Consider the following 230686-nt stretch of genomic DNA (forward strand, 5'->3'; position numbering starts at 1 on the left):
GCCACGCTGGGCGCAGCGCGCGCGATGGGGCTGGACGACACGATCGGCAGCTTCGCACCGGGCCTCGAAGCCGATTTCGTGGTGCTGGACCGCGAAGCGACGCCGCTGATGGCGCGCCGCACGAGTCACAGCCACTCGCTCGAAGAGCTGCTGTTCGCGCTGGCGCTGCTGGGGGATGACCGTACGGTGGCCGCGACGTATTCGTTTGGCCGGCAGGTGCACGAACGTTCATTTGCCGCGACCACGTAGGGTGGAAGGCTTTGCCTTCCACGCGTTGATCGTTGGCGGCGCCGTTCTCGTGCCGGATGATCTGGCGGCCAACCATCACCGCGTGGACGGCGGAGCCGTCCACCCTACGCACAAAAGACGTCACGGCGGCGGCCCAGGCTGCAATATTGCCAACCCCGGGCGAAGGCGTTAGAGTCTGACGCTTGCCATCCATCCTGAAAGTCTCACCATGCACAAGTATTTGCCCGGCAGTGCGCTGCTGGCGCTGGCCGTCGTCGCTTCGCCCGTCCTGGCCCGGGCGCCATCGGTCACCGCCAACGAAGCGGCCACCGCGCGCCACTACGCCGGCCTGATCGAGGGCAGCACGCCGCGCCGGTCCGAGCTGACGATGTTCTTCACGCAGATGCCCAAGGGTGGCGACCTGCACCACCATTATTCGGGCGCGATCTATGCCGAGACCTATGTCGATTTCGTCGACAAGCAGGGCTTCTGCATCGACAAGAACACCTACCGCATCGAGACCGACAAGGCGACCATCGCCGCGCAGCGCGCCAAACCGGCTGCCCAGCGCACCTGCCTGTCGGGCGCCGACGTCAATGCCGACGAAAACACCTGGCGCGAGCTGGTCAAGCGCTGGTCGAACAAGGACTTCAGCAACCACGTCGCGATCCAGCCGGCGCCGGACCGCCTGTTCTTCGGCACCTTCGGTTACTTCGGCCCGGTGGCCAACGACAATCTGCGCGAAGGCCTGCAAGAGATCAAGGCGCGCGCCATTGCCGAAAACGTCGGCTACATCGAAACGATGTTCCTGCTCTCGCCGTTCGTGGCCAACGCCGCCTTCGACACCAGCACCCGCGCCAGCGTGAACGACGACGCGGCGCTGGCCGCCCAGTTGCGCGCCGAGCTGGCGGCGCTGGACGCCAACGCCGCCTACAACGCGTCGATCGACAGCTTCGTCGCGCAGATCAATGCGGCATCCGAAGGCATCGACGACGAGCGCTTCACGATGCGCTACCAGAACTACACGCTGCGCCTCCTGGCGCCGTCGCAGGTGTTTTCGGCGATGGTGTCGAGCTTCAAGGCCGCGGCCAAGGGCGGGCGCATCGTCGGTGTGAACATCGTCGGCCAGGAAAGCCTGCACGTGTCGATGCGCGATTACCTGCTGCACATGAAGATGTTCCGCTTCCTGAAAACGGTGTACCCGGACGTGAAAGTGGCGATGCATGCGGGCGAACTGGCGCTGGGTGAGGTGCCACCGGAAGGCCTGAAGTTTCATATCGACAGCGCCCTGGGCGTTGCCGGCGCCGACCGCATCGGCCATGGCCTCGACCTGGCGCATGAAGCCAACGCACCGGCCATCATCAAGACGATGCGCGAGAAGGATATTCCGGTCGAGATCAACCTGACCTCGAACGCGTTCATCAGCGGCGTGGCAGGCGCGGATCATCCGATCCATCTGTACCGCAAGTATGGCGTGCCGTACGTGATTTCGACCGACGACGCTGGCGTGACCCGCCACACGCTGTCGCACGAGTACGTGCAATTTGCCAGCCAGTTCAAACCGTCTTACGCGGAAATCAAGAAGGCGTCGTACAACAGCATCCGCTATGCCTTCCTGCCTGTGGCAGAAAAGCAACGGTTAACGAAACAGCTCGACGGGCGTTACGCCCGATTCGAGGCCCAGGTCGCCGCCATGGCGACCCAGGCCGCGCGCGCGAAATAAAGTGTGTCACCCCCGATCCGGCGCTCGCCGGATCGCCTCCCTGTCATAAACAACCTTCGACTTTTCGGCACTAAGTTCGTCTAGAAGTCAGGTTTGTCGTCTTCTCGCTACAGAATTTCCCCTTGTACCGCTGGTTCTACTGATTTTTTGCCGAAAAAATTTCACCGTGGAATGCCACGCATATAATTCCGCCATGTCATAAAGCGCGCCAAATGACACGATTTATGTCGCGTAACGACAACGCCGACGGGACGATTTATACGAAAAAGCTCTGAATAGCCAAGCCAAATTGAATTTGTCGGGCTGAAAACGCTGATGCATATTGGCGCAATTCTGGTGTAAATCAAACCACACATCGTGTCATTTTGTTGAAACATTGTACCGATACAATCGCAGCCGCTTGCCGGCTGAATCACTGACGCGGCACGACGAATATAACAAGCAGTAAAGCAGGGGAGGACGTCCGTCGGGCGTCCAACAAACAACTTTGAAGTTCTTTTTGGGGTAATCAATGATCACTCAACAGCAGATCCGGCTCACCAAGTTGGCGCTGGCTTTGTCAGTTGCGTTGGCGGCGTCGCCGTCGTTCGCACAGAACACCACCTCGGCCGTCGGTGGCCGTATCTCGAACGTCTCGGGTCAGCCGGCTGCCGGCGCGCAAGTGCAGATCCTGCACACCGAGTCGGGTTCTGTCAGCAATGTCGTGACCGACGCTGAAGGCCGCTACGTTGCACGTGGCCTGCGCGTGGGTGGTCCGTACACGATCACCATCACCAAAGACGGGATTACCCAGACCCGTAACAACGTCTTCCTCGACCTGGCACAGACCGCCGAAGTCGACGCTACCCTGGGCGTGCAGACGGTGACCATCGCCGGTACCGCATCGCGTTCGGAAGTCTTCTCGGCCAACAACATGGGCGCGGGCACCGCCATCAGCAACACCCAGCTCCAGACCCAGGCATCGATCCAGCGTAACCTGCAAGACTATGCACGTGCCGACCCGCGCGTCTCGCAGACCGACAAGGACCGCGGCGAAATCTCGGTCGCCGGCCAGAACTCGCGCTACAACTCGACGACCATCGACGGCGTCGCGATCAACGACACGTTCGGCCTGGAAGCCAATGGCAGCCCGACCGCACGCCAGCCGATCTCGATCGAAGCGATCCAGTCGGTGCAGGTCAACGTCGCCAACTACGACGTGACCCAGAAGGGCTACACCGGCGCGAACATCAACGCCGTGACCAAGTCGGGTACCAACACCTACAAGGGTGGCGTGTACTACGTGTACCGCAACGACAACCTGTCGGGCGACCGTTACAACCCGATCACCGACGTCTACACCGACGCGCCGAAGTCCAAGGAAACCACCAAGGGTGTCTGGGCATCGGGTCCGCTGATCCAGGACAAGCTGTTCATCTACGCTCTGGCCGAGAACTTCGAGAGCTCGCGTTCGAGCCCTGAGTTCGGCGCCATCGGCAGCGGCGCCGGCACCACCGTCGGCATCAGCCAGTCGTCCATTGCAGAAGCCCAGCGCATCGCCCAGCAAACCTACGGCGTCGACATCGGCAGCACTGCCGTACCGAGCGGCTCGATGCTGACCTCGAAAGAGCGCCTGGTGAAGTTCGACTGGAACATCACCGACGAACACCGCGCCAACCTGCGTTACGCCAAGACCGAACAGGGCGAGCCGTTCTACCCGGGCTTCTCGGCCACCGGTGTCGGCCTGTCGTCGAGCTTCTACAACCAGGGCAAGTCGATCGAGACGGTTGTTGCCCAGTTGTTCTCGGACTGGACCCCGAACTTCTCGACCGAGTTCAAGTTCTCGAACCGCGATTACGATTCGGTCCCGACCAACGCAACCCGCACGCCATCGATGGCCCTGCAGTTCAGCGGCGCGCTGCCGGCTGACGCACCAAGCGGCCTGTCGACTGCCAACCGTAACATCAACTTCGGTACCGAGTTCAGCCGTCACAACAACGTGCTGCGCAACAAGACCAAGGACCTGTACGCTGGCGCCAACTGGATCGTGGGCGACCATGAACTGAAGTTCGGTGTCGACCAGACCAAGAACGACGTCTACAACGCGTTCCTGCAGGGTATCAACGGCTCGTACACGTTCGGCTGCCTGGATTCGACGGCCGCGAACTTCTACAGCTTCGGCGCGCTGCCAAGCTGCGCACGCGCAACCAATGCCCAGGTTCAGCAAGCCGTGCTGGAGAACTTCCAGAAGGGTCGTCCACTGAGCTACAGCCAGCAGCGCGCGCTGCCAGGCGCATCGCTGAACGATGCGGTCGCCCAGTTCACCACCAAGAACACCGGCCTGTTCCTGCAAGACACCTTTACCGTCAACGACCAGCTGACTCTGACCTACGGCGTGCGTTACGACCGTAACGATGTCGGCGGCCGCCCACTGGCCAACACGGCTGCTGCCCAGCCACTGGTTGCCGGCAACCCGGCCACCGGCGTGCGCCAGTCCGGCGGTTTCGGCCTGGACAACACCCGCACCATCGATGGCACCGATCTGGTCCAGCCACGTGTCGGCTTCAACTACCGCTTCGACAAGTCGCCACGTCCGACCCAGCTGCGCGGCGGCTTCGGCCTGTTCCAGGGCGCGGCAGCCACCGTGTGGATGTCGAACCCGTTCTCGGGCACCGGCGTGGCAACCGCCACGATCAGCTGCTCGGGTACCGGCGCGACCCGCTGCCCGACCACCGGCGGCCTGATCAGCTTCAATCCGGATGCCCAGCCTGCCATCGCCGGCGCCATCCCGGCCGCTGACGTCAACTTCCTGGATCCGAACTTCCGTCAGCCATCGATCTGGAAAACCAACCTGGCATTCGACACCGAACTGCCATGGTACGGCCTGGTCTTCGGCGCCGAAGCGCTGTACACCAAGAACAAGAACGGCATCTACTACGAACACCTGAACCTGGGCGCAGCAACCCGCACCGGTTCGGATGGCCGTCAGCTGTTCTGGAACGCAGCCGGCCTGAGCCAGGCGTGCTACGGCGTGTCGAACAACACGGCCAACGTCATCACCACCTGCGGCGCGGTCAACCGTTCGCTGAACAACCGCAGCTTCGGCAACGTGCTGGTGGCGCGTGATACCGACAAGGGCGACGCGAAAGTGCTGACCATGTCGCTGTCGCAGCCGATGACCAAGGGCTTTGGCTGGTCGGTGGCATACACCTACACCGATGCAACCGAAGTCTCGCCGCTGACCTCGTCGGTGGCCAACTCGAACTTCAACGGCCGTTCGTCGTTCAACCCGAACGAAGAAGTCGCTGCAACCTCGAGCTACGCCATCAAGAATCGCGTCAATGCGCTGATGAACTTCCAGAAGAAATTCTTCGAAGGCTACAACACGCGTGTCGGCGTCTTCTACGAAGGTCGTGAAGGCCGTCCGTACAGCTGGACGTTCAACAACGACATGAACGGTGACAACCTGGCCGGCAACGACCTGATGTACATCCCGACCGCCTTCGGTTCGAACGAAGTCGTGTTCTTCGGCGACACCGCAACGAGCCGTGCCAACGAGCAGCGCTTCTGGGACGTCGTCAATGCGAACAAGGGCCTGAGCAAGGCTGCCGGTGGTGTCGTGAAGCGCAACAACTCGACCGCCGAATGGGTCAACACCTTCGACGTGCGCATCAGCCAGGAAATCCCGGGCATCTTCGCACGCAACAAGGCGACCTTCTCGCTCGACTTCATGAACTTCGGCAATCTGCTGAACAAGAAATGGGGCCGTACCGAAGAGATCAGCTTCCAGTCGTCCGGTGGCCAGGCACGCAGCTTCGTCGACGTCGCCGGTATCGATGCACAAGGTCGTTATGTCTACGTCGTGCGTAACGACGTCGAGCGTCAGGACCTGAAGCAAGCCAAGGGCGAGTCGCAGTGGGCCATCCAGGCAACCCTGCGTTACGAATTCTAAGCAGCGCCAATTCGTAGCCTGAAGTAGCCAGAACGGCCGGTGGAAACACCGGCCGTTTTTTTCATCAAAAAAGTCAGCAGCCCTGATGCTGTAAGGATTTCCTGCGCACAGGCGGCGTGGGATAATGGCTGCTGTTGCGCTTATCCAATCCCCGCTGTTCGGGTGCCGGCCATCCCGGCCCGATTCCATACAAGGTGTTTTTCATGATCGTCTCGTGTCGCGCAAGCGCCCGTCTTTCCACGCTCACCGTTGCGCTGCTGCTCGCCGGTTGCGTGTCTGCTCCCCAGGCCCCGGTCACCATCAACCTGGTGTCGCTCAACGACTTCCACGGCAACCTGGAGCCAAGCCGCTACGTGCTCAAGGGCGCCGATGGCAAGGACCAGGTCATGCGCGCCGGCGGCGCCGAAGCGGTGGCCGCGGCCCTGCAGACCTGGCGCAAACAGGATAAGGACCTGCTGCTGGTGTCGACCGGCGACATCGTCGGCGCCAGCCCGGCGCTGTCGTCGCTGTGGGCCGACGAACCGACGATCGAAGTGATGAACATGCTCAACCTGCGCGCGAGCGCGGTGGGCAACCACGAATTCGACGGCGGCCGCAAGGAACTGCTGCGCCAGCAGAACGGCGGCTGCGATTCGCTACACCCGACCAAGGCCTGCAAGTTCACCCCGAATTTCGGCGGCGCCAAATTCACGTACCTGGGCGCGAACGTGATCGACAAGGTCACCGGCAAGCCGATCATCCCGGGCTTCATCATTGAAACCGTCAAGGGCATCAAGGTCGGCCTGGTGGGCGTGGTGCTGCGCGATACGCCGAACATGGTGGTTGCATCGGGCATCGCGGGCCTGCGCTTCGGTGACGAAGCCGAGGCGATCAACAATGCGCTGCCGGCGATGCGTGCGGCTGGCGCTAAGGTCATCGTGGCCCTCGTGCACCAGGGCGGCCGCACGGTCGAGTCGCCATTGCAAACCGGTTGCAGCAAGCTGACGGGCGACATCGTCCCGGTCGTGCAGAAGATCGACCCCTCGGTCAAGCTGGTGCTGACCGGGCACTCGCACCAGGGCTATCTGTGCGATGTCGGTGGCCGGGTCGTGACCCAGGCCGATACGGCCGGCCACCTGCTGACGCGCGTGTCGATGCAGGTCGAGCCCAGGACCGGTGCAGTCTCGAACCTGACCGTCGCCAACGTCGTGATGAAACCGGGCGAGTATCCGGCTGATCCGAAGATGGTCGCGTATATCGCGCAGGTGAAGGAGCGCAGCGAGGCCGCCTTGACGCGCCCGATCGCGAAGATCGCGACCGCGCCGCTGCTGCGCAAGAATAACGACGCGGGTGAATCGCCGCTCGGTAACCTGATCGCCGATGCGGCGCTGGACTCGGCCCGCAGCCTGGGCGCGCAGTTCGCGTTCATGAACAACGGCGGCATCCGGCGCGACCTGGAAGCGGGCGCCGACAAGACCGTCAACTTCGGCCAGGCCCAGGCCGTGCTGCCGTTCGGGAACACGACCGTCGTGATGAATCTGACCGGCGCGCAGATCCGCAACCTGCTCGAACGCCAGTGGCCCGACGGCGCGAACGTGACGTCCGGCGTACTGCAAGTCTCGCAAGGCTTCACCTATACGTGGGATGCCAAGCGCCCTGCGGGTACCCGCCTGGTACCGGGCAGCATCAAGCTCGATGGCAAGCCGCTGGTTGATACCGCAACCTATCGGCTGGCACTGAACAACTTCCTGGCCGAAGGCAGCGACGGCTATCCGGAATTCGCACTGGGCACCGAGCGTATCGACACCGGCCTGCGCGACCTGGACGGCTTCATCACCTACCTGAAAAAACTTGAAGGGCAGGGCGCCGCGCTGGCCCCGGCTACCCCGCGCATCGTGCGCCTCAATTAAGCACATCAAAAATGATCATGAAAAAACTCGCATGCGTGCTGGCGCTGACCAGCGCCTTCGGATTACTGGGCGCATCGGATGCCGCCGCCTGGGGCCGCGACGGCCACCGCGCCGTCGGCTCGATCGCCGACAAGCTGCTCAAGGGGACCAACGCCCAGAAGCAAATCGCACTGCTGCTGCAGCCGGGCGAATCGCTGGCGTCGGTCGCCAACTGGGCCGACTGCGTCAAGGGCACGTACTGCGGCCCGCAGACGCCCGAGATGGTGGAGTATGTCGAAGGCAATCCGCGCCACAGCGAATACCACTACACCAACGTGCCGTTCCAGCTCGATCACTACCACGAGCACGGCGTGGGCACGAGCGACGTCGACATCGTGCAGACGCTGGAGCAGTGCATCGCCGTCTTGCAGGGCAAGACCGACCCGGCCCTGAACCCGCACAAGTTCACCAAGCGCCAGGCGCTGATCCTGCTGGCGCACTTCGCCGGCGACATCCACCAGCCGCTGCACGTGGGTTCGGCGTTCGTCAGCAAGGACGGCAAGTTCATCGTGCCGAAATCGCGCGCCGAGATCGACGATGCGCTGGTGTTCGATTCGCGCGGCGGCAACAACCTGCTCCTCGATGACGAGAAACTGGCAGCGCTGTCGAAAGGGGTGATCCCTGCTGGTGAGCCGGTCGTCATCAAGGAAGGCGTGCCGAAGGCGCTGACCAAGCCGTTCCACTCGTACTGGGACAGCACGACGGTCGACTATGCGTTCCGCCGCATCAAGACGCGCACGCCGGAGCAGTTCGCGGACGTGGCGATCGCCAGCGCGCCGCTGGTCGCAAAAGCGACGGGCGACGTGGCCACCTGGCCGGTGCAGTGGGTGGAAGATGGCCTGAAGTCAGCCAAGCTGGCGTATGCCGACGTGGTGCCGGGCAAGCTGACGCCGCAGACGGGCAAGAAAGGCGAGACCTACTACACCTTCGCGCTCGAAGTGCCGGCCAACTATCCGGTGCCAAGCTCCGACATCGCCAAGACCCAGCTGATCAAGGGCGGGTACAACCTGGCCGCGATGCTGCAGGCAATCTGGCCATAAGTTGTCGCCGTCGGCGCCGCGCAGATTGTTCGCTGCGCGCGCTGCACTTTTGGCGCGGCCTCGGATAGAATCCGGTCATCTCCCGACCAGACTTCCGAGGCCCCATGCACGTTTCATTAAAGGCCGCCATCGCGGCAGCCTGCCTGTTCCCCGCATTCCACGCTCACGCACAGACCCCGGCCGGCGCCAGCCTGCCGCTGTGGGAATTCGGCCTTGGCGCCGCTGCCCTGAGCACGCCGGCTTATCCCGGCGCCGACGATCGTACCAACCGCATCCTGCCCATCCCGTTCCTGCTCTATCGCGGCGAAGTGCTGCGCGCCGACCAGTCGGGTATCGGGGCGCGCCTGTTCCGTTCTGACAGCCTTGAGTTTGACGTCGGCCTGTCGGGCGCCTTGCCGTCCGATTCGGACGACGTCGAGGCGCGCGCCGGCATGCCGGATCTGGGTGCGCTGTTCGAATTCGGCCCGCGCCTGAAAATCCGCGTGGCCGATATCGATGCGTTTGGTGATCAACCCGGCCGCCTGCGCGCCGAACTGCCGCTGCGCGCCGTGATCGAAGCACGGGGCGGCCTGCGACGCCAGGGCTGGACGTTCGAGCCGAAGCTGGCCTACGAAACGCGCGGCGAGCGCGGCCTGTGGTCGTTCGAAGCAAATACGTCGGTGGTGTTCGGCGACAAGCGCATCAACCGCTATTTCTATGAAGTCGCGCCGCAGTATGCGACCGCCAGCCGCGCCGCTTACAGCGCCGACGCCGGCCTGGTGCTCGCGCGCGTGGGCCTGTTCGCCACGCGCCAGCTCAATCCCGACGTGCGCCTGTTCGGCTACGTGCGCTACGAGTCGTACGCCGGCAGCGCCAACCGCGACAGCCCGCTGCATCTGAAGAATTCGGGCGCATCGGCCGGCATTGGTTTCGCCTGGACGCTGGCACGCTCGAACCGGCGTGCGGCAGGCTTCGAGCCGGTTGATCCGGCGACGCCGTGACATGACGCCGGCAAGACCGGCGGAATGGTCAATGTGTCGGGCACGTCTTACGCTGCAATGCGCTGGACGTTGGTCCGTTTGATTTTCCCGGCCTGGTATAAATCGTATTGCAGTTGCAGGCCTGCCCAAAGCTCCGGGCTCGTTGCAAGCGCGGCGGCAAGGCGGTAAGCCATATCCGGCGATACGCCTGCTGCGCCGTTGACAACACGCTGAAGGGTGACACGGCTGACGCCGAGCCGTGCAGCGGCCTCGGTAATCGTCATCTCTCCCAGATACTCCCGAAGCACCTCTCCCGGATGCGGCGGACTATGCATGCGAGTCATTTTTTTCCTAAAAATTAGTGGTAGTCAAAGTAGTCAACGAGAATGGCGTCGGTGCCATCGAATGCAAAAACCATTCGCCAGTTGCCGCTGACCGTCACTGCCCAATGCCCCTTGAGGTCGCCTTTCAACGGGTGAAGTGCCCACGCCGGCGCGGACAACTCTTCCGCACGGGTCGCCTGATCAAGCGCAGCCAGTTGAAGGCGCAGTCTCGCTGCATGCAAAGGTTGGATCCCGGCTTTGCTTCCGGTCTCAAAGTATCGTTGCAACCCTTTGTGCCTGAACGTCCTGATCATGCGATTCATTGTATACCGTATCGCTACTAGATACAATCTGACTCAGGTCATACGAGCAGCACGAGCAGGGTTACACGAGCCGAGTCAGTTCTGACATTCAAACACGAGCTCAACAGCCGGGAGCCCAACAGCCGGGGTCAGGTCTGACATTCGGACACGAGCTCAACGCAACGTCGATTTTTGAATGCCGTTGGGACGGTAATAAGGAGGAGTCCGTGTCCGAATGTCAGACCTGACCCTGGCTACGTGATCCTGGCTACGCGCCGTGACGTGACGTGGCGCTGGCCGAAAATGACGGATCAGCGCATTCCAACGGGTACCCTGGCTACCATGGCAGATATTAAGGGCACGGCATTGCAGAGAACTCGCGACACTGCACTTTGTACGCGATCGTCTCGGATACGAGTGGTAAAAAGTCATGCCACTCCACGACCAGTTCTATGCCAGTTGAGGTCGTGGAGAGCGAAAGAACTTCCCCGTCCTCTTTTTCCATCCTTAGCGAATCGATCGACACCCCATCACGGTCGATACTTGTAACGTCGCGGAGCTCGATCCGAACTGCGCTTTTCAAGGACTCCACAGATGCCTGATCGACAACAATGGAGATTGCTTGGTCGAGTGTGTGAATTTCGCGGATGGTTGCGTCATGAAATGAAATTTTGGCCACGTTCCTTATCCTTACCCATGGGGCCCAAACGGCCGCTGTCTGCTCTTGGTCGGCAACTGTCGTTGCCTACAGCTGCCGACTTCCGATTGATGTTGAGTTTCAGGACTTGCCCGCCCCACCATGTCATTGGTGTACCTGCTTTCGTCGTTCAAGTAGCGCTCCTGTGCCTGTGACCCGATCAATAGCCTTGACGAGCGTATCGATGCGCTCGGTCGGGATGGCGGGGCCGAGGCAGCCGGTATAGAGCACGACGTTTTTATTGCGAAATCCCCGGCCGCGGCTCATGCTCAAACTAAGGGTCGACATATCGGACGCTGTGAATTCGCAACCGTCGGCCTCGTCTTGGTAACGATCACGCATCTCATCGAAACGTGCGTCGCGCAGCGCCTGTGCGATTTGCGTCAGGCCGCGCCTGTCGATACGGAATTCATCGGGGCCGCCGGTTTGCTCGAAGGTTGGGCCGGAATGACGCACCCGCCCGTCATAAAAAATCTTGACCTCAAAGACGGGGCAGTCGAACAGACAGGCCGATTGATTGATTGTAAGCACATCGAAGTCGGTGAACGGCTTTGGCTCTTTGCTCCCAGGTGAACCGGCATCCGTGCACGCCGAAAGCAGAAATGTCACTGTGACGATGATCCGTGTGCAGGATGATCTCATCGAAATATTTCAGTCATGGTTAGCCGATTGCCAGGTTTGAAATCCGGCAGCCACTGTAATTGCCGGCACCTACTGGCGCAAATTAGTTCTGGTACCAGCGATCGCTGGGAGCACGAGGTGTGTGGCGCCATATCAATCTTGCAAGCGAGAGAGGGATCATTGCCACCACGATCCATAAAGCAAAAAGGCCAGTGGCGCCAAAGTAGGTGTATAGAAACTCGCGAAGCAGGCCGCTTGCTCCCTGACCAAATGAACCGGTCTGTTGCGAACGAAGCTCATTGATTCCAAGGCCAACCAATGCTATCGCCACCAGGATACTGATACGCACTGCTCTTTTGGCCGTTTTCAGTTCGTTTGAAAATATGGTCATCTACGCTGGCTTGGTTAATGGACCGATCTGTCCAGAACAATGAGGGTTTGACCGTGCGGGCCATTGTTGGCCGGTCTGTGCCTCACACCGTACGGCAGCCCCTCGACGCGAAGCTGACACCGAAATCAGCCTGACGTAAGCAAGCGAAACAGTCTACTCGAGCGGATCGGCATTGCCCGCGCTTTCGAGAGCGTCGATGTCGCCGGCCCGAATGTGATTGAGATGCCTGGTGATCCACGCCGGTGAACGAGCCCACCATGCGACGGCTTGCAGGCGCCGCACGATGTCGGCATCAAAGCGCCGTCGCACGACCCGAGCAGCAAGAGCCGGGGTCAGGTCTGACATTCAGACACGAGCTCAACACAACGTCAATTTTCGAATGCCGAGGGGAGGCTTATATGGACGAGTCCGTGTCCAAATGTCAGACCTGACCCCGGCTTCACCGGCTTCACTTCAGGCCATCAAAGCAGCAAAATCGCAGACTGTCACAGAGGGCCGGTTCCGACCCAGTGCGAACGCTCGATGACTGGCGAGAAATGCCAGATTAGCCCGTGCAGCAAACCATCGGTGACAATGACAATTTGATGCTGTTAAGGAAATCTTTAGGGCAAGATAAATCATGCGATTCTTTTTCCCCCGATTTTTTGGTGCTGCATTCCTCGGCGGCTGGGCGTTGTGCGGTACTGGCCACGCGGCGGTACCCGGCTGCGACACTGATCATGGCACCATCAATGGCTTCGATCCTGTCCGGCTGCATGCGGCGCTATTCGCATTCCAGACCAACAGTGCCAATCTACACGGCTTGGTCATCAAACGCCACGGCGCCGTCGTGGCTGAATGCTACCGCGCTGGCAAGGACCGCTCGGTCTACTCGCTGGTTAACCACACTCTGGAATTCGATCCCAGCACCCGGCATGACTTACGCTCGATCAGCAAATCGGTGACGAGCCTGTTGTGGGGCATCGCTGAATCGGAAAACAAGGTGCCGCCGCTCGACGCGCGTGTGCTAGACCTGATGCCGGAACTGGTTGGCTTGAAGACGGCGGGGCGCCAGGACATCACGATCGGCCACCTGCTGAACATGACCAGTGGGCTGGCCTGGAACGAGTCGGGCGGTTACGGCCTGGGCAATCCCGAACAGGGCCTGTACTGGCGTTCTTCCCAAGCCCGCTACGTGTTCGGTCGCCCAATGAAAGATCCCGCGGGACAGAGCTTCAGCTACAACGGCGGCGGCACGGCCGTGCTGACTGCCATGCTCGAAAAGGGCGTCGGCATGTCCCTGCCAGACTATGCGCGTAGGCGCCTGTTCGCGCCGCTCGGCATCACCGACTGGGAGTGGCTGAGCGACATCCGTGGCCGGCCGCTGGGCTTTGTGGGCTTGCGAATGCGCCCGAACGATTTGGCCAAAATTGGGCAATTACTCCTGCAGCACGGACGCTGGAACGACAAGCCGATTGTACCTTCCACATGGATCGACGCATCGCTGCAACCGCGTATTGCCGCGGGTAATGGCTTCCAGTACGGCTATCACTGGTGGCACGGAAAGACCCGGGCGATGGGTGGTGAGCAAGCCTGGACGGCGGCATTCGGGAATGGCGGGCAAAGGCTGGTTGTGGTTCCGGGGCTGGATTTGGTCGTCGTTGTCACTGCGGGCATGTACAACGACGAGGCGGGGGCAATCGAGGTAAACAAGCTGTTCCGTCAAATTGTTGCGACCGTAGAGCAGTAGAGGGTCATCAGGCGCGGTGACGGCCTGTAACTTGACACCACTTTTCAAAGACCGTCGGTAAGGGCGCTTTTGGCCGAATCCGGCCGTTCCTGTCAGCCTAGCAGTTTGCCTGGCTTGAAAAAGCACGGACTGTCACGACAGGCCGGTACCGACCGAATCGGTCACCGGCTCGGTGTGGCTACGTCCTCCAGATCGTTGTAAAACGCTGGATATGCATCCCACGACGCGTAGTAGCAAACAAACTCAAACTTCGTTTCTCTGGAACTGCGCTTTTGGCTGATCATCTCGAGCAACTCTGTCACGCCTTCTGTCTCAAGAAAATAAACGTAGCCATCCTGCGTCACCTCCGACGGAATCGAAAAGTCCTCACCAAACTGAACGATCATTGCTTCACTGCTCTGGTGGAACGGCTCCCGAGCGCATATCACAGAGTTTTCTGGCATCTGCGCCGATAGGAAGATCGCGTCTAAAAGTTTCATAAGGTTGAGTTGATGTGATCTTGAGCTTCCAGCCATGTCTGCTCTTCGCAGAACCCGCGCGTTGGACTCAGCATAGCAGGTCGCCATGGCCGCAAAACATCGGACGGTCACGAAGTACTGGAATCAGCCAAGGCCGTGTAAAAATCCTGATTCGCCATCGACCATGCAACACTCGACTCACAGCATGGGAGCCGGGGTCAGGAGCCGGGGTCAGGTCTGACATTCAGACACGAGCTCAACACAACGTCGATTTTTGAATGCCGTGGGGACGGTAATAAGGAAGAGTCCGTGTCCAAATGTCAGACCTGACCCTGGCTACGTGACCCCGGCTACGCTGGCTACGTGCGCTCGAGCCGGCGTGCGGCGGGCTTCGAGCCGGTTGATCCGGTCACGCCATGATAATGACCTGACGCTGGTAAGGCCGACGTCATGGTAGTTGCTTGTCTCGACAGGTAGATGTCGACCCGGAGCAGGTCATCGGCCTTGATCAAACAGGCGGGAAGTCTTCGTAAGATTTCGGCATGTAACCCCAAATCCTGAGGACGTCGTCACGTACCTCGAATTCGAAACCGATCTCCCTCACGACGTTCGAAATTTCGTCTGTATGGTCGATTTTTGAAGATGCAAGCAGTCTGCCCTTGGCAGGGACTTCCTCCCATAAGCCAATATCGAACCACTCGACTGACGCGAATGGAAAGGGTAAATGGTAGAACCATTCAACATCCCATGCGGAGATCTGCCCTGTTACCAATTTTGAGCGATACGAAGGCCGCCATCCGGTTACATGGCGAAAATAATTGATCAGCTCATTCCACCGGGTGTTGTTTGATACAGACCCCAGATTCCTAGCAGCGACAGCCGCATCGATTTTTTTTTGTGCTGCCTCGTGGGCAGCTCCCGGGCTTGGCAATTCATCCATATTGAACCTGATTATCGCGTGCATGTGGCCGACCTCGGCAGTTTTCAGCCGTTCGGCGGCTTGTCAGCCTGGCAAAGTCACTGAATTTCTGGATAGGCAGCGGTCGAGGCATGGCAGACGTTCATGGCCGCACCTACGTGTTTTTCGACATTATGACCTTTCTTAGACGCGGGAAGATAAATAGTCAAAAGGAGCCGTGAGCCGGGGTCAGGAGCCGGGGTCAGGTCTGACATTTAGACACGAGCTCAACACAACTTCGATTTTTGAACTCCGCGGGGAAGCTAAGAAGGACGAGCCCGTGTCCAAATGTCAGACCTGACCCCGGCTGTGCCGAGGGGAGGCTAATAAGGACGAGTCCGTGTCCAAATGTCAGACCTGACCCCGGCTTTGACCCTGGCTACCTTCCGTTCAAGCCATAAAAAACGCCGGGCGAACCCCGGCGTTTGGCTAGCAACGCGAAGTGCCCCGGATTACGCAGCTTCGCGCATCCCCAGTGCCGGCCGCGCTGCGCTCTTGAGCGCCGGGCGCACCTGTTGCGCTTCGAAGCGGAACGTCGACACCAGCTGCGACAACGCCTTCGCCTGTTCGCGCATCGACGTCGAGGCGGCGGCCGCTTCTTCGACCAGCGCCGCGTTCTGCTGCGTTACCTGGTCCATTTGCGCGATGGCCTGGTTCACCTGTTCGATGCCGGCCGACTGCTCCTGGCTGGCCATGGCGATGCCGGACATGATGCTCGTCACGCGGCCGATGCTGGCGACAATTTCCTGCATCGTCGCGCCGGCATCCGATACCAGGCGGCTGCCTTCCTCGACCTTGGCGCTCGAGTCGCCGATCAGGGCCTTGATTTCCTTTGCCGCTGCCGCCGACCGTTGCGCCAGGCTGCGCACTTCGGACGCCACGACCGCGAAGCCGCGGCCCTGTTCGCCGGCGCGCGCCGCTTCCACTGCCGCGTTGAGCGCGAGGATGTTGGTCTGGAACGCGATGCTGTCGATGACGCCAATGATGTCCACGATCTTCTTCGACGAATCGGTGATCGCGTCCATCGTCAGCACGACGCGTCCGACGGTGTCGCCGCCACGGCCGGCCACCTGCGAGGCGTTCTGCGCCAGCGTGTTCGCTTCGCGCGCGTTGTCCGCGTTCTGGCGGACGGTCGAGGTCAGTTCTTCCATCGACGATGCGGTTTCTTCCAGCGCGCCGGCCTGCTGCTCGGTGCGGGCCGACAGTTCGAGGTTACCGGCCGAGATCTGGTCGGCGGCTTCGGCGATGGTTTCGGTGCCGCTGCGCACCTGGCTGACGATGCCGACCAGGTTGTCGTTCATGTCCTTCAGGGCGCCCATCAGCGCGCCCGTTTCGTTGTTGCCCTGCACGACAATCTGGCTGCTCAGGTCACCGGTGGCGACGGTCTGTGCGACCAGCACGGCTTCTTCAAGCGGCGTCGTGATGCGACGGCCCATCCACCAGGCGAACAGGCCGCCGGCGGCCAGCGCGATCGCGGCGAATGTCACCTGCAGCTTCAGGCTGGTCTGGAAGCCGTCCTGGATCTGCTTCGAATCGGCGGCCACGACTTCCTGCTGGAATTTGACGATCGCGCTCAGGCTATCCAGATACGACTGCACGCGCGGCAGCATGTCGGTCGTCAGGAAGGCACGTACCGCGGCGTCGTCACCGGCCGCCTTCTGCGCCATCACGCTCTTGCGCGCCTTGCGGTAGCCTTCGCGCTGCTCGTCGACTTTGGCAAACAGCGCCATGGCAGCGTCGTTGCCGGCCAGGCTCTCGACCAAGGCCTTGTGCAGCACATCCGAGCGCTTCGACGCCACTGACATCGCGTCGAGGAAGTATTTTTCGTCGCCTTTGTCAGTCATCTTGATCGCGGCAATGGTGCGCGCGGCGTTGGTCTCGATGATGGCTTGCCACTCCTGCAGCATGGCCAGGCGGTACATGCTCTCGCCAGTCAGTTTGTCGGTGAGGGCTTCGGCTTTCTGCATCTGCAGCAGGCCGATACCCACCAGCAGCAGCATGGCCGCAAGAATGGTGGCAAAGCCGCCGAGGATCAGCGTGCGAATCTTAAGGTTTTGAAATGTCATGGCGTTCCGTGAGTCAGTAAATACGATGTCCGTAGAAACCAAAAGTTTCCATGCGGAATCATATTGTTGCAGATTCGGAACAAGAAAAACCGATAAATAGCCGTAATGACGATAAATTCGCTCAATTGTGGCGAGATACCGACGATTTCATCGTAAATACGACTATTGGTAGTGGGATTTGGAGAGAATCAAGTCCTGCCCCCCGGCAGTGGAGGGCAGGACCTTGGATGCGCGTCAGCGCGACTTGACGAACGGCTTGCCCAGCGCCTTGGGCGCCACCGACTTGGCCATCAGGCCCGCCAGCACGACCACGGTGACGATGTACGGAATCATCTGGATCAGCGAGCCCGGGATGCGGCCCACGACCGGCAGGTCGACGCCTTCGATCTGGATCTGCACTGCGGCAAAGAAACCGAACATCATGCAACCCAGCACCGTGTGTACGGGCCGCCAGTTGCCGAACACCAGCGCCGTCAGCGCCAGGTAGCCGGCGCCGGCCGACATGTCGCGCAGGAAGAAGCCGCTCTGGACGATCGACAGGTAGGCACCCGAGAACGAGCACAGCACGCCGGCGATGATCATCGCCGTGTAGCGGGTGCGCTGGACCGAGATGCCGGCTGCGTCGGCCGCATGCGGGTTTTCGCCACAGGCGCGCAGGCGCAGGCCGAAGCGGCTGTAGAACAGGACCCAGTGCACGATCGGGAGCAGGGCAAAGGCCAGGTACACCAGCACCGAGTGCCCGCCGATCAGGCTGCCGTAGACCCAGCCCAGCACCGGCACGTCGGCCACCAGTTCGGTCCCGGGCAGGATGACGCTCGCGAGGCGCGCCTCACCGAGGTCCGGCGTGCGCCCGCCCTGCTGGAAGAAGTACTGGGCGACGACGAACGTCAGCCCGCTCATCGCGATATTGATTGCGATGCCGGCCACGAGCTGGTTGCCCTTTTGCGTGATCGAGACGAAGGCCTGGATCAACGCCAGCACGACCGAGGCGACGATGCCGGCCGCGATACCGAGCCACGGATCCTGGTAGGTGTAGGCGACGGCGGCCGAGACGAAGGCCGACGCGAGGATCTTGCCCTCGAGGCCGATGTCGACCACGCCGCTGCGCTCGGCGAACAGGCCGGCCATGGCCGCGAACATCAGCACCGGCGCATTGCGGATGGTGGAGACGACGATACTGGCGAACTGGAAGTCTTCCATGGCTTATCCCTTGCTTGCGCCGTTGTTGGAGCGTGTTGCGTTGATCAGTTTGAGTACCGCCGGCGCGTACATGTTTTCCATGGCGCCGCAGAACAGGATGATCAGGCCCTGGATGAAGATGAAGGTCTCTTGCGGGATGTTCGGTTTTTCCAGCGACAGATCGAACCCGCCCTGGATCAGCGCGCCGAACAGGATCGACGAGAGCAGGATGCCCACCGGGTGCTGGCGGCCCATCAGTGCAATGGCGATGCCGATGAAGCCCGCGCCGGCCGGGAAGTTCAGGCTCAGGTAGTGGGTCGAGCCGAGAATCGAGTTCACCGCCGCCAGGCCCGCCAGGGCGCCCGAAATCAGCATCGCAATGATGATCGTGCGGCTGATGCGCACGCCCGCATAGTGCGCGGCGTGGGCGTTCAGGCCGGTGGCCTGCAGGCGGTAACCCCAGCTCGATCGCGACACGGCCACCCAGTAGATGACCAGCGCGACCAGGGCCAGCAGGAAGGCCAGGTTCAGCGGCGTGTTCTCGCCGAAGAACGGCAGCCAGTTCGACAGCAGCGGGATCGCGGCAGCATCGGTGAAGGTGCGGCTGGCCGGATTCTGGTCGCCCTCGGGAATCATGTACTTGACGATGATGAAGTTCATCAGGCCGGCGGCGATGAAGTTGAACATGATGGTCGTGACCACCACGTGGCTGCCGCGCTTGGCCTGCAGGTAGCCTGGCAGGAAGGCCCAGGCGGCGCCAAAGACGGCGCTGGCGACGATCGCCAGCGGGATCAGGAGCCACGGCGAGAGCGTCGCATCGAACGCCAGCATCGCCAGCGTCAGGCCCAGGCCGCCCAGATACATCTGGCCCTCGGCGCCGATGTTGAAGAGGCCCGCCTTCATCGCGATCGACACGGCCAGGCCGGTGAACACGAAGGTCGACGCATAGAACAGCGTGTACGACAGGCCTTCGGGATTGATGACGGCGCTGTTGACGAGGATCTGCAGCGACTCGACCGGGCTTTCGCCCAGCAGATGGATCACGAGCGCCGCGACCAGCAGGGCGGAGAGCAGATTCAGGACCGGCAGGACAAAGCCCGAGGCCCAGCGTGGGAGTTCAGTGGTTTTCATGATTTGTGCATCCCGCCCATCAACAGGCCAATGCGGGTCGTGTCGAATTCGTCGATCGGCAATTCGCCGGTAATGCGCCCGCCCGACATCACGATGATGCGGTCCGCCAGCGCGCGCACTTCTTCCAGCTCGGTCGAGACCAGCAGGATCGCGACGCCTTCGTCGCGCAGGCGCAGCAGTTGCGTGTGGATGCTCTCGATGGTGCCGATGTCCACGCCGCGCGTGGGCTGGCCCACCAGCAGCAGTTTCGGCGCCGCCGAGACTTCGCGCGCGATCACGACCTTCTGCTGGTTGCCGCCGGAAAGCAGGCCAATGCGCACATTGGGGTCTTTCGGGCGCACATCGAATGCTTCGAGCAGGTGCGCGCAGCGCTTGGCGATCGCGTCGAAATCGAACAGGCCCAGGCCCTTGGTGACGCGCTCCTGGTAGCCGAACACGGTGTTCTGCATGACCGAGAAATCCTTGATCACGCCGTCGCGCAGGCGGTCTTCCGGCACGTGGCCGATGCCCATGTCGCGCAGTTCCGCGGGCAGGCCGTCGGCATTCGAGCGGCCAGCGAAGGGCAGGGGTTTGCCCTCGAGCGAGACCGCGCCGGAGGTCGGCAGGCGCATGCCCGACAGGATGTGCATCAGTTCGCTCTGGCCATTGCCCGACACGCCGGCAATGGCGACGATCTCGCCAGCGCGCACCGACAGGGCGATGTCGCCCAGCAGCTGCACGCCGTTGGCGTCCTTCAGCTGCAGGTTTTCGACCTGCAGCACCGGAGCGCCCGGCGCATACGGTTTGCGCGGCAGGTTGCCTTCGATCGGACGGCCCACCATCATGTTGGCCAGCTGCTCCTTGCTGGTGCCGGCCGTGGCGACGGCGCCGGCCAGGCGGCCCGCGCGCATCACGGTCACCTGGTCGGTGATGTCCATGATCTCGCCCAGCTTGTGGGTGATCAGGATGATGGTCTTGCCCTGTTCCTTGAACAGTCGCAGGATGTCGAACAGCGATGCGATTTCCTGGGTGGTGAGCACGGCGGTCGGCTCGTCCAGGATCAGGATCTCGGCGCTGCGGTAGATCTGCTTGAGGATTTCGACGCGCTGCTGCGCGCCCACCGACAAATCGGAAATCACGGCCAGCGGATCGACGTCGAGGTGATAGCGCGCGCAGATCTCGCGCAGCTTCACCTCGGTCTCGCGGCGTTTCTTCGACAGCTTGAAGGCGCCTTCGGCCCCGAGCATCACGTTGTCGAGCACCGTCATGTTCTCGACCAGCATGAAATGCTGGTGCACCATGCCGATGCCGAGCCCGATGGCTTCCTGGCTCGAGCGGATCTGCTGCTCCTTGCCGTTGATGACGAGCTGCCCGCTGTCGGCATGGTAGTAGCCGTACAGGATGCTCATCAGGGTGGATTTGCCCGCGCCATTTTCGCCGATCACACCATGGATCGAACCCTTGGCGATCGAGAAGCTGACGTCGGCGTTCGCCTGCACCGGCCCGAAGGCCTTGCTCACGTTGCGAAATTCTACGGCTGGCTGCATTGCGATCTGTCGTAAAAAGGAAGTGTGCTTATCATTCAAAAGCGCGCCGGACCGGTAATCAACCGGCGCGGCGCGCTTTGAATGGAATGAAGGTGATCAGACCGGGCAGGAACTGCCGGCGCGGTAATCGATGACCTTGATCTTGCCGTTGATGATGTCCTGGCGTACGGCATTGACGCGCTTTTCGATCTCCGGCGTGACGACCGCGCGGTTATCCTTGTCCAGCACCCAGTCGACGCCGCCTTCTTTCAGGCCCTTGTAGGTGACGCCTGCTTTCCAGGTGCCTTTCTTGACAGCCATGAACGAGTCATACACTGCCACGTCGACGCGCTTGACCATCGAGGTCAGCATCGTGCCCGGGTGCAGGTAGTTCTGGTTCGAGTCGACGCCCACGGCCAGCTTGCCCTTGGTCTTGGCCATCTGCAGCGCGCCCATGCCGCTGCCGCCGGCCACGGCGAAGACCACGTCCACGCCGCGGTCGAACTGCGCGCGTGCCAGCTCGCCACCCTTGGCCGGGTCGTTCCAGGCTGCTGCCGTGGTGCCGACCATGTTCTGGATGATTTCAACTTTCGGGGCCTGCGCCTTGGCGCCCTGGCCGTAGCCGCAGGCGAACGCGCGGATCAGCGGAATGTCCATGCCGCCGACAAAGCCGAGCTTCTTGGTCTTGGAGGCCATGGCCGACGCCACGCCGACCAGGTACGAGCCTTCCTGCTCCTTGAACATCACCGATTCGATGTTGGCGCCTTGCGCCACGCTGTCGATCAGGACGAAGCGCACGTTCGGGAATTCGCGGGCGACTTTTTGCACGGCCTGGGTCTGCGAGAAACCGATGGCGGCGATCAGGTCGACCTTCTTGCGCGCCAGGCCGCGCATGACTTGCTCGGCCTGGGTATCGCTATTGGCCTGGACTTCCAGCACTTTGACGCCGGTCTCTTTCGAGAAGCGCTGCAGGCCTTCGAAGGCCGACTGGTTGAACGACTTGTCGAACTTGCCGCCCGCATCGTAGACCATGCCGAATTTCGGCGCGGCGATCGGTGCGGTCGACGGCGCCGCCAGCGCGCTGCCAGCGAGGCACATGGCCGCCACGGTGATGCTGAGTTGCTTGAATTTCATGGTTGAGCTCCTGGAATAGCGATATTGTACCCGCCGCATGCCTTGCGATGGGATCGGCTGCGCGATTGTCGCAGCACGGCGCCGTGCAAGTGGTTACGGTTTGTATCTGGGGAGGGTCGTTGGGGCCAGGCCCGCGCCCTTCGGGCACAAGCTGTCAAATATGCATCAAGCTGCAAGTTGATGACAAATACGATTTTACTTCCCAATTTATTCACTGGAAATATAAATGCTGACAAATTCGTCGATTATTTTGCGGCGAGGGCCAGATCGGGCGCTGTCGTGGTCGTTTCGACCGGTGGCGTGGCATTGGCCACCGCATCGGCCACGGCGGCCGCAGCGGCCGGCGTTACCGGCTGGCTGAACTGGCGCGTGAGGAAACCGGCGACCATGTCGTGCGTCGCTGCGAGGTAGGGGATGGTCATGTGGTCGGAATCCGGCACCACCTCGTCGGCCACCAGCGCGCCCAGCTTGGCCACCAGAAGGTCGGTGTGGAAGTGCGGCACGACGTCGTCGCTGGCGGCGCGCAGCACGTAGGTGGGGGCCTTGAGCATCGGCGCGTACTTGATCGACTCGAAGCGGTGGCGCAGCATGTATTCGATGGGCATCACGCGGAAGCGCCGCTTGGCAATCGCCAGGATCGAGTCGTACGGCGTGATCAGCACGACCGAATGCGCGGGGCGTTCGCGGGCTACCTGCACGGCAACGCCCGAGCCCAGGCTGCGGCCAACGACGGCGATACGCTGCGGATCGACCTGGCTCCGCGTGGCAAGCCAGTCGTAGAGCAGGGCGCCGTCTTCGATCATGTGGATTTCGGCCGGGATACCCTGCGAATCGCCATAGCCGCGGTAATTCATCGCCAGCACGGTCATGTTGGGGAACAGCTTGCCGGCGTCGCGCGCGACCCACGACACTTCTTCGGAGCGCCCGCCAAAGTACAGCACGGCCGGGCGCGGACCGGGAATGATGGGCGTCATCAGCCAGCCGGCCAGGCGCGTGCCGTCCTTGGCGCGCAGGACGACGGGACGGGTGCGGTGGCCACTCGAACGGGGGCTTTTGACTTCGCGCTCCAGCGTCGGATTGAACACCAGGCGGCGCTGGTTGGCCGCGACGGCAGCGGTCAGGCCCAGCCACAGCATGCTGGCCAGTCCAGTGAGTCCCGCCGCCATTTTTTTCGAAGTGTCCATGCTTGCCAGTCTACGCCTGCTGTCGAGTTTTGTTCTTAGAGGCATTGTTCTATGCACGTTCGATGCGCATTTGGCGGCCTAAAAAGTTGTTTTATTCCAACATGGATGTGCCTTCCTGGTGGTAGCGATGCCGGACGGCATGCTTGCGCCGCTACCCCGGCTTTCCGGTAGGATTGATGCACCCGGCCAAGCGCCATCTCCTGGAGTCTTCGTGCATTTTCTACTGACCTATGATCTGGCCCCCGACTATCTCGACCGCCGCGGTGAATTTCGCGACGCCCACCTGGCGCTGGCATGGGAAGCGCAGGAGCGTGGCGAACTGATTCTTGCCGGCGCCATGGCCGAGCCGGCCGACAAGGCCGTCCTCGTATTCGACTGCGAGACCGCGGAGCTGGTGCAGCTGTTCGCGGCGCGCGATCCGTACGTGCTCAATGGCCTCGTGCGCGCTTTTCATGTGCGCCAGTGGAATACGGTCGTGGGCGACCTGGCGACCAATCCCGTCCGGCCGGGGTGACCTTCATCCGACATTCAACTCGGCGCCCCATGAACATCGGGTAAGATTGCCCGCGTTTATCACCGCCGGGGAATGCAATGCAATCTGCTGTGAATCTGTGGCCACTGCTCGGCGTGGTCGTCATCGTGGTGGGGTTCGTGCTGCGCGCCAATCCGGTGCTGGTGGCCGTTGCCGCCTGCGGCGTGACGGGCGTTGCTGCCGCGATGTCGGTCATGACGCTGCTCGAAACGCTCGGCGCCGCCTTCCTCAAGACCCGCAACCTGCCACTGATCCTGCTGCTGCCGCTGGCCGCCATCGGCCTGCTCGAGCGCTTCGGCCTGCGTGACCGCGCCCAGGCCGCGATTGGCAAGGTACGCTCGGCCACCGCCGGGCGCCTGCTGATAGTCTACCTGTTCGCGCGCGAAAGCACGGCGGCGCTGGGCCTGACCAGCCTGGGCGGCCATCCGACGATGGTGCGCCCGCTGGTCGCGCCAATGGCCGAAGCGGCAGCCGAGGCGCAGCACGGCCCGCTGCCGGCGCGCATCCGCTACCGCATCCGCGCGATGTCGGCGGCCACCGACAATATCGGCCTGTTCTTCGGCGAAGACATCTTTGTGGCGTTCGGCGCCATCGTCCTGATGCACACGATCCTGCAGGCCGAAGGCATCGAGGTCAATCCGCTGCACATCGCGCTGTGGGGTATCCCGACGGCGATCACGGCATTCGTCATCCACGCCTGGAACCTGCGCCGCCTGGACGCCGAGATTGCCCGCGCTGTGCTGGACGAGAAGGGCGCCGCATGACGCTCTCGATCGATCATTTCTACATCCTCGTCGGCCTGCTGCTGGCGGCGGTGGCCATCATGAACCTGGTGGACCGCAGCAATCCGCGCCGGCTCACGACGGCCCTGTTCTGGGGCCTGTACGCGTTGCTGTACCTGGCGGGCGAAGCGCTGCCACTGGCGGCGGTCGGCGCGCTGATGATCGGCATGGCGCTGCTGGCCGGCTTTGGCGGCGTCAAGGCCGGCCAGCCGAAAGCGCTGGCGCCGGAAGCACGCCAGGCCAGCGCCGCGCGGCTGGGCAACCGCCTGTTCATCCCGGCGCTGCTGCTGCCACTGGTGACCGTTATCGGCGCCACCCTGCTGAAGGATGTGCAGCTGGGAAGCCTGCCGCTGCTCGACCCGGCCCACATCACGATCGTCAGCATGGGCTGCGGTGCCGTCGTGGCACTGATCGCCGCGTGCTGGCTCACGCGCGCCACGCCGCTGCAGGGCGTACGCGAAGCGCGCCGCCTCGTCGATGCGATGAGCTGGGCGGTCGTGCTGCCGCACATCCTGGCGGTGCTGGGCCTGCTGTTTTCCGAAGCGGGCGTGGGCAAGGCGGTGGCGCACCTGACGACGACCTATATCGGGCTGGACTCGGCGTTCATCGCGGTGGCCGTCTACTGCCTCGGCATGGCGCTGTTTACGATCGTGATGGGCAACGGCTTTGCCGCGTTTCCCGTGATGGCCGGTGGCGTCGGGATTCCGGTGCTGGTGGGGGTGTACGGCGCCAACCCGGCCGTGATGGCGGCGATCGGCATGTTCAGCGCCTATTGCGGTACCCTGATGACGCCGATGGCGGCCAACTTCAACATCGTGCCGGCGGCGCTGCTGGAGCTGCCCGACAAGAACGCCGTGATCCGGGCCCAGATCCCGAGTGCGCTGCCGATCCTGGTGGCGAATATCTTCCTGCTCTACTTTTTGATGAACCTGTGATGATCAAGACTGTTCTGCTGACGGGCTTCGAGCCGTTCAATGGCGCCACCATCAATCCGGCCTGGGAGGCGGTGCGCGCGCTGGAAGGCTGGCAGGGCGACGGCTTCCAGGTCGAGGTGCGCCAGTTGCCGTGCGTGTTCGGCGACGCCATTGAGGACCTGACGGCGCTGATCGACGAGCTGCATCCGGACGTCGTCATCGCGGTCGGTCAGGCGGGCGGGCGGCCCGATATCTCGGTCGAGCGGGTGGCGATCAATGTCGACGATGCGTCGATCCTGGACAACGGCGGGCAGCAGCCGGTCGATATGGCGATTGCCGCCGACGGCCCGGCCGCGTATTTCTCGACGCTGCCGATCAAGGCGATCGTGCACGCGCTGCGTGAACGGGGGCTGGTGGCGGGGGTCTCGCAGACGGCCGGTACATTCGTCTGCAACCACGTGTTCTATGGTTTGATGCACCACGCTTCGACCCAGCCGCAGCCGATCAAGGCGGGCTTTATCCACGTGCCGTTCCTGCCGGAGCAGGCGGCCGCGCGACCGGATGCGCCGCCATCGATGGCACTGGAGGACATTATCGCCGGGGTCAAGCTGGCGGTGGAAGTGACGCTCGGCGTCGACACCGACCTGCGCGAAGCAGGCGGCGCGACGCACTAACCTATCCTGAAAACCGTCGTTCCCGCGCAGGCGGGAACCCAAGTCATCAGCGCAGCGAGGGGTGTAATCGTTAGTGGCCCGGCGCGCACACTTGGGTTCCCGCCTTCGCGGGAACGACGCTGGTGTGGCGTACTGACGTGTACTGAAAACTGTCGTTCCCGCGCAGGCGGGAACCCAGGTCACTATCGCAGCCAAACGTGCAATCGATAGTGGCCCGGCGCGCACACTTGGGTTCCCGCCTTCGCGGGAACGACGCTCTAGTGGATTCCCGCCTTCGCGGTAACGACGATGGTGGATTACCGCAGCTTGATCGTGGTGACGGCCTTCTCGTCACGCAGCTCGAATGCTGCATCCTCGAAGCTCGGCGGACCGAAACGGCCACGGGCGTCGCGGCTGAATGCGTACGGTTCTTTCGGAATGCCCAGCACGTTGCGGTCGAGCTTGCCGTTGTCGTTCTCGTCCTGGTAGGACAGCACGGCCCACGAGCCGGTCGGCACGCCGTCAACCGTGACGACCGTCTCGCCCGCCTTGGCCGGGGCCGAGCCGGAATACGCGCAATCCTTCAGGAAGGTCGTCTTGTCGCACACGGCGACCAGTACCTTGCCCTTGGCCGTGACGCCCTGGACGCGTACTTCGATCGAGGCGGCCGAGGCGCTGCCTGCGGCGCAGAATGCTGCGGCGAGTGCTAAAGTACGGAAAGTCGATTGCATGGTTTCTCCAATGGTTCAATTGTTGGTGTATCGTGTTTGACCGCCTGCCGCCGTCGCTGCGCTACCGTGCGGGGCGGTCGCATGTTAGGCTGTCGGCATCCGCTTCCATGCCCGCCATCCCGTCAAGGCGCTTACTTCATTATGCTGCTCAACGCGCTCATCGTTCTCGCCACCATCGCCTTCATGGAACTGTTTTCCATCGTCGCGCACAAGTACATCATGCACGGCTTCGGCTGGGGCTGGCATCGCTCGCACCACGAGCCGCGCACCGGCTGGTTCGAAAAGAACGACCTGTACGCCGTCGTCTTTGCCGGCATCGCCATCGCCCTGATCTGGTTCGGCACGCGCGGTTACGGGCGCCTCGAATGGATCGGCGCCGGCATGACCGGCTACGGCTTGCTGTACTTTATCGCCCACGATGGCCTGGTGCACCAGCGCTGGCCGTTCCGCTACGTGCCGCGCAGCGGCTACTTCAAGCGCCTGTACCAGGCCCACCGCATGCACCATGCGGTCGAGGGCAAAGAGGGCGCCGTGTCGTTCGGTTTCCTGTACGCGCCGCCCGTCACCAAGCTCAAGCAGCAGTTGCAGGCCCAGCAGAACCAGCTGCGGGGTCCGCGCGGCCAGGCCGCTGCCACAGACCACGCCGCACAGGCAGCTCGCGACTAGACTGTAAACGCGAGGCCAGCGCCTGCAGCCCGCCCAGCGCGAGCAGGCGCAGCTTGGTCGCCTTCGACGTACCGACCCGCTTGTCCCAGGCGCGCGGTCCGCGCCGTTTCACTTCCACCCCGATCTGCCGGTACACATTGCGCGCCGTGGCAATCGCCCACGCCGAGCGCAGCGGCAATGCCGCCAGGCCAATCGACGCCGACGCGTAGTACGGCTCCGCATGGTCCACCAGGCGCGCGGCCACTGTCGCCAGCGCGGCCCGGTGGCGCGGCAGCGCGACCAGGTCCGGCTGGATGCCGGCCTCGATCAGCCACGCGTCCGGCACGTAGCAGCGGCCGATGGCTGCGTCGTCGATGATGTCGCGCGCGATATTCGTCAGCTGGAACGCGAGGCCCAGGTCGCAGGCCCGGTCGAGCACCGCGTCGTCGCGCGCGCCCATGATCGACGCCATCATCAGCCCGACGACGCCGGCCACGTGGTAGCAGTAGCGCAGCGTGTCGTCGATCGTGCGGTAGCGCGCCTCGTTCACGTCCATCGCGAAGCCGGCCAGGTGATCGTACGCATAGCGCGGCGCGATCGCGTGGCCCAGCGCCACTTCCTGGAACGCGGCAAACGCCGGATCACGCATCGGCTCGCCCTCGTAGGCGCGACGGGTGTTGTCGTACAGCCGGTCGAGTTCGAACGGCGCATCGTGCGTGACCTGGGCTGCCGGTGCGCTGGCAAAGCCCAGCTCCTGGCCGTCGACGACATCGTCGCAGTGGCGGCACCACGCATACAGCATCAGCACGGCGCGCCGCGTGGCCGGCGGGAACAGTTTGGCCGCCGCTGCAAAGCTCTTCGACCCGACCTCGATGGTCTGGGTCGCGTGCGCCATCAGGTTCTCGCCGGCCTGCGTCGTCATCGCAGCCCTCCGGCATGCGCTCCCGCGTTGACACCTTCGAGCATCAGGCCGGCCGTGGCCTTGGCCGAACCGATCACGCCCGGCACGCCCGCACCGGGGTGGGTGCCGGCGCCGACCAGGTACAGGTTCGGCAGTTCGGCGTCGCGGTTGTGCGGGCGGAACCAGGCGCTTTGCGTCAGGATCGGCTCGAGCGAGAAGGCCGAACCCACGTGCGCATTGAGCTCGTCGCGGAAGTCATTCGGCGTGAAGATGCGGCTCGTGACCAGCTGGCTGCGCAGCCCCGGCATGTAGCGTTGTTCGAGGTAGTCGAAGATGCGGTCGCGGTAGCGCGGCCCTTCGACGTCCCAGTCGATCGGTGCATTACCCAGGTGCGGCACCGGCGCGAGCACGTAGTGGCTGCCGCAGCCTGGTGGCGCCAGCGACGGGTCGGTCACGCAGGGCGCGTGCAGGTACAGCGAAAAGTCGTCGGCCAGCTTGTCGCTCTTGAAGATCTCGGTGATCAGGTCCTTGTAGCGCGCGCCGAAGCAGACCGTGTGGTGCTGCAACTGCTCATGGTGCTTGTTCAGGCCAAAGTAGATCACGAACAGCGAGTTGCTCCAGCGCTTCTTGCGCAGCGCGTCTCCCTGGCTGCTGCCGCGACCGTGGTTGCTCAGCAGGTTGGCATAGGTGTGCACGACGTCGGCATTCGACGCGACGGCGTCGGCCGGGAACCAGCGGCCGTCTTCCAGCCGCACGCCGCTGGCCAGGTTGCCGACGGTTTCGATGCGCGCCACCGGGGCGTTCAGTTCGAGCTTGCCGCCCATGTCCTGGAACAGGCGCACCAGGCCGTTGACGAGCGCGCCGGTGCCGCCGCGCGGGAACCAGACGCCCCAGCGCCGTTCCAGCGCGTGGATCAGCGTGTAGATCGAGCTGGTGGCAAAGGGATTCCCGCCCACCAGCAGCGAATGGAACGAGAAGGCCTGGCGCAGGTGGTCGTTCTTCACGAAGCGCGAGACCATGCTGTAGACGCTCTTCCACGCTTCAAGGCGCGCCAGTTTCGGGCCAGCGTTGATCATGTCGCGGAACGACAGGAACGGCACCGCGCCCAGCTTCAGGTAGCCCTCGTCGAACACGGCTTTCGAATAGGCGAGGAAACGCTGGTAGCCGGCCACGTCAGCCGGATTGAGGGCATGGATCTGGCGGTCGAGCGCTTCCTGGTCGTTCGCGTAGTCGAAGAAGGTGCCGTCTTCCCAGCACAGGCGGTAGAACGGCGTGACCGGCAGCATTTCGACGTAGTCGCCGATCTTCTTGCCGCACAGCGTGAACAGTTCTTCGATCGCGGTCGGATCCGTGATGACGGTCGGGCCGGCGTCGAAGGTGAAACCCTGGTCTTCGTAGACGTAGGCACGGCCGCCCGGTTTGTCGCGTTTTTCGAGCAGGGTGGTCTGCGTGCCGCCGGCCTGCAGCCGGATGGCCAGGGCCAGGCCACCGAAGCCGGCGCCGATCACGACGGCGCGCTTGGGTTCGATTTTCATCTGGTTCATTCGGAATTCCTGATCTGATGGGGTTGTGTCTTGCGAACGGCTGTAAACGCTTCCATGACCGGCACCGGCGGCTTGCCGGTCAACAGGCGCAGCTTGTCGGCGAATGTCAGGCGGCCGGCATAAAAGCGCGCGATCATCGGCGCGCCCAGGCGGTAAAAGCGCTGCATCACCTGCCAGCGGTGGTCGGGGCTGCCGGCCATGAACAGCATGCGGTTGAGCATGCGGAAAAAGCCCTGGCGCTGCCATTCCTCGCGTGCCTCGGTGCGGATCGCGGCAAACAGTGATTGTGCCGCAAATGGCGCGGCCAGGTCGGGCAGGGCCGCGATCCGTTCGGCCAGGCGCACGGCCACCGGCAGCGAATAGCCGGTCGTCTGGTGAAACAGGCCGGCGCGCAGGCCGACAGTGGGCTGGCCATCCAGCGCAGCCCAGAAGCGGTCGAAGTCGCCAGCCAGCACGATCGGCAACGAGCCCTGTTCTTCGCGCAGCACGTCGCGGATCTGCCAGCCGCGCCCGGCGGCGTAGGCGGCGATGTTGGCGCGCAGCCGCTCCGGTTCCCAGATGGCGCTGTCGACGTAATGGGTGTCTTCGATCAGCACGCGGTCGGGGCCGAACGGCAGCAGGTAGACGAAGCGGTAGCCGCCTTGCTGGGCCACGCTGGCGTCCATGATCACCGGCTGCGTCAAACCGTGCGGCGCATGCAGGCGCACTTCCTGGCCCAGAAAGGTCTGGTAGCCCAGCGCCAGATGCGGGCTGGCGCTGGGGCCGCGCCCGTCGATGACGGCGTGTGCATGCAGCAGCGTGCCATCGGCCAGGCGCACGCTGGTCGGCGTGACGGCGTCGATCCGCACGCCGGTGCGCAGCAGCGGGCCGAGGGCGGCTTCGATCGTGCGCGCAAAATCAGGCGAGGCGATGCTGGCGTATCCGCCATTCAAAGCGCGCGCATGCTCGGGGAACACGACGTCGTAACCGGGCCAGCGGTGCGAAACAAGCGGCGCGATCCAGCGCAGCTGGGCTGCGGTCAGGTCGCTGTCGTGGAATGACCAGGTATGGTTGCCGCCCAGGTGCCGGCCCTGTTCGAGCAGCAGGATGCGCAGTTCGGGGCGCTCGGTGTGCAGGCGCCAGGCGATCAGGCTGTTGGCCAGGCCGCCGCCGACCAGAATCAGGTCGTGGGCGATGCTGTCGCGGCTACTGTTGCTGCGCTCATCCATGGCTGGCCACCGCCGTTGGCAGGTGCAGTGCGGTCTCGATGATGTCGGCCGCGCGCGGCGCGCCACCGGCAACGCGGATCGCGTCGGAGAGTGGCGCCATGCGTGCCGCGAAATCCGGCTCGGCCAGCAGCCGGCGCAGCTTGCGCGTCAGGTCGGCCACGCTGCTCATGCGCGGCGAAGCGCGCAGGCCCACGCCGCTGTACTCAACGCGCGCGGCGCCGCCCGGGTGGTCGAAGGCAATCGGCAGCGCCAGGATCGGCGTGCGCGCCGCCACTGCTTCCATGATGGTGTTCGCGCCCGCGTGCGAGACGATCGCGTCGGCGCGCGCCAAGACGGCCAGTTGCGGCACGTAAGCATGCACGCGCGTGCTGCCGATCGCTTCGAGCGCGCGCACCTGCGCGTCATTCAGGCCGCCGCAATGAGCGATCAACAGGTCGGCATCGAGCTGCTTGCAAGCCTTGGCGATGCGCTTGAAGAGCGGGTAGCGGTCGCTCACCAGCGTGCCGAGCGACGCGTAGATGAACGGGCGCGTGCCCGACGTTGGCGGCAGGAACGGCGCCAGTTCTTGGGGGCTCAGGGCCGGCGCCACATTGGCCGCATGCAGCGGCCCGACATGGTGGAAGTGCGCCGGCAGTTCGCGGCGCGGGAAATCGAAGCCCGGCACGATCTGCGCGATCTGCGCCAGCGGCGACAGGCATTCGTGCAGCATGCTGCGTGGCGCCAGGCCAAGGCGCTGGGCTTCTGCCGCGATCGCGCGGTGGTGCGGCCCCATCATCCAGTCGTAGACGCGCGTGCTGCCTTCGACGATCTTGAAGGCACGCTCGCTGTCTTCGTAGACGAACGGCATCACCGGCAACGGGATGCCCGGCTCGCGATTGACGGGCAGGGCGCATGCGATCGAGATGAACGGCATGCCGATGCTTTCTGCGACCATGCCGCCGGCCGCTTCCATCTGATCGGCCAGCACGCAGTCGACCTGTAGTTCCTTCAGCGCAGCCGGCAGTTCGCGGCACAGCATTTCGGTGCTGGCCGCCATGTCGAGGATCACGCGGCGCAGGCCCAGCGGGCTGCCGGGATTGGCCACACGTGCGAGCATCGCAGGCAGCGAGCCGGCCGGATGGGTGGCTGCGCCGATGGCGTGAAAGCCGACGCGCGCATCTTTTACGTAGGCAGCAGCATCCGGGCGATGGATGAACGTGACTCGGTGGCTGCGCGCGACGAGTTCGCGCGCGAGCACCATCAGCGTGTTGAAGTGGCTATACAGGGCCGGAGCCACGACCGCGAAGTGCGCCATGCGAGGGTTGGTCAGATCAAGGATTCGATTCGGAAGTTCAGTTCAGGCGCAACTCGGCCAGCTGGGGGCTCGGGCGCAGTTCGCGCGGCTTGGCGGGTTCGGCGATGAAGCGCGCGCCCTTGACTTCCTTGGCGAACAGCGCGCCCATGAAGTGCCGCGTGCGGCCCTTGCCACCAATGGCAGCGCCCAGGCAGCGATCGGCCTCGATCAGGCAGGCCGACAGGCGGCGCTGCGCTTCGTCGAAGCCGAGCGTGTTGATCAGGGTGGCCTTGCCGATGTCCTTGCCGGTGTCCTTGCCCGTGATGGCGCTGTCGTTGCCGACGCCGTCCAGAAAATCATCCTTGATCTGGAACGCCTGGCCGGCCGCCAGCGCAAAGGCGCGCAGCTGCTGCGACACGCTCTCGTCGACGTGGCACATGATCGCCGCCATGTCGACTGCAACGCCCAGCAACAGGCCGGTCTTGAGTTCATTGGTGGTGGCAATCGCTTCGGGCGAGCGGGCGCCGCCGTGCAGGTCTTCGAACTGGCCGCGCACCAGGCCCTGGTCGCCCACCGTCTGCGCCAGCGTCGCGACGAGGCGCGCGCGCGTGGCCGGCTGGATATCCTGGGATTGCGACAGCACGCCAAAGGCGCGGCTGAGCAGGGCGACCGAGGCCAGGATGGCGACGTCTTCGCCGAACTGGATGTGAATTGCCGGTTTGCCGCGGCGCAGGCTGGCGTCATCCATGCACGGCAGGTCGTCGAGGATCAGCGACGCCGCGTGGACCAGTTCAACCGCGCAGGCCACGTCGATCAGTGCCGGGGAGGCGCAGCCGAGGTCGCGCGCCACCAGCATCACCAGCAGCGGACGCATGCGCTTGCCGGCCGACAGTGCCGACGTGCGCATGGCTTTCGCCAGGCTGTCGGACTGGCCGTTCGCGCTCAATAATTGTTCAATGCGGTCGTCGATCGCCGAGCGCAGCGTGTCGATGTCATCGAACACAGCGTCGTCGAATTTTTTCAGGCGGAGCCCGTCGTAGCGCGGCGTTGCTGTAGTCATACGAGCTCCTCTGGAAAATTGATGGTCTTGATAACTATCATACCGGACCCAAAGTTAAAAAATAATTAATTGGCCTCAATCGTGCGTAGTTTCCTGCCTAGAAATTATACACATGCATGCAAAAAGGCAATACATGGCGGGACAATCACGGTTCGATTGTTCACGCGGCTGGTGGATCAGGGAAAAGGATCTTCAAAAACGCCCGCACCACTGGCGCGTCGTCCTGCGCCGGGTAGCTGATATACAGGTTGGCCGACGGCGCATGCTCGTTAATTGGCAGGAAGCGCACGCCTGGCCAGCCGATGCGGCTCGTCGTTTCCGGCATCAGGGCCACGCCCAGGCCGGCCCCCACCATCGCCAGCAGCGTCTGCGGCTCGGCCGCTTCCTGGAAAATGGTCGGCTCAAAGCCCGCGTTTACGCAGCATTGCATCAGGTAGCGTGGCTCGGCCGACTGGTCCAGGTGCAGCGTCAGCATCGGCTCGCCGGCGATGTCGAGCAGCGAGATCGCATCGCGGCCCGCCAGTGGATGGCGCGCATTGACCGCCACGCAGAACTGCTCCCTGAAGCACAGCTCCTGGCGCAGGTTGGCGGCTTTCAGCACGTCCGGCTCGATGCGCGGCTCGCGCCAGAAGCCCACGTCGATCTGCTTGTTGCGCAGCGCCTCCCACTGGTCATTCGGCCCCAGTTCGTGGATCGTCCACGTCACGCGCGGGAAATCGGTCTGGAAGCGTTCGAGCAGGCCGGGAATCGGCCCCCACATCGCCGAGCCGACGATGCCCACGCGCAGCCGGCCCACCTGGCCGCGGTCGATCTGGCGGATGGTATCAATCGTCATGCGCATCCGGCCCAGCAGGTCGGCCGCCTCGACCATCAGCGCGCGCCCGGCCACGGTCAGCTCGAAGCTGCGCGTGGTGCGGGTAAACAGGCGCACGCCCAATTCGCTTTCGAGCTTCATGATCTGCTGCGACAGCGGTGGCTGCGAAATGTGCAGGCGTTCTGCGGCGCGGCTGAAGCTCTTTTCTTCAGCCACGGCCAGGAAGTACTTCAGTTGTTTCAGGTCGATCGACATGGGCGGCGACGCTGGCGACTCAGGCCGCGCGGTGGTTCAGCGCCACGGCCAGGCGCGCGCCGATCAGCGCGTTGTGCTTGACCAGCGCGATATTGGTGGCCAGGCTGCGGCCCTCCGTCAGCTCCTTGATGCGGCCCAGCAGGAACGGCGTGACCTTCTTGCCGGTCACGTTCTGGCTGGCCGCCTCGCCCAGTGCCTGCGTGATGATGGCGTCGATCTCGGCGGGCGCCATCGCGGCGTCGGCCGGTACCGGGTTGCTCACCACGACACCGCCGGCCAGGCCGAGCTGCCACTTGGTGCGGATGAACGCCGCCTGCTCTTCGGGCGAGTCGATCTGGAAGTCGGCCTGGAAGCCGCTCTCGCGCGTGAAGAAGGCGGGAAAGCCCGGCTGGCCGACGCTGATCACCGGCACGCCATGCGTTTCCAGGTATTCGAGCGTCAGGCCAATGTCGAGGATCGATTTGACGCCGGCGCAGACGACCGCCACGCTGGTCTGCGCCAGTTCCTGCAGGTCGGCCGAGATGTCGAAGCTCGTTTCGGCGCCGCGGTGCACGCCGCCGATGCCGCCGGTGACAAAGACTTCGATGCCGGCCACCTGCGCGCAGATCATCGTCGCGGCAACGGTGGTTGCGCCCAGACGGGCCTGCGCCAGCACGTAGGCCAGGTCGCGCCGGCTCACTTTCATTGCGTCCGGCGAAGCGCCCAGCAGTTCGAGCTGCTCGTCCGACAGGCCGATGCAGATCTTGCCGGCGATGACGGCGATCGTGGCAGGCACGGCGCCGGCGTCGCGGATGATCTGTTCGACTTCGCGCGCGGTGCGCACGTTCTGCGGGTACGGCATGCCGTGCGAGATGATGGTCGACTCGAGGGCGACGATCGGTTTGCCGGCGGTGCGGGCGGCGGCCACTTCGGGCGAGAGCAGGAGGAAGTTGTGCATGGGAGGTCTCTGGTTAATCAGTCATAGGGAGTTGGCGGTCGGCCGGTTCGTCGAGCAGGCCGGGCGCAATTTGCGGGCAGACGGTCTGCGCGCAGCCGATGGTCATGGCAGATAGCGCCAGGCCGCGACGGCAGGCCAGGTCGAGCGAGGCGGCGCCGCTGTACAGGCTCCAGCAGACGGCGGCGGCAAACGCGTCGCCGGCGCCGGTCACGTCGACCACGTCGACGACCGGTGCGGCCAGGCTGCGCAGGCCATCGGGCGTCGTGAACATGACGCCCTGCGCGCCGCGCGTGACGATCACGTCCTGCGCGCCGTCGGTTTGCAGGTCGGCGCAGGCGCGCGCGATCGCCGCCTCGCTGTCCATCGCGCGGCCAGCGCGTTCTGCCAGTTCGCCCAGGTTCAGAATCAACAGGCGCAGGCCGCGCAGGTCACGCGGCAGGCGGTTGATCTTCGGCTCGGACACGGCGACGACCACCATCGGCACGCCGCCCGTCAGCGCGTCGCCCAGCAACCCGGCCACGGCATCCTGCGGCAGGTTCAGGTCGGCCACGATCAGCGCGGCGCCGGCGCGCTGCGGCGCGCGGCTGGCAAAGAATGCGGGCGTGAGCGCGTTGTTGATCGCCATGTCGGCCAGCGCGACGCGCATTTCGCCATCTTCGTCCAGCACCGCTGTATAGGTGCCGCTGGCCGCGCCATCGACCAGCAGCACGCTGCGCGTGTCGATGCCCGCTTCGTCGGCATGCGCGAGCAGCGCGCGGCCCGAGGCATCCGGGCCGACTGCGGTGATGAGGCTCGTCGGGGCGCCCAGGCGCGCGAGGTTCTCAGCGATATTGCGCGCCACGCCGCCGAACGACTCGGTCTGGCGCGCCGGATTCGACGTGCCCAGGGCCAGCGGGCCCAGCGAGCGCAGCTTGCGGTCGAGGTTCGACGCGCCGATGCAGACGACGGGGCGGTGATCCGGCAGCACATAGGCGCGGCCCAGGATGCGCCGCTCACGGACGAGCGTGGCGATGTAGTTGGCCACGGCCGAACGCGAGAGGCCGAGGCGCGCCGCCAGGTCTTGCTGGGAGATGAAGGGGTTGGCGCGGATCAGCTCATACAACTGGTCTTTTTTGGGCATCGCTCGGCAAATGATTTAAACTTATGTCCGGCAATGCTAGACATTTGTCATGGCGCCGTCAACGTCGGCGTGATCCTGCTAATTTATCGCGAAAACATATAAATCGGGAAGAAAAAGTGTATTTGCCATACATATCGGCATTCATGCATAGTTATAATATTCAGCTGACCAGACGCCGCCGCGCCTGACAAGGCCGCGCCAGTCTCACTCCCATCCCCCGGAATCACCAGAACTTCACAAGGAATATCATGTCCAGCAATCTCCCGTTCGACGCCGCCGACATCATCCGCGCCCGCAAGCCGGGCTTCGCACCGCGCGTCGCGCTGATCCTCGGCTCCGGACTGGGTGTGCTGGCCGAACAGATGACGGACGCTGTGTCGATCAGCTACGCCGACCTGCCGGGCTTCCCGATCAGCACCGTGCACGGCCACGCCGGTGAGCTGGTGCTGGGCGAACTGGCCGGCGTGCCGGTCGCCTGCATGAAGGGCCGCGGCCACTTCTACGAAGGCTACGGTCCGGGCGTGATGACCAACGCCGTGCGCACCCTCAAGCAGATCGGCTGCGAACTGCTGTTCGTGACCAACGCCGCCGGCTCGCTGAACATCGAAGCCGATGCCGGCTCGCTGGTCGCGATCACCGACCATATCAACTTCCTGCCGGGCAGCCCGATGTCGGGCCCGAACGACGAGCGCTTCGGTCCGCGCTTCTTCAGCATGTCCAATGCGTATGACGCCGAAACGCGCGAGCAGGTCAAGGCCGTCGCCAAAGAGAAGGGCATCGTGCTGAACGAAGGCGTGTACCTGGCCGCAGCCGGCCCGCACTTCGAGACCGTCGCTGAAATCCGCGCCTTCAAGACGCTGGGCGCCGATGTCGTCGGCATGTCGCTGATCCCCGAAGTGATCGCGGCGCGCCACTGCGGCCTGAAAGTGACGGCCGTTTCGGCAATCACGAACCTGGCCGAAGGCCTGTCGCCGTTCGCGCTGTCGCACGAGCAGACCCTGAAGTACGCGGCGATCGCGGCCAAGGACATGGTCACGCTGATCCACGCGTATATCGAGCGCCTTGGTTCGACCCCACGCGCAGACGCTTAATCACACTTACCGAAAGCGAGCGATCCAATGTCCCGTGCATTCATCCTCCTGCTGGACTCCTTTGGCCTGGGCGCGCTGCCCGACGCCGACAAATATGGCGACATCGATGCCAACACCTTCGGCCACATCGCCGAATGGGCCGCAAAGGAAGGCAAGCCGATGGCGCTGCCGAACCTCGAGCGCCTCGGCCTGGGCGCGGCCGGCCACAAGGCCAGCGGCGAATGGGCGCCGGGCTTCAGCCAGCGCGACGGTTTCACCGGCGCCTGGGGCATCGCGCGCGAACAGTCGACCGGCAAGGACACGCAGAGCGGCCACTGGGAAATCGCCGGCGTGCCGGTGCTGTTCGACTGGGGTTACTTCCCGAAGACCGTGCCGTCGTTCCCGAAGGAGCTCACTGACAAGCTGCAGGAACTGACCGGCGTGCCGGGCTGGCTGGCCAACTGCCACGCGTCGGGCACCACCGTCATCAACGACTTCGGCGATGAACACGTCGCCAGCGGCAAGCCGATCCTGTACACGTCGGCCGACTCGGTGCTGCAGATCGCTGCGCACGAAGAGCACTTCGGTCTGGAGCGCCTGTACGCCGTCTGCGAAGCGGCCTATGAACTGGTCAAGCCGTACAACATCGGCCGCGTGATCGCGCGTCCGTTCACGGGTGCCAACGGCGACTACAAGCGCACGTCGAACCGCCACGACTACGCGGTGCCGCCGGTCGCGCCGACGCTGCTGGATCACGTCAAGGACGCGGGCGGCGACGTCTTCGCGCTTGGCAAGATCAGCGACATCTATGCAGGGCAGGGCGTCACGCGCCTGATCAAGGGCCCGGACAATATGGCGCTGTTCGACCGCCTGCTGGAAGTGGCCGACGAAGCGGGCGACAAGTCGCTCACGTTCGTCAACTTCGTCGACTTCGACATGCACTTCGGCCACCGCCGCGACGTCGCCGGCTACGCCAATGCGCTGCACGAACTGGACGCGCGCCTTCCGGAATTCATGGCCAAGCTGAAGGACGGCGACCTGGTCGTACTCACGGCCGACCACGGGTGCGACCCGACCGCGCCGGGTTCGGACCATACCCGCGAATACATCCCGATGATCTTCTTCGGCCCGAACGTCGCGCCGCAAGAGCTGCCAGTGGCAGACACGTTCTCGGACATCGGCGCCACGCTGGCGAAACACCTCGGCGTCAAACCACTTTCGAACGGAATCGCACAGCTATGAGCCAGCCGCTGGACTTCAAACGCAACGTCGCCATGGACCTGGACCTTGGCCTGATCAACAGCCTCAAGGTGAATCGCAACGCGGCTGACCGCCGCGCCGCGAGCCTCGCGAACCGCCGCACGGTGAAGAAGGAATACCAGGCCGCGTGGCTGGTGCGCGCGATCGAGTGCATGGACCTGACCACGCTGTCGGGCGACGATACGCCGGGCCGCGTCGAGCGCCTGTGCATGAAGGCGATGCGCCCGCTGCGCGCCGACCTGATGCAGGCGCTGGGTCTCGAGACCCTGAGTACGGGTGCCGTTTGCGTGTACCACGAAATGATCACGCCGGCCGTCAAGGTCCTGCAGGGCCGCTTGCCGATCGCCGCGGTGTCCACGGCATTCCCGGCCGGCCTGTCGAGCATGGAAACCAAGCTGCGCGAGATCGAACTGTCGGTCGCTGCCGGCGCCACCGAAATCGACATCGTCATCACGCGCCAGCACGTCCTGCTCGGCAACTGGCAGGCGCTGTACGACGAGATGGTCGCGTACCGCCAGGCTTGCGGCGACGCGCACGTCAAAGCCATCCTGGCCACGGGCGATCTGGTCACGCTAGAAAACGTGGCGAAAGCCTCGTGGGTCTGCATGATGGCCGGTGCGGACTTCATCAAGACCTCGACCGGCAAGGAAGGCGTGAACGCCACCATCCCGGTGTCGCTGGTAATGGTGCGCGCGATTCGCGACTACCACGAACTGACCGGTTTCCAGGTCGGCTACAAGCCGGCCGGCGGCGTCTCGACCGCCAAGTCGGCGCTGCAATACCTGACCGTGATGAAGGAAGAACTGGGCAACGACTGGCTGCAGCCGCACCTGTTCCGCATCGGTGCATCGAGCCTGCTGACCGACATCGAACGCCAGCTCGAGCACTACGTGACCGGGAACTACTCGGCCGCCCATCGTCACGCGCAACCTTAAATCCGGATACGTCATGCCAACAATTAAAGAGATTCTTCAGACCATGGACTACGGCCCCGCTCTCGAGACCACCAAGGAAGCGCACGCATGGCTGGACGGTCACGAGCGCCGCTTCGGCCTCTTCATCGACAACGCCTGGAGCGACGCCGGTGACACGTTCGCCACGACCAATCCGGCCGATGGCGTCGAACTGGCACAGGTCACGCAGGCGACGAATGACGATGTCGAACGCGCCGTCGCAGCCGCGCGCCGTGCGCAGCCGGGCTGGGTCGCGCTGGGTGGCCATGGCCGCGCCAGGATCATGTACGCGCTGTCGCGCCTGCTGCAAAAGCATGCGCGCCTGTTCGCGGTGCTCGAAACGCTCGACAACGGCAAGACGATCCGCGAAACGCGCGACGCCGACCTGCCGCTCGTGGCCCGTCATTTTTATCATCACGCCGGCTGGGCGCAGTTGCAGGCCGAAGAATTCGCCGATTACCGCGCCGTCGGTGTCGTCGGCCAGATCGTGCCGTGGAACTTCCCGCTGTTGATGTTGGCGTGGAAGATCGCGCCGGCGCTGGCGGCCGGTAACACGGTGGTGTTCAAGCCGGCCGAGTACACGCCGCTGACCGCCTTGCTGTTTGCCGAACTCTGCCAGCGCGCTGGTGTGCCGGCTGGTGTCGTCAATATCGTCACCGGCGATGGCCGTGTGGGCGAGGCGATCGTCAATCATCCGGGCATCGACAAGATCGCGTTCACGGGCTCGACCGAAGTGGGTCGCCTGATCCGCAAGTCGACCGCCGGCAGCGGCAAGAAGCTGTCGCTCGAATTGGGCGGCAAGTCGCCGTTCATCGTGTTCGACGACGCTGACCTGGACGCCGCCGTCGAAGGCCTGGTCGACTCGATCTGGTTCAACCAGGGCCAGGTCTGCTGCGCCGGTTCGCGCCTCCTGGTGCAAGAGTCGGTGTACGAGCGCTTCATCAAGAAGGTCAAGGCGCGCATGGAAACGCTGCGCGTCGGTTCGCCACTGGACAAGTCGAACGACATCGGCGCACTGGTCGATCCGGTGCAGCAGCAGCGCATCCACGGTCTGGTGGAATCGGCCCGCGCCGAAGGCTGCGAAGTCTGGCAACCGGCCGGTGAGCTGTCGACGTCCGGTTCGTGGTACCTGCCAACCCTGATCACGGGCGCGTCGACGTCGGCCGCCGTGGCGCAGGCCGAAATCTTCGGGCCGGTGCTGGTGGCGATGAGCTTCCGCACCCCGGCCGAAGCCGTGCAACTGGCGAACAACACCGTCTACGGCCTGGCCGCCTGCGTCTGGAGCGAGTCGATCAGCCTGGCGCTGGACGTCGTCCCGCAGATCAAGGCCGGCGTGGTCTGGATCAACACGGCCAACCAGTTCGATGCAGGCTGCGGTTTTGGCGGCTACAAGGAATCGGGCTACGGCCGCGAGGGCGGCAAGGAAGGCATGTACGAGTACCTGACGCCGTTGTCGGAAGACGCGCGGCCTGCCGCGCCGGTGATTGCCGCGAAGGGCGCAGTGAAAGCAGCGGACGCCGACAGCCCGTTCGCGATCGACCGTACCGCCAAGCTGTACATCGGCGGCAAGCAGGCGCGCCCTGACGGCGCCTACAGCCGTGCGATCAATGGCGCGAACGGCGCCTTCCTGGCCGACATCGGCGAAGGCAGCCGCAAGGACATCCGCAACGCCGTCGAAGCGGCGCACAAGGCGGCCGGCTGGGCCAAGGCCACCGCGCACAACCGCGCGCAGGTGCTGTACTACATCGCCGAGAACCTGGCGATCCGCGCCGACGAATTCGCCGCGCGCATTGCGCAGCAGACCGGCTCGAACGACGCCGTGCGCGAAGTGGCAGCCTCGGTCGAGCGCCTGTTCTACTGGGCCGCGTGGGCCGACAAGTACGACGGCCAGGTGCACCAGCCGCCGATGCACGGCATCACCGTGGCGCTGAACGAGCCCGTGGGCGTGATCGGCATCGTGTGCCCGAACGAGAACCCGCTGCTGGGCTTCATCTCGCTGGTCGCCCCGGCGCTGGCGCTGGGCAACCGCGTGGTGGCGGTGCCGTCGGAACAGCATCCGCTGTCGGCGATCGACCTGTACCAGGTACTCGATACGTCGGACCTGCCGGGTGGGGCGCTCAATATCGTCACCGGTTCGGCCGACGAACTGGCACGCACGCTGGCCTCGCACGGCGAGATCGATGCCGTGTGGCGCCATGACGGTTCTGCCGAGGGGTGCGCCGAAGTCGAGCGCCTGTCGAGCGAGACGCTCAAGCGCACCTGGACCGGCGGCGCGAAAGGGCGCGACTGGTTCGATCCGAAGCAGGCCGGTGGCCGCGTCGTGCTGCAGCATGCGAGCCAGGTGAAGAACGTCTGGATTCCATACGGCGTTTAAAGAAGCCAAGTACGGAAAATATCCGCCACATTAAAACAACGTCATTCCCGCGCAGGCGGGAATCCAGGTAAGTTCGCGATGACGCACACCTGGGTTCCCGCCTCCGCGGGAATGACGGTTTTCAGGTCAACAATTCATAGAGACGTCCCCATGTTCCTCCCCCAAGAAATCATCCGCAAAAAACGCGATGGCGGCATCCTGTCGGCCGAAGAGATCCGGTTTTTTGTCCGTGGCATTCCTGACGGCAGCGTCACCGAAGGCCAGATCGCCGCGCTCGCGATGGCGGTCTACTTCAACGACATGACGATGGATGAACGCGTCGCTTTCACGCTGGCGATGCGCGACTCGGGCCAGGTCATGGAGTGGAAGTCGCTGGACCTGCCAGGCCCGGTCGTCGACAAGCACTCGACCGGCGGCGTCGGCGACGTCGTCTCGCTGATGCTTGGCCCGATGATCGCAGCCTGCGGCGGCTTCGTGCCGATGATCTCGGGCCGGGGCCTGGGCCACACCGGTGGCACGCTCGACAAGTTCGATGCGATCCCCGGCTACAGCACCGTGCCCGACCCGGACACCTTCCGCAAGGTGGTGAAAGACGTGGGTGTCGCCATCATCGGCCAGACCGCCCAGCTGGCGCCGGCCGACAAGCGCTTCTACAGCATCCGCGACACCACGGCGACCGTCGAATCGGTGGCGATGATCACCGGCTCGATCCTGTCGAAGAAGCTGTCGGCGGGTCTCGATGCGCTGGTGATGGACGTGAAAGTGGGCAGCGGCGCCTTCATGCCGACGGCGGAAAAATCGCTGGAACTGGCCGAATCCATTGTCAGCGTCGGCAACGGCGCCGGCACCCGCACCTCGGCCATCCTGACCGGCATGAACGAGTCGCTGTGCCACGCGGCCGGCAATGCAGTGGAAGTGCGCGTCGCGATCGATTACCTGACCGGCAAGGCGCGCCCGGCACGCCTGCACGAAGTGACGATGGCGCTGTGCGCCGAAATGCTGGTGATTTCGGGCCTGGCGGGCACGGACGCGGAAGCACGCGCCAAACTGCAGACCGCACTCGATTCGGGCGAAGCGGCCGAGCGCTTCGCGCGCATGGTCACGGCACTGGGCGGCCCGGCCGACCTGATGGACAAGCCGGACGCGCACCTGGAAACGGCGCCCGTCATCGTGCCGGCACCAGCCCTGCAGGCCGGCTACGCCGTCTCGGTCGATACCCGTGGCCTTGGCCTGGCGGTCGTTGCGCTGGGCGGCGGTCGTGTGCGGCCGCAGGACAGCATCGACTTCGCCGTGGGCCTGACCGGCCTGGTTGAACTGGGTGACCAGATCGCCGTCGGCCAGCCGCTGGCGATGGTGCATGCACGTTCGCCCGAGGCGGCCGCGCAGGCCGTGCGCCAGGTGCAGGCGGCTTACCGGATCGGCGATACCCAGCCGGCTGCCGAGCCAATGATTCACCGCTTCGTTCGTCCTTGAGAGACTCACCCATGACCTATGCAAAACTGATCGACGAAGCGCGCGCCGCGCGCGAACTGGCCTACGCGCCGTATTCCAAATTCCAGGTGGGCGCAGCGCTGGAATGCAAGGATGGCCGCATTTTCCGTGGCTGCAATGTGGAAAACGCCGCCTACGGCCTGTGCAATTGTGCCGAGCGTACGGCATTCTTCAGTGCCATTGCCAACGGCTACAAGCCGGGCGACTTCGCGGCGCTGGCCGTGATCGGCCAGACCGAAGGCCCGATCGCGCCATGCGGCGCCTGCCGGCAAGTGATCCTGGAACTGGGCGGCAATGAGCTGCCGGTGATCCTGACCAATCTGACCGGGGCCATGTTCGAGACGACGGCAGCGGCGCAGTTGCCGAATGCCTTTGGTGGGCAGGACCTGCAGTCCTAAAGGAAAGTGTTCATGGCGCGCAGAAACGTCTGCGTGCCATGGTGGCAGCGTCGATCAATCAGCCCTTGTAATCGCGAGGTTGAGCACAAAGTGATTACATATACACACTGAATTGGAGCCTGCCATGAAAAAATTGATCGTTCTACTCAGCGGCGTCGTCATTGCGGCAAGTGCCGCAGCCCAGACCACCCCGACCACGCCGCAGCCGGCCAAGGCAGGCATGGCTGACCGCCAGGCGCCGGTAACGGGTAATGCAGACAAGCGCGCCAACCCGGCGGCAGAGCCGGAAGACAGCGCGAATTCGGTCTCGACGGATTTCCAGGGCAGCAGCAAGCAGGAAGCCACGTCGGCAGGGATGGGCCAGCCGAAGAAGCAGACCGAGCGTACCTCGAGCGCGACCCGGACCGGGACCGCCACCCAGGACGTCGAAGACAAGACCAAGAAGTAATCCAGCATCGGAACGGCGTCGCAACGCCGTTCCGACCCCGCATCACCACATCAGATCGTCCGGAATCTTGAAGTCCGCGTACGGATCGTCTTCTTCCACTTCCTGTACTTTCTTCTTGATCTGCACGACGATCGACGCATCGCGCTGGGCGATCTTCTCGCCAATGATGCGCGGCACCAGCTCGAAGCTGCCGTTCATGTGCACGATCACCAGGCGGCCTGCCACCAGGTGCTCGACGATCTGCGACGTCACGTGGATACGCTCGATCTTGGTGCCGAACGTAAAGTTGTAGGGCACATCGCCCTTGCCCTTGGGCTGTTTGTTCTTCTGCACCATCTGCGCGATCTGCGCCAGAATGGCTTTCTGTGCCGCAGCCGCATCGCGCTGCGTGTTCAGCTCGCGCGCACGCTCGGCGTTCTTGCGCTGCAGTTCGAGCGCCGCTTCGCGCGCCTCGTTGACCGACTCCACGCCCGTGCGCAGCTCGTGCTTGTGCTGTTTGCTTTTTGCCTGGGTGACCTGCTTGACCTTTTTCTTGTCGACCAGGCCGGCCTTGAGTAACTGCTCTTGCAGCGAAACCATAATGTGCTTTCCCTAAATATGACGGGCCGCCTGATAATGAAGGCGGCGCAAGGGCGCTAGCATAGCAAACAAGCGCCGCGCCCAGCCAGCATCAGGCAGCGCCCCAGAGATCGTAGGTGCCGACCTGCCACAGATGGCCCTCCGGATCGCGGCAGGCAAATGCGCGCCCGCCCTGCGGCGCGTCGCTGATCGGCTGGGTGATCAGCGCGCCGCTCGTGAGTACGCGGGCATGCACGGCGTCGGCATCATCCACGTGGAGCCAGATCGTTTGCGTCAGCAAGCCGCCAGCCTGCGCCGGTGTCGCCAGCAGGCGGCCGTAGTCATCTTCTGCATGGGTGCCGATCATCACCATGCCATCGCCCAGTGTGAGCTCGGCATGCGCGACTTCGCCCTGACTGCCCGGGATGCAACGCCGTATCGTGAAGCCGAAATTCGTGCACAGCCAGGCGAGCATGGCAGGGGTGTCGTGGTAACGCAGGCAGGGGACGACGGTGGAAGGCATGGCACGCTCCTGGTTCGTTTGGTCAGAACAGCGAAGACAATCCAAAGATGCTTGAAATTTCGACAACGGGCCCACAATGTAAGCATATCGCAGCTTCCAACCGGAGACCATCATGAACCCGTCAGACGAAAAAACCTTGCAGGACTTCCTGGGCCAGCTGGTCCAGGCCCGTGGCGTGACGAAAGATCCCCAAGCCGACGCGCTGATCCAGCGCGCTGTAGCCGAGCAACCGGATGCTGCCTACCTGCTGGTGCAGCGCGCGCTGCTGGTCGAGCAGGCACTGGGCAATGCCAGGGCGCGCATCGCCGAGCTGGAACGTCAGACCACGAAGGGCAGCGGCGGGTTCCTCGACGCGAATACGTGGGGTAATTCGGCGCAAAGCAATCCATCGTCACCAGCGCCGGTGCAAAGCGCAGCGCAGGGTGTGGCGGCACCGACCCGCAGCGGCGGCTTCCTGGGCGGCGCCGGCGGCGGCATGCTGGGCACGATCGCGGCCACGGCAGCTGGCGTAGCCGCCGGCAGCTTCCTGTTCCATGGCATCGGCAATCTGCTCGATCACGGTGGTGCCGCAAGCGGCGCGGAAGGCGGCGCCAATCATCTGCTGGCCGACGCCGGTACGGGCGAGGCGGGCAGCGGTGGCGCACTCGCCGACCAGGCGGGCATCGGCGCCATCGATGAACCGAACGCGGCCGATGATCCGCTGGCCGACAGCAACCATGGTGATGAGCCGAGCGGGTTCTTCGACGGCGACGGGTCGGACGAAGGCGTCTTCGGCTGATCAGTACCGCACTGCCTGACGCATCAATGGCCGGCGACGACCGCGCCGCCAGCCCGTGGCCCATTCCTGAATCCATGTGCCCGGGCTGACCAGACGATGCCCAGGGCAATGCCAAGCAGGCAGAGCAGGGCCCATGGAAAAGCGTGCGCGCCCCAGGTCTGCAGCATCACGCCGCCCAGTACACCAGCGCCGGCAATCGCACCGTTCCAGGCGACGACGTTCATCGACAGGGCGACATCGGCGCCGGCGCCCGCACTGTCGGCCAGCGCGGTTTGCAGCAGGGTCGCGGCACCACCAAAGGTCACGCCCCAGACTGCGGTGCCGATATAGATTGCCAGCGGGTGATCTGACCAGACAATGAACGACAGGGCGACAAGCGCAAAGGTCGCCAGGCTGGCCAACACTGCCGTCCGCAGGTGGCGATCGACCGTGCGGCCTGCAATCCAGATGCCGATCAATGCCGCCAGGCCGAACACCAGCAGGATCAGGTCGACCCGGCCCTGCAAGCCGGCGCGCGCGACGAACGGCGCGATAAAGGTGTAGAGGATATTGTGCGCCAGCATCCACGCAATGACCGTTGCCAGCACGGGCTTGACGCCCGGCGTGGCAAGCACGCTGCGCATGCCGACGCGTTCGCTCGCCGGCTGTCCCGCATAATCGGGCACCACGGCGAGCACCCAGCCGATGAGCAGCACCGACAGCGCCGACATGATGCCGAACGCGCTGCGCCACCCCAACATATTCCCTAGCCAGGTGCCCATCGGCACACCGAGCGCGAGCGCAATCGGCGTGCCGACCATGGCGATCGCCATCGCACGCCCCTGCTGGTGCACGGCCACCATCTTGCGCGCATAGCCTGCCAGCAGGCTCCACGCCAGACCTGCCGCGGCGCCAGCGAAAAAGCGCGCCGTCATCGTCAGCCAGAAGCTGGATGAGAAGGCCGTCACCGAATTGAAGATGAGAAAGCCGATGATCGTCAGCAGCAGGACATTGCGCCGCCGCCAGCCGCCCGTGGCGATCGTGAGCGGGATGGCGGCCAGCACCGAGCCAAGCGCGTAGGCGGTGACGGTCTGGCCTGCCATCGCCGTCGTCACGCCGAGCTCATCGGAAATATTCGGCAACAGGCCGGCCGGCAGCGTTTCGGTTGCAATACAGATGAATCCGGTCATTGCCAGGGCGAGCAGCGCGGCAATGGGTAGTCGGTCGTCACCGGCAACAACGTTTGGTGGATGGGCAATCTTTGCGTGCATGGTGCGCTCCTTTGAAGGGTGGAAAGCGCCGCCGAAGCACCGCCAGCGGTACTTATGTACCGATTGGTATGAATGTAGGCGATGCACGCGCTGCTTGTCAACGACTTTTGTACCGACTAGTATGGATGTATTCGACAAGGAGACCGCAATGGCGCAGATGGGCCGACCCCGACAATTCGATCGTGATGCCGCGCTGACCACGGCCATGCATCTGTTCTGGGAACATGGTTACGAGGCGACGTCGCTCAGCCGGCTGAAGACCGCACTGGGTATTTCCGCGCCCAGTTTCTACGCGGCGTTCGGTTCGAAGGAAGCGCTGTTCCAGGAAGCCGTGCGCTGCTATCTGACCACGCACGGCACCGTCACCGACTGCCTGTGGGATACCGGTCTGGCGCCGCGCCTCGCCATCGAGACGGCGTTGCGTCGCTCGGCCGCCATGCAGGCCGGACGCGGCCACCCGACCGGCTGCATGGTGGTGCTGGGCGTCGTGGGGACCGGCTGCGATGCCGATGCCACGCTCACTGCCGCGCTGGATGCGTCGCGCGCCCGCACCGGCGCCGGCATGCTGGCCTGCGTCGAGCGCGGCATGGCGCAAGGCGAACTGCGCGCGGATACCGAGCCTCGCGCACTGGCGACAGTGTTCGAGAGTTTTCTTCTTGGATTGACGACGCTGGCACGCGACGGCGTTTCAACAGCGGCGATGGATGCCGCGATCACGCAGGTCCTGCGCCTGTGGGACCTGGCATGCGTGCAGCCTCAGCCAGTCGATAACGCCACGATCCGCGCCGCATCATCCGGCGTCGCCGGGTTGTAGACGACCATCGACAGGTCAGGGCGAGCATCGACCGCAAACGACGAATATTCCAGCGCGAGCCAGCCGGCCACCGGATGGTGCAACTGCTTCGTGCCTTCGCCGTAGGTGCCGACATCCCGGCTTTGCCACAGCGCGTCGAAGTCCGGGCTGCGCTCGCGCAGTTCGCGCACCAGCGGGGCCGACTGGGCATCGACGCCGGCGCGCGTCATGTCGGCGCGGAATGCGGCGACGACGAACCGCGCCACGCTGTCCCAGTCGCGCTGGGCGGCGTGCGTGGCGGGGTCACAGAAGATGCGGCGCAGGATATTGCGTTGCTCTGGCGTGGCGCTGTCGTAGCCGAACACCGCCGCAGCGGGTCGGTTCCAGGCGACGACATCCCAGCTGGCAGTCTTGATGAAGGCCGGGCTGGCGGGCAAAGCGTCGAGCACGCGCTGGATGCGCGGCGAGATCGCTGCGTGCGGCGCATGGTGCGGCGCCGGTGGCCGGCCCAGCGCCAGCAGGAACAGGTGCTCGCGCTCGGCCCCGGTGAGCATCAGTGCCCGTGCGATGCGCCCGGCCACCTCAGCTGACGGTGCGCCGCCCCGGCCCTGTTCCAGCCAGGTGTACCAGGTGGTGCTGATACTGGCGCGCTGCGCGACTTCTTCGCGCCGCAGGCCAGGCGTGCGCCGGCGCGTGCTGCCCAGGCCAAGCGCAGCCGGATCGATGCGGGCGCGGCGGTCTTTCAGGTAGCTGCCCAGCGGGTTGTCGCGCACCGGCGTCTCATCCATCCTGTTACCTCTTATACCCGTATAAGGTCACTACTTTACCCGGATGCGCGCCGCGTCGATAGTGGACATCTGCCCAACAAGGAGGATGTCATGCATGTGTTCATTACCGGTGCGACCGGATTCGTCGGTTCTGCCGTAATCCAGGATTTGCTCGCCGCCGGCCACGCCGTCACGGGCCTGACGCGGTCGGACGCTGGCGCGGCGGCGCTGGCCGGGCTTGGCGCGCAGGCGTGGCGCGGCACGCTCGACGATGTCGACGGGCTGCGCCGCGCGGCTGCCACGGCCGACGGCGTGATCCATACGGGCTTCGACCACGACTTTTCACGCTACGCCGCCAACTGCAAGCAGGACCGGCGCGCGATCGAGGCACTGGGCGAGGCGCTCGAAGGTTCGGATCGTCCGCTGGTTGTGACGTCGGGCATGGTGCTCGATGTGCAGGGCCGGCCGGCGACCGAGGAGGATGTGACGTTTCCGCTCAGCCCGGCTTATCCGCGCGCCTCGGAACATGCCGCCAGCGCGCTGGTCGCACGCGGTGTGAATGCGTCGGTCGTGCGCCTGCCGCCATCCGTGCACGGTGAGGGGGATCATGGCCTGGTACCGATGATGATCGGTTTCGCGCGCACAAAAAGGGTGGCGGCATTTGTCGACGATGGCGCCAACCGCTGGTCGGCGGTGCATCGCCTGGATGCCGCGCGCGTGTTTCGCCTGGCGCTCGAGCGCGCCGCCCCGGGCGCGCGCTATCACGCCGTGGCCGAGGAGGGCGTCCCATTCAGTGAGATTGCAGTGGCGATCGGCCGCCGGCTGGGCGTGCCGGTGACCAGCATCGTGCGCGCTGCAGCAGCGCAGCACTTTGGCGCGCTGGCGCATTTCGCCGGGATGGACGTGCCGGCAGCGTGCAGCTGGACGCGCGAGGTGCTCGATTGGCATCCACGCCAGGGCACGCTGATGGAGGATGTCGATAGCACGCGTTATTTCCCGGCCTGATTGGAGAAGCTCATCAGACCAGCGTCATCAGTACGCCGGTTGCAGCAGCCAGGGCCACGACCAGCCAGGCCGGGGCGCGCCACGTTACCAGCAGCAGAAAGCAGCCCAGCGCCACGGCGGCGTCGCGCAGATCGAGCACGGCGCTCGTCCAGACCGGGTTGTACAGCGCGGCGCCGAGGATGCCCACGACAGCGGCATTGGCGCCCATGACCGCGTGGCGCAGCGCGCGCTGGCGCTGCAGCCGCGCCCAGAACGGCAGCGCGCCGTAGACGAGCAGCAGTCCCGGCAGAAATAACGCGATCAGCGCCACGCAGGCGCCACCGACGGCGGTGGCGCTCATCCCGGCCTGCGCGCCAAGGAATGCGGCAAATGCAAACAAGGGCCCGGGCAGCGCCTGGGCCATGCCATACCCCGACAGGAACGTCTCGCTGCTGATCCAGCCGCTGGCAACGGTCTCGGCCTGCAGCAGCGGCAGCACCACGTGGCCGCCGCCGAACACCAGTGCGCCCGAGCGGTAGAAGGCGTCGAATAAAGCGAGCGGGCGGTACTGCGTGGCAGCGGCCGTGACGGGCAACAACACGAACAGCAAACCACAAAGGACCAGCGCGGCCACGCCACCTGTCACGCGCACCGGAAACGCAAGCGGGGCAGCGCCGTGCGGTGCTTCGCCGCGGCACCAGGCCCAGCCGGCCAGCGCACCGGCCGCGATGGCGACCAGCTGGCCACCCTGGCCGCCAGTCACGACGACGACCGCGATGGCGGCCAGGGCAATCACTTTGCGTCGCCAGTCGGGCGTCAGCGTGCCCGCCATGCCCCATACTGCTTGCGCGACGACGGCGACCGCCACCAGCTTCAGCCCGTGGACCGCGCCAGCGGCCAGCGGACTGGTCATGAAAGCAGCCCCTAGCGCGCAGGCGAGCATCAGCAGCGCCGACGGCAAGGTAAACCCGAGCCACGCGGCGCAGCCACCCAATACGCCGCCGCCGCGCAGCACGCCGAGCGCAAAACCGACCTGGCTCGACGCCGGCCCGGGCAGGAACTGGCACAATGCGACCAGTTCGCCATAGCGCGCGTCCTCCAGCCAGCGGCGGCGCAGGACGAATTCGTTGCGAAAGTACCCCAGGTGGGCGATCGGGCCGCCGAACGAGCGCAGGCCCAGCAGCAGGAAGACCCAGAAGATCGCAAGCGGCGAACTGGCGCCTGCGCCATGCGCCGGGGGAGGGGACTGGTCGGGTTGGTCGTGCACGACTACATCTGCTGGAACAGCGCGCTGTGATTGCGGCTTACTTCAAGCGCCTCGGGGTAGCCGTGCAGCGTGAGCATTTGCCGGCCGCGCAGGTCGCGCCGCACTTCGGCGATCGCATCGACCCGCACCAGCGTCGAGCGGTGGATGCGCCAGAATTCGTCGGGATCGAGCGCTTCTTCGAGTTCCTTGAGCGTCTTGCGGATCAGGTGCTGGGCGGTGGCCGTCTGCACCCGCGTGTACTTGTCGTCGGACTGGAAGAACAGCACCTCGGACGTCGCGACCATGCGCAGGCTGGTGCCCGACTGGGCCTGGATCCAGCGCAGATACGACGGTTTTGACGAGGGCGCCGCGCGACCCAGCAGCTGGTCGCCCAGTTGCGCCAGCCGCGCCAGCTGGGCACCGATGTCCTGAGGCTTGTGCTCGAGCTGGCGGCGCAGGCGCGCCACCGTGGTATCGAGCCGCGCCAGCGTCACGGGCTTGAGCAGGTAATCGATCGCGCCGTGCTCGAAGGCCTCGACCGCGTACTGGTCGTAGGCGGTGGCAAACACGATGTGGCAGTCGGCGTACAGTTGGCGTGCGGCGTCGATGCCGCCCATGCCCGGCATGCGGATGTCGAGGAACGCGATGTCCGGCTTGTGCTGCGCCGCCAGCGCCACCGCCTCGACGCCGTTCGCGGCTTCGGCAACGATGCGCAGTTCGGGCCACGCCTCGTGCAGGCGTGCCCGCAGCTGGTCGCGCATCAGGGCTTCGTCATCGGCAATCAGGGCAGTGGGCATGGATGGTCAACCGTCTTCCGTCATCCGGTACGGCAGGCGAATCGACACGCAGGCGCCGCCCGTCACGGGTGCTTCGATCACAAGTTCCGCGTCCTTGCCGTACAACAGCGCCAGGCGTTCGCGGATATTCGCCAGGCCCACGCCGCTGCCTGCATGCAGGTTGAAGCCGACGCCGTCGTCCAGAACATCCACATGCAGCGTCGCGCCTTCGACGTGCGAGCGCACGACGATCGTGCCACCCGCGACCTTGGGCTCGAGCCCGTGCTTGATCGCGTTCTCGATCAGCGTCTGCAGCATCATCGGCGGGAACGGCGCGCTGCCCAGAAAATCGGGCACCTCGAAGCGGACCTGGAGCCGCTCTTTCATGCGTGCCTGCATGATGGCGAGATAAGCGCGCGACAGCTCGACCTGCTTGCCCAGCGTGCCGCCGGTGCCACCTTTGCCCATCGACCCGCGCATCTGCGGCAGCGACGCGCGCAGGTATTCGATCAGGTGACCGTGCACGCGCGCGGCTTCCTTCGGATCGGTTTCGATCAGCTGGCCAATCAGTGCCAGCGTGTTGAACAGGAAGTGCGGTTCGACCTGGGCCTGGAGCGTGGCCATCTGCGCCTCGGTCAGGCGCCGTTCGAGATTGGCCACGTCGGCCTTGCTCGACGCGTCGCGCGCCAGCAATTCGGCGCGGCGCTTGCCGCCGGCAAGTACCTTGACGCCAAACGAGACCAGGATGAACCAGATCGCCGGTTCGACCAGATTGACGAACAGGCCCGCGACGAAGCCCAGGAACCAGACCAGGTACAGCTGGCGCCATTCGATCAGCGCGAGCCAGTCGAAGAAGCGCCACCACAGGGCGCCTGCTTCGCGCATGGCATCGCGCACGAAGTCGAGCGCGCGGTTGATCTGGACAGCCGCCATCGCTTATTCTCCGCTCGTGTGGCGCAGGCGGCGCTGTGGGCGGCCAAACACGGCCACGGCGACAAACTTGAGCACCAGCAGGCCGACGAACAGGGCCAGCACGATCGGCACGATGGTGACCAGCGCGGCAAGGGCGATGGCGAGCACCAGCAGCACCGGCCACGGCATGCGGGTCAGGTAGCGCGCGCCGGATTTGGCCAGGCGCCAGGTGGTGCGGCCGGCCACTTCGGCATTGCGCAGGATCGACTGGAAACGGCTGGCGGGCGTATGAATGGTTTTCACGTGCAGTCCTTTCAAAGAGTGATGACCCTACTGTAGGGATGCAGCCGGCCCAGGCCAAGGGCGATCCGACGAACGGTGCGATTTCCGGGGCGAGCGGTCGTCAGCGTGGATGAGCGGGGCACGGTTTTGCGTGTCAATACGGCGGCGCTGCACGATGGGTGTTACGGCGCGATGAGCTTGAGCGCTTCCTGGCGCATCACGTCGAGCATGCCTGCCTGCGGCGTGCGCGCGCAGCCGGCCAGCGTCGCGTCGAACAGCGTGTCGGCCGGCGGAAAGGTGCGGCGTTCGCCTTCGCGTTGAAAGCTGTAGATCAGTTTGCCGACGCTCTCGTAGAACACGGGCAGTTCGCGCAGGCTGCGCTCCGGGAACGTTGCGCTGTGGTAGGCCACATCGACATTCAGGTCGGCGCAGGTCTTGGTGGCGATGGTCCCGGTGTGATCCTTGCGGAAGCGGTACGTGACCGTGCCACTGGGGGCGCCGTCCGCGCCGGTGATGTCGAGCTGCCTTGCCATGCCGAGTGCCAGCGCATCGAGATCGGCCGAGCGCGACGAAGCGCGCACCGTCGCTGAGGCCTTGCGGCCCCGCGTGCCGGGCGTGAGTTCGATCATGACAATGCCCTGGACGCTGGCATCGCTGGCGTAGATCGTGATCTCGCGCCAGGCCGGCACCGTGGCCTGGGCCGCGACCGATTGCGGGGCCAGCCCAAGAACCCCAAGCGCCAGGGCCGAACACGCTGCGATGGTTTTCATGGGAGGCCTCTGCGTTGTGGTCAGGATGCCTTACGGTCGTTCCAGTAATCGCGCAGCAGGCCGTAGAACACGGTGTCGGCGTATTCGCCGTGCACGCGCCAGCGCTGTGGCATGAAGCCTTCCTTGCGAAAACCGAGTTTTTCCAGCACGTGGGCGGACGCGTCGTTGCGCGGGTCGATGTCGGCCTCGACCCGGTTGATGCCGACATCGTTGAAGCCGTGATCGAGCACGGCTTCGATTGCTTCGCTGGCGTAGCCATTGCCCCAGTGGCCGCTGGCGATGGCGTAGCCCAGTTCGCAGCGGTTGTACTGGTTGTAGAAGTGGTGCAGGGCGACGGTGCCGATCACTTCGCGGCTGCCTGCCAGCTCGATGGCAAAGCGCAGCTCGGTCTCGTCGCGGTAGGCTTCGAGGGCGCGCGCGATGGCGGTTTCGGCCATCGAGATGTCGGTCCACGGCTCGGCGCTCCAGTAGCGCACGACGGTGGGGTCGGAAAAAATGGCATACAAGGCCCGTGCATCGGTGGCGGCCAGCGGGCGCAGCATCAGGCGTTGGGTGGTCAGGACAGGGGTGCTATAAGTCGACATGGGTTTGCATTGTCATAGTTGTAAGCGTTAGCATACCATCGACTCGGGGCGTGCAGACAAGCGCCATGCTGTTTAACGTCACCATTTACCGGTGCGATCGAAGCAGGCAGCGCGGGTCAGTCTGCGTTGGTGCGAAGGCGCGCGACCGCAGCGTTGATGCGGGCGGCCGCCGCGTGGGCATCGGGCACGCCGATCACGAGGCGTGTCCATTCATGGTCCGCCAGTTCGATGACGATGGTGTGCAGCTGCCGCCGCGTGAAAACGAACTGCCTGTCGCCTGCCTTGAGAAAGGTGCCGGCCGCGACGACGAATGGGATATGTGTTCCGGGGAGCCGCAGGCCCAGCCTGAATCCGCTTGGGCCGCCGTAACCATCGTCCCGGATGACGCTGCGGACCTGCGTGAGCGGAACATGCACATCCGCGCTCAAGGCCATCATCTGTTCCCATTTCCCCATGCGAACGATGAGTTCGCGGTCGTTCAGTTCAAGTTGCGGCATTGTCCATAAATCCCAGCAAGAAGTCGGAGAAGACCTGTCCCGCGATATCGGCATCGTCCGCCGTCATCGTCTCAAGCGGATTATGACTGATCCCGCCGTTACCGCAGCGGACGAACAGCATCGCGACATCGGTCAGTTGCGCCATGCGCATCGCGTCGTGGCCGGCGCCGGACGGCAGGTCGAAGCGGGGCCGGCCGGCCCGTTCGACCGCGGCGCCCAGCTGCGCCATGAGACGCGGCGCGCATGGCACGGCATCGATCTCCAGCAGCTTGACCAGCCGCTCGCCGATGCCGCGCGCGGCGCAGATGGCGCTGATGCCGGCCAGGATATCGTTCACTGCGGCCAGGCGCACCGCGTCGTCCGCGGCGCGGATATCAAGGGACAGGCGGCACGCGCCGGGGATCACGTTGACCGAGCCGCCAGGCACCTCCAGCTGCCCGACCGTGCCGACCAGCGCCGCGCCCTGGCGGCAGCGCGCTTCCACCAGCAGCACGATCTCGGCGGCGGCGGCCGCAGCATCGCGCCGCATGCCCATCGGCGTGGTGCCCGCGTGGCTGGCCACGCCGCGCAGTTCGACGATATAGCGCGAGCTGCCGGCAATCGCGTTCACCACGCCCAGCGCCAGGCCGCGTTCGAGCAGCACCGGGCCTTGCTCGATATGGACTTCGACAAAGCCGAGTAGCAGCGCCGGATCGCGCGCGATGGCGGCGATGTGCGCAGGGTCGTGGCCAGCCTGCGCCAGCGCGTCGCCCAGCGTGATGCCCTCGCTGTCGACGGCGGTCAGCAACCCCATGTCGAAGCTGCCCGCGATGGCGCTGCTGCCCAGGAACGTGCTTTGATACCGCACGCCTTCCTCTTCAGCAAACGCGATCACTTCCAGGTCGTAGGGCAGGCGCTGGCCGCGTGCGTGCAGCCCGGCGACGACGGCGATCGGCAGCAGGATGCCCAGGCGGCCGTCGTACTTGCCGCCATCGCGCACGGTGTCGTAGTGCGAGCCCGTTGCCAGCGTCTTCGCCCCCGGTTGCGCGGCAGCGTAGCGGCCGACGACATTGCCCACCGCGTCGATGTGGACCGTCATGCCGGCCGCGCGCATCCAGCCGGCGATGCACGCGGCGGTGCGCTGGTGGGCCGGCGTCATGTAGGCGCAGGTCAGGTTCGTCTCGACGTCGCTGATGGCGCCGAGCGCTTCGCACCAGTCCATCACGCGCGCGCCGAGCGACGGCGTCACGCCCAGCAGCGCGTTCAGGCGGATCTCGGCGATGCGGTGCACCTGGCGCAGCGCTTCGCGCAGCTCGTCGCCGCGCGCATTGCCGATGCGCCGCTCGAAGGTGGCGATGATGGCCTGGCGCGACAGGCCCTGGCCGGTCGGGCCCTTGACCGCAAGGATGAACGGAAAGCCGAAGCGGCCGTTGTAGTCGGCATTGAGCGCATGCAGCTGCGCATACTCGTTCGGCGTGCAGCGGTCCAGTCCCGAACTGGCTTGCTCGCTCGTCGATTCGGCGGTCAGGGCGCCGGCGATCGCCGCCTTGCCGGCCAGCTCCGGGTGGGCGCGCAGCAGCGCCAGTTGTTCGTCGATGCTGGCCGCGTCCACCACCGACTGCAAGGCGCGCTTGAGCGCAGCCAGGCTGGCGAACGGGCGGGCCTGCGCGGCGCGCGCGGCGATCCAGGGCGAATGTTCGTAGATGCCGCGCAGGGCCTCGACAAAGCCGGCGGGCTCGCTTGCGTTCAGCGTCGCTATCGTGGTCATCTGCGCTCCATGGTGGTCGAGCGATCGATCATACGGGCTGGCGGTGGCTGCGCCCATATCGCCCGGCGGATGACTGCCAGCAGCCTGCGCATATAGACTAGCCCTGCACCAGGGCGCGCGCGGCGCTGCTGACCTGGTCGCGCAGCCATTTGTGCTCGGTCGACTGGTGCACGCGCTGGTGCCACAACTGGTAAAAGCGCATCGGCGGAAACTTCACCGGCACCGTGAAGCTTTTCAAAGGCAGCGTCTTCTCAAAGGCGCGGATGAACTGGCGGCCGGTGGTCAGGACCAGGTCACTTTGCGTGAGCATGTACGGGATCACGCCGAAGTAGGGCGACTCCACCGCCACGCGGCGCTGCAGGCCGAGGCGCTCGAGATGCGCGTCGATCACGCCGTGATACCCGGGCAGCATCTGGGTCGGAGCGACGTGGGGCAGGTCGAGATAATCCTCGAGCGTCATCGCGTCCGGCGCCGTGCGCCGCGCATACGGGCTGTCGGCGCGCATCGTGCAGATGATCGGGTCTTCGAACAGTTTCGAGATGTGCAGGTGCGCCGGCGGTTCGTCCCAGTTGGCGATCACCAGGTCCATGTCGCCGTCGGACAGCATGCGCAGGTAATCCTGGCCCGGCCCCAGCGCATGGATCACGACCTTGCTGCCGGGCGAACCGCGACGCAGCAACGCCACCACATTGGGCAGGAAGCGCGCATCAAGGTAATCCGGCGCGGCGATGTGGAAGGTGCGCGTTGCGTCTTCAGGCAGGAACGGCGCCTTGCGCACGAACAGGCTCTCGGCTTCGTCGAGGATGCGCTTGGCCGGCTTGAGCAGACCCTCGCCGTGCTGCGTGGGCACCATGCCGCGCGCGCCGCGCACGAGGATCGGATCGCCCGTCAGCTCGCGCAGTTTGCGCAGCGAGGCCGAAATCGAGGGCTGCGGTTGATTCAACTTGAGCGCGACGCGCGAGACGTTTTTCTCCACCAGCAGCAAATAGAGGATGCGGATCAGGTGCAGGTCGAGGTTGCGGGGAAGGCTGGACATGGCCGTGCAATCTTGGTTGTATATCGAGTTGGATATGTCGAATATACGCCGATTTTGTTGTTGCAGAAATGGAAATCAGCGTATCGTCAAGCCGTCGGTCGCCATGGTTGCGCTGGCGCGCGCGCGTATTTCCCTTGAATCTGCGACCCTGAAGGACGCCCATGTTCGACCCCGGATACCTGGCCCCCTACGTTCTCGAATGGCTCAATCTGCTGGTGCGCTGGCTGCACATCATCACCGGCATTGCCTGGATCGGTGCATCGTTCTACTTTGTCTGGCTCGACAACACGATCAAGCCGCCGGCGCCCGGCTCGGACCTCGAGCGCAAAGGTGTCGCCGGCGAGCTGTGGGCGGTACACGGCGGCGGCTTCTACAACCCGCAAAAATACCTGGTGGCGCCTGCCGAACTGCCGAAGGAGCTGCATTGGTTCAAGTGGGAAGCCTATTCCACGTGGCTGTCGGGCTTTGCGCTCTTGAGCATCGTGTATTACATGAACGCGAAAGCGATGATGATCGACCGCAGCGTGGCCGATTTGTCGAGCGGGCAGGCGATCGGGATTGGCATCGGCAGCCTGGTCGTGGGCTGGATCGTCTACGACCTGCTGTGCCGCTCACCTCTGGTGCAGCGCCAGCTGGCGTTTGCTGCGACGGTCTTCCTGTTTTTAGTTGGCAGCAGCTGGGTGCTCACGCACCTGCTCAGCGGCCGCGCGGCCTACCTGCACGTGGGTGCGATGATCGGCACGATCATGGTCGCGAACGTGGCGATGCTGATCATTCCCGGCCAGCGCAAGATGGTCAATGCGATGCTGGCAGGGCAGAAGCCCGACCCGGTCCACGGCATCAGGGCCAAGCAGCGCAGCGTCCACAATAACTACTTCACGCTGCCGGTGCTGTTCATCATGATCAGCAACCACTACGCGATGACCTACAACCACCCGCATGCGTGGGCGGTGCTGGGCGTGATCATGCTGGCCGGCGTGTTGATCCGCCACTTCTTCAATCTGCGCCACAAGGGCCGCATCGAATGGCGGTATCCGGTGGCAGGCGCCGTGCTGCTGCTGGGGCTTGGCGTGCTGCTGGCGCCAGCCCGGCCGGTGCGCGTCGATCCGGTGGTTACCCCCGCGACGGCCGATGCAGCACGCTTTGCCGAGGTCCGCACGATCATGGGGGCGCGCTGCGTCTCGTGCCATGCAGCGCAACCGACACAGCCCGGCTTTGCGGCCGCGCCGCTGGGCGTCATGCTCGAAACGCCGGAACAGATCGGCCAGAATGCTGCGCGCATCTATCAGCAGACAGTCCAGACCAGGGCCATGCCGCTGGCGAATCTGACGCACATGACCGATGCCGAACGCGCCGTGATCAAGGCCTGGTTCGAGGCCGGCGCAAAAACAGGAAACACACCATGAACGCACTGCAGACACGCCTGACCGACTGGATCGACGCGCACTTCGATGACGAAGTGGGCTTTCTGCAGGCCGTCGTGCGGATTCCCACCGATACGCCACCGGGCAACAACGCGCCGCATGCCGAGGCCGTGGCCGACATGCTGGAGCGCTCCGGCTGGCCGCTCGAGCGGCACGCGGTGCCATCGCAGCAGGTGATTGACTATGGCCTGGAAAGCATCACGAACCTGATCGTGCGCCGGCCGTACGGCGGAGACGGGCCGACGCTGGCGCTCAATGCGCATGGCGACGTCGTACCGCCGGGCGAGGGCTGGACCCATCCACCGTATGGCGCCGTGATCGAAGACGGCTACCTGTACGGGCGCGCGGCGGCGGTATCGAAAAGTGATTTCGCCACCTATGTGTTCGCGGTGCGCGCGCTCGAGGCACTGGGCGCACCGCTGCGTGGCGGCGTCGAGCTGCACTTTACCTATGATGAGGAATTTGGCGGGTTGCTGGGGCCGGGCTGGCTGCTGGAGCAGGGACTGACGCAGCCCGACTACGTGATCGCCGCCGGTTTCGGCTACAGCATCATCACGGCGCACAACGCCTGCCTGCAGCTGGAAGTGACGGTGCACGGCAAGGCCGGCCACGGCGCGATGCCTGAAACTGCGGTCGATGCGCTGCAGGCAGCTACGCGGGTATTGAGTGTGATCTACGGCGACCTGCCACGCCTCAAGACCATCAAGTCGGGCGTGCCTGGCATCGATTCGCCGACGATGCTCGTCGGACGCATCGATGGCGGCACGAATACCAATGTGGTGCCGGGCAAGGTGGTGCTCAAGCTCGACCGGCGCATGATTCCCGAAGAGGACCCGGTCGCCGTCGAAGCGCAGGTGCGCGCGCTGATCACCGACGCGGTGGCCGGCATGCCCGGCATCCGGCTCGACATCAAGCGCCTGCTGCTGTCGCAGGCGTTGCGCCCGCTGCCCGGCGCGCAGCCGCTGGTCGAGAGCCTGCGCCGCAATGCACACGCCGTGCTGGGCGAAGCGATTCCTGCTGTCGGCACGCCGCTGTATGCGGATGCGCGCCTGTACGGCGAGCGTGGCATTCCGGCCGTGCTGTATGGGGCCGGGCCGCGCACGGTCACGGAAGCCAACGCGAAGAAGGCCGACGAGCGGCTGGCGCTGGAAGACTTGCGCAGCGCTACCAAGGTGGTGGCGCTGACGCTGCTGGACATGTTGAGTGTCGAGCCGCAGCCGGCCGACGATCATTAGCATCAAACGTCGTTCCCGCGAAGGCGGGAACCCAAGTCAGTGACGAGACCGCGTCGATCGAACTTTGATGCAACGCGGGCACACTTGGGTTCCCGCCTGCGCGGGAACGACAGATTTATGTGTCGCTGATCGCTTGCCGCCAACATTCGTCACACCTGGCACATCAAGGACGCCCGGTTGCCCCAGCCTGGCCCAGCGATTCCGCCATCCGCACGAGCTTCACGAACTCGGCGCGATAACCGTCCGGATCCGTGCCCCGTGCGTCGTTCGCCAGCGTCGCGATGTCGGCATAGCTGTAGTCACTGACCTGCGGCTCGCCGCGCAGGCGCTGGCCAAAGGCGGCCACGGCCACCGCGAAGCGCTGGTCAGCCGGCGCGGCGGCCAGCGTGGCGCCCGCCGTTGCCGGGCGCACCGGCTGCTCGGCCAGGCGGCTCTTGCTCTCGCCCGGCACCTTGTAGCGCACCCGCACGAACGCCAGCTCGTCATTCTTGCCCGCTGGTGCGGCCTTCTTCCCTGTCCCATAGCGCAGCGGATCGACCAGTTTCGCAGCACCCGCTGCCGGCGTGATCTCGTAGATCGCGGTCACCGTGTGGCCGGCGCCCATGTCGCCCGCATCGACCTTGTCGTCCTTGAAGTCCTGGCGTGCCAGCATGCGCGTCTCGTAGCCGATCAGGCGATACGCCGCCACGCGCGCCGGGTTGAACTCGACCTGCATCTTGACGTCGTTCGCGATCGGGAACATCGTCGAGCCAAGTTCGCCCTGCAGCGCCTTGCGCGCTTCGAGCAGCGAGTCGATATAGGCCGCATTGCCATTGCCCGACTGCGTCAGGCGCTGGATCAGCGCATCGTTCAGGTTACCGTCGCCGACGCCGAAAATCGACAGGTACACGCCGCTCTTGCGCTTCTCGGCGATGAAGGTTTCGAGCTGGCGCGGGTCCCTCACGCCGATATTGAAGTCGCCGTCGGTGGCCAGGATGATGCGGTTGACGGCTTTCGCATCGAAGTGGCGTTGGGCCATGGCGTAGGCGCGCTCCAGGCCATCGCGGCCGGCCGTACCGCCGGCTGCCTGCAACGCATCGATGGCGTCGATGATCTTCTGCTTGTCGCTGCCCGTGGTGGGTTCGAGCGCCACCGTCGTGCCATTGGCGTAGGTGACGATCGCCACCCGGTCCTGTTCGCGCAAGCCCTGTGCGAACAGGCGGAAGCCCTGCTTGAGCAGCGGCAGGCGGTCTTGCGGGGCCATCGAGCCGGACACGTCGACCAGCAACACCACGTTCATCGGCGGCCGTTCGGCGCGCTGCAGGTCATAGCCGCGCACGGCCACGTGCAGCAGCTGGTTGTCCGCATTCCACGGGCTGGGCATGACGGCCGTGGTCAGCGCGAATGGCTGGCTGGCCTTGCCAGGTGCGGCATAGGCGTAGGGGAAGTAGTTCACCATTTCCTCCACCCGCACGGCGGCCGGTGGCGGCAGTCTGCCGGCGCTCAGCTGGCGCCGCACGTAGGCATACGAGGCGGTATCGACGTCGCTGCTGAAAGTGGAGACGGGCTGTTCTTCGACCAGCACCGCGCGGTTGGCCTGCACATCGGGGAAGCGCTCGGCGCCCGGAGCGTACTGTGGCATGGGGTAAGGCATCGTGGCGATGCGACGCTGGAAGGACGTCGGCGGCGCGCCGGCGTAGCCTGAATACGAGGAGAGCGCGCTGCCGGTCACCTCGACCCGCGTCCCGGGTGCTGGCGGCGGCGGTGGCGCTGCAGCGCCATCCACTTGCAGCTGCTGCGGGGCGCTGCAGGCGGCCAGCAGCATGGTCGCTGCAATGAGGGGCAGGGTGGTGGCGCGCGAGCGTGACATGGCAGGACCTCATGACGTGATGGTTGTCATAAGGTGCACCAGCCGCGCGCCGCCGGCAATCGTGCTTACATCCTGTAATGCCTATGCAAACAGGGTATGCGCAGCGGTTGCCGGCGCGTGGATTACTTCTGCTTGAGCGAGCGCTCGAACAGCTGATAGATCCGGCGGTACTGGTCGTACCAGGCTTCGGGCTGCACGTAGCCATGGCGCTCGAGCGGGTAGCTCGCCATTTCCCAGTGGTCCTTCTTCATCTCGATCAGGCGCTGCGCCATGCGCACCGAATCCTGGTACAGCACGTTATCGTCGATCATGCCGTGCGAGATCAGCAGGTGGCCCTTGAGGTTCTGCGCGTACTCGATCGGCGACGATTTTTTATACGCTTCCGGATCGATGTCCGGCGTGTTGAGGATGTTGGCCGTGTACTCGTGGTTGTAGCTGGTCCAGTCGGTCACGGGGCGCAGCGCGGCGCCGGCCTTGAACACGTCCGGTGCGCGCATCAGGGCCATGAAGGTCATGAAGCCGCCGTAGCTGCCGCCGTAGACGCCGATATTGCTGGCGTCGCCCTGCTGCTGGCCGACCAGGTACTTCACGCCGTCGAGGTAGTCGTCCAGTTCCGGGTGCCCCATCTGGCGGTAGATCGCCGTACGCCATTTGGCGCCATAGCCTTTCGAGGCGCGGTAATCCATGTCCAGCACGATGTACCCCTGCTGCACCAGCAGGTTGTGGAACATCTGTTCGCGGAAGTAGACCGGATAGCGCTTGCTGACGTTCTGTAGGTAGCCGGCACCGTGCACGAACATCACGACCGGGTAGGTCTTGCCAGCTTCGAGCTGCGCCGGGCGATACAGCTTGGCGTGCACCGGGTCGCCGCCGGCGCTCGATGGCACGGCCACGTATTGCGGCTCGATCCATTCGCGCGCCTTGAAGTCGGGCGTGCGGGTGTCGGTCAGCTTCGTGGCGGCGCCGCCCGAAACGGGCACGGTCGCGATCTGGATCGGCGTGTAGCTCGACGACCAGTGCACCAGCAGCTTGTTCTGGTCCGGCGACAGGTTGAAGCGTTCGACGCCGTCGAGCTTCGTCACTTCGCGCACCGCGCCACTCCTGGCGCTCACGGCGCAGACTTCGTAGTCGCCCGGCGCTTCGTGGTTGCACAGCATGTAGGCGGTGCTGCCGTCCGCGTTCCAGCGCACGTCGCTGGCTTCCCATTTGCCCGAGGTCAGCGCGCGTGGCGAAGCCGATCCCATGGTGTCCTGCGTGTACAGGTGCGAGTAGCCCGATTCTTCCGACAGGTACCACAGCGTGCGGTTGTCCGGCAGCCAGCCGAATTCGGCGTTGTCGTAATTGACCCAGGCGCCGTCGGTCACGCGGTTCAGGGGTTTCAGCTTGGCGTCACGCAGGTCGACGCTGGCGATCCAGCGGTCCTTGTTGTCGACCGAGCGCAGCATCACGGCCACGTTGGCGCCATTGCTGCTCCAGTCGATCGCGTTGCGGCCACCCGAGACGACCACCGGCCGGTTGCCCTTGAGGGGATCCTTCTTGGCAGCGGCGCGCAGCGCGGCCAGCGGATCGACGGTGATGCCGGGCAGGGTGTCGAAGCCGATGTCCTTGACGGTATTCGTGCGCAGGTCGACCAGTTTGAGCGAATGCGCGGGCGGCATATTGCGGCCCACGCGCGTGCGCACGTCTTCCGTTTCTTCGTAACCCGATTCGTTCACGTAGCGCGGCATCTTGCCCACGCGGCCCTTGTCGGCGCTCTTGGCGGCGGTGACGACCAGCAGCCAGCGGCCGTCCGGCGACAGAGAACTTGCCTCCAGCGTGACCTTGTCGCCCAGGTAGACGGGCGTCGGCGCCATCGTCGCATCGACCCGGCGCAGTTCGTCGTTGCGGGCGCGCAGCGCGTCGCGGTCATCCTTCTGGCGCTTGAGGTGTTCGATCAGGCGCAGCTCGGTCGCACGGTAGGCGTCGTCTTCCGGTGCATTCGGGTCCTTCGCCGCGCGCGGCAGCGCGGCCGGGCCGGTGACGCGGGTGACGCGGTCCCACACATACCAGTCGGTGCCGATGCGGTACTGCACCGAGCGCTCGTCGGCCGCGTACTGCGCGTTGCCGATGCGGCTCGCGCCGCGCGTGACCTGCACCAGCTGGCCTGATTTCAGGTCGCGCTCGAACAGGTCGTTGTTGCGGATGACCAGCATGCGCGTGTTGTCGCGGTTGTAGACCACGTCGGCGCTATCGATCTTCGGCAGGTCGGCGTCGCTCACCATCTGCGCCTTGCCGGCATTTGCACCGGCCTGGAACGTGTCGCGCAACGGCGAGCCGGTGCGCTTCTGCTTGTAGTACACCTGCTTGCTGTCCCAGCTGAACCAGGCGTCTTCCACCGGCGTGCCGATCCAGTCGGGATGGCTCATGGCCTGGTCGAGGGTGATGGGCGTGGGTGCTGCTGCTGCCGGCAGTGCGAACGATGCCAGCGAGGCCGCGAACGAGGCCGCAAAGAGGGTGAGTGCAGGTGTGCGCATGGGTATGTGGTAAGTGAAAGAAGGGGCTTTCTGGCCAGAAATGCGAATGCATTCTAGCGCAGCCACTTGCCACGGCGCGCGGATCGGAGAAGGTTTTTTTACTATAAATACAAACGCCGGCAGTATGTCAATACGGCCGGCGCTGGGTAAAACAGGCAGATTATTCTGCCTTGACTGGGCGTTCTGCCCTGCTGCTTACATTGCCTTGAACGGGCCTTTGGGCGGACGTGGCAGGTACATCGAGACGCGGGCGGCGACGGTCAGCACGGCCAGGGCGATGGTCAGGTATTCGAGTGGATGCATGATTAACCCCGCACCGATGGAGCGTAACCGCCGTGGGCGATGTACAGGTCTTGCGAAAAGCTACGGATGGCGGCGATCGCCGTTGCGAAGAAATTGGTTTGCTGGATAGCTGCAGTCATATTGCGCTCCTGGTTAAATACTGTCATGTTGCGTTGCAGTATATGAGGCATCGAGTCATAAGAAAACTTTTCATTCGTGATTCCAGCGATTCACGAAACGAATAATTGTCTAGTTGCTCACGGGAAAGATATGCGATGGACGCATATCTCGACCGTGGACTCACGCATAAGAAGGGCAAGCAATCGATGCATCATGGCAACAAGGTACGATTCTTGCATGCAAAAACAGCATGAAACCGCGAGACACAACAACCCCACATTTGCGCATTGTTGTCGTGCTGTCCGCAACGGCACCCGGCGCCGACCCCGACGCGGCCCAGGCGGCGCAGGTCCGGCGCAGCACCGCGCTGCGCATTGGCCTGCTCGAATCGGGCTACGATCTGGTCGCCTCACTCCCGGCCGACGTGTTCCTGCCCGAGCGCATCGCGCAGTTGCAGCCTGACCTGATCATCCTCGACAGCGAGTCCGACGCGCGCGACGTGCTCGAACACATCGTGATTGCCACCCGCGACGCGCGCCGGCCCATCGTGCTGTTCACCGAGGACGACGCCCCGGCCAGCATGGACGCCGCACTGGAAGCGGGCGTGTCGGCCTACATCGTCGCCGGCCTGCAGGCCGAGCGCGTCAAACCGGTGCTCGACGTCGCGCTGGCGCGCTTCCGGCGCGAACAGCGGCTGCTCGACGAATTGAGCGATACCCGGCAAAAGCTGGCTGAGCGCAAGGTGCTCGATCGCGCCAAGGGCATGTTGATGACGCGTTACCAGCTGACCGAAGACCAGGCCTACCAGCGCCTGCGCAGCCTGGCCATGAACAAGAACATGAAGCTGGTCGACGTCGCGCAGCGCCTGATCGACGTGGAAGACCTGCTGGGCTGAGCGCCCGGCATCGAAGAAGAACATCAGGAGACCTATGACATTGGCAGGCAAGGGCGCATGGATCGCCGGTACCGACCGTCCCGAGATCGAAACCATCCGCATCGGCTTCATGCCGCTGGCCGACTGCGCGCCGCTGGTGATGGCGTCGGTGCTGGGCTTCGATGAACTGTACGGCGTGCGCTTTGCACTGAGCCGCCAACAATCCTGGACCGGCATGCGCGAGCACCTGGTGGGCGGCCAGCTCGATGCAGCGCAGGCGCTGTACGGCATGGTCTACGGGATCCAGAACGGCATCGGCACCGGCCAGTGCGACATGGCCGTGCTGATGAACCTGAACCAGAACGGCCAGAACATCACGCTCTCGCGCACCTGGGCCGAAGCAGCAGCAGAGCCGGGCGGGCTGGCGCGCCTGGTGCAGGCAGGGCAGCGCCTGACGCTCGCGCACACCTTCCCGACCGGGAACCATGCGATGTTCCTGTATTACTGGCTGGCGGCGCAGGGCGTCGATCCGATGAAAGACTGCCAGGTGGTGACAGTGCCGCCGGGGCAGATGGCGGCCAGCCTCGCGGCCGGTCATATGGATGGCTTCTGCGCGGGCGAGCCGTGGGGCCAGCGCGCGCTGCGCGACGGCGCGGGCGTGCAGGCCGCATCAAGCGAGCAGGTATGGCCGAACCATCCCGGCAAGGCGCTGGGCACGCGCGCCGCATTTGCCGCGACCCACCCGAATGCCTGCCGCGCGATGATCGCCGCGCTGCTGCAGGCCGCGCGCTGGCTCGACGCCTCGCGTGCCAACCGCGAAGCGGCGGCCGAGGTGCTGGCCAGTCCCGCGTATGTCAATGCCAGTCGCGAGACGCTGCAGTTCTGCCTGGCCGGGCCTCAGGACGGCGCGGCCTGGCGTGGCCACAACGGCCTGCGCTTTTACGCCGATGGCGAAGCGAACTTCCCGTGGCTGTCCGACGGCATGTGGTTCATGACGCAGCACCGCCGTTGGGGCTTGCTGCGTACCGATCCCGATACCGATCCCGATTACCTGGCGCTGGCGCAGCAGGTCAACCGCATCGACCTGTATCGCGAAGCGGCCGAGCGCACCGGTACGCCACTGCCTGCCGCCACGCTGCGCACGTCCACACTGATGGATGGCCGGGTCTGGGATGGCAGCGATCCGCACACGTTCGCTCAACACGGCGCACCGGCTTGACGCCAATCGCGGTGCATACCCGTGCATCATCTTGGGGAATGGTGCACCGCAATGCAGCGTTTGTCGGGCGCCGGTTGCCGGCCCCGCCCTGAACCGCGCGTGGCACGCCTCTTGCTGATACAGAGCACAGGATCAATGACGATCTCCTTCATATAACGCCAGCCCAACGACGGGCCGGCACCAGGACAACGGCGTCCGCAGCTTCTGCCCCAGGCAGCAGCGCGGACGCCTTTTTGTTTTCCAAGGACGAAAATCATGACCGGCAAAGCAGACAACATCAACCTCTTCTCGTTCCAGGGCGCGCCGATGCGGGCCTTCCACCTGACCTGGGTGGCCTTCTTCATTTGCTTCTTCGCGTGGTTCGCCTGCGCGCCGCTGATGCCCGTCATCAAGGGCGAGTTCGGCCTGTCGATGGAGCAGATCGCCAATATCAATATCGCGGCGGTGGCGATCACGATTTTTGTCCGCCTGCTGGTTGGCCCCCTGTGCGACCGCTACGGCCCGCGCAAGACCTACACGGGCCTGCTTCTGATTGGCGCCATTCCCGTGCTGGGCGTGGCCATGGCGCAGAGCTACGAAACCTTCCTGCTGGCGCGCCTGGGCATCGGCGCGGTCGGCGCCAGCTTCGTCATCACCCAGTACCACACGTCGGTGATGTTCTCGCCGAAGGTGGTGGGCACCGCCAACGCGGCCGCTGCCGGCTGGGGCAATGCCGGCGGCGGCGCAGCGCAGGCGCTGATGCCGCTGCTGCTCACGGCCGTCGTGATGCTGGGCGTGAGCCAGTCGATGAGCTGGCGCGTGGCGCTGGTGGTCCCGGTCGTCATGATGATCATCATGGCCTTTGTCTACTGGCGCTACACGCAGGATTGCCCCGCCGGTAACTACGACGACCTGCGCAAGACCGGCAACCTGCCGGCCAGCGCCGGCAAGGGCGGCTGGGCCAGTTTCAGCGAAGGCTGCCGCAATCACCGCGCCTGGCTGCTGTTTGTCACCTACGGCGCCTGCTTCGGCATCGAGATCTTCATCCACAACATCGCCGCCGTGTATTACGTCGATCACTTCGACCTGACCCTGGGCCAGGCCGGCATGGCGGCCGGCAGCTTTGGCCTGCTGGCGCTGTTCGCCCGCGCGCTGGGCGGCTGGCTGTCGGACCGCGCTGCGCGCGGCGGTGACGTCAATCGCCGCGTGACCATCCTGTTCGTCCTGATGATCGGTGAAGCGCTCGGCCTGTTGTGGTTCGCGCAGGCCGACGGCGTCGTGTTCGCAGTGGTCGCGATGCTGGTATTCGGCCTGTTCACGCACATGGCCTGCGGCGCGACCTATGCGCTGGTGCCGTTCGTGGCGCCCAAGGCGCTGGGCGGCGTGGCCGGCATCGTTGGTGCGGGCGGCAATGTCGGCGCCGTCGCCGCGGGCTTCCTGATGAAGGGCACGGGTGACATCCAGAGCACGCTCACGATCCTGAGTGGCCTGGTGCTGGTGGCCAGCCTGTGCGCGCTCGGCGCGCGCTTCGGCAGCACGTCCCGCGCCCCTTCCGCAACCGTTGCAGCATAAAGGAGAACGTCATGCATATCGTCGTCATCGGCCACGGAATGGTGGGCCACAAATTCCTCGAAACCCTGGCCGCCGGCAGCATGCTCGACCCAGCGACACCGCTGCGGGTGACGGTGCTGGGCGAAGAGCCGCGCCCGGCCTACGACCGCGTGCACCTGTCGGAATTCTTTGCCGGTAAAAGCGCGGATGACCTGTCGCTGGTCGCGCCGGGCTACTTCGAGCGCGCCGAGCTGGCCGAGCGCGTCGTGCTGCGCCTGAACGCAAAGGTGGTCGCCATCGACCGCGCTGCGCAATCGGTGCTGCTGGGCGACGGCAGCGCAGTCTCTTACGATCGCCTGGTGCTGGCCACCGGCTCGTACCCGTTCGTGCCGCCCGTGCCCGGCGCCGACCGCAAGGACTGCTTCGTGTACCGCACGATCGAAGACCTGGAAAAGATGAAGGAATGCGCCGGTCGTGGCGACGGGACGCGCCAGCGCATCGGCGTCGTCATCGGCGGCGGCCTGCTGGGCCTGGAGTGCGCCAAGGCGCTGCGCGACCTGGGCCTGCAGGCGCACGTCGTCGAATTCGCGCCGCGCCTGATGGCAGTGCAGGTCGACGATGCAGGCGCGCGCGTGCTGCGCACCCGCATCGAAGAACTGGGTGTCGGCGTCCACACCGGCAAGAACACGCTGGCCATCGTCGATGGCGACGCGACGACCCACCGCATGCAGTTCGCCGACGGCACGAGTCTGGACACCGACATGATCGTGTTCTCGGCCGGCATCCGCCCGCGCGATGAACTGGCACGCCAGGCCGGCCTTGAGCTGGGCGCGCGCGGCGGCATCGTCATCGACGGCCAGTGCCTGACGTCCGACCCGCACGTCTACGCGATCGGCGAATGCGCGCTGTGGAGTGGCCAGCTGTTTGGCCTGGTGGCGCCGGGCTACGACATGGCGCGCACCGCCGCGCGCCATGTGCTGGGCGCCGAATGCGGCTTTGCGGGCGCCGACATGAGCACGAAGCTCAAGCTGATGGGCGTGGACGTGGCCAGCCTGGGCGACGCGCATGGCGTTACGCCCGGCAGCCGCAGCTACCAGTTCCTGGATGAGCGGCGCCAGACCTACCGCAAGATCGTCGTCTCGAGCTGCGGCAAGTACCTGCTCGGCGGCGTGCTGGTGGGCGACGCCGCATCCTACGGCGCGCTGCTGCAGACGATGCTCAACAAGATCGAGCTGCCCGAAGCGCCCGAATACCTGATCCTGCCCGAGAGCGGCAACACCGTGCGGCCTGCGCTGGGCGTGGACAAGCTGCCAGCCACGGCGCAGGTCTGCTCGTGCAACGACATCTCGAAGGGCGCGCTGTGCGAGGCGGTGGCCGGCGGCGCGACCACGATCGGCGCGCTGAAAAGCTGCACCACGGCCGGTACGGCCTGCGGCGGCTGCGTGCCGCTGGTGACGCAGGTGCTCAACGCCGAACTGAAAAAGCTGGGTGTGGCCGTCAACAACCACCTGTGCGAACACTTTGCGTACTCGCGCCAGGAGCTGTACCACCTGGTGCGCGTGGAGGGCATCAAGGAATTCGGCGAACTGCTGGCGCGCCACGGCCGTGGCCTGGGCTGCGACGTCTGCAAGCCGACCGCCGCGAATATCCTGGCCTCGGTATGGAACGATTTCGTGCTCAAACCGAAGCACGCCAGCCTGCAGGATTCGAACGACTACTTCCTCGGCAACATCCAGAAGGACGGCACCTACTCGGTCATACCGCGCATGGCGGGCGGCGAAGTGACGGCCGACGGCCTGATCGCCGTGGGCATGGTGGCCAAGAAGTATGGCCTGTACACCAAGATCACGGGCGGCCAGCGGGTCGACCTGTTCGGCGCGCGCGTGGACCAGTTGCCGGCGATCTGGGAAGAGCTGATCGACGCCGGCTTCGAGTCGGGCCACGCCTACGGCAAGTCGCTACGCACCGTCAAATCGTGCGTCGGCTCGACCTGGTGCCGCTATGGCGTGGGCGACAGCGTGGGCTTTGCCATCGAACTGGAAAACCGCTACAAGGGCTTGCGCGCGCCGCACAAGATCAAGTTCGGCGTGTCGGGCTGCACCCGCGAATGCGCCGAAGCGCAGGGCAAGGACGTGGGCCTGATCGCCACCGACAAGGGCTGGAACCTGTACGTGTGCGGCAACGGCGGCATGAAGCCGCGCCACGCGGAACTGATCGCGTCGAACCTGACCGAAGCCGAAGTGGTGCGCCTGACGGATCGCTTCCTGATGTTCTACGTGCGCACGGCCGAACGCCTGCAGCGCACGTCGACCTGGCGCGAAAACCTCGAAGGGGGCCTCGAGTATCTGCGCCAGGTGGTGGTCGAGGACAGCCTGGGCATCGGCGATGAGCTCGAAGCGCAGATGCAGCACGTGGTCGACACCTATGCCTGCGAATGGAAGGAAGCCATCACCAATCCGGCCGTGCGCAGCCGCTTCCGCCACTTCGTCAACAGCGAAGAACCCGACAGCAACGTGGTGTTCGTGCCCGAGCGCGGCCAGGTGCGACCGGCCACGTTTGATGAACGCCGCCGCACGATTCCGATCGCCGTGGCTTGAGGAGAATGACCATGCATCGTGACACCCAACTTGCCAACTGGACGGCGGTCTGCCGGCTCGACGAGATCGTGCCCGACACCGGCGTGTGCGCGCTGCTCAACGGCCGCCAGGTGGCCGTGTTCCGCATCGGCGACATTGATCCGCGCGTGTTCGCTATCGATAACTACGACCCGAACTCGCAGGCCGCCGTGCTCTCGCGCGGGCTGGTGGGCAGCATCGGCGAGCGCATCGTCGTGGCCTCGCCCATCTACAAGCAGCACTTCGACCTGGCCAGCGGCGAGTGCCTGGAAGCGCCGGCGCAGTCGGTGGCGAGCTATCCGGCCCGGATCGATGGCGCCGTCGTCTGGGTCGCCGCATGAATACGACGCACAGGCCCGCGCTGGTGGTGGTCGGCAACGGCATGGCCGGGATGCGCACGGTCGAGGAACTGCTCGCGCTGGCCACTGGCATGTACGACATCACCGTGTTCGGCGCCGAGCCGCACGTGAACTACAACCGCATCATGCTCTCGCCGGTGCTGGCGGGCGACAAGACGCAGGACGACATCGTGCTGCATCCGCGCGCGTGGTACGCCGAGCATGGCATCACGCTGCACACGGGGGACCCGGTCGTGGCCATCGACCGGCGCCGCCGCATCGTGCGCTCGCAATCGGGCGTCGAGGTGACGTATGACCGCCTGCTGCTGGCCACCGGTTCGCAGCCATTCATCGTGCCGGTGCCGGGCGCAGATCTGCCGGGCGTGGTGGGCTTTCGCGACCTGGATGACGTCGACACGATGCTGCAGGCGGCCCGTGACGGCCGGCACGCGGTGGTGATCGGCGGCGGCCTGCTTGGGCTGGAAGCGGCCAATGGCCTGCTGCGGCGCGGGATGGACGTGACGGTCGTACACCTGACCGGCAGCCTGCTGAACCAGCAGCTCGATGGCGATGCGTCGCTGCTGCTCAAGGGCGCGCTCGAGCGGCGCGGGTTGCGCATTTTGCTGGGCGTGCAGACCGAGGCCTTTCTGGGTGACGGCAAGGTCGCGTCGGTGCGCCTGTCCGACGGTGTTACGCTGCCGGCCGACCTGGTGGTGATGGCGGCCGGTGTGCGGCCCAACGTGGCGCTGGCGCGCGCCGCCGGCCTGCATGTCGAGCGTGCGATCGTTGTTGACGACACGCTGCAAAGCTACGATCCGCGCGTGTATGCGGTGGGCGAATGCGTCCAGCACCGGCGCGCGACCTTCGGCCTGGTCGCGCCGATCTGGGAACAGGCGCGCGTCTGCGCGGCGCACCTGGCCGGCTTCGGGCACCGCCGCTACGTGCAGCAGGCCGTGGCGACCAAACTCAAGGTCACCGGGATCGACCTGTACTCGGCAGGCGACATCGTCGGCGGTCCGGGCACGCAGGACCTGGTGCTGCGCGACCGCCGTTCCGGCATGTACAAGCGCCTGGTCCTGGATGGCAATCGCCTCACGGGCGCCGTGCTGTATGGCGACGTCGCCGACGGCCCCTGGTATTTCGACCTGATCGGGCGCGGCGTCGACATCTCGGCAATGCGCGACCGCCTGTTGTTCGGCCCTGCGTTGTGCGACGCGCAGGCTGCATAGAAAGCTACCCCATGACCATTCCGATCCGCGCTGTGCGCACCACCTGTCCCTACTGCGGCGTCGGCTGCGGCGTGAAGGCGACCGCGCTGCCTGGCGGCGGCGCGACGATCGAAGGTGACCCTGAACACGCCGCCAACCGCGGCCGCCTGTGTGTAAAGGGCTCGGCGCTGGGTGAGACGCTCGATCTGGAGGGCCGCCTGCTGCATCCGGCCGTGCGGCAGAACGGGGTGCTGACGCGCGCCAGCTGGGACGAGGCATTGGATACCGTGGCAGACGGCTTCGCCCGCATCATCGCCGAGCATGGGCCGGATGCGGTGGCGCTGTACGTGTCGGGTCAGATCCTGACCGAGGATTACTACGTCGCCAACAAGTTCATGAAGGGGTACGTCGGCAGCGCCAATATCGATACCAATTCGCGCCTGTGCATGTCGTCCGCCGTGGCCGGCCACAAGCGCGCCTTCGGCGAAGACGTGGTGCCGGGCTGCTACGAGGATTTTGAACTGGCCGACTTGATCGTGCTGGTCGGCTCGAACGCGGCCTGGTGCCATCCGACGCTGTTCCAGCGCATCGTAAAAGCCAAGGAAGCACGGCCCACGATGCAGATCGTCGTGCTCGACCCGCGCCGCACGGCCACCTGCGAGCTGGCGGACCTGCACCTGGCTTTAAAACCCGGTAGCGACGTGGCGCTGTTCAACGGACTGCTGGCGCACCTGGCGCGCAGCGATGCGTTCGATGCAAACTACGTCGCAGCGCACACGACCGGCCTGGAGGCGGCGCTCGATGTCGCCAACGCAGGCGACGACGTGGCGCGTATCTGCGGCCTCGATCCGGACGACCTGCAGGCGTTCTACGACCTGTTTGCCCGCACCGATAAAGTGGTCACCACATTCTCGATGGGCGTGAACCAGTCCAGCAGCGGCACCGACAAGGTCAACGCGATCATCAACTGCCATCTGGCCACAGGCCGCATCGGCCGCCCCGGCATGGGGCCGTTCTCGCTGACGGGTCAACCCAATGCGATGGGCGGACGCGAAGTGGGCGGCCTGGCCAATATGCTCGCGGCCCACCTGGACCTGGACAACGCCGGGCACCGCGCCGCCGTGCGCACGTTCTGGGAGGCGCCGCGCATCGCCGACAAGCCCGGCCTGAAAGCCGTGGACCTGTTCCACGCGATTGAAGCGGGCAGCGTCAAAGCAGTGTGGATCATGGCGACCAATCCGGTCGTGAGCATGCCGGACGCCGATCAGGTACGGCGCGCGCTGGCCGCGTGCGAACTGGTGGTGGTATCGGACGTCATGGCCAGCACCGACCTGGCGCCGTATGCGCATGTGGCGCTGCCGGCGCTCGCCTGGGGTGAGAAAGATGGCACGGTCACCAATTCCGAACGCTGCATCTCGCGCCAGCGCGCCTTTTTGCCGGCACCGGGGGAAGCACGGGCCGACTGGCGCGCGCTGTGCGATGTCGCGCAGCGCATGGGGTACGCCGGGTTCGGGTTCGACAGCGCGCATGCGATCTTCGACGAACACGCTCGCCTGTCGGCCTGGAAGAATGACGACGATGGCCACCGCCGCGCATTCCGGCTCGATCCGCTGGTGGGCATGAGTCGCGCCGCGTATGACGCGCTGCAACCGGTGCAGTGGCCGGTGAACGCGGCGGGAGAGGGCACCGCGCGCCTGTTTGGCAGCGGCGGCTTTTCTTACCCGGACGGCAAGGCGCGCTTCATCGCGACGGGCGTGCGCCCGCCGGCCAATCTGCCTTGCAGCGACTTCCCGCTGGTTCTCAACACGGGCCGCCTGCGCGACCAGTGGCATACGATGACGCGCACCGGCAAGTCGCCGCGCCTGGCCGGCCATGCGGCCGAGCCGTTTGTCGACCTGCACCCGCACGATGCGCTGCTGGCCGGCGTGCGCGAGGGCGAGCTGGCCCGCATCAGTTCACGCTGGGGCGCGATGGTGGCGCGCGTGGCGCATGGCGGCGGCATCGCGCGCGGCGCCGCGTTCGTGCCGATTCACTGGAACGGGCAAACGGCGTCCGATGCGCGGGTGGGCGCGCTGGTCAATCCGGCCGTCGATCCGGTGTCGGGCGAGCCGGAATTCAAGCACACGCCGGTGCGGATCGAACCGTTCGGCGTGGCCTGGTATGGCTTCATCATGAGCCGGCGCGATCTCGGTCTAGAGGAGGTGGCGCACTGGACGCGCGTGCGTGGCAGCGGTTTCGTTCGCTATGAGCTGGCCGGGCGCGCACCGGTCACGCCCGACATGGCGCGCGCGCTGCTGGGTGCTGGCGAAGATGCCGACTGGATCGAGTATCAGGACCAGTCGGCGGGGATGCTGCGCGCCGCGCTGCTGGTCGATGGCCGCCTGGAAGCCTGCCTGTTCGTGGCGCGCGCGCCCGATCTGCCGGCGCGCGCATGGCTGGGTGGACTGTTCGCCGCCCCTGAACTGGGCCCGCGCGAACGGGCCACGCTGCTGGCGGGCCGCGCCGTGCAAGCCGGCCCCGACCCGGGGCCGACGGTCTGCTCGTGCTTCGGCGTTGGCCGCAACACGATCTGCGCCGCGATCCGGGCCGGAGATCTGCAGACGCCGGGGCAGGTGACGGCCTGCCTGAAGGCGGGCGGCAACTGCGGCTCGTGCATCCCGGAGATCAAGTCGCTGCTGCACGAGGTGCGCTTCGCCGCTGCCGCCGCGGCGTGATCAGCCTTGCGGCGTTTTCGGGGCCGGTTTGGAGGTGAGCAGACTCGCCACCACGGACCCCGCCAGGATCACGCCGACCACGCCCAGCGCGATGCCGGTCGGGATCTTGTAGATATCGAGCAGCAGCATCTTGACGCCGATGAAGATCAGGATCCCCGCCAGGCCGTACTTGAGAAGGTGGAAGCGGTCCGCCATGTCGGCCAGCAGGAAGTACATTGCGCGCAGGCCGAGGATGGCGAACACGTTTGACGTGAACACGATGAACGGGTCGCTCGTGACGGCGAAGATCGCCGGAATCGAATCGACCGCGAAGATCACGTCCGTGATCTCGACCATGATCAGCACCACAAACATCGGCGTGGCAAAGCGCAGGCCGTCGCGCATGATGAAGAACTGTTCGCCGTGGTATTCGTCAGTGATCCGCATGTGGCCGCGCAGCCATTTCAGCACCTTGTTGTCGGCCAGGTCGGGTTCGCTGTCGGCCGAGATCAGCATCTGGATACCGGTGTAGAGCAGGAATAGCCCGAAGATGTAGAGGATCCAGTGGAACTGGGCCAGCAGGAGCGCGCCCAGATAAATCAGGATCGCGCGCAGCACGATCGCGCCCAGCACGCCATACAGCAGCACGCGCTTCTGGTACTGCGGCGGCACGCCGAAAAAGCCGAAGAGGGTGATCCAGACGAACACGTTGTCGACCGCCAGCGACTTTTCGATCAGGTAGCCGGTGAGGTATTCAAGCGACTTCGCCTTGGCCACGACCGGGCCGGCAATGCCTTCGAGATACCAGTAGAACCAGGCGCCAAAGGCCAGCGCCACCGAGATCCAGATCAGCGACCAGATAGCCGCTTCTTTCGTGCTGACCTTGTGATCGCCCGACGTTTTCAGGCCAAAGAAATCGATGGCCAGCATGATGACGACGAACGCGGAGAAGGAGAGATAGAGGGTGGGTGTGCCGACCGATTCGAGCATGTTGACTCCGTGGAGTGGCAATGGACGCTGGGTGAGCGTGCTGATTGGCACGCGATGTCATTACAGCATGAATTTTAGGGGAATGCCGCACGCATGGGGGACATTGAGCCGTGCTGTTGATGACGCTGGCGGGAGGGGAAACAGCCGCTGGTTGGGGAGGTATCGGGGCAGGTATCGGCGCGTGAAGTCAGTGAAACCCGCGTGGCGGATTGATCGTGCAATTTGTCCAGCCAGGGGCATTTTTGCGAGACGAGCAACGGCTGCCGTACACTGGGTGAGCTTATGCTTCTGGCCGATAGCAGGTGCTCGGTTCAGCTGTGCAAGTTGATTGTTCAATGCAGTGCGTTTATCAATCTGATCGAGGTGCCGATGAGCCATTACAAGCTGACCTTGTTTGCCGATTACTACCAGTTCTACATTCAGGACGAGAACGTCGACGGCAACCTTTCGGACGCCTGGACGGATGACGCTGTCGAACGCCTGTTGGCGGTTGCTCCAGGCACGGTAGGAATCGGCACAGTCCGGAATGTCGAGGTGCCCGTCACGATCGCCGTTCTCGCGCGAGAGCCGGTACTTGATATCGACAAGTTCGATCACATCGTCGAGTGTTCCATCGCGGTGGCGAGCGGGGCTATCGTCGCGGCCGGCTGCACGGACTACGTACCCGACGCGGCCCGCATCAACATCCCCTCTGGACCCTATCGTGTCCGTGCCAGCTTTACCGGCCTTGACGCCGTATCAGCCGATGGGCTGGAGGGCGACGATCAGTATCACCTCCAGCTTTGGCCCGCCCCAATGGGCTCAGTCGAGATATTGAAGCACCGAACTTAACAATACTTGAAATTCGTTCGGGGTCAGGTCTGACATTTGGACACGGACTCTAACGTAGTCAAACGTGTTCGCCTTCCAACACCATTGCTGAGGAAGGATGGGCTCGTTCCGGACGCCGTCGCCCAAAACTGGATCGATGAAAACGTCAAGTCTGAACGAACTGGAATCGTGCAACGTTGAGGCCGTGTCCAAATGTCAGACCTGACCCCGGCTTTGTTGTTGTTTTTCATTAGGGAGTAAATGATCCTATGGGGCCTTTTCAGATCCGTACTTTGCAAAGTAGTGACGCTGAGTTGCTGCTGAAATTTGAAATGGAAAATCGTCAATGGTTTGAACGGCATATTGACGCCCGCAGCGCTGCGTTCTACTCATTCGAAGGCGTCACCGACCATGTCGCTTCGTGTTTATCCGCTCTTGATAACGGAACCTGGCATCCGCTGGTTATCGAAGATTCTGGAGGAAATATAGTTGGTCGGGCGAACTTGAAAGATATTCATGCGGCGGAACGATCTGCTGAAGTCGGCTACCGGATTGCAGAGAGCGCTTGCGGGCAAGGATTGGCAACGCTGGCAGTCAGGCAGTTGATCCAGGAGGCACGGTCACGCTGGAACCTGACGCGCCTGGTCGCCAATGTCTATGCTGGGAATATTGGATCGGCAAAAGTGCTCCAACGCTGTGGATTCTTGATCGAACACGTACTCCACGAGCAAGGAGCGGAAGACGATTATCGGTTTGTGCTTTCGTTCGACGGCACCAGCTAGTGCGGATCGGTGGATTTCTGCGCTTTAGAGTGAACGAACGCAATTGGAGATAAGCAGACGATCGACGGGTTGCGCCAAACCATCCATGGTCAGTGTCCAGCTCACGTGGGCTGAAAACGCTACTTCCTTCCGTATTGGGCCATGCCACACATCAGACGCCAGTTTGTCAGATAGCGTGTCAGCCGACACCAGATAAAACGTCCTCTGCCGGCATGGCGCCGGCAGAGGACCATTGCGCCAGGCGCCGGATCAGCGCAGCGTGCGTGCGAAGAACTCGTCGGTGCGGCTGTTGGCCAGCGTGGCCGCGTCATGGTCGTAGTGACCGCCGCCCGGACGGGCAAACGCGTGGTCGCAACCAGGGTAGACATGAATCTCGGCATCGTTGCTGTCGGCGAACGCTGCCTTGATCTTTTCCTGCGCGTCCGGACCGATGTATTCGTCGGCACCGGCCAGGTGGTACAGGAACGGCGCGCCGATGTTCTTTGCTTCGGACAGGTAATTGTCGGTGCCGCCGCCGTAGTAGGCTGCGAACGCATCGCCATCGGTGCGCGCTGCGCTCAGGTACGTCATCAGGCCGCCCAGGCAGTAGCCGGTAACGCCGACCTTGCCGTTGCTGCCTTCCATCGTGCGCGCTGCGCTGATGGTGGCAGCAATGTCCTGCACGCCGTGATCGAAATCGTAGCTCTTGTACAGGGCGAATGCGCGCGCGACGTCGGCTTCATTCGCTTCGGACAGATCAACGCCCGGCTCTTCGCGCCAGAACAGGTCGGGGGCAACGGCGATATAGCCCTTGGCGGCGTAGTTGTCGGCGATGCTGCGGATGCCGGCGTTCACACCGAAGATTTCCTGCAGCACGATGATGACCGGATAGGTGCCGACGACGTCGGGACGGGCCACGTAGCAATCGAAACCGCGTTCAGCGGTGGAGACGGTAAGTGTTTCTGACATGGAATTCCTTTTGGTTGACGGGGAGGGTGCCGGCCGGCTTGCATGGGCGGCCGTAGCAAGGCATATGATAAGACGAACGGGGCGGATGCTGCCACCAGCACGATTGCTGCACAGCCCTGCCGTGCGCGCAGACGTCAGCCCTGCAGACTGACACCCATTTGCCGGCAATACTGGGCCAGGCGTTCGGGTAGATCCTCAGGACACACCCCGCACGCCCGGTTGCCCGGCACGGCGTAGTCGATGAAGGTCGGGTAGGGCAGGGCAAGTTCGGCCATGATCGAACGAAACGCCTCCAGCGTCTTGCCGGCGCCCAGTCGGGCGTTGCGCTGTTTTTCCTGGGCGATCGAGGAAACATGGCGTTGCTGGTAATCGTGAGCCGGATAGACCAGCGTCTCATCCGGCAGTGCGAACAGTTTTTCGGTCACGCTGCGATACAGCGCATCGGCATCCCCGTTCTGGAAATCGGTGCGGCCGCAGCCGTCGATCAGCAGGGCGTCACCGGTGAATACCCGTTCGCCCAGCAGATAGGAAAAGTGCCCATCGGTATGGCCGGGCGTATGCAGCGGCTGCAGGGATAGGCCGCCCACCTCGAACGGGCGGCCTTCCTCGATCGCCACATCGGCGCACGGCAGGCAGTCGAACGCGGGTGCAGCGATCTTGCTGCCGGTGGCATTGCGCAACGCCAGCGCCGCAGTGATGTGGTCGGCATGAATATGGGTGTCGAGCGTGTAGGCCAGTGTCAGTCCCAGTTCGTGCAGGACGCCCAGGTCGCGCTCCATGCTGACGATAACCGGGTCGATCAGGATGGCCTGACCGGTCTGCGGATCACCCAGCAGGTAGGTATAGGTGCTCGACAACGGTTCGAAAAGTTGCTTGAAAATCATGGTGCCTCCGGAGATCGTTGGATCAGGACCTGCGTCGTTCGAGCAGTTCGAAGATGCCCATGCCGGCCAGCATGGCGATGCAGAAAATGAGTGGCTGCACGCCGCCCGTCGCGAGCGAGGCCAGTGCCGGACCCGGACAGAAGCCGGCCAGTCCCCAGCCGGCGCCGAAGGCCAGGCTCCCCAGCACCAGCCGGCGGTCGATCCGGGTGGCTGTCGGCAGATGCATGGGCTCGCCCAGCAGCGATTGCCGGCGCCTGGCGGCGACCCGGAATGCGGGCAGCGCCACCAGGATCGCGCCGGCCATCACCAGCGCCAGGGAGGGGTCCCAGTGGCCTGCCAGGTCGAGAAAACCCAGGACCTTGGCCGGATTCGTCATGCCGGCCACGATCAGGCCAATGCCGAACACGAGTCCGGTGATCAATGCCATCAGGATGCGCATGCCGTTCTCCTCAAGCCAGTAGATGACGCACGATGAACACGGTCGCAAAGCCTGCGCCCATGAACGCCAGCGTCGCCGCCAGCGAACGGACCGAGCCGCGCGCCAGCCCGCACACGCCATGGCCACTGGTGCAGCCGGCGCCGTAGCGGGTACCCACGCCGACGAGCAGGCCGGCGGCAATCAGCGTGCCCGTGCCGGCGTCGATGCGCATGGCCGGCAACGGGGCGGCCAGCGTGTACACGAGAGGCGCCGCGACCAGGCCGAACAGGAATGCGATGCGCCAGCCGCGCTCGCCCTGGGCCGGGCGCAGCAGGCCGCCGACGATGCCACTGATGCCGGCAATGCGGCCATTGAACAGCACGAACAGCGCGGCCGCCAGGCCGATCAGCAGACCACCGCCCAGCGCGGTCCATGGGGTGAAATCAGTCCAGTTGACGGTCATTGCTGCCTCCCGCTGGTTGTGCACAGAATTGTTGGTACAGGACCTGCAGCACGGCGCTGACCGCGTCGCTGGCCAGGCTGTAATAGATCTGCTTGCCGTCGCGCCGGGTCGTGACCAGACGCTCTTCGCGCAGCACGCCCAGCTGTTGCGAGAGGGTGGGCTGGGCAATGCCGGACGCCGCTGCCAATTCGCTGACGCAGTATTCGGCCTGCGTCAGCTGGCACAGCAGCAGTAACCGGTCCGGATTGGCCAGTGTCTTGAGCAATGCACAGGCGCGCACGGCGGCGGCTTGCATTTCGGGCAGGTTCAGGGTTTCTGGATGCGGGTTCATGGCGTCGCTTTCGTCAGACTCCATTGAACCACACTATATCGAAAAACAAAATATCTTTTGATATATTGATGAGTCCGCGACCCTGGTTTGGCGGGCGCCAACGCGTGTGCCCGGCACGCGGTAGAATTTCAGGGCATTGTGGTCGTCATGCCGTCGTCGAACGTCTTCATGGCCCACCACGACCATTGCCATATTCTGAAAGAACCGTACATGAGTCATTTCGAGCACCTCCGCAGTCACGCCATTCCTGCACTCCAGGCCACGATGGAAGAGTATGTCGCGCCGGCGTCCGGCGCGCGCCACATCCACCTGACCACCACCGGCGCCGACATGGCCTTCCTGGTGGGGTTCCCTACCGTGCCCGACGCCAGCGATGGCCGCGCGCACATCCTCGAACACCTGGCGCTGTGCGGCTCGCAGCGCTATCCGGTGCGCGATCCGTTCTTCGCCATGCTGCGCCGCTCCACCGCGACCTTCATGAATGCGTTCACCTATGCCGACCGCACCGTGTATCCGTTCGTCAGCACCGATGAAAACGACTTCTACAACCTGCTCGACGTCTACCTCGACGCCGCTTTTTTCCCGAAGCTCGATTACCTGAACTTCCTGCAAGAGGGCTGGCGCTACACGCTCACCGATGGCGTGCTCGGTTACCAGGGCGTGGTCTTCAATGAAATGAAGGGCGCGTTCGCCGACCCGGGCCACGCGCTCTACAAGGGCCTGACCTCGACGATCCTGAGTGGCACCACCTACGAGGTCGATTCGGGCGGCGATCCGCTGGCCATCCCCGAGCTCACGCATCAGATGCTCAAGGACTTCCACGCCAGCCATTACCACCCGTCGCAGGCGGTCTTCATGACGGCCGGGCCGCTGCCCGCTGCCGCGGTCCAGGCCCGCATTGCCGAGCGCGTGCTGGCGCGCCAGATCGACGCCTCAACGCGCCGCGTCCCGCAACTGGCCAGCGCCTTCGCGGCGCCGCAGCGCAATACCGTGCGCATTCCGTCGCAGCAGGGCCGCGACAACGAATTCGGGCTGCAAATGACGTGGCTGATGGGCGAGTCGGCGATCCCGAAAGTGGCGTTCGAAGCGAGCCTGCTGTCGGCCGGCCTGCTGGGTGACGCCGCTGCGCCACTGATGAAGGCGATGGAGACGGCAGGTTATGGCCGGCCGTCCGGTTTCAATGGCCATGACGACAGTGCGCGCCAGATGCTGTTCCACGTCGGCATGGAAGGTCTCACCGAGGCCCAGGCGCCGCTGGCGGAAGCGCTGATCTGGTCCACGCTGGAGCAGGTGGCCGAGCAGGGCGTGGAGCACGCCACGCTGCAGGCCGCGCTGCGCGACCTGAAATATCAGCAGCGCAATACCCGCAGCGGCAGCATGCCGAACGTGCTCGAACGCCTGCTGGTGGCGCTGCCGGTCGCGATGCGCGACGGCGACGTCGTTACCGCCTTCGACAGCGATGCGATCCTGCAGGCAATGGAAAGCGATATCGCCGATCCGGCTTACTTCAAGTCGCTCGTGCGCAACCTCTTGAGTTCGCCTGGCCGCCTGGTTTCGACGATCGTGCCGGACGCCGCCTATTTTTCCGACCGCGATGCGGTGGAAAGCGCGCGCCTGGCGCAGGCCTCGGCCCGGCTGACCGACGCCGACCGTGCGCGCATCGCGGCCGATACCGTGGCCCTCGAAGCGCACCAGAAAACGGCGTTCGATACGCAGGTGCTGCCGCGCATCCGGCCCGGCGACGTGAGCACGCAGCCGCGCGCCTTGCCCGCGTTTGCGCCAACCGCCGACGACATCCACGCATTCAGCATCGGCTCGAACGGCATTTCGTCGGCCAGCATCGTGTATGACGTGTCGGCCATCCCGGCCGCCGACTGGCCCTGGCTGGCGCTGTACACGCAGCTGCGCGACGACCTGGGCCTGGAAGGCCAGGACTACGCCGAGGCCGGCGCCTGGCGCCAGCGGATGGTGCCGTCGTTCGGCTTCGACCTGCAGCCGTTCCAGATGCCGGACGGCGCGCTGCGCATCGACCTGACGGTATCGGCCAACGCCCTGCGCGAAGAGCATGCCAACATCGTCGCAGTGCTCGATGCCTATATGGCCCGGCCACGTTTCGACGAGGCCGTTCGCCTGCGTTATCTGCTCGAGCGCAAGGTGGAAAACACGCTGGACGACCTGGCCCAGGCCGGCAGCCACTATGCGTCCATGGCCGTGAGCGCGCCGCTGGCGCAGGTGCGGCGCTTCCAGGATGTCATCGCAGGACCGACGGCGCTGGCGTTCAACGCCCGCCTGAAAACCCTGGCCGCAACGCCGGAAGGCGTGGTCCAGGTCGCGGCCGAACTGGCGCGCATCCACGCTGCCATCGTGGCCCGACGCCCGAGCATCCTGTGCGCCGGCAGTGGCGACGATGGCCATGACCTGGCGCGCCTTCTGGCGGCGGCCTGGCCGACGTCCGGCACCACCACTGGTGCAGCTGTGGCGCCTGGCGCGTCCTCAGAAGCCGCACCGCAGGCCCCCGCGAATGTCGCGCTCCACGCGGCAGGCCAGGTCAATCACTGCAATATCGCATGGGCGGTGCCGATGTCGCACGACGACGACGCCGGCGCCCTGAGCGTGGCTGCCGAGCTGTTCACCAACCAGGTCCTGCACACGGCGCTGCGCGAGGCAGGTGGCGCGTATGGCGGCAGCGCGTCGTATGCGGGTGATTCGGGCGTGTTCTCGATGGTCTCGTTCCGCGACCCGCGCCTGGCCGCCACCTACCGCGATTTCGACGCGGCAGTCGACACCATCCTGGCGTCCGACTACAGCGACGAGCAGGTCGAGGAGGCCATCATCGGCGTCATCAAGAAGCTCGACAAGCCGGAAGCGCCGTGGGATGCGGTGCGCCTGGGCTGGCGCATGTTCCGGCGCGGCACCGACATGGCAACGCGCGAGCGTTTCCGCCAGGGCGTGCTTGGCTGTACGCAGGCGCAGGTGAAGGCAGTCGTGCAGAAGTACCTGAAAAACGGTACTGCGAGCCGCGCTGCGTTCGCCGGTAACACCGAGCAGGATCTGGGCGGCCTGGCCGTGCTGGATCTGTCAGTGCTGGCCGGCGCCTGATGGCGGGTGGTTGATGAAAGGCGGCTGCCGTCGGTAGTCGCCTTTCACACTGATTCCTTATTAAAATATTTTAGGCGCAATATCTAATAAGGAATTTTCTTTGAGTATATAGGCAGGCGCAATGCCTGCTGTGCAATTCAGTCGGCGCTGAATTCCTCATTCACTTTCCAATCGCTCCAATGCATTGATGGTACGCAGAATCCGTCCCGGATATCCTGCCTACCATTTACTCGTATTGCGCGTGCGAGCAGGCTTTTCAAAAGATTTTCTCAATTAAATATCTGCACGGATAATGTGGGTGAGATGCGCCATGAAATTGGTTGAATCATCGGATATTGCGCCGCATATATCACAGGTCATCGATATTGGCACTGCGGCGAAACCCGGCACGGTCACGTCGTTGACGAACAGAATGCCGCGTATCAGTCTCAAGCAATGGAGAATGTTTCATGCGGTAATTGACTACGATGGTTTCGATGGCGCCGCCGATCGCTTGCATGTGACCCAATCGACTGTCAGCCACGCCGTTGCCAAGTTACAGGAGCAACTCGGCATCTCTCTGCTGGAACTGAAAGGCCGCAAGGCGCAAATCACCGCCGAAGGGCTGCAGGTGCTGGAACGGTCACGCGAACTGGTCAGGCACGCCAATGCGCTCGAGGCGCTGGCAGACCAGCTGCGCCAAGGCTGGGGTCCTGACGTGCGCGTGGCAATCGACCCCGGCTTCCCCTCCGAACTGCTGATCCAGGCAGTGCGGCATTGCTCGCCGTCGCTGCACGACGTGCGCCTGAGCGTCAGCGAAGTCACGTCCGACGGCGCCCGGCGCGCATTGCATGGGGGCGAGGTCGACATCGCCATTGGCGCGCAGCCGGTGGCGGGCTTTGCTGCCCGGTTCCTGTTCGAGGTTGAACACATCGCCGTAGCACATCCTTCGCATCCACTGTTTTCAGGCAAGCGTGCGATCACTTACGATGAGCTCGTCACGCATTCGCAGATCGTCATTGCCCCGGCGCAGCACGGGGACGTTGCCGGCCCGGCCGAGTCGGCGTCGCATCATCCGGGCGCCTGGCGCGTGTGTCATCCGGACCGCGCCATCGGCATCCTGCGACAGGGTGTTGGGTATGCGTGGCTGCCCAGGTTGCAGGTGCAACAGGCGCTGGATGCCCGGCACTTGTGTGCCTTGCCGGTGACGGGCGGGCACCATCACCATACGCGCCTGTACCTGATGTGCGCGCAGTCGGTGGCGGCGGGGTCGGTGGCCAGGCAGTTTGCCGACGCCTTGCATGTCTGCAGCGAACACTGCCTCAAGGCGGGCACGGGCCAGCCATGAAGCGCGGCCTGCAGCCAGTGTCCATGCCGCTGTCGCGGCGCGGCAGAGAGGGTGAGGCGCCCGAAGCGCTGTTCGCGATCAGGTATGTGCTGCGCAACGGCTGGCTGATCGTGGGCGTCGCGTGTGCCGTCGCCATTCTCGCCATCGCCGTCGCATTGGGTGTGAAGCCAGTCTATGAATCGAACATCCTGATCCAGATCACGCGCCATGCGCCCCCGTCGGCCGACCTGCAGACGGAAACCCCGGCCATCACCGAAATCGAGATCCTGCGTTCGCGCTCGGTCCTGGCGCGGGTGGTGAATGCGCTTCGCCTCGATATCGCCGTCGAGCCGACGCTGTTTCCCGTCGTTGGCGCGTTCATTGCGCGCAGCAATCCGGGCTTGTCCGATCCCGGTTTGTTTGGCTTCGGCGGCTATGTCTGGGGAAACGAACAGGTAGGGGTGGACATCTTCGATGTGCCCGATGCGCTGCTGGGCCAGCCATTCAGGCTGGTCGTCAGCGGCCGTGATGCCTATACGCTCAGCCAGCCCGAAACCGGCATACGGGTGCATGGCAAAGCCGGCCAGCATCTGCGCGCCAGGACGCCGTCCGGGCCGATGGACATCCTGGTCGCGACGATCCACGCCAGACCGGGCGCCGCATTCACGCTGCACCGCAGTCGCGAAGGACAGGCAGTCGACAGGTTGCAGCGGTCGCTGGCGATCGCCGAAAAGGGTCGCTTATCGAATGTGATCGGCGTGTCGCTGCAGGGGGGCAATCCCGAGCTGGTCAGCCGGATACTCAATGAAATTGCCGACCAGTATATCCAGCAGCAAACTGCCCAGAAAACCGACGAGGTCAAGAACCAGCTGGTGTTCTATGACCAGCAAGTCGCGCAGGCGCAGCGTCGCATCGGTGAGCTCGATGTCAGGCTCAACGAACTCTTGCGCACGCATGGCGCGTCGGACCTGAGCGAAGACGCACGTATCCTGGCCCAGCAATCGCTCGTGCTGCAGGCCGAACTGACGGCAAAAGAGCAGCAGAAAATCGCGTTGTCGGGCCGCTTCGGCGACCGGCATCCCGATATGCTGGTCGTGACGCGGAACATCGCCTCCATCCGCCGTGACCTGGCTGACATCGAGACCAGGCGCAAGGGCTTTGCCGCGGCCCAGCAAGAGATCCTGGCGGTCAACCGTGACAAGCTGGCGCACAGCCAGATGAGCTTCGAGCTGCTCAATATGCGCCACAAGCTGGATGCGTTGATGCTGTCCAATCACATCAACGTGCGTCTGGTCGACCGGGCACAGACACCGCTGCAGTCGGTCACACTGGCCTTGCCGGTCATGGTTGTGCTTGCCTGTCTGCTGGGTCTGGTCAGCGGTATCGGCGCATCGGCACTGAAGAATTCGCTCGTGCGGCGCAAGCACCGGGGGGGCGCAGCGTGGGGCATGCGGCGGCTTGCGATCGGTACGCAGGCGCCGCTGGCCGAGGACAATGATGACGCCCAGACTGCCGTGCCGCCAGCTGCGACGCAGGGCAAGGCAGGCGGCAGTACCGCAAACAGCGAGACGCGGACGACAACCGCGCAGGGGTGACCCGGCTTGCAGTTGCCTGCGCCGCATGCACAGTGTTCCATTCGCCGATGCCATGCCGATGATCCAGGTGCACGTGGCGCGTCGGTCGTCACTCCGAACATATCTCTCTCCCAATATTTTCTAATAGATAAATCGCGAAAGAAACCAATCATAAAAATGCATCTGTCGCGCATAACCAACCATCGATGCATCGATTTTTTCAACGTTTTCCAGTTTCCTTTTTTGCTAAAGTAAAAGCCTGTATCGAAATGGCATGCATGAATATCGCGACGCGCGATTGCATCGACATGCTGCGCCGTGCGCGTGAATGCCGACTATTTTCGGCGCTGAACGGAGGGCATGATGGCGTTGGAGAAAACATTCAGTAGTCCTGAATCGCTGTTTCTATCAGCATTATTGTTCCCGCTTGTCGAAACATTTGTATTGGCATTATTTGCGAGCTTGTCCATTTGTATGCTCAATATTCTGACCGAACGTTGGCATGGCAAGTTTTCATTCGATATCGATGTCAACGGCGTCCAGAAAGTTCACAAGACCCTGGTTTCACGCACTGGCGGCGTGGCCATGGTGGCGGGCGTGCTGGCCGTCCCGTCCTGCGGCAGCCTGTTCGGCTATCCGTCAGCGCGGCAGATCGAGACAAACACCCTCATCCTGCTGTTGTTACTGGCAGCGCTGCCTGCGTTTCTGGCCGGCATTATCGAAGACCTGACCAAGCAGGTGTCGGTCCGCATCCGCCTGTGCGCGATCCTCACGAGCGCCATGCTTGCCGCCTTTCTTGTCGAAGCGCATCTGCCACGCCTAGATATCTGGGCGCTCGACGGCATTTTGCACTGGGTACCGGTCTCGTTTGCCATTACCGCGTTCGCAGTGGCCGGCGTGTCCAATGCCATCAACATCGTCGATGGCTTTCATGGCGTCGCCGGTGGCACGGTCGTCGTCATTCTTGCTGGCACAGGTTTTCTGGCCTGGCAGGATGGGGATGTCCTGGTGACGCAGCTGGCGCTGGCCGGGATGGGCGCGACCATTGGCTTCCTGCTGCTGAATTACCCCACCGGCCGCCTGTTCATGGGCGATGGCGGCGCTTACTTCATCGGCTTCTGGGCGGCGGAAGTCGCGGTATTGACGATCGTCCGCAATCCCGGCATCAACGCGTGGCAGATTCTCGCCATCTACGCATACCCGGTGATCGAAGTCCTGTTCAGCATGTACCGCAGAAAATTCTTGCGCAGCGCCCTGGTCGGCGCGCCGGACCGCCTGCATCTGCACTCGCTGTTCTACCGCCGCGTTGCCTGCACCAGGATCGGGATTGTCCGCCATGCGTGGGGCCGCAATGCCGGCGTGGCCTGTTTCGTCACCGCATGGCTCAGCGCCGCGACGATCGCCGCCCTGCTGATCGGCGATACCGTGCCGGCGGCAGTGGCGCTAGTCCTGCTCCAGATGCTGGTCTACGTGGCGGTCTACATGCGCCTTGTACGTGGCCACTGGGGCCGCTGTCGCCACCCGGCCGTCATCCTTGGTTTGCGACCCCAGCCCAGAAGCAGGGCGATCTGACCGATGCAGTCTCCCGTGCAATGCGCACAGTCATTCTATTTACCACTCCGACAGGAACCGGTCCATGTCCAATTACGACGATATCCAGGCAGCGCTGCGCGCACATCCCCGGCGGTGGCTGGTCACCGGCTGCGCGGGCTTTATCGGGTCCAATCTGCTTGAAACGCTCCTGAAGCTCGATCAGACCGTCGTCGGCCTGGACAATCTGTCGACCGGTTTCCAGCGCAACCTGGATGACGTGCGCAGTCTCGTGACAGCCGGTCAATGGCGGCGTTTCACGTTCATGCAGGGCGATGTCCGTGATCCGTACATGTGCCGGCATGCCGTCGCCGGCGTCGACAAGGTCCTGCACCAGGCTGCGCTGGGCTCCGTGCCGCGCTCGATCGCCGACCCGGTCGCCACCAACGACACCAATATCAACGGCTTTCTTCAGCTGCTGGTCGCTGCGCGCGATGCGCACATCACATCGTTCGTGTATGCCGCGTCCAGCTCGACCTATGGCGACCATCCCGGCCTGCCCAAGGTAGAAGAGCGCATTGGCAAGCCGCTGTCGCCCTATGCGCTGACGAAGTATGTCAACGAACTGTACGCAGATGTGTTTTTCCGTTGTTACGGGTTGCGCACGGTGGGTCTGCGCTACTTCAATGTGTTCGGCAAGCGGCAGGATCCCGATGGCGCCTACGCGGCCGTGATTCCCAGGTGGATCGCGGCGATGATGACAGGGCGCCAGGTGCACATCCATGGCGACGGTAGCACGAGCCGCGATTTTTGCTATGTCGACAATGCGGTGCAGGCCAACCTGCTGGCGGCGATGGCGCCGGTCGCTGCCGGCAGTGCCGTCTACAACGTGGCCGTCAACGACGCGACGACACTGAACCAGCTGTTCGCCCGTCTCAAAACCATTCTCTCTGGGCATGGCGTGACGGCAATCATGGAGCCGCTATATACCCCGTTTCGTGCTGGCGACGTCCATCACTCGCAGGCGGACGTGAGCAAGGCCATGCGCGAACTCGGTTATGCGCCCGCGTACCGCATCGATGCCGGCCTCGCAGCAGCGGTGCCGTGGTATCGCGAGCATCTCGGCAGTCCGGCACCGGGCGCTGAGGTGGTCGAGGGCGCTATTGAAGGTGCGGCCGACGCCGTTGTTGCCAGTGCTGGTGTCAGCGCAGCAGCCACCACCGGTACGGCCTGCGATGTCAGGGCGGATATCACCCCGGATATCGCCGCAAGCGCAGGTATGAACCATGCACACGCCGGCTGAGTATTTGCAATCCGCGCTGACGATGCTGCATGGTCGCGTTGAGGGGCGCAAGTGAGCCTGCTCAATGCGCTCGGTACACGGTGCCGCATCGCCGATCCGCAGCATCTCGCCATTTTCCGCGGCATGCTGACCGTTGCCCTGTTTACGTTGCTTGGCAAGCTGATGAGCGCCGCGAAAGAGATGGTCGTCGCCTACCGCTACGGCCTGGCGGCCGAGGTGGATGCCTACCAGTTCGTGTACAACCTGGTGTCCTGGCCACTCGGCATCTGGGCCAGTGTGCTGACGGCAGTGCTGGTGCCGCTGGTCGCGCGCATGCGTGTGTCCGATCCGCACGCGATCCCGCGCTTTCGCGCAGAACTGACCGGCTTCACGCTCATGCTCGGCGTTGCGCTGGCGCTGCTGGGCGGCATGGGCATCGGCATCATGTTGCTGACCGGCCGGAGCGGCTTGCCCGCCCACTCGGCGCAGCTGGCCGCGACGGCGCTTCCCGGCATGCTCCTGATGCTGCCGCTCGGTCTGCTGGTCGCGCTGCTGTCGGCGTGGCTGCTGGCGGCGCAGCGCCACGTCAATACCCTGCTCGAATGCGTGCCGACGCTGTTCATTGCGGCAGCGGTTCTGACCTTCGCCGGCGGCGGTATTGGCCCGCTGGTGTGGGGCACCGTTGCCGGTTGCGCCGTTCACCTGCTCACGCTGCTGGCACCCGTGACGGCGCGCCACGAACTCGTCGCGCCTGTCTTTACCCGAACATCTGCCCACTGGCAATGGTTCTGGCAAGGCTTCGGCATCATGCTTGCCGGCCAGGCCTTGATGAGCTTTACGGTGATCATCGACCAGTTCCATGCTGTCGGTCTCGGCACAGGGGCACTTGCCATGCTGGGCTATGCGAATCGCGTGCTGTCGCTGATTCTTGGCCTGGCAGCCATTGCCGTCTCACGCGCCACGCTGCCGGTGTTTTCGCAGGCCGGCGCCGACGCGACCGGGGACGTCTACCGCGTCGCCGCGTCGTGGGCGCGCCTGATGTTCGCCGGCGGGATCGTGGTGATGCTCCTGAGCTATCTGATCGCGCCGTGGGCGATACGTGTCCTGTTCGAGCGGGGCCAGTTCGATGCCGCGGACACGGCGCGGGTAAGCGAGGTGCTGCGCTACGGCTTGCCGCAGTTGCCCTTCTATTTTTCGGCGATGGTGCTGGTGAGCTATGCGCTGAGCCAGCGCCGTCATGGCCTGATTTTCTGGTCGGGCGTCATTGGCTGCGGCGGCAAGGTGATCGGCAACCTGTTGCTGGTGCCGCATCTTGGCGTCAACGGCATCGCGTTGGCGGCGATGGTGGTGTACGGTCTGAACGCGTCGTTTTTCTGGCTGGTGCTGCGGCGCCGGTCGTCACCGCGGCGCCCCGCGCCATGTGTGTGAGCCATGGAGCGCATCCAGTGAAAATTCTGTTGCTCATGCATAGCCTGTCTGCGGGTGGCGCCGAGCGCGCCGCATGCACGCTGGCCAATTTCTGGGCGAGCCAGGGCCGGGAGGTGACCATTGTCACGCTGGCCCCGGTCAGCGCTGATTTTTACCCGCTCGACCGCAGGATCATGCGCATATCGCTGCATCTGGCCGGGGAAAGTCGCCATGCGCTGCATGGCCTGTGGCAGAACGTGCGGCGCGTGGTGGCGCTGCGGCGCCTGTTGCGCAGTCTGCGGCCGCAGATTGCGCTGGCGATGATGAGTACGCCAAATGTGCTGCTGGCCCTTGCCAGCCGCTCGCTGCCGGCACTGCGCACGATCGGTTCCGAGCGGTGCTACCCGCCACATGCGCCACTCGGTCGCCTCTGGCATGGCCTGCGCCGCACCCAGTACGGCCGGCTCTCGGCCATGGTGGCATTGACCGGCGAATGCGCGCACTGGATCGAAACACGGACATCGGCGTCACGGGTTGTCGTCATTCCCAATGCCATTGCCTGGCCACTGCCGGACAACCCGCCACGGCGCAGTCTCGCCAAGCTGTGCCATCCACAGCGCAAGCGTCTGCTTGCCGTGGGTCGCCTCGAACCCGTGAAAAACTTCGACGCCCTGATCTGTGCGTTCCAGCGCCTGGCAGGCGCGTTCCCAGACTGGGATCTGGTCATCCTCGGCGAAGGCCCCGAGCGTGCCCGTCTGGCATCGACGATCAACCGCCTGGGGCTGGCGCAGCGCGTGGCCATGCCCGGCATGGCCGGCAATATCGCACAGTGGTATGGCCAGGCCGATCTGTTTGCGCTGACCTCGCATTCCGAGGGATTCCCCAATGTTCTGGCCGAGGCCATGGCGCACGGCGTACCCGCAGTGAGCGTCGATTGCGATACCGGGCCGCGCGACATCGTCCGGCATGGCATCGACGGGCTCCTGGTGCCACCCAACGATGCCGCCGCGCTGAGCGACGCACTGGCGCGCGTCATGGGCGACGCCGTTTTCCGCAGGCAGCTCGCGGCCCGTTCGGTGCAGGCGATTGAGCGCTTTTCGATCGAGAAGATCGGGCAGATGTGGGAAACGCTGTTCCTGGATCTGTGCGGCAGCCAGGCGCTGGCTGTCGAAGATGCCCACACAGTCGGTCGTGGAGGTCAACGTACCGACGAATGTACAGACGAACCTGCAGACGAACCTGCTGCAGTCACCCACACAGGCAGCGATGCAGGCAGCCACAGGCCGGCGCCCGGAGGCTCAGCCAATGCGCCATGAACTTGCCCCCGGCACGTTGTCGAGGCTGCTCGAACGGCGTGCCGCCCGGCCGTTGCTCCGTACTGACAGCCGGTTCTTCGTCCGTTATCACACGCTGTTGATGGCGGCGGCGCTTGGTGCGATGTACGCCAACCTGCCCATCTATTTATATGTGCTTGATGCAGGGTTTCTGCCGAAATTTATTTATTTCGGCATCTTTGCATTCATTGTGCCGCTGATGCTGTTGCGGTGGCAGGCGCTCCGCCATTATCTGGTGTCGCCATTTGCCCTGTGGGCGCTGCTATTGTTTTTGTTGAACATGATTCATCTGGCTGCATTCCACGCCAGTGCCGATGTGGGCGGTGCATCATTCATCGATATGCACGCCGAAGCGAGGCGCTCGATGATCGCAACGCGCGCACAATACATTCTGTTTGCGCTGTTTCTTGGTTTTGTCGCGGCAATCTCGCCAGCGAGAATGTATTTGCGGATCATGATCATTCTGATGGTCAGCGTGCCGTGCGCCGTCATCGTCGATTTTGCCAGCCCCGGATTATTGTACCCGGTAGATCTGACGGGAGCGGTTCTCGGCCGCGCAGCAGCAATGTTCATCAATCCGAACCTGGCGGGGGAAGCGATGCTGCATATCCTCGTACTCGGCTTTGCCGTGCTCGGGCGCCGTTACAGGATGCCGTTGTTCTTCTTGGCCGGGATCGCCGTCCTGACCACATTTTCCCGCGCCGCAATCATCGCGTGGTTAGTATTGCTTGGGCTCTTTATATATAAGAAAACATTACCAAAATCAGCCTGCATCTCACTGGGGATTGCATTGACTATTCTTCTCGTCTTTATCGGCAGCTTTGAAAGCTATATATCGTCAAGAGACGAATTCGAAGACGCAGCGAACAATATTCTGTCAAGGCTCAACTTCTTCTCCAGCTTTACCTTCGATGATGATAGTTCCGAGGAGCGCGCAGATGTCATTCAGGCGGGCTGGGATTTATTTCTTCAAAACCCTTTATTCGGCGCAGGTGCTGGCGCAACGCATTTTTGGCGGCACCGGGGCAGTACGCATAATCAGCTACTTCTTTTGGCCGCCGAATATGGTGTCTTCGGCATTTTATTATGGGGATGGATGCTCATCATGCTGTGTAAAAGCCTGTTCTTCAGCGACCGTGGATTACGTTATGCAATGGCATTCCTGTTTGCATTCATGTCGCTGTTCACGCATCAGATGCTCGATGCCGCCTCGTACTGGCTGGCCACCTTTGCGTTGGTATGTGCCACGCCGGGCAGCGCGCCGGCCAGCGCATCGATGCCGTGGCCCGGGCAGCTTATGGCCCGCTGCCGCTGAAAGGGAGCGCCGTGCAGCGTTTCACGACGCGACTGGCCCGGCCGCTTTCACATCACGCGTGCACCTGCACGAACGCAACGATTCGCTTGAAACGTGTTCCTCGCATTCAACCATGGCTTCTGCAAAATTCGTCATTTCGCTCGATTTCGAGCTGTTCTGGGGCGTTGCCGATACGCAGACGATTGCTGCCTACGGGCGCAACGTGCTGGGCGAATGGGACGCCGTGCCCCGGATGCTGGCCTTGTTCGCGCGCTACGGCGTGCGCGTCACGTGGGCGACGGTGGGAATGATCATGTGCCGCAACTACGATGACTGGCGCGCCACCCGTCCCACGCTCTTGCCGGGCTACGCGCGCAGAGCGCTGTCGCCGTATGCCATGGAACAGGTCGTGCGCAGCTACCCGCGGCTGTTCTTTGCGCGGCCCTTGGTCGAGCAGATTCTGGCGGCGCAGGGCCAGGAACTGGGGACGCACACCTACGGCCATTTCTATTGCAATGAAGCGGGCGCATCGCCGGCGCAGTTTGCGGCGGATCTGGCATGCGCCCAATCGGTGGCCGCCGGCATGGGCGCCTGCCTGCGCAGCGCAGTACTGCCCCGCAACCAGATTGTGGCCGCCTTCCTGCCCATCCTGGCGCAGTCGGCGATCCAGGTGTATCGCGGCAATGCACAGCACCCGTTGTATCGCGATGGCGATGCCGTGGTCGGCGGCGTTGCCGGTCGCGCGGTGCGCTTTGCCGATGCCTGCCTGCCCCTGAGCGGCAAGCGGACAGTGCGCCCGCAGGCGCATGGCGCCCTCGTGAATGTGCCGGGGAGCCAGTTTCTCTACCCATGGTCGCGCCGGCACCGCGCCCTGTTGCCGCTGCGCCTGCGTCGCCTGAAACAGGGGATGGCGCTGGCAGCGCGCGAGGGCAGTATTTTTCACCTGTGGTGGCATCCGCACAATTTCGGTGTAAACCTGGACGAGAATCTTGCGCAGCTCGAGGTGCTGCTGCGGCACTACCGGCGCCTGGCTGACACCCATGGCATGCAAAGCCATTGCATGGCCGATTTTGCTCCGGCCACGCGCACTGGATCGGCCGCGTGGGAGCGCGCATGACACGCCACGTCCTGCATGTGATCACCGGCCTGGCAGTAGGTGGCGCCGAAATGGCGTTGTACCGGCTCATCCTTGCGTTTCACGACAGCGCCTACCGGCATACGGTCATCGTGCTCACCCCTGGCGGCGGCATGTATCCCCGTTTCGTCGCGTCCGGCATCACCTTGATCGTGCTGGACGTGCGGCGTGCGCCCGTCACCGATCTCGTACGACTGGTTCGCCTGATGCGTGCGATGCGTCCCGATATCGTCCAGACCTGGCTGTATCACGCCGATTTTCTCGGCGGCCTGGCGGCCCGGTTCGCCGGCAACCGCAATGTCATCTGGGGCATTCGCACGACCGATGTCGACGGCGGCTCCGCGCGCAGTACGGCGCTCGTGCGCCACCTGTGCGCATCGTTGTCGCGTTGGGTGCCGCACACGATCGTGTGCGTGGCAGAGGCGGCGCGCCGCTCCCATGCCCGGCTTGGCTACGATGCCAGCCGTATGGTGGTCGTGGGCAATGGCTTCGATCTGTCGGCGCTGACCCCGGGCGATGACGGGCGCGCCGCGCTGCGCGCGCGTTGTGGCTTTGCTGCCGACCATATCGTGCTGGGCACACTCGGGCGCTTCAACCTCGACAAGGATTACGCCAACTTTGTCGCCGCCGCCGGGCAGCTTGCCGGCCGTCACCCGCGGCTGCGCTTTCTGATGATCGGCAAGAACGTCGACGTCGCCAACACCGAACTGATGCGCTGGATCGATGCCACCGGGTACGCCGCGCGCTTTGTCCTGCTGGGCGAGCGCACCGATGTCGCCATCTGCCTGTCTGCCATGGACATCTTTTGCCTGTCCTCGCGCACCGAGGCCTTTCCCAACGTGGTGGGCGAGGCGATGGCGATGGGCTTGCCGTGCGTGGCGACCGATGTCGGCGATGTCGCCGTCCTGATGGCAGGTACGGGAGTGCTGGTGCCGCGGGCCGATCCCGGCGCGCTTGCGCAGGGTGTGGCAGGTCTGGTGGCGCTGGATCCTGCGCATCGCAGGCAGATGGGGCAGCAGGCCAGGGCGCGCATCGGCGCCGAGTACACGATGGCCTGCGTCCGGGAGCGCTTCGAGCGCATTTACGAAGGCATCATGGCAAAAGGGGAATGCTAATGTGCGGATTCACTGGTTTTCTGGCAGCGGCTGCTGCACCGGCGACCGACCAGAACGGCTCGCTCAGGCGCATGACCGACGCGATCGACCATCGCGGCCCCGACGATGCCGGCTACTGGTGCGACGGCGCGCATGGCATCGCCCTGGGGCACCGGCGCCTGGCGATCATCGACCTGTCACCGGCCGGCCAGCAGCCGATGCGGTCGTGCTCGAGCCGCTTCGTGCTGGTCTTTAACGGCGAAATCTATAACCACCTGAGCATCCGGCGCGAGCTCGAGGCAAGTGCCGGGGTCTGCGGATGGCGCGGCCGTTCCGATACCGAAACGCTGCTGGCTGGTTTCGATGCCTGGGGCATTGCCGCCACGGTCGAACGCGCCATTGGCATGTTTGCCTTTGCCGTCTGGGACCGGCAGACGGGCGTGCTGACACTGGGCCGTGACCGCATCGGCGAGAAGCCCCTGTATTACGGCTGGCAGGGCAGGGGGGCCGACGCGGTGTTCCTGTTCGGCTCCGAACTCAAGGCACTGCGCGCCCATCCGGCATGGGGTGCCGACATCGACCGCGCGGCGCTGTGCCTGCAACTGCGGCACAGCTATGTGCCGGCGCCGTATTCGATTTATCGCGGTATCGCCAAGCTGCTGCCGGGCTGCCTGCTGACCGTCTCGGCGGCGCGCCCGGAACCGGTGCTGCACAGGTACTGGTCGGCCGCGCAGCAGTACATGGCGGGTCTGGCCTCGCCGTTTTCCGGCACGCCAGCGCAGGCAGTCGATGCTCTCGACGCCTTGCTCAGGGACGCCGTCGGCGCCCAGATGATGGCCGACGTCCCGCTCGGTGCATTCCTGTCCGGCGGGGTCGATTCGTCGACGGTCGTGGCACTGATGCAGGCCCGGTCCATGCGTCCGGTGCAGACCTTTTCCATCGGCTTCCACGAGCAGGGCTTCGACGAGGCGCCGCATGCGAAAGCCGTGGCCCGTCATCTGGGCACCGATCACACCGAGCTGTACGTGACGGCCGCGCAGGCCCAGTCCGTCATTCCGCGGCTGCCATCGATGTACGACGAACCGTTTTCCGACTCATCCCAGATTCCCACGTTCCTCGTGTCCCAGCTGGCGCGCCGGCACGTCACGGTATCGCTGTCTGGCGACGCCGGCGACGAGCTGTTTTGCGGCTACACCCGCTATGGTTTTGCCGCTCATCTGTGGAAGTCGATCAGCGCGGCGCCGTTGCCCGTGCGCCGGCTCGCCGCCCGCGGCATCACGCGGGTGCCGGTGGCCTCCTGGAACCGGCTGGCGCGCGCGCTGGCGCCATGGTTGCCACGCGCGATGCGCTTTGCCAACACGGGCGACAAACTGCACAAAGGCGCCCAGGTCATTGCCAGTGGGTCGCTCGACGCTGTGTACCTGGGTCTGGTGTCGCACTGGGACGATCCGGCCGCACTCGTGACCGGTGGTCATGAGCCGGCCACAATGCTGCGCGGCGCCGCGCCAGCGTTGGCCGGGCTCGGTAGTGTCGAACGCATGATGGCGCTTGACACGCTGACCTATCTGCCCGACGACATCCTGGTCAAGGTCGACCGGGCGGCCATGAGCGTGTCGCTGGAAACGCGCGTGCCATTCCTCGACCACCGCGTGATCGAGTTCGCCGCACGGCTGCCGCTGGCGCTGAAATTGCGCGATGGGGTGGGCAAGTGGGCGCTGCGGCAAGTGTTGTATCGCTATGTGCCGCAAACACTGATCGAGCGGCCCAAGATGGGCTTTGGCGTGCCCATTGGCGACTGGCTGCGTGGCCCGCTGCGTGACTGGGCCGAGACTCTGCTGGCCGAGCCGCGGCTACGCAGCGAAGGCTTTTTCGATCCCGCGCTGCTGCGCACGCGCTGGCACGAGCACGTCTGTGGCCAACGCAACTGGCAATACCACCTGTGGGATGTCCTGATGTTCCAGTCGTGGCTTGAACAGCAGGGCGCGCCGCACAGTGAAGCGGGCGACGCTGCGCTGCACTGTCTGCCGGCGCCGGCCGTGGCGCCGCCCTGTACGCTGGCGAGCTGACCTCGTGAACTGCGCCAATTTCTGAGGATGGACACCATGAACAAGAAAATCGTTATTTCGGTGAATACCGCCTGGAATATCCATAATTTTCGCGCCGGCCTGGTCAAGGCCCTGATCGCGCAAGGCTACGACGTCATGGTGATGGCGCCCGCCGACGCGTATGCGCCCCGGCTGGCCTCGCTCGGCTGTCGTTTCAAGACGGTGTCGATGGACAACAATGGCACCAGTCCCAGCCGCGACCTGTCGCTGCTGGTCAAGTATTGGCGCGTGTTGCAATCGGTGCGCCCGCTGGCCTACCTGGGTTACACGATCAAGCCGAACATCTATGGATCGATTGCGGCGCACGGGCTCGGTATCCCGGTCATCAACAATATCGCGGGCCTGGGCGCGACCTTCATCAACAACTCCCTGCTGACGTGCCTCGTCAAACGGCTGTACCGCAGTTCGCTCAGGCGATCGCATCGGGTGTTCTTCCAGAATGCCGACGATTGCAAGCTGTTTGTCGATGCGGGCCTGACGCGGCCTGACGTGGTGGAAGTGCTGCCGGGTTCCGGGATCGACTTGCAGCACTTCCAGCCCTATCCGGCGCGGCAATCCGCACCGGCCGCGTTTCGGTTCCTGCTGGTGGCCAGGATGCTGCGCGATAAAGGTGTCGAGGAATACGCCGCCGCGGCGCGCATCGTGCGTCAGCAGTTGCCTGCGGTGCAGTTCCAGCTGCTGGGGCCGGTGGACGCACACAATCCGAACTCGATCCCGTTCGAACGGATCACGGGCTGGACGAGCAGCGGGCTGATCGAGTACCTGAAAGAGGCCGACGATGTCCGGCCCTACCTGGCGCAGGCCGATTGCGTCGTGTTGCCGTCGTACCGCGAGGGCGTGCCGCACACGCTGCTCGAGGCGGCGGCCATGGCGCGCCCGATCATCGCCACCAATGTGGCCGGCTGCAAGGATATCGTCGAGCATCAGGCCAACGGCTTGCTGTGCCATGTAAAGGATGTGGGCGACCTGGCCGCCAGGATGATCCAGATGGTCGGCCTCACGCCTGCACAGCGCCTGATCATGGGGCAGGCTGGCAGGAACAAGGTCGTCGCGCAGTTCGATGAAAACGTCGTGATCGCGCGCTACCTGCACGCGCTGCGGCAGGTTGAAGCCAATGCGCGGGCGCATGCCGTGCAGGGCCTCGAAACCACGGCGCAAGTCTGACATGACGCTGCGATTACTGACCGGCGAGGCCGCACTGGAGCACGTCCGCGCGCAGGCGTTCGTGGCGGGATGGCTGGCGCTGCATGCCGCCTGCCCCTGGGCCACGGCATGCCAGCATCCGGATTTTGTCGTGCCGTGGTATGACTTGTACAAGGCGCTGTTCATGCCCGTGGTCGTCGTCCAGGAAACAAACGAAGGCGCCCTGGTCGGCCTGCTGTCGCTGGCACTGGACGAGAAGGGGCGACGTATTGCTGGCGCCGGCGAACGCCACGCCGAATACCAGTGCTGGCTACAGGCACCTGACGCTGGCGCAGCGTTCATCACGGCGGCGCTGCACGCCATCCGCGCGCATCTGCCGCGTGCCGATCTTGCGCTGCGTTACCTGCCGGCCGGCACGCCGTTGTCCTGGCTCGATGCGTGGCGCGACGACGCGCGCGCTGCAGGCCGGTGGTGCACGCTGCGCAGCGTACGCCGGCCACTGATGCAGATCGATCCGGTCGCGATGAACCGGCAGCGCAACAAGAAAAATCACCGGCAGAACGTCAATCGCCTGGGCCGGCTTGGCGCCGTGGGCTTCGAGCAGATCACCGGGCATGACCATTTTTTGCGGGTGGTCGATACCATCTGCGACCAGTACGACTTCAGGCAGGCGGCCCTGTACCGCGCAAGGCCGTTCGCGCTCGATGCGGCAAAAAAACGGTTTTACATCGCGCTGCATCGGCGCGGGCTGCTGCACGTGACGGTCCTGACGGTGGACGGCGAAGTTGCCGCCTCCCACATCGGCCTGCTGAGCGCAGGCCGCGCGGTACACCTTGGGATCAATACCTATCACCCGGCCACGGCCGCGCACTCACCAGGCAACCTGCTGCTGGCCATGCTGGGCGTGCATCTCGCGGCGCAGCAGATGCCGTTGCTCGACCTGACGCCGGGTGGCGACGGCTACAAGGAGCATTTTGCGACGGGCCACGATCACGTCCGGGCACTGACGGTCCACCGTAACCTGCGCAGCTTGCTGCTGACAGCGGCGCGCCAGCGCCTGACCGATGCTGCCAGGGCACTGGCGACCAGGGCCGGCTGGCGTCACCACGACCTGCGCGCCATCGTGCAACGCGTCCGCACGTGGCGCCCGGCAAGCCTCGCCGCCAGATGGGGGCAGCGCCGCATACGCCCCGAAGCTGTCTCCCGCATCCTTCGACCCGGGCCTGCCCGCACAGGCGCAGGCCGAGGCACGCTATTGCCGTCCCGCGACAGCGTGCCCGACGTGCTGCAATTTGACGCCGGCGATACCGGCTGGGCGTACTGCGCGTTCATGAACACGGTCATGAAGCGGATGGAGCGCGCCGAGCATGTCTACAGTCTGGTCCGGGACAACCGGCTGGCGCTGTTGTGCTGGGCGAGAAGCGATGCGGCAGGCGCGGCCGTGGTCCTGTCTGGTTTATACGTGCATCGGCAGTGCATGCAGGCCGATCTGGTCGATGCCTTTATCGACGGTGTCGTGCAGGACATCCGGCGCCGCGACCCGCAATCGGCGATCTACTACCAGGGCAGCCTGAGCGCTGAACTCAACGACAGCCTGGCGCGTTGTGGTTTCAGCGCGCTCAATCCCCAACAGGAGCAGCCGGCATGCATGCAAGCGCATTGAGTTCCCCTGCCGACAGCATCACGTGCCACGTCGGGCAGGTTCCGGCCGGTGTCGAAGAAGCGCTGGTGACGACCTACGCGTCGCTGCATTCGTCCCTGGCGTTCTTTACGGTGTTCAGGTCGATCGAAGATGCCAGCTGCTACCTGGCCCGGTCTGCCGGCGCGCCCAGCACGGTCCTGCTGTTCACGTTCAGCGGTCACCGGATCGACGTCATCAACGAAATGATCGAGATCGGGCAGGCCGAGATGACGCGCTTCGTGGCGTATGTCTTCACGCATTTCCCGCAGATCGACTTGATCAGCTTCAAGGCGCTCAAGACCCCGGCGCGTGCGCTCCCGTTCCCGGTGCAACAATACCGGGCCAAGAGCAGCTATGTCATCACGCTGCCCGCCACGCCCGAGGCCTATACGGCGCGCATCGGCAAGTCCACGCGCGCCAGCATCCACCAGGGCCGCAATGGTATCCGGCGCCACTTCCCGTCGTTCCAGTCGCTTTTTTTCGTCAACGACGAGATCGACGAAGACCATATCCGGGCGATCGTGGCGCTGAGCGAACGAAAGATCAATGCCGGCGGCGCCGTGTTTTTCTACGACGTGGCGCGGCTTGTCCGGCTGGCCAGGCGGTGCGGGTTCGTGCACGTGATCCTGATCGATGGCCGCCTCTGCGCCGGCTCCGTCAACTACCAGGTGGGCACCAGCTTCTTCGGCGACGCCATGGGGTACGACCCGCAGTATGAAAAATTCGGGCTCGGCAAACTGTGCGTCTACCTGACGATCTGCGAAAGCATCGTGCGCGGTGGAACCAGGTTCTATCTGGGCGGGGGCGTGTTCGCCTTCAAGGAGCGCTTGCTGGGCGTGCCGTTCGACATGGACGAAGTACATATCTACCGTTCATCTGCAAAGCAGCTGCGCCATATCGGTCATGCGACTGGCGTCGCGCTCGCTGCCGCCATGCGATCGGCCAAGCATCTGGTGCACAGGCACAAGCAGGCGCCCTGGGCGCGCCTCGTGTCCAGGGCGTTCTACCTGTTACAGCGCCGCAAATGACGCCGTGCCTGCATGCTGTCCAGTTGAGGAGCCGCTCAGCAAAGCGGCGTCACTTGCTGCTGCGTGGCGTCGCCCTGGGCGCGGCGGCGGCGTTGTTGCCAGCCCCGCTTGGCGATGCCACGGGAAGCCAGCCACGGCGTAGCCGGCTGGGCGGTATCAAGGCGGCCATGGTGCCGCCGGCCACCGTCAGCCTGGCCGACTACGGTGGTGTGCCTGGCGCGCGCGCCGCCGCACTGGTGCGGGCGTTTCGCCATGCGCTGGCCGATCTTGCGGGGCAGGGCGGCGGCACCCTGTTCGTCCCGCGCGGCGTCTACGATTTCGGTCCCTGCGCCGACGCCGCCACGCTTGTCCTGTGCCGCGATGCGCGCGACATTGCCATCTCGGCGTACGGGGCCCTGTTTACGGTCACGACGGCAGCCAATGTCGTGCCCAATCTGTTTTACTTTTTCAATTTCCAGAACGTCACGATTGCCGGCGCCAGTTTTACCGATGCTGGCTTTGATCCCCGGCCGGACTGGCGCGGCATGGTGTGCGTCGGGCTGCAGGCGGACCGGCCGAGCCGCGGCTTCACGCTGGTCGATTGTTACGCCGAACGGGTCGTGAGTCTGCTCTCGTCGCATAACAATGCTGCCACCCAGCGCTTTCTGTCGAATATCCGGGTGCACGGCGAAGTACGCCAGGCGTATTACGGGGTCGGCGCCAGTTTTATCAGGGAAAACGTCGATGTCGATCTGGTGTGCCACAACGTGCGCCGGGGCATCATCGCCTCCGCGCTGCGCAATGCCGACATCCGGATGACCGTGTCCAGTACGGCGCATTGGCCCGGCAGCAATGGATTGATCGCGCTGATCTGCGGTGGCGCGAGCGTGGGCAATGTGGAAAACGTGCGGGTCACGCTCGCAGCCTTCGGCCAGCCCATCCACGACAGCTACGTGCACTTCTATCACCAGGGCGACGAGCCTGACGGCGCGATGCGCAATATCGACGCCACGGTCCACCTCGTGAATGCCGGCGCCGCCACGATCCTGTTCCTGTTCGACCACGAAGCCCGCTTCGTCAAGGCAACCACTACCCGGGTGTGGGATGCGATCGCGCTGCACGGCGCGATCACCGGCGAGTTCGACGGCCGCGTCGTGGCCAATCCATCGGCGAGCACCGCCGCCGGCACGGTCTGCCTCGATCGTCATCTGGCGCAGCAGGCGCGTTCCGGCCACATGCGGCTGCTGGTGCGATGAACGCGGAGGCATGACGATGCGCTTGCTGATCTATATTCACTCCCTCGAAAATGGTGGCGCCGAGCGTGTGGTCGCGAACCTGGCCAACCACTGGACGTCGCTGGGCTGGGCCGTCACGGTGGTGACCGTGGCGCCCCGGGCGCGTGACTTCTATGTGCTGGATCCCGGCGTCGGGCGCCGCTGCCTCGACCTCACTGGCCGCGGTGGCGGCGTGCTGGCCGGTGTCGTGCGCACGGCCCGGCGCGCGTGTGCGCTGCGCCGGGTACTGCGTGACGTGCAACCCACTGTGGCCTTGTCCGCCATGCACACGGCCAATGTCGTGCTGGCGTTGGCCGCGCACGGACTACCCGGTGTGCGGACGGTCGGTTCCGAGCACAATTTTCCACCCAAGGCGCCGATGGGCCCGATCTGGGAAACGTTGCGGCGTCACGCTTATGGCCATTTGCACGCTGTCGTCGCGCTGACCCACGAATGCGCGCACTGGCTGGAACGCCATTCCCATGCCAGGTGCGTTCCCGTGATTCCGAACCCGGTGGCGTGGCCGTTATCGCAGCATGCGCCGCAGGTCAGCCCCGCAATCGCCTGTGCGCCCGGCCGGCAGATCCTGCTCGGTGTCGGCCGGCTCAGCGACGAGAAGAATTTCACGACGCTGATTGCCATCTTTGCCCGGCTGGCAACCGCACACCCGGACTGGGATCTCGTCATCCTGGGCGAGGGGCCGCAGCGCGCTGCGCTGGCGGCGCAGGTGCGCGCTGGCGCACTGGCGCAGCGCGTGTTCCTGCCCGGCAGCGTCGGCAATATCGGCGATTGGTACGCCGAGGCCAGTCTCTACGCGATGAGTTCGCATTTCGAGGGTTTCCCGAACACGCTGGTCGAAGCCATGGCGCATGGCGTGCCAGCGGTGAGCTTTGACTGCGACACCGGCCCGCGCGACATCATCCGTCACGGGATCGATGGCCTGCTGGTGGCGCCAGGCGATGCCGATGGCATGGCATCGGCACTGGATCGCCTGATGTGCGACGCTCACGCAAGGGCAGGCTTCGCGCAGCGTGCCGTCGATGCGCGCGAGCGGTTCTCGATGGTGAAAATATCGCGCATGTGGGAAGCGGTGTTCACCGCGTCGACGTGCGTGCAGGGCGTCGATGCTGCCGTTGACGTCGTTGCAGAATGATCTACCCAGTGTCCTGACGATCCGCAAGCCGTACCACCCCTCTGTTGTTCCCCCGCCTGGTCGATCCTTTACCCGCCGCCGCCATGCGGCGGTTCCGTTACGTCCCCATGTCGCGATGTTGCATCGTCTCAGTTTTCCCAAAGAAAAATATTTTGGGAACTTATTGGCGCGAGGCATCTCCAACGTCAGTGTGTGCATTTTTAAGAGGTACTTTTTTGACACACGCCAAACGTTGGAGCGGAACTTTTGCGAGCCAAAGCACGTGGTTGGTTTGCCATAACGCAAACTCCAGAACATTTTTTCAGGAAATTTTTTTTTAATTCTTGGAACCAATCGCTTTGAGGAAACTCAAACGATTTAGTGATTCCAGGAAATTAGGAGATGCCATGATCGATAGCACGTCGTCGTAGTCACGGAAAACCCAGCAGGGGATTTCTGTGTGAGCTTCTTCGCGTCATGTAGCAAGGAGACCAATCCGTCTTCTCGTCGCCAGTTGACCACCCAAGCGCCTGATCCGCGCTTCCCCGCCACTAGCTGATCGCCAGTCGATCCAGCTAGTCCTTTCAGCAAGTCCTGCGGATGTCCCTGCATGCCCATTCGGGCTGCAGCGGGATTGTCACGCTCTTTGTCTGCGGATGCTCCCTGCCACTTGTGCTGCAAGCGGCGGCTGGATCGTCACGCGCCGGTTGTTGGATTTTTTTATAAAGCGAGTATCAAATGCCACAGATTCACCGCATTTCCACCCCTTCCATCCCTTCCATCCGCCGTCCCATCGGCCTCGCACTGCTGTGCGCCGGACTCATTTCCAGCCCGTTGCTGCTGTCGACTGCTGCCGCTGCGCCCATGGCGTCGGCGCTCGTCACGGCCGGTCCGACGACCGCAAGCAGCGATGGCACCAATGTCAGCATCCGCATCCGTTATGCCGGCACGCCGTCCTGGGTGCGCGTATTCATCGATAACGACGCCGTCACCACCACCGGCTACGGATTCAATGGCGTCGGCGCCGGCTTCCTGATCGAGAACGGCCGCCTGTACCGCTACAGCGGCAGCAACGGCGCATGGGGCTGGACGTTCGTCAAAACCGTCCCGTATGCCCTGGCAAACAACGAGGCGACGATGACCGTGACGCGTGCCGATCTCGGCAGCGCCACTGACATCAGCGTCATTACCCAGACCGATCCGCCGGCACAGCGCTCGCCAATCCTGAGCCTGTCGATCATCAAGTCGACGCCGACCCCGACCCCGACGCCGACGCCAACACCAACGCCGACGCCGACGCCAACGCCAACACCAACGCCGACGCCGACGCCAACGCCAACGCCAACGCCAACGCCAACGCCAACGCCAACGCCAACGCCGACACCAACGCCAACCCCGACGCCAACCCCGACGCCGTCACCCGCGCCGGGCACCACGGTTCCGGTGAACTACACCGCCAGCACCGCCGTCATCACCAACCCGGAGCGCGGCTTCTATCGCCATGTCGGCTGCGAAACACCGCTGAGCCAGTCGCAACTGACGAGCTTCCGCACCTCGGGCGGCGAATCGCTGATGCTGTGCGTGTTCTATCTGCGCAGCTTCGTCAACGCGCCGATCAGCCAGTCCACGCTCAATCTGTTCCAGCAACAAATGGACACGGTGCGCAAGGCTGGCCTGAAAGCCATCGTCCGGTTCGCCTACAACGACAACAACTCGCCGGTCGATGCGACCCCGGCGATGGTCAACACCCACCTGACGCAGCTGGCACCGTACCTGACGGCCAACAAGGACATCATCGCCGTCGTGCAGGCCGGCCTGATCGGTGCGTGGGGCGAGTGGGGCAACACCAACAACTATGGCGACAGCTACAATATGACCGCCAAGAACATTGCCGACCGCAAATCGGTGGTCGACAAACTGCTGCAAGTGGTGCCGGCCGAACGCATGGTGCAGTTGCGCATGCCGCTGTTCAAGACCAAGCTCTACACCCCGACCGCACTGACCGCCAGCGAGGCCTACAACGGTTCGGCCAAGGCGCGCCTGGGCCACCACAACGATTGCTTCCTGTCCAACGCGTCGGACTACGGCACCTATATCAATCCATCGGTGGAGTTCCCGTACCTGGCCGCCGAAACCAACTACGTCCCATCGGGTGGGGAGACCTGCAACTACGCGCCGCCACGCAGCGATTGCCCCACCGCGCTTGCCGAGATGGGCCGCTTCCATTGGTCGTACCTGAACCTGGATTACAACACGACGGTGCTGAACAACTGGAAAACGCAGGGCTGCTTCACCCAGGTCAAGCAGAAGCTGGGTTACCGCTTCGTGCTCAAGAGCGGCGCGTTCTCGCGCACGGCGAAACCGGGTGGCGGCTTCGTCGTCAACCTGCAGCTGCAGAACGAGGGCTGGTCGGCGCCATTCAACAGCCGTGACGTGGAACTCGTATTCCGCAACACGGCGAGCGGCGCAAGCTACCGCGTCAAGCTGGCAACCGATCCACGCCATTGGCTGTCGAACCAGACCGTGACGATCAACCAGACCGTGGCGTTGCCGGCGAATATGGTTGCCGGTTCGTATGCGGTGCTGCTGAACCTGCCGGATCCACAGGCGTCGCTGCGCGATCGCCCGGAGTATGCGATCCAGCTGGCCAACAGCAACACGTGGGAAGCGTCGACCGGCTTCAACAATCTGCAGCATACGGTCGGCGTCGCGCCATAAGCAGCGTCAGCAGTATCCCGGCCTGATGCCGAAAGGCGGGCAACAAAAAAGCCAGGCCGGTTTGCCGGTCTGGCTTTCAGTTGTCTGGTCGGGGTGAGAGGATTCGAACCTCCGGCCTCTACGTCCCGAACGTAGCGCTCTACCGGGCTAAGCTACACCCCGACGGTTCGGGATGTACGTACAAGCACCCCGGGATGGTCGTAATATAAAAGCGCTTAGTGGTTCCTGTCAACGGCGAAGCTGCTCAGTTGCAGCAGGCTGTTCTTGAACACGCTGTCGGGCAAGCCGGCAATGGCTTCGGACGCCCGGCGCGCTGCCTGTTCGGCCTGCGCCCGCGTGTAATCGAGCGCGCCGCTCGTTGTTACGGCGGCCAGCACGGCGTCGAATTGCGCTTCGTCGCCTTGCTCGATGCAGCTGCGCACCAGTTCACGCTGCTCTTGCGTGCCGTGCTCCATCAGCCAGATCAGGGGCAGGGTCGGCTTGCCTTCGCGCAGGTCGTCCCCCAGGTTCTTGCCGATCTCGGCGGCGTCGCCGGCGTAGTCGAGCACGTCGTCGATCAGCTGGAACGCGGTCCCCAGCGAGCGGCCGTATTCACCGGCGGCGGCGATCTGTGCATCATTTGCGCCGGCGATCAGCGCGCCCAGTTCGGCGGCGGCTTCGAACAGCTTGGCGGTCTTGGAGCGGATCACGAGCAGGTAGCTCGCTTCGGTCACGTCCGGATCGTGCATGTTCAGCAGCTGCAGCACTTCGCCTTCGGCGATCACGTTGGTGGCGTCGGACAGGATCTGCATGATGCGCATGCTGTCCAGGCCTACCATCATCTGGAATGCGCGCGAGTAGAGGAAGTCGCCCACCAGCACCGAGGCGGCATTGCCGAACAGCGCGTTGGCGGTCTGGCGGCCGCGGCGCATCGACGATTCGTCGACGACGTCGTCGTGCAGCAGCGTGGCGGTGTGAATGAATTCGACGACGGCGGCCAGCTCGTGGTGCGCGGTGCCCCGGTAGCCGTAGGCATTGGCCAGCAGCAGCACCAGTACCGGACGGATGCGCTTGCCGCCGGCACTGATGATGTATTCGGCGATCTGGTTGACCAGCGTGACTTCGGAATGCAGCCGCTGGCGGATCACCGTGTTGACGGCCTCCATATCGGGCGCGATCGACTGGACGATGGTGTTCTGTTGGGCGTGTTGGGTAGCGGCTGACAAGGCTGACCTGCGTGAGCGTTGGGTTAACTATAAGAGTGGGGCGATTATACGTCATGGGAGGGGTAACCGTCGGGCTGACGGGGATGCATTCGCCGTACGGCGCTTCAGGCTGCCGCTGGCAGCGGCCCGTGCCGTGAACAGGGCGTCGAATGCTTTTGACGCAGTGCGCGCACTTATGTATAATCCTCTGTTCCCCGGCTTAAGAATAGTTCAGCGTTACAAGCGCAGGACGACGCGCCGAGGGGTTCTTTTAACATTTGATGAGGTTTCAAATCATGTACGCGGTCATAAAAACCGGTGGCAAGCAATACAAAGTTGTCGCTGGTGAAAAACTTAAAGTAGAACAGATACCGGCAGACATTGGTTCCGAACTCACGATCGATCAGGTCCTCGCCCTCGGCGAAGGCGAAAGCATCAAGTTTGGTGCTCCGCTGGTCGAAGGTGCAACGGTGCTGGTGAAAGTGGTTTCGCAGGGTCGCCACGACAAAGTGCGTATCTTCAAGATGCGTCGTCGTAAGCACTACCAGAAGCGTATGGGCCATCGCCAAAACTTCACCGAAATCCAGATCGTTTCGATCAACGGCTAATCCCCGTTCCGGTTCCCAGCAACGTCATCCAGGAGTAAATAAATGGCACACAAAAAAGGCGGCGGTACTACCCGCAACGGCCGTGACTCAGAAAGCAAGCGCCTTGGCGTGAAAGTCTACGGCGGCCAGGCAGTCAATGCCGGCGGCATCATCATTCGTCAGCGCGGCACCCCAGTGCGCGCCGGCACCGGCGTCGGTACGGGCAAGGATCACACCCTGTTCGCGCTGGTCACTGGCACCGTCAAGTTCGTCAAGCAAGGCGTGGGCTCGAAGCAATTCGTGACCGTCGTTGCTAACGAAGCAGCGGAAGCAGTCGCAGCGTAATTGCGCGTTTCGCGCCGCTTTCGAGCGGCGCTTCTTTGCGAGGCGCAAGCCTTCCATCGAAAGGCTCTGCCCACGGTAGGGCCTTTTTAGTTTTTAAGCGGTCACAATCATGAAGTTTATCGACGAAGCAAAAATTGAAGTCATCGGAGGCGACGGCGGCAACGGATGCGCCTCGTTCCGGCGCGAAAAGTTCCGCCCATTTGGCGGTCCCGACGGCGGCGATGGCGGCACGGGCAGCTCGATCTTTGTGGTTGCCGACCGCAACGTCAATACGCTGGTCGACTTTCGCTATTCGAAAGTCCACACCGGCAAGCACGGCGAACCGGGCCGCGGCTCGGATTGCTACGGCAAGGGCGCCGAAGACATCTATATGCGCATGCCGGTTGGCACGCTCATCATCGACGATGTCAATGGCGAAATCATTGCCGACCTGACCGAACATGGCCAGACCGAACTGCTCGCCAAAGGCGGCGAGGGCGGCTGGGGCAATATCCACTTTAAAAGTTCGACCAACCGCGCCCCGCGTCAAAAGACCGAAGGCAAGGAAGGCGAGCGTCGCACGTTGCGCCTGGAACTGAAAGTCCTGGCGGACGTGGGCCTGCTTGGCATGCCGAACGCCGGCAAATCGACCTTCATCACCGCCGTTTCGAACGCGCGCCCGAAGATTGCCGATTACCCGTTCACCACCCTGCACCCGAATCTGGGCGTGGTGCGCGTGTCGCACGAGAAAAGCTTTGTTGTGGCCGACATTCCGGGCCTGATCGAAGGCGCCGCCGAAGGCGCGGGCCTGGGTCACCAGTTCCTGCGTCACCTGGCGCGCACTGGCTTGCTGCTGCACATCGTCGACCTGTCGTCGTTCGAAGCCAACATCGATCCGGTCAAGGAAGCCAAGGCCCTGATCAAGGAACTCGAAAAGTACGATGAAGAGCTGCTGAACAAGCCACGCTGGCTCGTGCTCAACAAGCTCGACGTGCTCGACGAAGCCGAGCGCAAGAAGCGCGTCAAGGACATGATCAAGCGCCTGGCCTGGAAGGGCCCGGTGTTCGAGATTTCGGCGCTGAACCGCGAAGGCTGCCAGGAACTGATCAACGCGATCTACCTGCACCTGGAAGAAAAGCGCCACGCCGAGCACCGCGCCGAAGAAACCGCGATGACCGAAGAAGCGCGCGGCATTTCCTCGATCGATCCGGACGATCCACGCTTCAAGATCCTCGAAGACTGACCCTTGGCCGGCAGCGCTCCTCAGACCCTGATCTGGTCGCGCGCCTGGCTGCGTGGCCAGCTGCTGCAGCTGGTCGCGACCGTCAGTTCGCTGGCCGCGCTGGCGGCATTGCTCGATCCCGACCGTATTGCGTCGGCGATGGGCCTGTTTCTCGTTGGCGTGAATGGCTACAGCCAGTTTTACGCCATCTATGTGGGCGTCCGTCTCGCTACCGCGGGACTGGCGCTGTTGGCGGCCAGGCACGGCGACCAGCCGATCCTGGGCGACCTGACTGCCTTGTTCCTCCTGGCCCAGCCGGCCGGCCGCCTTGCCGCGGCCTTCGCCATCGGCTTGCCCACGGGGGTCTTATTCGCTGTCTGCGCGGTTGAACTGCTGGCAGGACTTTCCCTGCTCGCATTGCGACCGCGGGGAAAATTCCTGTCGCCATGAACTCCGCCCTCCAGCAAGCTTCCCGCATCATCGTCAAGGTCGGCTCCTCCCTCGTCACCGACGAGGGCAGGGGGCTGGACCATACCGCCATTGCCCGCTGGGCATCCCAGATTGCCGCGCTGCGCGCCCTTGGCAAGGACGTCGTCCTGGTCAGCTCGGGCGCCATTGCCGAAGGCATGCTGCGCCTGGGCTTTGCCAAGCGTCCGCACGACATCCACGAACTGCAGGCATGCGCTGCCTGTGGCCAGATGGGCCTGGCGCAAATCTATGAAACGAGCTTTCGCGCGCACGGCGTGCAGACGGCCCAGGTGCTGCTAACGCATGCCGACCTGGCCGACCGCGAACGCTACCTGAACGCGCGCTCAACGCTGACCACCCTGCTGCGCCTGAAGGTGGTGCCGATCATCAACGAGAACGATACCGTCGTCACCGACGAAATCAAGTTCGGCGACAACGACACGCTCGGTGCGCTGGTCGCCAACCTGATCGAGGCCGATGCGCTCGTCATCCTCACCGACCAGCCCGGCTTGTACTCGGCCGACCCGCGCAAGAACCCCGATGCGCGCCTGATTGCGCACGCCCAGGCCGGCGACGTGGCACTGGAGAGCATGGCGGGCGGCGCCGGCAGCAGCATCGGCAGCGGCGGCATGCTGACCAAGGTGCTGGCAGCCAAGCGCGCCGCGCGTTCCGGCGCGCATACCGTGATCGCCTGGGGGCGCGAGCCGGATGTCCTGACGCGCCTGGCGGGTGGCGAAGCAATCGGCACGCAATTGCTGGCCCCGACCGGCCGCCTGACGGCGCGCCGGCAGTGGATGGTCGACCATCTGCATACGGCCGGTGAAGTCGTCATCGACGCCGGTGCGGCAATCAAGCTCACGCGCGAAGGCAAGTCGCTGCTGCCGATCGGCGTCATCGCCGTCAAGGGCGAATTCGGCCGTGGGCAGGTGGTCACCTGCGTCGACGACACGGGCAAGCCGCTGGCGCGCGGACTGACCAACTACGCCAGCAGCGAAGTGCGGCGCATCATGCGCCATTCGTCGACCGAAATCGAACGCATCCTGGGTTTCGTCGAAGGCCCCGAGCTGATCCATCGCGACAATATGGTCTTGTTGTAGGCAGCGAGCACTCGCTCACCCGTTGTTGCGCCAATCTGACGTAATGACGGGTTTGTGCGGTAAATCGTCCAAAAATATTGCTGTGCGGATTCAATCGTTGGGCTTGGCTATACACTGCGCTTAAGCGCGTCGTGCGTATATTCAGGATGTCCACCATGAAATTAAGCCGCAAATTACCACTGGGTTTTGCCGCCGTCACCCTGCTCGTCGCCTGCGCGGGCTTCTTCGGCATGGCGCAGATGAACAGCTCGGTCGATACTTACCGCCAGGCGGTGGTCACCGAAGGACAGGCGCAGCAAGTGCAGGCGCTGCTGTCCCACTTCCGCAAGCAGGTTCAGGAGTGGAAGAATACGCTGCTGCGTGGCAAGCAGGAAAGCGAACGCGTCAAGTACTGGAATGCCTTCCAGAAGAACGAAAAGGAAGTCGCGCAACAGGTCCAGGCCTTGGTCGACGCCATGCCGGACGGCGAGGTGCGCACCCTCGTGACGCAGTTCGGCGCGGCCCATGCGACCATGGGCGCGGATTTCCGGCGCGGGTACCAGGATTTCGAAGCGGCCGGTTTTGATGCCGCTGCCGGCGATGTGGCCGTCAAGGGAAAAGACCGTGCCCCGGCCGAGTTGCTGGTACAGGCCGAAGCAAAAATGTCGGCGGTCAGCCTGGCCACGGCGGCTGAGGCCGACGCGGTCGGCAAGCGGGCCACGCTGCTCAGCTACAGCCTGATGTTGCTGGGCGCCGTGGTGGCCGTCGTCGCCGGCGTGCTGGTGTCGCGCTCGATCACGCGGCCGCTCGATGAAGCGGTCGAGGCAGCGCGCAGCGTGGCGGCGGGCGACCTGCGCACCGCGATCACGGTGCGCAGCAACGATGAAACGGGCCAGCTGCTGATGGCGCTGAAAGAGATGTCGGGCAGCCTGCAGCGCATCGTGCTCGAAGTGCGTGGCGGGGCCGAGACCATCGCGGTGGCGTCCGGCGAAATCGCGCAGGGCAATCTCGACCTGTCGGCGCGCACCGAGCGCCAGGCCGGCGCGCTGGAAGAGACGGCGTCGTCGATGGAAGAGCTGACCTCGACCGTCATCCAGAACGCCGACAATGCGCGCCAGGCCAGCGTGCTGGCCGTGTCGGCCTGCGATGTGGCGGTCAAGGGCGGCAAGGTGGTCGAGCAGGTCGTGGGCACGATGGCGTCGATCAGCGCGTCGTCGCGCAAGATCACCGACATCATCGGCGTCATCGACAGCATCGCGTTCCAGACCAATATCCTGGCGCTCAATGCAGCGGTCGAAGCGGCGCGCGCCGGCGAGCAGGGCCGTGGCTTTGCCGTCGTGGCGGGCGAGGTGCGCATTCTCGCGCAGCGTTCGGCGACGGCGGCAAAGGAAATCAAGGACCTGATCGGCGAATCGGTGGCCTGCGTGCAAACGGGCGACCGGCTGGCCGGCGAAGCGGGCGTGACCATGGGCGAAATCCTGACCAGCGTGCGCGGCGTGATGGACATCATCACCGAGATCAGCGCTGCCAGCAGCGAGCAGAGCCAGGGTATCTCGCAGGTCAATCAGGCCGTCACCGAAATGGATGTCACGACCCAGCAGAATGCGGCGCTGGTCGAGCAGGCCGCCGCCGCCGCGCAGTCGCTGCGCGAGCAGACGGTGGCGCTGACGGAAGTGGTCAGCGTGTTCAAGGTGGAAGAGCCAGGTGGCGCCGTGGCGCCGCCCCGTACCAAACTGGCACTGGCTGCTTGACACGAACGGGGTGCGCGGTAAGATGCCCGCGCGCCCGTATTGCCGGGATGGGCCCGGCAACCGGTGGCGCACCCTGTGATCCACCATCCGATGACGCCACTTTCACCTTCCGCCGTGGTTCAGGCGCAGCTTGACGCCTACAACGCCAAAGACCTCGACGCGCTGATGTCCACCTATGCGCCGGACGCGGCGCAGTTCGCGCTGCACGGCGATCTGCTGGCCCGGGGCCACGACCAGATCCGGCCGCGCTACGAACAGCGTTTCCTGGAGCCGGACCTGCATGCGCGGCTGCTGTCGCGCACGGTGCTGGGCAACTTCGTTAACGACCTCGAGATCGTCACCCGCAATTTTCCGGAAGGCCGCGGTACCGTGGAAATGCTGTGCGTCTACGAGGTGATGGACGGGCGCATCGTGCGCGCGTCGTTCGCGACCGGCGAGACCCGGATTTAACTCGCTGCCGTGGCTGCCGCGACAGCAGCCGGGTCGAGTACGTCCGCTGGCGCCGGTGTCTTGTCCCTGAATTCGCACAGGTCGGCAATCAGGCAATTCCAGCATTTGGGTTTGCGCGCCACGCAGGTGTAGCGCCCGTGCAGGATCAGCCAGTGGTGGGCGTCGTGCAGGAATTCCTTTGGCACGAATTTGAGCAGTTTCTGTTCGACGATGTCGACGTTCTTGCCCGGTGCGATCTTCGTGCGGTTCGAGACGCGGAAGATGTGCGTGTCGACCGCCATCGTCGGCTCGCCAAAGGCCGTGTTGAGCACGACGTTCGCCGTCTTGCGGCCGACGCCCGGCAGTGCCTCGAGTGCTTCGCGCACGGGTGGCACTTCGCCGCCATGCTGATCGACCAGAATCTGGCAGGTGGCGATCACGTTCTTGGCCTTCGTGTTGTACAGGCCAATGGTCGCGATATAGGTCTTGAGTTCATCGATGCCTAGGTCGAGGATCGCCTGCGGCGTGTTCGCCACCGGGAACAAACGGCGCATGGCCTTGTTCACGCCAACGTCGGTCGACTGCGCCGACAGCAGCACCGCGATCAATAGTTCGAACGGCGTCGAAAATTCCAGCTCGGTGGTGGGCGTCGGGTTGGCGGCGCGAAAGCGCGTGAAGATCTCGTGGCGTTTGGCGGAATTCATGCAGGTCAGGTCGGGTCGGTCTTGCCGGCGGCCTTCAGGCGCGCGCGTTCCATGGCAGCGGCGATGATCGCGCGCTTGCGCTCTTTTTCTGCCAGCTCTTCGGGGGTATTGGTCGGTTCGGCGGTGACTTCACGCATCTTTTGCACGGCCTTGGCGGCCAGGCGCGCGTCGTTCTCGTCGCGTTCGCGGCGCAGACGCGCTTCGCGGAAATCGTGGCGACTGCGCGCCGCATCGGCGGCTGGCTGGCTCCAGGCATCCCAGCCGGTACGCTCGCCCGTGACCGGCACCATCGCGATGCAATCGACCGGGCAGGGCGCCACGCACAGGTCGCAGCCGGTGCACAGGCTCGGCAGGATCGTGTGCATCTGCTTGGCTGCGCCCAGGATCGCATCGACCGGACACGCCTGGATGCACAGCGTGCAGCCGATGCATAGCGCCTCATCGATGAAGGCCACCGGGCGTGGACGCTCGAGGCCATTGGCCGGATTGATCGGGATGACAGCGCGACCGGTGACGGCGGCCAGGCGGCGCACGCCTTCCATGCCGCCCGGCGGGCACTGGTTGATGTCGGCTTCGCCGCTGGCGATCGCTTCTGCGTACGGACGGCACGCAGGGTAGCCGCACTTGGTGCACTGGGTCTGCGGCAGCAGGTCTTCGAGCTGGTCGGCGAGGGTTTTGGTCACGGCGTGGCGAATCTGGTAAAGCCGACATTATCCGCCAAAATGCCGGGCGCTGCGATGAAACAAGGCGAGGCGGCACTGCGCCGGAACGGGTCGAACACGTGCGTGGTCAATCGAACAGAGGTGTAGGGCGTAACCTGCTGTACTATAAACCGATCCACCGACGAGGACTGACATGAATGAATTGATCGCCCCGTTGCTGTTTGCTGCCATTTTTTCCGCAGGGGACAACCTGCAAACGCGCAACCCCAAAGACAGTCATGCCGCAGCGGCGCCCGCGCAAACCGAGGCAGCTCTGGAGCTGCCGTCGCTGTACCGAAGCGTGGAATCCAGTGGCGAGCTGCGCCGTGGTGAGCGCCTGCCTGCACGTTATCAGGCCGTCCAGTACGTGGTCGAAGACTGGCGCAAGCTCCGTCTGACTAAGCCGCCACGCGGACACCAGTGGGTCCAGGCCGATCGTAGCTTCGCTCTGGTGGCAATCGCCACCGGCCGGGTCGAGCAGGTGGTACTGGGGCGCTGAACGTCTCTGCCGCACAAAAAAAGCCATGGCGTTTGCCATGGCTTTTTCTGTTCAACGGTCGCTCATTTGTTGTCGCGGATGAACTCGGTGATCTTCGGGCACACGATCTCGCGCCAGCGGCGGCCCGAGAAGATGCCGTAGTGGCCGGCTTTCTCGACGACGAACGCGTGCTTTTTCTCTGCCGGCACACCGCTGCACAGATCGTGCGCGGCACTGGTCTGGCCGATGCCCGAAATGTCGTCCAGTTCGCCTTCGACGGTGAGCAATGCCACCGTCTTGATGTCCTGCGGGCGCACCAGGTTGCCGCCGACGTTCCACGTGCCTTTCGGCAGGCTGAAATCCTGGAACACGGTCTTGATCGTATCCAGGTAGTACTCGGCCGGCATGTCGAGCACGGCGTTGTATTCGTCGTAGAACTGGCGGTGCGATTCGGCCGAATCGTCGTCGCCCTGCACCAGGTGCTGGTAGAACTCGCGATGGCTCTGGGCGTGGCGGCCCGGGTTCATCGCGATGAAACCGGCGTGCTGCAGGAAGCCCGGATAGACCTTGCGGCCAAAGCCCGGGTAGTTGCCCGGCACCGAATAGATCACGGTGTTTTCGAACCACGAGAACGGCTTTTCGACGGCGAGATCGTTGACGGCGGTGGGCGACTTGCGCGGATCGATCGGGCCGCCCATCATCGTCATCGTCTTCGGCAGCTTGGGATCGTTGGCGCTCGCCATCAGCGCAATGGCAGCCAGCACCGGCACGGTCGGCTGGCACACGGAAATCACGTGCACGTCCGGGCCCAGGTGACGGATGAAGTCCTGGATGTAGAAAATGTAATTGTCGAGGTGGAACGGGCCATCGGACAGCGGTACCATGCGGGCATCGGTCCAGTCGGTGATGAACACGTCATGGTTGACCAGCAGCGCCTTGACCGTGTCGCGCAGCAGCGTGGCATGGTGGCCGGACAGCGGTGCAACAAGCAGCACGGTCGGTTGGGCCAGCGCGGCGATCCCGGCGTCCGGCAAATCCTTCTTGAAGTGCAGCAGGCTGCAGAACGGCTTTTCCAGCACGATCTCTTCGACGATGCCGACTTCTTCGCCCTTGATCGTGGTGGTCTTCAGGCCAAAGGCCGGTTTCTGGTATTCCTTGCCCAGGCGGTACATCAGCTCGTATCCGGCGGCGATCCGCTGCGAAAACGGCGTATGCGCAAAGGGCGAGACCGGGTTGGAAAACATCTTCGACGACGCCTCAGCCCATTGCATCAATGGGGTCAGAAAGGAGCGTTGCATTTCGTGCAATTGGTAAAGCATAAATAAATCCTTCTGTTGACTGTGCGCGCCGCAAAATATTTGCGTTGAAGCTTCAACGATTATAGGGGATTTGCTTTTGGCTTGTGGAAACTGGGCCAGCCCGATGCTGAAGCATTGGAGCACTTGTAGCATATTTACCCGTGCGCGCTTCGTTGGCCACCCCACATAAAACAAAACGCCCCGCGGTGCGGGGCGTTTTGACGGGGACCTTGTCGTTGCGATGTTACTGAACGACTGTTTCCGGGTACTTAGTCGAAGACAGGCGTCTCGACACCGAGGATCTTGTGCAGTTTCGGCGACGTGGTCGTGTACTGCATGTGGATCTTCTTGTCCGGGAAGATGTACGGCGCAGCGCCGAACGCGGCCAGCGCGGCTTCGTGGAAGCCCGACAGGATCAGCTTTTTCTTGCCCGGATAGGTGTTGATGTCGCCGACGGCGAAGATGCCCGGGACGTTCGTCTCGAACTTCTCGGTATCGACCACCTTCAGTTGCTTGCGCTCGATGTCCAGGCCCCATTCAGCGATCGGGCCCAGTTTTGGCGACAGGCCGAAGAACACCAGCAGCATGTCCAGCGGGACGCGGCGGGTGACGCCGTCGGCGCCCGTGACCTTCACTTCGGTCAGCTGGCCGTCTTTTTCATCGAAGCCGGTGACCTGGCCGATGATCAGTTGCATTTCGTACTCGTCGCACAGCGCCTTCATCTTGGCGACCGAGCTCGGTGCCGCGCGGAAGTCGTCACGGCGGTGCACCAGCACCACGGACTCCGCCTTGCCGACGAAGTTCAGCGCCCAGTCGAGTGCCGAGTCGCCGCCGCCGCAGATGACGATGTTCTTGCCGTCGAAACGTGCCGGATCCTTGACGCGGTAGAACAGCTGCTCGTTTTCGAACTTGTCGATCGCGTCGACCTTGATCGTGCGTGCCTGGAACGAACCGACGCCGGCAGCGATGAAGATGGTCTTGGTGATGAACTGCGTGCCGGTCGACGTCTCGACATTGAACCGGTTGTCTTCACGGCGTTGCACGCCAGTGACTTCCTGGCCCAGGTGGAAGGTCGGTTCGAACGGCTCGATCTGCTTGAGCAGGTTGTCGGTCAGTTCCTGGCCAGTGCACACTGGCACGGCTGGAATGTCATAGATCGGCTTGTCCGGGTACAGTTCCACGCACTGGCCGCCAACAGCTGGCAGCGAATCGATGACGTGGGCCTTGATTTCGAGCAGGCCGAGTTCGAAGACCTGGAACAGGCCGACCGGACCGGCGCCGATGATGACGGCATCGGTCTCGATGGCGCCGGCGAACGAACTGTTGGGAGCGATGCTGCCCGCTTCGTGGGTGGCACTGATAGTCATGCGCTTAAATCCTGTGATGTTTGAATGGTGAGGCGAGGGCGGCCGGAGCCGCCGTGCGTAACGCCCCCGGGACCGGCGCCGGCGCACAACAGCCGGTGCGACGGCAACCTGACCGCCCGATCAGCGAACCAGTTGGTCGAGCTTGTCCGTGACGTCTTTCCACTTGTCGGCGTCGGGCAGGGCGGCCTTCGTCTTGGTAATCGACGGCCAGAAGCGCGACAGATCGGCATTGATCTTGATGAACTGCTGTTGATCGCCGGGCACGTCTTCTTCGGCAAAGATTGCATTCACGGGGCACTCGGCAACGCACACGGCGCAGTCGATGCACTCGTCGGGATCGATGGCGAGGAAATTCGGGCCTTCCCGGAAACAATCTACCGGGCATACATCGACGCAGTCGGTGTAACGACAGCTGATGCACGATTCGGTGACAACGTGGGTCATAACAGTCCTATCAGTTGGTGGGGTGTCGCATTGCCGGGCGCACGAGGGCCGGCCGGACAAGACAAAGCACTGTATTTTAGGGCAATTCCGGTTTTCTCACAAACTCGCTTATATACACAATGGACATAAGCAAATGACGTACTGAACCGCACGGGCGCCGGCGTCAGGCAGCCTGGCGCAGCTGCACCGGAAGATTTTGCCGTTTGTCGCCGCTGACGGTCGTGCGGGTGCCGATGCTCATGCGCGCAGCGACGCATCGGCGGCCAGGGCGGCCGTGGACGTGGGCAGGCCGGCGGCGCCATCGTATTCGGGCAACCGCATGGTGCCGCAGCAGGCACGCCGGTCTTGCCTGGCGCCAGGGGCATCGCACACGCAGGCGGCCAGCGGCGCGCCGGGAAGGTAGACGTCTTCGGTGGTCCCGGCTGGCGAGGCGCCGGTCTGGACCACTTCACGGCGGCTGAACTGGTTGCGGATGAAGCCGCCGTATGCAGGGTGCTTGCCGTCGGCCGCAACTGCCTGCAGCATGCCGTTGACGACGTCGGCGAACGTGGCGGCGGCGTCGGGCGCGCCAATCAGGGCGCGCAGCACGACGCCGCCCAGATAGGCAGCCACCCGGTGCAGCACGGCGGCGTCGTCTTCGCGCTCGGGATTGCGCTCATGGGCGAACAGGTCGGCCAGCACGTCGTACACGGCGCCCGTGAAAACCTGGGAAATGGCGTGCACCTGGGTGCCCACCTGGCTCAGGCGCAGATCGTTGTCGGCATTGCGCAAGCCGTTGCGGTAGCCCAGCGCCAGGCCGAACTGCTCGGCGACGTCGGTCAGGAACGATTTGTCATGCAGGTTGGCCTTGGTCTGGGCCACGATGGCTTCGCACTGGTCGAACTGCGCCAGGGCCAGGAACACGGCCGTGAGGTCGCCGAACGATTCATGCAGGCCGCCGGTCTGGGGCGGGGCGTCGGCCTGCAGCCAGCGTGGCTTGATGCCGTCGAGTATCGCGTGGGCGGTCTCATGCGAGACGATATCGAACGAGCGGCAGGTAAAGACGCGCTCTGCGGCGCCGCCAGGGGTGAAGTCGCCGAACTTGAGGCAGCCCTGGTTGCGGCTGTAGAACGCGTTCATGACATCGGGCAGGCCATGCGGAAAGAGCCGCAGCGGATCGGTGTCGCTGCTGCTGTTCCATTGCCATGACAACGGCAAGGCCACGCCGGCCGCAGTCAGCACGCGCTGGTACATGGTCAGGGTCTGGCGCACGACGGCAAAGGTGTGCACGGCGTCGAACTGGGGCGTGTCGGGCAGGGTGACGAAGTCGCCGGAGGCGTTCGGTTCGACCAGGTCGATGCCGGGCGTGCCGGGCGCGATGCGGGCGTCGCGCGGGCCGGCCAGCACGACGCCGGGCAGATAGGCGGTGCGGGGGCCGATCGCGCCGACCGACGGGTCTTGCTTCCACATCAGCACGCGGGCGCCGAACGCGTACGGCAGTGGCTCGGCTTCGACGGGCGGGCCAGGGTCGGACTCGGCGGACTCGGCGGGCTCGGTGTTTTTGGCGGGAGTGACGGGATCGCTCAGGGGATGGGTGTCCATGACGGCTCCTCGCGTAATGACAGCGTTCACCTTCATGGTCGCCCGCCATGACGGGCGCGCGTTGATACGCGTCAATTACAGCGCCACGACGGCATCAGTTCTAGCGCGCTCTGGCATACGACGGCGTCAACTGGCATCATGGCGGATTGTTCGCAATAATTGAGGAAGGAACGCCCGATGGCGGAAATCAGCATCGTCCAGCAACACACCCTGAGCCCGGCTGCGGCGCGCACGGCGGCCGAGCAAGTGGCGCAGCGTATTGCGACCGAATATGGACTGGCATGCCATTGGGATGGCGACGTGCTGCGCTTCGAGCGCAGTGGCGTGGAGGGCGCATTGACGCTGGAAGACCAGCAGGCAGCGATGCGGATCAACCTGGGATTTCTGATGGGCGCTTTTGCGCCGGCCATCGAGGCCAAGGTGGCGGAGAAGATGCGCAAGACCTTCGCCGCCTAGGGCATTGACCCCGTGAATCAGCCTTTCAGCTCTTCGATCAGATCGATGTATTGCTGCTGGGCTTCTTCTTGCGACGTACCGGCCAGGCCGGCCCAGGCGTCGAACTTGGCGCGTCCCACGAAATCGGTCATGCCCGGACGCTCGCCGGTGGCATCACCGCTCGAACCCTGCTTGTACAGCGCGTAAATCTTCAGCAAGGTCATATTGTCCGGACGCTCCGACAGATTCTTCGAATCGAGCTGGGCCTGGTTGAACTGTTCTTGCACGCTCATGGAAACTCCTGTGATGGTTGGTTGCATTCTTGTCGCTCGGACAAGGCGGCAGGCATCTTAGCGCAGGAGACGGGAACGGCCCGGAGATTGGGGCGTACTTTAGAGGGGAACTTCAAATGCGGGGCAAGCTGCCATGCGGGCCTCGATGGCCGCGCATGGCAGTGAATCGGTGACGGTGCTTAGACAGCCAGCAGGTCGACGTCGAAGATCAGGGTGGCGTTTGGCGGAATGACGCCGCCGGCGCCACGCGCGCCATAGCCCAGGGCTGCAGGGATGGTCAGGCGACGCGAGCCGCCGATTTTCATGCCCTGAACGCCTTCGTCCCAGCCGCGGATGACCTGGCCGGCACCGAGTGCGAACTCGAACGGGTCGCCGCGGTCTTTGCTCGAATCGAACTTGGCGCCGAGGCTGCCGTCGTCGTTGCGCAGCCAGCCGGTGTAGTGCACGGTGACGTGCTGGCCAGCCTTGGCTTCGTCGCCGGTGCCGGTGACGAGTTCTTCGTATTGCAGGCCAGAATCGGTAGTGATGGTGGACATGGTCTTCCTTGTTATGCAGATTGAACGACAATTGTAGTGCATGGGTCATGAAACCGCCATTGTCCGGGGCTGCCGTGCGCTTCGTTGCCGCACGGCGCAGTCCCGTAGAATGCCGGATTGACCATCCCATCTGGAACCGCCATGCCGCACGCCGACAGCGCCACCGTTATTCCGAGAACTGCCCCGATGAAGGGGGTGATGCTGGCCTGGCGGCGCGCGCTGCGTTCGCAGTTCAGCGGCCGCATGCTGCTGCTCTCGCTGGTCCCGCTGCTGCTCTCGCTCACGCTGTGGGGCGTGGCAATGTGGCTGGGCCTGCAACCGCTGCTCGACTGGCTGCACGGCCTGTTTACCGACTACGGCGGTTTCGACGCCAGCAACAGCATGCTGGGCATGGTCGGCCTGGGCATGCTCAAGGTGATGGTCGTGCCGCTGCTGGCCATCGCGTTGCTGCTGCCCCTGATGATCGCCTCGAGCCTGCTGTTCATGGGCATCGTCGCAATGCCAGCCATCGAGCGTCACGTCAGCAGCCGCCATTTCCCGGGGCTCGAGCGGAGAGAAGGCGGCTCGTTCGTCGGCAGCCTGGCCATCAACCTGGGCAGCACGGCCGTGTTCGCGCTGCTGTGGCTATTCACGCTGCCGCTGTACGCGGTGCCACCGCTGGCCTGGCTGGTGCAGGCCGGCCTGTGGGCCTGGGTCACGTCGCGCGTGATGAGCTATGACGCGCTGGCCGCACATGCCAGCAGCGCCGAGCGCCAGGCACTGATGCGCGCTTGCCGGCCGGCATTGCTAACGATTGGCCTGGCCTCGGGCCTGGCCGGCGCACTGCCCGGTATCGCCTGGATGGGCGGGGCGGTGATCTCGGTCGTGCTGTTCCCGATCCTGGCATTTGTTTCGTTGTGGCTGTACATCATGCTTTTTCTGTTTGCCGGGCTGTGGTTCCAGTATTACTGCCTGCAGGCACTTGCCGACCTGCGCGCGCGCCAGGCCATGACACATTCTGGCGCCAGCGAGTCCATGTAAATCAGCGGTGCGCTGTGCACCATGGCGGCAGCGGGTGCGTTAACTGCCAGCGTCGGCCGTGCGCACGGCGCTTGATGCGTTGCCGCCAACTGTCATGACGCAGCGGCATCCCCTGTGGTGATGCCATTGCGCCAACCCGTTGTTTTTTTGCGAAAATATTCGCGATAACGCCAATTTGTTAAACGGTATCTCGCGTGTGTCTTATTGATGTGGTGGAATATTACCTATGGACGGAGCGATCTGGAGTGGGATTGCACTGCTGAAATTTGTGAACTAACAGACACCACAATCACTCGAACGGACCAGCAGCAAGAGATGGCGAGCAGGTTGGCGGGGGTTGCAAGCGTTTTGATTCGGACCGGTTAAGCCATCATGGAAAGTATTCGTCGCCTCGTGCGACCAAACAATGTCTTCGGCAAGCGTGCCGCCACCTCGCGGAGCGAACCGACCATGGACGGCGCAGTTGATGCGCCCGTTGTTGCGCCCGTCGCTGCGGCAGCGGCAGGGGCTTCTGCGGCCCCTGTCACGCCCGAGTCGACGGGTGACGTTCCCCTGTACGAAGCCTTCCCGCACCTGGCCGGCAACGGCGGCGTGCCGGGCGGCCCGTCCGGTGGGCCGGATGGCGCACCGCCGGCACCGCGCAAGAGCCGCTGGAAGCTCTGGCTCGCGCTGATTGGCTTGCTGCTGATCGCGATCGCGGCCGCCTGGGCCGTGATGGAAACCCGCACCTCGCGCCTGCAGTCCAAAATCTTCGCCGACATGGCCAGCGAACTGACGTTCCGCATGGGCAATGGCCCAAGCGATTCGATCCGTTTCCCCGCCGCCAGCCCGTACGACACCCGGCTCGGCTATGCCGGCCTGCCGAAATACCTCGAACGCCTGCAGACGCGCGACTACGCGATTGCATCGCAGGCGCGCATCTCGCCGCAGATGGTCAAGATGGCTGATCTGGGCCTGTACGCCACGTACCACGAGAAAACCAAGGTTGGCCTCGAGATCCTCGATTGCCGCGCCCAGCCCCTGTTCACGTCGCGCTTCCCCGAGCGCTACTACGATAAATTCGATGCCGCGCCGTCGCTGCTGGTGCAAAGCCTGCTGTTCATCGAAAACCGCGAACTGCTCGACGCGAGCCACCCGCGCCGCAACCCGGCCGTCGAATGGGACCGCTTCTCGAAGGCCGTGTTCGACAAGACGCTGGCCAGTGTCGGCCTGGGCGGCGAAGGCCGCGTGGCCGGCGGCAGCACGCTGGCAACGCAGATCGAAAAATACCGCCACTCGGCCGAGGGCCGCACCGGCTCGCTGACCGACAAGATCATCCAGATGGCCTCCGCCACGCTGCGCGCCTACCAGGACGGTGAAGACACGACGGGTTCGCGTCGCCAGGTCGTGCTCGACTACCTGAACACGGTGCCGCTGTCGGCCAAGCCCGGTTACGGCGAAGTCAACGGTATCGGCGATGGCATGTGGGTCTGGTACGGCCGCGATTTCGACAAGGTCAACGCGATGCTCAAGGGCCCGATGACGAGTCCGGACGCCGTGATGGCCTACAAGGAAGCGCTGTCGCTGATGATCGCCCAGCGCCGCCCGGCGTATTACCTGGGCGCCGGCGAAAACGACCTGGAAACCCTGACCAACAGCCACCTGCGCGTGCTGACGCAGCAGGGCGTGATTTCGCCGCAACTGCGCGACGCTGCCCTGAGCGCCAAGCTGAAACCGGCGCTGCACACGGGTGTGGCGCCGCCGCCAGCGGACGCGTTCGTTTCGCGCAAGGCCGCCAATGCGGTACGTAATCACGTGGGCTACCTGATCGGCGACGCGCGCCTGTACAACGTCGACCGCCTCGATCTGTCGGTGGTCTCGACCCTTGACGGCAATGCCCAGCAAGCCGTCACGGCTGCGCTGCGCAAGCTGTCCGACGCCGAACACGCGAAAGAAGCCGGCCTGACCGGCAAGGGCATGCTCGGCAATGGCGATCCGGCGCAAGTGGTCTACAGCTTCACGCTGATGGAGCGGGGCGAGCACGTCAACTACCTTCGGGTGCAGACCGACAACTACGACCAGCCGCTCGACATCAACGAAGGCGCCAAGCTCGACCTGGGCTCGACCGCCAAGCTGCGCACGCTGGTGACCTACCTCGACATCGTCGACCAGCTGCACAAGCGCTTTGGTGCGATGGACAAGATCGGCCTGATGGGCATCGAGGTCGATCCGAAAGACCGCATGTCGCTGTGGGGCCTCGAGTACTTCAAGACGCTGCCCGACGGCGCCGACCGCAGCCTCAAGCCGATGCTGGATGCCGCCATGGCGCGCAAGTATTCGGCCAATCCGGGCGAGCGCTTCTTTACCGGCGGCGGTGTGCATACGTTCGGCAACTTCAGCAAGCTCGACGACAGCCGCATCATGGACGTGAACCAGGCGCTGCGCAGCTCGACCAACCTCGTGTTCGTGCGCATGATGCGCGACGTCGTGCGCTACTACATGTTCCAGTTGCCGGGCTCGTCCGCGCAACTGCTGGCCGACGCCGACGATCCGCGCCGCGCCGCCTATCTGGCGCGCTTTGCCGACAATGAAGGCAAGGTCTTCATGGCCAAGTTCTGGAACAAGTACAAGGGCAAGACGCCGCAAGAAGTCGAGACGCTGCTGTTCTCCAGCGTGCGTCCGCTGGCCTCGAAGCTTGCTGCGGCCCACCGCACCGTGGTGCCGAACGCCACGCTGGCGCAGTTCGGCGCGTTCATCGATGCGTCGGTCCCGGCCAGCAACGAGATCGATCCCGACCGCATCCCGAAACTGTACGAGACCTACGACCCACGCAATATGTCGCTGGCCGACCGCGGCTACGTGTCATCGGTGCACCCGCTCGAACTCTGGCTGGTGAGCTATCTGCGCACCCATCCAAAAGCGACCTGGTCCGAGGTAACGGCGGCCAGCGTCAAGGAACGCCAGGAAGTCTACCAATGGCTGTTCAAGACGCACCGCAAGCATGCGCAGGACAACCGCATCGCCGGCCTGCTCGAAGTCGAAGCGTTCCTGAAGATCCATGCGCAGTGGAAGAAGATGGGTTACCCGTTCGACTCGCTCGTGCCGTCGTACGCCACCACGCTGGGCGCCTCGGCCGACCGGCCGGCCGCACTGGCCGAGATGATGGGCATCATCGTCAATGGCGGCGTGCGCAAACCGATCGAGCGCATCGATTCGCTGCACTTTGCCAAGGCCACGCCGTACGAAACGCTCGTGCGCCGCAACAAGGGCGGTGGCAAGGAACAAGTGCTGGCGCCGGAAGTCGCGCGCGCCGTGGCCGACGCGATCCAGGGCGTCGTGTCGGACGGTACCGCCAAGCGCGTCAAGACCGCCTTCCAGCAGGCCGACGGCAGCATCATCGCCGTGGGCGGCAAGACCGGTACCGGCGACCAGCGCTTCGATGTGTATGCGCGTGGCGGCCGCCTGATCGAGTCGCGCTACGTGAACCGGTCGGCGACGTTCGTGTTCAACATCGGCGAACGCTTCTATGGCAGCATGACGGCGTACGTGCACGGGCCGCAGTCCGAGAACTATGACTTCACCAGCGCGCTGCCGGTGCAGTTGCTGGTCACGCTGGCGCCGAGCCTGATGCCGATGATCGAACCGCCGGTCGCGCCAGCGCCCGTGGCCGGCCAGGCCGTCGCCGCCGCGCCGCGGCAGTGCGTGCGTTGAGGCCACAGCAGGATCTTCCGGGCGCGCCGGTCAAGGGGCTGCGCGCCCGCCTGCAGAACTTCAGCATCGTCTCGCTGCGCGACCTGGTCGTGGCCACCGGCCCGACGATCCTGATGGTCGCAGCGGCCGTGGTGCTCGCCTACTGGTGGGTCGACCCGGCGCCGCCGCGCACGCTCCGCCTGGCCACGGGCCAGGAAAATTCCGCGTACGAGCAGTTTGGCAAGCAATATGCGAGTGTGCTGGCGCGCGACGACATCAAGGTCACGCTGCAGGGCACGCTCGGCTCGCAGGACAATCTGCAGCAGTTGCTGGCCGGGCAGGCCGACGTCGCCTTCGTGCAAAGCGGCTCGACCGACGATACGACTGGCAACGCCGACAGCGTCGAACGTCGCGGCCTGGTGTCGCTGGGCAGCCTGTTTACCGAACCGGTCTGGCTGTTCGTGCGCGACGAAGCGAAGGTCACGCGCCTGACCGATCTGCGCGGCAAGCGCATCAACCTGGGGCCGGAAGGCACGGGCGTGCCGCGCCTGGTGCGTCAGCTGCTCGACGCCAACAATATCGTGCCGGGCGCATTGACGATCAGCGACCTGGCCAACACGCCGGCCACCGTCGAATTGCTGGCCGGTCGCATCGACGGCTTGGTGTTCAGCTCGGCGCCCGAAGCGCCGCTGATCCAGATGCTGCTGCAAACGCCAGGCATCCGCCTGTTCGACTTTTCGGAGGCCGAAGCCTATACGCGGCGCCTGCCGTTCCTGACGCACGTGGTGCTGCCGCGCGGGATCGTCGACCTGGGCCGCAATATCCCGAACCAGGATTACCACCTGATCGCGCCGACCGCCACGCTTGTCGCGCGCGAGGAAATCCATCCGGCGCTGGTGGGCCTGCTGGTCAAGGCGGCGACCGAGATCCACGGCGGCGCCGGCTGGTTCCAGCAGCAGGGCCAGTTCCCGTCGCCGAAGTACACCGAGATCCCGGTCGCGCCCGAGGCCGCGCGCTACTACCGCGACGGCCCGCCGTTCATGCAGCGCTACCTGCGCTTCTGGCTGGCCAACCTGGCCGAGCGGCTGTGGGTCGTGGTGGTGGCGCTGACGGCGCTCTTGATCCCGCTGTCCAAGATCGTGCCGCCGATCTATGTATGGCGCGTGCGCTCGCGCGTGTACCGCTGGTATGGTGAGCTGCGCGCGATCGAGCAGGCGCTGGAAGAGAGTGGGGCGGATGCCACCGACGCGGTGCGCAAGGAGTTGCTGGGCCGGCTGGACGGGCTGGAAGACCGCGTCAACCATATCTCGGTGCCGCTGGCCTATGCAGACGAGCTGTACCGTCTGCGCAGTCATATCCACCTGGTGCGCGAGCGGGTGCGTGGTGTGCATGAAGAGCAGGTAGCGCAGCCGTTGGCGTGATCATTTCTCTTTGAAATTGGTCGGGAAATCCCATTACACTGGCGTCCCCATTCATTTCTTCCAAGGCCGCCATGATCCGCCGCACGCTTCCCGCCCTTGTTTTCGGCTTGTGCCTTGCCGCTGGTTTGGTTAGTCCATCTACCGCGATTGCCGCCGACAGCGTCAAGGACAGCAAGCGCCCGACGCGCGAAGCCTATACCAAGTACGAGTACCGGATCCCGATGCGTGACGGCGTGCAGTTGTTCACGGTCGTCTATGTGCCGAAGGACAGCTCGCGCAGCTACCCGTTCCTGATGCAGCGCACCCCGTACAGCGCCGGCGTGCGCGCCGAAGGCGAACTGCGCTATGGCGTGGACTGGCTGCCCGAGTCGCTGGGGCCATCGCGCGAATTTGAAGAGGCCGGCTACATCTTCGTGAGCCAGGACGTGCGCGGCCGCTACATGTCCGAAGGCGCGTGGCAGGAAATGACGCCGCACGGCAAGGGCAAGCTGGCAAAAGGCGAGGGCCGCGAGAGCGACGACATGCACGACACAGTGACATGGCTGCTCAAGAACATCCCGAACAACAATGGCAAGGTGGGCATCTGGGGCATCAGCTACCCGGGCTTCTACGCCGCTGCCAGCGTCATCGATTCGCATCCGGCGATCAAGGCCGCCTCGCCCCAGGCGCCGATTGCCGACCTGTACATGGGCGACGATTCGTACCACGGCGGCGCCTTCAAGCTGGCGGCCAACTTCGACTTTTATGCCGCTTTCACGGCGGCGCCGAACCCGACGCCGCTGCCGAAAACCGGCAGCGAATTTGATTACGGCGTGGCCGACGGCTACGATTATTTTCTGAAGCACCGCACGCTGGCGAACATCGCGGCGACCATGACCGCCACGCAGCGCGAGCTGTTCATGCCGAACATCGAGCACGACACGTATGACAGCTTCTGGAAAGAACGCGCCATCGGCCCGCACCTGAAGAACGTCAACGCCGCCGTGCTGACGGTGGGCGGCTGGTTCGATGCCGAAGACGCCGCCGGCCCGTTCATCGTGCACAGCGCGCTGGAAGCGCAGAACAAAGGTGGCAACCATGCGCTTGTGGTGGGACCGTGGGTGCACGGCGGCTGGGCACGCGGGGATGGCGCCCGGCTTGGCCACGTCACGTTCGACGCGAAAACAAGTGAATGGTTCCGGCGCGAAGTCCAGTTTCCGTTCTTCGAGCAGCACCTGAAGGGCATCAAGCCGGGCAGGACGCTGGCGCCGGTGACCGTGTTCGAGACGGGCACGAATGTCTGGCGCCAGTACGACGCCTGGCCGCCGAAACCGGCGAAAGCGCGCACGCTGTACTTCGGCACGAATGGCACGCTGGGCTGGCAACAGCCGGCCGCAAATACGACCACGGGCGCCGGTTTCGACGAATACGTGGCCGACCCGGCACGTCCCGTGCCGTACATCGGCTACCCGGCGCTGGGCGTGCCGCGCGAATACATGGTGTCGGACCAGCGCTTTGCCGCCACGCGGCCCGACGTGCTGGTGTACCAGAGCGCCGTGCTGGAAGAGGACGTGACGGTTGTAGGGCCGGTGATACCGAAGCTGTTCGTCTCGACGAGCGGCACCGATGCCGACTGGGTCGTCAAGCTGATCGATGTCTACCCGGCCAGCTTCCCGACCCCGGCAGCCGTGCGGGGCGGCGATGTCGGTCCGCCATCGGTCAGCCTGGGTGGTTTCCAGCAACTGGTACGCGGCAATCCGCTGCGCGGCAAGTTCCGCAACAGCTATGAAACGCCGGAAGCGTTCGTGCCGGGCAAGGTCGAGCCCATCAAATACGAACTGGGCCAGGTCAACCACACCTTCCGGCGCGGCCACCGGATCATGGTGCAGGTGCAGAGTTCATGGTTCCCGCTGATCGACCTGAATCCGCAAACCTTCATGCGCATTCCCGACGCACAGCCGGGCGACTTCAAGAAGGCGTCCCAGCGCATGTACCACGCGCCGGGGACAGCGTCCGGGCTGGAGCTGATGGTGCTGCCGAACCCGGGCAGTACCAACTAGATCAGGCGCCGATCCACGGCAAGCCCGCCGTGCACCAGCCGCCAATGGTCTTGCGGTGGCCGTCGCCATCGCGATCGCCTTCGAATCCTTCCAGGATGTCGAAGGCGTTTGCATAGCCCAGTTCGGTCGCCACGCGCGCACTGTGGCGCGAGCGCACGCCCGAGCGGCACAGGAACAGCAGCACGTCGTCCTTGCCCGCCGCCTGTTCGAGTTGCGCGACAAAGTCGGGATTCGGTGCGCCGCCCGGATAGGTTGCCCACTGCACCGCCAGGTGCTGGGCGTCGCCGATCGCGACCCGCCCCACCCAGTCGCGTTCGGCGTTGGTGCGCACATCGACCAGCTTGACGTCGGGGCTGCCCTGGAGCAGGTCGTACGCTTCCTGAGGCGTGACTGCACCAGCGTAGGGCTGGCCAGCGCCACGCTGGCGCGCCGCCGTGAGAATTTGTTCTTTGGTCATATTCGTGGTGCCCATTGTTGGTTCATCGTTTGTCATGCACCAATCTGGCGCGCAGCGTTGTGCGCCCATTTGGTGCAAGCACGTAGAATTGCTCTTTGCTGGTGCAAATCGACACGCAGGTAAATCTTCCCGGATGCCCCCGGTCGAGGCGATTTTATGGGTAAACTAGCCCATTGCCCAAGAACGATTTGCGCATGACCTCATGCACAGAAGTCAGTACCGCAGTTGGCACAATTTGTGCTTCAACATGATGCAAGTTGTCGGTTCGCATAGACTGACATCCTTTTTTCAATTAGGAGATTCCGAATGGCAAAGTCCGCCGCAGATGTAATGCAAATGGTCAAGGACAACGAAGTCAAATTCGTTGATTTACGCTTCGCCGATACCCGCGGCAAGGAACAGCACGTCACGGTCCCGGTGTCGCACTTCGACCTGGACAAATTCGAATCCGGTCACGCCTTCGACGGTTCGTCGATCGCCGGCTGGAAAGGTATTGAAGCGTCGGACATGCTCCTGATCCCGGATGCAAACACCGCCAATATCGACCCGTTCATGGAAGAGACCACGCTGTTCATGCAGTGCGACGTCGTCGAGCCATCGGACGGCAAGGGCTACGACCGCGATCCGCGCTCGATCGCCAAGCGCGCTGAAGCGTACCTGAAATCGTCGGGCATCGGCGACACCGCCTACTTCGGTCCGGAACCTGAATTCTTCATCTTCGACGCCGTGCGCTGGAAGCTGGACATGTCGGGTTGCTTCGTCAAGATCGACTCGGAAGAAGCATCGTGGTCGACCGACAAGGAATTCGAAGGCGGCAACAGCGGTCACCGTCCAGGCGTGAAGGGCGGCTATTTCCCAGTGCCACCAGTTGATTCGTTCCAGGACATGCGTTCGGAAATGTGCCTGATCCTCGAATCGATGGGCATCCCGGTCGAAGTGCACCACCACGAAGTCGCCGGCGCCGGCCAGAACGAAATCGGCACCAAGTTCTCGACGCTGATCGAGCGCGCCGACTGGACCCAGAACATGAAGTACGTGATCTGGAACGTGGCCCACAGCTACGGCAAGACCGCGACCTTCATGCCAAAGCCAATGGCTGGCGACAATGGTTCGGGCATGCACGTGCACCAGTCGATCTGGAAAGATGGCAAGAACCTGTTCGCAGGCGACGGCTATGCCGGTCTGTCGGAAACGGCGCTGTTCTACATCGGCGGCATCATCAAGCACGCCCGTGCCCTGAACGCGATCACCAATCCAGGCACCAACTCGTACAAGCGCCTGGTGCCAGGCTTCGAAGCCCCGGTCAAGCTGGCGTACTCGGCCCGTAACCGTTCGGCCTCGATCCGCATCCCGCACGTGGCAAACCCGAAAGGCCGCCGCATCGAGACGCGTTTCCCGGATCCACTGGCAAACGTCTACCTGTGCTTCGCAGCACTGATGATGGCCGGTCTGGATGGTATCCAGAACAAGATCCACCCGGGCGAAGCGGCAACCAAAGACCTGTACCATCTGCCGCCTGAAGAAGACAAGCTGATCCCGACGGTGTGCGCATCGCTGGAAGAAGCGCTCGACGCACTGAACGAAGACCGCGAGTTCCTGACCCGTGGCGGCGTGTTCAGCGACAGCATGATCGATGCCTACATCGACCTGAAGATGCAGGAAGTCCAGCGCATGCGCATGACCCCGCACCCAGCCGAATTCGACATGTACTACTCGTCGTAATCGGCCTGATCATGCTGGCGCGGCAAAGCGTCGCGCCAGCTGGCGGGTAGAACAAACGCGGGGAAAGCCATGCTTTCCCCGCGTTTTTTGTTGCTTGGGGTTTATATTCCTTGGGGTATAGTCGGGCGCATCTACAATAGCGTGCCCTTGCGACCAACCGGGATGGGAATGACAAATAGTGTGTTTCAGGCCAGTGTGGCCGTTTTTACCGCCGTGTTTGCCTCTGTGCTGCTGTGCGCCAGTGCGCACGCGCAAATCTACCGTTGTACCGATGCCAATGGCCGGCCGCTGTACACCGACACCAAGGTGGGCAAGTGCCAGCTGATCGATACCGGCTACAGCGCGCCGCCGGCAGCCTCGGCCCCGATTCCCGCACCGCGTTCGGCAGGGGGCGGTGGCGCGTCATCGGGGCCGGCGCCAGGCGCCGCCCCGAGCGCGGCCCAGTCGAACTTCCCGCGCGTGGACAACGTCCTGCAGCGCGCCCGCGACGACGAGCGGCGCGAGATCCTGAGCGATGAACTGCGCCTGGAAGAACGCAAGCTCACCGATCTGAAGCGCGTCTTCAACAACGGCGAACCAGAACGGCAGGGCAACGAGCGCAACTACGCCAAATACCAGGAGCGCGTGGCCTCCATGCGCGACGAAATCAACCGCAGCGAACGCAATATCGAAGCGCTCAGGCGCGAGATCGGCAATATCAGATGACCCTGCCTCCGATGGCCCCGCCCGTGTACGACCCGGGCAACCCGGCCCGTTACGCCGGCCTGGACTTGCTGGCCTCGGCCGTGATGATGACCGGGCCGGACGGCGAAGTGGTGTATGCCAACGCCGCCGCCGAAAACCTGATGGAGCTGTCGTTCAAGTCGCTGCAGCGACATCGCCTGCCCGAGCTGTTTACCAACGGCGCCGAGATTGGCGTCTTGATCACGCAGGCGCTCGTGCACCAGTACGCCGACCTGCGCCAGGATCTGACGCTGCAGCGCAGCGGGCGCGAGCCGCTGCACGTGAACAGCATCGTCAGCGCGCTGGGCGACGGCACGGCGCTGATCGAGCTGCGCGAGAACGTCCAGCAGCTAAAGCTCGACCGCGAAGAGCGCCTGATGGACCAGAGCCAGGCCAACAAGGAACTGATCCGCAACCTGGCGCACGAGATCAAGAACCCGCTGGGCGGCATCCGCGGCGCCGCGCAGCTGCTCGAACTCGAACTGCCGCCACACCACCTGCTGGAGCTGCAGGAATACACGCAGGTGATCATCAAGGAAGCCGACCGACTGCAAACGCTGGTCGACCGCCTGCTGGCGCCGCACCGCAAGCCGCACATCGTCGGCGACGTCAATATCCATGAAGTGTGCGAACGCGTGCGCAGCCTGATTCTGGCCGAATTCCCGCAGGGCCTGTCGATCCGGCGCGATTACGATGCGTCGATTCCCGAATTCCGCGGCGATATGGAGCAGCTGATCCAGGTGGTGTTGAACATCGCCCACAACGCCGCGCAGGCCGTCGCCGGGCGCATTGCGCAGGGCGACGCCGAGATCGTGTTGCGCACCCGCGTGGCGCGCCAGGTCACGCTGGCCAAGGTCCGCTACGGGCTGGCATTAGACTTGCATATCATTGACAATGGACCGGGCATCGCGCCCGATATCCGCGACCGCATTTTCTATCCGCTCGTATCCGGGCGTGACGGCGGGAGTGGCCTCGGGCTGACGCTGGCGCAAACCTTTGTGCAGCAACACCTGGGTGTGATCGAGTGCGAAAGCCGGCCTGGACTGACGGATTTCCGGATCCTGCTGCCCCTGCCATAAGCGGGAGACAGCGGACCGTCCCGACCAGTCCTTTATTGAATCCATGTTGCGGGAAGCACGAAACCATGAAACCAATCTGGATTGTCGACGACGATGCATCGATTCGCTGGGTCCTCGAAAAGGCCCTGGCGCGCGAAAGTCTGGAGACCCGCAGCTTCGCCAATGCGCGCGAAGCGATGACCGCCTTTGAAACCGACACCCCGCAAGTGCTGGTGTCGGATATCCGGATGCCGGGCGAATCCGGCATCGACCTGCTGCAAGCCGTCAAGGAGCGCCATCCGGGCCTGCCGGTCATCATCATCACCGCCTTCTCGGACCTCGATTCGGCGGTGTCCTCGTTCCAGGGCGGCGCCTTTGATTACCTGGCCAAGCCATTCGACATCGACAAGGCCGTCTCGCTGATCCGGCGTGCGTTAGAGGAGAGTTTGCGCGAAGCGAGCGTCGAAGCCCCTCCGGCGGAAACGCCCGAGATCCTCGGCCATGCGCCGGCGATGCAGGAAGTGTTTCGCGCCATCGGCCGCCTGTCGCAGTCGAACGTCACGGTACTGATCACGGGCGAATCGGGTACGGGCAAGGAACTCGTGGCGCGCGCGCTGCACAAGCACAGCCCGCGCGCGCAGCAACCGTTCATCGCGTTGAACACGGCGGCGATCCCGAAAGACCTGCTCGAATCCGAGCTGTTCGGCCACGAGCGCGGCGCGTTCACCGGTGCGCAGGCGATGCGGCGCGGCCGCTTCGAGCAGGCCGAGGACGGCACGCTGTTCCTCGACGAAATCGGCGACATGCCGTTCGACCTGCAGACGCGCCTGCTGCGCGTGCTGTCCGATGGCCACTTCTACCGCGTGGGCGGCCACCAGCCGGTCAAGGCCAATGTGCGCGTGATTGCGGCCACCCACCAGAACCTCGAGCAGCGCGTGCGCGACGGCCTGTTCCGCGAAGACTTGTACCACCGCCTGAACGTGATCCGCCTGCGCCTGCCGTCGCTGCGCGAACGCAACGAAGACATTCCTGTTCTTACGCGCCACTTCCTGGTGCAAAGTGCGCACCAATTGGGGGTGGAACCCAAGCGCATGAGCGAGCAGGCGATGCGCTTCCTGTCGGGCCTCGAGCTGCCGGGCAATGTGCGCCAGCTGGAAAACCTGTGCAACTGGATCACCGTGATGGCCCCCGGCCAGACGGTCGAAGTCAAGGACTTGCCGCGCGACCTGACCCAGGGCCAGGCGCCGCTGACGGGTACCGGCGTGCCGAATGTCGTGCCGCTGTCCGACGGCATCGTCAGCGCCGGTGCGCAGCCAATGGCCTCTGGCGGTGGCGTCGTGCTGCAGACAGCCGGCGTGCAGTCGCCCGAAGGCTGGCTGGCCCTGCTTGAACTGCAGGCGGCCGGCATGCTGAGCGCAGGGCAGATGGACGTGATGGACATTCTGGGCCGCCAGTTCGAATCGGCCCTGATCCGCACGGCCCTCAAGCACACACACGGGCGCAAGAACGATGCGGCCATGCGGCTCGGGATCGGGCGCAATACGATCACGCGCAAGATCGTGGAGCTGGGGATCGACGGGGCGCGCGAAGAGTAGGCTGTCAGATGGCTGGGCGTTGGTGTAAAGTCCTGCATCGGCGCGCTGCGCCCGTTTCATTTTCTACTCAATGCTGATCAATTGCGTCGCCTACCAGGAAGGCAAAAAGCTGTCCGATATCCCGGTCGAGGATATCAGCGAATACATCAAGCTGGATGACACCTTTGTCTGGGTCGCGCTGCGCGACCCAAACGCTGCCGACATCGCGCTGATGCAGGAAGAATTCGGCCTGCACGAACTGGCGGTGGAAGATGCGCTGCGCGGTCACCAGCGGCCCAAGCTCGAAGAGTATGGCGACTCGCTGTTCGTCGTCGTGCAGATCGTCGAACTGGTGGGCGACGAGATGTCGGTTGGTCAGTTGTCGGTATTTGCCGGCCCCAATTACGTGCTGTCGGTGCGGCGCGATGCCAACCAGGGCTTCCTCGGTGTGCGTGCGCGCGCCGAGCGTGAACCGCACCAGCTCAGGAAAGGTGCCGGCTTCGTGCTGTATGCGCTGGTCGACGCCGTCGTCGACCGCTACTTCCCCGTGGTCGACGCGCTCGAATCCGAGCTCGAATCGATCGAAGACCACATCTTTTCGATGCAGGGCAAGCAGCGCGACAACGTCGAGCGCCTGTATGACCTGAAGCGCAAGGCGCAGACGCTGCGCCACGCAGTGATGCCGCTGATGGACGCGCTGGGGCGCCTGTACGGCGGACGCGTGCCGGCCGTGGTGGATGAAACCCAGGAATACTTCCGCGACGTACACGACCACCTGCACCGCATTGCCGGCCGCCTGGACGCCGTGCGCGACACGATCAATACCGCGATCCAGGTCACGCTGTCGATGGTGGCCATCGAAGAAAACGAAGTGAGCAAGAAGCTGGCGTCGTACGCTGCGATCTTCGCGGTGTTCACCGCGTTTGCCGGCGTGTGGGGGATGAACTTCGAATTCATGCCCGAGCTGAAATGGAAGTACGGCTACCCGTTTGCGATCTTCACGATGGTGTGCGTGTGCGGCTACCTGTATCGCAAGTTCAAGCGGGTGGGGTGGCTATAGGACCTGGCGCTTGCCGGCCGTGGCGGCCGCGCCGCCAGACGCCACGATCACCAGCACGATTGCCAGCCATTGCAGGCTGGTCAGGCGTTCTCCAAGCCAGATGAAGCCGGCCAGCGCCGCGATGGCCGGTCCGCTGCTGACCAGGATGCCGAACACCCGCTGCGGCAGGCGCCGCAGCGCCATCATCTCGAGCGAGTAGGGCAGTGCGGACGACAGCAGTGCCACCGCCACGCCACCCGCCAGGATGGCCGGCGTGAACAGCGCCATCCCCGCATGCGCCACGCCGAACGGCACGGCGAACACGCTGGCTGCCAGCAAGCCCCAGGCCACGGCCTGGCCGCCGTTCAGGGTCGAGACGCGCTTGCCGAACACGATGTACATCGCCCAGCAGAACGCCGCCGCCAGCGCATACGCGATGCCGGCCGGGTCGAGCTGCGTTGCGCCGGCCACCGGCAGCAGCAGCCACAGGCCAACGCCGGCGCACACGACCCAGATAAAATCGCGCGCATGGCGCGACGACAGCACGACCACCGCCAGCGGCCCCGTGACTTCGATCGCCACCGCGATCCCGAGCGGGATGCGCTCGAACGCGCGGTAGATGCACAGGTTCATCGCGCCCAGCATCAGGCCGTACACGAGCAGGTTGCCCACGTCGGCGCGCGCCGGGCGGCCGAAGCGCCACGGGCGCACGATGGCCAGCAGGATCAGCGCCGCCAGCCCCACGCGCAGCGCGGTGACGCCTTCGCTGCCGACGGCGGGGAACAGGCCCTTGGCCCAGGCCGCGCCCGCATTGACCGACACCATCGAGGCCAGGATCGCCAGACCCGGGCCCCATGCGGCATGCCGGTCAGCCGCGCTCAACGTGGCGCCATGGCCAGCGCCACCGCCTCGGCCACGCGGATGCCGTCAACGGCCGCCGACATGATGCCGCCCGCGTAACCGGCGCCTTCGCCGGCCGGGAACAGGCCGCGCGTGTTCAGGCTTTGCAGGTCGTCGTTGTTGCGCCGGATGCGGATCGGCGACGAGGTGCGCGTTTCCACGCCGGTCAGCACGGCGTCTTCCTTGTAGTAGCCCTTGATCTGCTTGTCGAACGCAACGAACGCTTCGCGCATCGCGACGATCGCGTAGTCGGGCAGCGCCGTGGCCAGGTCGGTCAGGTGCACGGCCGGCAGGAACGATGGCGTGACGGACCCGAGCGACGTGGACGGCCGGCCGGCCACGAAGTCGCCCATCAGCTGGCCCGGTGCGTCGTAGGTCGAGCCGCCCAGCACGAATGCGCGCGATTCGAGCTCGCGCTGGAACGCGATGCCGGCCAGCGGGTGGCCCGGGAAATCCTCGGGCGTGATGCCGACCACGATCGCGCTGTTGGCATTGCGCTCGTTGCGCGAATACTGGCTCATGCCGTTGGTGACGACGCGGCCTTCTTCGCTCGACGCAGCCACCACGGTGCCGCCCGGGCACATGCAGAAGCTGTAGACCGAGCGGCCATTGGACGCGTGGTGCACGATCTTGTAGTCGGCTGCGCCCAGCAGCTTGTTGCCGGCGTTCGGGCCAAAGCGGCAGACGTCGATCAGCGACTGCGGGTGCTCGACCCGGAAGCCGATCGAGAACGGCTTGGCTTCGATGTAGACGCCCCGTTCGTACAGCATTTCGAAGGTATCGCGCGCGCTGTGGCCGATGGCGATCGTCAGGTGGCGGGTGGGGATTTCTTCGCCGCTGGCCAGACGCACGCCGACCACCTGGCGCACGCCGCCGGTTTCCTCGACCAGCACATCCTGCATGCGCGTATCGAAGCGCATTTCGCCGCCCAGGTTGATGATCTCGGCGCGCATCTGTTCGACCATCTTGACCAGGCGGAAGGTGCCGATGTGCGGCTTGCTGACGTACATGATCTCTTCGGGCGCGCCGAACTTGACGAACTCGGTCAGCACCTTGCGGCCGTAGTGGTTGGTGTCCTTGATCTGGCTGTACAGCTTGCCATCGGAGAAGGTACCTGCACCGCCTTCGCCGAACTGCACGTTCGACTCGGTATCGAGCTTGCGCTTGCGCCAGAAGCCGAAGGTATCGACGGTGCGCTCGCGCACGACCTTGCCGCGCTCGAGCACGATCGGGTTCAGCCCCATCTGCGCCAGGATCAGCGCGACGAACAGCCCGCACGGCCCCGTGCCGACGACGACCGGGCGCGGCGTACCGGGCGCCGGTTTCGCGGCATTGACGAACTTGTACTCGACGTCGGGCGCACGCATGACGTGCGGATCGCGCAGCTTCGCCAGCACGGCCTCGTCGTCGGCGACGGTCGCGTCGATCGAGTAGATCAGGACGATGGCGGATTTCTTGCGCGCGTCGTAGCTGCGCTTGTAGACGGAAAAGTCGAGCAGCTCGGCGTCAAGGATGCCAAGGCGGGCCAGGATGGCCTCGCGCAGGGCGGCATCGGGGTGGTTCAGGGGGAGTTTGAGTTCGTTAATACGCAGCATGGGAGTGGTTGCTGGTGAGGCAACAAAGAATTGCGGGCAAGGCGCTATTTTACCGCGACGCTCAACGACAAGTTGGGCTATGGAACGAAAAAATGATTCGTCTAATAAGGCTGTATTTACAGAATGATTGTGTTTCTGGTGTTTTTTCGCCGAAGGCGCGCCGACTGGACAAAAAGCGTGGCGGGATACATCGACTATTGTGGAAATGAGACAACGATTCTGGCCGTAGTTTTAACTTCCGATGACCGTTTTTATACCCGCTAATGTGCACTGCAACAGAGAGTAAATACTGCCTTTTTGGTGAGTGGGCGCACCCCCTTGGTGCGCTGTGTCGGGGATGCCACATTGTGCATCTGAAAATTCTTCATGCAGATTGATATGTATGAAAAGTTGTTGACGCCATAACGCCAGATGAACGAACGTAGATGAACGTTCATTTTTTCTTTTCAGGAAAATTGGCATGAGCGTACTTACAGGATGGTGCGGGTGGAGTAAGGATTTGTGCCACAGCCATTGCGCTGCCTGGTGCGACCGATAACAGGACTGCCATGAGCGGTCCGATATAAGCGAGAAAGCGAAATCACATGTTGAAGAAAACCGTATTAGTTCACACACTGAGTCTGGCGTTCGGTGGTGCAGTGCTGGGCATGGCCGCGATGTCGCCGGCGATGGCGCAGTCCAATGCATCGGGTTCGGTCTATGGCAAGGTCGCAGGCGGCGCCGGAGACACGGTAACCCTGGTCAACTCGGGTACCAATGCAACGCGTACGACGACTGTCGATGCAAGCGGCAACTTCCGCGTTACCAGCCTTCCTATCGGCGTCTACACCGCCACCCTGACCAAGGGCGGCGCAAGCGTCGGCAGTACCCAGGTCGAGGTTCTGGCGGGTCAGGGTATCGAAGCGAGTTTCGCGACTGCAGTGGCAGGCGGTGTTCAATCGGTCCAGGTGAGCGGTCGCCGCAACCGGATCGACGTGTCGAGCTCGAACAACGGTGCAACGTTCACGGCGCGCGAGCTGGAGAAACTGCCAGTCGGCCGCAATGTGGAATCGATCGTCCAGCTGGCCCCGAACACCACGCGCGGCGATCCGAGTTACCCGGCCGGCGCCAGTTTCGGCGGCGGCGCGGCATCGGAGAATGCGTACTACATCAACGGCATGGTCGCGACCAACGCGTTGACGCAGCTGGGTGCCATGGAGCTGCCGTTCGGCGCGATCGCTCAAGCGCAGATCCTGACCGGTGGCTTCGGTGTCGAATTCGGCCGTTCGACCGGTGGTGTGGTCAATGTCACGACCAAGTCCGGCACGAATACCTGGGAAGTCGGCGGTCTGGCGTCCATCATGCCAAAATCCACCCGCGCCAAGTACCACGACTTGTACTACGCAAACACCGGTGTGTTCCCACGCACTGATGGCACGTTGTACCAGCGCCGCGAAGACAATGAGCTGACCGAAAAGCAGTATTCGGCATGGGCTGGCGGCCCGCTGATCAAGGACACCCTGTTCGGTTTCGTGGCACTGGAACAGACCAAGCGCGAACAGAACCTGGTGAACGGCACGAGCGCATCGACGGTGTTGGGCAGCAGCGGTTATCGCGAAGCAGAAACGACGTCCAAGCGCTATCTCGGCAAGCTGGACTGGAACATCAACGATAACCATCGTATCGAGTTCACCTCGATCGGTGATCTGCCGGAAACCGACCTGCGTTACAAGTCGTATAACTACGCGACTCGCGAGGTCGGTTCAACGGTCAACTCGGAAATCCACCAGGAATTCGGCCCGATCAACCCGAACGGCGGCAAGCTGAACAGCCTGCGCTATATCGGCAATATCACCGACGACCTGACCATTAACATTCTGTACGGCAAGACCAAGTCGGAGCACATCTACGTTCCGACTGGTTACGATCCGACCTTGCTGCAAGTGACGGCATCGCCGGAAAACCGGGCTCCTGGTCTGGCGTATGTAGGTGGTCAGCGTATTACCGGCAACATCCCGCTGAGCGGCTCGACCGACGAGGTGAGCTCCAAGCGTCTGGATCTGGAATACAAGATGGGTAACCACACCTTGCGTGCTGGTCTGGACAACAACAAGGCAGTCTCGACCGGTGCAGGCGATGCCTACGCTGGTGGCGGTCTCTGGACTTATCTGCGTGAACTGGAAAATGGCGTACCGCAAACGACCAGGCCAATTGCGGGTGACGGGAATGATATTCCGGCGCTGGGCCAATTCGGCGGCCTTGCTGGTCAGGGCTATTACGTGAGCCGTACCATCTATTCGACCATCTCGAACGCGTTTGCAGGCCAGGATGCGCAATACCTGGAAGACCGCTGGCAGGTGAACAAGGACGTTCTGCTCACGCTCGGCGTGCGTCGCGAAGGCTTCTACAACGCCAATCAGGACGGTACCAAGTACATCGAGATGAAGAACCAGATCGCGCCGCGTGCAAACATTGCGTGGGACGTGAATGGTGACGGCACGTTCAAGGTGTTTGGCAGCGTTGGCCGCTACACCGTGCAGATTCCGACGCTGGTTGCGCTTCGTGGTGCGAATGGTTCAGAATATACGACCCAGTATTTTGCCTATAGCGGCACCGACGCAAACGGTCAGCCAACCGGTCTGACACAGCTGACTGGGATTGGCTCGAACAACAATGAGTTCGGCCAGGCCAAGGATCCGAATACGGTCGCCGCGCAGGACATGAAGCCGGCGTTCCAGGACGAGATTACCCTGGGTCTCGAGCGCCAGTTGACGCCGGACTACAATTTTGGCGCCAAGTTCACTTACCGCACGTTGCGTTCAACGATCGACGATACCTGCGATCCGCGTCCGTTCAACCGGTTTGCCGAGCGTAACGGCATCGACACGTCGAACTATGGCGGGTTTGGCTGCGCCAGCTTCAATCCAGGCGAAGCCAACGACTTCCTGGTGGACTATGCGGGTAACGGTACCTATACCAAGGTCCATCTGACCAAGGAAGAGCTGGGATTCGACAAGCCGAAGCGTACCTATGCGGCACTGGATTTCTTCCTCGAGCATGGCTATCGTAATGGCTGGTACGCCAAGGTCAACTACACTCTGGGCCGCAGCAAGGGTAATACGGAAGGTCAGACCCTGTCGGATACCGTCAATGCCCAGGGCGATGTGGCCGCAACCCAGACCTGGGATTACCCGGAGCTGATGATTGGTTCGAACGGCCTGCTGCCAAACGACCGCAAACATCAGATCAAGGCGTTTGGCTTTGTCGATGTGACGGAAGAGATCGTTATTGGCGGTAACCTGCTGCTGGCATCGGGCCGTCCGCGTTCGTGCTCCGGCACCAACCCGACCACCAACGCGCCGGGCTGGGAAGGTCCAAACTACCAGTCGGCTTCGCGCTACTGCCTTGGCGAAACTGGTGCTCAAAACACATTGGTTCAACGTGGAACGCTTGGTCGTTTGCCATGGGAAAAGACGCTCGACCTGAACGTGGTCTACCGTCCGACCTTCCTGGCTGGCCTGGCACTGAAAATCGACGTGTTCAACGTGCTGAACGACCAGTCGACGCAAAAGGTCAACGAGCGTTACAACACCGGCAACAATCGTTATGCGCTGTACGAAACTCCGACCTACTTCAGCGCACCGCGTGCGGCGAGGTTCTCGATCGAGTACAACCGTCGATTCAACTGATCGCGTATTTGATGTAGAGCACCACGAGCGCGACCAGTAAGGGAAGGTCGCTGCTCTTTACAACCCCTGCCGGCAGAGATGCCAGCAGGGGTTTTTGTCGTCGACGTCCGGATGTGACGTCGGTCACCTTGCAAGCGCCGCCCACTGGGTCATTACTATTAGGTTGCCGAAAAACATTGTGTTGTATTTACGCAACCAATCCCGTCGCGCCCAATAATGGTGCACTGAAATAGAAACCTGAATAGACATGTGCCCAGATCACCGGCTTTGTTGCGAATACGCTCAAGATTTAATTGCAAAAATACAGTAAATACAAGACCTTAAATGTTCTTGGGTGCCGTTGGGATAGTGAAAGACATGCACCAACTTGATATTGCGCTGCACCACCATCGAACCTTTCCAACTTTCAAAAAAATAAAGTGTTGTATTTCACACTCGGCACCCTTGGTGCTGTGTTGACACTATTCTTGACGCCATGTTTTTATAGCTCCACTTGAATAACGTTTGGTTTCATCCGAGCACTTATTTAGGCTGATCGTCCCCAGTAAAACGTATGCATGAAAAATACTGCTGTCCAGAATGCGATAAACGGTCGAGGTATTTCCAGCTTGCCAGCGCGATCGCGATGCTTGTCGGCATGAGCGGCCGGTAGGCAGGGCCTGCTGGATAAGACACACGAGCATTTTGGTGCGCAATAACCGATAAGAAAGTACGAGGAGAATCACCCATGATGTTGAAACTGAAGTCGATGCCTTTCGCGATTGCCTGCGCAATTGCCAGCGGCGCCCTGACCTGCGCAGCGCCGGCGTTTGCCCAGGCCCAGCAGGGCAGCACCGAACCGGCCGCGCAGCGCGTCGTCGTGACGGGCTCGCTGATCAGCCGTACCAACACCGAAACGCCGACTCCGGTCCAGGTGCTGACCGCAGCCGACATCCAGAAGAGCGGCAAGACCTCGGTTGCCGAGCTGCTGACCGACCTGGCCGCCAACGGCGCCGGTACCCTGGGCACCGGCTTTGCCGGCGCATTCGCCAATGGCGCATCGGGTATCTCGCTGCGCGGCCTGACCGTGGGCGCGACCCTGGTGCTGATCGACGGCCACCGCATGGCCCCGTACCCACTGTCGGATGACTCCCAGCGCTCGTTCGTCGACGTGTCGTCGATCCCGTTCGACGCGATCGAGAGCATCGAGATCCTGAAAAGCGGCGCTTCGTCGCTGTACGGCTCGGACGCTATCGCCGGCGTCATCAACATCAAGCTCAAGAAAAACCTGAACGGCACCCGCATGTCGGCCGAAGTCGGCGACACGCAGCATGGTGGCGGCAAGACCAAGCGCGCGTCGATCAGCACCGGCATCGGTGACCTCGACAACGACGGCTACAACGCCTTCATCACGGCCGAGTACCGCAAGCAGAACGCGATCAAGGTCGCCGACCGCGAGCAGTATGGCTACGCCAACCGCGACTGGCGCGCACGTGGTGGTAACGACCTGACCCTGGGCGTGCCGACCAACATCAACAACTTCCTGACCCCGGCCAGCAGCCCGTTCCTGTACAACGCGGCGAACCCGAACAACCCGGCTGGCGTCACCAACGTCAACAACCCGGCGAACTACCAGTTCCTCGACCCGACGAATTGCAACTTCACCAAATACCGCGCCGGCGGCTGCTCGGTGCGCGATGAACTGTCGAACATCCAGCCAGAGACCGAAAACGTCAACCTGATGATCGGCATGACGAAAAAGCTGAGCGAAGACTGGGAAGTGCGCTTCAACGGCTCGATGTTCCAGCGCGAAAGCACCAACAACCGCAATGCGGCGCCGGCAGCATTCAGCCCGACCACCTTCAACGGCACCACGACCCTGGTCAATGGCGTGCTGACATCGCGCGTGGGCGCCATCCCGAACACGACCTTTGCCGCTGGCGCACCGGTCGGCGCGAATATCACCAACCAGCTGGGTGCAGCAGCCCGCCTGTACGGCTACATCCCGGATGTCGGCGCGGCTCTGACCACCAACAACAAGACCACCGCGACCCGCTTCGCAGCTGACCTCGTCGGTAGTGCCTACGGCTGGGACGTGAATGCTGCGATCGGCGGCACCCGCGTCAAGAGCGACCTGAACTACAGCGGCTACGTCAACCGTACCAACCTGTACAACCTGCTGCGCAATGGCACGTTCAATGTGCTGGGCAACAATGCGCCGGGCGTCGTCGATGCCGTGTCGCCACGTTTCAGCAACAAAATCGAATCGACGCTGAACTACGCCGACCTGATCGGCTCGCGTGAACTGCTGTCGAATTTCGGTGCCGGCCCACTGGCCTTCGCCGCTGGCGTGCACTGGCATGAGCGCAAGCAGAATGCGCCACCATCGAGCCTGACGCTCAATGGCGCAGTCGCCAACACGGCAGCGTTCACCATTGGTGACGAGACCAACAGCGCGGTGTTCGCCGAGCTGCAGGCCACGCCGATCAAGAACCTGGAAATCGGCCTGTCCGGTCGTTACGACCACTACGACACCTACGGCAATTCGTTCACGCCATCGGCCAACTTCAAGTGGGCGCCGATCCAGCAGTTCGGCCTGCGCGGTACGTTCGCACGCGGTTTCCGCGCGCCGAACCCTGCCGAAGTCGGCAATGCCGGTTCGTTCTTCACGTTCAACGCGATCCGCGATCCGATCCTGTGCGCCAACGGCAGCCAGACCACGGCCGGCAACGTGCCGTCGGCTTGCTCGTTCAGCCCGCCATACGTCCAGACCACCAATCCTGATCTGCAGCCAGAGAAGTCGAAGTCGTTCACGGCCGGTATCATCGTCGAGCCGATGCGCGGCCTGAACATGACCCTGGACTACTACAAGATCAAGATCAAGAACCTGGTCGTCACGCAAGCAGGTAACGATCCAAGCTTCACGCCAACCTGGGTCCGCGGTCCTGCCAACACGATCGACATCGCCACCGGCGTGGGCAACAACACGGTGCCTGGCATCCCGGTCGCCGGTCCGATCCTGTACGGCCTGTCGCCATACATCAACGCCGGCAGCACCGAGACCCACGGCGTCGAAGCGGACATCCGTTACCGCTGGCGCCTGGCCAACGACATGGGCACTGTCAGCGCGAACCTGAGCGCAGCCCACGTCTTCGGTTACGTGACCGAACTGGGCAGCGATTCGTACCAGCTGGCCGGCACGCAGGGTCCATCGTCGGTTGGCGGCGCAACGGGTAATCCGAAAGACCGTGCGCAGTTCACCCTCGGCTACAACCGTGGTCCTCTGGACGTGACCGCCACCGTGAACTACACGAGCGGCTTCTCGACCTTCGACCCGGCACTGGGTGCGACCGATTGCGCATCGACTGCAGCCGACGTTGGTGGCCGTGCCTACTTCCAGGGCCTGGTCCAGCCGATTGGCTACTGCAACGTGTCGTCGTTCACCGTCACCAACCTGAACCTGTCGTACAAGGTCACGGATAACCTGACGATCCGCGGCGCGATCCTGAACCTGTTCGACAAGGAAGCACCATACGACGTCGCCACCTACGGCAACGCCGGTGCACAAACGTCGTACAACGCGTCGCTGCACCAGCCAGGCGCAGTGGGCCGCTTCTTCAGCCTGGGCGCGAACTACACGTTCTAAGCCTGTCGCTGTATCAAAAAACCCCGCCGGCAGCGATGCCGGCGGGGTTTTTTCATGTGCGCTCTATCTACTCAGATGGCGTCCCATGCGCCTGCCAGCACGGCGAGCGCGGCCAGCCCGGCCGTTTCGGTACGCAGCACGCGCGGCCCCATCGACAGCGACAGCGCGCCGGCGGCAACCGCCGCGTCTTCTTCGTGCGGCGTCAGCCCGCCTTCCGGGCCGATCAGGAGGGTGACCGCCTGCGGCGCATGCGCGCGCGCCCAGCCGGCCAGCGATTCGGTTGCACGCGGACTGAGCAGGATACGGGTCGTGCCCGCGCTTGCCGCCAGCCACGGTTGCACCTCCATCATCGGCAGCAACTGCGCCAGCCGGTTGCGCCCGCATTGTTCGGACGCGGCCACGATGACGCCATGCCAGTGCGCCTGGCGCTTCTCGAGCCGCTCACCCGACAGGCGCACGACGCTGCGCGCCGCCGCCAGCGGCTGGATCGCGGCCACGCCCAGTTCAACGGCCTTTTCGATGATCCAGTCCATCTTCGAGCCTTCCGGCAAGCCCTGGGCCAGCGTGACGGCATAGGGCGCTTCGGCCTCGTGCGCCTCGTGGCCATCGATGACGGCAGTGGCGCGCCGCTTGCCGGTCTCGACCAGCGTGGCGCGGTATTGACCGCCGTCGCCATTGAACAGCGTCAGCGCCGCCCCTGGCTGCAGGCGCACCACATGCAGGTGATGCGCGACTGCTTCCGGCAGGTCGATGGTGCTACCGTTGACAAGCGGCTGGGGACAATAAAAACGCGGCATGGCACTCCTGAAATCGCTATGGACAGGGCTGCATTTTAAATCCTCGCTACGGCGGTCTGGTAAAATAACGGGCTACGGCCAGCCGCAGGCCACCAGCTTCCCAATCCCTGATCCCCGATCTCCATGAAATCTACGCAAACCACCACCCTGATGGCCAACGCGATCCGCGCGCTGGCGATGGACGCCGTTCAGCAAGCCAACTCGGGCCACCCGGGCATGCCAATGGGCATGGCCGAGATCGCCGTTGCGCTGTGGGACAAGCACTACCGTCATAATCCGGCCAATCCGGGCTGGATGAACCGCGACCGCTTCCTGCTGTCGAACGGCCATGGCTCGATGCTGCATTACGCGCTGCTGCACCTGGCTGGGTACGACCTGACGATGGACGACCTGCGCGCATTCCGCCAGATGCACTCCAAGACGCCAGGTCACCCTGAAGTGGGCATCACCCCGGGCGTCGAGACCACCACTGGTCCGCTGGGGCAGGGTATTGCCAACTCGGTCGGCATGGCGCTGGCCGAATGGCTGCTGGGCTACGAATTCAATCGTCCGGGCTACGACGTGGTGGATCACTACACCTACGCGTTCCTGGGCGACGGCTGCCTGATGGAAGGCATCTCGCACGAAGTGGCGTCGCTGGCCGGCACCCTCAAGCTGAACAAGCTGATCTGGCTGTACGACGACAACGGCATCTCCATCGACGGCAAGGTCGAAGGCTGGTTCACCGACGACACGCAAAAGCGCTTTGAAGCCTATGGCTGGAACGTGATCCCGAAAGTCGACGGCCACAGCGTCGCGGCCGTCGATGCAGCGATCGAGCAAGCCAAGACGTCGGACCGTCCAACGCTGATCTGCTGCAAGACGATCATCGGCAAGGGCGCCCCGAACCTGGAAGGCGGCGACAAGGTCCACGGCGCCCCACTGGGCGACAAGGAAATCGCGGCCGTGCGCCAGCACCTGGTCTGGGATCCGATCCCGTTCGATATTCCTGGCGAACTGTACGAAGCATGGGACGCGAAAGAGCGCGGCGCTCAGTCTGAAGGCGAGTGGAACACGATGTTCGCGGCCTACCGCGGCGCGCACCCTGAGCTGGCGAGCGAATTCGAGCGCCGCATGAAGGGCGAGCTGTCGGGCGAATTCACCAAGGCGCTGGACGCCGCGATCGCCAGCTGCATCGAAAAGCAGGAAACCATCGCCACCCGCAAGGCGTCGCAAAATGCGATCCAGGCGCTGGCTGCAAGCCTGCCAGAATTCCTGGGCGGCTCGGCCGACCTGACCGGTTCGAACCTGACCAACTGGAAAGAATCGGTCGCCGTGCGCTCGGGCATCCCCGGCAACCACATCAACTACGGCGTGCGTGAATTCGGCATGGCCGCAATCCAGAACGGCGTGGCGCTGCATGGCGGCTTCATCCCGTTCGGCGCAACGTTCCTGACGTTCTCGGACTATAGCCGCAATGCGCTGCGCATGGCCTCGCTGATGAAACTCCGTTCGATCTCGGTGTTCACGCACGATTCGATCGGCCTGGGCGAAGATGGTCCAACCCACCAGTCGGTCGAGCACGTGTCGTCGCTGCGCCTGATCCCGGGCCTGGACAACTGGCGTCCATGCGATACGGTCGAATCGGCCGTGGCATGGGGCGCGGCAGTCCAGCGCAAGGATGGCCCGACGACGCTGATCTTCTCGCGCCAGAACCTGCCGTTCATGGCCCGCGACACCCAGCAGGTCGCCGACGTCGCCAAAGGTGGCTACGTGCTGCGCGACACGCCTGACGCCAAAGTGATCCTGATCGCCACCGGCTCGGAAGTCGAACTGGCCGTCAAGGCCTTCGACGCACTGGCCGCCGAAGGCATCGCCGCGCGCGTCGTCTCGATGCCGTCGACCGACGTGTTCGACCGCCAGGACGCCGCCTACAAGGCCAGCGTGCTGACCCGTGGCACGCCGCGCGTGGCCATCGAAGCCGGCATCACCGCCTTCTGGTACAAGTACGTGGGCCTGGAAGGCGCCGTGGTCGGTATCGACACCTTCGGCGAATCGGCACCGGCGCCGGTGCTGTTCAAGCACTTCGGCTTCACCGTCGAGAACGTGGTTGCCAAGGCCAAACAAGTTATCGCAACGTAAGCATTCGCCAGAAAACGGACTGTCCCGGAGGGATGGTCCGTTTTACTATGTTCGTTACGAAAAAGTTTTTTTTCTAATCAGGAGCCAAGCATGACGATCAAAGTTGCAATCAATGGTTATGGCCGTATCGGCCGCAATATCCTGCGCGCATTCTACGAAGGCGGCAAGAAACAGGACATCCAGATCGTGGCGATCAATGACCTCGGCAATGCCGAGTCGAACGCCCACCTGACCCGCTACGACACGGCCCACGGCAAGTTCCCTGGCACCGTCACGGTCGAAGGCGACAACATGATCGTCAACGGCGATCCGATCCGTGTGTTCGCACAGCGCAACCCTGCGGAAATCCCATGGGGCGAGCTGGGCGTCGATGTCGTGCTCGAGTGCACCGGCTTCTTCACCACCAAAGAAAAGGCATCGGCCCACATCAAGGGCGGCGCCAAGAAAGTCATCATCTCGGCCCCGGGCGGCAAGGATGTCGACGCAACGATCGTGTTCGGCGTGAACCAGGACGTGCTGAAAAGCTCGGACACCGTGATCTCGAACGCATCGTGCACCACCAACTGCCTGGCCCCGCTGGTCAAGCCACTGCATGACGCCATCGGCCTGGAAACCGGCCTGATGACCACCGTGCACTCGTACACCAACGACCAGGTGCTGACCGACGTGATGCACGAAGACCTGCGCCGCGCCCGTTCGGCCACGCAGTCGATGATCCCGACCAAGACCGGCGCTGCCGCTGCAGTCGGCCTGGTGCTGCCGGAACTGAACGGCAAGCTGGACGGCTTCGCGATTCGCGTGCCGACCATCAACGTGTCGATCGTCGACCTGACCTTCATCGCCAAGCGCGACACCACCGTCGAAGAAATCAACCAGATCATGAAGACGGCCGCCGACGGCGCGCTGAACGGCATCCTGACGTACCAGACCGAGCCGCTGGTGTCGGTTGACTTCAACCACAACCCGGCGTCGTCGAACTTCGACGCGACCCTGACCAAAGTGTCGGGCCGCCTGGTGAAAGTGACGTCTTGGTACGACAACGAGTGGGGCTTCTCGAACCGCATGCTCGACACCACCGTCGCACTGATGAACGCCAAGTAATCTGCTGGCGCTTCACTGAAAACCCGGTTGCTGCCAGCAACCGGGTTTTTTTACGCCTGCCATCGGCCCGAGGTTGCCGAATTTGTGGGCGACGCCCCGTACGGTTGTGCGCATGCTGACCGCGTCCGGCAGTGCACTCGTTTGGTGCTGTTTGCCCAGTACAGATGACAGAGGCGGCGTGTCATAAAACATGCTGCATTGATCGTACCTGTGTGCACCGTTAACGGTCGACATTGCTCTTTTTTGGTGTGACCAGGCAATGCTGTCCGTGGTGATGACCGGTGGTAATAATTTTGCTTTAGGCTGAATATGTAATATAGATATTACGATTTCAACGATTCCATCGAATAAAAGTCGGTGTTTGGAAAACACAACACGTTGTTGGCAAAATGAATTTTATTTATATTAATCATTTTCTTTCTTGATTCCATCTGCGAAACTTATTGCGTGTATGTACGTGTCATGCACGAATATCTCTAATAAATATAAACGCAGAGAGAGGGAATCAATGAAGCCGCCTGTACTGAAACACAGCGTCATCCTGGTCGCCATGGCCATTGCGACGTCCCCCTACGCGTCAGCGCAAAACGCCGGCAGCGAGGGTGCCCAGACCGTGTACGTCACGGGATCGAATCTGAAGCGCACCGAGAAGGAAGGCACCCAGCCTATCCAGGTCATCACCGCGAAGGATATTCGCGAAACCGGCGCCGCCACGGTGACCGAACTGATTCGCCTGGTGCCGGCGATGGGTTCGGATGTGAACCTCGACACCAACGACGGCGGGTTTTCCCGTGGTGTGTCGACCGCATCGCTGCGCGGGCTGTCTTCCAGCTCCACGCTGATCCTGCTGAACGGGCGTCGCATGACGCCGGTGGCGTATGCCGATCCGAACGATGGCAACTCGACGCTGTACGACCTCAACGCGATCCCGCTGGCCGCCCTTGAGCGTGTCGAGATCCTGCGTGATGGCGCTTCTGCCGTGTACGGGTCGGATGCGATCGGCGGCGTGATCAACTTCATCACCCGCTCGAACTACAACGGCGCCGAGATCTCGGCGCGCGTGAGCGCCAACGACGACAATGAATTCAAGCGCAAGGGCGTCAATGTCGTGGCCGGCACGGGCAATCTGGACACCGATGGCTACAATGTGTTCTTCACGGCCGACCTGTCCGACCGCGACCGCGTACTGCGCGAAAACGTCAAGGACATCGAGTTCGACCAGTACCGCCGCCTGACAAACCGCTATGCCACGCCGTACGGCAGCACGATATCGGGCGCCCCTGCGTTCTACCGCGAGACCGCGCCGGGCTCCGGCCAGTTCACGGCGACCCGCGCCAACGCCGCCGACCGCCTGCGCCTGAGCACGAACTGCGACCCATCGCGCCAGTTGACCGGCTCGACCGCGATGGGCCTGGCGGCAACCAGCGTGTTCGTTGGTCGCACTTTCTGCAACTACGACACCAACCAGAACCTGGAAGGCACGGGCGAGGGCAAGGATGCCAGTCTGCTAACCCGCGGCACGATCAAGCTCGGCCCGAATGTGCGCGCCTTCGTCGAGGGCGCCTACGCCCGCACCGAACGTCTCTACACGGCCAACCCGATCACGATCGGCACCGCACCGGTGACCAACTTCACCGCGGCCGGCGTGGCGCCGACCTACCAGACGATCCTGCCGATCGGGCACCCGGACAACCCGTTCCCGACGGCGCGCGCCTCGGTCGCCTACCGCTTCGAGAATGCCCCGAGCGGCACCGAGACGATCAATGAACAGGGTCGCCTGCTCACGGGCCTGCAAGGCTCGCATTTCAACTGGGACTGGGAAGTCGGCGTGCTCTACAACGAAGCACGCCGCAAGGACAGCTACGAGGGCCGCCTGTACCTGCCGGTACTGCGCCAGCTGAACGCTGGCACCACGCTGGCGCAGCTCTCCGCCAACCCGGACCTGTTCCGCAGGACCCAGAGCAACGACAAATCGTCGATCACGCATATCGACGCCAAGGCCAATACTCAGTTCGGCCAGCTGGGCGGCGGCGCGATCGGCGTTGCGGTGGGCGCCGAAGCGCGCCGTGAAAAGCTGAAGATGAACCCGGATGCGTTGCTGGCATCCGGCCAGATCTACGGCCTGGCGAATACCGTCATCGATGGCGAGCGTGACGTCAAGTCGGCCTTCGTCGAAGTGCGTACGCCGTTCCTCAAGAACTTCGAGATGGACTTTGCCGGTCGCTGGGACAAGTACCCGGGCATCAAGACCAACTTCGTGCCCAAGGTGGGCGCCAAATGGACCGTGATCGACAGCCTGGCGCTGCGCGGCAGCTACTCCGAAGGCTTCCGGGCCCCGGCCTTGTCGCAGGTGACGCCAGGGGGCGCGCAGTTCTTCCTCAACAACCTGTTCGACCGCCGCCGTTGCGAGAGCGACGAAGTGACACCAAAGCCGAACGCGACCGAAGTCGATTGCCGCAAGTCGGCCTCCGGCACCGGTGGCGCCAACCCGGACCTCAAGCCGGAAGAATCGAAGAGCTACACCTTCGGCATCCTGTTCTCGCCGACCCCGAGCTTCGATATCGGCCTGGACTTCTACAAAATCCGCAAGGAAGGCGAAGTGGCGCTCGGCACGGCCTTTGACGCATTGCGCGACGAAGACACCAATCCGGACCTGATCGTGCGCGACCAGAATCCTGCCAACTTCGTCACCGACGCGGCAGGCCGCCCGATTCCGGGCACCGGCCCGCTGTTGACCGTACGCCAGCCATGGCAGAACAAGGGCTCGGTGGAAGTGCAGGGCATCGACATCGATGTCGCCTTCCGCAAGAACCTGGGCGACTGGGGCAATTTCAGCGCCAAGCTCACCTCGGCCTACCTGCACTCGTACACGCTGCAGCAGGAACGGGGCGACGCCGAGCGCAATCTGGTTGGCTACAACGCCGGTCTGATCGACTGGAACCTGAGCAGTGGCATCGACCTGCCGCGCTGGAAAACGAGCCTGTCCGCTTCGCTGACCCGCGGCGCGCATGCCTTCAGTGCCAACGTCAACTATACCGGCCCGGTCTCGCTGCTGCGCAAGTACGACAACCAGACGACCTATGAGGCAGCGTTCTGCCATTACCAGCCAGCGACCAATCCGAGCATGCCAAGCGCGAGCATTACCGTGCCGGGCTACCTCGCTGAGTTCCCGGACTGCAAGGTCAAGGAATGGGTGCGGTTCGGCGTCGGGTACACCTACACCGGTATCCAGAACCTGTCGCTGACCTTCAACATCCAGAACCTGTTCGACAAGGCAGCGCCGTTCGACCCGCGCTATGGCGCGACGTCGGGTGCGCCACTGGCCGGCTACAACGAAGGCTTGCATAATCCATACGGCCGCTACTTCACCGCGTCGGCCCGTTACAGCTTCTAGGCAGCCAGGGTGAATCCCTGTCCGGCCTGGCCTGGCGGACAGGAAAAAGGGCCGGAACCGCATGCGGTTCCGGCCCTTGTCCGTTGTGCCCCGGAGCTGGTGCCGGTCAGCGCGTGTCCGGCCACGGCGTCAGGATCTCGGCGCCGTTTTTTGTCACCACGAGCATGTGTTCCCACTGCGCCGACAGCGACCCATCGCGCGTCATCACGGTCCAGCCGTCCTCCAGCTGGATCACGTCATCGGCACCCATATTGATCATCGGCTCGACCGTGAAGGTCATGCCTTCCTTCAGCAGCAGGCCCGTGTTCTTGCGGCCATAGTGCAGCACCTGCGGTTCTTCGTGGTAGACGCGGCCAATGCCGTGGCCGCAGTAGTCGCGCACGACCGAGTAGCCGGCGCCTTCGGCCAGCTTCTGGATCGCATGGCCGACGTCGCCCAGGCGCGCGCCCGGGCCGACCGCGCGGATGCCGGCCATCATCGCGTCATAGGTGACTTCCACCAGCTTCTTCGCCTCGGGCGACGGCGTGCCGGCAAAGTACATGCGGCTCGTGTCGCCATGCCAGCCATCCTTGATCACGGTCACGTCGATGTTGACGATGTCGCCGTCCTTGAGGATGTCCTTCTCGCTGGGGATGCCGTGGCAGACCACCCCGTTGATCGACGTGCACAGGGTTTTCGGGAAGCCGTGGTAGCCGATATTGGCCGGCGTGGCCTTTTGTACCTTGCGGATGTAGTCGTGGCAGCGGCGGTCGAGTTCTTCGGTCGAGACGCCGGGCACGACGAATTCCTTGATCATGTCCAGCACTTCGGCGGCCATGCGGCCGGCCACACGCATCTTGGCGATGTCTTTGTCGTTCTTGAGTTTGATGGTCATACGGGGAGGGAGTCACGCGGCAGCGCCGCAGGCAAACCGCCATGATACCGCGTCGGCACCAAGCGGGCAGGGCAGGGATGTAAAAATGCCCGCCAGGCTGGGCCGGGCGGGCATTGGTCAGGACTTCAGGACAGGGTCTTGCGACCCCGGTCCATTAGAAGTTCTGGGTGTAGCGGACGTAGAAGAAGCGGTCCAGCAGCTGGTCTGCGTCGATCTTCGAAGCCGATGCCTGGCTGCTGTAGACGATACGTGGCGACTTGTCGAAGACGTTGTTGATACCGAACAGGAAGCGGCCATCCCACGAGGTCTTGTAGCCAACGCTCAGGTCGTGAATCGTGACCGAACCCAGCTTGTTGGCGCCGGTACCGAACGAAGCGGTCTCAACGTTTGGCATGTTGCACTCGATGAGTGCTTCAACATCCCAGCACTGGTCCTTGACCGGGCTGTAGTAACGGAAGCCCCAGGTTGCGTTCCAGTTACCCAGCGACCAGTCGATCGACGTGTTCGACTTGACGCGGTTGTAGAAGTAGTCACCGACGTACTCTGCCCAGTCCTGATCAGCACCGCTGCGGGTACGGAACTTGTCGGTGTACGACGTTTCGTTGCGGAAGCCGAACTGGCCGTAGGCGGTACGTGGCAGGCGGTACGAAATTGCCAGGTCCAGACCTTCGGTTTCCATCTCGCCCAGGTTGGCGTTACCGCGCGACAGGGCCGTCAGGTTACCGTTGGCAGGATCGCGACGCAGCGAGTTACAGAAGTTCGCATTGCCCTGGATGTAGCACTCGTCGACGACGTATTCAGCACCGATTGCGGTGATGCGGTTGTCGATCTTGATGTTGTACCAATCCAGACCAACCGACAGGCCAGGCACGAACGATGGGCTGTAGACGAAGCCGATGGTCTTGGTGACTGCGGTTTCAGGGGTCAGGAACTCGTTACCAGCGCCGCTGTTGAAGGCGACCAGCGACTGGGTGCCGCTGGCGCTGGTGATCGCGCCACCAGCCTGCTGCAGCTGACGGTAGTTGACCGGGGTGCCGGTGACGCCGCCGAAGCCGGAGGCGCAACGTGCCTGCACTGCAGGGTTGCGAGCTGCTTCACCGAAGCGGGTGTCGCATGGGTCGGTGAAGGTGTCGAACGACTGCGAACCGCCGCCGGCGATATCGTCCAGGGTTGGGGCGCGGAAGCCTTCAGCCCAGGTACCGCGGAACAGCACGTCCTTGACCGGCTTGTACATGAAGCTGGCCTTGCTGTTGTTGGTCACGCCGAAGTTGCTGTAGTCCGAGTGACGGGTTGCCAGGTTGAAGCTCAGCAGTTCTGCGAATGGCTGTGCCTTCAGGACTGGAACGTTCAGCTCGGCATACGCTTCACGCACGGTGTAGCGGCCGTAGGTTGCCTGACCCGACAGGTTGGTCGAGTAGCCCGACTGCGAGAACTGGTCAGGAACGTCCGAACCCTTGACTTCGCGGTGTTCCAGGCCGACTGCCAGGCCGACTGCGCCTGCTGGCAGCTGGAACAGTTCGCCGGCCAGGTCAGCAACTGCGCTGTTGATGGTCGAGCCGTAGGTCTTGGTGCCGGTCGTGTTGACGAATGCCAGCGCTTCCGGGGTCGATGCCGATGGGCCACCCAGGATGTTGAACGGGGTGCACGATGCCAGGCCGATCGGGTTTGCCGCGGTGCCGCACTGGACGACGCCCGATGCGTTCATGAACGATGGGCCGAGGGCTTGCTTCAGGTTCAGCAGGTTGATGTTGCCGGTGTCGGTTGCGGTACCCGAAACCTTGTTGTGGTTGTAGCCAACGCTCCAGTTCCACGCCAGATCCCGGACCGTGAAGTCGCCTTCGAGGGCGGCATCGATGTGCAGGGTGCGGTTTTCATTGTCGGTGACGCGTGGCAGCTCGATGGTACGACGCTGGAAGAACAGATCCTGGCCACGACCGGCGCCGGCAACCTGGTTGCCGTACGGGTTGTAGTAGCTGTCCTTGTCGACATAGACCTTGTAGTTGTTCTGCGACGTCGATTGCAGCGGATAGCCGGCGATCTGACGCAGCGACTGACGCTGCGAGTACATCGCAGTGGTCTTCAGGCGCATGTCTTTTGGCAGAGCGATCTCGCCTTTGACGAACAGCGTATCGAGCTTGTTCGGCGACAGCAGGTCCATGTCCTGGGTGCTGTTGTACTTGTCTTCCTGGATTGCCGACGAGTTCGTGTGGTAGTTGGCCGGGTTGCGCGAATCTGCGCCGACGCCGGAACCGTCGAACGAACCGGTGTGGTTCAGGTAGCGGTTGAAGCCGCCAGCTGCAGCGCTGGTGAGTGCGCCGCCGTTGGCTGGATTGACCGGAGCGATACGACCCCATGGACCTGCGCCCAGGCCGTCAAACGGGTGTGCCGGGCCGTTCTGGAAACGGGTGATGTCACGGGTCTGGGTGCCGACACGACCTTGTTCGGTGTGCGACAGGCCAAACATCAGCGATGCCTTGTCGTCGCCTGCGCCGTAGGTCAGCGAGTAGTCTTTGTTCTTGCCGTCATTCTTTTCGTTCTGACCGTTGTAGATCGACAGCTGGCCGCCCTGCATGTTCTTTTTCAGGATGATGTTGATCACGCCTGCGATTGCGTCCGAACCGTAGATCGACGATGCGCCATCCTTCAGGATTTCCATGCGCTCGATCATTGCCGACGGGATGGTCGACAAGTCGGTGTAGCCGGCAACGGTCTGGGTCCAGCGCTTGCCATCGACCAGCACCAGCAGGCGGTTTGCGCCCAGGTTACGCAGGCTGACGTACTGGCCGCCAGCTTCGGTGTTCGACGTCAGCGAGCCCGAACGCGAGAAGTCCGGTGCGCCTGCCGACGACAGGTTGTTCAGGACGTCACCGACGGTCACCAGACCGGTCTTCTGGATCTGTTCCTGGTTCAGGATCTGGATCGGCTGAGCCGTTTCCAGGTCAACCTGGCGAATACGCGAACCGGTCACTTCAACGCGCTGTGGCGCAGCGACTTCCTGCGCGATCGCAGCGGTCATGCCAAGGGTCATACCGCCGAGGCAGATAGCGCGGACCGAACGGGACAAGAGTGTTTCCATCATGTTGCAGAACTCCTAGGGGTGTATGCGCGGCGGGACCTGGGTAAGGACCTGCCACCGAAAAATGTCGCGGGGCGACTCGCTGAAAAACGCCAACTAATTTGGTTAAACGACTTTTCAAGTCAGCAATAAAACCATTCGGGGCGCTTCACTGTCAATGCATACGCACTAGAAGGGCGAGAATGTGACCGTTTTGTTGCAGAAATGTGTATTTACTTATTTTCCACCTAACATGTAATTGACTGTGCGGTTACTTGCTGATCTAAGTTCGGTTAGACGTCAAAAAGCCCGCCCGGCTTGCGCCGGACGGGCTTTTTGCGCAATTAAATTGCTATGCGTTACGAAATTGCTTAGAACGATTGATTGTAGCGAACGTAGACAAATCGATCGATCGGCAATTCCGGGCTGACCGACGACGACGACGAGTTGCCGCCGGTGGCCGAGCCGGCGCTGTAGTTGATGACCGGCTTCTTGTCGAAGATGTTGTTCGCACCGATCAGCAGCTTGGCGTTCCATGGCAGCGCGTAGCCGATCGACAGGTCGCCGTACCACATCTCCTTGGCGCGTGTGTAGCCGGTGCCCCAGCTGGTCTTGGCGGTCGGGTCCGAGCATTCGCCCGGCAGGGTCAGCGAGAAGCAACGGTTCTTCTGGCTGCTGAAGAAGCGGGCCGTGAAGGTCGCGCTCCAGTTGCCCATGCTCCAGTCGAGCGACGTGTTCGACTTGACGCGGAACGTGTCGTATTCGCCGGCGTATTCAACCCATTCCGAATCCGGGGTCGATTGCTGCTTGTACGTGTCCGTGTAGGTCGTTTCGCTGCGGATGCCGAACTGGCCCCAGGCCGTGCGCGGCAGGCGGTAGCTGATCGCCACGTCGACGCCTTCAGTCTCGACCTTGCCGCGGTTGGTATTGCCGATCTGCAGATCGACGACCTGGCCGCTGGCGTCACGCGTGATCAGCGAGCAGAAGTTTTCCACGTTGTACAGGAAGCATTCCTCGATCGTGTCGGTGGCCGACACGCCCGTGATCAGGTTGTCGATCTTGATGTTGAACCAGTCGACCGAGACCGACAGGCCCGGCACGCTCGACGGACTCAGGACCAGGCCCAGCGTGCGGGTCTTGGCCGTTTCCGGCAGCAGGAAGCTGTTGCCGGCGCCGGTCGTGAACGGGAACGGGGTCTGGCCGCCGGTGGCAGGCACGTTCGCGCCCGTCTGGTTCTTCTGGCGGAAGCCGGCAGGCACGCCGCGCGCCGCGCAGCGCTGGGCCACGGCCGGGTTGACGGCCGCTTCGCCGACGACGCTGTCGCAGGCGTCGAGGTAGCTGGCGAAGGTCTGCGAGCCGCCGCCGAACGTGTCGCCCAGTGTCGGGGCGCGGAAGCCTTCGGCGTAGGTACCGCGCGTGAGGACGTCACGCACCGGCTTCCACATGAAGCTGGCCTTGCTGTTGGTGGTCGAGCCGAAGTTCGAGTAGTCCGAATAACGCGACGCCAGGTTGACGCTGAGCAGCTGGGCAAACGGCACATCCTTGAGCAGCGGGATGTTCGCTTCCAGGTAGGCTTCGCGCACCGTGTAGCGGCCATAGGTCGGATTGCCGGCCAGGCTCGACGAGTAACCCGAGCGTTCGAACTGGCCCGGCACGTCGTCGCCACGCACTTCGCGGTGCTCGATGCCGCCGGCGATGCCGACCGCGCCGGCTGGCAGCGTGAACAGTTCGCCGCTGATGTCGGCAGTGGCGCTGTTGACGACCGAGCTGTAGGTCGCCTGGGCGGTCGACATCACGTAGTCGAGCGCTTCCGGGGTCGAGGCCGACGGGCCGCCCAGGATGTTCCACGGGGTGCATTCGCCCAGGCCGATCGGCGCGGCGGCGGTGCCGCACTGGACCACGCCGGCCGCATTGCGGAACGACGGGCCGAGGGCGCGCTTGAGGTTGATGAGGTTCAGGTCGCCGTAGCCGCTGACCAGGCCATCGACCGTGTTGTGGTTGTAGCCGATGCTCCAGTTCCACGGCAGCGTGCGCAGCGTGAATTCGCCTTCAAGCGCGGCATCGATGTGCAGGCTGCGGTTGCTGTTGTCGGTCACGCGCGGCACTTCGATCGTGCGGCGGTAGAAGAACAGGTCCTGGCCGTTGCCGGCGCCGGCCACCGAATTGCCGTACGGGTTGTAGTAGCTGTCCTTGTCGACATACACCGGGAAGCGGGACTGCGAGGTCGAGCTCAGCGGGTAGCCGGCAACCTGACGCGACGAGGTGCGATCGGCGTACATCGCGGTGGTCTTGAAGCGCATATTGGCCGGCAGTTCGACTTCGCCCTTGACGAAGATCGAGGTCAGCTTGGTGGGCGTCAGGAAGTGCATCTGGCTGGTCGAGTTGAACAGGTCGGCCGGCGCATTGGTGAAGGGATGGTAGTTGGCCGGATTGCGCGCGTCCTGGCCCACGCCATCACCCAGCGGGCCGCCGGTATGGTTCAGCACGCGGTCAAAGCCGGTCACGGCGCCGGTCGGGCTGACCTGGCGGATACGGCCCCACGGGCCGCTGCCCAGTGCCGAATTCGGCCGCGTCGGGCCATTCGTCGAGGCCGTGATGTCGCGCGTGCGCGCCCAGACGCCGCCCTGGTCGGTATGGGTCAGGCCGAACAGCAGCGACGCCTTGTCGTCGCCGGCGCCGTAGGTGACCGAGTAATCCTTGGTCTTGCCGTCGTTTTCTTCGTTCTGGCCGTGGTAGACGCTGACCTGGCCGCCCTGCATGGTTTTCTTCAGGATGATGTTGACCACACCCGAGATCGCATCCGAACCGTAGATCGACGAGGCGCCATCCTTCAGGATTTCGACGCGCTCGATCAGTGCCGACGGGATCGTCGACATGTCGGTGTAGCCGCTGACCGACTGGGTCCAGCGCTTGCCATCGACCAGCACCAGCAGGCGCTGCGCGCCCAGGTTGCGCATGTCGAGGAACTGGCCGCCCTGTTCGCGGCTCGCGCCCAGCGACGAACCGCGCGAGAAGGCTGGCACACCGGCCGAGGACATGCTGTTGATGATGTCGCCAACGGTGACCAGACCACTCTTCTGGATCTGTTCCTGGCTCATGACCTGGACCGGCTGCGCCGTTTCCAGGTCGACCTGGCGAATGCGGGAACCGGTCACTTCGACGCGTTGCAAGGTCTCTTGTGCGATGGCGGTCATCGACGTCAGCGCCAGCGTTACGGCCAGTGCGATCTTGGTACGTTGTTGCATGTGCTCTCCATCCTGAGCCCCGTGGTGCGGGGCAGTCTTATGATTGATCGGCGAACCGGGGCATGCCCAGCAAAACGCGATACTTTTTGTTGGATATGCATACCCCTCAGGTATCAAACCATTTGGTCTTGACCGGCGTCAATATGTCAGGAGGGCATTTCTGTTGCGAATACAACAGTTAAAAAAAAAGAAATTAAATGACTAAAAAGTCAGCAGTCGGCATGTACTTTTGGGGTGCAATAAACTGTGCTTCTGGATGGAGGTGGTGCGGGGAAAAACCATGCGCACCAGGGTGGTGCGCATGGAATCAATTGGTAAAACAGGCGTGCCACAGGCGCAGCACGCTGTCGGGATGGGCGCCCACCTGGGCCGGTTCGACCCGCGTCTTGTCGTGGCCCTGCAGCCGCACGCTGTGCTGCAGTTTGCGCATCGCGCGGTAGGCGGCCGCGACCTGGCTGGCCAGCGCCGCATCGATCAGGCCCAGTTCGCCGCACAGGTGCAGCAGGGCGATGTTGCCGGCATTGGCGGTCAGCTGCGGGTAGGTGTGCGCGTGGCGCAGCACCAGGTATTGCACGATGAACTCGATGTCGATCATGCCGCCCGCGTCGTGCTTGAGGTCGAACTGCGTGCTGCGGTTCAGGTTCGCGTCATGCATGCGCGCACGCATCTGCACCACTTCGTTCTTCAGCACCGCAGCCTGGTCAGAGCGGTCCTTGCGCAGCACCTGTTCGCGGATCGCTTCGAAACGCGCGCCGATGGCGGCGTCGCCGGCGCAGAAGCGCGCCCGCGTCAGCGCCTGGTGCTCCCAGATCCAGGCCGCCTCGTTCTGGTAGCGCTCGAAGGCGGCAACGGACGAGACCAGCATCCCGCTGGCGCCGTCCGGGCGCAGGGCGATGTCGATGTCGAACAGGATGCCGGCCGGCGTCGGCGCCGTCATCCAGGTGATGAAGCGCTGCGCCAGCCTGGCGTACAGGGGCGGCGCATCACCGTCGTCGTCGTCGTACAGGAAGATCACGTCCAGGTCGGACACATACCCCAGTTCCTTGCCGCCCAGCTTGCCGTAGGCGATGACGGCAAAGCGCGGCACCTCGCGGTGGTGACCGTTGACCGCGCGCCAGGCGTGCGTGACCACGGCGCCGACGATCGTGTCGGCCAGCGCCGACAGATGGTCGGCCAGGTGCTCGACCGACAGTTCGCCGGCCAGGTCCAGCGCCAGCAGGCGGAACAGTTGCGCGTGGTGCGTCTCGCGCAGGATGTCGAGCTGGCGCTCGGTGTCGCCGGCCGCGTCCGTCAACTGCGTGTCGAGGGTGGCTGCCAGTTGCGGCAGCGCTTCGGCGCCGGCATTGCGGTCGTCCAGCAGCTCGTCGAGCAGGATCGGGTGCTGGGTCAGGAACGTCGCGGCCCAGCCGCTGGCATTGATCATGCGGATCACGCGCTCGAGCGTGTGCGGGTATTCGGTCAGCAGCGCCAGGTAGGCCGAGCGGCGCGCGATCGCCTCGAACAGGTCGAGCAGGCGCCCCAGCGTGGCAGCGTGGCTGCCCATGCCCGCGTCCTTGACGACGGTGGCGATCAGGGGCAGGGCGGCCTCGACCAGCGCCAGCAGGCGCACGCGGCTGAAGTCGGGCAGGCTGGCCAGGCGCGCGCCCTGCAGCGTGTTGGTCAGGCGGCCGGCGGCACTGCGTGTGTCGTTGAAGCCCAGGCCCGCCAGGCGCTCGGCCAGCGCATCGAGGTTGTCCAGGTCGTCGACCAGCGCCGGCGCGTCGGGGTCCTGGTCGGGCGCTTCCTTGTCGGCGAAGATCGCGTCGAACTGCTGCGCGACGAACGTGCGCTGCTCTTCCAGCCGCGCAAGCAGTGTCGCTTCGTCCGGGCAACCCATCATCCGCGCCACGGTCAGGCGGTCGTCGTCGCTGACCGGCAGCGTGTGGGTCTGGGCGTCTTCAATGTATTGCAGGCGGTGTTCGAGGTTGCGCAGGAAGGTGTAGGCTGCCAGCAGGCGTTCGACCGTGTCGACCGTCAGCAGTTCTCGTTCGGCCAGCAGGAGCAGCGTCTTGCGCGTGGAGCGCTCGCGCAGGGCCGGGTCGCGCCCGCCGCGGATCAGCTGGAACACCTGGGCCAGGAACTCGATCTCGCGGATACCGCCACGGCCCAGCTTGACGTTGTGGCTGCGCTCGGGATGCAGGCGCTCCTGGCGCTTGACCTCGGCGCGGATCTGGGCGTGCATCGTGCGGATTGCGTCGATGACGCCGAAGTCCAGGTAGCGGCGGAAGACGAACGGTTGCACGATCGCGTCCAGCGCCGCGATGTCATCCGGCTCGCCCGTGACGGCGCGCGCCTTCACCCATGCATAGCGCTCCCATTCGCGGCCCTGGACGATCAGGTATTCCTCGACCATGCCGAAGCTGGCCGCCAGCGGGCCCGACTTGCCGTTCGGGCGCAGCGCCATGTCGACCCGGAACACGAAGCCATCCTCGATCACCTCGGACAAGGCTGCGCTCAGGCGCCGCCCCAGGCGGATGAAGAATTCGTGGTTCGACAGCTGGCGCTGGCCGGCCGCAGCGGCCGTGTCGCCGTCTTCCGGGTACACGAAGATCAGGTCGATGTCCGACGACACATTGAGTTCGCCGCCACCCTGCTTGCCCATGGCCAGCACGATCAGGTGCTGCGGGCGGCCCGAGTCGTCGCCGACCGGCATCCCGTGCGCCGCGACCAGCTCGGCCATCAGGCTCGCCACGTGGGTCTGGATCGCGAAGTCGGCAAAGGCCGTCATCGCGGTGACGACTTCATCGAGGTCGGCCTGGCCGCCGAGATCGCGCGCGACGATGGTCGAGATCAACAGGTTGCGCACCCGGCGCATCGCGCGCTCGAGCGGCAAGCCCTTGGCCAGTTCGCCGTCCAGCAGCGCCCGGAAATCGGCGCCGGCCAGCGATGCTGCGGACAAGTCGGCCAGCTGGCCGGCACGCTCGGGCGCGGCGCCCAGCCAGCGCGCGACGAAACGCGATGCGGTAACCGGAACGACAACAGTGTCCGGGGCAGTTTGTGGTGCAGGGGAAACTTCGGTCATCGTTGATCCTGGGAAACGCGATGGACGGCCGTTTCAATAGGCCATTAGTCGGGGCCGGCAGGCAGTCGATGCGTTAAAATGGCCCGCTAACAGGCCGTCGCTGCTGCCCGGGTCAGCACCGATGGTAAGGTAGACGCCGCAACGCATGCAAGCGACCTGTTTTTTAAGCTATACATTTTTCGGCGAGCCTTTGTTATTAGCACCTTGATGCACAACCCGGATCCGCAGGCGACATCCGCGTCCCGGCCGCTGGCCGTACGCTGGCGCCGGCTGCGTGCATGCTACCGCTTCACGAACCTGGCCTCGCACCACGTGCTGGGCTTTGCGATCAAGCTGCTGCTGGTCGTGTATTTCGCGCTGGCCGTGCTGTTCCTGGTGCTGCGCTACGCCATCCTCCCCAACATCGACCTGTACAAGAACGACATCGAGCGCGTCGCCGGCAATGCGCTGGGCAGCCGCGTCACGATCTCGCAGCTGGCGGCGTCCTGGCACGGGATGCGCCCGGCGCTGTCGCTGCGCGACGTGCGCCTGCACGACCGCCGGGGCCGGCAAGTGCTGGCCTTGCCGCAGGTCGACGCCACGATCGGCTGGTGGAGCATCGCCGCGCTCGAACCCCGGTTTGCATCCCTGGACATCATTGGCCCGCGCCTGTCGGTGCGGCGCGGCCGCGACGGCGTGCTGGTCGTGGCCGGCGTGCGGCTCGACCAGCAGCAGGGCGATGGTGCCGGCGCCGACTGGCTGCTGCGCCAGCGCGAAATCGTCATCCGCGATGGCCGCATCGACTGGGTCGACGAACTGCGCGGCACGCCGCCGCTGGCGCTGCAGGGCGTTACGCTGGCGCTGCTCAACCGCTGGGGTGCGCACCATGTGGCGTTGACGGCCACGCCGCCGGCGCGGCTTGGCGGCCCGATCGACATCCGCGCGCGCTTCCGGCACCGCTTCGGCCAGCAACCGTCCGATGTCACGCGCTGGAAGGGCGAGCTGTACGCCGACCTGCGCGACGTCGACCTGGGCGCCTGGAAGCGTTTCGTCGATTATCCGATCCAGCTCGAACGGGGGCGCGGCTCGCTGCGCACCTGGATCAACGTCGACCAGGCCCGCCTGGCCGGCTTTACCGCCGACCTGGCGCTGGCCGGCGTGAATGCGCGCCTGGGCTCGGACATCGCGCCGCTGCAACTGGCGCGCGTGTCGGGCCGGCTGAGCGCGCGTGAAACGCTGCTGCCCGGCAAGGTCGACGGCAAGCCGACCTTCGGCGCGAACGGCCACGCACTGCGGCTCGACAATTTCACGGTGGTGGCGCGCGATGGCCGCGCCTTGCCGCCGGCCACGCTCGAACAGACCTGGCGGCCCGCCGCGAACGGCAAGCCCGAGCACGGCACGCTGCGTGCGCAGGGGCTTGATATCGGCGCGCTGGCGGCGCTGGCCCAGTACCTGCCGATCTCGCCCGTGCAGCGCGGCCTGCTGGCCGATTACGCGCCGCGCGGGGTGTTGCAGGATGTCGGTGTCGAATGGGATGGCCGCTACCCGGGCGTGACGGGCTGGCGCATCCGCGGCGATGTCGCCGGACTGGCGCTCAAGGCCCAGGCCGCGCGCCCGGGACGGGCTGCCACACCCGGCTTCGAGAACCTGAGCGGGCGCATCGACGCCAGCGAGCGCGCCGGCAGCGTCAGGCTCGACTCGCAGCAATTTGCCCTGAACATGCCGGCCTGGTTCGCCGCGCCGCGCATGTCGTTCGACCGCTTCGCCCTTGATGCGCGCTGGCAGTTTGACGCGGGCCGCCAATTGCAGGTCGATGTCGAGGACCTGGATTTTGCCCAGGGCGCGTTCAAGGGATCGGTCTCGGGCCGCCATGTCATGCCGCTCACGCCGGGTCACGGCCCCGGCACGGCCGACTTCACGGGCAATCTCGACGGTTTCCCGATCGACAGGATCGGCACCTTCCTGCCGCTGGCCACGCCGCACGGCCTGCACGACTGGCTGGTCGGCGCGCTGCAGGGCGGCCAGCTGCACGACACCACGCTGCGCCTGCGCGGCGACCTCGCGCAGTTTCCGTTCAAGACTCTTGATACCGGCGAATTTCGCGTCGCCGGACGCCTGGCAGGCGCGCGGCTCGAATACGCGCCTGGCCACCGCCATCCGGACGGCACGCCGCTGTGGCCACTGGCCGAAGCCATTGACGGGCGCATCGTGTTCGACCGCGCGCGCATGGAAATCACGGGCAGGAGCCTGCGCACGCTGGGCGTGGCGCTGTCGAACGTCAAGGCCGTGATCCCCGACCTGGGCGCGCATGACAAGATGATGCTGGAAATCGATGGCGCCGGCGCCGGGCCGCTGCAGGAATTCCTGCGCTACGTGGCGGCCACGCCGGTGCTGGGCTGGATCGGCCACTTCACCGAAGACACGCAGGGCAGCGGCAACGCAAGGCTCGACCTGAAGCTGCGCCTGCCGCTGTCGCACCTGAACGAAGCCAAAGTGCAGGGCAACCTGCACTTGCAGGGCAACGACGTGGTGCTGTTCCCCGAGCTGCCGGCGCTGCAGAACGCCCACGGAAACATCGCGTTCCACGATCACGGCTTCGGCCTGGAAGGCGTCGGCGCCGATTTCCTGGGCGCGCCGCTGGCGGTGGGCGGCGGCACGGCGCCGGACGGCAGCACGCGCGTCACGCTGGCCGGCACGCTGTCGGCCGAGGGCATGCGCCGCACCGCGCCGGTGCCGGCACTGGGCCGCCTGGCCGAGCGCCTGTCGGGCAGCACGCCGTATCGCGGCGAGATCGTCGTCAAGGCCGGGCATCGCACGATCACCATCGATTCGGTACTGGCCGGGCTGGGCATTGAACTGCCGGCGCCACTGAACAAGGTGCAGGATGCGAACCTGCCGCTGCACTTCGTGCTCGAGGGCGAGCCAACCGTCGAGGGGCTGGCGCGCGACGTCATCCGCGTCGATGTGGGGCAGGGCCTGGGCGCGCGCTACGAGCGCGAAAAGCAGGGCAAGGGCGCCTGGCGCGTAACCCATGGCGGTATCGGCGTGAACGTGCCGGCGCCGCGCCCGGACCAGGGCCTGATGGCGCACTTGGACATGAAAGCGCTCAATGTCGACCACTGGCTGGCGGCGGGCCGCGCCATTGCCGGCATGGACAGGAACGCGCCTGCTCCGGCGCCCGATGCTACGCCGGCCGGCGGCGCCGACTTCACCCAGTACGTGCTGCCGACGGTGGTGGCCGGCCGGGTCAGCGAACTGACCGTGGGCGAACGGCGCGTGGCCGACGTGGTCATCGGCGCCACGCACGTGGGCGACACCTGGCGCGCCAACCTGCATTCGCGCCAGGCCAGCGGCTACCTGACCTGGGCCGAGACGCCCAGCGGCCTGGGCAAGGTCACGGCGCGCCTGGCCTCGCTCGTGATCCCGGAATCGGCCGAGGCCGAGGTCAAGGACCTGCTCGAGTCGAACAAGGGCGCCACGGCCAGCATCCCGTCGCTCGACATCGTGGCCGAACGCTTCGAGCTGTTCAATACCAACCTGGGGCGCCTGGAACTGGACGCCAGCAATGTGCGCGCGCTGGCCGGACGCGAATGGCGCATCGACCGGCTGGCCCTGAGCAACCCCGATGGCCAGCTGAAGGCGTCGGGCCGCTGGCTGACCAAGGATGGCAAGAGCAATACCAGCCTGAACTTCTCGCTCGACATGGACAATGCCGGGCGCCTGCTCGACCGCGTGGGTTTCCCGGACACGATCGGGCGCGGCAACGGCTACCTGCGCGGCGACATCTCGTGGGCCGGCCTGCCGTATGCGATGGACATCCCGAGCCTGTCGGGCCAGATCGAGATGAACGTTGAATCGGGCCAGTTCCTCAAACAGGACCCGGGCGCGGCCAAGCTGCTGGGCGTGCTCAGCCTGCAAGCCTTGCCGCGCCTGCTCAAGCTCGACTTCCATGACGTGTTCTCCAACGGCCTGGCGTTCGACGGCATCACGGCCAACGCGATGATCACGCGCGGCGTAGTGCGCACCGATAACCTCAAAATGCATGGCGTGGCAGCGACCGTGCTGATGAATGGCACGGCCGACATTGCCAATGAGTCGACCAATCTGCGCGTGGTGGTGATCCCGGAATTCAATCTGGGCACCGGCCCGCTCGTGTATGGCCTGGCCGTCAATCCGGTGCTGGGCCTGGGCGGCTATCTGGCCCAGCTGTTCCTGCGTGCACCGGTGATGAAGGCGCTGACCTACCAGATGCAGGTGACAGGGCCGTGGAAATCGCCGACCATTACCAAAATCCCCAACGGACCTGACAGCGTCCCTGTCAGCACACCAGCCACCCCCACCGCCAGCAAGGAATGACATGACGACCGTCGCCGCGATCCAGATGATTTCCACTCCGCACCTTCAAGACAACCTGGTCACCGTACGCCGCCTCGTGGCCGAGGCCGCCGGCAAGGGCGCCACGCTCGTGGCCTTGCCCGAGTATTGGCCGATCATGGGCATGACCGATGTCGACAAGGTGGCGCTGGCCGAAGAGCCGGGTGCCGGTCCGATCCAGGACTGCATGGCGGATCTGGCGCGTGAGCACGGCATCTGGCTGGTCGGCGGCACGCTGCCCATTGTCTCGCCAAGCGCCGGCAAGGTCCTCAATACCACGCTCGTGTACGACCCGCAGGGCGTATCGATGAGCCGCTACGACAAGATCCACCTGTTCGGCTTCAACAAGGGCGCCGAATCGTACGACGAGGCGCGCACCATCGTGCCGGGCGACGCGGTGGGCGTGTTCGACGCGCCGTTCGGGCGCGTCGGGCTGTCGGTGTGCTACGACCTGCGCTTTCCCGAGCTGTACCGCGCGATGGGCGAGTGCGCCCTGATCATCGTGCCCGCCGCCTTTACCTACACCACCGGCCGCGCGCACTGGGAAGTGCTGCTGCGCGCGCGCGCCATCGAGAACCAGTGCTATGTGCTGGCTGCGGCCCAGGGCGGCATGCACGTGAATGGCCGCCGCACCTGGGGCCACAGCATGCTGGTCGACCCGTGGGGCGAGGTCAAGGCGGTGCTGCCGGAAGGCGAGGGCGTGATCACGGGCGAACTCGATCCGGCCTTTCTGCGCGGCGTGCGCGACAGCCTGCCGGCGCTGCGGCACCGGAAGATGTAAACCAGGCTGTCACATGCACCTGGCGCAGCGATGCGAACAAACGGGATATGGCACAATGCCCGTTCCAACCGACGCCTGAATCGAACCACCATGACGCCATTCGAACCGAATCTTTCCGCCATCGCCGTTGCCCGTGACGTCCTGCTGACGCCATTCGGCCTGGACGAAGACAAGCTGCTGCGCGCACTGGGATCGATGTTCACGCACAAGGTCGACTATGCCGACCTGTATTTCCAGTTCACCAAGAGCGAAGGCTGGAGCCTCGAAGAAGGCATCGTCAAGAGCGGCAGCTTCTCGATCGACCAGGGCGTTGGCGTGCGCGCAGTGTCGGGCGAAAAGACGGCGTTCGCGTATTCCGACGAGATTTCCGAACAGGCGCTGCTGGACGCTGCCTCTGCCACCCGCACCATCGGGCGCCAGGGCGCCGGGCGCATCAAGATCGCGCGCAGCACGCAGCACAGCGGCGGGCGCTCGCTGTATCTGCCCAACGATCCACTGGCCTCGCTCGATGCGACGGCCAAGGTGACGCTGCTCGAACGCGTCGAAAAGATGGCGCGCGCCAAAGACCCGCGTGTGGTGCAGGTGATGGCCGGCCTGGCCGGCGAATACGATGTCGTGCTGGTGCTGCGCAGCGATGGCGTGCTGGCGGCCGATATCCGGCCGCTGGTGCGCGTGTCGGTCACCGTCATCGCCGAGCAGAACGGGCGGCGCGAAGTCGGCTCGTCCGGCGGCGGCGGGCGCTTCGACTATGCTTACTTTACTGATGAGGTGCTTGATCGCTACGCGACCGATGCCGTCAAGGCGGCCTGCGTGAACCTGGAAGCGCGGCCGGCGCCGGCCGGGCCGATGACGATCGTGCTGGGCCCGGGCTGGCCCGGCGTGCTGCTGCACGAAGCGGTCGGCCACGGCCTCGAGGGCGACTTCAACCGCAAGGGCTCGTCGTCGTATGCCGGCATGATCGGCCAGCGCGTGGCGGCCAAGGGCGTCACCATCGTCGACGACGGCACGCTGCAGGACCGCCGCGGCTCGCTCAATGTCGACGACGAAGGCAACCCGACCCAGTGCACGACGCTGATCGAGGACGGCATCCTGAAAGGCTATATCCAGGACACGATGAACGCGCGCCTGATGAAGATGCCCGTCACCGGCAATGCGCGCCGTGAATCGTTCGCGCACCTGCCGATGCCGCGCATGACCAATACCTATATGCTCGCCGGCGACAAGGACCCGCAGGAAATCCTGGCCTCGGTCAAGAACGGCCTGTACGCGGTGAACTTCGGTGGCGGCCAGGTCGATATCACGAACGGCAAGTTCGTGTTCTCCGCCAGCGAGGCCTACATGATCGAAGACGGCAAGGTCACCTATCCGGTCAAGGGCGCTACCTTGATTGGCAACGGCCCCGAAGTGATGAACCGCATCTCGATGATCGGCAACGACATGCGCCTGGATTCCGGCGTGGGCGTGTGCGGCAAGGAAGGCCAGAGCGTGCCGGTGGGCGTGGGCCAGCCGACCCTGCGCATCGATGGTGTCACGGTCGGCGGCACGGCCTGATGCTGCATTGATGATGCGTTGCTGTGGTATCCGGTAACAAGCTGTCTGTACAAGCCATCATCGACGGATAAAGGGCTTGCCAAGTTTTGCGGGTTGTTGCTATAGTCAATTGACCAAACACGGACGACATCATGCGCCACGCTTTCTTTACCTGCTTTTTTTACTTTAGCCATTCCAGCCTCAGGCGGTGGAACAGCAGCGGGTACGCGCAGTAAAAGTCCCGGCAGCATCCAGACAAACCGCCAGCAATGGCGGTTTTTTTATTTTCAGACGGTATAAAACCAAACCCAACCGAGCACGAAAGAGAGTCCAGCATGCCCCGCACCGACGACCTACGCATCCGTGAAATGAAGGAACTGACGCCGCCCTCGCACCTGATCCGCGAGTACCCCGTCACCCCGGCGGCCGAGCAGACCGCGGCCGGCGCGCGCGTCGACCTGCACCGCATCCTGCACGGCCAGGATGACCGCCTGATGGTGGTGATCGGGCCATGCTCGATCCACGATCCGAAGGCCGCGATCGAATACGCGCGCCGGCTGGTCGAACAGCGCCGCCGCTTTGCCGGCGAACTCGAAATCGTGATGCGGGTCTACTTTGAAAAGCCCCGCACGACGGTGGGCTGGAAAGGCCTGATCAACGACCCGTACATGGACAACAGCTTCCGCATCAACGACGGCCTGCGCATGGCACGCGAGCTGCTGCGCGACATCAACGAGATGGGCCTGCCAGCCGGCACTGAATTCCTCGACGTGATCAGCCCGCAGTACATCGCTGACCTGATCAGCTGGGGCGCCATCGGTGCGCGCACGACCGAGTCGCAGGTGCACCGCGAGCTGGCGTCCGGCCTGTCGTGTCCGGTCGGCTTCAAGAATGGTACCGACGGCAATATCAAGATCGCGACCGAGGCCATCAAGGCCGCGTCGCAGCCGCACCACTTTTTATCGGTGACCAAGGGCGGCCACTCGGCCATCGTGTCGACCTCGGGCAACGAGGATTGCCACATCATCCTGCGTGGCGGCAAGGCGCCGAACTACGACGCCGCCAGCGTCGACGAAGCCTGCCGCCAGATCGCCGCGCTGGGCCTGGCCAGCCGCCTGATGATCGACGCGTCGCATGCCAACAGTTCGAAAAAGCCCGAGAACCAGGTGCCCGTGTGCGCCGACATCGCCGCGCAGATTGCGGCTGGCGACGATCGCATCGTGGGCGTGATGATCGAGTCGAACCTGGTGGGTGGGCGTCAGGATCTGGTGCCGGGCAAGGAACTGACGTATGGCCAGTCGGTGACCGATGGCTGCATCGACTGGGACAGCAGCCTGCAGGTGCTCGATGGCCTGGCGGCAGCAGTGCGCCAGCGTCGCCTGCGCCAGGAGTAAGCAAGCAGGCATAAAAAAACGGCGCACCGAGGTGCGCCGTTGTTCTATCTGTCCGCCGGGATCAGAACTTGGCGGTCAGGTTCAGGAAGATATGACGGCCCATCGCGTCATACACCTGCGGGTAGGTGTTGCCGTTGCCGTAAACCGCAGCAACCACGCCCGACAGTGGTGGATCCTTGTCCAGCGCGTTGTTGATACCGGCGCGCAGGGTGAAGATCCGGTTGACCTGCCAGCTGCTGACCAGATCCAGGTAGTTGCGTGCGCCCAGGCTTGCATCAGCCGGTTCCGATTCGGTGTCCAGATCCACACCGCGCACATAACGCCAGGTCGCGCCCAGTTCCACGCCGTTCCATGGGGTGCCCCAGACAGCGCGCACCTTGTGACGCCATTTTGGCAGCGGCACGCCGCAGGTAGGACCGTGCAGGCCGGCGCAGTCACGTACATCGCCGCCTGGCAAGTCCTGTTGCTTGAACTCTTTCAGGTAGGTGCCCATCAGCGACAGGTTCAGGCTGCCCCAGGCGCCCAGCTTGGCGTTCCAGTTCGCGCCCAGGTCAATACCCTTGGTCGACGACATGCCCAGGTTCTGGTTGGTGGCGACGATCTGCGCGGTTTCCAGCGCCCACAGGGTGCCCAGACGGTCACGCGTGATCAGCGAGCAGAACGTCGGGTCGCCCGTTGCCAGGCAGCTTTCGAGGCTGGTCGTTGCCGGCAAGCCGCCGATGATGCCCTTGACCTTCATGTCGAAGGCGTCGATGGTGACCGACGTGTTGCGGGTCGGGGTCAGCACCAGGCCCAGCGTGTAGGAATCGGATTTCTCCGGCGCCAGGTTCGTATTGCCGCCGGTGATCTGGTTGTACTGCTGGGCAGGGGAGTCGACGATGTTGCCGTACTGGGCAGCGGTCACGCCGGTGCGTGCGCACTGTGCCAGGGACGCGGTCGGGGTCTCGCCGGCGCATGGGTCGGACGACATGTCGTACAGGCCAAGGCCTGCCGGCGTGTACAGCTCGACCACGTTGGCGGCGCGCGCGGCGCGCTGATAGCTGAAGCGGAACTTCGCTTCCTTGATCGGCGCCCACTCGAGGCCTGCACCATACGAGCTGGTCTTCTGGCCGGTCGAGTAATCCGACTTGCGATAGCTGGCGGTCACGTTGAGCTGTTCAGCGAACGGCTGCTTCTGCAGGATCGGGATGCGGGTTTCGGCGTAGTAATCGCGCACGCTGAACTGGCCGCTCACGTTCTTGGTCGGGCCGCCCTGGCCGGCGAGGTCGCCGGATTCGAAGGCGGCATCGTTGTCCAGCGTCAGTTTTTCGGTGCGGTGTTCCCAGCCCAGCGCCAGGCCGATGCCTTCGGTGCTGGTCGGGATCTTCAGGCCGTATTCGCCCAGGTCGGTCGACAGGTTGACGCCTTGCACGGTTTGCGAGGTGCTGCCGCGCTGGAAGCCCGGGGTCTGCAGGTAGGTCAGTGCTTCGTTGGTGACGCCGCCGAGACTCCAGATATTGTACGGCACGCAGTTCGGGTCGATGCCGTTCAGGGTGCTGCGGCAGACCGCTGCGCCGTTGGGGCCACGGACCACGTCCAGTGCACGCGCGCTGCGCGCCACCGAGAAGTCGTTAAAGTAGGTTTCGGCGTAACGGACCCGGCCCACCTGGGCGAAGACGTCGTACTTCCAGTTGCCGACATCGCCCTTGACACCGACCACGCCGCGGTAGGACGTGTGGTTCAGGTCGTCGCGGCGACCACCGCCTTCGACGTTGCGGCGGAAGATCACCAGGTCGGCCGTGTCGCCGGGGGCATTCAGGCCCAGCGTCTGGCGCCATGCATTCGACAGCAGCGGGTTTTCGAAGGTGATCGCGTTGGCGCCGGAAGCGTCGAGGCCGAACAGGCCGGACGGGGCGATCTGGGCGACGGTGCTGTCATCGTGGAAGCTGGCCTCGGCGTAGATGCGGGCCTTGTCGTTGATGTCGTAGTGCGTGAACGAGCTGAACGTGTAACGCTCCGACGGACGGCGGAAATAGTTCAGCGGACCGAAGTTGTAGGCATCGCTTGCGCCAATATACGGACGCACGCCGCCGTTGGCATCGGCCACGGTGAAGCTGCGCGTGCCGACCAGGAAACGGCCCGGGAAGCTGGTGCCGGAGCCGCCACAGTTGAACGTGTCGCCCGTGGTCGAGCCGCCCAGCGAGCAGGCCGTGAAGTCACGCTCCGATTGCAGCAGCGCGTCTTCTTTCTTGTAGCCCAGGTAGACCACGGCATTGCCGCGGCCATCGGCGAAGTTGCCGCCCATCGTGATGCTGATGTCCTTGACCTTGGCATCGGCGCTCTTGTCGCCCGGCACCGTGAAGTTGCGGCGCGTGGCGGCGTCGGCTGCCGGCCCGCCGTTCTGCTGGTGGTTGTAGAACTGGTAGTTGCTGTCGATCTGGACGCCCTGGAAGTTGTCGTCCATGATGAAGTTGACCACACCGGCCACGGCGTCGGAGCCGTAGATGGCGCCGGCGCCGCCGGTCAGCACTTCGACGCGCTTGACCAGGCCCACGGGGATCTGGTTCAGGTCGGCGGCGGTATTGCGCGGGCTACCTGCTGGCAGGCGGCGGCCATTGACCAGCACCAGGGTGCGGTCGGCGCCGAAATTGCGCAGGTTGACGGTGGCGGTACCGGTCGAGCCGTTCGAGACCGAGCCGCCCTGGTCAGCGAAGACCTGGGGCAGGTTGTTGAGCAGGCTCTCGACCGAACGCACACCTTCGAGTTTGATGTCCTTGGCGTTGACGACGGTAACCGGGCTGATGCTTTCCAGGTTGGCCGTGGCGATGCGTGAACCGGTCACTTCCACGCGCTGAGGTTCGCCGGTAGCGGGCGCCGTGTCCTGGGCGTGGGCCGCCGAGAACGCGACAATCATGCCGCCTGCACAGATCAGTCGAACCGATCGAGATAACACTGTTTCAACCATCATGTCGATTTTCCCAGGTAAGACCTGCAGGACGGATGTCGCCTGCAGTAATGTCATTGGATTGCCACCGCGAATAGCAGCGTCGAATTTTTACTACTTGGCAATAAAAACATTTCCGGCGAGGCAGTGTCAACGTATAAAGTCTTTACGAATCAAAAATACAACTGTGCACCAACTAGTCTGTACAAGTATGCATTTTGGTGCTAGTCATGATTCCGACATGAAAAATAATATGTGGAATATATGAAGGAAAATAGAGTTTGCTCGGTATTTAATGCGGTAAGAGGCAGGTTAATTGGCAGATATTGCTGATTCAGCATATGCATGCCGAAGCATTGATGACACGCTGTCAGTACCGCTTCAATGTCACAAACGTCAGTACATTGAATAACCTGTGTCTATCACCCCATGACATCCTGCGTCTGTCAGCCCGGGCCGATATGCGCTATCGTGTCGGGTTCGCAACGCCTGGATTGGCGTGGCGGATTTCGCGGGAAATGGCACATTTGCCTGGTTCCGGTTCGGGAGTTTCATGGTTGCTTATATCGTCCGGCGCCTGTGGCAGATGTTGCCGACCATGGCGGGCGTCGTGTTGCTGGTGTTCGTGCTGTTCAACTGGGTCGGCGGTGATCCGGCCTATCTGTTGGCTGGCAAGATGGCCGATGCCAATGCCATCGAAAATATCCGGCGCCAGCTGGGCACTGACCAGCCGTACCCGGTGCAGCTGTGGATCTTCGTGCAGCAGATCCTCACCTTCGACTTCGGCAACGCCTGGAGCACGGGCGAGCCGGTGGCGCAGATCATCACCAGTCGCCTGGGGCCGTCGCTCACCGTCCTGATCCCGCTGACGGTGCTCGAAGTATTCTTCGGCATTGCGCTGGCGCTGGGCATCGCTTTCGTGCGCGGCTCGCTGACCGACCGCGCCGTGATGGTGGCTTGCACGGTGGGCATGTCGATTTCGATCCTGGTGTATATCTCGGTGTTCCAGTACGTGTTTGCCTACCAGCTTGGCCTGTTTCCGGTGCAGGGCTGGGGCAGCAGCCTGGGCGAGAATTTGCGGCACTACGCGCTGCTGCCGATCATCATCGGCCTGGCCGTCTCGATCGCGCCGACGCTGCGCCTGTACCGCAGCTTCGTGCTCGACGAAGTGGGGCAGGACTACGTGCGCACCGCGCGCGCCAAGGGCCTGAGCGAGCGCCGCATCGTCTGGGTGCACGTGCTGCGCAATGCGGCCATTCCCATCATCACGCACGTGATGGCAAACCTGCCCGCGCTGCTGATCGGGGCATTCCTGCTGGAGCGCTTCTTCGGCATTCCCGGCATCGGGCGCGAAGTCATTCTCGCCGTCGAGCGCAGCGACTTCCCGGTGATCAAGGCGATCACGGTCTACGTGGCCGCGGCAACGATGGTGTTCAACCTGCTGGCCGACCTGCTGTACCGCGCCGTTGATCCGCGGGTGCAATTCCGATGACGACGCTGCAGACGTCCGCCGATTCGGCCGGCCTGTGGACGCTGGCCTGGCGCCGCCTGCGGGCAGACCGCGTGGCAATGGCGGCGCTTGCCGTCGTGGGCGGCTTTTTACTGCTCGTGCTGCTCTCGAGCACGGGCCTGGTAGCCGCTGACTGGGAAGACGAGGTGGCCGTCAATTACGCGCCGCCAGTTTTTGTCGGCGCCGATGCGACGGGGCGCGCACTGGCGCAGGCGCAGGCGCAACTGCCACGCGCCACGCCGCCGAATGCGTTCGATCCGCTCGCGGCCGAACTGGCGGCGCTGCAGGCGCAACTGGCCACCACGCATCCACCGGTGGCCAAGCGTACGACGCTGCTGTTCGGCGCCGATAAATGGGGCCACGACATCGTCAAAAAAACGATCAAGGGCGGCGAAACGTCCATTGTCGTCGGCCTGGTCGCGGCGCTGGTGGCGGTCACGCTGGGCACGCTGTTCGGCGCTGTCGCCGGTTTTTTCGGCGGCTGGATCGACGACCTGTTCAACTGGTTCTACAGCATCTTCACCTCGATTCCGTCGATCCTGATGATCCTGACCGTGGCCGCCGTGCTGCAGCAGAAGGGTGTGACGACCATCGTCCTGATCCTGGGCCTGACCGGCTGGACCGGGCCGTTTCGCCTGATGCGCGCCGAGTACATCAAGCACAGCGCGCGCGAATACGTGATGGCGGCCAATGCGATCGGCGCGTCGAACTGGCAGCGCATGTTCGGGCACATCCTGCCTAACGTGTCGCATGTGGCGCTGGTGCAGATGTCGATCCTCGTGGTCGGCTTCATCAAGGCCGAGGTCATCCTGTCGTTCCTGGGCTTCGGCGTGCCGGTGGGCACCGTGTCGTGGGGCAGCATGCTCAACGAGGCGCAGAATGAACTCATCCTCGGCAAGTGGTGGCAACTGGCGGCGGCGGCCGGCGCCATGGCCGTGCTCGTTACCAGTTTTTCACTGTTCGCCGACGCCTTGCGCGACGCGCTCGACCCCAAGATCAAATGACCCAGGACACGAACCCCTTGCTCCGGGTGCGCGACCTGCGCATCGCATTCCGGGTCGACAGGCACCGCACCAGCGCCGCTCTGAAAGGCGTGTCGTTCGACGTGCCCGACAACAGCACGGTGGCGCTGGTGGGCGAATCGGGCAGCGGCAAGTCGGTCAGTTCGCTGGCCGTGATGGGGCTGCTGCCGCCCGAGACCACGATCGTCGATCCGGGTTCGCGCATCGCGTTTGCCGGCCGCGAGCTGCTCGGCCTGCCGCTGGACGCACGGCGCGCCTTGTGCGGCAAGGACATCGCGATGATTTTCCAGGAGCCGATGTCCTCGCTCAACCCGGTGTTGACGGTGGGGTTCCAGATCGGTGAAGTGCTGCGCCAGCACATGGGCATGACCGGGCGCGGCGCGCGCGCCCGTACGCTCGAGCTGCTGGCCGAAGTGGGCATTCCTGATCCGCAGCACAAGATCGACGCCTATCCGGGCCAGATGTCCGGTGGCCAGCAGCAGCGGGTAATGATCGCAATGGCCATTGCCTGCGAGCCGAAACTGCTGATCGCCGACGAGCCGACCACGGCGCTGGACGTGACGATCCAGAAGCAGATCATGGACCTGATCGCGCGCCTGCAGCGCGAGCGGCGCATGGCCGTGCTGTTCATCACGCACGACCTGGGCCTGGTGGGCGAGATTGCCGATCGCGTGATCGTGATGCGCCATGGCGAGGTGCGCGAGGAGGGCACCGCCGCGCAGGTGTTCGGCGCGCCGCAGGACGCCTATACCCGGGCGCTGCTGCATTGCCGGCCATCGCTTGACGCCCGCCCGCTGCGCCTGCCGGTGATCGACGATTACCTGGCGGGGCGCGTGCTGCCTGGCGCGCAGCTGCCGCAACGCGTACGCGGGACGAACCCCGACGATGCGCCGCTCCTGGTGGTCAAGAACCTGGCCAAGAGTTTCTGGACGCGTGAGGGCCTGTTCGGCAAGCGCGAATTCAAGGCGGTCGAGGATGTCTCGTTCACGCTGGCGCGCGGCAAGACGCTGGGCGTGGTCGGTGAATCGGGTTCGGGCAAGACGACGGTGGGGCTGACGCTGCTGCGGCTGCACCGCGCGACGGGCGGCTCGGCGCTGTTCGAAGGGCGCGACCTGGTCACGATGACCGACCGCGAATTCCAGCCCTACAAGCGGCGCATCCAGATCATTTTCCAGAACCCGTATGCCTCGCTCAATCCGCGCTTTACTGTCGGCCAGATCCTGCTGGAACCGATGCGTATCCACGGCATCGGCGCGCATGAGGCCGGGCGAGCGGCGCTGGCGCGTACCTTGCTGGGGCGGGTCGGCTTGCCGGACGCGGCGTACGGGCGCTATCCGCATGAATTTTCGGGCGGGCAGCGTCAGCGCATTGCCATTGCGCGCTGCCTGACGATGCAACCCGAGATCCTCGTCTGCGACGAGTCGGTTTCGGCGCTGGACGTGTCGGTGCAGGCCCAGGTGCTGAACCTGCTGCAGGACCTGCAGGATGAATTCGGCCTGAGCTATATCTTCATTTCACATGATTTGTCGGTCGTGAAGTACATCTCCGACCAGGTGATGGTGATGCGCAATGGCGCCGTGGTGGAGGTGGCCGATGCCGATGTGCTGTACCGCAATCCGCAGCACCCGTACACGCAGTCGCTGCTGGCGGCGATCCCGCGCGGCGTGTAACTACGGGTCGCTGCCGATGCTGCGACAGACCGTTGCGAATATGCCAAACAGGCTGCCGAAACCGGCCGCATTTCTGTGCCGCGCGCCCAATTCACGTACACTGTGACGATGCCCCAGTTAGTCGAACTCATTCAAGTCTATGGCGTGCTGATCGTGTTCGGCATCGTTCTCGTCGAGCAGTTTGGCCTGCCCATTCCCGCCTACCCGATCCTGATCGTGGCGGGCGCGCTGTCGGTCGAGGCCGACGTCAGCTGGCAGCTCGTGTGGCTGGCAGCCATCGGCGCCTGCTTCATTTGCGACGTGTTCTGGTTCCGCGCCGGGCGCTTCTATGGCAAGCGCATCCTGCGTCTGCTGTGCAAGATTTCCCTGTCCCCCGATTCCTGTGTCAACCAGACCGAAGAGCGCTTCAGCAAGTTCGGCGTCAAGTCGCTGCTGGTGTCCAAGTTCATCCCTGGCTTCAATACCATCGCCGCGCCGTTGTCGGGCGCGATGGGCGTGGCCCCGAAGCCGTTCCTGCTGTACGCCGTCACGGGCGCGGCGCTGTGGAGCGGTGTCGGAATCCTGCTGGGTGCCTGGTTCCATGACAGCGTCGACGACGTACTGGGTATCCTGTCGACGATGGGCAGCACGGCGCTGGTCGTCGTCGCCAGCATTCTGGCCCTCTTCATCGCGTTCAAGTATGCCGAGCGGCGCCGGCATCGCTCGCGCAGCGCCGGAGAGCGCATCGAGATGGCCGAATTGCTGGCGCTGATCGACAGCGGCGATGAACCGGTACTCATCGATGCGCGCAGCCTGACCGCGCAGACGCTGGAAGCCGCCATCCCCGGGGCGCTGATTTTCCACGCGTGCCCGCCGGGGCAGCTGATGGCATCACTCGACCGCGAGCGCCAGATTGTGGTCTACTGTAGTTGTCCCGACGACATTACCGCCGCGCAAGTGGCGCGTCAGTTCGCGGCCAACGGCTTTCACCGCGTGCGGCCGCTCCGGGGCGGGCTTGATGCCTGGAACGCGCAACGTGGCGCCGCGCCATCGCTCGATCCGGCACCATGCTGATCGGGCTGTGTCTTGCACGGCTGTTCAAGTAGTGTGATTACGCTTCCAGAGCGAATTTCTTGCCAACGTAGCCCCTGCGTGTGCGATTCTCTGTACCTAAACTACAGATAGTTCTTGTCTTCAAGGCAAAGAATTTAGTATTCTTGCGGCTTCGCTCCCACTGTCTGCAATGACCGCTTCCATGTTCATGTCCGAGACTTCCCGCCTGCATGCCGGCGGCCCCCGCCTGCTGGCCGATATCGGCGGCACCAATTGCCGTTTTGCACTGGAATGTGGTCCCGACCAGCTCGAAGGCATCGAGGTCTATCCCTGCGCCGCTTACCCGACGCTGGGTGACGCGATGCGCACCTATCTGGCCAGCCCGACCGTCAAGGCGCTGACGTCCAGCCCGATCCTGCATGCGGCGCTGGCAATTGCCAACCCGGTCACGGGCGATTACGTGCGCATGACCAACCACCACTGGGAATTTTCCACCGAGGCCTTGCGGCTCGAGTGCGGTTTTGAAATTCTGATGGTGGTCAATGACTTTTCGGCGCTGGCGCGTTCGCTGCCGCATCTGGGCGAACACAAGCGGCAGGTCGGCGGCGGCGTGCCGCAACCGGATACCGCGCTGGGCCTGATCGGCGCCGGCACCGGTCTGGGCGTGTCGGGCCTGATCCCATGCGCCAGTTCGTGGACGGCCTTGCGCAGCGAAGGCGGGCACGTCAGCTTCGCGCCCATCAACGATGATGAAATCGCGATCCTGCAATTTGCCTGGCGCGAGTACGACCACGTCTCGTTCGAGCGTTTCCTGTCCGGCGCCGGTGTCGAACTGATCTACCGCGCACTGGCCGATCGCGCCGGCAGCCCTGACGAGCGCCTCAGCGCCGCCGAGATCTCGCGCCGCGCGCTGTCCGGCGAATGCCCGTTGTGCGACGACGTGCTCGAAGCATTCTGCGGCATGCTCGGCACCGTGGCCGGCAACCTGGCCGTCACGCTTGGCGCACAGGGCGGCATCTATATTGGTGGCGGCATCGTTCCGCGCCTGGGGACGCGCTTTGACCGCTCGTCGTTCCGCCGTCGCTTCGAACAGAAGGGGCGCTTCGTACATTACCTGACGGCCGTACCGACCTACGTCATCACCGCCGAGTACCCGGCATTTGTTGGCGTGTCGGCCATTTTGTCGGAAAAACTGTCAGACTGACGCTACTAGCTACCCGCCGCGTGGATGGTCGCTTGTCCACTGCGCCGTTTTATCGGGTACAATGGCCGCCAGTTGCAAGAAACGTTGTCGTCCCTCCGCGTGCCGCACAGGCCGCTCCCCGGCGCCTCCCGAACATGGCGAGTGCGCCGATACGCCGCGTTTCCCAACGAGCATCAATACTCAGAGGCAGGTTGCCCGCGACGGGTTCCTTGTCCGTCGTGTAATAGACTGTCCGGCGCATCAGCCCCGGACCCACGGATTCCAGTATCAGGCAGCAGATCGCAAGAGCAGCAGGGTCGCCACCCACGCGCCGGCATCGCACGTTGCGTGGCCGCCGGACGCTGGTCGTGCGTCCCCTGGTCCTGCGTGTGCTGGTCCTGCTGCCCGGGTTCTGTTTCTGCTACCGCTATAGTTTGTGGATTGACGACATCGCACTATGAATACTGACGAGGCCAAGCGCGTCCTCGAAACCGCCTTGCTGTGCGCCCGCGAGCCCTTGTCGATCCACGGCATGAAAAAGCTGTTCGCCGAGGTCGATGCAGGCGGTCGCAGCCAGGGCGCCGGCGTTGGTGCCGACACGATCAAGATTTTGCTGGAAGAACTACGCCACGACTGGGACGGGCGCGGTATCGAGATCGTCAGCCTGGCCTCGGGCTGGCGCTTCCAGAGCCGTCCCGAGATGAAGCCGTATCTCGACCGGCTCTCGCCCGAGAAGCCGCCGAAGTACTCGCGGGCGACGCTGGAAACGCTGGCCATCATTGCCTACCGCCAGCCGGTGACACGCGGCGACATCGAAGAAATTCGCGGCGTGGCGGTCAATTCGCAGACGATCAAGATGCTGGAAGACCGCGGCTGGATCGATGTCCTCGGTCACCGCGAAGTGGTAGGACGCCCGGCGCTGCTGGGCACGACGCGCCAGTTCCTGGATGATCTTGGCCTGGCGTCGCTGTCGCAACTGCCGCCGCTGCAGGCGCTGGCCGAGGGGCCGGATGCGCGCAGCCTGGAAGCACTGGAAGCAGCACTGAACGACAATTTTGAGAAGGCGGACGCCGGCGCGCCCGTCACACACCCGGACACTTCACCCATTGAAGTGTCGATACAAGACCTGACAGACGACGGAATTGCCGAGGCGGGTCAGCACAATAAAGATACGAACGATGAACCCAACTGAACCAACCGAAAACATGCCTGTCGATGCAGGCGATACCGCCGCTGCCAAGCCGAAGCGCCGCACCAAGGCCGTGATTGCGGCCGAGGCTGCTGCCGCAGCGCCGGCGCCGGTCGACACCGCCGCAGAAGCGCCGGTCAAGGCAAAGCGCACGCGCAAGGTCGCCGTCGCCAGCGAATCCGGCGCCGCCGCACCGGTCGCTGCCGAGCTGGCTGCCGATGCGCCAGTTGCCGACGCGCCAGCCGCGAAAGCGCGCAAGCCGCGCGCGATGAAGGCCGCCAAGGAAGTCCAGGCCGCCAAAGAAGAGCTGGCCGCTGCGCCCGCTGCCGACGGCACCGACGCCGCACCTGCGCCGACGCCAAAGCCGCGCGGTCCCCGACAGATGCGCGAAAAGCGCGCCGAGCGTGAAGCGCTCGAGCAATTGGCAGCGCCCGCCGTTGTCGCTGCCGATGCTGCGCCAGCAGGCGACGCGCCAGTGGAAGGTGCCGGCGCCGAGGCTGCCGTCGACGGCGCGCCGCAAGGCCGTGGCCGTGGCCAGCAAAAGCCGGGCATGCGCAACCAGCAGAGCAACCGTCCGGTGCAGGGCGCCGGTCGCCAGGGCCAGCCGGTCAAGCAGATCGGCCGCAACGGCAAGCCGGGCAAGCCCGGCGGCAAGCCGCAGCCGATGGACGAGGCCGACAACGTGTTCTCGTTCGTGACGTCGGACGACTTCGACGCCAACGACGGCGCCCGCCGCAATGCGCCGGTCAAGGCCGTGCGCCGCGACCTGACCGCCGACGACGACGCGCCGAAGCTGCACAAGGTGCTGGCCGAAGCGGGCCTGGGTTCGCGCCGCGACATGGAAGACCTGATCGTGGCCGGCCGCGTGTCGGTCAATGGCGAGCCGGCCCACATCGGCCAGCGCATCCTGCCGACCGATGCCGTGCGCATCAACGGCAAGCTGATCCAGCGCCGCGTGAGCAGCAAGCCGCCGCGCGTGCTGGTGTACCACAAGCCGGCCGGCGAAATCGTCAGCCACGACGATCCGGAAGGCCGTCCATCGGTGTTCGATCGCCTGCCGTCGATGAAAGCAGGCAAGTGGCTGGCCGTTGGTCGCCTCGACTTCAACACCGAAGGCCTGCTGTTGTTTACGACCTCGGGTGACCTGGCCAACCGCCTGATGCACCCGCGCTACAATATCGACCGTGAATACGCGGTGCGCACGCTCGGCGAGCTCGAAGAAGGCATGCGCCAGAAACTGCTGGCCGGCGTCGACCTCGACGATGGCAAGGCGGCATTCTCCAAAATCCAGAACGGCGGCGGCGAAGGCATCAACCGCTGGTACCGCGTGGTCATCGGCGAAGGCCGTAACCGCGAAGTGCGCCGCATGTTCGAGGCGGTCGGCCTGACCGTCTCGCGCCTGATCCGTACCCGCTACGGTGCGATGACGCTGCCAAGTGGCCTGAAGCGTGGTCGCTGGGAAGAGTTCGAAGAAAACGATGTCCGTTCGCTGATGACCGCCTTCGGTGTCGAGAAAAAAGCGGCGCCGGAGAAAAACGCCAAGTCGGGCGGCAAGCCGGGCAAGGGTCCGCGTCCGAACGGTGCGCGCGACAGCGAGCGTGGCAATGAACGTGGCAACGAGCGTGGCAACGAGCGTGGCAATAGTCGCGGTGGTGAGCGCGGCAACGTGCGCAGCGCCGGGGGCGACGATGAGCGTGGCAACGACCGCAGCGATGGCAACCGCATCGACCGCGCTGACGCCAACCGCAACGTCGATCCGTTCGGCCCGCAAGTCACCCGCGTGGGCAGCACCCGCGGCCAGGGCATCCTGAATGGTCCGGTGCCTGGCAACAAGCCAGTCGGCGGTCGTCCGGGTGGCCAGGGTGGCGGCAAAGGCCGCGGCGCCGGTTTCGGTGGCGGGCAGGGCGGCAAGACGGGCGGCGCTGGTGCCAGCAGCCGTCCACGCCAGCCTGATCCGTTGCAGACCACGTTCGGTTTTGCCAACACCGGTGGCGGCGCGCGCCGTGGCGGTGGCGGCGGCGGGCAGGGTCCGCGCGGCGGTGCCGAGCATGCGGCGCCCCGTCGCGGCCGTCGCGGCTGAGCACCATCGGTCGCAGGCTGCCGATGGCAGCCTGTCAACTGTTGTATAGCTGCTCATTTTGGCGTGCGGATTGCGAGGCACGCCGAAAAGCAGTATAATTTGCAGCCTAATCGAAGACCTTCCCGACGTGTTGTTCAGCGTGCATCCGGTGTAAGCGTCATATTTTGATTGGGTTGTAACTACAAAAAGATGGGCAGATGCCCATTTTTTTTTTGGTAAATCGTTTTAGAAGCCCTGGAGAAGTGCCGTGCAGCAGTTTGATTTAATCGCCACGACAGTCAGTGGTCTCGGTTATGAACTCGTCGATGTGGAGCGAGGCGACCGCGGGATCCTGCGTGTGTATATCGATTTTCCGGCTGCCGACGCGGACGAAAAGGGCCCGATCACGGTTGAGGATTGCGCCAAGGTGAGTCACCAGCTGTCGCATGTCTTCACCGTGGAAAACGTCGATTACGAACGACTCGAAATTTCGTCGCCGGGCCTCGATCGCCCGGTACGAACCCTCGCCGATTTCGCGCGCTTTGCCGGCCATGAGTGCACGGTCAAGCTGCGCGTCGCGGTGCCGGGCAGTGATAACCGCAAGACGTTCACCGGTATCCTGCGCGGCGTCGAGAACGACAAGGTCGGCTTGGAATTTGACAGTAAAGATGGCCCGGCGTTGATGGAATTTACGCTGGCCGAATTGGATAAGGCACGTTTAGTGCCGCAGGTGGATTTTAGGAGTCGCAAAGCATGAGTCGCGAAATTTTGTTACTGGTGGATGCGCTTGCGCGCGAAAAGAACGTCGACAAGGAAGTCGTTTTCGGAGCGCTCGAGTTCGCACTGGCACAGGCCACGAAAAAGCGTTATGAAGGCGAAGTCGACATTCGCGTGTCAATCGATCGCGACACCGGCGAATTCGAGACTTTCCGCCGCTGGCACGTCGTTCCCGACGAAGCCGGCCTGCAGCTGCCTGATCAGGAAATCCTGCACTTTGAAGCCAAAGAGCAGATCTCGGACATCGAAGTCGACGAATACATTGAAGAGCCGATCGAATCGGTTGACTTCGGTCGTCGTTTTGCCCAGGACACCAAGCAGGTCGTGCTGCAGCGAGTGCGCGATGCCGAGCGCGAGCAGATCCTGCAAGACTTCCTGGAACGTGGCGATTCGCTCGTCACCGGCACCATCAAGCGCATGGAACGCGGCGACGCGATCGTCGAATCGGGCAAGATCGAAGCGCGCCTCCCGCGCGACCAGATGATCCCGAAAGAGAACCTGCGTATCGGCGACCGTGTGCGCGCTTTCATCCTGCGTGTGGACCGCAATATGCGTGGCCCGCAGGTGATCCTGTCGCGCACCGCGCCTGATTTCATCATGAAGCTGTTCGAACTCGAAGTACCCGAGATCGAGCAGGGCCTGCTGCAGATCAAGTCGGCTGCCCGTGATGCCGGCGTGCGCGCCAAGATCGCCGTGTTCACGGCCGACAAGCGCATCGATCCGATCGGTACCTGCGTCGGCATGCGCGGTTCGCGTGTCCAGGCCGTCACCGGCGAACTGGGCGGCGAGCGCGTCGACATCGTGCTGTGGTCCGATGATCCTGCGCAGTTCGTGATCGGCGCCCTGGCGCCGGCGAATGTCTCGTCGATCATGGTCGACGAAGAAAAGCACGCGATGGATGTCGTCGTGGACGAAGAAAACCTGGCCATCGCGATCGGCCGTTCGGGCCAGAACGTGCGCCTGGCGTCCGAGCTGACCGGCTGGAAGATCAACATCATGACGGCCGAGGAATCGGCCAACAAGGTGGAGCAAGAGTCGGCGGCCATCCGCGCGCTGTTCATGCAAAAACTGGACGTCGACCAGGAAGTGGCCGACATCCTGGTGGAAGAAGGCTTCTCGAGCCTGGAAGAAATCGCGTATGTCCCAATTTCCGAGATGCTGGAAATTGAATCGTTCGACGAAGACACCGTCAACGAACTCCGTACCCGTGCACGTGATGCGCTGGTCACCGAGGCGATCGCTTCCGAAGAAGGCCTCGAAGGCATGGAAGAAGCTCTGGTCAATCTGGAAGGCATGGACCGTACCGTTGCCGGCAAGCTTGGCCTGGCTGGTATCAAGACGGTCGACGCATTCGCGGCACTGGCCTATGACGAGTTTGGCGCCATCCTGGCACTGCCGTCGGAACGTGCCCGCGACCTGATCAAGAGTGAATTTAATGATGTGACCGACGACGAGATGAAGCTGGTCGATGGCAAGTACGACGACCGGGCGAAAGCACTGCAGGCGAAAGCCTGGAGCCTGGCTGAAACGGCCAAAGCTTGAGCAAATCTTTATCATCTGTCGCGACACATAGAAAAGAGGACTGAATGGCGAGTAACAACGTAGCCCAATTTGCCACCGAGCTGAAGATGCCTGCAGACCTGCTGCTGACGCAGCTGCGCTCGGCCGGCGTCGAAAAAAGTTCGACGTCAGATCCGTTGTCGAAAGATGATAAGGACAAGCTGCTGAACCATCTGCGTCGTACCCACGGCGCGAGCGACACCGGTGAAAAGAAAAAGATCACGGTAACGCGCAAGGAAACCAGCGAAATCAAGCAAGCTGATTCGTCGGGCAAATCGCGCACCATCCAGGTCGAAGTCCGCAAGAAGCGCACCTTCGTGCAGCGCGACGACCTGGTCACGACCAAAGCACCTGAAGAGCCGGTCGTCGACGCTGCTGAACAAGCACGTCGCGAAGAGGAAGCAGCGCGCCAGAACGAAGCGATCGCCCGCCAAGAGGCTGATCTGCGCGAGAAGCAAGAGCGCCTGATCAAACTCGAAGCCGAAGAAAAGGCGCAAGCCCAGGCAGCGCAAGAGCAGGCCAAGCGCGATGCGGCTGAACAAGCCAAGCGCGACGCCGCCGAGAAATCGGCTGCTGCTGCTGTGGCTGCCGGTGCTGCCAAGGAAGCTGCTGCCGGCGCGAAAGAAGCCGCTGCCGGTGCTGCTGACGAATCCGCCAAGCGCGCTGCTGAAGAAGTCAAGGCCCGCAATGAAGCGGCGAGCAAGGAAGCGGCCGAACGCGTTGCCGCCACCGAGCGCGCACGCAAGGCCGTGGCCGATGAAGTCGCGCAGATCAAGCTGATGATGAGTCAGCCGCGTCGCGTCATCAAGGCACCTGAGCCAGCACCGAAGCCGGTCGTCGCACCAGCGGCCCCGGCCGGTACGCTGCACAAGCCTGCCGACAAGAAGCCTGGCGAAGTCAAGAAAGACGACGCCAAGAAGCCTGGCGACAAGAAGTCGATCAAGTCGGCCAATGTGTCGTCGACCTGGTCGGACGACGCCAAAAAGCGTGGCGGTCCGAGCGTGAAAACGCGCGGCGGCGCAGGCAGCAGCACCGGTGGCCGTGATGGCTGGCGTGCTGGTGGCGGCCGTGGTGGTCGTCGTGGTCATGATGACCGCGAAACCAACTTCCAGGCGCCAACCGAAGCGATCGTGCGCGATGTGCACGTGCCGGAAACCATCACCGTGGCCGAACTGGCACACAAGATGGCCATCAAGGCATCGGAAGTCATCAAGCAGCTGATGAAGCTAGGCCAGATGTGCACGATGAATCAGGTGCTCGACCAAGAGACCGCGATGATCCTGGTGGAAGAGATGGGCCACAAGGCCTTCGCTGCCGCTGAGGATGATCCGGAAGCACTGCTGGCCGACAACGGCGAGCACGCCGAGTTCGAGTCGACCTCGCGCGCACCGGTCGTCACCGTCATGGGTCACGTCGACCATGGCAAGACGTCGCTGCTGGATTACATCCGTCGCGCCAAGGTCGCTTCGGGCGAAGCCGGTGGTATTACCCAGCACATCGGTGCCTACCACGTGGATACCCCACGCGGCATGATCACCTTCCTTGACACCCCGGGTCACGAGGCGTTCACCGCCATGCGTGCCCGTGGTGCCAAGGCGACCGACATCGTCATCCTGGTAGTGGCGGCGGACGACGGCGTGATGCCGCAAACCAAAGAGGCAATTGCTCACGCAAAAGCCGCTGGTGTCCCGCTGGTCGTGGCGATCAACAAGATCGACAAGCCGGGTTCGAACACCGACCGCGTCACGCAAGAGCTGGTCGCTGAAGGTGTCGTGCCGGAAGAATACGGTGGCGAATCGCCATTCGTGCCAGTGTCGGCAAAAATCGGTACCGGTATCGACGATCTGCTGGAGCAAGTGCTGCTGCAGGCCGAAGTGCTTGAACTGAAAGCACCGACCGAAGCGCCGGCCCGTGGCCTGGTGGTCGAAGCCCGTCTGGACAAGGGCCGCGGCCCGGTGGCAACGATCCTGGTGCAGTCGGGTACCCTGAAGCGCGGCGACGTCGTGCTGGCAGGTTCGTCGTTCGGTCGTGTTCGTGCGATGCTGGACGAAAACGGCAAGGCGATCACCGCCGCTGGTCCATCGATTCCGGTCGAGATCCAGGGCCTGACCGAAGTGCCGACCGCCGGTGAAGAAGTCATGGTCATGGCCGACGAGCGCAAGGCGCGTGAAATCGCCCTGTTCCGTCAAGGTAAGTTCCGTGACGTGAAGCTGGCCAAGCAGCAAGCCGCGAAGCTCGAGAACATGTTCGAGCAGATGGCCGAAGGCGAAATCAAGAACCTGCCGCTGATCGTCAAGACCGACGTGCAGGGTTCGCAGGAAGCGCTGGTCGGTTCGCTGCAGAAGCTGTCGACCTCGGAAGTGCGGGTCCAGATCGTGCACGCAGCGGTCGGCGGCATCACCGAGTCGGACGTCAACCTGGCGACCGCGTCGAAGGCAGTCATCATCGGCTTCAACGCCCGTGCCGACGCCCAGGCGCGCAAGCTGGCCGAGTCGAACGGCGTGGACATTCGTTACTACAGCATCATTTACGATGCAATCGACGAAGTCCGTACCGCGCTGTCGGGCATGCTGGCGCCAGAAAAGCGCGAGACCATTACCGGTCAGGTCGAGATTCGCCAGGTCATCCTGGTCTCGAAAGTCGGCGCGATTGCCGGTTGCCTGGTTACCGATGGTGTCGTCAAGCGTTCGTCGTCGGTCCGTCTGCTGCGCAACAACATCGTGCTGTGGACTGGCGAGATCGATTCGCTCAAGCGCTTCAAGGACGACGCAAAAGAAGTGCGCGCCGGTCTCGAGTGCGGCCTGTCGCTCAAGGGTCAGAACGAAATCCAGGTCGGCGACGTCCTGGAAGTGTTCGAAGTCACCGAAGTGGCACGTACGCTGTAAGCGACACGTTGGCGTAACATGGGGGCCAGGACGCTTCGCGGCAACGTCGCGAAGGGCCTGGCCCTTTTTTCGCTGCCGGCCTCGATGTAGCATTGGCCTGCAGCCCCTGCACGTCGTTCCCGCGCAGGCGGGAACCCAGGTTCGTCTGCGCAGCCAGGAGTTCGATCGATGTGGCTGTGCATGCATACTTGGGTTACCGCCTTCGCGGGAACGACGGCAAGTGAAGCAAACAAAAGAACAATGAGCGGTACATATCATGGCTAAACACAGCAAAAGCATTCCCAAGCGCGGCCTGCGCGTGGCCGACCAGATCCAGAAGGATCTGTCGGAACTCATCGCCTTCGAACTGAAGGACCCTCGTGTCGGCATGGTCACGATCAGCGAAGTGCAACTGACCCCCGACTATGCCCACGCCAAGGTGTATTTCACCTTGCTCAAGGATGGCGTGGAAGAAGTCAGGCAGACGCAGGAAGGCTTGAACAAGGCATCCGGCTACCTGCGCAATATGCTGGGCAAGCGCCTGCACATCCACACGCTGCCGGCGCTGCACTTCGTGCATGACACGTCGACCGTGCGCGGCCTGCAGATGTCGGCACTGATCGACCAGGCCAACGCCACCCGCTCGAAGGATGACCCGGAATCGAATCCGGCACCTGAGCCGGACGTCGACCTGGACCAGGACACCGATGGCGTCGACGACGCCGACAAGGCGAACAAAGCGTGAACGGTCGGGCCGCCAAAAAACCGCGCGACCTGATCAATGGCGTGCTGCTGCTCGACAAGCCGGTGGACTTCTCGTCGAATGACGCGCTGATCAAGGCCAAGCGCGTGCTCAACGCAAAGAAGGCCGGCCACACCGGCACGCTCGACCCGTTCGCCACCGGCCTCTTGCCGCTGTGCTTTGGCGAGGCGACCAAGTTCTCGCAGGATTTGCTGGAGTCGGACAAGACCTATCTGGCCACGGTTCACCTGGGTATCACGACCACCACCGGCGACACTGAAGGCGAGGCCGTCGAGACAAAGCCGGTCGACGTGACGCTTGACCAGATCGAAGCCGCGCTGGCGCGCTACCGCGGCCCGATCCTGCAAACGCCGCCCATGTATTCGGCGCTCAAGCGCGACGGCAAGGCGCTGTACGAATACGCACGCGAAGGCATCGTGCTCGAGCGCGAAGCGCGGCCGGTGACGATCCACTCGCTGACGCTGGTCGCGTACGACGCGCCGTTCCTGAAGATTGCCGTCACCTGCAGCAAGGGCACCTATGTGCGCGTGCTCGGGGAGGACATCGGCGCCGCGCTCGGTTGCGGCGCGCACCTGAACGCGCTGCGCCGCACCGAAGTCGGCCCATTGACGATCGAGGGCATGATCACGCTGGACGATCTGCTGGCGCACCCCGACCCCTTGTCGCTGCTGCAGCCAGTCGACGCCTTGCTGTCGAGTTTCCCGGCGCTCGAGCTCACGCCCGAACTGGCGCGCCGCTTCCTGCAAGGCCAGCGCCTGGCGCTCGGCAAGGAAGAGATCGCCGTGCCCGAACAGCAGGGCAGGGTGCGCATCTATCACGCCGGCAGCCTGCTGGGCACCGGCATTTTGGGTGAGTATGCGATCCTCGCCCCCGAGCGCCTGATCTCGACCGCGCCGCAAGGTTGATGTCACGGGGCAGTCATAAACGGGCGCTACCCTTGCAGGCAGCGCCCCGTCTGCCCAATGACCGGGCAAGCTCTTGAAATACCTCGCTATTTCCAGCCACCCCGGTTAGAGCGGTACTTTACCTGCTATACTAGTCGGTTTCCGAAATCAGCAAGTGCGCGGCAACTTCGCGGCACCATCGCGGCAACATCGTCGCAGTACCTCGGCAGCATCGCGGTACAGCGCAGCAGATACTCGGCAGATCGTACACTTCCGTACAACGCAACTTCTCAGAGACCATGTCAAACACCAAACGCGCGATTCGTAATATCGCAATCATCGCCCACGTTGACCACGGCAAAACCACCCTGGTGGACATGCTGCTGCGTCAATCCGGTACGTTCCGTGAAAATCAGCAGGTGGAAACCCGCGTGATGGACTCGAACGACCTCGAAAAAGAACGCGGCATCACCATTCTGTCGAAGAACTGCGCTGTCGAGTACGAAGGTACCCACATCAATATCGTCGACACCCCAGGCCACGCCGACTTCGGCGGCGAAGTCGAGCGCGTGCTGTCGATGGTTGACTCCGTGCTGCTGCTGGTCGATGCGCAGGAAGGCCCGATGCCACAGACCCGCTTCGTGACCCGCAAGGCACTGGCCCTGGGCCTCAAGCCAATCGTCGTCGTCAACAAGGTCGATCGTCCAGGCGCACGCGCTGAATGGGCCATCAACCAGACGTTCGAACTGTTCGACAAGCTCGGCGCTACCGACGAGCAGCTGGACTTCCCGGTCGTCTACGCATCGGGCCTGAACGGCTATGCCGGTCTGACCGAAGATGTCCGCAGCGGCGACATGAAGCCACTGTTCGAAGCCATCCTGCAACACGTGCCAGTCCGTGACGACAATCCGGATGGTCCGCTGCAGATGCAAGTGACCTCGCTCGACTACTCGTCGTACGTCGGCAAGATCGGTATTGGCCGTATCTCGCGCGGCCGCATCAAGGCCGGCCAGGACGTCATCGTCCTGAACGGTCCTGGTTCGACCCCGATCAAGGGCCGCATCAACCAGGTCCTGAACTTCAAGGGCCTGGAGCGCGTGCTGGTCGATGAAGCCGTCGCCGGCGACATCGTCCTGATCAACGGTATCGAAGAAATCGGCATCGGTTCGACCGTCTGCGCACCGGACACCCCGGACGCACTCGAAATGCTGACCGTCGACGAGCCAACGCTGACCATGAATTTCATGGTCAACAACTCGCCACTGGCCGGCCGCGAAGGCAAGTTCGTCACCAGCCGTCAGCTGCGCGAACGCCTCGACCGCGAACTGAAAGCCAACGTCGCACTGCGCGTTGCCCCAACCGACGACGACACGATCTTCGAAGTCTCGGGCCGCGGCGAACTGCACCTGACGATTCTGCTGGAAAACATGCGTCGCGAAGGCTTCGAGCTGGCCGTGTCGCGTCCACGCGTCGTGTTCAAGATGGTCGATGGCGTGCGCCACGAGCCGTTCGAGAGCCTGTCGGTCGATGTCGAAGAAGCCAACCAGGGCGGCGTGATGGAAGAACTGGGCCGTCGTCGTGGCGACCTGCAGAACATGGAATCGGATGGCAAGGGTCGCGTGCGTCTCGAGTACCTGATCCCGGCACGTGGCCTGATCGGCTTCCAGGGTGAATTCATGACCCTGACCCGCGGCACCGGCCTGATGAGCCACGTGTTCCACGAGTACGCACCAGTCGACAACAGCAAGGGCGAAATGGCCGGCCGTCGCAACGGCGTGCTGATCTCGCAGGATGACGGCGCTGCCGTTGCCTACGCTATCTGGAAACTGCAGGACCGCGGCCGCATGTTCGTGTCGCACAACGATCCGGTGTACGAAGGCATGGTCATCGGCATCCACTCGCGCGACAACGACCTGGTCGTGAACCCGATCAAGGGCAAGCAGCTGACCAACGTGCGTTCGTCGGGTACCGACGAAGCAGTGCGCCTGGTGCCACCAATTCAGATGTCGCTGGAATACGCAGTCGAATTCATCGAGGACGACGAACTGGTCGAGATCACCCCGAAGAGCATTCGTCTGCGCAAGCGCTACCTGAAAGAGCACGAGCGCAAGAAGGCCAACCGCGACAACTAATCCGTCGCGCTATTGGCGGCCATGGCTGCCTTTGAAAAAACCCCGCTGCAGGCAGCGGGGTTTTTTTCGTCTGGATGGCTCAGGGCGGGTAACTGCAAGATATTACCGTGCGACTCGTCCAAGTCTCGCCAGCCATCAGGCTGACGCCTGGCGGGTGTTACCGCGTCTTCGAACTCTATTGTTTCCTTGTGGCATGAAAAAGGCAGGTATGCTACGCCTTTGCCCAAACCTTAATGTGTGGACCGGGGCAGGTTGAACTGTTAGTATTTTGCAAAATATTTGGGAGTGTCATGAAGCAACCACGCGTACTCGTCAGCGTCTTGAACTGGAATAATGCTTCTGCCACCGCTGAATGCGTGGCCTCGCTGGGGCAGATGCAGCACGATGGTTTCGAGGCCGATATCCTGGTGATCGATAATGGTTCCCGCCAGGCCGATTACCAGGCCCTGCAGGGCGCCGTCGCACCAGGGACTGCCCGCATCTTGCGGGTGGAAGAGAACCTCGGCTTCACTGGCGGTCAGAATACATCGCTTAAGATCGGCATCGACGAGGGCTACGATTACGTCTGGATGCTGAACAACGACGCCACGGTGCAGCCGGATACGCTCACCAAACTGGTGAGGGCCATGGCTCTGGATGCACGCTGCGGCGCTGTCTCGCCAGTCATCGTACCCACCGATGGTGGCAACTACTACAACGCATGGGGTTTGAAGCACGATTGGCACGGGCGCGAAGGCATCTGGCTCCAGAGTGAGGAAGAGTCACGCCGGCATCAGGAAGCGCATCCGGATAACTTCTGCGTGGCCGGCACGGCGGTGCTGTTGCGGGTGCAGGCTCTGCGCGAGGTGGGTTTGCTCGACGAGCGTCTGTTTGCTTACTTCGACGACAACGATATCGGCGTGCGGCTGTCAGACGGTGGCTGGCACAGCAAGGTCGTGTTCGACACAACGGCGACGCACGATCTGGCAGTGCGCGAAGAGCGGCCGCCATATTTCTTTTATCTGATGTACCGGAACGAAATGATGTTCTGGGAAAAGAATATGCCGCGTGCCTATCGCCGGGGGCTCCGGCTAAGGCAGCTCGATCATTCACTGTTCGATGTCAATCGTCTGCGGGTAAGGGGCATGCAGCAGCAAGCGGATATGGCCTTGTTGGGCGTGGGCGATTTCCTTGCCGGGCGTCACGGTGCGCCGGTGTTGGAGCGTCGTGCTCCATTGTGGCTACGGCTGCTGTGTAGCATCTCGGGAGCGTATTACAAGAAAAAACTGCATGCCAGCGTTGCTGCCGCTGGCAGGGCGGAGGACCGTATGGTGGCTTGATCTGACGCGATGCTAGAGATCGACCGGGTGACCGAGTCGGCCGAGGCGTTCGAGTACCAGGTCGCGTTCGATGAATGACTGGTGCTTTGCCAGCAGCGACCGTTTCAAGAACGGGAAGCCGGCGTCGAGAAGTTCCATCGGGCGCACCAGCGTGGGATCAAGCACCTGTTCGGCGGCGCCGAACCAGAGCGCACCAACCTTCATGCTGCGGGCGGCAACGCGCGCCAGACGCGTTTCCTGCAGGGCGATAACTGCTTGGGGCTCGCTGAATGCGAGGGCAGGGAAAAACACAGGCGCCAGACGCATCATCCGCAACCGGTCGACTTGCCGCAGGCAGAATGCGTAAGACTGGATATGATTGGTCAGCTGGCTGGACGCCGTAAAGCCGGTCAACGCCCAAGGGCTGTTTGCCAGCACGGGCCGCAAGTCGGTGAAGGGCCCGAACACCGAATCGTTGATCACGATGACATCTGCGCCTGGCGAGTGTCGGCTGATTTGATGCAAGGCACGCGTATAAGCCGAGAAATCATAGCCGCTCAACGCTTTCCACAGCATTGCATCGCAAACACCATGCAGGTCAGCGGGAATGCGCTGTGGGTCGGCACATGCGCACACGACGAGCAGTGGAAGGCCGCTGTCCTTAAGACGTGCTAGGGTGAAACGGTGCGCAGCGGTCAGAACGCCGTCGGGCGCGTACATAAAATACACCACCCACGCGGGTTTCGGCACGATCGCCTTGACCTGTGCCCAGGCGGGGCTGCGTTGGGCGAACCTGAAAAACGTTTCTATCATCCGGCGGCGTTCCCAACGCATGACCGTCGATGGTTGAAAGTTCCAGTTACGCGAGAGGCCGTTAACGGTCGGACTCAGAGTTTGAGCAGGGCTAATTGTCATTTTTTCCACGCAGGACAGCAGTACGCGATCTTACCTGTCTTGCAACGATAAATCGAGCCTTCCGTGTCCTGACGCCAGGCTTTAGCGCAAACCCAGCAACGCCTGCACCCGCTCCCGGCTCACGCCCACCAGTGCCGACGTGATGGCCAGCAGCGACTGGTAATCGTGGCTGGTGGCAGTGCCGGAGAAATCCGCAGCCCAGCATCTCAAGTTCGGCTTGCCCGAGCTCGGGTTGCGCCGTGCGCGCCATGGCCACGCTCAGGGCGAGCGTGGCGGCGTCCTGCGAGCGGCGCACGCGCGCCAGGGCCTGGACCACATCGCGCAGGCCCTGGCGCAGGGCGTCTGGATTGCCCAGTTGCCATTCCAGCGGTGCCAGCGAGGCCGGCAGCGCGACCGTATCGACGCGGCCATGGTCGGTGACGGCGATGGCGTCCTTGACGCCTTCCACCTGATCCGTCGCTGCAATGGCAGTCCAAGCTGCCCTTGCACGAAAAAACCCCGCTATCTGCAGCGGAGTTTTTTAAGTAACATACATCTCGTCTTCATTCAACAACCAGGGGCTGTGCAAGCGCTGACTTTCCCGTGCAACGTTGGCGATTGGGCCAAGCTGACTGGCGTTGCTAATTGTCGGCCAGAGTCTCAAGATATTCCCAATTGCCAACGGTAGAAAGATCGTCGCAGACGACGACGTGGACCATGGGGCGGGTTTGCACCGGGATGCGGCTCAGCAGGTGTTGCGGCTAAGACAACCCGTTGTATGTGAGGATTGCGACGCCGCTTGTCAGGCAGGTTCCTGGCGCGGCAGACGGTGCGTTGTTCAGAGCGGTGCGGAATGGATACGCCCGTGCCGAATATTTCCAATAGAAATTGTTGATACCACGATCGTTACAGCCCGACTTGGGGCCGTCACGGCGCTTGATCTTGCAAGAATGGCACAGCGGATTCTGTAAGAAAATGATCGCCGACACTCAGCGCAGGCCGAGCAACGCCTGCACCCGGTCACGGCTGACACCGACGAGGGCCGAGGTAATCGCCAGCAGCGAAGCATAGTCATGGCTCGCAGCCGTCGCCGAAAAATCGCTGGCGATCGAGGCCAATTCAGCGCTCGGCATATCAGGCTGGGCAGTGTGCGCCATCGCCGTGCTCAGCGCCAGCGATGCCGCATCCTGGGAGCGACGCACACGCGCCAGCGCCTGCACCACTTCGCGCAGACTTTGGCGCAGGGCGTCTGGATTGCCGGACTCCCATTCTTGCGGCGCCAGCGAAGCCGGCAGCGCCACCGTTTCGACCCGGCCGCGCCCAGTCACGGCAATGGCGTCCTTGACGCCATCGAAGAGTGCTTCCGGGGTCGAAAACACCAGTTCGCGATTCTGGTCGAGGCCAACGCGCACCTTGACTGCGGCCAGCGTGCGGTCGAGGCGCCGGGCAATTTCTTCTTCGGTCATGCCCGGTTCAATACGGGTCGCCAGCTGGGGGCCGCCGGCGTTGCCAACCGAAAAACCCAGGCTCTGATCACCCCCCGCTTTGAGCGACGCGATGTCCAGCCCGCGGATACGAAAGCGTTTCTGGGCACCGCGGTCGGCGTCGAAATCGAGCTGCGCGTCGAGGCTGGCGCCGCCCTCTGTCCGGCGCGCGTCCAGTGTGTCAGCCAGTTGTATGGCGCGCGCTTCTAGCCCGCGCGAGGCCGCTGCGCGACCCGACAGGCGGGCGCTCAGATCCGACTTGAGCGCCTCGAGCTGGCTGGCCACGCCATTGAGATAGTCGAGTGCCTGCTGGGCGCGCGCAACCTCGCCCTGCAGGTGTTGATTCGACTGGGTCGTGCTGCGCAGCGCCCTGGCAGTGGGCGTGGGGCGCGTCAAGCGATCGCTGTTGTCGCCCACAGCGGCCTGCGTGCGCGTGCTGGCCGGGGTGTTTCGTACAACAGGTTTGGTGCCGATCGCGGCAGTGCCGGCCCCTGCGGGCTGGTTAGGCGGACTGGCTGGTTTGAGCAGGGCGTCCATGGTCATCAGATTGCATTGAACAGCGAGAGGGTGCCGATCTTGGCATACGCCTTGTAGGTTGCCTGCAGCGCGCTGGAATAGCCGTTGAGCTCGGTCGCTGCCAGGCCTACGTCGAGCTGCCCGATGTCGGTGATGGCCATTCTGTTCGACAGGCTGATGTTGGCGTGGTTGTCTTCCAGCGTCTTGATGATGTTCTGGCGTCCGCCCAGGTTGGCGACCTTGCCCGAAATCAGCTCTCGGGCTGTGTCGAAGCCCTGCAGGTTGTCGCTGAGTACGGCGCGCACGGCCGGATCGTTGGCCGACACACCCGGCGTCTTGAGGGTGGCGATGGTCTTGTCGAGCTGGTTGAGCAGGGCTTCGAGGCCGCCCAGGTTTTCGTTGGCGGGCTGGGTCAGCCCGTTGCCGACCACCACATTCTGCGCATTGCTGTTGCCGACGTAGCTGTAGCGGGAACCGACTGGCTTGGTCCCGTCGTAGGCCATCGGCGCGGTCCTGGTCAGCGTGCCTGAAAACAACTGGTTACCTTCCTGATCGACCGTGTTGGCGGTGAAAAACAGGCTCTCGCGCAGCGACTCGAGCGGCGTGACCATCGCTTTCAGGTCGTCCGGCGCATTGCTGCCGTCCGACGCCCATACGAGCAGGTCGCGTCCCGGCTGCATCTCGGACACCATATTGCTCAGGTAGCCCTCGGACCGGGTCAGGCGCAGCTGGAGCGAGCCGATATTGCTGCGGTACTGTTCGACCGTCGACTGCTCGCGGGCCAGGCGCGACAGGCGCACGCTGTCGACCGGGTCGTCCGAGGGCAGCAGAATCCGTTTGTTGGTCGCCAGCTGCTGCATGATGGAACTGACGCGCTCCTGGTTGACCTGGAGCGACTGGTTCATCGTGGATTGGTATTGGGACGTTGCGATACGCATGGTGTATTCCTTAAGCCATCATCGCCAAAGTGGCGTCGAACAGCGAGTTGGCAATCGAGATGACCTGCATATTGGCCTGGTACATGCGCTGGAATTCGACCAGCTTGACCGCTTCTTCGTCCTCGTTGACGCCGCTGGTCGATTGCCAGTCGTTGATCGACTGGATGCGCACCGTTTCGGTGGTCCGCTGAGCAGCCTTGTTGAGCTTGCTGTCCACGGCCAGCTTGCCCAGCAGCTGGGTGTCGGCGTCGCCCAGCAGCACCGTGCCGATGCCCGGCAGCGTCACCGTCTGACCCTTCAAGCCAGCCAGCAGTTGCAGGTTACCAGTGTCGCCCGGCAAGCCGTCGCGCGAGAATGCCAGATCCTCGGCCTTGAAGCCGGCCACGGTCTTTAGCATGTCGGCGCCGCTGCCGGCCGTATAGACGAACAGAGGCTTGCCCGGTTCCCAAGGCAGGGATGGGTCGCTGGGGTGCGGTTTGCCGGTGTAGCCAGCGGCCAGCTGCGTGTTGACCCGCAAGGCGATATCCTTGGCCAGCGCGTCGACATCTTTCTGCAAAGGCAGCAGGGTCGTGATCTCGAACTGGGTCAGGCCGCCCATCTGGCCACCCATCTTGCTGGCGTCGAGGACGAAGGTCGAATTGGCGAAGGTGACGGAAAACCCCTGCGGCGAGCCAGCGGTGGCCGCCGCCTTGAGGGTGCCGCTCATGCTGCCGATCACCAGCGCCTGGCCGCTCTTGAGAGAGATATCGCGGCTGCCGTCGGGATTGTCCGACACTTCCAGCGCCATTTTGGACGACAGGTCGTCGATGGCCAGGTCGCGCGCATCGATCAGGCTCGACGCCGATACGCCGCTGGCCCGGGTTTCGATGATCTGCTGATTCAGGCGCGCGATGGTGCTGATATCGGCATTGGCGGAATCGACCAGCGCGCTGCGCTGCTGACGCACCGAGGTCAGCTGCGAATTGAAAATATTGTTCAGGCCATTGAAGCGCTCGCCCATCAGGTTCGCTGCCGTCAGCACCTGCTGGCGCAGCGGGCTCGAGCCGGGATCGCCCGCCACCGCATTCACGGCGCGGAAGAACTCGTCGATGCCGGCCGAGAGGCTCGCCGATGCGTCGCCCATCACGCTTTCAAGCTGCGTCAGATAAGCCTGGGACTGCGAATACATGCCCTGTTCGGAGGCGGCGCGCCACATGGCCTGGCTCTTGTAGCCATCCGAAAAGCGCAGCAGTGAGCTGACCTGCACGCCATTGCCGGCCGAGCGGCCGCTGGCATCCGGACCGACCGCCGTGAAGAGCGCCGATTGCCGGGTATAACCCTTGGTTTGCAGATTGGCGACGTTCTGGCTGCTTGCCGACAGGGCAATCTGGGCGGCAAGGGCGCCGGAAAGAGCATTATTGATGATCGTCATGGTGCGGTTCGTCCTGGAGACTCGTTAACCAATAAAGGCGACCAATTATTGCCGTTTATTAAGTTTTAATCGAAAGCGGCTTCGCCGGTACGGGATGCAGGTCGTGGCGCTGCGCACTGGCGGCGGTCGGTGCCGGCACCAGTTGGCGCAGGATGGCGTCGGCGACGCCAAAGGCGCGCTGGCCCGCCATCTTGCCGGCCACCAGGTCGTCGGCCATCTCCTGCATGTCCTGATTCACGCGGTTCTTGAACACGCTGTCTTCGCTGGCCATTTCCCGGGTCGAGGCGCGCATTGTGCGCAGCATGTGGCTGATGAAGAAACGCTCGAACTCGACTGCGGCCTGGGTCGCTTTCGCCACGTAGGCGGGTTCGTTGCGCTCGGCGTCGGCGGCCGGCGCGACCGCGTCGGTGCCCGCGCCGAGTGGAATGGGGGCAAGGTCGCAGATTCGCATCAGATCACCACCAGTTCGCCTTCGATTGCACCGGCCTGATCAAGCGCCTGCAGGATCGCCATGATGTCGTCAGGCGACGCGCCCAGACTGTTGACAGTATCGATGATGGTTTGCAGGCGCGCCCCTGGCGGCCAGCGGAACATCTGGCCCGACCCCTGGTCGACCGACAGCTTCGATTCTGGCGTCACCGCGGTTTGGCCGCGGGATAATGGGCCCGGCTGGCTGACGCGCGAGCTTTCCGAAATGATCACCTTAAGCGAACCATGGGTGACGGCCGCGGCCTTCACGCGCAGGCCGTCTGCAATGACGACGGTGCCGGTGCGTGAATTGAACACGACGCGTGGCACCGCGATCCCGGCTTCGACCGACAGGGCATTGAGGCGCGCCATGAACGCCACCCGCGCGGTCGGGTTTTCCGGCGCGATGACTTCGACGCTGGTGCCGTCCTGGGTCGTGGCGATCGGCCCGAAGCGCTTGTTGATTGCCTCCACCACATTGGTGGCGGTCTCGAAATGCGGCTGGCGCAGGCGCAGCATGACTTGCGGGCGGGTGGCGAAATCGGTCTCGATCTCGCGCTCAATCTGGGCGCCATTGGGCACCCGGCCGGCGGTGGGGGTATTGACCGTGACGGACGAGCCGCTATTGCCGGTGGCGCTCAGGCCGCCAACCACCACGTTGCCCTGGGCCAGTGCGTAGATTTCATTGTCCGCCGCGCGCAATTGCGTCAGCAGCAGGGTGCCACCGCGCAGGCTCTTGGCATCGCCCAGCGAAGAGACGGTGACGTCGATGTTCTGGCCGCGCCGGTAGCCAGGCGGGAACGTGGCCGAGACCATCACCGCGGCCACGTTCTTGTTCTTGGCGTCGGCGCCTTCCGGCAAGCGCACACCGAACTGCTTGAGCATATTGACGACCGACTGGCTGGCAAACTTGACCTGGGTCGAGTCGCCACTGCCGTTCAGGCCAACTACCAAGCCGTAGCCGACCAGCGGGTTGTCGCGCACGCCCTCGACGCTGACCAGGTTGCGCAGGGCTTGCGCCGCGTGGGCGGGCAGGGCGGCGCAGGCGAGAAGGGGGGCAAGCAGCAGGGGGGCAAGGTAGCGCAGGTTCATGGCGGTCCTCAGAACGGCATCAGGGGGCTGTTGAAGAAGCGCGTCAGCCAGCCCGGCGAGTTGGCGTCGGCCAGCGCCCCGCGCGCGGAATAGGCGATGCGGGCATTGGCCACACGCAGCGAAGACACGCGGTTGTCGGCATCGACATCGGCGGCGCGCACAAACCCTTTGAGGCGTACGAATTCTTCGCCCTGGTTGAGCATCAGGTTTTTTTCGCCGGCCACGCGCAGCAAGCCGTTGGGCAGCACTTCCTGGACAATCACGGTCAGCGAGCCGGACAGGGCGTTTTGCTGGGTGCTGGTGGCGTCGCCCTGGAAGTCGCGCTCGGCGCTCAGGTCGATCGAAGCCTTGTCGTAGATCTTGCCCAGCGCGGCCAGCGGCGAGATGCCCACTGAGGACGCCTTCGAGATGCTGGTCCCGGCGCGCTTGCTGGCCTGGGTCGTCTCTTGCAGGATCACCGTGACGGCGTCGCCCACGCGGTAGGCTCGGCTGTCCGAAGTGAGCGACACGGTGTCGGCGGTGAACACACCGCCCGACATGCCGGCGCGCGCCACGCGCTGGGGGGGCATGATGTCGTCGTAGTCGGCGCTCGGCGCAGGCAGCGGCGTGGCGCAGCCGCCAAGCAGCACCAGGCCGAGCGCCAGCGCCAGGGCGGCCAGGTTCGTCATCAGCGCGCCGCCTGGGCCAGGTACTGCAGCATATTGTCGGCTGCCGAGAGCACCTTGGTGTTCATCTCGTAGGTGCGTTGCGCGGCGATCATGTCGACCATTTCTTCCACTACCTGCACGTTCGAGCCTTCCAGCGCGCCTTGCTTGAGCTTGCCGAAGGCGGCGTCGCCTGGACGGCCTTCGTTCGGCGCGCCGCTGGCCGCAGTTTCCTGGAACAGGTTCTCGCCCAGGGCCAGCAGGCCGGCCGGATTGATGAAGCCGGTCAGGTTGATCTGGCCGATTTCCTGCGGCGCCGGCTGGTTGGCGAAGGTCACCGAGACCACGCCGTTCTCGCCGATGGTAATGCCGGCTGCGTCTTGCGGAATCGTGATCTGCGGCACCACCGGCATGCCCTGGGCATTGGTCAGGGTACCGTTCGGGTCGACCTGCAACTGGCCGGCGCGGGTATAGGCCGGTTCACCGTTCGGACGCAGCACCTGGAGGAAGCCGGCGCCCGAGATGGCCACATCGAGTGGCTGGCTGGTCGTTTGCAGGCTGCCGTTGGTAAACGCCTTCTGGGTACCGACCACGCGTACGCCGTTGCCGAGCTGGACGCCATTGCTGACGGTATTGTCCGCGTTCTGGGCGCCGGGTTGGGCGTTGACCTGATAGAACAGGTCCTCGAACACGACGCGGTCGCGCTTGAAGCCGACGGTGTTGACGTTGGCCAGGTTGTTGGCGATCGCCTGCAGCTTGGCATCCTGTGCCTGTACGCCGGTCTTGCTGATCCACATTGCTGGATTCATGGTTGCTCCCTATTGGTGGTGGCGGGGCGTAAATTACGCGCCGAGCAGCCGGTTGCCCGACTCGTTCATGCTGTCGCTGGCCTTGAACATTTTCATTTGCAACTCGAAGCTGCGGTTCAGGCTCATCACGGCAACCATTTCTTCGACTGCCGAAACATTGCTGCCTTCTAGGGCGCGTCCGCGTACGCTGACATTCGGGTCAGCTGCCAGCGGCTGGCCGTCGCGCGGCACGATCAGGCCGGCCTCGTTCTTGGTCAGTTGCGCGCCGTCGGCGCTGACCAGGCGCAGGCGGTCGATCGTCTGGCTCAAGGTACCGCCTTCGGGAATCACCGAAATCGTGCCATCCTTGGCGATGTCGACCGCGCTGTGCGGCGGCAGCACGATCGGGCCGCCTTCGCCCAGCAGCGGCCGCCCGGCCACCGACAGGGCGCCGGTGGCGTCGATGTCGATCGCGCCGGAGCGGGTATAGGCTTCGGCGCCATCGAACTGGACTGCCAGGTAGCCGTTGCCATTGACGGCCACGTCCAGCGCCCGGCCGGTGTCGCGCACCGCGCCGTCGCGGGTCGAGATGGCGTCGGCCTGGGTCATCGACAGATGCCGGTCGTCATAGCCGTAGCCGGCCAGCGCCTGGGTCGACGCCAGTTCGATGTTCGCGCGAAAACCGGCGGTATCGGCATTGGCCAGGTTGTTGGCGCGCACCTGCTGCGCGCGCAAGGTGCGCTCGGCGCCGCTGACGGCGGTAAAGATCATCTTATCCATGGATGGCTTTCAGGATCACAGCGCCTGCATCAGTGACTGCATCATCTGGTTCTCGGCGGTGATCACCTTCGAGTTGGCCTGATAATTGCGCTGCGAGGTCATCAGGCCCACCAGTTCCAGGGTGATGTCGACGTTCGAGCCTTCCAGGGTTCCCTTGGCCAGTTTGCCAGCCAGGCCCACGCCCGGGGTGCTGTACAGGGGCGCACCCGAGCCGGCATTGGCAACCCAGGTCGTTTCGCTGGCTGGCGCCAGGCTGCCTTCGTCCGGGAAGGTGGCGATCGCCACCGTGCCAACGATCTGCTGCTGTTCATTGCTGTATTTGGCCACGATCGAGCCGTCTTCAGCCAGCTCCACGCCAACGAAAGTGCCCGAAGCATAGCCATTGGCGCGGTTGGTGGTGGTGGTGGCTTCACCGGCGAACTTGGAGGTGCCGGTGTAGTCGAACTGGACTGTCAGCGGCGCTGCGCCCGCCGCCGTGATGGTCAGCGCCGGACCGGCCGTGCTGCCAGCGTTGACCTTGCCACTGGTCTCGAAGTCCATCGCATGCGGTCCGGTCGTTGCAGCGCCATCGACGCTGTAGTACACACTGACCGTGTCGGCATCGGCCTTGCGGAAGTATTGCGACACGGTGTGCTGAGAGCCGAGCGAATCATAGACGACCGATTGCTTGACCATATTGTAGGTATTGGCATTGGTCATGTCGAACGCTGCAGTCGGTGTCACCCAGTCGTTCGACATATTGCCGGTGTAGCTGACCTTAGTGCTGGCCACGGCCGGAATCTGGCCGGTCGGGATGGCGATGTCGCCCATCGTGCCCAGCACCCCGCCCACGGTCGGGCCATAGCCCTGCACCCGGTTGCCGGTGGCATCGACCAGGAAACCGTCGGCGTTGCTTGAAAAGATGCCCACGCGCGAGTACGACACGACGCCCTGGGCGTCGCGGCTGGTAAAGAAGCCGCGGCCCTGGATCGCGGCATCGAGGCCGCGCCCGGTGGTTTGCAGGCCGCCGTTCTGGCCGATGTTCTGGGTCAGCGACGATACTTGCACGCCGTTGGCCTGGTCGCCCGCATACACCGACGAGAAGTTGGCACGGCTGCTCTTGAAGCCGTAGGTGCCGGCATTGGCGATATTGTTCGACAGCGTGGTGAGCTGCTCGTTGATGGCCTGGATGCCCGACAGGGCGATATTGAAGCTCATGGGGAATCCTTTAGTTGGTCAGCGCCGCAGTGGCGAGATTGCTGGTTTGATTCGGCTTGCCATTGAAGCCGGTGATCCAGCCTGGCTCGACGTCGCCGACGCCCGCCACCTGCATCATGATCCCGCCGGTTGCCGACAGGCGAACGCTGTCGAGCCGGCCATTGATCTCGACTGCCGGCTTGGTGCCGTCCGAGGCTTCGGCCGCAATGCTGTACTTGCCTGGCGCCAGGCCAAGCTTGGCCGGGTCGATCGTGAAAGCCTGGCCGCCGGCCGCGTGCGGCGCCAGCTCGATGCGGGTCTGTTTGCCCGTCAGGTCGGTCAGCACCACATGGGTCAGGGTGCTGGCGCCGTCGAGTTGGACACTGCCGGCGATGCTGTTCTGGCCCAGTTGCACGCGGCTGGTTTCGACGGAGACGTCGCTGCCTACCTGGCCGCCCATGGCCAGCGCCTGCAGGCTTTGCAGCATGGTGGCGCTGGCGGCGGTGGTCTGGGTCATGTTTTCCAGCGCCTCGGTCTGCGACAGCTGGGACAACTGGTTCACGAACGTGGCCGGATCGGACGGCGCGAGCGGATCCTGATTGCGGATCTGCGCCACCAGCAGCTTGGTGAACATGTCCTTGTTGGCGCTGACCGGTGAGCTGGCCGGACTGACGCCCGTCGTGCCCGGGTTGCTGTTGAACCCGAAGGAATTGGTGGTTGTTACCATGCTCAGCTTTCTCCCATGCGGATCAGGGACTGTTGCATCGATTTGATGCGTCCCATCACTTCGACGTTGGTTTCAAAGGCGCGTGAGGCCGCCATCATGTCGGCCATCTCGGCCACTTCGTTGACGTTGGCGTAAAAAACCATGCCGTCGGCGTCGGCCAGTGGATTGTCCGGTTCGTGCATGCGGCGCAGCGGCTCGCTCGACTGCACCACGTCCAGCACCTGGACCTTGGCCACGCCATCGTTCTGGAGCACGGCGGCAAAGACGGGCTTCCTGGCGCGATAGCCCTCGGCTTCGGTGGTGGCCACGGCGTTGGCATTGGCCAGGTTGCTGGCGATCGTGTTCATGCGCACGGTTTGCGCAGCCATGGCCGACCCGGCGATTTGGGAAATGTCCTTGAAACTCATCGAGCGCTCCTTATTGGCCGGTGATGGCTTTGTTCAAGCCGCGCAACTTCATGTTGATGAACGTCAGGCTCGTCTGGAAGTCGGAGGCGTTCTGCGAAAAAGCTGCCTGCTCGACGCCGATCTCGACGGTATTGCCGTCGGCGCTCGGGTGGAAGGGCACGCGGTACAGGGGACCATCGTTCGATAGCGTCGGCGCGCCATCCCCTTCATCCATCCGGTCCTGCATCACGGCGTTGAAATCGAGGTCGCGCGCGGTGTAGCCGGGCGTGCTTTCATTGGCGATGTTGGCAGCCAGCACGCGGGTGCGCTCGGCGCGCACCGTCAGCGCATCGGCGCTGACGCCCAGGGCATCCTTGAAATTAATCGACATGGGATTCTCCGGTGAACTGTAGTGGGATTGGTTAGAATGGGTCTTTTCGCCTGAACGGTATTGTCCAATGATTGCTTTCCAAAGGGCAACCTTTACCATTGTAACCTGTCTTTTGTGCGCCACAGCGTGGTCAGCGCAAACTGTTTCCGTTGAGATACAACAGGCGGCACGAGAGCAGCTCGAACGCCGTGCTGCCACGGCCGGACTGAGCGAACCCGAATTTGACCTGAGCGTCTCGAGCAGCCGCCCCGCGCCGTCCTGCAAGGGGCCGGTGGAGGTCGAGACACTCGATATGCGCCAGCCGGCACGCATGCGCTTTGTGGCACGCTGCCCGGACGGGGCCGGCTGGCGCCATGAATTTGTGGTGCGGGCGCGCATCTCGGCGCTGGTGGCCGTCAGCGCCACGGCAGTGCAGCCGAACCGGGCCCTGGCCGCATCCGACGTCACACTCGAGCGGCGCGACATCAGTCAGATCAGCGACCCGATCGGGATGCCGGAGGATGCCATCGGCCAGTCAAGCCGGCGCAGTCTGCGCGCCGGTGAAATATTGCGCACCAGTCAGCTAAGTGCGCCCGTGGTCGTCAAGCGTGGCGATGCGGTGATGATGGTGGCGCGCCACGACGGCATCGAGGTCAGCATGTCGGGCGAAGCGCTCGACGCCGGCGCGCGTGGCGCCGTGGTGCGTGTCAAGAACCACACCAGCGGCCAGACGGTGCGCATGCGCGTGCTGGGCGCGGGCGCGGTCCAGCCCCTTGACATGAAGATGGGCGAGTAAGAGCTGTCCCGGTCAGACTCTACTGGCCATCATCCTGCAGGCTGCCCGCGATGCGCGCCAGCTTGGCGGCATAGGCGGGGTCGGTGGCGTAGCCGCCGCGCGCCAGACCTTCGGCGAAGGCCTGGGCATCGTTGCCCGTGTTCAGGGCGCCGCGGTAGCGCGGGTTTTCCAGCAGCACGCGGGCGTAATCCTGAAATGCGCTGGCCGCGTCAGGATAGGCGCGAAAGCGCTCACGCGTCTTGAGCGGCGCACCATTGACATATTCGGTGGTGGTGGCATCGCCCGTGGCGCCCTGCCACTGGCTGTTGGCCTTGATCCCGAACAGGTTGTGACTGCTGACACCGCTTTCGGTGCGTAGCGGCCGCTGGCCCCAGCCCGATTCGAGGGCGGCGTGCGCCTGGACCAGTTCTGGCGCCACGCCCAGGCGGGCGGCAGCCTGGCGCGCCCACGGCGCGATGCTGTCCAGGAATGCCTGCTGTGCGGGTGGCTTGTTGCTGCTGCCTGCAGAACCCGGTGCGCCTTCCACTGCCTCGCCCTCATTCACGATCAAACCGCTTGCCCGGGCGCGCAACAGCGCGCCTTCCGGATTGAGGTGGGTGGCGCTGCTGCTGTCCTGATCGCCGTTCTGAATGTAGGCATTCACTTCGCCCTGCAGCTGCTTGAACATGTTGCCAAATCCATCGCCGCCGCCTGTGGCCGCCGTTGGCGCGGTGGCGTTGGTGGCGGCAGTCGGGCTGGCAGGGCGGGTGCTGAAATCAACGTGGCGCATAGGTCTGTTCTTCTCCGTGCAGCACGCGCTGCATCACACTGTACTGATCGGCCAGGAACTGGCCGTTGCGCAGGCTGCTTTGCTGGCAGGCACGCACGGCCGATTCCAGCGCCTGCCAGGTAGCTTCGAAATGGCCGCGCGCGCCAGGGGCCAGGCTGGCAATGTACTGCGCCATTGTCGCCTGGGGACCGAGCAGGGCGCGTACCAGTTGCAAACGCTGCTGACGGCGCGCTTCCATTCCTTCGAGCAGTGGCAGCAGCTCGTCGGCCAGTGTACCCAGCACGGCGCTGCGGTGGCGCACGGCGGCGTCGAATTGCTCTTCGAGCAATCGCCCGATGGTCGCGGTCTGGGCCAGGTCGAGCGCCACGCCGTCACTGAGCAGCGCGTTGGCCTGCTGGCGGGTGAGGGTGGCCATGCTAGCGCCCTCCGTGGAATTTCTGGATCAGGCCTGCCAGCCGGGCCGGATCGAACGGCAGCTCGCCGCGCGTGAGGGCTGCTCGCAACTCGGCCACACGAGCGGCGTCGAAGTCGGGCATGGCGCGCATGGCCTGGGTGGCTGGACTGAGCACTTCAGACTGCAGGGCAGCGGCGGGTGCAGCCGGCGCCTCGGCAGGCAGCGGGGCCGCCACGCTCGGGGCGCCGGCAGTCACGCCAGCGCTGGCGCTGGAAGATGACGCGGAGATTTTCATACGCTGTCCTCGGGATTTGGTGTGAATCGTCATGGCGTGTCCGGCAGTTGGCCGCGCAGTTGTTCCAGATCCGCTTCGTCCGGCAGGCTGACCGTGGCGCCGCTGCCCAGCGGGGTCTTGGCGCCGGCGCCGGGCGCGCCGAACATGTTCGAGACAGCGCGCGACTGGGCGCTGGTCAGGATCAATAGTTCAATGCGGCGGTTCATGCCGTCAAGCGGCGTTTTCGGATGGAGCGGGCCGCGATCGGCCATGCCGACTACCTGCAGCACGGTGGTGCTCTGCATGCCGCCGGTGAGCAGCTGGGCGCGCGCGCTCAGGGCGCGGTCGGTCGAGAGCGCCCAGTTCGAATAGCCGCCCTTGTCGGCGCCGGCGTAGCGGCTCGAATCGGTGTGCCCGACGATCAGCATCTGGTTGCGCATGCGCGCGAACAGCGGCCCCATTTTTTGCAGCAGGCGTGAGAAGCGTCCGGTCGGCAGCGCACTGCCGCGCATGAACATGCCCTGCTTGTCGGTATCGTGCAACATCACGCGCAGGCCATACGGCGTGACCACGGTCGCCAGGTTCGAGGCCAGGCCCGCTTCGACCGACAGTTCGGTCAGGGCCTTGGACAGTGCCGAGAGGTCGGCCGGCGTTTCATAGCCGACTTTCGGCGCGGCCGGGCTGCCGGGGTCGCCGGTGCCGGCGTTGCCGGTGCGCGACACCGGGAAGCGTTCGATCATGCTGCCGCTGGGCTCACTGGCGATGGCCGGCTTCTGGCCCTGGCCCTCGAGCATGCCGCTGTCGGTCGCCTCGCTGATGATGGCCTTGAGGTTCTGCTGTTCGCGCGAGGCGATCAGCCACAGCACCAGGAACAGGGCCATCAGCGCCAGGCAGAAGTCGGCGAACGCGACTTTCCAGGCACCGCCATGTTCGTCATGCTGATGCTTGCCGCCGCCGCGCTTGACGATGGTCGATTCGTGTTTGTCGTTCGTTTTCGACACGTGTTACCCCGTCATGCGGTCGGCGGCGCGACGGCGCTTGTTCTGCGATTCGTCTTCGCCACCCATCGCGTTGATCCACTGTTCGAGCTGGGCAAAGCTGGGCTTGGTATTCAGCTGGATCAGGCGGCGCCCGGCGTCGATCGCCAGCAGGGCGGGCTTGCCGGCCACGTGGGTGCACAGCACGACCTTGACGGTTTCCATCGTCGACGCATCCGAGTTGACCGTCTGCTTCATCAGGTTGGCCAGCGGCTCGAGCACGCCGTAGCAGGCGAAGATGCCGATGAAGGTGCCGACCATGGCCGCACCGATCTTTTCGGCGATCTCGCCCGAATCGGCGCCGCCCGAGACCGAGTACATGGCCATCACGATGCCCAGCACTGCGGCCAGGATGCCGAAGCCCGGCATCGCTTCGGCGATCTTCTGCAGCGATTTGGCCGGTTGCGTCAGCTCTTCGTGGATGGCCTCGAGTTCCTGCTCGAGCACGCCTTCGAGCTCGTGCGCATTGATCTTGCCCATTGCCATCAGGCGGAAGTTATCAACGATGAAGGCCAGCAGTTTGGTTTCATCCAGGATTGCCGGATAGCGTTGGAACAGGGGGCTCTCGGCGGGCGCCTCGACGTGCGCGTCAAGGGCTTTCAGGCCGCCGGCGGCAGTCTGCAGCAGCTCGTACATGAGCAGCAGCAACTGGCGCTGGAACTCCGAATCGTGCTTCTTGCGCGCCGCGACTTTCTTGAGCTGGTGGCCCAGCTCGGCCAGCACGTGCTTCGGATTGCCCAGCACCAGGGCGCCCAGGGCGGCGCCGCCGATGATTAACAGTTCGATCGGGTGGAAGATCGAGGTAAAGGTGCCGCCCATGAGGGTGAAGCCCCCGAAGACGGCGCCGAGCACGATGGCGATACCGAGTAATTGCTGCATGACGTGGTGCCTTTCTGGCGTTTTCTTGTATAAATTCGGTTCAGGCGCGCTGCAGCGCGGCTTTCATCTTGGTCAGTGCGCTCTTGTTGAGCTGGCAGACGCGGGCATCGGACAGGTCGAGCACGGCGGCAATTTCCTTGTAGCTCAGTTCGAACTCGTAGATCATCTGAATCACGCGCTGTTCCTTTTCGTTGAGCGCCGTGAGCACCTGTTCCAGACTGCGCCGGACGATGTATTGCTCCTCGGGGCCGGGCGTGTGGTTGGATTGCGCCACGGCATCCTGCAGCACTTCGTCAAAGCTGAGCATTTCCTCGGCGCTGTCGTCGAGCAGGTATTGCTGGTACTGCGCCGCGCTCAGTCCGAGTGCGCTGGCCGCTTCCTGTTCGTCCGGCTCGCGTCCGAGCTTGCGCGTGAGCGCGCGCAGCAGATCGCGCTGTCGGTGGCTGTCCTGGCGTACCGTGCGCGGGCGCCAGTCCTGGCGCCGCAGTTCATCCAGGATGGCCCCGCGCACGCGCAGTGCCGCATAGCTCGAAAACCCGGTGTCGGGCTGGCCGTAGCGGCGCAGCGCTTCCAGCAGGCCCATCAAACCGATCTGCTCCATGTCGTCGCGCCCCATCGCGCCCGATACCTGGCTGCCGAGCTGGCGCGCGATGCGCTTGACCAGCGGCGCAAAGGCCAGCAGGTGCCGCCCTTCCTCGAGCGAGCTCATGCCTGCGCTGGCCGCCACTTCGCCATAGTCGGCGGCGGCGCCAGGGTCGACGTAATCGGTCATATAGGACACAGGGTTCCCGGATCGAGGCGTGGCCGCTTCACTCGATGATCAGCTTGCCGACCATGACTTCGGAAAACGGTTTGGCATGGTTTTCCTTTTCATAGTTGGCGTTGAATACCTTGTTCAGGTCGGCCGCATACTGGTCGACCGTCATGCCGGAGGCTTCTGCCAGCGTGCGTGCCGAGAGCGCCGAGACAGCGATGCTGCGCAGCAGCGGCAATTGTTCCTTGGTTTCTTTTTCTTCTTCCGGCGTGGTGGCCAGCACCAGGTCGACCGACAGGTAATGCGCGGCCTGCTCGTTCGGGGCGCGGCGCAGCATGACGATCACCTTGTCCAGCGTGACATACTTGGTCAGCTTTTTTTCGGGGGCCGGCTTGGCGGCTGCGGCGCCGGGCGCGGTGGCCGCGGCCGGGTTCAGGTACCAGAAGGCCCCACCGGCCGCCGCGGCGGCCAGAACGGCGACGGCGGCAAATGCAATGATCAGTTTGGCTTTCATGGTCTAGTCGCGTGAATACAGGGAAAACAGGGAACCGGCTTCGCCGGCATCGTTCAGGGCCAGGCCGGGGGTGCGCGCCTGCTCCTGCTCTTGTTGACGGCCGCGTCCCTGGGCATCGGCGCCCGGCTGGCCCGATGGCTGGTTGCTGGCCTGGGCGCTGGCCTGGGCACGTGGCACCTCGGTCACGTTCACCGAGACGTTGCCGTACTGGCGTCCGGCCAGGTCATTGCGCAGGCTGTCGCTGACGGTATTTAACTGACGCAGCACCTCGGTATTCGTGGCGGCGATGTGCACTTCCAGATTGCCGCCGCTGTGGCGGATCGAGATGTCGATCCGGCCCAGCATCGGCGGATCGAGGCGGATCGTGGCCTGTTCGGCGTTGCGCCCGACCTGCAGCTGGAGCCGCTCGCCCAGCGCTTCGTGCAGGCTCTGGCGCCAGGCGCTGGGCGGACCGGCCAGGGTCAGGCTGTCGGCGCCGCGCGCCGGCTGGATGGCGTTGCCGGCGGTCCCGCTGGCGGCACTCAGGGGCGCTGCCTCGACGCGCTCGCTGCGCGCGGTCTCTGCGCCGGCGCTGCCAGCCGGCGTGCCCGCAAGGGCGGTGACCGGCGCGCTGTGCGCTGCGCCCGCTGCGGTGTCCGGCAGCACCGGGGCAGCAACGGCCCGCGCTGTCGGCGCAGGGTTCGCTGCCGCATCCGCCAGTGCAGGGGATGCGCCGGCGATACGCGATTCGGCCCGCGCAGTCAGCACCGTCGACGCAGGCAAGGCCACCCCCGCCGTGGCAGCGGTCACTGTGGCGGTCATGCCGGTGCCAGTGCCCGTGCCATCGTTGGCGGACTCCGTCCTGGTCCCCGCCATCGCCATCATCATGGCCGGCATTGCGGCATGCGAGATCGGCAATGCCATGGCCATCGCCATGGTTGCAAAGGGGGTGTCGAAGGAGATGCTCTGGTCGGCGCCGACGGCAATCCCGGCCGGATCGTCCTGATCGGGCGACGGCACTGGCGTCACGCCATCGACAGGCGCCGCTTCGGGAGCTGGAACGCTGGCGAACTCGGGCAGGGGAGCATCGGCAGCGATCCATTGCTGGAACGGCACGGCCTGGGGCGTGCTTGCGAGCTCGGCAGAAGGCAGCACGCTGCCGTCAGGGGCCGCCCCGACATTCAGCGCGTCTGCCGCGCCGCTGGCGGCGCGCGGACTGGCGGCGGCCTGCATGGCGCTGTTTGCGCCGTTGTTCATCGAGATCGACAGATTCATCTTGGGGTATCACCAGGTTCGGGTTCGCCCGCGAGGGCATAGGCCATCCAGCCTTCTTTGTTGTCACACATGTCAGCCAGCCGGGCCGCCAGGCCAGATGCAGCTTCACGACTTTCCCGGGCGGCGCCATCATGGGCTGTGCGCAGTTGCGCGAGGGCGGCGCGTTCGCCTGCGCTCCACGGCCCGCGCGCTGCCAGTGCCTGGACTTGCGGTCCGAGTTCACGCACCGCGCGCTCGAGCAGGTCCCAGTCGCGGCGCGCGCTGGCATCCTGCAGGCGCGCAGTCAGCTGCGCGAGACCAGCGCTCCTATCCATTGCGTTCCTGCACGCCTTTCCAGCCTTGGCGGATAGTCGTCAGGACGCCCGTGACGTCGTCCACCATGGTCGGGTCGAGCTTGATGCCAGCGCCATTGAGGTGGCTGGCGCAGAAGTCATAGATGCGCGCCAGATTGACGACCGTTTCGCCGCCACTTTCAAAGTCGAGCGAGCTCGACAGGCCGTTGATGATTTCGATGCATTTGTCGATGCTGGCCGCTTTCTGTTCGTAGCGCCGGGCCACGATGTGGGCACGGGCACGCGCCAGCTCGTCGAGCAGGCCGTCGGTGAGCAGCAGCACCAGTTCGACCGGCGAGGCGCGCGAGGTCTGGGCATCGAGGTTGACGGCGTGATAGTCGCCGTAGGCTTCTTGGTAGGACATGGCGGCTTTCGTCAGTTTTTGTCGTTGCTGAAGAGGGCGTCGAACAGCGATACGTTCTGGTTCATCACCCCCTGCATGCTCTGCAGTTGCGTGAACTGCTGCAGGTAGCGGCTATACGCCGAGTCATATTGCTTGTCGATGGTGAGCTGGCGGCTGGCCAGTTGCGTTTGCTGATCGCTGGTTTGCTCGCGGCGCTGCTTGATCTGGCCATCAACGCCGTTACTCCAGCCTTTCAGATACTTGTCGAGCGCGCCGGCAATGCCGGTCGGGGCAGTCGATGAGCTGCTGCCAATGAGCGTGTCCAGCCCGGTCGGGTTACGCGCCAGCTGGGTCAGCAGGCGGCTCGAATTGACTTCCAGTGTCCCATCCCGGGTGGCAATGATGCCGAACGACGCCAGCGAATCGCCGCTGCTCGGACGCAGCAGGGTGGCGAGCCGATCATTGAGCGAACGGATGCCGCTGTCGCTTGCGAACGCGCCGCCTGCCACGCCCTTGGAAGGATCGCCTGTGCTGCTCAGCTTGCTAAGGGTGGCCTTGAGCTTGTTGTAGGCATCGACGAAAGCCTGCACATTGTCGGTGGTAGCCTTGCTGTCGGCGCCGACTGTCAGCGTGACCGGGGGCGCGCCGCTGGCCTGAGCCTTGGTGAACGTCATCTGGACGCCATCGACGGCCGTGAAGGTATTGGTGGCCTGACTGATGACAGTGCCGTTTTCGGCACCGACATGGATTTCGGCATCCCGGGCTTGTACCAGGTCGCTCACATTGCCTTCTACAAACTTGCCGGATAACGCAGGCTCGCTCGCTCCGGTCAACCCGCCAGCATTGATCCGGATTTTCGACGCTGCGCCGGTGTCCCTGGCCGTGAGCACGAGCTCGGCGGTGCTGCCGGTAGTGACGATCGAGGCCGTGACTTTGCCGTCATTGCCACTGGCGCCATTGATGGCAGCGGCCAGTTCGCGCGGCGTCAGGCTGTGCTCTGTGGCACCCAGCTCGACATCGAATGCGGCAGCACCGTCCATCTCGATCGTCAGCTTGCCGCTGATTGCCGCCGTGTCGCTCAGGCCCTTGTAGGAAACCTGGCTGGCGGTAGCAAGCTGCTTGACGAAGAACGAATAGCTCCCCGATGCGGCGGTGCTGCTGGCAACGGCTGTGCCGATTGTGGCATCGCCAAACGTTGCCGCCTGCGCGTACACGGTTTTGTTCAGGCCGGTGAGCGAGGACAGGCTGCCTTGAAACGCCGTCATCGCCGAGTTGAGCTCGCTCAATCCTTTTTCGGCGGCCGTAGCGGCCGCGATCTGGTTGGTCAGAATTTGCTGGCGCGCGCCGACATAGGCCTCGGCCAGTGAGGTTGCGGTTGGAATCGGGTCGTAGGTCGGTGCGGTAATCGCCATGCGTTACTCCTTGTATAGTTTGGGTGCGTCGTTCATGGCGCAGTCATGCCGCCCGTTTGACCTGCCATCCACGCCTGGGTGGCGAGCTCATCTTCGCCCTTCCTGATTGCGCGTTCTTTTTCGCTGGCCTGCGCATCCTGCTCGCGCACCAGCACCTTGCCCAGCAGTTCGCGCCGCACCCAGGCTTCTTTCAGGCGCGCCTGGGAGACGGCCATGTTCGCATCGTGCAGCGACAGGTCGACGCGGTGGCTGTCGGCCAGCGCCATCACGCCCTGCTTGTAGGCGCCGCAGTTCAGCGCCAGGGTTGGCGATAGCGCATGCCTGGCCGCGCTGCCGTTGCGCGCATTGCCTGAGGCGCCGCTGCCTTCGGTCAGGGCGGTGAGGCGGTCCAGGTTGTTCTGGTAGCGTGTCCGGGTCGCCTGCTGGCTCGACACGTCGGCCTGGAGCTGGTCGACCTGGGTCGACTTCAATTGAACCAAGGTGCCCAGGCTGCGGATAGTGCCGTGTCGTTTCATGTCAGGTTCCTCATGCCATCATCGTTTTCAAGGCATCGATACAGGCCCAAAGCGGCGCCTCTTCACGAGTGCCCTGGCACAGGAATGCTTCGATCCGGGGCTGCAACTGAACCGCGCGGTCGGTCTCCGGGTCGGCGCCCGGCACATACGCGCCCAGCGGTATCAGATCGCGCACCCGCGCGTGGCGCGCCATGGTCGCCTTCAGGCGGCGTCCGGCCAGCGCGTGCTCCTGGTCGACGATCTGGGCCATGCAGCGCGAAATCGACTGGGCGACGTCGATCGCCGGATAGTGACCGCGCTCGGCCAGTTCGCGCGTCAGCACGATGTGGCCGTCGAGGATCGCGCGTGCGGCATCGACCACCGGATCCTGCTGGTCGTCGCCTTCGGCCAGCACGGTGTAGATCGCGCTCATGCTGCCTTGCGCGTGTTCGCCATTGCCGGCCGATTCGACCAGCTGCGGCATGTTCGAAAAGACCGACGGCGGATAGCCGCGCGTGGCCGGCGGCTCGCCCAGCGACAGCGCCACTTCGCGCAGCGCCATCGCGTAGCGGGTGAGCGAGTCGCACAGCAGCAGCACGTGCTGCCCGCGGTCGCGAAAATGCGCTGCGACTGCGTGGCAAAGCTCGGTCGCCATGACCCGCATCAGCGGGCTTTCGTCGGCCGGGGCCACCACCAGCACCGCGCGCTTCAGGCCCTCGGGACCCAGCGAGCGCTCGACGAATTCGCGCACTTCGCGGTTACGCTCGCCAATCAGGCCGACCACGATCACATCGGCCACGGTCTGGCGCGTGATCAGGCCGAGCAGCACCGACTTGCCGACCCCGGAGCCGGCCATCAGGCCGACGCGCTGGCCCTTGCCGATGGTGAGCATGGCATTGATGGCGCGCACGCCGACGTCGAGCGGCTCCTCGACCGGGGTCTTCTTGAGCGGATTGACGCGCGGCGGCGTCGTCGCCAGCGGCTGGTCGCCGCCCAGGCGTCCAAGCCCGTCGATCGGCTCGCCCAGGCCGTTGACCATGCGCCCCATCCAGCTTGGGCCGATCATCAGCTCGCTCTTGTCGGGAGCCGGCAGCACGCGCGCGCCGGTCGACAGCCCTGAGGCTTTCTTGAACGGCATCAGGTACGACACCTTCTCGCGGAAACCGACCACCTGCGCATCGAGCCACTCGCCATCGACCGTCTCGATACGGCAGCGCTGGCCGGTATGCAGGCGGCAGCCGACCGATTCGAGCAGCAGGCCCTGGGCGCCGACCAGGCGCCCGGTCGGCGTGGCAACCGGCACGGCGCCGATGTCGACTGCGCGCAGGGAATCGGCCAGGGCCTTCATGACGCTGCGTCCTCACCCATGAGCTGGCCATGGACCTGTTCCATGACCGCGGCCAGGCGCCCCTGGCAGCCGGCGTCGACTTCGTTGTCGCCCGAGCGCACGCGGCATTCGCCGGCTTCGAGCGCCGGATCGGGCAGCAGCGTCCATTTTTTGGCCCGCTTCGGGTCCAGTTCGAGCACCCGGCGCAGCTCTTCCGGATTCATGAACACCTCGACCTGGTCGCGCGACGGCGGCATCACGGCCAGCGCTTCTTCGACCAGCGACAACAATTGCACGGGTTGAAGGGCCAGTTCGGCGCGGATGACCTGACGCGCGATCTTGCCCACCAGCTCGACGACCTCGGTGCGCTGGGCCGCGCGCAGGTCGGTCTTGAGCTTCTTGAGATTCTTGAGCATCGCGTCGATCGGCTTGGACAGTTGATCGAACTGGTCCAGCGCCATGGCGCGGCCTTCTTCAATACCGCGCTGCAATCCTTCGCTCTGGCCCAGCGGGAAACCTTCGGCCCGGCCCTGGTCGAGGCCGACCTCATAGCCTTCGCGCTGTCCCTGACGGTAGCCGTCGGCCAGCGCACTTTGCCATTCTTCGGCCGTGTCGGCGCTGGCCCCTGCGCCGGCAGCTCCGGGCAGGCGCGCCGTGCTGAACTGGTGCAGCGGCGGGAAGTGGAAGGGCCGGAATGGCTTCATTCTGCCGTCGCCTCGGCAAACAGCTGGATGTCGATCTCGCCGGCGTCGGCCAGTTCCTTGACGGTGGCCATGATTTCGCGGCGGGTCTGGACGATGCGCGACATCGGGACAGGGCCCGAGCGGCGCATCAGGTCTTCGAAGCTCTGCGCCTGGCGACGCGGCATGGCGGCCAGGATGACATCGCGCAGCGCCGGCTCGGCGCCCTTGAGGGCGATCGCCCACTGTTCCAGCGGCACGTCGTCGAGCAGGCGAGCGATGACCTGTTCGGTCTGGCGCGACAGGATGAAGAAGTCGTACATCGACATCTCGATCTGCGTTACCACGTCCGGATCGTGGGCGCGCAGCAGTTCGACCATGCCGGCGCGGTTGTCCTGCAGGCGGTTGAGGATGTCGGCTACCTGGCGCACGCCTTCGACGTTGGCGCTCTGGGTGTCGAGCGCCGCCAGGCAACGGCTGACCAGCTCTTCGAGCTCGTGCAGCACGTCGCGGTTGATCTCATCCAGGCGCGCAATATTGAGCAGCACCAGTTCGCGACCTTCGGCCGGCAGTGCCTCGAGGATCTGCGAGGCCAGTGCCGGCGGCAGGAAGGCCAGGAACACTGCCTGCATCTGCACGTGTTCGCTCGAGATGAATTCGGCCAGCCACTTGGGCGAGGCGTATTGCAGGCGCGCCATCTTGGGACGGATCGCATCGCCATAGATCGTGTTGAGCACGCTGTTGGCGATATCGCTGCCCAGCGCCAGGTCGAGCGAGCGTTTCAGATAGCTACGCGATGCGCCGTGCAGGCCGCTTTGCTGGCGGTAGTCGTCGAAGAACGTCTGCAGTGCCGACTTGACGGCATCGACCTTGATCCCGCTCATGCGCGACATCACTTGGGTCAGCTCCATCAATTCGTCGCGCTCCAGGCAGCGCAGCACGGCCGCCGCCTGTTCTTCGCCGATCGACAGCAAGACGATCGCTGCCTGCTCGACAGGGCTCAGGACGCCTTCGGCGCCATCATCGTTATTCAGCTCGTCCATGTTTCTTCTGTACCCATTGTTTGACGACTTCGGCGACCCGCTCCGGTTCCTTGGCGGCCAGCACTCTCAGATGGTCGACCATGACGTCGACGGGCGAACCGGACGGCGGCAGATCGTAGTTTTCAAGCAAAGGCACCACCGCATTTGGTCCGCCAGCCGACATCGGTTCAGGCGCGCCCAGTGCGGTGGCGCTACCCGGCAGGGCAGCGCTGGCGCTGCCTGCGGCACCGGCTGCGCCCGGCAATGCCGGCACGCCCGGCGCCAGTGGCACTGGCGGCGCCAGGCGGGTGGTTGCCGCGCGCAGCAGCGGACGGGCCAGCAAGAAGTAGGCGAGGACCGCGCCCAGCGCCCACAGCGCGTAGCTGGTCATGTCGACGACGTTGTCGCGCTCCTGCCACCATTGCTCGGCTTCAGGGGCCGCAGGGAACTTCAGGCCGGACACGGCGAGCACATCGCCGCGTGCGGCGTCGATGCCCAAGCCGCCTGCCAGGATCTTCTCGATATTGGCCAGCTCGGCCGGCGTCCAGGCTTGCGCGTTGGCGGCGCTGGCATTGTTGAGCACCACGGCCACCGACAGTTTCTTCAGGCGTCCGCGCTCGCGCTTGATCTGCGTGATCGCGCGGTCGTAGGCATACTGGCGGGTGGTGGCGTTCTTGCGCGCACTGCCGTCGTCGTTGGCCGCGCCAGGCGCCGCGGCGCCTGCTTCGGCCGGTGGGGCGACTGCAGGAGGACGGTTCGACAGCGTGCCCGGCACGCCCATGGCCATGCGGCTGCGCTCCATCTCTTCGCGCATCGCTTCGCTCGTCACTTTCGGCGCTTCACCGTATTTTTCTTGGGTCTCTTCGATGCGGTCATTGTCGACGGCGGCAGTGACGCTGACCTTGTAGTTGTTCACGCCCAGAATCGGCGCGAGCAGGTCGTTGACGTTGCCGCGCACTTCGTCGGCAAAGCGTTTGGATGCGCCGTCGCCTTGGGCCGAGCCGTCAAAGCCGCCCTCGAGATCGACCCGCGACGACAGGAAATTGCCGGCCTGGTCGACCAGCGAGACGCGCTGGGGCTTGAGGCCGGCGACACTGCCCGAGACCAGGTTGACGATGGCAGCGACTTGCTCGTTGGTCAGTTGACGGCCGGGCTTGACTGTCACCGCCACCGAGGCCGAATTGCCATCGCTGTTGCCGGTGACGAAAGAGCTGGTCTTGGCGATCGCCAGGTGCACCCGGGCCGACGCGATGGCGTCCATGGTCAGGATGCTCTGCGCCAGCTCGCCTTCCAGGCCACGCCTGAAGCGCACGTCCTGCACGAATTGCGACACGCCCAGCGGGTCGCTCCTGTCCATCAGCTCGAGGCCGGCTGGCAACTGGGCCGTCACGCCCTTGGCAGCGAGCAACATGCGTACCTTGCCCAGGCTGGCTGCCGGCACCAGCACCTGACCGCTGTCAGGATGCACGCGATACGGGATCTGCTCGGCTTCCAGCACGGTCATCATGTCGCCGGCAGCGACCTTTTCGCGCGCGCCGAAGACCGGCTTGTAGCTCGATTGGTCTTGCCACATATACATCATGATTGCAGCAGTGAGCGCAACGGCCAGGCCGAGCATCAGCGGCAAATTGTTGCGCAGGGCCGGTGGCAACGCCGGCATGGCCCGCTTGCCGCCGAAGACGGACTTGAGAGATGAAATCACGGAAACGTCGCTTATCTAGGAGCAGGCCACAGGGATCAGACCGGGAGCTTGATCAGCTCATCGACTGCAGTCATCACCTTGTTGCGCACTTGCATCAACATTGAAAAGGACAGGCTGGCTTCCTGGCTGGCAAGCATCGCGCCGACCAGGTCATCGCTTTTGCCAGATTCGACGGCAGCCACGCGTGCGCCGGCAGCCTGATCCTGTGCATCGACCCCCGCAATAGCATTCTTCATGGCCTGGGTGAACGAAAACGCGGTGTCGGCACCAGCGCCTTGCGCGCCCAGTTCGGCAAACGACGCAGCCGCAGGCGCGATCGCCATGCGGTTTGCATCGTTGGTCAGTTGGGCCAGGTCGGCCCTGATAAGGCCGGCGAGTTCAGTTGCCATGGTGTTTTCCATTAGAAAATGTTGTTTGATCGCGACAAAATTACTGGTTTGTATCGATAAAAAACGAAGGTCGGTATTGTTTTTATTGAATTTTGAACAACGAACGCTCTGTCGATTCCACAGCGTTTCCTCAGTTTGCAGTCCATTTCGCCTCTCGGAGGCCACAGCAGCACGCGGTTGTTGCGATGCGACAGATTAATCTTACCGTAGGGCAAGTGGGAAATCAAAGGAGAATGTCAAACTTTTGGCAGCGCAGTTGACTGTATAATTGTTGCTGGCGGGAATGATAGGACGTCATCCACCATGAACTTTCAATTAACAATGATGCCGATTAATCAACTCGACCGTACGCGCGACTTCCAGGTACTCGACCCCTGCCTGCTGGGACGTCCGGTGCACCTGCTGCCGGGCTTTGCTGCGCACCTGTCCGATGCATTGGGCAGCACCATGGCCTCGCCCGAAGGGCGCCGCTACTGGGGTGCTTATCGCCTGGAGAGCCTGGCGTTTGCGCCCGCCCCCGAGGGCCTGGCGCTGCGTTGGCTCGGTGTCAGCGGCGCGTATGGGCAGGCCGCTATTGCATTCGAGCGCGGTCTGCTGCTGGGACTGCTCGAAGGCCGTTATGCCCGGCGCACGCCGACGACGACTTCTGCTGCGGTGCAGCGTGATCCGCTTGGCGAACGCGTGACCTCGACCGAAGAGCGTCTCGCCGCAACCCTGGCCCAGCAGGTCGCCTTGTTGCTCGACGAGCGGGTTGGCGAGGGACTGGGTGCGGCCCGTGTTGTTGTTGCGAAGCATACTGCGCCCAGGCAAGCTGGCAGCATCGGCGCGGCGATCGTGCCGGCCAGCGCTCCCGGCAAGGCTGGCTGGGTCATCCGCGCTGTCCTGCGCGAACAGTACGGCAGGCGCGATTCGGACGAGCCGGGCTTGGCAGCCCCCGAAGGGCAGTTGTGGATCAGTCTCGACCATGCCCTGATGTCGCAGGTGCTGCAGGGGCTGTCGGCCGAGCGCAATGCCGGTCGCGGTCCGCGCATGGCGCGCGAATCGCTTGCCTCGCATTTGTCGGTCAAGCTCGAAGGCCGCTTGGTGAGCAAGGAAGTGACTCTGGCGACGCTGTTCGATCTGAAGGTCGGGGATGTCATACCGGTCTCGGTCGGCCGCGCCGACGTGCTGCTGGACGACTCCCGCTTGTTCACTGCCGCTGTTGCCGAGCATAAGGGCAAACTGTGTTTAACCTCATTTGAAGACGCCGAATAATGGACATGAACCTCAACGAGCAACTGGCTGACGACGTGATCATTGACGATCTGGACGGTGTCGAGCAGGCCAGCGAAGCGCCCGGCCGCAAGAAAGGTCGCCAACTGCCGCAGATGATGCGCCGCATCCCGGTTACCCTGACGCTCGAAGTCGGATCGACCCGCATCTCGCTGCAGGAACTGATGGATATCCAGCCGTCGTCGGTGCTGCCGCTCGATTCGCTCGCCGGTGAGCCGCTGGTGATCAAGGTCAATGGCACGCCCATCGGCCGCGCCGAGGTCGTTGTCGCTGGCGAGCAGTACGGCCTGAAGGTAATCGATCTCGATGGCTTGAACCTGGACCTGCTGGCGCCATGATTGGCGCTACCCGCAGTGCCTGGCGCGCAGCCGGGGCACGCCGCGCCGGCCTGCTTGCGCTGACCGGCGGGCTGCTGCTGCTGGGCCTGGCGTTACCGGCGGTCGCCCAGAACCAGGACTTGCTGGCCGGGGTGATCCCCGGCGCCAACGCCACTAGTTCCGGCATGAGCGTCAAGTCGCAGATCCTGGTCATCATGACCCTGCTCGGGCTGCTGCCCGTGATGATCATGATGATGACGTGTTTCACCCGCTTCGTGATTGTGCTCTCTCTGCTGCGCCAGGCCCTCGGCCTGCAGCAGGGTCTGCCGACCCGGATCATCACCGGCATTGCCCTGATCCTGACGGTGCTGGTGATGCGCCCAGTCGGCGAGCAAGTCTGGAAAGACGCTTTTCTTCCATATGATCAGGACAAGATCGGCCTCGAGCAGGCGCTGCGCATCGCCGAGGTGCCCGTTGCGCGCTTCATGCTTGCCCAGACCAGCAAGACCTCGCTGGCCCAGGTCGCGCGCCTGGCCGGCGAATCGCTCGAGCAGCCGCCGCAGCAGCACAGCTTCCCGGTCAAGCTGGCCGCCTTCGTGCTGTCCGAACTGAAAACCGCGTTCCAGATCGGTGCCATGCTGTTCATTCCGTTCCTGATCATCGATCTGGTGGTGGCCTCGGTACTCATGGCAATGGGCATGATGATGCTCTCGCCGCTGGTCATTTCGCTGCCGTTCAAGCTGCTGCTGTTCGTGCTGGTGGACGGCTGGACGCTCACGGTGAGCACCCTGGTGGGCAGCATCCATGCGTACTAGCGACACAGCGCAACGCCGGGCGAGGCTGACATGACGCCCGATATTGCCGTCGACCTGGTCGTCGAAGCCCTGCAGATCGTGATGATGATGGTGATCGTGCTGGTGGTCCCGGGCCTGCTGATGGGCCTGGTGGTGGCGCTGTTCCAGGCCGCCACCCAGATCAACGAGCAGACCCTGAGCTTCCTGCCGCGCCTCCTGGTGACCCTGGTGGCGGTGATCGTGGCCGGCCACTGGATGACCTCCAAGCTGATGGACTACTGCATCTCGGTGTTCCAGCGCGCTGCCACCCTCGTGGGCTAGGGCAGGGGCGGCGCCGATGGAGCTCGTTGGTTTCCTTCTGCCGCTGATGGGCGCCTTGTGGTGGCCATTCTGCCGCATCATGGCGATGATGGTGACCGCCCCGGTGTTCGGCGACGGCGCCATTGCGATGCCGGTGCGCGCGCTGCTGGCGCTGGTGCTGTCGTTCCTGATGCTGCCGCTGACCACCCGCGGCGTGATGCCCGATCCGTTCTCGCTGGCCGGGGTGATTGCCATGTTCGAACAAGCCGTGATCGGTGCCGTGCTCGGCCTTGCCCTCCAGTTTGCAATGGCCGCTGTCACCCTGCTCGGTTTTTTGGCGTCGAGCCAGATCGGTTTTTCGATGGCCCAGATGAACGACCCGGTCAACGGCCAGGCGTCGGACGTGATCTCGGGCCTGATGTCGCTGGTGGCGATGCTCGTGTTCTTTGCCATCGACGCCCACCTGGTGCTGGTGGCCGTGCTGGGCCAGAGCTTTCATGCCTGGCCGGTCGGTGCCGGCGTGCAGCCGCTGTTGCTCGAAGCGGTGGCGCTGAATGTGGGCTGGGTGTTTTCGGCGGCAATCCTGCTGGCGCTGCCGATCGTGTTCTCGACCGTGGTGGTGCAGATGGGCTTTGGCTTTCTGAACCGGGTGGCGCCCAGCCTGAACCTGTTTTCTCTGGGCTTTTCGCTGGTGACCATCTTTGGCCTGTTGATGCTGATCCAGCTGGTGCGCTTCATTCCCGAACACTACATTGCCATGACCAACCAGGTGCTTGAAATGCTGGGCGAACAAATGAGGATGGCCCGTGGCGGATAACAGCAGCGGCGACAAGACCGAAAAACCCTCGGCCCAGAAGCTCAAGAAGGCCCGCCAGGAAGGGCAGGTGGTGCGCTCGCGCGACCTGGCCACCGCAGTGGGCATCCTGGTCAGCCTGAAGGTGTTTACCTTCATGGCGCCCGCCTACCTGGAAGACCTGCGCCACCTGTTCCAGCTGGTGTACGTGCCGCTCGGTGAGGTGGGCGACCTGGAAAACGCGTTATCGGTGGTATTGACGGCCGCCTTGCTGCTGTTCGTGAAGATGGTCATACCGCTGGCGCTGGTGCCGCTGGCAATCATCCTGGCCGGCGCGGTGCCGGGCGGCTTCATTGCCAGCAGCAAGAACCTGGCGCCCAAGTTCAGCCGCTTCAGCCCGATCACCAATCTGGGCAACCTGTTCGGCCAGAAGCATTGGGTCGGTTTTTTGACCTCGACCGCCAAGGCGGTCGTGCTCGGCGTGGCGCTGTGGTTCGCCATCACTGGCGCCGTGAAGGCCTATGTCGAGCTGCAGCAGATGGCGCTGCCCGAGGCGCTGGCCGCCGGCAGCGCCCTGGCAATGGACGGCTTGATGGCGCTGGTGGCGGTGTTCGTGGTGTTCGCCCTGATCGATGTGCCGGTGCAGCACTTCATGTTCATGCGCAACCAGCGCATGAGCAAGCACGACATCAAGGAAGAACACAAGAGCAGCGAAGGCCGGCCCGAGATCAAACAGCGCATCCGCCAGTTGCAGCAGCAGCTGGCGCGGCGCAGTGTGCGCGGCACCGTGCCCACCGCCGACGTCGTGATCGTCAATCCCGAACACTACGCGGTGGCGCTCAAGTACGACGCCGGGCGCGCCGAGGCGCCGTTCGTGGTGGCCAAGGGAGTCGACGAGATGGCGCTCTACATCCGCCAGGTGGCGCGCGAGAACGCGGTCGAGACCCTGGTGTTGCCGCCGCTGGCGCGCGCCATCTACAACACCAGCCAGGTGCAGCAGCAGATCCCGGCACAGTTGTACCAGGCGGTGTCGCAGGTCCTGAATTATGTTTTACAACTGAATGCGTTCCGTTCGGGAAAGCGCCAGGCGCCCCCACGGTTCCCCAACGAGATGGATGTGCCATCTCATCTGAGTGAGGCCAAAGCATGAACTTCATGAATTCCTTCAACGGCGTGATGGCGGAGCTGCGACGGCACAAGTTCGCCGCGCCGATCTTCCTGATTGCGCTGCTGGGCATGATCATCCTGCCGCTGCCGCCAATCCTGCTCGACGTGCTCTTCACGTTCAACATCGTGCTCGCGCTGATCGTGATCCTGGTGGCGGTGACGGCGCGCCGGCCGCTCGACTTCTCGGTGTTCCCGACCGTGATCCTGGGCACCACCCTGATGCGCCTGGCGCTGAACGTGGCCTCGACCCGCGTCGTCCTGCTGCATGGTCACGAAGGCACGCACGCCGCCGGCCAGGTGATCGAATCGTTCGGCAATGTGGTCATCGGCGGCAATTTCGTGGTCGGCCTGGTGGTGTTCGTGATCCTGATGATCATCAACTTCATCGTCGTCACCAAGGGCGCCGAGCGCATCTCGGAAGTCTCGGCCCGCTTTACGCTCGATGCCTTGCCGGGCAAGCAGATGGCGATCGACGCCGACCTGAACGCCGGTCTGGTCAACCAGGAGCAGGCCACCATCCGGCGCAAGGACGTGGCCGCCGAGGCCGATTTCTATGGCGCCATGGATGGCGCATCGAAGTTCGTGCGCGGCGACGCCGTCGCCTCGATCCTCATCCTGATCATCAACCTGATCGGCGGTATCGCGATCGGTTCGCTGATGCACGATCTGCCGGTGGCCGAATCGTTCCGCGTATATGCGCTTCTCACCATCGGCGACGGCCTGGTGGGCCAGATCCCGGCCCTGCTGCTGTCGGCGGCGGCAGCGATTCTGGTCACCCGCATCGGCGAATCGGGCGACCTCGAACAGCAGGTCGGCAGCCAGTTGCTCGCCCAGCCGGGTGTGCTGTACTCGGCTGCCGGGGTGATGCTGATCATGGCCGTCGTGCCGGGCATGCCGTGGTGGTTCTTCGCAACCGCCGCGGGCGTGCTGGCCTATGTCGGCTGGAATATGTCGAAACGCGTGCTGGCGCCCGACGTCGCCGGAGTGGCCAAGATCGAGGCGGCGCTGCGCGACGAGCGCATTCCCGATCTCGATTGGCAGGCGCTGCCGGTCGTGCAGCCCGTGACGGTGGCGGTCGGCTACAAGCTGGTCGGCATGATCGACCGCGCCCAGGGCGAGCCGCTGCAAAAACGCGTCAAGGGCGTGCGCCAGAGCCTGTCGGAGCAGATGGGGATGCTGTTGCCGGCGATCGCCGTGCGCGACGACCTGGCGCTGCGCCCGACCCAGTATTCGATCAGCCTGTCGGGCACGGTGGTGGCCGAGGCCGAGGTGATGCCAGATCATCTGCTGGCGATCCCGTCGCCCAATGTGTATGGCGAGCTCGACGGAGTACCGGGCCTGGAGCCGGCCTACGGCATGGCCATCACCTGGATCACGCCCGACCAGAAGGCGCATGCGCTGGGCCTGGGTTACCAGGTGATCGAGGTGCCCAGCGCGATCGCCACCCATGTCTCGAAGGTGGTGCGCGAGTACCTGCACGAACTGTTTCGCCATGAAGACGTGCCGGCCATCTTGGAGCGCCTGACCGCGCTCTCGCCCAAGCTGGCCGCCGCGCTCGACAAGGCGCTGACCCATACCCAGCTGCTGCGTGTGTTCCGGGTATTGCTGGCCGAAGGGGTCTCGCTCAAGGACATCGTGGTGATCGCCACCACCTTGCTCGACAGCTCGGAGACGACCAAGGACCCGATCCTGCTGGCGGCCGAAGTGCGCTGCGCGCTGCGGCGCCAGATTGTCTCGACCCTGTTCGGCAAGAAGAAGGACATGCCGGCCTTTAATCTGTCGGCCGAGCTCGAGAACATGCTGCTGGGCTCGCTGAACCAGGCGCGCCAGGCCGGCGGCGGCAAGGTGGCGCTGGACAATTACCCGATCGACCCGCAACTGCTGTCGCAACTGCAGATCAATATGCCGGTGGCGCGCGAGCAGATGAAGGGCCAGCACACGCCGCCGCTGCTGCTGGTCCTGCCGCAGGTGCGCCCGCTGCTGGCGCGCTATGCGCGCCTGTTCGCGCCGGGACTGCACGTGCTGTCGTATAACGAGATTCCCGAGAACCGGGATGTGTCGATCGTGGGGACCGTCGGCTAGCGCTCGGGTTCGGCCGGCCCGCCCTGGGCCGGCAGCAGCAGCGCGAGTTCGGCCACTGTCCGGAACACGGACGGAGTGAGCGCCTGCGCGGCAGCTTCGGCATTGGCCAGCATGGCGTGCGAGCGGCCTTCAGGCAACCCGTCACGGTATTGCCAGCGCAGCACGTTGACGTTAGCACGTGCCAGCGCCTGTTCCAGCACCGGCTGCAGCCAGCGCAGCCGCGTCAGTGCGCGGCTGTCGGCCGCGCAGATAGTCAGCGCCACGCCCTGTGTCATCGGTTCCACCTGGATCACCACCACACTGCCGTCGGCCAGTGTCAGCTCGAGCAGCAGCGCGGCACGCGGCCGGCGCCGGCGCCCCGGCGCTTCTTCGGCATCCTCGGCCAGCACGGCGAGGTGCTGGGCTGCGTGCGAACCGGCGTGCACCGTGAAGCGCCACGCATCCGGATGGAACAGGTGTGGTTCGGGTGCGCGCGCCACCTGGCCCTGCTGGGCTGCCGCCAACAACGCTGGCGACAGGTGGCCGCCGCTGTCGGCCAGCGCGCGGCTGGTCAGCGCGCTGCCGTGGTTGCGCACCTGGGCGCGCCAGCTGCGTGCCAGGCTGGCGCCGTCCTGCTGCGGATAGGCCATCTGGCGCGCCATCAACACTTGGTCCGGACGCATCGCCGCGCCTTCGGCGCCGGTCTCCGGCGCCGGCTGGCCTGCGGCGCCGGCAGTGCTCGATAGCGTCTGCGAAAACGGCAACGGCGGCCCATCGCCGCTGCCGGTGAGCAGGGCGGCAGGCGCGGCTGCGATGACCGGCGTGACATGCAGGGTGGGCGCGCTTGGCGCAGGCAGGGGAGGAATGGCGATGCTGGTCATGATGGACCTGTATCAGAATGAAAAAAGGCCAGCCGCTTGGCTGGCCTTTGGGCAATGCCCGGGTGCGGTACCCGGGCGCTAGGCCATTATTGCAGCAGCGACATGACCATCGACGACATGCTGTTCGACTGCTTCAGCATGGCGGTACCAGCTTGCATCAGCATCTGGTTCGACGTCATGCTCGCGCTTTCGGTCGCGAAGTCGACGTCCATGATACGGCCGGTTGCGGCCTTCGTGTTGCTCGAAATGTTGGCCAGGTTGTTGTACACGTGGTCCAGGCGGTTTGCGGTCGCACCCATGCTCGAACGCACCGAGCTGACTTTATCGATTGCGTCCGACAGCAGGTTGATGCTGGCGTTGGCCGACGCGGTCAGTTCGGTGCCGGCAGTTGCCGTGCTGGCAGTTTGGCCTGCATAGATCGATGCCGAACCGAGCGAGGTGAACACAGTACCGCTCGCGCCCATTTCGGTCGCCAGGTTCAGCTGCATCGTTTCCGACGTGTCCGAACCGATCTGGAACGTCATTGCCGATGCCACGGTGCCGGCCTTGAGCAGTGCCTGGCCACCGAACTTGGTGTTGGTCATGATGTTCTGGATTTCTTTGCCCAGGTTGTCGTACTCACCCTGCATTGCTGTTTTGTCTTTGGTGGTTGACGACGTGTCGGCTGCCTGGGTGGCCAGGTCTTTCATGCGGACCAGCATGTTGGTAACTTCGTCCAGCGCGCCTTCGGCGGTTTGCAGCATCGAAGTGCTGTTCTGGGTATTGCGCATGGCGACCGACATGCCGCTGGTTTGCGCTTTCAGGCGGGTTGCGATCTGCAGGCCGGCAGCGTCGTCCATTGCCGAGTTGATGCGGAAACCGGTCGACAGACGGGTCATGGACGTCGACAGCGAGTTCTGGGTGCGGCCCAAAGCATTTTGTGCTGCGAGTGCTGCGTTGTTGGTGTGAAGGCTCAGCATGGTAACGCTCCTGGTAAGGTTGAATTCGGTTGAAATGCGCTTCCGGCGCGCTCTCACAGGTACAAGGCGACCACATCTGCAAGTTAATTAAGTGCCGTATGGAAATTTTTTATTTTGTTTAGCGACAGGGCTGCCGGATGCC

193 protein-coding genes, 1 tRNA gene and 1 pseudogene (1 of these 195 only partly in view) are annotated in these 230686 nt (G+C 64.1%); 99 read left to right on the forward strand and 96 right to left on the reverse strand.

Annotated elements, in window-relative coordinates; translation table 11 throughout:
* The 6 genes from guaD to AC56LN_RS15255 all read left to right on the forward strand — a co-directional run.
* Positions 1–249: the final stretch of a guanine deaminase gene (gene guaD / locus AC56LN_RS15230; protein ID WP_499572910.1), read on the forward strand. It extends 1074 nt beyond the left edge of the window; 249 of the gene's 1323 nt are visible here — the last part of the coding sequence; its start codon lies beyond the left edge, outside the window; it ends in the stop codon at positions 247–249.
* 208 nt (positions 250–457) lie between these two features.
* A complete protein-coding gene (locus AC56LN_RS15235) occupies positions 458–1951 on the forward strand; it encodes an adenosine deaminase (RefSeq protein WP_499572912.1) in 1494 nt (497 codons plus the stop codon).
* 511 nt (positions 1952–2462) lie between these two features.
* Entirely contained in the window at positions 2463–5882 is a 3420-nt protein-coding gene (locus AC56LN_RS15240) for a TonB-dependent receptor (RefSeq protein ID WP_499572914.1), read from the forward strand.
* A gap of 203 nt (positions 5883–6085) precedes the next feature.
* Positions 6086–7771, forward strand: coding sequence for a bifunctional metallophosphatase/5'-nucleotidase (locus AC56LN_RS15245; protein WP_499572916.1), 1686 nt, complete (start codon positions 6086–6088; stop codon positions 7769–7771).
* A 17-nt stretch (positions 7772–7788) separates the two neighbouring features.
* Positions 7789–8850: a S1/P1 nuclease gene (locus AC56LN_RS15250; protein WP_499572918.1), complete on the forward strand. Its 1062-nt coding sequence runs from the start codon at positions 7789–7791 to the stop codon at positions 8848–8850.
* 104 nt (positions 8851–8954) lie between these two features.
* On the forward strand, positions 8955–9830 hold the full coding sequence (locus AC56LN_RS15255; protein WP_499572920.1) for a MipA/OmpV family protein: 876 nt from the start codon (positions 8955–8957) through the stop codon (positions 9828–9830).
* Between the two features lie 47 nt (positions 9831–9877).
* Here AC56LN_RS15255 and AC56LN_RS15260 read toward each other — a convergent pair whose 3' ends face one another.
* From AC56LN_RS15260 to AC56LN_RS15285, 6 genes are all read right to left on the reverse strand, one after another.
* Positions 9878–10153 (reverse strand): HigA family addiction module antitoxin, encoded by a 276-nt coding sequence (locus tag AC56LN_RS15260; protein ID WP_499572921.1) that lies wholly within the window; start codon positions 10151–10153, stop codon positions 9878–9880.
* Between the two features lie 14 nt (positions 10154–10167).
* Entirely contained in the window at positions 10168–10446 is a 279-nt protein-coding gene (locus AC56LN_RS15265) for a type II toxin-antitoxin system RelE/ParE family toxin (RefSeq protein WP_499573301.1), read from the reverse strand.
* 340 nt (positions 10447–10786) lie between these two features.
* Entirely contained in the window at positions 10787–11113 is a 327-nt protein-coding gene (locus AC56LN_RS15270; protein WP_499572923.1) for a hypothetical protein, read from the reverse strand.
* 123 nt (positions 11114–11236) lie between these two features.
* A complete protein-coding gene (locus AC56LN_RS15275; protein ID WP_499572925.1) occupies positions 11237–11740 on the reverse strand; it encodes a DUF6438 domain-containing protein in 504 nt (167 codons plus the stop codon).
* Between the two features lie 115 nt (positions 11741–11855).
* The gene (locus tag AC56LN_RS15280; RefSeq protein WP_499572927.1) at positions 11856–12143 is read right to left on the reverse strand and encodes a hypothetical protein; all 288 of its coding nucleotides are present in this window, start codon (positions 12141–12143) and stop codon (positions 11856–11858) included.
* Between the two features lie 153 nt (positions 12144–12296).
* Positions 12297–12488, reverse strand: coding sequence for a hypothetical protein (locus tag AC56LN_RS15285; protein WP_499572929.1), 192 nt, complete (start codon positions 12486–12488; stop codon positions 12297–12299).
* A 274-nt stretch (positions 12489–12762) separates the two neighbouring features.
* Here AC56LN_RS15285 and AC56LN_RS15290 point away from each other — a divergent pair, with 274 nt between their 5' ends.
* Positions 12763–13872: a serine hydrolase domain-containing protein gene (locus AC56LN_RS15290; protein ID WP_499572931.1), complete on the forward strand. Its 1110-nt coding sequence runs from the start codon at positions 12763–12765 to the stop codon at positions 13870–13872.
* A gap of 161 nt (positions 13873–14033) precedes the next feature.
* Here the strand turns inward: AC56LN_RS15290 and AC56LN_RS15295 are convergent, their stop codons facing one another.
* The 8 genes from AC56LN_RS15295 to AC56LN_RS15330 all read right to left on the reverse strand — a co-directional run bounded on the left by AC56LN_RS15295 (position 14034) and on the right by AC56LN_RS15330 (position 23487).
* A complete protein-coding gene (locus tag AC56LN_RS15295; protein ID WP_499572933.1) occupies positions 14034–14387 on the reverse strand; it encodes a hypothetical protein in 354 nt (117 codons plus the stop codon).
* Between the two features lie 451 nt (positions 14388–14838).
* Complete coding sequence (locus AC56LN_RS15300; RefSeq protein WP_499572935.1) at positions 14839–15270, reverse strand: DUF6678 family protein; 432 nt, start codon at positions 15268–15270, stop codon at positions 14839–14841.
* 470 nt (positions 15271–15740) lie between these two features.
* Positions 15741–17354, reverse strand: coding sequence for a methyl-accepting chemotaxis protein (locus AC56LN_RS15305; protein ID WP_499572937.1), 1614 nt, complete (start codon positions 17352–17354; stop codon positions 15741–15743).
* Between the two features lie 234 nt (positions 17355–17588).
* Positions 17589–18554 (reverse strand): ABC transporter permease, encoded by a 966-nt coding sequence (locus AC56LN_RS15310; protein WP_482897545.1) that lies wholly within the window; start codon positions 18552–18554, stop codon positions 17589–17591.
* A 3-nt stretch (positions 18555–18557) separates the two neighbouring features.
* A complete protein-coding gene (locus tag AC56LN_RS15315; protein WP_499572939.1) occupies positions 18558–19664 on the reverse strand; it encodes an ABC transporter permease in 1107 nt (368 codons plus the stop codon).
* The gene (locus AC56LN_RS15320) at positions 19661–21190 is read right to left on the reverse strand and encodes an ABC transporter ATP-binding protein (RefSeq protein WP_482897547.1); all 1530 of its coding nucleotides are present in this window, start codon (positions 21188–21190) and stop codon (positions 19661–19663) included. Before AC56LN_RS15320 ends, AC56LN_RS15315 begins: the two co-directional genes overlap by 4 nt.
* 96 nt (positions 21191–21286) lie before the next feature.
* Positions 21287–22303, reverse strand: a complete 1017-nt coding sequence (locus AC56LN_RS15325; RefSeq protein WP_482897548.1) for a BMP family lipoprotein — start codon at positions 22301–22303, stop codon at positions 21287–21289.
* Positions 22304–22548: 245 nt separating this feature from the next.
* On the reverse strand, positions 22549–23487 hold the full coding sequence (locus AC56LN_RS15330; RefSeq protein ID WP_499572942.1) for an alpha/beta hydrolase: 939 nt from the start codon (positions 23485–23487) through the stop codon (positions 22549–22551).
* 211 nt (positions 23488–23698) lie between these two features.
* Between AC56LN_RS15330 and AC56LN_RS15335 the strand changes: the two genes are divergently transcribed.
* From AC56LN_RS15335 to pcp, 4 genes are all read left to right on the forward strand, one after another.
* Positions 23699–24001, forward strand: a complete 303-nt coding sequence (locus AC56LN_RS15335) for a YciI-like protein (protein WP_499572944.1) — start codon at positions 23699–23701, stop codon at positions 23999–24001.
* A gap of 77 nt (positions 24002–24078) precedes the next feature.
* A complete protein-coding gene (locus AC56LN_RS15340) occupies positions 24079–24783 on the forward strand; it encodes a DUF969 domain-containing protein (protein WP_482897551.1) in 705 nt (234 codons plus the stop codon).
* Positions 24780–25736 (forward strand): DUF979 domain-containing protein, encoded by a 957-nt coding sequence (locus tag AC56LN_RS15345; RefSeq protein ID WP_499572946.1) that lies wholly within the window; start codon positions 24780–24782, stop codon positions 25734–25736. Before AC56LN_RS15340 ends, AC56LN_RS15345 begins: the two co-directional genes overlap by 4 nt.
* On the forward strand, positions 25736–26389 hold the full coding sequence (gene pcp, locus AC56LN_RS15350) for a pyroglutamyl-peptidase I (protein ID WP_499572947.1): 654 nt from the start codon (positions 25736–25738) through the stop codon (positions 26387–26389). The genes AC56LN_RS15345 and pcp overlap by 1 nt, the downstream gene beginning before the upstream one ends.
* Before the next feature lie 296 nt (positions 26390–26685).
* Here pcp and AC56LN_RS15355 read toward each other — a convergent pair whose 3' ends face one another.
* Positions 26686–27099 (reverse strand): DUF2141 domain-containing protein, encoded by a 414-nt coding sequence (locus tag AC56LN_RS15355; RefSeq protein ID WP_183557394.1) that lies wholly within the window; start codon positions 27097–27099, stop codon positions 26686–26688.
* Between the two features lie 141 nt (positions 27100–27240).
* On the opposite strand from AC56LN_RS15355, the gene AC56LN_RS15360 reads away from it, so the two are divergent.
* Positions 27241–27765 carry a sterol desaturase family protein gene (locus AC56LN_RS15360; protein ID WP_499572949.1) on the forward strand — a complete coding sequence of 175 codons (525 nt, stop codon included), beginning with the start codon at positions 27241–27243 and terminating at the stop codon, positions 27763–27765.
* On the opposite strand, the gene crtB is transcribed toward AC56LN_RS15360, so the two are convergent.
* The 8 genes from crtB to AC56LN_RS15400 all read right to left on the reverse strand — a co-directional run bounded on the left by crtB (position 27671) and on the right by AC56LN_RS15400 (position 36856).
* On the reverse strand, positions 27671–28666 hold the full coding sequence (crtB, locus tag AC56LN_RS15365) for a 15-cis-phytoene synthase CrtB (protein ID WP_499572951.1): 996 nt from the start codon (positions 28664–28666) through the stop codon (positions 27671–27673). The genes AC56LN_RS15360 and crtB overlap by 95 nt on opposite strands.
* Positions 28663–30189: a phytoene desaturase gene (locus tag AC56LN_RS15370; RefSeq protein ID WP_482897556.1), complete on the reverse strand. Its 1527-nt coding sequence runs from the start codon at positions 30187–30189 to the stop codon at positions 28663–28665. Before AC56LN_RS15370 ends, crtB begins: the two co-directional genes overlap by 4 nt.
* A complete protein-coding gene (gene crtY, locus AC56LN_RS15375; protein ID WP_499572953.1) occupies positions 30186–31397 on the reverse strand; it encodes a lycopene beta-cyclase CrtY in 1212 nt (403 codons plus the stop codon). Before crtY ends, AC56LN_RS15370 begins: the two co-directional genes overlap by 4 nt.
* Positions 31390–32691: a glycosyltransferase gene (locus AC56LN_RS15380; protein ID WP_499572955.1), complete on the reverse strand. Its 1302-nt coding sequence runs from the start codon at positions 32689–32691 to the stop codon at positions 31390–31392. Before AC56LN_RS15380 ends, crtY begins: the two co-directional genes overlap by 8 nt.
* Positions 32692–32728: 37 nt before the next feature.
* On the reverse strand, positions 32729–33730 hold the full coding sequence (locus AC56LN_RS15385; RefSeq protein WP_499572957.1) for a polyprenyl synthetase family protein: 1002 nt from the start codon (positions 33728–33730) through the stop codon (positions 32729–32731).
* Positions 33731–33890: 160 nt separating this feature from the next.
* Entirely contained in the window at positions 33891–34799 is a 909-nt protein-coding gene (locus AC56LN_RS15390; protein WP_499572959.1) for a LysR family transcriptional regulator, read from the reverse strand.
* A 19-nt stretch (positions 34800–34818) separates the two neighbouring features.
* The gene (locus AC56LN_RS15395; RefSeq protein ID WP_499572961.1) at positions 34819–35736 is read right to left on the reverse strand and encodes a pseudouridine-5'-phosphate glycosidase; all 918 of its coding nucleotides are present in this window, start codon (positions 35734–35736) and stop codon (positions 34819–34821) included.
* Positions 35737–35749: 13 nt separating this feature from the next.
* Positions 35750–36856, reverse strand: coding sequence for a carbohydrate kinase (locus AC56LN_RS15400; RefSeq protein WP_499572963.1), 1107 nt, complete (start codon positions 36854–36856; stop codon positions 35750–35752).
* Between the two features lie 248 nt (positions 36857–37104).
* Here AC56LN_RS15400 and xapA point away from each other — a divergent pair, with 248 nt between their 5' ends.
* The 7 genes from xapA (at position 37105) to AC56LN_RS15435 (ending at position 44850) form a co-directional block, all read left to right on the forward strand.
* A complete protein-coding gene (xapA, locus tag AC56LN_RS15405) occupies positions 37105–37947 on the forward strand; it encodes a xanthosine phosphorylase (RefSeq protein WP_258836453.1) in 843 nt (280 codons plus the stop codon).
* A gap of 27 nt (positions 37948–37974) precedes the next feature.
* Entirely contained in the window at positions 37975–39168 is a 1194-nt protein-coding gene (locus AC56LN_RS15410) for a phosphopentomutase (protein WP_499572965.1), read from the forward strand.
* Positions 39165–40121, forward strand: coding sequence for a deoxyribose-phosphate aldolase (gene deoC / locus AC56LN_RS15415; RefSeq protein WP_258836451.1), 957 nt, complete (start codon positions 39165–39167; stop codon positions 40119–40121). The genes AC56LN_RS15410 and deoC overlap by 4 nt, the downstream gene beginning before the upstream one ends.
* Positions 40122–40134: 13 nt before the next feature.
* On the forward strand, positions 40135–42513 hold the full coding sequence (locus tag AC56LN_RS15420; RefSeq protein ID WP_499572967.1) for an aldehyde dehydrogenase family protein: 2379 nt from the start codon (positions 40135–40137) through the stop codon (positions 42511–42513).
* 150 nt (positions 42514–42663) lie between these two features.
* The gene (deoA, locus tag AC56LN_RS15425) at positions 42664–43986 is read left to right on the forward strand and encodes a thymidine phosphorylase (protein WP_499572969.1); all 1323 of its coding nucleotides are present in this window, start codon (positions 42664–42666) and stop codon (positions 43984–43986) included.
* Positions 43987–43997: 11 nt separating this feature from the next.
* Entirely contained in the window at positions 43998–44402 is a 405-nt protein-coding gene (locus AC56LN_RS15430; protein WP_499572971.1) for a cytidine deaminase, read from the forward strand.
* 124 nt (positions 44403–44526) lie between these two features.
* Positions 44527–44850: a hypothetical protein gene (locus AC56LN_RS15435; protein WP_499572972.1), complete on the forward strand. Its 324-nt coding sequence runs from the start codon at positions 44527–44529 to the stop codon at positions 44848–44850.
* A 42-nt stretch (positions 44851–44892) separates the two neighbouring features.
* On the opposite strand, the gene AC56LN_RS15440 is transcribed toward AC56LN_RS15435, so the two are convergent.
* Together AC56LN_RS15440 and AC56LN_RS15445 are read right to left on the reverse strand one after the other, a co-directional pair.
* The gene (locus AC56LN_RS15440; protein WP_183557442.1) at positions 44893–45429 is read right to left on the reverse strand and encodes a DUF2058 domain-containing protein; all 537 of its coding nucleotides are present in this window, start codon (positions 45427–45429) and stop codon (positions 44893–44895) included.
* 91 nt (positions 45430–45520) lie between these two features.
* Positions 45521–45931: a VOC family protein gene (locus tag AC56LN_RS15445; RefSeq protein ID WP_499572974.1), complete on the reverse strand. Its 411-nt coding sequence runs from the start codon at positions 45929–45931 to the stop codon at positions 45521–45523.
* A 112-nt stretch (positions 45932–46043) separates the two neighbouring features.
* Between AC56LN_RS15445 and AC56LN_RS15450 the strand changes: the two genes are divergently transcribed.
* On the forward strand, positions 46044–46709 hold the full coding sequence (locus tag AC56LN_RS15450) for a DUF2076 domain-containing protein (RefSeq protein ID WP_499572975.1): 666 nt from the start codon (positions 46044–46046) through the stop codon (positions 46707–46709).
* 23 nt (positions 46710–46732) lie between these two features.
* Here AC56LN_RS15450 and AC56LN_RS15455 read toward each other — a convergent pair whose 3' ends face one another.
* Positions 46733–47959 carry an MFS transporter gene (locus AC56LN_RS15455; RefSeq protein WP_499572976.1) on the reverse strand — a complete coding sequence of 409 codons (1227 nt, stop codon included), beginning with the start codon at positions 47957–47959 and terminating at the stop codon, positions 46733–46735.
* A gap of 148 nt (positions 47960–48107) precedes the next feature.
* On the opposite strand from AC56LN_RS15455, the gene AC56LN_RS15460 reads away from it, so the two are divergent.
* Positions 48108–48773: a TetR/AcrR family transcriptional regulator gene (locus AC56LN_RS15460; protein ID WP_499572977.1), complete on the forward strand. Its 666-nt coding sequence runs from the start codon at positions 48108–48110 to the stop codon at positions 48771–48773.
* Here the strand turns inward: AC56LN_RS15460 and AC56LN_RS15465 are convergent.
* Positions 48716–49540 carry a helix-turn-helix transcriptional regulator gene (locus AC56LN_RS15465; RefSeq protein WP_499572979.1) on the reverse strand — a complete coding sequence of 275 codons (825 nt, stop codon included), beginning with the start codon at positions 49538–49540 and terminating at the stop codon, positions 48716–48718. The two genes, AC56LN_RS15460 and AC56LN_RS15465, sit on opposite strands and share 58 nt — an antisense overlap.
* A gap of 90 nt (positions 49541–49630) precedes the next feature.
* Between AC56LN_RS15465 and AC56LN_RS15470 the strand changes: the two genes are divergently transcribed.
* Positions 49631–50524 carry an SDR family oxidoreductase gene (locus AC56LN_RS15470; protein WP_499572981.1) on the forward strand — a complete coding sequence of 298 codons (894 nt, stop codon included), beginning with the start codon at positions 49631–49633 and terminating at the stop codon, positions 50522–50524.
* A 13-nt stretch (positions 50525–50537) separates the two neighbouring features.
* Here AC56LN_RS15470 and chrA read toward each other — a convergent pair whose 3' ends face one another.
* From chrA to AC56LN_RS15515, 9 genes are all read right to left on the reverse strand, one after another.
* Positions 50538–51770, reverse strand: coding sequence for a chromate efflux transporter (gene chrA / locus AC56LN_RS15475; protein ID WP_499572983.1), 1233 nt, complete (start codon positions 51768–51770; stop codon positions 50538–50540).
* A gap of 2 nt (positions 51771–51772) precedes the next feature.
* Positions 51773–52546 carry a LytR/AlgR family response regulator transcription factor gene (locus AC56LN_RS15480; protein ID WP_499572985.1) on the reverse strand — a complete coding sequence of 258 codons (774 nt, stop codon included), beginning with the start codon at positions 52544–52546 and terminating at the stop codon, positions 51773–51775.
* A 6-nt stretch (positions 52547–52552) separates the two neighbouring features.
* Positions 52553–53458 carry a sensor histidine kinase gene (locus AC56LN_RS15485; RefSeq protein ID WP_499572987.1) on the reverse strand — a complete coding sequence of 302 codons (906 nt, stop codon included), beginning with the start codon at positions 53456–53458 and terminating at the stop codon, positions 52553–52555.
* Positions 53459–53461: 3 nt separating this feature from the next.
* Positions 53462–53740 (reverse strand): hypothetical protein, encoded by a 279-nt coding sequence (locus tag AC56LN_RS15490; protein WP_332530174.1) that lies wholly within the window; start codon positions 53738–53740, stop codon positions 53462–53464.
* Positions 53741–53901: 161 nt separating this feature from the next.
* Positions 53902–54489, reverse strand: a complete 588-nt coding sequence (locus AC56LN_RS15495; protein ID WP_499572989.1) for a hypothetical protein — start codon at positions 54487–54489, stop codon at positions 53902–53904.
* Positions 54490–54509: 20 nt separating this feature from the next.
* Complete coding sequence (locus tag AC56LN_RS15500) at positions 54510–55073, reverse strand: GNAT family N-acetyltransferase (protein WP_499572991.1); 564 nt, start codon at positions 55071–55073, stop codon at positions 54510–54512.
* A gap of 116 nt (positions 55074–55189) precedes the next feature.
* Complete coding sequence (locus tag AC56LN_RS15505) at positions 55190–55570, reverse strand: hypothetical protein (protein ID WP_499572993.1); 381 nt, start codon at positions 55568–55570, stop codon at positions 55190–55192.
* Entirely contained in the window at positions 55557–57317 is a 1761-nt protein-coding gene (locus AC56LN_RS15510) for an allantoate amidohydrolase (RefSeq protein WP_499572995.1), read from the reverse strand. Before AC56LN_RS15510 ends, AC56LN_RS15505 begins: the two co-directional genes overlap by 14 nt.
* A gap of 97 nt (positions 57318–57414) precedes the next feature.
* The gene (locus AC56LN_RS15515) at positions 57415–58353 is read right to left on the reverse strand and encodes a LysR substrate-binding domain-containing protein (protein WP_499572997.1); all 939 of its coding nucleotides are present in this window, start codon (positions 58351–58353) and stop codon (positions 57415–57417) included.
* Positions 58354–58514: 161 nt separating this feature from the next.
* Between AC56LN_RS15515 and AC56LN_RS15520 the strand changes: the two genes are divergently transcribed.
* Together AC56LN_RS15520 and AC56LN_RS15525 are read left to right on the forward strand one after the other, a co-directional pair.
* A complete protein-coding gene (locus AC56LN_RS15520; RefSeq protein ID WP_499572998.1) occupies positions 58515–59759 on the forward strand; it encodes a urate hydroxylase PuuD in 1245 nt (414 codons plus the stop codon).
* Complete coding sequence (locus tag AC56LN_RS15525; RefSeq protein WP_499572999.1) at positions 59756–61012, forward strand: M20/M25/M40 family metallo-hydrolase; 1257 nt, start codon at positions 59756–59758, stop codon at positions 61010–61012. Before AC56LN_RS15520 ends, AC56LN_RS15525 begins: the two co-directional genes overlap by 4 nt.
* A gap of 163 nt (positions 61013–61175) precedes the next feature.
* Here AC56LN_RS15525 and AC56LN_RS15530 read toward each other — a convergent pair whose 3' ends face one another.
* Together AC56LN_RS15530 and AC56LN_RS15535 are read right to left on the reverse strand one after the other, a co-directional pair.
* The gene (locus AC56LN_RS15530; protein ID WP_499573000.1) at positions 61176–62861 is read right to left on the reverse strand and encodes a vWA domain-containing protein; all 1686 of its coding nucleotides are present in this window, start codon (positions 62859–62861) and stop codon (positions 61176–61178) included.
* 122 nt (positions 62862–62983) lie between these two features.
* Entirely contained in the window at positions 62984–65374 is a 2391-nt protein-coding gene (locus AC56LN_RS15535) for a S9 family peptidase (protein WP_499573002.1), read from the reverse strand.
* A gap of 652 nt (positions 65375–66026) precedes the next feature.
* Here AC56LN_RS15535 and AC56LN_RS15540 point away from each other — a divergent pair.
* The 7 genes from AC56LN_RS15540 (at position 66027) to AC56LN_RS15570 (ending at position 76274) form a co-directional block, all read left to right on the forward strand.
* Positions 66027–66671: an ANTAR domain-containing response regulator gene (locus AC56LN_RS15540; protein WP_482897593.1), complete on the forward strand. Its 645-nt coding sequence runs from the start codon at positions 66027–66029 to the stop codon at positions 66669–66671.
* A 34-nt stretch (positions 66672–66705) separates the two neighbouring features.
* Positions 66706–67869, forward strand: a complete 1164-nt coding sequence (locus AC56LN_RS15545) for a CmpA/NrtA family ABC transporter substrate-binding protein (RefSeq protein WP_499573004.1) — start codon at positions 66706–66708, stop codon at positions 67867–67869.
* 255 nt (positions 67870–68124) lie between these two features.
* Positions 68125–69420, forward strand: a complete 1296-nt coding sequence (locus tag AC56LN_RS15550; RefSeq protein ID WP_499573006.1) for an MFS transporter — start codon at positions 68125–68127, stop codon at positions 69418–69420.
* Positions 69421–69431: 11 nt separating this feature from the next.
* On the forward strand, positions 69432–71996 hold the full coding sequence (gene nirB, locus AC56LN_RS15555) for a nitrite reductase large subunit NirB (protein ID WP_499573007.1): 2565 nt from the start codon (positions 69432–69434) through the stop codon (positions 71994–71996).
* Positions 71997–72007: 11 nt separating this feature from the next.
* Entirely contained in the window at positions 72008–72355 is a 348-nt protein-coding gene (gene nirD, locus AC56LN_RS15560) for a nitrite reductase small subunit NirD (protein WP_499573008.1), read from the forward strand.
* Positions 72352–73581 (forward strand): NAD(P)/FAD-dependent oxidoreductase, encoded by a 1230-nt coding sequence (locus AC56LN_RS15565; RefSeq protein WP_499573010.1) that lies wholly within the window; start codon positions 72352–72354, stop codon positions 73579–73581. The genes nirD and AC56LN_RS15565 overlap by 4 nt, the downstream gene beginning before the upstream one ends.
* 11 nt (positions 73582–73592) lie before the next feature.
* Entirely contained in the window at positions 73593–76274 is a 2682-nt protein-coding gene (locus AC56LN_RS15570) for a molybdopterin-dependent oxidoreductase (protein WP_499573011.1), read from the forward strand.
* Here AC56LN_RS15570 and AC56LN_RS15575 read toward each other — a convergent pair whose 3' ends face one another.
* A complete protein-coding gene (locus AC56LN_RS15575; protein WP_499573013.1) occupies positions 76275–77243 on the reverse strand; it encodes a TerC family protein in 969 nt (322 codons plus the stop codon).
* A 282-nt stretch (positions 77244–77525) separates the two neighbouring features.
* Between AC56LN_RS15575 and AC56LN_RS15580 the strand changes: the two genes are divergently transcribed.
* Both AC56LN_RS15580 and AC56LN_RS15585 read left to right on the forward strand, forming a co-directional pair.
* Positions 77526–78074 (forward strand): hypothetical protein, encoded by a 549-nt coding sequence (locus tag AC56LN_RS15580; protein ID WP_499573014.1) that lies wholly within the window; start codon positions 77526–77528, stop codon positions 78072–78074.
* 248 nt (positions 78075–78322) lie between these two features.
* A complete protein-coding gene (locus AC56LN_RS15585) occupies positions 78323–78835 on the forward strand; it encodes a GNAT family N-acetyltransferase (RefSeq protein ID WP_499573015.1) in 513 nt (170 codons plus the stop codon).
* A 249-nt stretch (positions 78836–79084) separates the two neighbouring features.
* On the opposite strand, the gene AC56LN_RS15590 is transcribed toward AC56LN_RS15585, so the two are convergent.
* From AC56LN_RS15590 to AC56LN_RS15610, 5 genes are all read right to left on the reverse strand, one after another.
* Complete coding sequence (locus tag AC56LN_RS15590; protein WP_499573017.1) at positions 79085–79783, reverse strand: dienelactone hydrolase family protein; 699 nt, start codon at positions 79781–79783, stop codon at positions 79085–79087.
* A gap of 134 nt (positions 79784–79917) precedes the next feature.
* Positions 79918–80667 (reverse strand): MBL fold metallo-hydrolase, encoded by a 750-nt coding sequence (locus AC56LN_RS15595; RefSeq protein WP_499573019.1) that lies wholly within the window; start codon positions 80665–80667, stop codon positions 79918–79920.
* Between the two features lie 22 nt (positions 80668–80689).
* The gene (locus tag AC56LN_RS15600; protein WP_499573021.1) at positions 80690–81106 is read right to left on the reverse strand and encodes a YeeE/YedE family protein; all 417 of its coding nucleotides are present in this window, start codon (positions 81104–81106) and stop codon (positions 80690–80692) included.
* A 10-nt stretch (positions 81107–81116) separates the two neighbouring features.
* A complete protein-coding gene (locus AC56LN_RS15605) occupies positions 81117–81548 on the reverse strand; it encodes a YeeE/YedE family protein (protein WP_499573023.1) in 432 nt (143 codons plus the stop codon).
* Positions 81529–81879 carry an ArsR/SmtB family transcription factor gene (locus tag AC56LN_RS15610; RefSeq protein ID WP_499573025.1) on the reverse strand — a complete coding sequence of 117 codons (351 nt, stop codon included), beginning with the start codon at positions 81877–81879 and terminating at the stop codon, positions 81529–81531. The genes AC56LN_RS15605 and AC56LN_RS15610 overlap by 20 nt, the downstream gene beginning before the upstream one ends.
* A gap of 210 nt (positions 81880–82089) precedes the next feature.
* Between AC56LN_RS15610 and AC56LN_RS15615 the strand changes: the two genes are divergently transcribed.
* The 17 genes and pseudogenes from AC56LN_RS15615 (at position 82090) to AC56LN_RS15695 (ending at position 107994) form a co-directional block, all read left to right on the forward strand.
* A complete protein-coding gene (locus AC56LN_RS15615; RefSeq protein ID WP_499573027.1) occupies positions 82090–84978 on the forward strand; it encodes an insulinase family protein in 2889 nt (962 codons plus the stop codon).
* 412 nt (positions 84979–85390) lie between these two features.
* Positions 85391–86305: a LysR family transcriptional regulator gene (locus tag AC56LN_RS15620; protein ID WP_499573303.1), complete on the forward strand. Its 915-nt coding sequence runs from the start codon at positions 85391–85393 to the stop codon at positions 86303–86305.
* Positions 86302–87879 (forward strand): Wzz/FepE/Etk N-terminal domain-containing protein, encoded by a 1578-nt coding sequence (locus AC56LN_RS15625; protein ID WP_499573028.1) that lies wholly within the window; start codon positions 86302–86304, stop codon positions 87877–87879. The genes AC56LN_RS15620 and AC56LN_RS15625 overlap by 4 nt, the downstream gene beginning before the upstream one ends.
* Positions 87880–88218: 339 nt before the next feature.
* On the forward strand, positions 88219–89430 hold the full coding sequence (locus tag AC56LN_RS15630) for a glycosyl transferase (RefSeq protein ID WP_499573030.1): 1212 nt from the start codon (positions 88219–88221) through the stop codon (positions 89428–89430).
* Positions 89431–89494: 64 nt separating this feature from the next.
* Positions 89495–90511: pseudogene (locus AC56LN_RS15635) on the forward strand (SDR family oxidoreductase); the annotation flags it as partial.
* A 231-nt stretch (positions 90512–90742) separates the two neighbouring features.
* The gene (locus tag AC56LN_RS15640) at positions 90743–92098 is read left to right on the forward strand and encodes a lipid II flippase MurJ (protein WP_499573031.1); all 1356 of its coding nucleotides are present in this window, start codon (positions 90743–90745) and stop codon (positions 92096–92098) included.
* A gap of 35 nt (positions 92099–92133) precedes the next feature.
* Positions 92134–93393 carry a glycosyltransferase family 4 protein gene (locus tag AC56LN_RS15645; RefSeq protein ID WP_499573033.1) on the forward strand — a complete coding sequence of 420 codons (1260 nt, stop codon included), beginning with the start codon at positions 92134–92136 and terminating at the stop codon, positions 93391–93393.
* Positions 93383–94726 (forward strand): O-antigen ligase family protein, encoded by a 1344-nt coding sequence (locus AC56LN_RS15650; protein ID WP_499573035.1) that lies wholly within the window; start codon positions 93383–93385, stop codon positions 94724–94726. The genes AC56LN_RS15645 and AC56LN_RS15650 overlap by 11 nt, the downstream gene beginning before the upstream one ends.
* Positions 94727–94838: 112 nt before the next feature.
* The gene (locus AC56LN_RS15655) at positions 94839–95822 is read left to right on the forward strand and encodes a polysaccharide deacetylase family protein (RefSeq protein WP_499573037.1); all 984 of its coding nucleotides are present in this window, start codon (positions 94839–94841) and stop codon (positions 95820–95822) included.
* Positions 95819–96955, forward strand: a complete 1137-nt coding sequence (locus AC56LN_RS15660; RefSeq protein ID WP_499573039.1) for a glycosyltransferase family 4 protein — start codon at positions 95819–95821, stop codon at positions 96953–96955. Before AC56LN_RS15655 ends, AC56LN_RS15660 begins: the two co-directional genes overlap by 4 nt.
* Positions 96955–99000 carry an asparagine synthase (glutamine-hydrolyzing) gene (gene asnB / locus AC56LN_RS15665; protein WP_499573040.1) on the forward strand — a complete coding sequence of 682 codons (2046 nt, stop codon included), beginning with the start codon at positions 96955–96957 and terminating at the stop codon, positions 98998–99000. The genes AC56LN_RS15660 and asnB overlap by 1 nt, the downstream gene beginning before the upstream one ends.
* 36 nt (positions 99001–99036) lie before the next feature.
* Positions 99037–100203: a glycosyltransferase family 4 protein gene (locus tag AC56LN_RS15670; protein ID WP_499573042.1), complete on the forward strand. Its 1167-nt coding sequence runs from the start codon at positions 99037–99039 to the stop codon at positions 100201–100203.
* Position 100204: 1 nt separating this feature from the next.
* On the forward strand, positions 100205–101845 hold the full coding sequence (locus AC56LN_RS15675) for a GNAT family N-acetyltransferase (RefSeq protein ID WP_499573043.1): 1641 nt from the start codon (positions 100205–100207) through the stop codon (positions 101843–101845).
* Positions 101827–102891 (forward strand): GNAT family N-acetyltransferase, encoded by a 1065-nt coding sequence (locus AC56LN_RS15680; RefSeq protein WP_499573044.1) that lies wholly within the window; start codon positions 101827–101829, stop codon positions 102889–102891. The genes AC56LN_RS15675 and AC56LN_RS15680 overlap by 19 nt, the downstream gene beginning before the upstream one ends.
* A 53-nt stretch (positions 102892–102944) precedes the next feature.
* Positions 102945–104126 (forward strand): hypothetical protein, encoded by a 1182-nt coding sequence (locus AC56LN_RS15685; RefSeq protein ID WP_499573046.1) that lies wholly within the window; start codon positions 102945–102947, stop codon positions 104124–104126.
* Between the two features lie 10 nt (positions 104127–104136).
* Positions 104137–105297 carry a glycosyltransferase family 4 protein gene (locus tag AC56LN_RS15690; RefSeq protein ID WP_499573048.1) on the forward strand — a complete coding sequence of 387 codons (1161 nt, stop codon included), beginning with the start codon at positions 104137–104139 and terminating at the stop codon, positions 105295–105297.
* 717 nt (positions 105298–106014) lie between these two features.
* Positions 106015–107994 (forward strand): DUF4832 domain-containing protein, encoded by a 1980-nt coding sequence (locus tag AC56LN_RS15695; RefSeq protein WP_499573050.1) that lies wholly within the window; start codon positions 106015–106017, stop codon positions 107992–107994.
* An 85-nt stretch (positions 107995–108079) separates the two neighbouring features.
* Here the strand turns inward: AC56LN_RS15695 and AC56LN_RS15700 are convergent.
* Both AC56LN_RS15700 and ispB read right to left on the reverse strand, forming a co-directional pair.
* Positions 108080–108156, reverse strand: a tRNA-Pro gene (locus tag AC56LN_RS15700).
* A gap of 53 nt (positions 108157–108209) precedes the next feature.
* Positions 108210–109139, reverse strand: coding sequence for an octaprenyl diphosphate synthase (gene ispB / locus AC56LN_RS15705; RefSeq protein ID WP_499573305.1), 930 nt, complete (start codon positions 109137–109139; stop codon positions 108210–108212).
* 335 nt (positions 109140–109474) lie between these two features.
* Between ispB and rplU the strand changes: the two genes are divergently transcribed.
* From rplU to AC56LN_RS15740, 7 genes are all read left to right on the forward strand, one after another.
* Positions 109475–109786: a 50S ribosomal protein L21 gene (gene rplU, locus AC56LN_RS15710; RefSeq protein WP_183549341.1), complete on the forward strand. Its 312-nt coding sequence runs from the start codon at positions 109475–109477 to the stop codon at positions 109784–109786.
* Between the two features lie 42 nt (positions 109787–109828).
* On the forward strand, positions 109829–110110 hold the full coding sequence (rpmA, locus tag AC56LN_RS15715; protein WP_183549343.1) for a 50S ribosomal protein L27: 282 nt from the start codon (positions 109829–109831) through the stop codon (positions 110108–110110).
* 109 nt (positions 110111–110219) lie between these two features.
* Positions 110220–111332 carry an Obg family GTPase CgtA gene (gene cgtA, locus AC56LN_RS15720; protein WP_183549345.1) on the forward strand — a complete coding sequence of 371 codons (1113 nt, stop codon included), beginning with the start codon at positions 110220–110222 and terminating at the stop codon, positions 111330–111332.
* Between the two features lie 3 nt (positions 111333–111335).
* Complete coding sequence (locus AC56LN_RS15725; protein ID WP_482897624.1) at positions 111336–111761, forward strand: hypothetical protein; 426 nt, start codon at positions 111336–111338, stop codon at positions 111759–111761.
* Positions 111758–112876, forward strand: a complete 1119-nt coding sequence (gene proB, locus AC56LN_RS15730) for a glutamate 5-kinase (protein WP_499573053.1) — start codon at positions 111758–111760, stop codon at positions 112874–112876. Before AC56LN_RS15725 ends, proB begins: the two co-directional genes overlap by 4 nt.
* Positions 112877–113031: 155 nt before the next feature.
* Complete coding sequence (locus AC56LN_RS15735) at positions 113032–114606, forward strand: methyl-accepting chemotaxis protein (protein WP_499573054.1); 1575 nt, start codon at positions 113032–113034, stop codon at positions 114604–114606.
* A gap of 90 nt (positions 114607–114696) precedes the next feature.
* A complete protein-coding gene (locus AC56LN_RS15740; RefSeq protein WP_499573056.1) occupies positions 114697–115056 on the forward strand; it encodes a nuclear transport factor 2 family protein in 360 nt (119 codons plus the stop codon).
* Here AC56LN_RS15740 and nth read toward each other — a convergent pair.
* Positions 115053–115739 (reverse strand): endonuclease III, encoded by a 687-nt coding sequence (gene nth / locus AC56LN_RS15745; protein WP_499573057.1) that lies wholly within the window; start codon positions 115737–115739, stop codon positions 115053–115055. The two genes, AC56LN_RS15740 and nth, sit on opposite strands and share 4 nt — an antisense overlap.
* 5 nt (positions 115740–115744) lie before the next feature.
* On the reverse strand, positions 115745–116422 hold the full coding sequence (gene rsxB, locus AC56LN_RS15750; protein ID WP_499573059.1) for an electron transport complex subunit RsxB: 678 nt from the start codon (positions 116420–116422) through the stop codon (positions 115745–115747).
* A gap of 172 nt (positions 116423–116594) precedes the next feature.
* Here rsxB and AC56LN_RS15755 point away from each other — a divergent pair, with 172 nt between their 5' ends.
* A complete protein-coding gene (locus AC56LN_RS15755) occupies positions 116595–116939 on the forward strand; it encodes an RcnB family protein (RefSeq protein WP_499573061.1) in 345 nt (114 codons plus the stop codon).
* 62 nt (positions 116940–117001) lie between these two features.
* Here AC56LN_RS15755 and AC56LN_RS15760 read toward each other — a convergent pair whose 3' ends face one another.
* From AC56LN_RS15760 to AC56LN_RS15775, 4 genes are all read right to left on the reverse strand, one after another.
* The gene (locus tag AC56LN_RS15760) at positions 117002–118237 is read right to left on the reverse strand and encodes a polyhydroxyalkanoate depolymerase (RefSeq protein ID WP_499573063.1); all 1236 of its coding nucleotides are present in this window, start codon (positions 118235–118237) and stop codon (positions 117002–117004) included.
* A 248-nt stretch (positions 118238–118485) separates the two neighbouring features.
* On the reverse strand, positions 118486–119583 hold the full coding sequence (locus AC56LN_RS15765; protein ID WP_482897631.1) for an NAD(P)/FAD-dependent oxidoreductase: 1098 nt from the start codon (positions 119581–119583) through the stop codon (positions 118486–118488).
* 120 nt (positions 119584–119703) lie between these two features.
* Positions 119704–120027 (reverse strand): ferredoxin FdxA, encoded by a 324-nt coding sequence (fdxA, locus tag AC56LN_RS15770; RefSeq protein WP_482897632.1) that lies wholly within the window; start codon positions 120025–120027, stop codon positions 119704–119706.
* A gap of 237 nt (positions 120028–120264) precedes the next feature.
* Positions 120265–121608, reverse strand: coding sequence for a hypothetical protein (locus AC56LN_RS15775; RefSeq protein WP_499573066.1), 1344 nt, complete (start codon positions 121606–121608; stop codon positions 120265–120267).
* Between the two features lie 177 nt (positions 121609–121785).
* On the opposite strand from AC56LN_RS15775, the gene AC56LN_RS15780 reads away from it, so the two are divergent.
* On the forward strand, positions 121786–122064 hold the full coding sequence (locus AC56LN_RS15780; protein WP_499573068.1) for a polyhydroxyalkanoic acid system family protein: 279 nt from the start codon (positions 121786–121788) through the stop codon (positions 122062–122064).
* 17 nt (positions 122065–122081) lie between these two features.
* On the opposite strand, the gene AC56LN_RS15785 is transcribed toward AC56LN_RS15780, so the two are convergent.
* Both AC56LN_RS15785 and AC56LN_RS15790 read right to left on the reverse strand, forming a co-directional pair.
* Positions 122082–122336, reverse strand: a complete 255-nt coding sequence (locus AC56LN_RS15785) for an acyl-CoA-binding protein (protein WP_482897634.1) — start codon at positions 122334–122336, stop codon at positions 122082–122084.
* A gap of 179 nt (positions 122337–122515) precedes the next feature.
* Positions 122516–122872, reverse strand: a complete 357-nt coding sequence (locus AC56LN_RS15790; RefSeq protein WP_183549381.1) for an FKBP-type peptidyl-prolyl cis-trans isomerase — start codon at positions 122870–122872, stop codon at positions 122516–122518.
* Between the two features lie 141 nt (positions 122873–123013).
* Between AC56LN_RS15790 and AC56LN_RS15795 the strand changes: the two genes are divergently transcribed.
* The 4 genes from AC56LN_RS15795 (at position 123014) to AC56LN_RS15810 (ending at position 131021) form a co-directional block, all read left to right on the forward strand.
* The gene (locus AC56LN_RS15795; protein WP_499573070.1) at positions 123014–123892 is read left to right on the forward strand and encodes an EI24 domain-containing protein; all 879 of its coding nucleotides are present in this window, start codon (positions 123014–123016) and stop codon (positions 123890–123892) included.
* A gap of 372 nt (positions 123893–124264) precedes the next feature.
* On the forward strand, positions 124265–127582 hold the full coding sequence (locus AC56LN_RS15800) for a transglycosylase domain-containing protein (protein ID WP_499573072.1): 3318 nt from the start codon (positions 124265–124267) through the stop codon (positions 127580–127582).
* Positions 127579–128982, forward strand: coding sequence for a TAXI family TRAP transporter solute-binding subunit (locus tag AC56LN_RS15805; RefSeq protein ID WP_499573074.1), 1404 nt, complete (start codon positions 127579–127581; stop codon positions 128980–128982). Before AC56LN_RS15800 ends, AC56LN_RS15805 begins: the two co-directional genes overlap by 4 nt.
* Before the next feature lie 125 nt (positions 128983–129107).
* The gene (locus AC56LN_RS15810) at positions 129108–131021 is read left to right on the forward strand and encodes a CocE/NonD family hydrolase (RefSeq protein ID WP_499573076.1); all 1914 of its coding nucleotides are present in this window, start codon (positions 129108–129110) and stop codon (positions 131019–131021) included.
* A gap of 1 nt (position 131022) precedes the next feature.
* Here the strand turns inward: AC56LN_RS15810 and AC56LN_RS15815 are convergent, their stop codons facing one another.
* A complete protein-coding gene (locus tag AC56LN_RS15815) occupies positions 131023–131478 on the reverse strand; it encodes a rhodanese-like domain-containing protein (protein ID WP_499573078.1) in 456 nt (151 codons plus the stop codon).
* 306 nt (positions 131479–131784) lie between these two features.
* Here AC56LN_RS15815 and glnA point away from each other — a divergent pair, with 306 nt between their 5' ends.
* The 5 genes from glnA to corA all read left to right on the forward strand — a co-directional run bounded on the left by glnA (position 131785) and on the right by corA (position 137615).
* Positions 131785–133200 (forward strand): type I glutamate--ammonia ligase, encoded by a 1416-nt coding sequence (glnA, locus tag AC56LN_RS15820; protein WP_499560297.1) that lies wholly within the window; start codon positions 131785–131787, stop codon positions 133198–133200.
* A gap of 168 nt (positions 133201–133368) precedes the next feature.
* Entirely contained in the window at positions 133369–133905 is a 537-nt protein-coding gene (locus AC56LN_RS15825) for a DUF4124 domain-containing protein (protein WP_499573081.1), read from the forward strand.
* Complete coding sequence (gene glnL, locus AC56LN_RS15830) at positions 133902–135002, forward strand: nitrogen regulation protein NR(II) (protein WP_183549396.1); 1101 nt, start codon at positions 133902–133904, stop codon at positions 135000–135002. Before AC56LN_RS15825 ends, glnL begins: the two co-directional genes overlap by 4 nt.
* A gap of 65 nt (positions 135003–135067) precedes the next feature.
* Positions 135068–136576, forward strand: a complete 1509-nt coding sequence (gene ntrC, locus AC56LN_RS15835; protein ID WP_499573084.1) for a nitrogen regulation protein NR(I) — start codon at positions 135068–135070, stop codon at positions 136574–136576.
* Between the two features lie 70 nt (positions 136577–136646).
* On the forward strand, positions 136647–137615 hold the full coding sequence (corA, locus tag AC56LN_RS15840; RefSeq protein ID WP_499573086.1) for a magnesium/cobalt transporter CorA: 969 nt from the start codon (positions 136647–136649) through the stop codon (positions 137613–137615).
* On the opposite strand, the gene AC56LN_RS15845 is transcribed toward corA, so the two are convergent.
* Together AC56LN_RS15845 and AC56LN_RS15850 are read right to left on the reverse strand one after the other, a co-directional pair.
* A complete protein-coding gene (locus AC56LN_RS15845; RefSeq protein ID WP_499573306.1) occupies positions 137610–138419 on the reverse strand; it encodes an EamA family transporter in 810 nt (269 codons plus the stop codon). The genes corA and AC56LN_RS15845 overlap by 6 nt on opposite strands.
* A 53-nt stretch (positions 138420–138472) precedes the next feature.
* Positions 138473–140089 carry an NAD(P)/FAD-dependent oxidoreductase gene (locus AC56LN_RS15850; RefSeq protein ID WP_499573087.1) on the reverse strand — a complete coding sequence of 539 codons (1617 nt, stop codon included), beginning with the start codon at positions 140087–140089 and terminating at the stop codon, positions 138473–138475.
* Between the two features lie 584 nt (positions 140090–140673).
* On the opposite strand from AC56LN_RS15850, the gene AC56LN_RS15855 reads away from it, so the two are divergent.
* Complete coding sequence (locus AC56LN_RS15855) at positions 140674–143757, forward strand: TonB-dependent receptor (protein WP_499573089.1); 3084 nt, start codon at positions 140674–140676, stop codon at positions 143755–143757.
* Positions 143758–144484: 727 nt separating this feature from the next.
* Positions 144485–147382: a TonB-dependent receptor gene (locus tag AC56LN_RS15860; protein ID WP_499573090.1), complete on the forward strand. Its 2898-nt coding sequence runs from the start codon at positions 144485–144487 to the stop codon at positions 147380–147382.
* A 71-nt stretch (positions 147383–147453) separates the two neighbouring features.
* Here the strand turns inward: AC56LN_RS15860 and AC56LN_RS15865 are convergent, their stop codons facing one another.
* Positions 147454–148179 carry a 16S rRNA (uracil(1498)-N(3))-methyltransferase gene (locus AC56LN_RS15865; protein ID WP_499573092.1) on the reverse strand — a complete coding sequence of 242 codons (726 nt, stop codon included), beginning with the start codon at positions 148177–148179 and terminating at the stop codon, positions 147454–147456.
* A gap of 123 nt (positions 148180–148302) precedes the next feature.
* Here AC56LN_RS15865 and tkt point away from each other — a divergent pair, with 123 nt between their 5' ends.
* The 3 genes from tkt (at position 148303) to AC56LN_RS15880 (ending at position 154795) form a co-directional block, all read left to right on the forward strand.
* Positions 148303–150300, forward strand: a complete 1998-nt coding sequence (tkt, locus tag AC56LN_RS15870; RefSeq protein ID WP_499573093.1) for a transketolase — start codon at positions 148303–148305, stop codon at positions 150298–150300.
* A gap of 90 nt (positions 150301–150390) precedes the next feature.
* The gene (gene gap, locus AC56LN_RS15875; RefSeq protein ID WP_499573095.1) at positions 150391–151401 is read left to right on the forward strand and encodes a type I glyceraldehyde-3-phosphate dehydrogenase; all 1011 of its coding nucleotides are present in this window, start codon (positions 150391–150393) and stop codon (positions 151399–151401) included.
* A 508-nt stretch (positions 151402–151909) separates the two neighbouring features.
* Positions 151910–154795, forward strand: a complete 2886-nt coding sequence (locus AC56LN_RS15880; protein WP_499573097.1) for a TonB-dependent receptor domain-containing protein — start codon at positions 151910–151912, stop codon at positions 154793–154795.
* Positions 154796–154901: 106 nt separating this feature from the next.
* Here the strand turns inward: AC56LN_RS15880 and map are convergent, their stop codons facing one another.
* The 4 genes from map to glnE all read right to left on the reverse strand — a co-directional run bounded on the left by map (position 154902) and on the right by glnE (position 165030).
* A complete protein-coding gene (map, locus tag AC56LN_RS15885; protein WP_499573098.1) occupies positions 154902–155669 on the reverse strand; it encodes a type I methionyl aminopeptidase in 768 nt (255 codons plus the stop codon).
* Between the two features lie 154 nt (positions 155670–155823).
* Positions 155824–158685 carry a TonB-dependent receptor domain-containing protein gene (locus tag AC56LN_RS15890; RefSeq protein ID WP_499573099.1) on the reverse strand — a complete coding sequence of 954 codons (2862 nt, stop codon included), beginning with the start codon at positions 158683–158685 and terminating at the stop codon, positions 155824–155826.
* A 410-nt stretch (positions 158686–159095) separates the two neighbouring features.
* Entirely contained in the window at positions 159096–161969 is a 2874-nt protein-coding gene (locus tag AC56LN_RS15895) for a TonB-dependent receptor domain-containing protein (protein ID WP_499573101.1), read from the reverse strand.
* Between the two features lie 307 nt (positions 161970–162276).
* Positions 162277–165030, reverse strand: a complete 2754-nt coding sequence (glnE, locus tag AC56LN_RS15900; RefSeq protein WP_499573103.1) for a bifunctional [glutamate--ammonia ligase]-adenylyl-L-tyrosine phosphorylase/[glutamate--ammonia-ligase] adenylyltransferase — start codon at positions 165028–165030, stop codon at positions 162277–162279.
* Positions 165031–165237: 207 nt separating this feature from the next.
* Here glnE and AC56LN_RS15905 point away from each other — a divergent pair, with 207 nt between their 5' ends.
* The 4 genes from AC56LN_RS15905 to aroG all read left to right on the forward strand — a co-directional run bounded on the left by AC56LN_RS15905 (position 165238) and on the right by aroG (position 173088).
* Positions 165238–169365 (forward strand): YhdP family protein, encoded by a 4128-nt coding sequence (locus tag AC56LN_RS15905; RefSeq protein WP_499573105.1) that lies wholly within the window; start codon positions 165238–165240, stop codon positions 169363–169365.
* A gap of 1 nt (position 169366) precedes the next feature.
* Complete coding sequence (locus AC56LN_RS15910) at positions 169367–170164, forward strand: carbon-nitrogen hydrolase family protein (RefSeq protein WP_499573107.1); 798 nt, start codon at positions 169367–169369, stop codon at positions 170162–170164.
* A gap of 90 nt (positions 170165–170254) precedes the next feature.
* Complete coding sequence (gene tldD, locus AC56LN_RS15915; RefSeq protein WP_499573109.1) at positions 170255–171715, forward strand: metalloprotease TldD; 1461 nt, start codon at positions 170255–170257, stop codon at positions 171713–171715.
* Positions 171716–172029: 314 nt separating this feature from the next.
* Positions 172030–173088: a 3-deoxy-7-phosphoheptulonate synthase AroG gene (gene aroG, locus AC56LN_RS15920; protein ID WP_482897657.1), complete on the forward strand. Its 1059-nt coding sequence runs from the start codon at positions 172030–172032 to the stop codon at positions 173086–173088.
* 61 nt (positions 173089–173149) lie between these two features.
* Here aroG and AC56LN_RS15925 read toward each other — a convergent pair whose 3' ends face one another.
* Complete coding sequence (locus AC56LN_RS15925) at positions 173150–175981, reverse strand: TonB-dependent receptor domain-containing protein (protein ID WP_499573110.1); 2832 nt, start codon at positions 175979–175981, stop codon at positions 173150–173152.
* A 583-nt stretch (positions 175982–176564) separates the two neighbouring features.
* Between AC56LN_RS15925 and AC56LN_RS15930 the strand changes: the two genes are divergently transcribed.
* The 14 genes from AC56LN_RS15930 (at position 176565) to AC56LN_RS15995 (ending at position 195975) form a co-directional block, all read left to right on the forward strand.
* Positions 176565–177503, forward strand: a complete 939-nt coding sequence (locus AC56LN_RS15930; RefSeq protein WP_499573111.1) for an ABC transporter permease — start codon at positions 176565–176567, stop codon at positions 177501–177503.
* The gene (locus AC56LN_RS15935; protein ID WP_499573113.1) at positions 177500–178525 is read left to right on the forward strand and encodes an ABC transporter permease; all 1026 of its coding nucleotides are present in this window, start codon (positions 177500–177502) and stop codon (positions 178523–178525) included. The genes AC56LN_RS15930 and AC56LN_RS15935 overlap by 4 nt, the downstream gene beginning before the upstream one ends.
* The gene (locus tag AC56LN_RS15940) at positions 178522–180213 is read left to right on the forward strand and encodes an ABC transporter ATP-binding protein (RefSeq protein WP_499573115.1); all 1692 of its coding nucleotides are present in this window, start codon (positions 178522–178524) and stop codon (positions 180211–180213) included. The genes AC56LN_RS15935 and AC56LN_RS15940 overlap by 4 nt, the downstream gene beginning before the upstream one ends.
* 108 nt (positions 180214–180321) lie before the next feature.
* A complete protein-coding gene (locus AC56LN_RS15945; RefSeq protein WP_499573117.1) occupies positions 180322–181266 on the forward strand; it encodes a VTT domain-containing protein in 945 nt (314 codons plus the stop codon).
* Positions 181267–181453: 187 nt separating this feature from the next.
* Positions 181454–182449: a glucokinase gene (locus AC56LN_RS15950; protein ID WP_482897663.1), complete on the forward strand. Its 996-nt coding sequence runs from the start codon at positions 181454–181456 to the stop codon at positions 182447–182449.
* 436 nt (positions 182450–182885) lie between these two features.
* On the forward strand, positions 182886–183620 hold the full coding sequence (gene scpB / locus AC56LN_RS15955) for an SMC-Scp complex subunit ScpB (RefSeq protein WP_499573121.1): 735 nt from the start codon (positions 182886–182888) through the stop codon (positions 183618–183620).
* Positions 183607–185697, forward strand: a complete 2091-nt coding sequence (gene rluB / locus AC56LN_RS15960) for a 23S rRNA pseudouridine(2605) synthase RluB (RefSeq protein ID WP_499573123.1) — start codon at positions 183607–183609, stop codon at positions 185695–185697. The genes scpB and rluB overlap by 14 nt, the downstream gene beginning before the upstream one ends.
* A 247-nt stretch (positions 185698–185944) precedes the next feature.
* Entirely contained in the window at positions 185945–186433 is a 489-nt protein-coding gene (gene rimP / locus AC56LN_RS15965; protein ID WP_499573125.1) for a ribosome maturation factor RimP, read from the forward strand.
* On the forward strand, positions 186430–187995 hold the full coding sequence (gene nusA / locus AC56LN_RS15970; RefSeq protein ID WP_482897667.1) for a transcription termination factor NusA: 1566 nt from the start codon (positions 186430–186432) through the stop codon (positions 187993–187995). The genes rimP and nusA overlap by 4 nt, the downstream gene beginning before the upstream one ends.
* Positions 187996–188039: 44 nt before the next feature.
* On the forward strand, positions 188040–190898 hold the full coding sequence (gene infB, locus AC56LN_RS15975) for a translation initiation factor IF-2 (protein WP_482897668.1): 2859 nt from the start codon (positions 188040–188042) through the stop codon (positions 190896–190898).
* A gap of 256 nt (positions 190899–191154) precedes the next feature.
* A complete protein-coding gene (rbfA, locus tag AC56LN_RS15980) occupies positions 191155–191622 on the forward strand; it encodes a 30S ribosome-binding factor RbfA (protein ID WP_499573128.1) in 468 nt (155 codons plus the stop codon).
* Positions 191619–192545, forward strand: a complete 927-nt coding sequence (truB, locus tag AC56LN_RS15985) for a tRNA pseudouridine(55) synthase TruB (protein ID WP_499573130.1) — start codon at positions 191619–191621, stop codon at positions 192543–192545. Before rbfA ends, truB begins: the two co-directional genes overlap by 4 nt.
* Before the next feature lie 278 nt (positions 192546–192823).
* Complete coding sequence (gene typA / locus AC56LN_RS15990) at positions 192824–194656, forward strand: translational GTPase TypA (protein WP_499573132.1); 1833 nt, start codon at positions 192824–192826, stop codon at positions 194654–194656.
* 290 nt (positions 194657–194946) lie between these two features.
* Complete coding sequence (locus tag AC56LN_RS15995) at positions 194947–195975, forward strand: glycosyltransferase family 2 protein (RefSeq protein ID WP_499573134.1); 1029 nt, start codon at positions 194947–194949, stop codon at positions 195973–195975.
* A 12-nt stretch (positions 195976–195987) separates the two neighbouring features.
* Here the strand turns inward: AC56LN_RS15995 and AC56LN_RS16000 are convergent, their stop codons facing one another.
* The 14 genes from AC56LN_RS16000 to flgB form a co-directional block, all read right to left on the reverse strand.
* Positions 195988–196869 (reverse strand): rhamnan synthesis F family protein, encoded by an 882-nt coding sequence (locus AC56LN_RS16000; RefSeq protein ID WP_499573136.1) that lies wholly within the window; start codon positions 196867–196869, stop codon positions 195988–195990.
* Positions 196859–197317, reverse strand: coding sequence for a hypothetical protein (locus AC56LN_RS16005; protein WP_499573138.1), 459 nt, complete (start codon positions 197315–197317; stop codon positions 196859–196861). Before AC56LN_RS16005 ends, AC56LN_RS16000 begins: the two co-directional genes overlap by 11 nt.
* A gap of 520 nt (positions 197318–197837) precedes the next feature.
* Positions 197838–198875 carry a hypothetical protein gene (locus AC56LN_RS16010; protein ID WP_499573140.1) on the reverse strand — a complete coding sequence of 346 codons (1038 nt, stop codon included), beginning with the start codon at positions 198873–198875 and terminating at the stop codon, positions 197838–197840.
* Positions 198875–199786 (reverse strand): flagellar hook-associated protein FlgL, encoded by a 912-nt coding sequence (gene flgL, locus AC56LN_RS16015; RefSeq protein ID WP_499573142.1) that lies wholly within the window; start codon positions 199784–199786, stop codon positions 198875–198877. The genes AC56LN_RS16010 and flgL overlap by 1 nt, the downstream gene beginning before the upstream one ends.
* A 10-nt stretch (positions 199787–199796) precedes the next feature.
* Positions 199797–201197 carry a flagellar hook-associated protein FlgK gene (gene flgK, locus AC56LN_RS16020; RefSeq protein ID WP_499573144.1) on the reverse strand — a complete coding sequence of 467 codons (1401 nt, stop codon included), beginning with the start codon at positions 201195–201197 and terminating at the stop codon, positions 199797–199799.
* 58 nt (positions 201198–201255) lie between these two features.
* The gene (locus AC56LN_RS16025; protein ID WP_499573146.1) at positions 201256–201648 is read right to left on the reverse strand and encodes a rod-binding protein; all 393 of its coding nucleotides are present in this window, start codon (positions 201646–201648) and stop codon (positions 201256–201258) included.
* Complete coding sequence (locus AC56LN_RS16030; protein WP_499573148.1) at positions 201648–202757, reverse strand: flagellar basal body P-ring protein FlgI; 1110 nt, start codon at positions 202755–202757, stop codon at positions 201648–201650. Before AC56LN_RS16030 ends, AC56LN_RS16025 begins: the two co-directional genes overlap by 1 nt.
* Before the next feature lie 8 nt (positions 202758–202765).
* Positions 202766–203425, reverse strand: a complete 660-nt coding sequence (gene flgH, locus AC56LN_RS16035) for a flagellar basal body L-ring protein FlgH (RefSeq protein WP_499573151.1) — start codon at positions 203423–203425, stop codon at positions 202766–202768.
* On the reverse strand, positions 203425–204210 hold the full coding sequence (gene flgG / locus AC56LN_RS16040; RefSeq protein WP_499573152.1) for a flagellar basal-body rod protein FlgG: 786 nt from the start codon (positions 204208–204210) through the stop codon (positions 203425–203427). Before flgG ends, flgH begins: the two co-directional genes overlap by 1 nt.
* Positions 204211–204243: 33 nt before the next feature.
* Complete coding sequence (locus AC56LN_RS16045; protein ID WP_499573154.1) at positions 204244–204969, reverse strand: flagellar basal body rod protein FlgF; 726 nt, start codon at positions 204967–204969, stop codon at positions 204244–204246.
* Positions 204970–204984: 15 nt separating this feature from the next.
* Positions 204985–206166, reverse strand: a complete 1182-nt coding sequence (locus AC56LN_RS16050) for a flagellar hook protein FlgE (RefSeq protein ID WP_499573156.1) — start codon at positions 206164–206166, stop codon at positions 204985–204987.
* 10 nt (positions 206167–206176) lie between these two features.
* A complete protein-coding gene (locus AC56LN_RS16055) occupies positions 206177–206872 on the reverse strand; it encodes a flagellar hook capping FlgD N-terminal domain-containing protein (RefSeq protein ID WP_499573157.1) in 696 nt (231 codons plus the stop codon).
* Between the two features lie 2 nt (positions 206873–206874).
* Positions 206875–207279 carry a flagellar basal body rod protein FlgC gene (flgC, locus tag AC56LN_RS16060; protein WP_499573159.1) on the reverse strand — a complete coding sequence of 135 codons (405 nt, stop codon included), beginning with the start codon at positions 207277–207279 and terminating at the stop codon, positions 206875–206877.
* Positions 207280–207289: 10 nt separating this feature from the next.
* Positions 207290–207649, reverse strand: a complete 360-nt coding sequence (gene flgB, locus AC56LN_RS16065; RefSeq protein ID WP_499573161.1) for a flagellar basal body rod protein FlgB — start codon at positions 207647–207649, stop codon at positions 207290–207292.
* A gap of 271 nt (positions 207650–207920) precedes the next feature.
* Here flgB and flgA point away from each other — a divergent pair, with 271 nt between their 5' ends.
* Positions 207921–208424: a flagellar basal body P-ring formation chaperone FlgA gene (gene flgA / locus AC56LN_RS16070; protein ID WP_499573163.1), complete on the forward strand. Its 504-nt coding sequence runs from the start codon at positions 207921–207923 to the stop codon at positions 208422–208424.
* A gap of 19 nt (positions 208425–208443) precedes the next feature.
* Here the strand turns inward: flgA and flgJ are convergent, their stop codons facing one another.
* The 17 genes from flgJ to fliE are packed head-to-tail and all read right to left on the reverse strand — an operon-like array spanning position 208444 to position 222000.
* Positions 208444–209193 carry a flagellar assembly peptidoglycan hydrolase FlgJ gene (gene flgJ, locus AC56LN_RS16075; protein WP_499573164.1) on the reverse strand — a complete coding sequence of 250 codons (750 nt, stop codon included), beginning with the start codon at positions 209191–209193 and terminating at the stop codon, positions 208444–208446.
* On the reverse strand, positions 209180–209608 hold the full coding sequence (flgN, locus tag AC56LN_RS16080; RefSeq protein WP_499573166.1) for a flagellar export chaperone FlgN: 429 nt from the start codon (positions 209606–209608) through the stop codon (positions 209180–209182). The genes flgJ and flgN overlap by 14 nt, the downstream gene beginning before the upstream one ends.
* Position 209609: 1 nt before the next feature.
* Entirely contained in the window at positions 209610–209882 is a 273-nt protein-coding gene (gene flgM / locus AC56LN_RS16085) for a flagellar biosynthesis anti-sigma factor FlgM (RefSeq protein ID WP_499573168.1), read from the reverse strand.
* Positions 209883–209911: 29 nt separating this feature from the next.
* Positions 209912–210862 (reverse strand): flagellar motor protein MotB, encoded by a 951-nt coding sequence (locus AC56LN_RS16090; protein WP_499573170.1) that lies wholly within the window; start codon positions 210860–210862, stop codon positions 209912–209914.
* A 3-nt stretch (positions 210863–210865) separates the two neighbouring features.
* Positions 210866–211777, reverse strand: coding sequence for a flagellar motor stator protein MotA (motA, locus tag AC56LN_RS16095; RefSeq protein ID WP_258836336.1), 912 nt, complete (start codon positions 211775–211777; stop codon positions 210866–210868).
* A gap of 40 nt (positions 211778–211817) precedes the next feature.
* Positions 211818–212549: a FliA/WhiG family RNA polymerase sigma factor gene (locus AC56LN_RS16100; protein ID WP_499573173.1), complete on the reverse strand. Its 732-nt coding sequence runs from the start codon at positions 212547–212549 to the stop codon at positions 211818–211820.
* Between the two features lie 37 nt (positions 212550–212586).
* Positions 212587–213045, reverse strand: coding sequence for a flagellar basal body-associated FliL family protein (locus AC56LN_RS16105; RefSeq protein ID WP_499573175.1), 459 nt, complete (start codon positions 213043–213045; stop codon positions 212587–212589).
* 3 nt (positions 213046–213048) lie between these two features.
* Positions 213049–214299 (reverse strand): flagellar hook-length control protein FliK, encoded by a 1251-nt coding sequence (locus tag AC56LN_RS16110; protein WP_499573177.1) that lies wholly within the window; start codon positions 214297–214299, stop codon positions 213049–213051.
* On the reverse strand, positions 214296–214613 hold the full coding sequence (locus AC56LN_RS16115; RefSeq protein WP_499573179.1) for a hypothetical protein: 318 nt from the start codon (positions 214611–214613) through the stop codon (positions 214296–214298). Before AC56LN_RS16115 ends, AC56LN_RS16110 begins: the two co-directional genes overlap by 4 nt.
* A complete protein-coding gene (gene fliS, locus AC56LN_RS16120) occupies positions 214606–214995 on the reverse strand; it encodes a flagellar export chaperone FliS (protein ID WP_499573181.1) in 390 nt (129 codons plus the stop codon). The genes AC56LN_RS16115 and fliS overlap by 8 nt, the downstream gene beginning before the upstream one ends.
* A gap of 11 nt (positions 214996–215006) precedes the next feature.
* Positions 215007–216386, reverse strand: a complete 1380-nt coding sequence (fliD, locus tag AC56LN_RS16125) for a flagellar filament capping protein FliD (RefSeq protein WP_499573183.1) — start codon at positions 216384–216386, stop codon at positions 215007–215009.
* 32 nt (positions 216387–216418) lie between these two features.
* Positions 216419–216901, reverse strand: a complete 483-nt coding sequence (locus tag AC56LN_RS16130; protein ID WP_499573185.1) for a flagellar FliJ family protein — start codon at positions 216899–216901, stop codon at positions 216419–216421.
* Positions 216902–216911: 10 nt separating this feature from the next.
* On the reverse strand, positions 216912–218228 hold the full coding sequence (gene fliI, locus AC56LN_RS16135; protein ID WP_499573187.1) for a flagellar protein export ATPase FliI: 1317 nt from the start codon (positions 218226–218228) through the stop codon (positions 216912–216914).
* Positions 218225–218911: a flagellar assembly protein FliH gene (gene fliH / locus AC56LN_RS16140; RefSeq protein WP_499573188.1), complete on the reverse strand. Its 687-nt coding sequence runs from the start codon at positions 218909–218911 to the stop codon at positions 218225–218227. The genes fliI and fliH overlap by 4 nt, the downstream gene beginning before the upstream one ends.
* Positions 218908–219930 carry a flagellar motor switch protein FliG gene (locus AC56LN_RS16145; RefSeq protein WP_499560399.1) on the reverse strand — a complete coding sequence of 341 codons (1023 nt, stop codon included), beginning with the start codon at positions 219928–219930 and terminating at the stop codon, positions 218908–218910. The genes fliH and AC56LN_RS16145 overlap by 4 nt, the downstream gene beginning before the upstream one ends.
* Positions 219914–221611, reverse strand: a complete 1698-nt coding sequence (gene fliF / locus AC56LN_RS16150; RefSeq protein WP_499573190.1) for a flagellar basal-body MS-ring/collar protein FliF — start codon at positions 221609–221611, stop codon at positions 219914–219916. Before fliF ends, AC56LN_RS16145 begins: the two co-directional genes overlap by 17 nt.
* Positions 221612–221646: 35 nt before the next feature.
* Entirely contained in the window at positions 221647–222000 is a 354-nt protein-coding gene (gene fliE / locus AC56LN_RS16155) for a flagellar hook-basal body complex protein FliE (RefSeq protein ID WP_499573308.1), read from the reverse strand.
* A 321-nt stretch (positions 222001–222321) separates the two neighbouring features.
* On the opposite strand from fliE, the gene AC56LN_RS16160 reads away from it, so the two are divergent.
* From AC56LN_RS16160 to AC56LN_RS16190, 7 genes are read left to right on the forward strand one after another with little or no spacing between them, the layout of a single operon-like run.
* Entirely contained in the window at positions 222322–223254 is a 933-nt protein-coding gene (locus tag AC56LN_RS16160) for a FliM/FliN family flagellar motor switch protein (RefSeq protein WP_499573192.1), read from the forward strand.
* 5 nt (positions 223255–223259) lie between these two features.
* Positions 223260–223610 (forward strand): FliM/FliN family flagellar motor switch protein, encoded by a 351-nt coding sequence (locus AC56LN_RS16165; RefSeq protein WP_499573194.1) that lies wholly within the window; start codon positions 223260–223262, stop codon positions 223608–223610.
* Positions 223607–224404 (forward strand): flagellar type III secretion system pore protein FliP, encoded by a 798-nt coding sequence (fliP, locus tag AC56LN_RS16170; protein WP_499573196.1) that lies wholly within the window; start codon positions 223607–223609, stop codon positions 224402–224404. The genes AC56LN_RS16165 and fliP overlap by 4 nt, the downstream gene beginning before the upstream one ends.
* Positions 224405–224434: 30 nt before the next feature.
* Complete coding sequence (fliQ, locus tag AC56LN_RS16175; RefSeq protein WP_499573198.1) at positions 224435–224704, forward strand: flagellar biosynthesis protein FliQ; 270 nt, start codon at positions 224435–224437, stop codon at positions 224702–224704.
* Positions 224705–224720: 16 nt separating this feature from the next.
* Positions 224721–225500: a flagellar biosynthetic protein FliR gene (fliR, locus tag AC56LN_RS16180; protein WP_499573200.1), complete on the forward strand. Its 780-nt coding sequence runs from the start codon at positions 224721–224723 to the stop codon at positions 225498–225500.
* On the forward strand, positions 225490–226626 hold the full coding sequence (gene flhB, locus AC56LN_RS16185; RefSeq protein ID WP_499573202.1) for a flagellar type III secretion system protein FlhB: 1137 nt from the start codon (positions 225490–225492) through the stop codon (positions 226624–226626). The genes fliR and flhB overlap by 11 nt, the downstream gene beginning before the upstream one ends.
* Before the next feature lie 5 nt (positions 226627–226631).
* Positions 226632–228725: a flagellar biosynthesis protein FlhA gene (locus tag AC56LN_RS16190; RefSeq protein WP_499573204.1), complete on the forward strand. Its 2094-nt coding sequence runs from the start codon at positions 226632–226634 to the stop codon at positions 228723–228725.
* On the opposite strand, the gene AC56LN_RS16195 is transcribed toward AC56LN_RS16190, so the two are convergent.
* On the reverse strand, positions 228722–229585 hold the full coding sequence (locus AC56LN_RS16195) for a hypothetical protein (protein WP_499573206.1): 864 nt from the start codon (positions 229583–229585) through the stop codon (positions 228722–228724). The two genes, AC56LN_RS16190 and AC56LN_RS16195, sit on opposite strands and share 4 nt — an antisense overlap.
* An 86-nt stretch (positions 229586–229671) precedes the next feature.
* A complete protein-coding gene (locus AC56LN_RS16200) occupies positions 229672–230544 on the reverse strand; it encodes a flagellin N-terminal helical domain-containing protein (protein ID WP_499573208.1) in 873 nt (290 codons plus the stop codon).
* Positions 230545–230686 lie beyond the last annotated feature (142 nt).

The sequence above is a fragment of the Telluria sp. ZT3P26 genome, from assembly GCF_059686035.1.

Excerpts from the sequence above, each read along its gene's own strand:
- flgH (WP_499573151.1), bottom strand. The coding sequence starts at position 203,425 with ATGACGAACCTGGCCGCCCTGGCGCTGGCGCTCGGCCTGGTGCTGCTT.
- AC56LN_RS16030 (WP_499573148.1), bottom strand. The coding sequence starts at position 202,757 with ATGAACCTGCGCTACCTTGCCCCCCTGCTGCTTGCCCCCCTTCTCGCC.
- AC56LN_RS15880 (WP_499573097.1), top strand. The coding sequence starts at position 151,910 with ATGAAGCCGCCTGTACTGAAACACAGCGTCATCCTGGTCGCCATGGCC.
- aroG (WP_482897657.1), top strand. The coding sequence starts at position 172,030 with ATGCCCCGCACCGACGACCTACGCATCCGTGAAATGAAGGAACTGACG.
- AC56LN_RS15440 (WP_183557442.1), bottom strand. The coding sequence starts at position 45,429 with ATGGTTTCGCTGCAAGAGCAGTTACTCAAGGCCGGCCTGGTCGACAAG.
- nirB (WP_499573007.1), top strand. The coding sequence starts at position 69,432 with ATGCATATCGTCGTCATCGGCCACGGAATGGTGGGCCACAAATTCCTC.
- typA (WP_499573132.1), top strand. The coding sequence starts at position 192,824 with ATGTCAAACACCAAACGCGCGATTCGTAATATCGCAATCATCGCCCAC.
- AC56LN_RS15615 (WP_499573027.1), top strand. The coding sequence starts at position 82,090 with ATGAGTCATTTCGAGCACCTCCGCAGTCACGCCATTCCTGCACTCCAG.
- AC56LN_RS15465 (WP_499572979.1), bottom strand. The coding sequence starts at position 49,540 with ATGGATGAGACGCCGGTGCGCGACAACCCGCTGGGCAGCTACCTGAAA.
- rpmA (WP_183549343.1), top strand. The coding sequence starts at position 109,829 with ATGGCACACAAAAAAGGCGGCGGTACTACCCGCAACGGCCGTGACTCA.
- AC56LN_RS15940 (WP_499573115.1), top strand. The coding sequence starts at position 178,522 with ATGACCCAGGACACGAACCCCTTGCTCCGGGTGCGCGACCTGCGCATC.
- AC56LN_RS15235 (WP_499572912.1), top strand. The coding sequence starts at position 458 with ATGCACAAGTATTTGCCCGGCAGTGCGCTGCTGGCGCTGGCCGTCGTC.
- AC56LN_RS15355 (WP_183557394.1), bottom strand. The coding sequence starts at position 27,099 with ATGCAATCGACTTTCCGTACTTTAGCACTCGCCGCAGCATTCTGCGCC.
- AC56LN_RS16115 (WP_499573179.1), bottom strand. The coding sequence starts at position 214,613 with ATGGATAGGAGCGCTGGTCTCGCGCAGCTGACTGCGCGCCTGCAGGAT.
- flgJ (WP_499573164.1), bottom strand. The coding sequence starts at position 209,193 with ATGCGCCACGTTGATTTCAGCACCCGCCCTGCCAGCCCGACTGCCGCC.
- AC56LN_RS15420 (WP_499572967.1), top strand. The coding sequence starts at position 40,135 with ATGCCAACAATTAAAGAGATTCTTCAGACCATGGACTACGGCCCCGCT.
- flgM (WP_499573168.1), bottom strand. The coding sequence starts at position 209,882 with ATGAAAATCTCCGCGTCATCTTCCAGCGCCAGCGCTGGCGTGACTGCC.
- AC56LN_RS15855 (WP_499573089.1), top strand. The coding sequence starts at position 140,674 with ATGTTGAAGAAAACCGTATTAGTTCACACACTGAGTCTGGCGTTCGGT.
- scpB (WP_499573121.1), top strand. The coding sequence starts at position 182,886 with ATGAATACTGACGAGGCCAAGCGCGTCCTCGAAACCGCCTTGCTGTGC.
- AC56LN_RS15845 (WP_499573306.1), bottom strand. The coding sequence starts at position 138,419 with ATGGTGTCGGTCAATGCGGGCGCGGCCTGGGCCAAGGGCCTGTTCCCC.
- AC56LN_RS15625 (WP_499573028.1), top strand. The coding sequence starts at position 86,302 with ATGAAGCGCGGCCTGCAGCCAGTGTCCATGCCGCTGTCGCGGCGCGGC.
- AC56LN_RS15910 (WP_499573107.1), top strand. The coding sequence starts at position 169,367 with ATGACGACCGTCGCCGCGATCCAGATGATTTCCACTCCGCACCTTCAA.
- AC56LN_RS15315 (WP_499572939.1), bottom strand. The coding sequence starts at position 19,664 with ATGAAAACCACTGAACTCCCACGCTGGGCCTCGGGCTTTGTCCTGCCG.
- motA (WP_258836336.1), bottom strand. The coding sequence starts at position 211,777 with ATGCAGCAATTACTCGGTATCGCCATCGTGCTCGGCGCCGTCTTCGGG.
- tldD (WP_499573109.1), top strand. The coding sequence starts at position 170,255 with ATGACGCCATTCGAACCGAATCTTTCCGCCATCGCCGTTGCCCGTGAC.
- AC56LN_RS15595 (WP_499573019.1), bottom strand. The coding sequence starts at position 80,667 with ATGATTTTCAAGCAACTTTTCGAACCGTTGTCGAGCACCTATACCTAC.
- gap (WP_499573095.1), top strand. The coding sequence starts at position 150,391 with ATGACGATCAAAGTTGCAATCAATGGTTATGGCCGTATCGGCCGCAAT.
- AC56LN_RS15380 (WP_499572955.1), bottom strand. The coding sequence starts at position 32,691 with ATGGCGCACTTCGCGGTCGTGGCTCCGGCCCTGTATAGCCACTTCAAC.
- fliH (WP_499573188.1), bottom strand. The coding sequence starts at position 218,911 with ATGAAGCCATTCCGGCCCTTCCACTTCCCGCCGCTGCACCAGTTCAGC.
- AC56LN_RS16025 (WP_499573146.1), bottom strand. The coding sequence starts at position 201,648 with ATGCGAATCTGCGACCTTGCCCCCATTCCACTCGGCGCGGGCACCGAC.
- AC56LN_RS15950 (WP_482897663.1), top strand. The coding sequence starts at position 181,454 with ATGTCCGAGACTTCCCGCCTGCATGCCGGCGGCCCCCGCCTGCTGGCC.
- AC56LN_RS15260 (WP_499572921.1), bottom strand. The coding sequence starts at position 10,153 with ATGACTCGCATGCATAGTCCGCCGCATCCGGGAGAGGTGCTTCGGGAG.
- AC56LN_RS16055 (WP_499573157.1), bottom strand. The coding sequence starts at position 206,872 with ATGGTAACAACCACCAATTCCTTCGGGTTCAACAGCAACCCGGGCACG.
- AC56LN_RS15610 (WP_499573025.1), bottom strand. The coding sequence starts at position 81,879 with ATGAACCCGCATCCAGAAACCCTGAACCTGCCCGAAATGCAAGCCGCC.
- AC56LN_RS15510 (WP_499572995.1), bottom strand. The coding sequence starts at position 57,317 with ATGACCACGATAGCGACGCTGAACGCAAGCGAGCCCGCCGGCTTTGTC.
- fliQ (WP_499573198.1), top strand. The coding sequence starts at position 224,435 with ATGACGCCCGATATTGCCGTCGACCTGGTCGTCGAAGCCCTGCAGATC.
- glnL (WP_183549396.1), top strand. The coding sequence starts at position 133,902 with ATGACCCTGCCTCCGATGGCCCCGCCCGTGTACGACCCGGGCAACCCG.
- AC56LN_RS15395 (WP_499572961.1), bottom strand. The coding sequence starts at position 35,736 with ATGCACAACTTCCTCCTGCTCTCGCCCGAAGTGGCCGCCGCCCGCACC.
- glnE (WP_499573103.1), bottom strand. The coding sequence starts at position 165,030 with ATGACCGAAGTTTCCCCTGCACCACAAACTGCCCCGGACACTGTTGTC.
- AC56LN_RS15605 (WP_499573023.1), bottom strand. The coding sequence starts at position 81,548 with ATGACCGTCAACTGGACTGATTTCACCCCATGGACCGCGCTGGGCGGT.
- AC56LN_RS15520 (WP_499572998.1), top strand. The coding sequence starts at position 58,515 with ATGTTCGACCCCGGATACCTGGCCCCCTACGTTCTCGAATGGCTCAAT.
- AC56LN_RS16045 (WP_499573154.1), bottom strand. The coding sequence starts at position 204,969 with ATGGATAAGATGATCTTTACCGCCGTCAGCGGCGCCGAGCGCACCTTG.
- flgG (WP_499573152.1), bottom strand. The coding sequence starts at position 204,210 with ATGAATCCAGCAATGTGGATCAGCAAGACCGGCGTACAGGCACAGGAT.
- AC56LN_RS15740 (WP_499573056.1), top strand. The coding sequence starts at position 114,697 with ATGACGCCACTTTCACCTTCCGCCGTGGTTCAGGCGCAGCTTGACGCC.
- AC56LN_RS15300 (WP_499572935.1), bottom strand. The coding sequence starts at position 15,270 with ATGGATGAATTGCCAAGCCCGGGAGCTGCCCACGAGGCAGCACAAAAA.
- AC56LN_RS15530 (WP_499573000.1), bottom strand. The coding sequence starts at position 62,861 with ATGTCACGCTCGCGCGCCACCACCCTGCCCCTCATTGCAGCGACCATG.
- AC56LN_RS15265 (WP_499573301.1), bottom strand. The coding sequence starts at position 10,446 with ATGATCAGGACGTTCAGGCACAAAGGGTTGCAACGATACTTTGAGACC.
- ntrC (WP_499573084.1), top strand. The coding sequence starts at position 135,068 with ATGAAACCAATCTGGATTGTCGACGACGATGCATCGATTCGCTGGGTC.
- AC56LN_RS15905 (WP_499573105.1), top strand. The coding sequence starts at position 165,238 with ATGCACAACCCGGATCCGCAGGCGACATCCGCGTCCCGGCCGCTGGCC.
- corA (WP_499573086.1), top strand. The coding sequence starts at position 136,647 with ATGCTGATCAATTGCGTCGCCTACCAGGAAGGCAAAAAGCTGTCCGAT.
- AC56LN_RS16190 (WP_499573204.1), top strand. The coding sequence starts at position 226,632 with ATGAATTCCTTCAACGGCGTGATGGCGGAGCTGCGACGGCACAAGTTC.
- AC56LN_RS15630 (WP_499573030.1), top strand. The coding sequence starts at position 88,219 with ATGATGGCGTTGGAGAAAACATTCAGTAGTCCTGAATCGCTGTTTCTA.
- AC56LN_RS15775 (WP_499573066.1), bottom strand. The coding sequence starts at position 121,608 with ATGGACACCCATCCCCTGAGCGATCCCGTCACTCCCGCCAAAAACACC.
- deoA (WP_499572969.1), top strand. The coding sequence starts at position 42,664 with ATGTTCCTCCCCCAAGAAATCATCCGCAAAAAACGCGATGGCGGCATC.
- AC56LN_RS15445 (WP_499572974.1), bottom strand. The coding sequence starts at position 45,931 with ATGCCTTCCACCGTCGTCCCCTGCCTGCGTTACCACGACACCCCTGCC.
- AC56LN_RS15575 (WP_499573013.1), bottom strand. The coding sequence starts at position 77,243 with ATGCTCGAATCGGTCGGCACACCCACCCTCTATCTCTCCTTCTCCGCG.
- AC56LN_RS15345 (WP_499572946.1), top strand. The coding sequence starts at position 24,780 with ATGACGCTCTCGATCGATCATTTCTACATCCTCGTCGGCCTGCTGCTG.
- AC56LN_RS15435 (WP_499572972.1), top strand. The coding sequence starts at position 44,527 with ATGAAAAAATTGATCGTTCTACTCAGCGGCGTCGTCATTGCGGCAAGT.
- fliR (WP_499573200.1), top strand. The coding sequence starts at position 224,721 with ATGGAGCTCGTTGGTTTCCTTCTGCCGCTGATGGGCGCCTTGTGGTGG.
- rbfA (WP_499573128.1), top strand. The coding sequence starts at position 191,155 with ATGGCTAAACACAGCAAAAGCATTCCCAAGCGCGGCCTGCGCGTGGCC.
- AC56LN_RS15620 (WP_499573303.1), top strand. The coding sequence starts at position 85,391 with ATGCCGCGTATCAGTCTCAAGCAATGGAGAATGTTTCATGCGGTAATT.
- crtB (WP_499572951.1), bottom strand. The coding sequence starts at position 28,666 with ATGACGACGCAGGCCGGCGAGAACCTGATGGCGCACGCGACCCAGACC.
- AC56LN_RS15410 (WP_499572965.1), top strand. The coding sequence starts at position 37,975 with ATGTCCCGTGCATTCATCCTCCTGCTGGACTCCTTTGGCCTGGGCGCG.
- AC56LN_RS15780 (WP_499573068.1), top strand. The coding sequence starts at position 121,786 with ATGGCGGAAATCAGCATCGTCCAGCAACACACCCTGAGCCCGGCTGCG.
- flgN (WP_499573166.1), bottom strand. The coding sequence starts at position 209,608 with ATGGCCACCCTCACCCGCCAGCAGGCCAACGCGCTGCTCAGTGACGGC.
- AC56LN_RS16165 (WP_499573194.1), top strand. The coding sequence starts at position 223,260 with ATGAACCTCAACGAGCAACTGGCTGACGACGTGATCATTGACGATCTG.
- AC56LN_RS15290 (WP_499572931.1), top strand. The coding sequence starts at position 12,763 with ATGCGATTCTTTTTCCCCCGATTTTTTGGTGCTGCATTCCTCGGCGGC.
- AC56LN_RS15320 (WP_482897547.1), bottom strand. The coding sequence starts at position 21,190 with ATGCAGCCAGCCGTAGAATTTCGCAACGTGAGCAAGGCCTTCGGGCCG.
- AC56LN_RS15645 (WP_499573033.1), top strand. The coding sequence starts at position 92,134 with ATGCATAGCCTGTCTGCGGGTGGCGCCGAGCGCGCCGCATGCACGCTG.
- fdxA (WP_482897632.1), bottom strand. The coding sequence starts at position 120,027 with ATGACCCACGTTGTCACCGAATCGTGCATCAGCTGTCGTTACACCGAC.
- AC56LN_RS15570 (WP_499573011.1), top strand. The coding sequence starts at position 73,593 with ATGACCATTCCGATCCGCGCTGTGCGCACCACCTGTCCCTACTGCGGC.
- AC56LN_RS15995 (WP_499573134.1), top strand. The coding sequence starts at position 194,947 with ATGAAGCAACCACGCGTACTCGTCAGCGTCTTGAACTGGAATAATGCT.
- AC56LN_RS15450 (WP_499572975.1), top strand. The coding sequence starts at position 46,044 with ATGAACCCGTCAGACGAAAAAACCTTGCAGGACTTCCTGGGCCAGCTG.
- AC56LN_RS15310 (WP_482897545.1), bottom strand. The coding sequence starts at position 18,554 with ATGGAAGACTTCCAGTTCGCCAGTATCGTCGTCTCCACCATCCGCAAT.
- flgB (WP_499573161.1), bottom strand. The coding sequence starts at position 207,649 with ATGTCGATTAATTTCAAGGATGCCCTGGGCGTCAGCGCCGATGCGCTG.
- AC56LN_RS16000 (WP_499573136.1), bottom strand. The coding sequence starts at position 196,869 with ATGACAATTAGCCCTGCTCAAACTCTGAGTCCGACCGTTAACGGCCTC.
- flgK (WP_499573144.1), bottom strand. The coding sequence starts at position 201,197 with ATGACGATCATCAATAATGCTCTTTCCGGCGCCCTTGCCGCCCAGATT.
- AC56LN_RS15340 (WP_482897551.1), top strand. The coding sequence starts at position 24,079 with ATGCAATCTGCTGTGAATCTGTGGCCACTGCTCGGCGTGGTCGTCATC.
- AC56LN_RS15250 (WP_499572918.1), top strand. The coding sequence starts at position 7,789 with ATGAAAAAACTCGCATGCGTGCTGGCGCTGACCAGCGCCTTCGGATTA.
- fliD (WP_499573183.1), bottom strand. The coding sequence starts at position 216,386 with ATGGCGATTACCGCACCGACCTACGACCCGATTCCAACCGCAACCTCA.
- AC56LN_RS15800 (WP_499573072.1), top strand. The coding sequence starts at position 124,265 with ATGGAAAGTATTCGTCGCCTCGTGCGACCAAACAATGTCTTCGGCAAG.
- AC56LN_RS16130 (WP_499573185.1), bottom strand. The coding sequence starts at position 216,901 with ATGAAACGACACGGCACTATCCGCAGCCTGGGCACCTTGGTTCAATTG.
- proB (WP_499573053.1), top strand. The coding sequence starts at position 111,758 with ATGAACTCCGCCCTCCAGCAAGCTTCCCGCATCATCGTCAAGGTCGGC.
- AC56LN_RS15525 (WP_499572999.1), top strand. The coding sequence starts at position 59,756 with ATGAACGCACTGCAGACACGCCTGACCGACTGGATCGACGCGCACTTC.
- AC56LN_RS16100 (WP_499573173.1), bottom strand. The coding sequence starts at position 212,549 with ATGACCGATTACGTCGACCCTGGCGCCGCCGCCGACTATGGCGAAGTG.
- AC56LN_RS15280 (WP_499572927.1), bottom strand. The coding sequence starts at position 12,143 with ATGACCATATTTTCAAACGAACTGAAAACGGCCAAAAGAGCAGTGCGT.
- AC56LN_RS15480 (WP_499572985.1), bottom strand. The coding sequence starts at position 52,546 with ATGCCCACTGCCCTGATTGCCGATGACGAAGCCCTGATGCGCGACCAG.
- AC56LN_RS15325 (WP_482897548.1), bottom strand. The coding sequence starts at position 22,303 with ATGAAATTCAAGCAACTCAGCATCACCGTGGCGGCCATGTGCCTCGCT.
- AC56LN_RS15865 (WP_499573092.1), bottom strand. The coding sequence starts at position 148,179 with ATGCCGCGTTTTTATTGTCCCCAGCCGCTTGTCAACGGTAGCACCATC.
- AC56LN_RS15245 (WP_499572916.1), top strand. The coding sequence starts at position 6,086 with ATGATCGTCTCGTGTCGCGCAAGCGCCCGTCTTTCCACGCTCACCGTT.
- AC56LN_RS15545 (WP_499573004.1), top strand. The coding sequence starts at position 66,706 with ATGACATTGGCAGGCAAGGGCGCATGGATCGCCGGTACCGACCGTCCC.
- glnA (WP_499560297.1), top strand. The coding sequence starts at position 131,785 with ATGGCAAAGTCCGCCGCAGATGTAATGCAAATGGTCAAGGACAACGAA.
- AC56LN_RS16200 (WP_499573208.1), bottom strand. The coding sequence starts at position 230,544 with ATGCTGAGCCTTCACACCAACAACGCAGCACTCGCAGCACAAAATGCT.
- ispB (WP_499573305.1), bottom strand. The coding sequence starts at position 109,139 with ATGGAGGCCGTCAACACGGTGATCCGCCAGCGGCTGCATTCCGAAGTC.
- AC56LN_RS15240 (WP_499572914.1), top strand. The coding sequence starts at position 2,463 with ATGATCACTCAACAGCAGATCCGGCTCACCAAGTTGGCGCTGGCTTTG.
- AC56LN_RS15765 (WP_482897631.1), bottom strand. The coding sequence starts at position 119,583 with ATGACTATCAGTGCCACCCACGAAGCGGGCAGCATCGCTCCCAACAGT.
- AC56LN_RS15650 (WP_499573035.1), top strand. The coding sequence starts at position 93,383 with ATGCGCCATGAACTTGCCCCCGGCACGTTGTCGAGGCTGCTCGAACGG.
- xapA (WP_258836453.1), top strand. The coding sequence starts at position 37,105 with ATGTCCAGCAATCTCCCGTTCGACGCCGCCGACATCATCCGCGCCCGC.
- AC56LN_RS15790 (WP_183549381.1), bottom strand. The coding sequence starts at position 122,872 with ATGTCCACCATCACTACCGATTCTGGCCTGCAATACGAAGAACTCGTC.
- AC56LN_RS15385 (WP_499572957.1), bottom strand. The coding sequence starts at position 33,730 with ATGACTACAGCAACGCCGCGCTACGACGGGCTCCGCCTGAAAAAATTC.
- AC56LN_RS15360 (WP_499572949.1), top strand. The coding sequence starts at position 27,241 with ATGCTGCTCAACGCGCTCATCGTTCTCGCCACCATCGCCTTCATGGAA.
- AC56LN_RS15655 (WP_499573037.1), top strand. The coding sequence starts at position 94,839 with ATGGCTTCTGCAAAATTCGTCATTTCGCTCGATTTCGAGCTGTTCTGG.
- AC56LN_RS15785 (WP_482897634.1), bottom strand. The coding sequence starts at position 122,336 with ATGAGCGTGCAAGAACAGTTCAACCAGGCCCAGCTCGATTCGAAGAAT.
- AC56LN_RS15890 (WP_499573099.1), bottom strand. The coding sequence starts at position 158,685 with ATGACCGCTGCGATCGCGCAGGAAGTCGCTGCGCCACAGCGCGTTGAA.
- AC56LN_RS16105 (WP_499573175.1), bottom strand. The coding sequence starts at position 213,045 with ATGAAAGCCAAACTGATCATTGCATTTGCCGCCGTCGCCGTTCTGGCC.
- rluB (WP_499573123.1), top strand. The coding sequence starts at position 183,607 with ATGAACCCAACTGAACCAACCGAAAACATGCCTGTCGATGCAGGCGAT.
- AC56LN_RS15515 (WP_499572997.1), bottom strand. The coding sequence starts at position 58,353 with ATGTCCAGCCTTCCCCGCAACCTCGACCTGCACCTGATCCGCATCCTC.
- AC56LN_RS15670 (WP_499573042.1), top strand. The coding sequence starts at position 99,037 with ATGAACAAGAAAATCGTTATTTCGGTGAATACCGCCTGGAATATCCAT.
- AC56LN_RS16010 (WP_499573140.1), bottom strand. The coding sequence starts at position 198,875 with ATGACCATGGACGCCCTGCTCAAACCAGCCAGTCCGCCTAACCAGCCC.
- AC56LN_RS15675 (WP_499573043.1), top strand. The coding sequence starts at position 100,205 with ATGACGCTGCGATTACTGACCGGCGAGGCCGCACTGGAGCACGTCCGC.
- map (WP_499573098.1), bottom strand. The coding sequence starts at position 155,669 with ATGACCATCAAACTCAAGAACGACAAAGACATCGCCAAGATGCGTGTG.
- AC56LN_RS15390 (WP_499572959.1), bottom strand. The coding sequence starts at position 34,799 with ATGTCGATCGACCTGAAACAACTGAAGTACTTCCTGGCCGTGGCTGAA.
- fliI (WP_499573187.1), bottom strand. The coding sequence starts at position 218,228 with ATGAAGGCCCTGGCCGATTCCCTGCGCGCAGTCGACATCGGCGCCGTG.
- AC56LN_RS15550 (WP_499573006.1), top strand. The coding sequence starts at position 68,125 with ATGACCGGCAAAGCAGACAACATCAACCTCTTCTCGTTCCAGGGCGCG.
- AC56LN_RS15695 (WP_499573050.1), top strand. The coding sequence starts at position 106,015 with ATGCCACAGATTCACCGCATTTCCACCCCTTCCATCCCTTCCATCCGC.
- AC56LN_RS15505 (WP_499572993.1), bottom strand. The coding sequence starts at position 55,570 with ATGCCGCAACTTGAACTGAACGACCGCGAACTCATCGTTCGCATGGGG.
- pcp (WP_499572947.1), top strand. The coding sequence starts at position 25,736 with ATGATCAAGACTGTTCTGCTGACGGGCTTCGAGCCGTTCAATGGCGCC.
- AC56LN_RS15590 (WP_499573017.1), bottom strand. The coding sequence starts at position 79,783 with ATGTCAGAAACACTTACCGTCTCCACCGCTGAACGCGGTTTCGATTGC.
- deoC (WP_258836451.1), top strand. The coding sequence starts at position 39,165 with ATGAGCCAGCCGCTGGACTTCAAACGCAACGTCGCCATGGACCTGGAC.
- AC56LN_RS15330 (WP_499572942.1), bottom strand. The coding sequence starts at position 23,487 with ATGGACACTTCGAAAAAAATGGCGGCGGGACTCACTGGACTGGCCAGC.
- AC56LN_RS16160 (WP_499573192.1), top strand. The coding sequence starts at position 222,322 with ATGATGCCGATTAATCAACTCGACCGTACGCGCGACTTCCAGGTACTC.
- nth (WP_499573057.1), bottom strand. The coding sequence starts at position 115,739 with ATGAATTCCGCCAAACGCCACGAGATCTTCACGCGCTTTCGCGCCGCC.
- nirD (WP_499573008.1), top strand. The coding sequence starts at position 72,008 with ATGCATCGTGACACCCAACTTGCCAACTGGACGGCGGTCTGCCGGCTC.
- AC56LN_RS15400 (WP_499572963.1), bottom strand. The coding sequence starts at position 36,856 with ATGCCCAAAAAAGACCAGTTGTATGAGCTGATCCGCGCCAACCCCTTC.
- AC56LN_RS15690 (WP_499573048.1), top strand. The coding sequence starts at position 104,137 with ATGACGATGCGCTTGCTGATCTATATTCACTCCCTCGAAAATGGTGGC.
- AC56LN_RS15600 (WP_499573021.1), bottom strand. The coding sequence starts at position 81,106 with ATGCGCATCCTGATGGCATTGATCACCGGACTCGTGTTCGGCATTGGC.
- AC56LN_RS15430 (WP_499572971.1), top strand. The coding sequence starts at position 43,998 with ATGACCTATGCAAAACTGATCGACGAAGCGCGCGCCGCGCGCGAACTG.
- AC56LN_RS15455 (WP_499572976.1), bottom strand. The coding sequence starts at position 47,959 with ATGCACGCAAAGATTGCCCATCCACCAAACGTTGTTGCCGGTGACGAC.
- AC56LN_RS15565 (WP_499573010.1), top strand. The coding sequence starts at position 72,352 with ATGAATACGACGCACAGGCCCGCGCTGGTGGTGGTCGGCAACGGCATG.
- AC56LN_RS15755 (WP_499573061.1), top strand. The coding sequence starts at position 116,595 with ATGAATGAATTGATCGCCCCGTTGCTGTTTGCTGCCATTTTTTCCGCA.
- AC56LN_RS15825 (WP_499573081.1), top strand. The coding sequence starts at position 133,369 with ATGACAAATAGTGTGTTTCAGGCCAGTGTGGCCGTTTTTACCGCCGTG.
- AC56LN_RS15945 (WP_499573117.1), top strand. The coding sequence starts at position 180,322 with ATGCCCCAGTTAGTCGAACTCATTCAAGTCTATGGCGTGCTGATCGTG.
- AC56LN_RS16145 (WP_499560399.1), bottom strand. The coding sequence starts at position 219,930 with ATGGACGAGCTGAATAACGATGATGGCGCCGAAGGCGTCCTGAGCCCT.
- AC56LN_RS15585 (WP_499573015.1), top strand. The coding sequence starts at position 78,323 with ATGGGGCCTTTTCAGATCCGTACTTTGCAAAGTAGTGACGCTGAGTTG.
- AC56LN_RS15460 (WP_499572977.1), top strand. The coding sequence starts at position 48,108 with ATGGCGCAGATGGGCCGACCCCGACAATTCGATCGTGATGCCGCGCTG.
- fliS (WP_499573181.1), bottom strand. The coding sequence starts at position 214,995 with ATGTCCTACCAAGAAGCCTACGGCGACTATCACGCCGTCAACCTCGAT.
- AC56LN_RS15660 (WP_499573039.1), top strand. The coding sequence starts at position 95,819 with ATGACACGCCACGTCCTGCATGTGATCACCGGCCTGGCAGTAGGTGGC.
- AC56LN_RS15500 (WP_499572991.1), bottom strand. The coding sequence starts at position 55,073 with ATGTCGACTTATAGCACCCCTGTCCTGACCACCCAACGCCTGATGCTG.
- fliP (WP_499573196.1), top strand. The coding sequence starts at position 223,607 with ATGATTGGCGCTACCCGCAGTGCCTGGCGCGCAGCCGGGGCACGCCGC.
- AC56LN_RS15735 (WP_499573054.1), top strand. The coding sequence starts at position 113,032 with ATGAAATTAAGCCGCAAATTACCACTGGGTTTTGCCGCCGTCACCCTG.
- AC56LN_RS15495 (WP_499572989.1), bottom strand. The coding sequence starts at position 54,489 with ATGAAAACCATCGCAGCGTGTTCGGCCCTGGCGCTTGGGGTTCTTGGG.
- AC56LN_RS15760 (WP_499573063.1), bottom strand. The coding sequence starts at position 118,237 with ATGCTTTACCAATTGCACGAAATGCAACGCTCCTTTCTGACCCCATTG.
- rplU (WP_183549341.1), top strand. The coding sequence starts at position 109,475 with ATGTACGCGGTCATAAAAACCGGTGGCAAGCAATACAAAGTTGTCGCT.
- AC56LN_RS15485 (WP_499572987.1), bottom strand. The coding sequence starts at position 53,458 with ATGGCGGCTGTCCAGATCAACCGCGCGCTCGACTTCGTGCGCGATGCC.
- crtY (WP_499572953.1), bottom strand. The coding sequence starts at position 31,397 with ATGGATGAGCGCAGCAACAGTAGCCGCGACAGCATCGCCCACGACCTG.
- fliE (WP_499573308.1), bottom strand. The coding sequence starts at position 222,000 with ATGGCAACTGAACTCGCCGGCCTTATCAGGGCCGACCTGGCCCAACTG.
- cgtA (WP_183549345.1), top strand. The coding sequence starts at position 110,220 with ATGAAGTTTATCGACGAAGCAAAAATTGAAGTCATCGGAGGCGACGGC.
- AC56LN_RS15680 (WP_499573044.1), top strand. The coding sequence starts at position 101,827 with ATGCATGCAAGCGCATTGAGTTCCCCTGCCGACAGCATCACGTGCCAC.
- flgL (WP_499573142.1), bottom strand. The coding sequence starts at position 199,786 with ATGCGTATCGCAACGTCCCAATACCAATCCACGATGAACCAGTCGCTC.
- AC56LN_RS15470 (WP_499572981.1), top strand. The coding sequence starts at position 49,631 with ATGCATGTGTTCATTACCGGTGCGACCGGATTCGTCGGTTCTGCCGTA.
- AC56LN_RS15540 (WP_482897593.1), top strand. The coding sequence starts at position 66,027 with ATGAAACCGCGAGACACAACAACCCCACATTTGCGCATTGTTGTCGTG.
- AC56LN_RS15580 (WP_499573014.1), top strand. The coding sequence starts at position 77,526 with ATGCTTCTGGCCGATAGCAGGTGCTCGGTTCAGCTGTGCAAGTTGATT.
- AC56LN_RS15860 (WP_499573090.1), top strand. The coding sequence starts at position 144,485 with ATGATGTTGAAACTGAAGTCGATGCCTTTCGCGATTGCCTGCGCAATT.
- AC56LN_RS15795 (WP_499573070.1), top strand. The coding sequence starts at position 123,014 with ATGCCGCACGCCGACAGCGCCACCGTTATTCCGAGAACTGCCCCGATG.
- infB (WP_482897668.1), top strand. The coding sequence starts at position 188,040 with ATGGCGAGTAACAACGTAGCCCAATTTGCCACCGAGCTGAAGATGCCT.
- AC56LN_RS15935 (WP_499573113.1), top strand. The coding sequence starts at position 177,500 with ATGACGACGCTGCAGACGTCCGCCGATTCGGCCGGCCTGTGGACGCTG.
- AC56LN_RS15895 (WP_499573101.1), bottom strand. The coding sequence starts at position 161,969 with ATGCAACAACGTACCAAGATCGCACTGGCCGTAACGCTGGCGCTGACG.
- AC56LN_RS16195 (WP_499573206.1), bottom strand. The coding sequence starts at position 229,585 with ATGACCAGCATCGCCATTCCTCCCCTGCCTGCGCCAAGCGCGCCCACC.
- flgC (WP_499573159.1), bottom strand. The coding sequence starts at position 207,279 with ATGAGTTTCAAGGACATTTCCCAAATCGCCGGGTCGGCCATGGCTGCG.
- AC56LN_RS16050 (WP_499573156.1), bottom strand. The coding sequence starts at position 206,166 with ATGAGCTTCAATATCGCCCTGTCGGGCATCCAGGCCATCAACGAGCAG.
- AC56LN_RS15370 (WP_482897556.1), bottom strand. The coding sequence starts at position 30,189 with ATGAACCAGATGAAAATCGAACCCAAGCGCGCCGTCGTGATCGGCGCC.
- tkt (WP_499573093.1), top strand. The coding sequence starts at position 148,303 with ATGAAATCTACGCAAACCACCACCCTGATGGCCAACGCGATCCGCGCG.
- AC56LN_RS15925 (WP_499573110.1), bottom strand. The coding sequence starts at position 175,981 with ATGATTGTCGCGTTCTCGGCGGCCCACGCCCAGGACACGGCGCCCGCT.
- AC56LN_RS16110 (WP_499573177.1), bottom strand. The coding sequence starts at position 214,299 with ATGAATCTGTCGATCTCGATGAACAACGGCGCAAACAGCGCCATGCAG.
- asnB (WP_499573040.1), top strand. The coding sequence starts at position 96,955 with ATGTGCGGATTCACTGGTTTTCTGGCAGCGGCTGCTGCACCGGCGACC.
- AC56LN_RS15850 (WP_499573087.1), bottom strand. The coding sequence starts at position 140,089 with ATGCTGCGTATTAACGAACTCAAACTCCCCCTGAACCACCCCGATGCC.
- AC56LN_RS15930 (WP_499573111.1), top strand. The coding sequence starts at position 176,565 with ATGGTTGCTTATATCGTCCGGCGCCTGTGGCAGATGTTGCCGACCATG.
- nusA (WP_482897667.1), top strand. The coding sequence starts at position 186,430 with ATGAGTCGCGAAATTTTGTTACTGGTGGATGCGCTTGCGCGCGAAAAG.
- AC56LN_RS15295 (WP_499572933.1), bottom strand. The coding sequence starts at position 14,387 with ATGGCTGGAAGCTCAAGATCACATCAACTCAACCTTATGAAACTTTTA.
- AC56LN_RS15535 (WP_499573002.1), bottom strand. The coding sequence starts at position 65,374 with ATGCGCACACCTGCACTCACCCTCTTTGCGGCCTCGTTCGCGGCCTCG.
- AC56LN_RS15255 (WP_499572920.1), top strand. The coding sequence starts at position 8,955 with ATGCACGTTTCATTAAAGGCCGCCATCGCGGCAGCCTGCCTGTTCCCC.
- AC56LN_RS15285 (WP_499572929.1), bottom strand. The coding sequence starts at position 12,488 with ATGTCAGACCTGACCCCGGCTCTTGCTGCTCGGGTCGTGCGACGGCGC.
- AC56LN_RS15815 (WP_499573078.1), bottom strand. The coding sequence starts at position 131,478 with ATGACCAAAGAACAAATTCTCACGGCGGCGCGCCAGCGTGGCGCTGGC.
- AC56LN_RS15305 (WP_499572937.1), bottom strand. The coding sequence starts at position 17,354 with ATGACATTTCAAAACCTTAAGATTCGCACGCTGATCCTCGGCGGCTTT.